Origin of the sequence: Bartonella sp. JB63 (assembly GCF_002022665.1) — a bacterium.
Classification (GTDB): Bacteria; Pseudomonadota; Alphaproteobacteria; order Rhizobiales; family Rhizobiaceae; genus Bartonella.
In genome coordinates this window covers 403701-634386 of the sequence record NZ_CP019788.1, presented here as the reverse complement: position 1 = coordinate 634386, position 230686 = coordinate 403701, and the positions used below count along the sequence as shown (strand labels likewise).

The window sequence follows — 230686 nt, the reverse complement described above, 5'->3', positions numbered from 1 at the left end:
AACAAACACCGCAGGTTAATTTTAATTAAATGATACCATTTCGATATTTTATTCAACGTAATATTATTTTATTTTTTTTAGCTTTTACAGGCTTTCTATATTTAATTATTACGTTGAATAATATTGTCTATTCACAAATCTCATTCCCACGCTTAATTGGTCACGTTAATGATATAGCTCACTTACTTGATCGCGCAACAATAGAAAATCTGACTACAAAGCTGTCTGCTTTGGAAGAAAAAACAGGTGATCAAGTTGTTATTGTAACTGTCCCTACTCTTTCAGGAATTGATATTGAAACCTATAGTAATTCTCTTTTCCGAAAGTGGGCTCTAGGTCAGAAGAAGATGAATAACGGTATATTACTTGTAGTTGCACCAAATGAACGTGAAGTACGTATTGAAGTAGGCTATGGTTTAGAAGGAACATTAACGGATGCAGTTTCTGCAGTCATTATCAATAATTTCATTCTTCCTAATTTTCGTAACAAAAATTATCAACGAGGAATTATTGAAGCGATCAATGCAATTACCAAAATTATTATAGAAAATGATTCCGATTTTATTTCCCGAATCAAAGAAAAGGCTAAAGCCATTGAAATACAACGTAAACAACAAAAAATAGAAGAAATGATAGCAAATGCAGTTATATTTTTAATATTCTTTACAGTGATTGGTTTACCTATTCTAGCAATGATTTTTGGCAAAAAAGTAGGTCCACAAAAATATCGTTGGATGGGAATCGTTTTTACTCTTTGGTTTATCAATTTAAGTGCTGATGGTAGACGCTCTGATGGTATCTTCAGAAGGCATTCAAATGGTGGTGGTTTTAGAGGTGGAGGAGGCTCATCAGGTGGTGGTGGTGCATCAGGAAGATGGTAAAATATCTTTATATATATAACATCATATATTGAATATTAATTAATATAATAAACAAAATAATTATTTAAAAACAGAAATATAATATGAAATAATAAATTAAATTATTAATTAAAAAGATTCTAATCATTTTAAGGTTTTGTTAGGCCATGATAATTTGGAGCAATAAAGTTCGCTCTTAACTACTGTGAGAAAAAATATCGATAACTTTTATTTTTCATTTTCATTTCAATGAACAATTCTATATCGTACGCCATATTTTTACTGATAACCAAATAACTTTGATACATATTCTTGATGACATCTAAATTGAAATATATTGATCACAGTCATTTATCAAATCATTTTAAAACAGCTCACCAAGCTTCACCAGTTGAGTGGAAAATAAGTGATAATTTAGTCGAGTACCCTGAAGCATTACGCTATATGCAAGAACGTGTAGAGAATATTTCTGCAAAAATCGCGCACGAGCAAGTCTGGCTGCTTGAACATCCTTCCCTTTACACAGCTGGTACCAGTGCTAAAAAAAAGATCTATTAGCTCCTCATTCTCTTCCTGTATATGAAGCAGGTCGTGGTGGTCAATTCACATATCATGGTCCAGGACAACGTGTTGCTTACATTATGCTTGATCTTAAACGCCGAAAACAAGATATACGTGCTTTTATTAGTGCATTAGAACAGTGGATCATAAAAACACTTGCACAATTTAATATTAAAGGAGAACGTCGTAAAGATCGAGTCGGTGTTTGGGTTATTCGATCTGATCGCCCGCTAACGATAAATGGAACACCGACTGAGGATAAAATTGCTGCTATTGGTATTCGTATACGTAGATGGGTAAGTTTTCATGGTATTTGTATTAATATCGATCCTGATCTATCTCACTATAAAGGAATTGTTCCCTGCGGAATTACAAATTACGGTGTAACAAGTTTATTAGATCTGGGTTTGCCTGTAACAATGCACGATGTTGACATCGCTATGAAACGAGCTTTTGAACAAGTTTTTGGTCCAACAATTGATATTTCTTGAGTGAATTGATTTTTAAATAAAAAACAGGCAATAAAATTTAATTGTGATAAAAGCTTTATTTATGTAACCTAAATTTGGATAGACGATCGAGTGCTATGAGCAATAATGATAAAGATCTTTTTAGTATTTTAAATAATGCTCAGTCTCGCATAGAAGCAAAAGAAAAAAATAAGAAAATTTCAGTAAATCCGCAAGAAGTACCTCGAGCAATTTCTGTATCTGCTTCCAAAAATAATACAGAAGAAGGTGAATATAACGCTTTATCTATTCGAGTACTCGAAGGTTTAGAGCCTGTACGTTTACGCCCTGGGATGTATATTGGTGGAACGGACAGTAAAGCACTTCATCATTTATTTTCTGAAATCATCGATAATGCAATGGATGAAGCTGTTGCTGGTTATGCAGATTTAATTGATGTGTCATTGAATGAGAAAGGTTATTTAACAGTTACGGATAATGGACGTGGAATCCCTGTTGAAAATCATCCTCAAATGCCAGATAAATCTACTCTTGAAGTCATAATGACACAACTTCATTCAGGTGCAAAATTTGATGGAAAAGCTTATCAAACCTCTGGTGGATTACATGGAGTAGGTATTTCTGTTGTTAATGCTCTTTCTGATGATATGGAAGTTGAAGTAGCGCGAGAGCGCAAACTTTATCGCCAACGTTTTTCACGCGGTATTCCTCAATCTGGTTTAGAAAATCTAGGTGATGTTTATAACCGTCGCGGTACGCGCGTTCGCTTTCATCCCGACAGTAAAATTTTTGGAGAAAAAGTAACCTTTGAACCAGAGAAAATCTATAATATAGCACGCTCTAAAGCCTATCTTTTTGGTGGAGTAAAAATTCGCTGGAATTGTGATCCTATAATGCTTGAAGGTATAAAAAATATTCCTGAAAAAGCTGTATTTCACTTTCCAGATGGATTAAAAGACTATTTGTTATCCTCATTGAAAAATGAATATCGTGTAACATCTGAAATTTTTTTTGGTAAAACAAAACAAAATGGTGGTCATGGTTCAGTTGAATGGGCTATTGCTTGGTACGGTGGCAATGCTTGCGTACAATCTTATTGTAATACTATTCCAACTGTAGAGGGTGGAACACACGAAGCAGGATTACGACAAGCTCTCTTACGCGGTTTAAAAGCTTATGCAGAATTAATAGGTAATAAACGTTCTAGCATCATTACTTCTGATGATGTTATGATCTCAGCGATTGCAATTCTTTCAGTTTTCATTAGAGAACCCGAATTTGTTGGGCAAACTAAAGATCGATTAGCTACAATTGAAGCACAACGTATTGTTGAAAATGCAATACGCGACCCTTTTGACCATTGGCTTGCTAATTCTCCACAAGAAGCAAAAAAACTTCTTGATTGGGTTATTGAACGAGCTGAAGAACGCGTGAAACGACGCCAAGATAGAGAAATAAATCGAAAAACTGCTGTACGTAAATTACGACTACCTGGAAAATTAGCAGATTGCAGTCAAAATTCTGCTGCCGGAGCTGAATTATTCATTGTTGAAGGTGATTCTGCTGGTGGTTCTGCTAAACAAGCTCGAAATAGAGTTAATCAAGCAATTTTACCTCTTCGTGGAAAAATATTAAATGTAGCTAGTGCAGCACGTGAAAAAATGAGCTCAAGCCAAACAATCAGAGATCTTATCCTCGCACTAGGATGTGGAACACGTTCTAAATATTGTGAAGATGATCTAAGATATGAGCGTATCATTATTATGACAGATGCAGATGTTGACGGTGCTCATATTGCATCACTTTTGATTACCTTTTTCTTTCAAGAGATGCCTGATCTTATTCATCAAGGGCATTTATATCTCGCTGTGCCTCCTCTTTATAGAATATCACAAGGAGGAAAAGTCGCTTATGCGCGTGATGATATCCATAAAGATGAGTTACTAAAAACTCAATTTACTGGAAAGACCAAAATTGAAATTGGACGTTTTAAAGGCCTTGGAGAAATGCGCGCCGAGCAACTTAAAGAAACAACTATGCATCCTCAAAAACGCACACTTTTACGTATTGCTATCGATTCGATTGATATGCAAGAAACCAAAAATATAGTAGAAAGTTTAATGGGAACTAAGCCAGAAGCACGATTTCGATTCATACAAGAAAATTCTACTTTTGCAGATAATTTAGATATTTAATATAAAAAATATATCTATCAAATTACTGTGGCTGCATCGATAACACGTAATTGTGGATTTACGCTTTCCCTCCAATAATTCAAACTTAAATTACCAGCTAAATGGATTGTCTTACCAATATTTTCAGAAAGAAACTTACCAAGCGATGTTCCTACCGCACCAAAAGCGATTCCTTGCAATTTTTTGCCTTCAATATCAGAAATAACAAGGCGCAAATTGCCTTTTCCAACCTCGTATACATTAACTAAGCGATGAGAAGGAAAAACAAAAACAGGTTTAGCATTCCCTGAGCCAAAAGGACCTGCTTTTTCAATCATATCAAAAAGATCTTTATTCGCACCAGAAGCAGAAAGAAAACCATCTATACTAAGAGATTTTTCAGCACGTAATTGTGAAACCATTAAAGATACTTTCTCTTCTAACCATTTACGAAAAATTTCGATTTTTCTCGACTGAATTGTAAACCCTGCCGCCATACTATGTCCCCCACCCTTTTCTAATAAGTTTAATGCAACTGCTTCATGCACAAGCGCTCCCAAATCTATACCAGTAATTGAACGACCCGATCCAATACCAATTCCGTTTTCTTTCAAAGCTATTGCTAAAACAGGACAAAAAAAACGTTCTTTTAAACGGGCAGCAAGAATACCAACGATACCTGGATGCCATTCTTTATGAGCAATCACAAATGATGACGGTATTGCTTCACCTTGATAAATAGAATCAATATAAACTTCTGCTTGAGCTAATTGAATCATTTCCATTTCTTGACGTTCTTTATTAAGCTGGTCCAGTTGTTGTGCTATTCTATCTGCTTCATCTCTATCATTACAGCTGAGCAAATATGTACCTAAGGCCTGATTTCCAATACGTCCCCCCGCATTAATTCTAGGTCCCAATAAAAAACCGAAATGAAAACTATTGAGTGGTTCTCCTATATGCGCAACCTTTGCTAAAGCAGCTATTCCGGGATTATGCATAAAACGTGCTACCTGAAGCCCTTTAACTACAAAAGCACGATTAACACCTTGTAATGGAACTACATCGCATATAGTAGCCAATGCAACAAGATCAAGCATACTTAAAAGATCAGGAAGCGCTCCTCCCCATTTTTTCTCCCGCAATAAACGATTAACCCACATCAATGTAATAAATACAACACCCGCAGCACATAAATGTCCCTGCTCAGAAAAATCATCAGGACGATTAGGATTAACAAGGGCAACAGCTTCTTCGTGAACATTCTCCATTTGATGATGATCTAAAACAATAACATCAGCACCCGCACACCTAGCTGCTTTTATTGCGGCTGGACTATTCGCACCACAATCAACGGTAATAATTAAACTCGCCCCTTCTTGTACCAATCCTTTCATTGCTTGTTCATTTGGACCATAACCCTCAATAACACGATCAGGAATATAAATTTTTACTATTATGCCAAAACAATGTAAAAAACGTGCTAAAAGCGCTGCTGAACAAGCACCATCAACATCATAATCTCCAAAAACAGCAATCTTTTCTCGGTTTATAATAGCTTTAACCAAACGCTCCGCTGCACAGTGCATATCTATAAAATCTTTTGGATTAGGCATTAAAGTACGTAACGTTGGATTAATAAAAGTAATAGCTTCGGATTCATCGACACCTCTTACTGCAAGAACTCGAGCAAGTTGGTCCGGTAAACCAAATTTTTGAGAAATAGCACGAGCATTATTAACCCTCTCCACATCAAGAGCATCAACCCAAACCTGACCGCAAGCCGAGGATTGAATATTAAGTAAATAACGAGATCGTTGCATTATTGTCTAGAATACCCCACAAGTAGCAAAAATAATCAAGCCTTAAATGAATAAATCATCATAATATAATAGCTCGTTTATATAGGTTTTATTTTCTCTTGACGCAAATCATCAGACATTATATCAAATAAATAGAATACGTGCAGCGTATTTTGTTGTGATAATAATACACAACGCTAAGCAACAAAAAATGCCCTTATTTTAAAAGGGATCTTATGAAGGATACTTCTATGGCAACTTTTTCACAAAAGCCAGCTGAAGTGGTGAAAAAATGGGTCATTATTAATGCAGAAAACCTTGTTTTAGGTCGTCTTGCTGCACTCGTAGCTAACCGCTTACGTGGAAAACATAAAGCTACTTTTACTCCACATGTCGATGATGGTGATAATGTTATTGTTATCAACGCAGATAAAGTAGTTCTCACTGGAAAAAAATATACCGACAAAAAATATTATTGGCATACTGGTTATATTGGTGGAATCAAAGAACGTACAGCTCGCCAAATTCTTGAAGGGCGCTTTCCTGAACGAGTTATCGAAAAAGCTGTAGAGCGTATGATCCCTCGCGGTCCTCTTGGTCGTCGCCAAATGAAAAATTTGCGTGTTTACGCTGGTAGTGAACATCCACATGCAGCACAACAGCCTGAAATTCTTGATGTAGGTGCTTTAAATTGCAAAAATAAAAGGATTGCTTGATATGGCTGAAATTAATTCTCTCTCTGAACTTGGCGCTGCAACAGGTACTACAGAAGTTAATCAAAATATTGGTCCGGTTCATGTACAAAAACTTGACTCACAAGGACGTGCTTACGCAACAGGAAAACGTAAAGATGCTGTTGCTCGTGTGTGGATTAAACCAGGATCTGGAAAAATTACTATTAACAATAAAGAATTTGACAAATATTTTGCTCGTCCTGTTCTTAGAATGATTCTTCGTCAACCGATTGTTGCCACAAAAAGAGATACTCAATTTGATATTGTAGCAACCGTTGCTGGCGGTGGTCTCTCAGGTCAAGCAGGTGCAGTAAGACATGGACTTTCAAAAGCTTTAACTTATTACGAACCAGCGCTCCGTACTATTTTGAAAAAAGGAGGGTTTCTTACACGTGATAGCCGTGTTGTTGAACGTAAAAAATACGGTAAAGCGAAAGCGCGCCGCTCTTTCCAATTCTCAAAACGTTAATTCCAATTTTTATAATTATGTATTATAATCCCCGTTTCAGCGGGGATTTTTCCTTTAAAAGAATAAGTAAAACTTTTAGCTAAACAATATTTTCTCTTATTATTTTCTAAAAATGAAATTTTACTCTAAAAATGACTTTACCACTGTAATAAAATGAGGAATAGAAATAGGCTTTGACATGTATTCTTCACATCCACTCGCACGAATTCTCTCTTCATCTCCTTTCATAGCAAAAGCTGTTACAGCAACAATGGGGATAGATTTGAGTTCTTCATTTTCTTTCAATTGTTTAATAATATCAATTCCTGATACTTCAGGTAATTGAATATCCATAAGAATAAGAGAAGGTTTTGATGAACGGGCTAAATCTAATGCAATAAGGCCATTACGTGTTTCAACTGTTTCATAACCACACGCTTCTATAAGATCACGAAATAATTTCATATTAAGTTCGTTATCTTCCACGATCATGACTTTCTTTAACATTCGTATAAACTCCCTACCATTCCTGTATAAAAAGGCTATTATATACTAAATCCGTCATCGCTAAGATAATAAAAACGTAAACTTTGAAGAATCTAAATAAACCATAATGAAAGAATTTTTTATTACCACTTGTACAAGTAATATAATATTACTTAAACTTATAAAAAATATGTTTACAATTGCATTATTGCTTATTTTTGAAACCAAAATATTAAAAATTTTGACTAACTCATAGATAAAATTTAAATATTCATTTAATCAAAAAAATAACATTTGAATCATATAAAATGAAAACAGTTTAGAAATTTTCGCTTAAAATAAAAAAGAAGCAACTAAATAACTTGAAATTTAATTTACAAATACATATTGAATAAGTTTAGGTAATTCATATTAAAAGTATGAGAACATAGCTTATTTTTCAATATATTCCCTAATAACAACAAAATACACTTATTATCTGTTACTTAGATATAAAAAATTAGCGTTTTTTAATTAATTAAATATGTAATAAAAAAATCTCTAATTTTTATTAACCTGTTGATTTTATTAGAAATTGGCGATCCCGACAGGATTCGAACCTGTGACCTACGGCTTAGAAGGCCGCCGCTCTATCCAGCTGAGCTACGGGACCAAATAAAAACTATCTTAATAAAAGCGATATCCTCGCTCAATGCGTCCAAGGTTGCTGCCGACTACTATGAAAATTATCAGAATAAGAAATAGAGCGCTGTGAAACCTTATGCAAATTTTCTACTCGATAAGAGATAGCGTTTTTTATAGCAAAAGCTATTGCTTCTTCTTTTGTTTTAAACTGAATTTTTATTTGACTATTTATATCAGATGTTGCTGTATAACCCATAAGAGGCTCAATCATTTTTGTTTGTACTGGCTCATATTGAAGAATCCAAAAACCAGTATTTGCTTTGCCTGACTGCATTGGTGTTTTTGCTGGGCTATAAATACGCGCAACCATAAAGTTTTTTCCTCTTAATTAAGGTAATATCAAAATGATAACTTTAATGCACATCATTTGATTATAGCATTATCCTTATATTTGAGTATAACATGGTCGGAGCGATAGGATTCGAACCTACGACCCCCTGATCCCAAATCAGGTGCGCTACCAGACTGCGCTACGCTCCGTCATTTATATTTTTAATGTATCTTCCCTAAAATTTTCATAACAGAAGTGCAAGAGCAAAACACATTTTTTTAAAATTTTTCTATTTTTAATTATAGATAAAAATTCTTTTAACCACTCCCTTATCGAATTATACACTATAGAAATGAAAAATACCTTTACACAGAAAAATCTACATCATTCAAATAGAAGTATCCTTACAAAGAATTTAGAGACAATTCATCGTAGCTGTGCTGATTATATAATGATTATAAGAAAAATAACATAAGGAAAATAAAAATTCAAAAACTCCTTATTTAAAGAATTTGTTTTCTTTTATTTTAAATGACCTATTTAAAATGCATAATTGATAATAAAACACATATAAGATAGTTTGATATTATCCCAAAGTTATTATCCTTTCTAAAAAGGATCAGGAAATACGGCCCCAAAAATACAATCATTGCTTATAAAAAGGTATTATGGCTAAAAACTAAGCTGTATTTTTCTGTGCTTTAGATAATACGCAGATATGGCTAATTTTACTAAAATATCAGAATTATACAAAAACAGCATTTACTGAATTCCCATATTAATAACCTCGGTAATAATAGCGCGTGTTACCTTACTTTTTCTTTGTAAAGCTAATCGATCAATAGCATCAATAATGCACTTTAATGAGAATAGAGAACGCTCACAATGGCTTATAAGATAATGAATAATATTTGAATGAACTATAATTTGTCGATCAGAAAACAATTTAAAAGCAATAGCTGTTAATAATTCATCATCGGGTTGTTCTAATGCAACTAACATTACTGAATTAAGACGACTTTTAAGATCATTCAATTTTAAATTCCATGCAGATGGTAATGTCCGTGCAGTTATCAATAAAGTAGCATGTTTCACATAGAGATTTGCTTGTTTAACGCTATTAATTAAATGGAAAAGGCCAATTTCATTGATCTCGCCTACATCAATATTCTCAATTAAAAATGGTTTACCTGAAGAAGATTCAATAATAGCTTTATTAATCTCATCATGAAAAATATTTAAAGCATTAGCCTTTTGAGCCCATACACTAGAAAAATGCGTTTTTCCAGATCCTTTATCTCCAATTAAAATTGCAATAGGTGGAACCCAGTTTGGCCAGTGATTAATCAATTGAAAAGCCATACGATTGCTATCTGTTACTACCAAATCATCAAATTGAAAAATTGATTTATAAGAAAAATCCAGTGGTAACTGCATTTCACGCTTATTCATTCTATTGACTCCAAATTCCCACTTTGAGCATACATTTCGGAATTCAAATAAATATGAAGAACAAAACGAACCAGAACGCCAATGATGGCAGCTGCAGGAACAGCAACAAGCATACCGGTAAAACCAAATAGTGAACCAAAAGCAAAAAGTGCAAACATCAACCAAACTGGATGAAGGCCAACTGATGAACCAACAAGTTTTGGTTGCAGAATATAACCTTCAATAAATTGCCCAATAAAAAAAACTGTCATTACAATAACAATCCATCCCCAATCATCAGGATAAAATTGAACCCATGCGACACCGATAGATATTACAAAACTAATTATCGTACCAATATAAGGAATAAAGCTTATGAGACCAACAAACATACCAATTAAAAGAGCAAAATTCAGTCCTGTAATAGTTAAACCAACAGCATAATACCCTGCCAGAATTAAACAAGCAGTTCCTTGACCACGTACAAAACCAGCAACAGCTCTATCCATTTCATGAAAAAGACTGCGGACAGTTGTAAGATGACTGCGTGGTATCCAAGAATCAACCGCCTCAACCATGCGTGGCCAATCTAATAAAATATAAAACGTTACCACTGGTGTTACTACAAATAGACTGATAATATTAACAATAGATTTCCCTGACTTTAAAAGCGAATTCAATAGAGATGTAATAAAATCAGAGCTTTGACCTAAAAGCGCTTTAATATTAGTGTGTAATTCATTTGGGTCACTATCAAAGTAACGCCTTACCCAATCAAAATTATGCTCAACAAAAAAAGTTTGAATGCGATTGACATAAATCGGTAAACCATTGCTTACAAATTGTTGTATTTGCCCACTAATAATAGGAATCAAAATTATTAAAGCAACCACAAAAATAATAATAATAAGCAAAGTAATTAGCACAGTGCCCCAAAAACGATTAATTCCAATTTTTTCAAATATTTGAACAATTGGATTAAGAAAATAAGCTAATACAATCCCTGCTATAAAAGGAAACAAAATTGATCCAAAAATAAACATAAAAGTAACAAAAAAAATCAATGTACCTAGCCAGAAGAAAATTTGCTTTTTCATACTATTTGGTAACGGTGCTTGTGCATAAGCTGGTACATAAGCTGTATAATAATCATAGGACTTATTTTTATTCATTTTCTTGCTCACTGGCAGTAAAGAATTCTTCTCACTACTTGATATCCTATTCAATAAATATCCCCAAAATTCTTCTAAAAGATTACGGAATTTTTTCCACTTGAGTCAAGTAAGCAATATGAGCAATAATTGTATTTTAGAGAATAAATCCAATAACTCTTGCAGAGATAACTTTATCATGGCATTGTATAAATATCAAAATCTGATTTCCCATAAGGAAAGCTCCAATGAGCAATCAACATCTAATAAATAAAAAACCTAATAATCTTACCTATGCAGGAAGTGGCGTTGATATTGATATGGGCAATACAATGGTAGAAAAAATTAGACCCTATGTACACTCAACAAAACGAATAGGTGCAGATACAAAAATTGGCGGTTTTGGTGGTCTGTTTGATTTAAAAGCAGCAGGCTTTATAGATCCTATTCTCGTAGCAACTAATGATGGCGTGGGTACAAAACTAAAAATTGCTATTGAACTAGGTATTCATAATACTGTTGGTATTGATCTCGTAGCGATGTGTGTCAATGATTTAATTGTACAAGGTGCTGAGCCACTCTTTTTTCTAGATTATTTTGCAACTGGGAAATTAAATGTGGAACAAGGAGCAGAAATTGTTTCTGGTATTGCAGTAGGATGTCAACAAGCAGGAGCTGCTCTTATCGGAGGGGAAACTGCTGAAATGCCTGGTATGTATGCAAAAGGAGATTATGACCTAGCAGGTTTTGCTGTAGGAGCTACTGAACGGAATTCATTGTTACCTTCAAAAGACCTTGCGGAAGGAGATATTATCTTAGGTCTTAGTTCATCTGGAATTCATTCAAATGGTTTTTCTCTCATAAGACAAATCATTAAACAAAATGACCTAAAATGGAATTATTCTGCTCCTTTTAACCCTGAAATAACTCTTGGTGAAGCATTTCTGACACCAACTCGTATTTATGTAAAATCGCTTCTGCCAATCATACGGAATTATAAAGGAATTAAAGCTCTTGCACATATCACAGGAGGTGGTTTTTCTGAAAATGTTCCGCGTGTTCTTCCATCTTCTCTTTGCGCTGAAATCAATCTTTCTGCAATTCCTATTCCACCAGTATTCTTATGGATTGCCCAACAAGGTAAAATACAAGAAACAGAAATGCTTCGAACCTTTAATTGTGGTATTGGCATTATTATTATTGTAGCACAGAATTCAGCTAAAGATGTTACGAAAGCACTTGAATCCCAAGGGGAAACTGTTATTTCACTTGGTATTTTAACAAAATACCAAAATCGAAAAGTTACTTATAAAGGTAAACTTAATTTATGAAAAAACAAATAATTATTTTTATTTCCGGTAACGGATCTAATATGGTTTCACTTATTAAGGCTAGCCAACAAATAGAATATCCTGCTAAAATCGTTGCGGTTATTTGTGATAATCCTCAGGCTGCTGGCATTAAAAAAGCACGTGATAATAACGTACCTATTCATATCGTTGATCGCAACAATTATTTAACTAAGGAAAAACATGAGGAGGACATCCTCACCATTTTATCCCAATATCAACCAGACCTGATCTGCTTTGCCGGTTATATGCGACTTATATCATCATACTTTATCAAGCTTTATGAAGAACGGATACTTAATATTCATCCCTCTCTTCTTCCTTTATTTAAAGGTTTAAATACTCATGAAAAAGCTTTAGCAGCAGGAGTTAAAATCACTGGCTGCACTGTTCATCTTGTTACAGAAGAAATGGATTCAGGAAAAATTCTTGCTCAAGCTGCGGTTCCAATACACCCTAATGACACTGTAGAAAGTTTAACAGAAAGAGTTTTGAAAGCTGAACATAAACTCTATCCAGAGGCTTTAAAAGCGTTTATTCAAGGAAATAATGAAGCAACAGATTATAAGCAACAGCTTTTGTCCCTCTAAACTAAAATTTTTTATAATGCAGCATTCATTTAAATACTTTTGTTTTATTTGATTTAAATGTATAGCTTAAAATAAAAAATATAAAAATACTCTATTCTACTGTACCAGGGTTTCTTTAACTGTTAATGCTAACTGTTTAAGTGTAAATGGTTTAGATAAAAACCCAAAAACAGCATCTTCTGGAAGCTTTTTAGTAAAAGCATCTTTTGTATATCCAGAAACAAAAATAATTTTTATATCAGGATAATTTTTGCGCGCCTCTATAAGTAAAGTAGGCCCATCCATCTCTGGCATAACTACGTCAGAAACAATAATATCAACAACACCTCTATTTTCTTCAAGTATAGCAAGCGCTTCCATTCCGCTTGCAGCCTCTAAAACCCTATATCCTCTCATTTGAAGAGCTCTCACACTACTCATTCTTACAGAATCTTCATCTTCAACCAATAAAACAGTCGCAGAGCCTGTTAAATCTGTATTTTTTTCCTGTTCTTCTACTTTTTCAATCTGTTGAGAAATTTCACTACTCGTATCAGAAATATATCGTGGTAGAAAAATGCGAAATGTTGTTCCTTCTCCTTCTTGACTATCACAATAAATATACCCACCTGTCTGTTTGACAATACCATAAACCATTGATAAGCCAAGCCCTGTACCTTTACCAACTTCTTTTGTAGTAAAAAATGGTTCAAACATTTTTTCTTGTATAACAGCAGATATACCGGTTCCTGTATCTGAGATGGTCAACTGCACGTATTCACCAATAACAAAACCATTATAATCAAATTCTGCACTTTGCTGTTTTGTAATATTATTTGTTGTAATTGTTACTATCCCTCCATCAAGCATAGAATCACGTGCATTGATCACCAAATTCATAATAACACGCTGAAAAGATGCTTGGTCAACTTTAACATCCCACAAGTCTCTTCCATGAATAATTTTTAACTGAATATTATTCCCTAAAAGAGGTAAAATAAGATTGCGTATATCTGATAAAAGTTCTGTAAAATCAATTTTTTCAGGTCGAAGTGTTTGCTTTCTAGAAAAAGCTAATAATTGTTGTACAAGTGCAGCAGCACGATTAGCGTTATTTTTGATATTGATAAGATCAGCATGTGCTGGATCAGAACTGCGATGTGTATTTAAAAGAAAATCACATGACATTAAAATTGCTGTTAAAACATTATTAAAATCATGAGCAATACCACCAGCTAACTGTCCGACAGCTTGCATTTTTTGGCTCTGTATCATTTTATCTTCAAGCATTTTTTGTTTTGTTATTTCTACCCCAGATACAATTATCAAATCTTGTAATCTATTATCATAGTGTAATGTTATGGGCATAGTGTAAAGACGCAAACAGCGTTTTTTATCACTTTTTAATACCGTTTCTATTGGAGCTGGATAATTTTTATTTGTTGTAATCTGTTGAAATACAAATTCTAACTGTACATGATCACAATGAGGTATAATATCATAAAGGCTAACAACTTTACTAGATTTCCCTGTGAGCAACAAAAAAGCATTATTTGCGTACACAAATCGTCCTTTTTGAGTAACTATTGCTATCGCAAAAGGGCTTACATTAAAATACTCGGTTAATATGTTTGGTAATTTTGATTGGTTATAAGTTTCACTCTTCTCTATTTTCTGTGGCACCATAATAATGCGATAAATAGCTTCATCCTCTACAAGAGAAGAAGCATACATAAAACAATCGAATATTTTTTTATTGCCATTTTCTGAAATCAAACATAAAGAGAATGTATAGGGTATCGTGCAATTTGAATTTTGATGTTTATTATTGTTGGAATAAATGTCACTCCATGTACCATTATTCCCAGCGGAATGAAATAATTGATCAAAACTATATTGTCCAACAGTAAAATTCGCTAAATCGATTAAAAACCATTTAGCAAAAATAGTATTAAAATAAATAATTATTCCCTGTGCATTCACAGATAAAAATCCAATAGGAGCTTGATCTAAGTGATTGATAGCTTCTTGTGAATTCAAGAAAAAATTTTCATTATACCGATATTGCTGTAAATGAGAAATATCTGTGATACGCCAAAATAAAAACTTTTTTCTTTTCTTAACCATAGGATTAATAGAAATATTATACCAAATAGAATTTTTCTGTTTTGAATCGATAAAAATTGATCGATCAATTTCTAATACTTCTTGAGCTGGAAAACCACCTAATGCTGCGACTTTTAAACGGTATAAAAGTGCGCCAGCATTTGGAAGATCAGCAATAACTACATAACAAGAAGCCTCAGGCCTATAAGTGAAAATTTTTTGATAATTTTTATTAGAATAATAAACAAAGCCAGATAAATCAGAGACTATAATTACATCATCCATCTCATTAAAAATTTTAAAATTTAAATCTTTATACAATTGCATAACACTATATTTGAAAATACCTGTTCCTAACGAAAAAAGCGCTATAATGCCTATAATAGCTAAAACCAAAAGCAATATCAAAGTAGCTTTATAGAAATAGTTTTGCGGATAAGAAATACCTACCAATCCAATAATGAACAAAAAAACTATTGTTAAAATAGTACTTCCAATTATAATTTCCCAGCGTATAGAATTAGACAAGAATTTATTAATATTCTCAAAACTTTTATTCATTTTCTACCTCAATTATGACTATTTTTATGTCATAAAGTGCTTTTATTTTTTCTATAATTTACATGTACGCCATAATCTTTTCGTAAGCATAAATATGTTATATTATAGCTCTATAAATCATTGATACAAAAATACTATGTTTTATAATGTAACTTTTTAAGTCTAAGTTATTTTAGAATATTATAAATGAAAAATAATAGATCTATTATTTAATATTTTAGGAGGAATAATATGAAAGGTTGGTTATCAAACTATATAGGTGTGCCAACGGTGCAAATAATGATTAATTTTTTGTATCTTATGATTATAATTTTAGCAATCGCTATAGTTATTAAGCTTTTAACTAACTTAAATAAAATAAAATTTAGAACTAACAGTAAATATCAGCCACGATTAGCTATATGTGATGTAATCTCTATTGATCGTACACATCGTCTCGTTTTAATACGTCGAGACAATCAAGAACATTTGGTTCTTATTGGTGGATCAACAGGCATTGTTGTAGAATCTAATATTGTTGACAAACATACTGCATAAAAAGATATTTGGTTAATATTAATTATGATATAAATCAGTGCTTATCCTATCCTTATAAATATTAGAAAAATAAAATTCTCTGTTGACCATGATCACACAATTTGATTATATGTTTAGCCTTAAATATTCTGAATACATGAGTATAATCATGCTATTTTTATTTGATCCCTTAGAGTTAAATATTTAGAAAAGACTTCTTATCCTTGATAATTAAGCCAAGCACCCAATTGAAATATTAAATGTGCTAATGAGAAATTGCTAATACTTACAAACTAATATGCTTACGAGGGTAAATATAACGTATGATAATCACGATTAAAATACAATAAAGCGTCTTTTTCTTGATTTTGATTTATAGCAACAACTTCACCAATCAAAATATAATGCGTTGCATATTCATGCCAGCCAATCAAGTTACAATCAAGCGAAGCCAAAGCATCTGATAAACTGGGAGCACCAGTTTGCAAAACACCCCATTTAGCTTTAGCGAAGCGTTCCATTTGTGTAAAACCACAGCGTCCAGAAAAGACATCGGCTAATGAACGATGTTTTCCTGTTAAACTATTGACACAAAAATTTCCGTTTTCCATAAATAGCTTATTTTCAATATTATAACGCATTAAACAAACAAGAAGTGTTGGAGGATCATCTGATAGCGAACAACAAGCTGAAATTGTCACCCCACGTCTTCCCTTAATACCATCTGTTGTTACAATATGCACAGCTCCTGCAAAATGCCTCATAGTATCGCGATACTCTTGAGACGAAACAGGAACTATTGATTGAGGTTTAGATGTTAAATTTGTTTTATGCTTAGACATAATTTTTGACTTATATAGTTTTTTAAATTTCAAAATATATTTCAAAATTTTCTTTTTTATACACTATTATCTTCTTAATATCATACATGAACAATACAAATGTATATTTTATCATATAAAATTACATGCTAAAAAAGATCAACTAAGGAGATCTTAATGTCCCGTTCTCATCTTATTGCCCCTTCACTCTTAGCTTCTGATTTTTCTAAACTCGGTCAAGAATTATCTGATGTTATTGATTCTGGCGCAGATTGGATTCATCTTGATATCATGGATGGTCATTTTGTCCCTAATATCACTTTTGGGCCAGATGTTGTTAAAGCTCTACGTCCACTAACAAAAGCAATATTTGACGTTCACCTTATGATAGCACCTGTAGATCCTTATATTGAAGCTTTTGCGAAAGCTGGTTCAGATATTATAACCATTCATGCAGAAGCAAGTACTCATCTTCATCGTTCGTTGCAAATAATCAAAACAATGGGGAAAAAAGCTGGAATTGCAGTGAATCCAAGCACATCAGAACATATACTTGAATATTTGCTGGATCAATTGGATCTTATCCTTATCATGACAGTTAACCCGGGGTTTGGTGGACAAAGTTTTATTCCAGAAATGGAAAATAAAATCAAACGAATAAAAGATATGGTTGCCAATCGTCCTATTGATCTTGAAGTTGATGGTGGCATTACCATTCATACAATTGGAAAAACTGCAAAAGCAGGTGCAAATGTATTTGTATCAGGCTCCGCAATTTATAAAAATGGTAATAAAAATCTTTACAAAACACGTATTAATGCACTGCGCCAAGCTGCAATTCTCTCACAATAAAGGAAAAATCATGATTACGCGTTATTCTCGTCCTGAAATGGTGGCAATATGGTCACCAGAAACCAAATATCGTATTTGGTTTGAAATTGAAGCACATGCTTGTGATGCAATGGCTCAGCTTGGTATTATTTCTAAAGAAGCAGCTAAAATTATCTGGGAAAAAGGTGCAATTGCTAAATTTGATGTGAATCGTATTAATGAAATTGAGTCAATCACTAAGCATGATGTTATAGCATTTCTAACTCATTTGGCTGAATTTATTGGACCAGAATCTCGTTTTATTCATCAAGGCATGACATCGTCAGATATATTAGATACAACACTCAATGTTCAATTAATGCGCGCTACTGATATTCTTCTACAAGATATGGATCATCTTCTTGAAGCACTAAAAAATCGTGCCTTTGAACATAAAGAAACGATAACTATTGGGCGTAGTCATGGTATTCATGCTGAACCTACGACATTTGGAGTCAAATTTGCTTTTGCATACGCTGAATTTGCTCGTTGTCGCAAACGTTTGCTCATTGCGCGAGAAGAAATTTCCACCTGTTCTATCTCTGGAGCTGTTGGAACTTTTGCTAATATTGATCCACGTGTTGAAAAACATGTAGCAAAAGCATTGGGTATGAATATTGAAACTATTTCTACTCAAGTTATACCACGTGATCGTCATGCTATGTTTTTTACAACACTTGGTATTATTGCTTCATCTATTGAAAGATTAGCTATAGAAATACGTCATTTGCAACGAACAGAAGTTCTTGAAGTAGAAGAATATTTTTCTTCTGGACAGAAAGGCTCATCGGCAATGCCTCATAAACGTAATCCGGTTTTAACAGAAAATTTAACTGGATTAGCCCGTATAGTACGCGCATTCGTGGTACCTGCGATGGAAAATGTAGCACTTTGGCATGAACGTGATATTTCTCATTCATCTGTTGAACGTTATATTGGTCCTGATGCGACTATTACACTCGATTTTGCTCTTACCCGTCTAACATCTGTAATTGAAAACTTAATTGTTTATCCAGAAAATATGAAAAAGAATCTCAATAAATTTTGTGGCCTTGTTCATTCACAGCGTGTACTTTTAGCTCTTACACAAGCTGGCACTAGTCGTGAAGATGCGTATCGAATTGTACAACGCAACGCTATGAAGGTTTGGGAACAAGGGAAAGATTTTTTAGAAGAATTGTTAAATGATCAAGATGTTTCAAAAGTTTTAAGTGAAGCAGAACTTCGTGAAAAATTTGATCTTTCCTATCACACCAAACATGTTGATACAATTTTTAAACGGGTCTTTGGATAGAAAAAAGTTCATGAAAGCAAACCAACTCGATATTTTGATTATTCCCGGCTATAAAGGATCTGGTCCCGATCATTGGCAAACACGCTGGGAACAAAAATTATCTACTGCCCGCCGCGTACAACAAGCTCACAGGTCAAAACCTATGTGTAAAGAATGGGTTAATGCTGTTGAAACTGCTATTAGACAGGCTAATAAACCTATTGTTATTATAGCTCATTCGTTAGGAATTCCAACAGCTATTCGTGCAACTACACACAACGCAGAGAAAATTTATGGTGCTTTCTTTGTTGCTCCACCGGATATAGAGAATGAAAAAATACGTCCCAAACACTTGATGACATTTGGCCCATATCACCGTAAAAGTTTACCTTTCCCTTCAGTAGTTGTAGCTAGTCGTAATGATGAATTTTGTCAATTTTCAGTAGCAGAAAAACTTGCTCATAACTGGGGTGCACTCTTCGTTGATGCTGGACAGTCTGGTCATATTAATGTAGAATCCGGGCACGGACCTTGGCCAGAAGGACTCATAATTCTTTCCCATTTCCTTGCAAAACTTTGAGTTAATATAACAATCTCAGGAAAATTATAACTTTATTTCACTATAAAATATTATAGCAATCATTGAGAATTTTTGCCAATTAGGATAATGTTAATTCTTAATAATAACATTTGATACCTCTAAACGAATAGAGAAATATGATGAACCGTCGCCACCGAATTTACGAAGGAAAGGCCAAAATTCTATATGAAGGGCCTGAACCAGGGACTTATATTCAATTTTTTAAAGATGATGCAACTGCATTTAACGCAAAAAAGCATGAAATCATCGATGGCAAAGGAGTCCTAAATAATCGTATTTCAGAATATATTTTTACTCAGCTTGGTCGTTTAGGAATCCCAACACATTTTATTAAACGTATCAATATGCGCGAACAACTTATAAAAGCAGTTGAAATTATTCCATTAGAAGTTGTTGTGCGTAATATCGCTGCAGGTTCCTTCTCTAAGCGTTTAGGATTAGAAGAAGGAACAGCTCTTCCACAATCTATCATTGAGTTTTATTATAAAAATGACGCTCTTGATGATCCAATGGTGACAGAAGAACATATCGTTGCCTTTGGGTGGGCCACTCCACAAGAAGTAGAAGATATTATGCAACTTTCATTTCGTATTAATGATTTTCTCTCTGGTCTTTTTGCAGGCGTTAGTATCCAATTAGTTGATTTTAAAATGGAATTTGGTCGTTTGTGGATAGGTGAAACGATGCGTATTGTCCTTGCTGATGAAATTTCACCTGATTCTTCTCGTTTATGGGATATGCAAACACGAGAAAAGCTGGATAAAGACCGTTTTCGTCGTGATATGGGTGGACTCATTGATGCCTATCAAGATGTTGCAAGACGTCTTGGTATTATGAACGAAAATGAACCTCCACGCCCCTGTGGGCCAGTCTTAGTCAAATAAAAAGAAAAACAGTGCAATTTCATCTTACTTTATATAAATTACTATTCTTTAAGAGTTATTTTTAAAATAGGAAAAAAATGAAAGCGCGTGTTACAGTTACTCTAAAAAGCAGTGTTCTTGATCCACAAGGAGAAGCAATAGCTAATGCCTTAAATAGTTTAGCCTTTACAAATATTAAATCTATTCGCCAAGGAAAAGTCTTTGACATTATCCTTGATGATATGCCTATTGAATCTGCAAGACAAATACTTGAAAAAATGTGTGAGCAATTGCTTGCAAATACTGTTATTGAAAATTACGCAATAGAACTTCTTTAAGTGAACCAATCATGAAAACTGCTATCATCCAATTACCTGGGTTAAATCGCGATCAGGACATGATTGCAGCTTTGTACCATATAACAGGTGTTGAGCCATTAAAAATTTGGCAAACAGAAACAACGATTCCAGATGTGGACATGATTGTTATTCCTGGTGGTTTTTCCTATGGTGATTATTTAAGATGTGGTGCTATTGGTGCACGAACACCAGTTTTGCAAGCCGTTTGCCAAAAAGCGCAACAGGGTATAACAATCATAGGAATATGTAATGGCTTTCAAATTTTGCTAGAAGCAGGATTATTGCCAGGTGTTCTGATGCGTAATGCATCGTTAAAATTTGTTTGTCGTGAAGTAAAACTTGAAGTGACCAATGCTGAAACAAAATTTTCCCGGCTTTATAAAAAAGGGCAAATCATCCGCTGCCCTGTTGCTCATCATGATGGTAACTATTTTGTTGATAATAATACATTAAAACAAATGGAAGATAATAAGCAGATTGTCTTCCGTTATGCAAAAGGTGAGAATCCCAATGGTTCAATAAATGATATAGCTGGCATTATCAATAAAGCTGGTAATGTACTTGGTATGATGCCTCATCCTGAAAATCTTATTGAAACAGCGCATGGCGGTACTGATGGCCGTTTGCTTTTTCAAAGTGTTTTAGAATTAGCAAACTTATGATTATAAAAAAATATTTCATAAACTCCTTAGCTATTCTTACATTCACTGCCAGTACCGAACAGCTAGAAATAAAAGAAATATATAAAATAAATCTTGTTAATTATATTTTTTCGCCCACCATAATGAAACATATTACTCTAAATTATACATTGTTGTTGATCTGAAAATGAAAAGTCACTTTGTTCAGGAAATTTATTTCTACTTAATTTATTATTTCACTTTAATAATATCTTATAACATTTTAATAAAAAATCATATTTTTATTAATTTATTTAAAAAGCAATTCGCTAAAATATTACCTTATGATTTCTTGATAAAATTATTATCAAAAAATGAAAAACCTAATAATTTAAATTTCTATTACTGAGTAAAAATAATAGACGCTAATAATTTTTGATTAATTTAATGGAACAAAAAACTGATGACCCTTCACAATGATATTCCTATCACACCAGAATTAATTGCAAATCATGGCTTAAAAACGGATGAATATCAACGTATTCTTGAGTTGATTGGTAGAGAACCAACATTTACAGAGCTTGGAATTTTTTCTGCTATGTGGAATGAGCATTGTTCTTATAAATCATCAAAAAAATGGCTTAAGACCTTACCAACAAAAGGAAAATTTGTCATTCAAGGACCTGGAGAAAATGCTGGAGTTGTTGACATTGGAAATGGTCAATGCGTAGTTTTTAAAATGGAAAGCCACAATCATCCTTCTTATATTGAGCCTTATCAAGGTGCTGCAACAGGTGTTGGTGGCATTTTACGTGATGTTTTTACGATGGGTGCCCGCCCTATTGCAGCCATGAATGCATTACGATTTGGCTCTCCTGATCATCCGAGAACACGACATCTTGTTTCTGGTGTTGTTTCTGGGATTGGTGGTTATGGTAATGCTTTTGGCATACCAACTGTTGGTGGAGAAGTTAACTTTGATAAACGCTATAATGATAATATCCTTGTTAATGCCTTCGCAGCTGGTATCGCAAAAACAGATTCTATTTTTTATTCCAAGGCACAAGGCGTAGGACTTCCTGTTGTTTATCTTGGTGCTAAAACAGGACGTGACGGTGTCGGTGGAGCAACAATGGCTTCTACTGAATTTGATAATACAATTACAATTGACGAAAAACGTCCAACTGTTCAGGTCGGTGACCCTTTTACTGAAAAATGCCTTCTTGAAGCTTGTTTAGAATTAATGGCATCAGGGGCCGTTATTGCTATTCAAGATATGGGAGCTGCAGGACTAACTTCTTCCGCAGTTGAAATGGGCGCAAAGGGAAATCTGGGAATAGAACTTAATCTTGATCAAGTACCAGTTCTCGAAGATAATATGACAGCTTATGAAATGATGCTCTCTGAAAGCCAAGAACGTATGCTCATGGTACTTAAACCAGAGCTAGAAAAACAAGCAGAAGAAATTTTTCATAAGTGGGGCCTTCACTTCTCTGTTATCGGAAAAACTACTGATGATTTACGTTTTCGTGTGCTACATAAAGGAAAAGAAGTAGCAAATCTTCCAATTAAAGAACTTGGTAGTGAAGCACCTGTCTACGATCGTCCTTGGGTAGAACCCCTTAAAAAATCTCTTCTAAAAGTAGAAGAAGTTAAAAAAGTTGATAATCTTGGTAATGCACTCCTTACACTTTTGAATTCTGCCAATCAAAGTTCACGTCGCTGGATTTACGAACAATATGATACACTAATCCAAGGGAATAGTCTTATTAAACCAGGAGGTGACGCAGGTGTTATCCGTGTAAGCAATAGTGATAAACGTGCTCTTGCTTTTTCTACCGATGTAACACCTCGTTATTGCGAAGCTGATCCTTATGAAGGTGGAAAACAAGCTGTTGCAGAATGCTGGCGCAATATAAGTACTACAGGCGCAACACCACTCGCTGCTACAGATAACCTCAATTTTGGCAATCCTGAAAAAACTGAAATTATGGGACAGCTCGTTTTAGCTCTCAAAGGCATAGGTGAAGCTTGCAAAATACTTGACTTTCCAATCGTTTCAGGAAATGTTTCTCTTTATAATGAGACTAACGGAAAAGCAATTCTTCCTACACCTACAATTGCAGGTGTTGGGCTGCTTTGTGATTGGTCAAAAATGGCTACGATCAGTGGTATGCAAAATGGAGATATCATTATTTTAGTTGGCCCTTGCGGATCACATCTAGGGCAATCAGTCTATATGCATGACATTTTGAAAATTGATGCAGGCGCTCCACCTCATGTGGATTTATACCTTGAAAAAAAACACGGCGAATTTGTTCGCAATGTTATCCATCGTGGTTTTGTCCACGCCGCCCATGATATTTCTGATGGAGGTTTAGCCATTGCTCTTGCAGAAATGGTAATTAAAGCAGATAAAGGAATCAAAGCAGAATTAAGCAATCAATCACCACATCACGCTGAACTTTTTGGTGAAGATCAGGGGCGTTATCTTTTAGCAGTCAAGCCTAATGCAATAGATAATCTTAAAATGCTTGCACAAACAAACGCAGTTTCCTTAATAGAGCTTGGTACAGTCGAAGGTGATGCGCTTGACATAAAAGATGTATTAACACTTTCAATAACTGAACTTACGTATGCTTACGAAAGTTGGTTTCCAAAATTTATGGACATAAAGTAAATAATATTCATATATAATAATATACTAGTTCTCATAAAATAAACAAATCAAGGAAAATATCCATCGATGGCAATGAGTGCAGATGAAATTGAAACTCTTATTCGTGAAAGCATTCCCGATGCAAAAATAATAATTCGTGATCTTGCTGGAGATGGCGAACATTACGCAGCTGAAATTATTTCAGAAAGTTTTCGAGGAAAAAGTCGTGTTCAACAGCATAAAATGGTTTATGATGCTCTTAAAGGAAATATGGGAAACATTCTCCATGCTTTAGCCTTGCAAACAAGTATTCCTAAATAATCTCAAAATTTTTTCTTGCATTCATTCTATTAATACGATTAAAAAATAACACTAGTGTAAAATTTGTATTTTCCGAAATGCACTATATTGAGGAATGATAATGGCTACTGTTCATGATTTTATTGATAATGAAATTAAAACAAACGACGTTGTTTTATTCATGAAAGGAACGCCTAATTCTCCTCAATGTGGGTTTTCTGGACAAGTTGTTCAGATTCTTGAATATTTAGGGTTAAATTATAAAGGGATTAATATTTTAACTTCTAACGAATTACGTCAAGGGATAAAAGATTATTCAAATTGGCCAACCATTCCACAACTCTATGTTAAAGGTGAATTTATTGGTGGCTGTGATATTGTCAAAGAAATGTTTCAAAACAATGAGTTACAAGAACTGCTAAAAGAAAAAAACATAACCTTTGCCAAATTATAAATGTCTCTAATTTATTCAAATTCTTATCAAGTGTTTTTTAGTCAAAATTTTTACTTTAAGGATACATATGTCATATTCTGCCGACGAACAAAGGCATATAGATGCGATTAGAAAAAAAATTGGATATAAAGAATTTGTTATCACTATTGCAGCACTTATGGCAATCAATTCTATAGCAATTGATATCATGTTGCCGGCTATGCCTGATATTTTAAACAGCTTGCATGCTACTAATGAAAATGATCAGCATTATATCATCTCCTGTTATCTTATTAGCTATGGTGTTACGCAAATATTCTTTGGTCCAATAAGTGATCGTTATGGACGACATAAACTTGTTCTTATTGGTCTTGCCTGTTACTCATTTGCAGCAATTGGGTGTATATTTGCATCAAATTTGCCCATGTTGATTATTCTGCGTATCATGCAAGGTATTGGGGGAGCAGCTATGCGTGTGCTGACAGTCTCTATTGTGCGCGATCTCTACGATGGTCGAAAAATGGCAGAAGTTATGTCCATAGTCATGATGATTTTTTTGATTGCAACAATGATTGGACCAGCAATAGGGCAAATTATTTTGTTATTTGGACAATGGCAATTAATTTTTATATTCATGGCAATTATTGGTTTTGGATTAATGATTTGGATTCAAATACGCTTGCCTGAAACCCTTTATACACAACGATCTCTTTCTTTTTCTTCTATAAAAAACAACTTATGGCTTATCATTACCAATCGCTCAACACTTTGTTATACACTTGCAACCTCCATTATTCTAGGCTGCATTTTTACTACCATTAATACATCTCAACAAGTCTATGAAGGAATATATAATTTAGGCATTTGGTTTCCTGTTGCTTTTGCTCTTGGAGCTGCATTTCAAGCTATATCATCGTTCTTCAATTCTCGTCTTGTTGGAATTCTTGGAATGCAACGTATTTCTCATACTATGCTTTTATTATTTTGTGTTATTTCATGTATTTGGTTTTTTGAATCAGTTCTAACAGGAGGCATTATACCTTTCCCGTTTTTTATGCTGTTATATTGTATGCTAATGTTTACATGTGGTGGTATTATAGCTAACTTCAACACACTTTCTCTTGAACCTCTAGGAAAAATTGCTGGAACTGCATCCTCTGTATCTGGTTTTCTTCAAACATCCATCGGTACAAGCCTTGGTTTTTTCATAGCTCAATGTTTTGACGAAACAACAATTCCTAATTCAGCAGGATTTTTCTTTCTCAGTATTATAGCTATTTTTCTTGTTTTGTGGGCTGAGAATGGACGCCTTTTTACTCAAAATAATTCTTAAATCAGTCTAGCAATAAAATGAAGCTTCTTTCCTAAAATAAACTTAATATTTTTTATGACTCTTTTATCAACTAGCAATCAAATATTACTAACATCATACAAAAAATTTACCTGATTTTGGAAATCCCTTTGGAACCAAACGTCCTGTTCCTGCGCGTGTTCCCATCCACTCAACAAGTCCATCAGCCTGACGATTAAAACTGCGCTCAGCTGTATCTTGCCAACTTAAGCCTTCTGATAAAGTAAAAATTTTGGCATCAACAACACCACCATCTTTATAACGTTGTAAACGGACACCCTTACCACGACTCATTTCCGGTATTTGTTCAATAGAAAAAATAAGCATTTTTCGGTTTTCTCCAACTACTGCAATGTAATCGCCTTCTACCGGAATACAAAGTTTTAAGCTATCAGGAGATTTGAGATTCATCACTTGCTTTCCTTTTCGCGTATTGGCGATAATATCTGGTTCAGAAACAATAAAACCATTTCCATAGGATGAAATTAAAAGTCTTTTGCCCTGCATATTGTATACAAAAGCTGTGAGAATATCATGCTCATTACCCATATCTAATAAAATACGAATTGGTTCACCATGCCCTCTTCCTCCAGGTAAAGTATTTGCATTAATAGTAAAAAATTTTCCACCAGTACTTATAACTATAATTTTATCTGTAGTGAACGCTGGAAATGCTAGCTTTAGACAATCACCCTCTTTGAAAGAAAGGATTTTGTAATTATTCAAGTGGCCCTTTAAAGCACGCATCCAACCTTTTTCAGAAATAACAATAGTCACTGGTTCTTTTTCAATCATCGCTTGATGAATATCATTCACATCATGCCTTGGTACATCTTCAAATGTTGTACGCCTTTTTCCCAAGAAAGTTTCAGGACCAAAACTTTTACGAACTCTTGTAATTTCTTCTGCAATGATTTTCCATTGCTTGACATTGGAATCCAATAAATTCTGTAATTTTTCTTTTTCAATATTAAGAGAATCAAACTCCTTACGGATCTGGAATTCTTCAAGCTTACGCAAAGAACGCAACCGCATATTCAGAATAGATTCAGCTTGATTTTCTGTTAATTTAAAGCGCAAAATCAATTCCTTTTTAGGTTCATCGTTTTCACGAATGATTTGAATCACCTTATCAAGATTCAAATATGCAATAAGATACCCACGCAAAACTTCTAATCGAAAATCAATGTCATTAAGTCGATAATTTGAACGGCGAATAAGCACCTCTTTACGATGTTGAAGCCATTGCTGCAAACTCTCACGTAAAGAAAGAACATTAGGCACTTTCCCTAAAGTCAATACATTGAGATTAAGAGGAAATCTTATTTCGAAATCAGTTAATTTAAAAAGTGATTCCATTAAGAGTTCAGGATCAATTGTGCGATTTTTTGGAACAAGCACAATCCGAATATCTTCTGCTGATTCATCATGAATATCTTCAAGCATCGGCAACCGCCGTGCGAGTAATAACTCTGCTGTTTTTTCAATAAGTCGTGATTTTTGTATTTGATATGGAATTTCTGTAACAACAATTACATAAGAGCCACGATTTCCCTCTTCTTGATGCCAACGCGAACGTAATCGAAAAAATCCACGCCCTGTACGATAAGAATCATCAATATTTTTTTTAGGTTCAACTAAAATACCACCTGTTGGAAAATCAGGCCCAAGCACAAATTGATTTAAATCTTTATGATCTGCATGAGGATTAGTAATCAAATATAACGCAGCATCACAGAGTTCCGCAACGTTATGTGGTGGAATAGATGTTGCCATACCAACAGCAATACCTGATGAGCCATTAGCCAAAAGATTAGGAAAAGCTCCTGGTAAAACAATAGGTTCCTCATCTTCTTCATTATAGGTTAAGCGAAAATCAACAGCATTTTCATTAATTCCTTCAAGAAGCAATATTGCTACTTCAGTCATACGTGCTTCTGTATAACGCATTGCAGCAGCATTATCTCCATCAATATTACCGAAATTACCCTGTCCATCAATTAATGGATAGCGAACAGCAAAACTCTGAGCTAAACGAACTAATGCATCATAAATAGATGTATCACCATGAGGATGAAATTTCCCCATTACATCACCTACAATCCGCGCGCATTTAGCATAAGCTTGTCCAGGATTAAGTTTTAGTAAGCGCATTGCATGAATAATACGTCGATGAACAGGCTTTAATCCATCACGGACATCAGGCAACGCACGGTGTGTGATAGTAGAAAGTGCGTAGGCCAAATAGCGCTCTTGTAAAGCAGATCGCAATTCTATTGGCTCAATATGCTCCTTTTCAAAAGATCGAATCATTTCATCAGACATAATATAAGCTAGCAATTTTAAAAATAAGGAACAAGTCTTCTATAAAACCGCTCAAAAATTACCTTCTTTATAAGAAACTCTTTTATTCAAAACTATTTGCAATTAAATTGAATTTTAAGCTAATAAAAACTCCATCAATTACAATTTGTAATTTACCTAATTATAGTCAACATGAAAGACAGAAAATCTTTATCCAATTTCATCAATTATTTTTGACAGTTGGAGCAATCCGAATTCCTAAATCAGATAACTGTACAGTAGATACATCAGAAGGAGCACTCATCAAAAGATCAAATGCTTGCTGATTCATTGGAAATAAAGAAACTTCACGCAAATTTTTTACACCTTGCAAAAGCATAACAATGCGATCAATACCAGCTGCCATACCACCATGTGGTGGAGCACCATAATGAAATGCACGATAGAGACCACCAAAGCGCTTTTCTACAACCTCTTTAGAAAGACCTGCAAGATTAAAAACCTTAAGCATCATTTCCGGTGAATGATTACGAATTCCTCCTGATGCAATTTCATAACCATTGCAAACAAGATCATACTGAAAAGCTTTAAGAGAAAGAGGATCTTGGGAATCAAGAGCATTTTTCCCACCTTGAGGCATTGAAAAAGGATTATGTGCAAAATCAAGTTTCTTTTCGTCTTCATTCCATTCAAAAAATGGGAAATCAACAATCCAAGCAAAAGAAAAACATTCTCGATCAATAAGATTTAATTCCTCTCCTATCCGCATACGTGCTGCACCAGCAAAAGATGCAAATTTCTTTGGATTCCCTGCAGCAAAAAAACAAGCATCACCATTTTCAAGTCCAAGTTGCACTCGAATAGCTTCAGTTCTTTGCTCACCAATGTTTTTAGCGATAGGACCCGCTCCTTCAAAATTTTCATCTTCCTTACGCCAAAAAATATAACCAAGACCTGGCTGCCCTTCACCCTGAGCCCATGCATTTATACGATCACAAAAAGCACGACTACCACCGGTTTTAGCAGGAATAGCCCAAACAAATGCGTCCTTATCGCTCGCTAAAATCTGAGAAAAAACCTTAAAACTAGAATCACGAAAATGTTGAGAAACATCTTCCATAATAATTGGATTACGTAAATCGGGTTTATCTGAACCATATTTTTGAATTGCTTCATCGTATGGAATACGAGGGAAATTTTGCGTCACGGATTTTCCGCCTGCAAACTCCTCAAAAATAGAACGCATAATGGGCTCCATCGTTGCAAAAATATCTTCCTGCTCAACAAAGCTCATTTCAATATCCAATTGGTAAAACTCACCTGGAAGACGATCTGCTCGTGGATCTTCATCTCTAAAACATGGAGCTATTTGAAAATAACGATCAAAACCAGACATCATTAGCAATTGTTTATATTGCTGAGGTGCCTGAGGTAATGCATAAAATTTTCCCTGATGAATGCGGCTTGGAACCAAAAAATCACGTGCTCCTTCTGGGGATGAAGCTGTCAAAATTGGTGTAGTAAATTCTGTAAAAGCGCAATCTTGCATACGCCGCCTTATAGAAGTAATAATTTCAGTACGACGCATTATATTTTTATGCATAGTTTCTCGACGTAAATCAAGAAAACGATACTTCAACCGAATATCTTCCGGATAATCAGGCTCACCAAAAACTGGTAAAGGAAGCTCATCAGATTTTGAAAGAATTTCAACCTCTTTAGCAAAAATTTCAATTTCACCGGTTGGGAGAGTTGTGTTAATAACTTCATCAGCACGGGCACGTACTTCCCCATCTACACGAATGACCCATTCAGAACGCACCTTTTCTATAATTGTAAAAGCTGGTGAATTAGGATCAACAACAATTTGTATGATCCCAAAATGATCTCGTAAATCAATAAAAAGAATTCCACCATGGTCACGAACACGATGGACCCATCCAGAAAGACGAACCTGCCTTCCCATGTCGCATTTACGAAGAGCAGCGCAATTATGACTGCGATAACGGTGCATATTTTTTCCTTTTGTTGTAATTTACCTCATATACATTACAAACGCTTTTTAGCAGTCATTTGTCAAGATATGACAACAAAGACCTCAAAAAAAAATACAATATAAAGACAAATTTAATCTACTTAGCTATAATAAAACAATGAAACTTATTACAACCACAACAGATCTTGAAATTGCTATTGCCGCTTTGCGCAATTCTAATTTTGTAACGGTAGATACTGAATTTATCCGTGAAACAACCTTCTGGCCTCAGTTGTGCTTAATCCAAGTTGCATCACCAGATATTACGACACTTATTGATCCGATGGTGCAAGATATTAATCTACAATCATTTTTTGATCTGATGATCGATAAAAAAGTTGTCAAAGTTTTTCACGCTGCGCGCCAAGATATCGAGACTATTTACCATCTTGGCGGAGTTATTCCTTCTCCTCTCTTTGACACACAAATAGCAGGATCAATCTGTGGATTCGGTGATTCTATCTCCTATGATCAAATTGTACAACGTTGCACTGGACATCATCTTGATAAATCATCTCGTTTTACAGATTGGAGCTGTCGTCCCCTTTCTGAAAAACAGCTACTCTATGCACTCGCCGATGTTACCTATCTAAGAAACGTTTATCTCACATTAAAAAAGCAGTTAGAGGAAAAAAAGCGTACCCATTGGATGAATGATGAAATGGCAATCCTCTTAGCACCAACAACCTATGATATGCCGGAAAATGAAGCATGGAAAAAGGTGAAAGGAAGAATCACAAAAAAACGTCAATTTGCTGTATTGCAAAAAATAGCAGCTTGGCGTGAACATGAAGCACGCAAATATAATACTCCTCGTCGTCACATTATGAAAGATGAGTGTCTTATTGAAATCGCAATCCAACAACCAAAAGATGAATCTGCTCTGAAACATTTAAGTAGCATTAACAAAAACTGGAATCGTCTATCAAATATACAGACATTAATTAAAGCTATACATGAAGGCTTAGAAGTTGATCTTGCTACGCTACCAGCTCTTCCTAAGTACACTCCTGTTGATGATAAAATAGCTGTTACAATTGATCTTCTTAAAATATTATTAAAGCTTGTTGCAAATGAAAATAATATCACACCTAAAATTATCGCAACATCTAATGATTTAAAAAAAATTGCTAATGGTACTATAACACAAAATATTCCTGCTATGAATGGCTGGCGTTACGAAATTTTTGGTCATAAGGCAGAACAAATGCTAAAAGGCGAGATAGCATTTTATTTCAATAATGGAGAAGTAAAAATCAAGAAACTTTAATCTTATAAATATGAAAGCATCATGATATAATAAATATTTTATGATCACTGTTGTGGTTCATATTGCAAAAGCATTTAAAAATCTCAAAAGCTAAAGGAAGTTTAGTTATTTTTGATAATTGCTGTAAGCGCCTCAAAGGTCGTTCACCTATTAAATCAGCTTAGCATACTGGAACACGCAATGCAATATTATCTTGCTTCTTTTGCCAAGATAAATTAGGCAAAATTCCTGAAGTAGAAGCACTAAAAAGATTGGCAATACGCATAATGCCACCAAGAATTCTTGCTTTTTCAATAATATCGCTAGTTGCTAATTTGAGAATCTCAGGAGCTTCTTTATCAAGGGATAAGCCTGTATTACGAAAAAAAAACAGCTAATGTAGCATAAATACGTCCCTTATGTGAAATTCCCGGATAAGATCCTAAAGCTATCTGATTGGCTGCTTCATTATCCCGATAATCTGGATGTATACACCAACCGATATCAGAAAGAAGACAAGCTGCTTTACGATAACGACATGCATTTTCAGTTTCTGAAATTCCAAAAGCCTCAAATGCATTTGTGGTAAAATCAATGAGCTCACTCGCTTGCCTTGGTGAGCGTGCCCTTAAGGTAGCCATTTCTAAGCATGCCGAAATCAACGGATCAGAAATACGATCTTCTTGTAGTAATTTTGAATAAAGAAAACCTTCACGAACTCTTGCTCCAGAAAAAATTATTTTTTAGGACCTATACACTGAATCAGCTCAATAAGAACAATGGCCCCATATGCTAAAAGCTGACGACGATTCTTTGAAAGAGCTGAAATTTCTTTTATCTTATCAATACTTTCGCTAATGACAAGAAGTAAAAATTCTTCCATCTCCTGCGCATCAACCTCATAACTATGCATAAACAGGCAATCGATAATTTTTGATCACCATATATAGTTTTGCAAGATTACGCCAAGTTCTTCCTACAGCACAAAAACAACGAACTGTATTTTTATACGTAATAATAGAAGATTTACAAAGTTGCTCATGAACAATTTTTTTTGCTAAAATAAGATCATTATCTGATATATTACAGTCGTAAACTGCCTAAAGGCAATGTTATCCCTTCACCTAAATTAGAATCATTAATACTAATAAGTTCAAGACTTCCACCACCAAGATCACCAGAAATGCCATTTGGTCGATAAAAGGTAGAAATAACCCCATAAGCTGAATAAACAGCCTCTTCATTTCCTGAAAGAACATATATTTGATTTTGTAAAATATTTTCAGCACTTTGAATAAAAGCCGACCCGTTTTTTGCTTCTCGTGCTGCCGCTGTTGCCAAAGTATAGATTTCACCTGCACCAATCTGTTGACAAATAGCACAAAATCGCTTCAGTGCTCGCAACGTCATTTCAATTGATTTTTCTTCTAAAATTCCAGTTTTTGCAACGCCTCGACCAAGACCACAAAGAACTTTTTCATTAAATAAAACTGTCGGTGAACGTACAAGGCCTTCATAAACAATAAGCCGAACAGAATTTGAACCAATATCAACAACTGCAATGGGTTTACGACCCTTCAATCGACCTTGAGCATTTATAATATGTCATTGGATATTTCAGTCTTTAAGTGTTTTCATCTGTTGCTGAAGCGATTTAATTAAATGCGAAGTAGAAGTCTAAAAAAACTTTTCATACTCAGAAAAAATCATATTGTTCATAAAATACTCCTACACATTAAATAGCTTTTCATTTTCTCGTGGTATTATACGTTTTGATGTTCCATCAACCAATATATCAAAGCTTTGTTGGTTATCAATAATATTAGCTAACATAATTTGTGAAAAAATTTGTTGATGAACCATTTTATTAAAAATTGGAATCAATACTTCAACACGATGATCAAGATTACGGGGCATCATATCAGCCGATCCTAAATAAACAATAGCATTTTCATTTGGAAGATCCTCACTATTACCAAAACAGAAAATACGGCTATGCTCAAGAAATCTTCCTACAATTGATTTTGCACGAATATTATCTGAAATTCCTCGAATACCAGGACGTAAACAACATATACCATGCACAACCAAATCAATCTGCACTCCCATTTGACTAGCACAGTATAAATCATCAATAATTTCAGGATCAACCAATGAGTTTACTTTCATCCAAATAACGGCCACCCGACCTTTTTGTGCATTGGTAATTTCTCCTTTGATATGTTCAAGAACACGATTGCGTAATGTTAATGGCGAAAAAGCTATTTTCATTGATTCATTTGGCTGTGTATATTCAGTGAGATATTTAAAAAGCAATCCTATATCATGACCGAATGTCATTATCAGTCGTAAAAAAAGAAAGATCAGTATATATTTGAGCAGTTATTGGATGATAATTCCTAGTTCCAAGATGAACATAAAAACGATAACAATTTCCTTAATGTCTTATCACTAAAGACATTTTAGCATGCGTTTTTAATTCAATAAAACCAAAAACCACTTGAACTCCAGCACGTTCGAGATTACGTGCCCAGCGAATATTAGCCTCTTCATCAAAACGCGCCTTCAATTCTACTAAAGCAGTTACTGATTTACCTCTTTCAGCAGTATCAATAAGTGCACTAACAACCGGACTATCATTTGATGTGCGATAAAGAGTTTGCTTAATTTCAATCACATCAGGATCAGCAGCAGCCTGGCGTAAAAATTGTGTAACAACATCAAATGATTCATAAGGATGATGAATAACAATCTCTCTTTCACGAATAGTTGCAAAACAATCACCATCATGCTTACCAATACATTGAGGAACACGAGAACTATAAGGAATAAATTTTAAATCATTGCGCGGAATAGAAAAAATTTCTGAAATCATATTCAATGCTAATAAACCATCGATAACACTAACACAATTAGTAGGAACTCTAAGTACATTAGTTATAAATTGGCATAAATCTTTAGGCATTTTTGTGTTAAATTCAATTCGAATAACTTCTCCACAACGACGTTTCTTTAGCGCAGTTTCAAAAAAACGAACAAGATCTTTTTCTTCTTCTTCCACCTCAATATCGCTATCACGGATAATTCTAAATATCCCAGCACCATTGACTTCATAACCAGGGAATAAACGATCAACAAAAAAGCAAAAAAGATCTTCAAACAAAATAAAACGAAAACTATTCCCCTCTTGGGGAAGAAGAATAAAACGCTTCAAAGTATTAGGCATAAGCAATAATACCATTATAGGATGCTGATCAACGCGCCGTAATAATTGAAACAAAATAGAAAGACCTAAGTTAGGGATAAATGGAAAAGGATGCGTAGCATCAACAAAAAAAGGGGTCAAAACAGGGAAAATTTTTTTAAAAAAATATTCTTCAAGCTATAATTTTTCAGCTTCTGAGATTTTATCAGAACAAACAATTTCGATATTATTTTGTTTTAACTCATAATTTAAAATCCGTAATTCCTTTTGCTGATTAGCTTACAAATATGCAATCTCAGTTAATATAAAATCAAGTTGTTCTTGCGGTGTACGTCCATCCGCACTACGTTCTGTAATCCCAGCACGAATTTGAGCAACAAGGCCAGCAACACGAACCATAAAAATTCATCAAGATTAGTTGCTGAAATCGAAAGAAATTGCAACCTTTCTAATAAAGGATTCTTTGAATTTGCAGCTTCCATTACAGCACGATTATTGAAATGTAGCCACGAAAATTCATGATTAACAAATCGCGCTGGATTATCCATCGTTATATCCCCCATAGGAATTTGATCTATCAGCGTTTTTTTCATATATTCATAAGCCGCTTTATATTTTATAGAGACCTTTACAGAATAAAAATCTCGCTCTTATGAAGATAAAAATTTTTATTTGATCTATTTTTATGAAATCTTGTAAACTACAAAAACTTCAAAGATTTTGCTTTAATCAATAATATAATGACTAGCTCTCTTTATATTACTTATATGAATATTTTAAAACAATTGAAAACATCTTCATTTGTAAATTGTCTTAAAAAGCGTCTTGTATTATAGTGTGTTGTATTACAAAATAATAATTAAAATACATGATCTAAATCATGAATTATCAGGATAATTTATCTGGAGTTTATGCACTATGACTGATCACAATATTCCGTATTTCCAAAATGATAATGGATATAAAATAATCGAAATTGGTGTAAAAGAGTTTATGTGTATAGGTGCCACACAACCATTCGATCATCCTCATATTTTTATTGAAATAGGAGCAGCTGATGAAAAAAATTGCCCCTATTGCTCAACACTTTATCGCTATAATCATACACTATCACATGATCAAACAAATCCTACAGGCTGCACATATCATCTCCAAAATTCTTTATAAGATATTTTCTGTTTCTTTGATATGAAACAACTGAAAGATCAATCTCCAATCATCATTGGAGCAGGTATTGCAGGATTAAGCTCTGCCTTAGCACTTGCTCATAAAGGAATTGCAAGTACTATTATTGAAAAGCGTAAACAGCTTGATAGTATTGGTTCTGGTATTCAAATTACTCCAAATGCAACACGCATTCTCGCTCGTTGGGGAGTTCTTAATAATCTCATTAAATTGGGTATTAAACCGCATTTCCTTGAATTAAAAGATGGTATATCTTTGAAAACGCATCTGCATGCTGACCTTATTGATTTATCTGAAAAACGTTGGAAATCTCCTTATATTACAATTCATCGAGCTGATTTACAAAAAGTTTTATACAATGCTATTATTAAAAATCCTCTCATCAAATACAAAATGGGAGAAAAAATTGTATCATCTACTCAATCTGTAACCGACAATATTGAAATAAAAACAATCATAATAGAAGAAAAAACTAGAACCAGACGATATCAATTTTATTCAACACCACTTCTTATTGGATGTGATGGTGTGTGGTCAGCATTACGACAGTTTTCTCCTTTTCATGAAAAAGCTAGTTTTAGCAACTTTATTGCATGGCGAGCAACGAGAGCATTTGAAAGTCTTCCTCTAAATTTTCATTCTTTATTACAAAATATAAAAACAATTACTGCTTGGATAGGACCTAAAAATCATCTTGTTGCTTATCCCATTCAGTCAGAAAAAAAAATTAATTTTGTAGCCATCACTCATGGAGAAAATCCAGGAAAAGAATGGAAAAAAACAGGAAATAAAGAAACACTCAAATCTCTTTTTAATGATTGGAATCCTGAAATTCTTCAAATCTTTAATCATATTGATGAGTGGAGCTATTGGCCACTATTTCAAATGAAATATAATCGTTTTTTAGGTCTACAACAGCAAGTATTCGTGGGTGATTGTGCACATGCATTTTTGCCCTTCGCAGCACAAGGTGCCGCTATGGCAATAGAGGATGCTGCTACATTAGCAGAAATCCTCTCTCTGAATAATCTCTCACTTACTGAAGCTACTACACTTTATGAAAAAATACGCAGACCGCGGGTTACAGCTGTAAAAAAACGTGGAGATTTTAATAGATTTGTCTATCATGCAACTGGGCCTATAGCAATTGCTCGTAATTTATTTATGAAAACCCATACAGCAGAAAATATTATGTCTCGTCTTGATTGGCTATATACTTATGATGCCATGAACCTGAAAAAAATGATAATATAAAGTATGTAATAGAAAGTCTACACAAGTTATAGTGAGATCGCTTTGAGTAACCAAAATTACTAACCTCTTTTCATTTTTAACTCAACTCGACATCTACAATACCCGGAAGAGCTTTCATAGCATTGACTACGCGTGAATCGACTTTATACTTTTTGGGAAGGGCTATCTCAACTTCTCGAACTCCATTCTCTTGTATCAGTATAATTGCTACCTCTCCATTGCCTTTAGAATCTAAATTTTGCTCAATTTGTGGAAGCATATCTGTTGTTTTTATGAAAAGACGCATCATTTTATGATGTTGCAGTGACTGTTCTTCTAAGGATTGAATTGTTTCAATACGTAAACTAATTCCCTCAGAACGATCCTCTGCAATAACTGTAATGATAAAAGACTTTCCAGGCTCCAGCATATCTCCATATACAGAAAGTCCTTCAGAAAATATAACTGCTTCATACTGCCCACTTATATCAGAAAACTGAATAACTCCCATTTTTTTACCAGATCTTGTTTTGCGAATTTTTTTTGCTACAATAGTTCCAGCAAGACGGGCAACGGTTGCTCCTCCTTTAACTGAAGCAGAAAAATTGTTCCAAGTCTGAACACGTTTTTTAATAAGAACATCTTGATACTCAATCAAAGGATGAGCAGAAAAATAAAAGCCTATTGCCTGAAATTCATAATGGAGTTTCTCAGCTGGAGACCAAGGAGAAGCTTTAGATAAAATCAAAGGCTCTTTTAATCCACCTATCATGCCAAATATATCAATTTGGCCGCTGGAATTATTATCAAGAATACGAAGAGCACGTGCATTAAGAGTTAAAAGGCTTGCCAATAGAACTTCACGTGCAACATTAAAACAATCAAAAGCACCAGCATAAATCAAACTTTCCATAGCACGCTTGTTCACAATACGAGGATCAACACGTTCACAGAAATCTTCCAAATCCCTAAAAGGCTTGTCTCCACGACAAGCCACAATATGATCAACAACTACATCTCCTACTCCTTTAACGGCAGAAAGGGAATAATAAATACAATTCTCACCAACTTCAAAAATGCGGTGTGATGTTTGCACACAAGGCGCAATAACCTCAATTCCTAATCTTAATGCCTCACGTCGAAAATCATTTAGCTTATCCGTATTTGTCATATCATATGTCATAGATGCTGCCAAAAACTCTACAGGATGGTGTGCTTTCATATAAGCTGTATGATAAGAAACAATTGCGTAAGCAGTAGCATGCGACTTATTAAAACCGTAATCTGCAAATTTCGCTAAAAGATCAAAGATAACATTAGCTTGATCCTTATCAATACCACCATCAACAGCCCCACTTACAAAACGTGTACGTTGTTCTTGCATTTCCTTATGGATTTTTTTACCCATAGCCCTACGCAATAAATCTGCTTCTCCAAGTGAATAACCAGCAAGCACTTGAGCAATCTGCATCACTTGTTCTTGATAAACAATAACACCTTGCGTTTCCTTAACCAAATGGTCTATTTTAGGATGAATAGAGGCAATTTCTTCTTCTTTATGCTTACGTGTATTATATATCGGAATATTTTCCATCGGACCAGGACGATAAAGTGCTAAAAGCGCAATAATATCTTCAATGCAATCTGGTCTCATTCCGATAAGTGCTTTACGCATACCGGTACTTTCAACTTGAAACACGCCAACAGTCTCACCACGTGACATCATAGCGTAGGTCACTTCATCATTAAGGGGAATATGCGATAAATCTACTTTTGTACCTTTTCGTCTAACAAAATCCACAGCCATTTTTAAAACAGTAAGCGTTTTTAAACCTAGAAAATCAAATTTTACCAACCCAGACTGTTCAACATATTTCATGTTAAATTGAGTTACAGGCATATCAGAGCGTGGATCACGATACATCGGCACAAGCTCTGATAATGAACGATCACCGATAACAATTCCTGCAGCGTGAGTGGAGGCATGACGATAGAGTCCTTCTAGTTGAAGCGCTATATCCAACATACGCCCAATAACAGGATCCTTTTTCTTTTCTTCTTCAAATTTTGGTTCATCGATAATAGCTTGTGCTAACTCAACATTACTACCAGGAGTAGCTGGAACTAATTTTGTAAGATAGTCTACCTGACGATAAGGTACTTCTAAAACACGACCAACATCACGCAATACTGCACGTGCTTGCAATTTACCAAATGTAATGATCTGTGCTACTTGATCAAAGCCATATTTTTTCTGAACATAACGAATAACCTCTTCGCGTCGTTCTTGACAAAAATCAATATCAAAATCTGGCATAGAAACACGATCTGGATTAAGAAAACGTTCAAATAAAAGAGAAAAGCGCAAAGGATCAACATCGGTAATAGTCAACGCATAAGCAACGAGCGAGCCAGCACCAGAACCACGCCCTGGACCGACGGGAATATCTTGAGCTTTTGCCCATTTGATAAAATCCGAAACAATGAGAAAATAACCAGAAAATTGCATCCGTGTAATAATTGAAATTTCATAATTAAGCCGCTGCTCATAATCTGCGATTGTATAACCTTCTGCCAAACCAATTGTCTCAAGACGCATTTTTAAACCTGCTGCAGCCTGATTTAATAACTCTTTAGCTTCTGCTTCTAAAATACAAGATATATCTGCAGATTTCTCTATAAAGCGGGGCAAAATTGGTTTTCTAATTGGTGCATAAGCATGACAACGTAAAGCAATTTCAACGCTATTTTCCAAAGCTTCTGGAAGATCAGAAAACAATGAAATCATTTCATCTTGCGACTTTAAATAATGATCTGGTGTCACACGTTTACGATCTGGGTTAGAGACAACTTGTCCTTCCGCAACTGCCATAAGTGCATCATGAGCAGCATATCCTTCTTTATTGAGAAAAAACGCTTCATTAGTAGCAACAAGAGGAATCTCATAGTTATAAGCTAATTCAACGAGAGCTGCTTCTACCTTCTTATCATAAGAACCATGTCTTTGTAATTCAACATAAAGACGATCACCAAAGATTTTCTTCAAATAAGTTAAACGCTCAACAGCTCGTTCTTTTCTATCTTCAGCCAAAGCCGAATTAATCGGACCACTTCGGCCACCAGTTAAAGCTATAATTCCTTCATGATGAGTCAAGAGCAAATTAGCTTTAATGTGAGGAAGATCAGTATCATTCTTATCAAGATACGCGCGACTAACAAGTCGAACCAAATGTGCATAACCTGTTTCACTAGCAGCAAATAATACGATGGAAGAATAATCAGAAGGATGGCGCAATTTAGCTAAAGACGAGTTACAATTTTCATCACCAAAATCAATAGCAAGCTGACAACCAATAATAGGTTGAATACCATCAGCAAAACAGTATTGTGAAAATTCTAAAGCACCAAATAAATTATTTGTATCCGTAATAGCTATAGCAGGCATATGATCAGAAATTGCGTGCTGAATGATTTGCTTGATCTTTAAAGCACCCTCAAGAAGTGAGTAAGCCGAATGTACCCTCAAATGAATAAAACGAGGGAGAGAATCTTTATTATTTAGTGTTTTTCTTTTTTTTCCTGACACTTGCACTATTTCCCTAAAAATAGATGCCAAATTGCAATTTTTATTCTTTTAAAGAACTACTTTTGATTCATACCAAAGCTACAATTCTAGCATTCTAGAATGTCTAGAAGACGTATTAATTTCATTGATATCCATAAATCACTATAGCTATAATAAAAAACTCATATAAACATAAAGTAGAGTATCATATAAAATGACTAATGTTCATTATCTTTTTATCATGTTCTTATTTTCTTCATTATCAGACTATTTAATTTTATGATCGAAGTCGAAAACAATAATACAACTAACTTCTCATACATTGCGTAATTTATATTAAAAAAATTTTTTCTAAATACTAGAAAATAAACAAAGAGAGCTAAATTTTCGTATGCGTCCAAGCCTTCTGAATCCACTCTTTACCTCTATTAACACCCTTGCAGGAATTAATATAAAAATATGTTCTTTAATTGCCAAAGTTTTAAATATCAATCTTATTCAACGTGAACCCACTCTTATTGATATTCTCCGATTGATGCCTCATTCTGTTATAGACCGTAGAAAACAACCCGGCATTGCTTTCGCACAAGAAGGAGATATTGTTACTCTTGATATTACTATCGATCAACATATACCACCAACGAATCATACCCGATCGCCTTACCATGTCATCGGTCATGATCAAACAGGTACAATAAATTTAATATTTTTTCATGCTCAACGCTCTTGGCTAGAAAAGCAATTGCCAGAAGGAAAAAAAGTAATCGTATCAGGTAAAGTAGAGCGGTTTAAAGGACAGCTCTCAATGATTCATCCTGATCATATAGTTTTTCATGAACAATTAAATCAAATTCCATTCATTGAACCAGTCTATCCCTCTACTGCCGGGCTCTCTACAAAAACATTAAGACGCGTAATGCAAAAAGCTCTCGAACATATTCCTCCCTTACCAGAATGGATAGAGGAAAGTGTAAAAAAGGAGCACAATTTTTCTTCTTTTTCTGTTGCTTTACGACGTATTCATGCCCCTATTAATCCTGATGATCTCAGTTTAGAAAGTGCAGCGCGTAAGCGCCTTGCCTATGATGAATTTTTTGCGAGTCAAATAGCTCTTGGTCTTGTGCGCTTAGAAACTAAATCACTTTCAGGGACTTCCCGTCCACCAACAGGTGCTTATACTAAAAAACTACTTGAAATCCTGCCTTTCCAGCTTACAAATGGACAAATAAAAGCAATAAAAGATATTGAAAGTGACTTAGCCTCACCTGAACCCATGTTAAGGCTTCTTCAAGGCGATGTAGGAACAGGAAAAACTATAGTTGCACTGATGGCAATAGCTCAAATTGCCGAAAATGGAGGGCAATCAGCCTTAATGGTTCCAACAGAAGTCCTTGCTCGACAACACTTTGCTACAATCACTCCTTTTGCTGAAAAAATCGGTTTACAAACAACTCTATTAACCGGACGAGAAAAAGGGAAAGTGCGCGCAAATATCCTTGATGCTATTTTATCAGGAGAAACTTCTATCATTATTGGTACCCACGCTCTGATACAGGAAAATGTTACCTATAATAATCTTGCCTTAACTATTATTGATGAGCAGCATCGTTTTGGTGTACATCAACGTCTTACCCTTACAGTAAAAGGCAATAAACCTGACATGCTTGTTATGACAGCGACCCCTATTCCACGTACGTTGGTACTAACATCTTATGGTGATATGGACGTATCAAAAATTACAGACAAACCAATTGGACGGCAACCCATTACAACCGCCACAATTCCTTCAGAACGGATCAATGAACTTATAGAACGAATTGCTACTGCGTTACAAAAAAAAGAAAAAATTTATTGGATCTGTCCTATTGTAGAAGAATCTATAGCTCTCGAGCTTACTTCCATTGAAAGTCGTTTTGCGAGCTTACAAAAACAGTTTGGTGCTCGCGTCGGTATGATACATGGAAAGATGTCTACTAATGAAAAAGAAGCAGTAATGACATCTTTTAAAAATGCAAATATATGTATTTTGGTTGCAACTACAGTCATTGAAGTGGGAGTGGATATTCCTGATGCTTCAATCATTATTATAGAACATGCAGAACATTTCGGCCTTGCACAACTGCACCAATTACGTGGACGTGTTGGACGAGGAGATAAAAAATCCTCCTGTATTCTAATATACAAAGGCCCTCTCACCAAAACAGCTGAAGCACGTCTTAATATCATGCGAAATACAGAAGATGGTTTTAAAATTGCTGAAGAGGATTTGCGTTTACGGGGTGAAGGCGAACTTTTAGGAACACGACAATCCGGTATGCCTGAATTCTATATAGCAAACCTTGCAGTACATAGTGATCTTCTACTTATAGCAAAGAAGAATGCGCATTTATTTTTAAAACGCGATCCTAATCTTTCTTCAGAACAAGGACAAGCTGTACGATTGCTTCTGTATCTTTTTGGACGTGATGATGCGGTTCAGCTATTATGTGCAGGTTAATTTTTTAAAATAATTTTTTCAATAAAATCACCAAAAATCAGTTCTTAAAAAAGATTCTAATATACCCAATAAGCAAAAATATTCTGTGATGATATATCTAAAAGTAGTTTCAATAAAATAAAACGTTTTTTATATCTATTGTAGATGCTCTTTTATAATTTTTATAGTTCTTTAAAATTAAGTCATTTTTTACTCGACAGTCACTGATTTTGCCAAATTACGTGGTTGATCAACATCTGTTCCCAATAAAACAGCTGTATGATAAGCAATTAACTGAATAGGCAAAGCATAAATAATAGGAGCAATAAATTCTGGAACATCTGGTAAAATAATAGTTGATGAAGAATTAAAATGAGTTGCAGCTTCTCCCTTTTTATCCGTTATCAAAATAATACGTCCATTGCGTGCAGCCACTTCTTGCATATTAGAAAATGTTTTTTCAAACCATCTATCATAAGGTGCAACAATAATAACTGGTATTTTTTCATCAATTAGTGCAATCGGCCCATGTTTTAATTCACCAGCAGCATAACCTTCAGCATGAATATAAGAAAGCTCTTTCAGTTTGAGTGCTCCCTCTAAAGCAATTGGATAAGAAACGCCTCGCCCAAGATAAAGTACACTTTTTGCATTTACTAAACTACGACATAATTGTTCAATTTTTTCATCCAGCTTTAAAACCTCATTGAAAATCCGAGGTACTTCTGCTAATTGCTGAACTAATTGTTGTTCCGTTTTTTTTGAAAGATATCCACGCTGCTTAGCTGCACTAAGCGCCATCGCAGCAAGGGTGGATAATTGACAAGTAAAAGCTTTTGTTGAAGCAACACCAATTTCTGGACCTGCGAATGTCGGTAAAACAAAATCAGCTTCTCTTGCCATCGTTGACTGCATAACATTCACAACTGTTGCTGTTTTTACACCAATATTTCGGCAGTAGCGTAAAGATGCCAACGTATCAGCTGTTTCACCAGACTGAGAAACAAACACCGATAACACATCAGGTGTTATCGGTGGTTCACGATAACGGAATTCAGAGGCTACATCATTATCAATACTTAAAGCAGAAAAATTCTCAAACCAATAACGCGCAACTAAAGTTGAATAATAAGCTGTTCCACAACTAGCGAATAATATTCTATTAATATTCCTCCAATCAATCAAATTTTCAAACACAGTGTATTTTCTCAAATCAAAATAATGCGCCAAATTATGTGAGACAACTTCAGGCTGCTCAAACATTTCTTTACGCATAAAATGACGATGATGACCTTTGGAAACAAGCAAAGATCCTTCAAATAATTTTGTAATAGGACGTTTTATCAGCTGATTATCCGTATCATAAATTTTTATTCCTTCACGCCTGATAATTGCACAATCTCCATCTTCCATATAGCTTATACGATTTGTAAATGGAGCTAAAGCAATTGCATCTGATCCTACAAAAAACTCATCTCTACCATAACCAATCACTAAAGGTGGACCGGACCGAACAGCAATCATAAGATTGTTTTCACCTTCAAAAATAAGAGCAAGAGCAAAAGCACCCTGCAATTTTTTCCAACTTGTTTGCGTTGCTTCCTGTGGAGAAAGACCGTTTTTTAATTCACGCGTAATCAAATGAGCAATAACTTCCGTATCAGTCTCTGTTTCGAAGGTATAACCATCCTCAACGAGTTCCTTTTGTAGTTCTACAAAATTTTCAATAATACCATTATGAACAACCGCAAGTCGCTCAGTCATATGAGGATGAGCATTTCTTTCCACTGCAATTCCATGTGTAGCCCAGCGGGTATGACCAATCCCTAAATTGCCTCCTAAAGGTGTTTTTCTTAACCTTTCTTCTAAATGAACTAATTTACCTTCAGCGCGAACACGATGAAGACGCCCATTATGCACTGTTGCTAAACCAGACGAATCATATCCTCTATATTCAAGACGCTTCAAACCATCAATCAAATGGGATGCAACAGATTTATTTCCAAGAATTCCAATAATTCCACACATTAAAAAGCTCCAATTTACACCCCAAATTTATAATAAACACTATAAAATAATTAAATGATCTTCATTTTAGATTTTAAGCGGCGATATAAATTGATATGGCATGATCATAACTAAGAACAAGCCTCTACACAATTATTAAACCACTATTAAAACTAAGAGATAAATAAAATAATTAATTTTTTTGTTTATTTGCTGATAAACGCTCACGTAATTTTTCTGCACGATCTTTTTTTATCACTTGCCGCGCACGTCCCAAAGCCATACTATCGGCAGGAACATTTTCAGTGATAACACTCCCTGAAGCGATATAAGCTCTTTCCCCTATGATCAAAGGAGAGACAAGTGCTGAATTAGAACCAATAAAAGTATTATCGCCAATCACAATTTTATGTTTGTTAAAACCATCATAATTGCAAGTAATTGTACCAGCTCCAATATTAGTATGCATCCCAATCTCCGCATCACCAATATAACTCAAATGATTAATCTTAGAAAATTCTCCTATTTTTGCTTGCTTAATTTCACAAAAATTTCCAATCTTAACTGATCGTTCTAATTCTGTTCCAGGTCGTAAACGTGTATAAGGCCCAATCTGTGCATCGATACCAATCACAACACCTTCTAAATAACTAAATGAATGAATAACTGCACCAGATCGCACCTTTACTCCTGGTCCAAAATAAACATTTGGCTCAATTACAACGTCTGATTCAACTTCTGTGTCATAAGAGAAATAAACACTTTCTGGTTTTAGTATTCTAACACCAGATAACATAAGATCGCGTGCTTTACGTTTTTGCCATAAAACATCAACCTCAAAAAGCTCAAAACAATTATTAATTCCTACCACATTATCAAAAGGCACTTCAACAACCTGAATATTTAAACCCTCACAAGCCGCAATAGAAACAATATCCGTCAGATAATATTCTTTTTTCAAATTATCATTATCAATTTTATCTAAAAGAAAAAGAGCATACTTGCCATTAATGGCCATTATTCCACCATTACAAAAAGAAATTTTTTTCTCTTCATCACTCGCATCTTTTTCTTCTACAATCGCAATAATATTACCATCTTTATTGAGAAGACGACCATAACCAGTTGGATTAGAGGTATAAAAACCAGTGATAACAACATCTGCTCCCTTAGCAAGTTTTTCACGAATTTTAACCAATGTATCTTGCTCAATTAAAGGAGTATCTCCAAAAACAATGAGAATATCATCGGCTCCTTGTTGCAAAGCAAATCGAGCAGCTAACACAGCATGAGCAGTACCTAAACGCTCTTTTTGTTCAAAAATCATTGCATTTCTTACAAATGATTTTACAACCTTAGTAACAGCTTCTGCACCAAATCCTACAACCACCGCTAATTGTGTAAAATTTAATAGTTCTATTTGTTTTATCACGTGACACACAAGTGGCAATCCAGCTACTTTATGAAGCACCTTAGGAAGAGACGATTTCATACGCGTCCCCTCACCTGCTGCAAGAACAATAGAAAGACAACTTCTAACCATAAAAGCACATAAAATTAATGAAAAAATCTAAATAAAATTACAATATCATGCCAAATCATGCCAACTAATAGTTTCAATATTACTCAATAAAGGATAATTTTCTAAAAGCCAAAATGACAAGTTTTGCATAGAACCTGTCAAAAATAAAATACCTGTAATAATTAGAAAAATACCTATAATTTTTTCAACTTTTCCTAAATGAATACGAAAAAACCCTAAAAAACCCATGAAACTACTTGAAAATAATGCAGCTAACAGAAAAGGCACTCCAAGACCTAATGCATAAACCCCCAAAAGCATAGCTCCCTCCCTTACAGTTTCTTTCGTTCCTGCAAGCGTTATAATAGGGCCCAAAATTGGACCAATACATGGTGTCCAACCAAACGCAAAAGCTAAACCAATAATATAAGCTCCTAAAGGTCCAGCAGGTGTTTTTCTTGTTTGAAAACGTACCTCACGCATTAATAAAGCAATCTTAACAACACCTAAAAAATTTAAACCAAAAATAATAATGATAATTCCAGAAATAATAGCGAACCAATCGCGATAATAACCGATGAATTTTCCAAGCGCACTTGCACTTGCACCCAATATAACAAAAACAGTTGTAAATCCAAGTACGAAAGCAATAACAGAAGACAAAAGTACTAAACGTATCGATGTTCTTCTATCTCGTTTTTCTGACTGAAAATCGTCAATGCTAACACCTGCCATATAGCACAAATAAGGAGGAACTAATGGCAAAACACATGGTGATAAAAAAGACAATGCACCAGCAAAAAATACATTAAATATTGAAAATTCTACACCCAAAACTTTAAATATCCCTTTAATAATTACAGTTTACATTCAAAATAATAAATCAATTCATTAAATCATCAAATTGCTGTATATTTTGTGAATTTGCTATAACATTCACATCTTTATCATGGCCAGAAACTACCGAAAAAACCTTTTGATAAATTTTGTCTTTATTTTTAGCGATAGCAATATAATCACCCTCCACTAACACAAGCAAAACATAAGCACCAACTGTTTCATAAATGATATCACCAGAATCATTTGTGATAGACCAACTTGTATCTGCTAACGCTTCTCCTCCCTCTTGACGTACCAACTTTAAGATGATTTGAGCAGCTTGATGCTCAAGAGTCACTTCAGTAATTTTACCAGCCTCTACTTGAATATCTGAGCGTATAATGGCATTAACTGAACCATACTGAGAAACAACGTGATAATGACCAGCTTTTAAGCGTACAACTGATTGTGGTTTAATATTTGCTAGAATTACACCCGTATCATCATTTTCTTTTTCATCTTCATATATAGTAAAACGCAATTCTTTTTCATTAATTATACCATTAAATAATGTACTATTGAAAACAACACCGCCAGCATCAAGATTAAAGTTTTTAACAAGATGTTGCCCATTTTCTAAGCTGACATGTTGCACAGTACTTGCATGACCAAATGAAACATGGACAATATAGCTCCCTGGTTTTAAATCAAAACGCGCAGTACCACCTTTATAAATTGCAATCAATAGCAACTTATTGTCATCACCTAAAATAGGTGCATAAACACGCCACACTAACCCACTCATAATATTTTCACTATTATTTGTTAGTTGAGCATTTAATATAAGCTGCGAAAAATATGAAATTTCCTTTTTACGATCGTGAGAATCTATAATGGAAGTAGTTAATTGTTCTCGTTGATTCCTTTGAAATTTTCCTTCTTCAGAAAATGTAAAACTACTCCAAATCGATAAGATACATGTTATTATCAGCCACAAAATCTGATATGATTTTTTTATAAAAATTCTCATTTCTATATTGTTGATCAAATCAATAATCTTTTCAAGGAGTAATATAGAAAAGTAATTATTCTAAATTGAAAAGCTAACGCCACAACCACATGATGACGTAGCATTAGGATTATGAATTTGAAAAGATTGCCCCATAAGATCATCGACAAAATCAATTTCAGCCCCTTTTATGAAAGGAAGAGATATTGAATCAATAAATACCACCGCTCCATCTTTTTCAATAATAAAATCATCTTCTTTACTTTCAGAGACCAAATCATATTTATAAGAAAACCCCGAACATCCACCCCCCTCAACAGAAATACGTAAAGCTATTTTTCCAGGTTGTCCTGCAAGTATCTGAGCAATTTGTTTGGCAGCAAAATCTGAAATACTCACACTCATGTGTTACTAGATCCTTGAATTAATGAACTAAATTTTAAAGAAACAGTATTCAAAATACATAGAATTTTGTTAATAATGACTGATTCTAAATTTAAGGTGAGAATGGATAACTTGCAATGGATATAAATAATATCAATTACAATTATCAATCTCGAGCTTTATATAGCACAAACCCACAAAAAAGTCGTGGTAGATTATTTTATGAGGTAGAAAACACCATACGTACACCCTTTCAACGAGATCGTGATCGTATTATTCATTCTAATGCATTTCGACGTCTTAAACATAAAACCCAGGTTTTTATTGCAAATGAAAGTGATCATTATCGAACACGACTTACTCATTCAATCGAAGTTTCTCAAATTGCACGAACATTAGCTCGTGCATTAAGTCTTGATGAAGATCTTGCAGAAGCTATTGCTCTTGCTCATGATTTTGGGCATACACCTTTTGGCCATGCAGGAGAAGATGCTCTGAATGAAGCAATGGCATCTTATGGTGGTTTTGATCATAACGCACAAGCGTTACGGATTGTTACAAAACTAGAACAACGCTACGCAGATTTTGATGGATTAAATCTTACCTGGGAAACACTTGAAGGACTTGTAAAGCATAATGGTCCTCTTTTAGGTCTTCATTCTAACAATAAAAATATTTCTATTGATATTTTGCAATATAATGCAAAACAGAATCTTGAGCTTAATTGCTTTGCTGGATTAGAAGCGCAATGTGCAGCTATTGCTGATGATATTGCTTACAACGCTCATGATATTGATGATGGTTTACGTTCGCGCTTTTTAAAAATTAATCAGTTCGAGCAAATTTCTTTAACCGCTTCATTATTAAAAGATATCAAAAAAAAATATCCAAAACTTGACGAAACTAGACGCGGATATGAATTGGTACGTAGACAAATAACAGTCATGGTTGAAGATGTTATTGAACAATCACAAAAAAATTTAGCACTCATCAAACCAAAGAGTGTAAATGATATTTATCAAGCGAAGCAAACCATTGTTACTTTTTCCCCAATAATGATTATTCAAGAAAAACAGTTAAAGGACTTTCTCTTTCAAAATCTTTATTATCACGATAAAGTCCTTGCACGTCGTAATACAGCAAAATGCATTGTACAAAAATTATTCAAATGTTATTATGAAAATCCAAACTTATTACCCGAAAATTGGTATATTAAAATAACTGATTTAACTAATCAAGAATTAGCGCGGCTTATTGCTGATTTTTTATCAGGTATGACCGATCATTATGCCTTGCGTGAATATCATCGATTATTTAACCATACTGATGATGTCGATCGACAACTTCGAATACACCATGGAATTTGAACATGAATGTTTTTAAGAATTTCGAAAATAAAATTAAAAAATTAATCGAATTATCTGATATAAAAGAAAAAAATGGAAAAATTTTAGATTTATCAAAAATCGTTGTTGATCCCTCGCGTGATTCTTTGCATGGTGATTTATCAACAAATGCTGCTATGGTACTTGCTAAGCCTGTTGGATTAAATCCACGTGCTCTTGCAGAAAAAATTATAGAGCTTCTCAATAATGATCAATTTGTTGATCACATTGATCATATTGATGTAGCTGGCCCTGGGTTTATTAATATTAAATTCACACAATCATTCTGGCAAGAAGCCTTAAAGACAATGATTGAAAAAGGGGTATCCTATGGCCGCATAGAAATAGGACAAGGGAGAAAAGTCAATATCGAATATGTATCTGCAAATCCAACCGGCCCCATGCACGTTGGTCATTGCCGGGGTGCTGTTATTGGTGATGTTCTTGCTAACTTGCTTCAGTTTACTGGTCATGAAGTTACTAAAGAATATTACATCAATGATGCTGGTGAACAAATAAAAGTACTCGCTCATTCTGTAATGTTGCGTTATCGTGAGGCACTAGGGCAAATAATCAGTGAAATTCCGGAAGGTCTTTATCCAGGTGAATACCTAATACCCTTGGGGCAATCACTTGCCCAAAAATTTGGTGACAAGTTATTAATTATAGATCAAGAAGAGGCTTTATCTATAGTAAAAGAATATTCAATCAATGCTATGATGTCAATGATTCGGAAAGATTTAGCTGCTCTTAATATTTATCATGATGTCTTTTTCTCGGAACGCACGCTTTATGAAAATAATGCGCAAGCCATTCGTAGTACGATTAATGATCTTACTTTAAGTGGTTATATCTATAAAGGCACATTACCACCACCAAAAGGGCAAAATATAGAAGATTGGGAACCGCGCGAGCAGACCTTATTCCGTTCAACCGATATTGGTGACGATCAAGATCGTGTCTTAATTAAATCAGATGGTTCTTATACTTATTTTGCAGCTGATGTTGCTTATTTTCGTGATAAATTTAATCGTTGCTTCGATGAAATGATTTATATTCTAGGCGCAGATCACACTGGTTATGTAAAGCGATTGGAAGCTATAGCAAAGGCAATTTCTGGCAATAAAGCTAAACTAACAGTTTTCTTATGCCAGTTAGTAAAGCTTTTTCGCCGCGGTCAACCAGTACGCATGTCCAAAAGAGCCGGATCATTTGTTACTCTTCGTGATGTTGTAGAAGAAGTCGGTCATGACCCAGTTCGTTTTATGATGCTTTATCGTAAATGTGAAGCACCTATTGATTTTGATTTTACAAAAGTAACAGAACAATCAAAAGATAACCCGATTTTTTATGTACAATATGCAAATGCACGCTGTCACTCAATCTTTCGTCAAGCTCAAGAAAGCTTTCTTACTGAAAATCCTTCAAACGATACAATGATTGCACATCTTGACCAATTAGCAAATGAAAGTGAAATATTATTAATACGCAAACTTGCCGAATATCCGCGTATCATTGAACAAGCCGTCATTCATAAAGAACCGCATCGATTAGCATTTTACCTTCATGATCTTGCGTCACACTTTCATGGGCATTGGAATAAAGGCAATGATAATACTAACTTACGTTTTATTAGACCTGATAATAAAGAATTATCATTAGCTAGACTTGGATTGATTCAAGCTATGATTAATATTTTATCATCGGGACTCACAATTATTGGAGTAAAAGCGCCAACAGAAATGCGTTGAAAAAGTTCTATAAATATATAAAATGAGTATTTTATTTAGAATATTTTTTGTATATTATTATAATTTATAAAGACCCATATTTAATATACAGTAAATTAATTTAGTATACAATTTAAAGTCAGAATTAATAGCTGTACATAAAAATACAAATTATCATGTGAGAAAACCTATGAGCGATAATGATCTCAAAAATCCAGAGGAAGCAAAGCGAGATCATGAGCATTATGATCCTTTGGAAAAGCTTAAGCAGATTTTCAATTCAAATCTAGAAAATGAAAAAAAGAATGCTCAACATGCCCAGTCTTTATTAAAATCAGAACATTCGGTGCCTCAAGTTTCTGAGGATTCCTCTTCATTTAATTTACCTTTTCTAGAAGACATCAATGAAAATAATTTAGGTGGTGAATTACCATTTGATGATAATGAACAATGGAACGCACAATTAAATACTAATAACCAAAATCATATGGATATGGTAAAAAATTTTGCTGTAAATCGTTCAAATCAAAATATTTTTTTTTCTAAAGCAGAATATTCTCCTCATATCAATAGTAATGAAGAAAAATTTTTAAATACACTTTCTCCATTACCTATTCCAAATGCTCAAGCAATAGGAAATAGATCAGATCCTGTTAATATTAGTTCCTCCTCCGAAGAAGGTAATTTTAATCCAAAAATAAGAAATTCTTTTCCTGATGGTTTAGATCCACGAAGCAGTGATATATTTACCGCAGCTCTCCATAAAGAGACCGATCCTCCTTCTCCAGTGAATGTCCAACAAACAGAAGTTTATAGCACGCAGCCAGAGTATAATTATCAGAAAAATACTTATAAGACATCTGTAAACTACTCATATGAAATACCAACTTCTCAACAAAATATTGCCCCTACAAATGAGCATACATTGCTTTCATCTTCTAATAAAACTTCAAATATAAATAGTACTGCAATAAATGAATTAACAAATATTGCATCTACCGTGAATTCATCACAAACTGATAAATTTGTTAATTTAGAAGATTTTTCACAAGAAAAACATATTATTAATGTTCCTGAAAAACAAAATTTAAAACAAGAAAGTAATATTGCAAAAACTTCAGTATATAATAATGCTCAAATTCAATATACTAGAAATGATATCCATAATACTCAAGATATCTCCAAAAATAATGAACAAAAGAAACAATATAACCAAAATGATTTCAATTATACATCCCCTCCACTAGGAACCTTTGATAACGGACAAATGGGTAGTTTTTCTATGGAAAATCTTACACATAGTGATAACTCCCCTCCCAATGTTGACACCTATAAATTTGCAGAGGAGATAGTAGAAAAAACTGAACCAGTTATGGTTTCAGCAGTTTCTTATGAAGAGCCTAAATATGATGTCCCTTTAGAAAAAGAATTTTCTGATGTATTTAGCATAGGTAATACTATAACGGAAAATTTTTCTCAAAAACAAAGAAGTGAAGCTTTTTATCCTGCTAAGCAAAATTTGATGACAGATTTAAACATAAATACTCAGGAAAAAAATACCAACTATTCTTCTACTGAAAATGGAAAACTTTATTCCTCTTCCTTTCCTGAGAATTCACAATATGGATATGCAAATGAAACACCCACTAGTACATTAACGGATTCTTCTCTAAAAAGCTTTACTATTGGAAGACTTCTTACTAAAAGTATTATTTTTCTTATTTTAGCAACAATTGGTCTCGTTAGCTATATTTACTTTTTTATATCATCAGATAGAAACGAAGATCTAAATATTATTCGTGCTGATAATACACCTTTTAAGGTCAAACCAGAAATAACTGAATCTGAAAATAATATTACTCATAATTTAGACATTTATAAACAGATAACTGAAAAAAATACAAAACAGGAAAATACACAGCAGTTTCTTTTTGACAATTCTGAAGCACCCGAAAATTTAACAGAACTAAACAAAAAAGTAACTGAGAGTTCTTCATCTTCTCCCCTTGATGAGGCCTATGTTGAAGATGCAATTGCTGCAGCGCTTAATCATATTATTCCGACACAAGAAGTTAATACTGTTGTTGTAAAATCAGATGGTACAATTGTAAAAACTTCGAATGATCACACAGACGAAAAAACTGTTGCTCAATATGAAATAACTAATAACGTTATACCTGAACAATCTCAAAAGCAGCTATCTGTTTCTTCACAATCATCTGCTACAAAGAAAAATGAAACAGAACAGAGCTTCACAGATCGCGAAAAAACAAAACACACTCTTATAACTGATAGTAGTTATGTCGCCACAGAAAACAATTCTGTCTCTTCTATTAAAGAAAAAATGCGAGATTCATTTATACCTGTTCCTTCACCCTCACATTTGAATTCAAAGGCTCCAATACCTAATTCCTCTAATTTAGATTCTTCAAGACAAACAACAATGCAAAATGGAGAAAGGTACTATGTACAACTTTCGTCTCAACCTACTCCTGAACTAGCACAAAATTCTTTGAGAAAAATAAAATCTAAATTTGGATCTGTTATCGGCTCCCGATCATTAAATATTCAATCTGCTCTTATATCAGGGAAAGGTACTTACTATCGTATCCGAGTTCAAACACAAAATCGTGATGAAGCTGTAAGCCTTTGTGAAGCTATCAGACAATCCGGAGGAAGCTGTTTTATCACAAATTAATAAATATAGTGATAGCCTAAACGGTTATCATTATTTTATTTTTTGTTTCCAAAATACCCCGTTCGTATCAGATTATCTTTTAAATGCCTAGTTTTCTTTACATGTGATAATTGTATCTCTTTATCTAAGATATCTCGTTCTTAAAATGATAAAAGCATATTATTTTTTAAGGTATTGTTTTAAGTATTGTTAGATTTTGTTTTGAACTTGTCGTCATCTGATTTACTCCTGTTGTATTATTGTCAGATATATGTCTTTGTGATTTACTCCAAAAAGCCCCTAAAAATACTGCAATAAGCCAAATAATGAGGAGAGCAAGGACAATAGTAAAAATACTTTTACCAATTGAATCAGACCATTTACAGTTTCTTTGTTCTGCAGCTTTTCGCTCTTCATGTATTGGATGGTTTTTTTCAATCATAGCTAGTCCCCTTTTCTTAGTTTCATTACTTGTTAACATTATTCAATGATAAAAACATTTACAGTATCTCAGAAAACGATTTTCACTTATAAAAGTTCCAAACTCCTCTAAGAATCATAATTAAAATTCTAAAAAAAGAATATCTATTAATAGTCGCTACAATCTAAATCCTGTATTCAAACATTGACACGAAGAAATTGCTAATAATATAATCGAAATATTTTATTATCTTACCAAAATATACAGAAGTAAAACATTGTTTCAGAAGGTTTAATTATGGATTCTCTTAACTTATCGCTTCTGTTTAAAATAGAAAAGCATCCCTTTCCTTTGTCAGATGAAAAGCGTGAAGAAATTTTACAAAACCCTGGTTTTGGTCAATTTTTTACAGACCATATGGTTATTATCAAATGGAATGAAGATAAAAATTGGCATGATGCGGCTATTTCTCAATATAAATCTTTAGAAATTAGTCCAGCAAGTGTTATTTTGCATTATGCGCAGGGAATCTTTGAAGGTTTAAAAGCATATCGTGCAAAAGATGGACGTATTTTATTATTTCGCCCTGATGCCAATGCACAACGTTTTGTGGAATCAGCGAAACGGTTAGCTATGCCTGAATTACCAAAAGATATCTTTTTGGACGCAGTGAAGCAATTAGTAAAAATTGACCAAAAATGGATTTCTGATCACCCGAATGCTAGCCTCTATTTACGCCCTTTTATGTTTGGCAATGACAGTATATTGAAAGTTCATCCTTCTCGAGAGTATATTTTTGTATCATAGCATCTCCAGTTGAATCATATTTTACAGAGCAAGAAAAAACTGTTAGCGTATGGATTGAAACAGACTACAGTCGTGCTGGTCCTGGCGGAACAGGAACTGCGAAATGTGGTGGGAACTACGCAGCAAGCCTAATTGCGCAAAAAAATGCAATTCAAAATGATTGTAGTCAAGTGCTCTTTCTTGATATGGTAGAGCATAAGTGGATTGAAGAGCTTGGTGGAATGAATATTTGCTTTATTATGGCTAATAATACACTTGTAACACCTGAACTTAACAACACTATTCTTGCAGGAATAACTCGTCATTCTGTTTTAAAGTTAGCAAAACAGATGGGTTTAACAATAGAAGAGCGCCCTTATTCTTTTGAAGAACTTAAAGAAGATGTGAAAAATGGTCACCTTAAAGAAGCTTTTGCATGTGGTACTGCTGCTGTTATAACAGCAATCGGTCGTATTAAATATAAAGATGAAGAATATATCATCGGGAATGAAAAATGTGGTGATATTACAGAAAAACTTCGCACACAACTTGTCGATATACAAAAAGGAAATATAGAAGATAAAAACGGGTGGGTACATTGTGTTTATATATCATAATGTGTATATGAAAATAAAACTATCTTTAAATCTATATTTAAGAATTCATAAAAGTTTATTCTCTGAGCAATGTATATTACTCCTAAAAAAGAAATCAGCTAAATTTTGACTGCTTCCTGTGTTGTGTTTTAATATTCCGAATTGTGCCAGTATATGAACGCATCACAAGGCTATTTGTTTGAATATAATCACGAGTAAATTTAACACCAAACAGTATATTGCCATCAGTTACACCCGTTGCAGCAAACAAAACATCGCCCTTGGCCATTTCTTCCATTGTGTAAACCTTATTAGGATTATCAATACCCATCTTAGCAGCACGAGCAATTTGCTCTTCTGTATTAAGTTGTAAGCGTCCTTGCATTTGTCCACCAGTACAACGTAAAGCTGCCGCAGCTAATACACCTTCTGGTGCACCACCAATACCCATATAAATATCAATACCTGTTGTATCTGAATCGGTTGTATGAATAACAGCAGCAACATCTCCATCACCAATTAAACGAATTGATGCACCTGTTTTGCGCACTTCATTAATCAATTCTGTATGACGAGGCCGCTCCATAATACAAACAGTAATTTTATTAGCATCGACTCCTTTAGCCTTTGCAAGAGCATAAATATTATCAGCAGGCTTAGCATCTATATCAACCACCCCCCTTGGATAACCAGGGCCAATAGCAATTTTTTCCATATAAACGTCAGGAGCATAAAGTAAATTCCCTTTTTGGGCAATCGCAATTACGGCAAGTGAATTAGCAAGATTCTTAGCACAAATAGTCGTTCCTTCAAGTGGATCAAGTGCAATGTCAACTGCTACTCCATTTTGAAGTCCTACTTTTTCTCCAATATAAAGCATAGGAGCTTCATCGCGCTCCCCCTCACCAATTACAACTGTACCATCAATAGGTAAACAATTAAGTTCTCGACGCATCGCATCGACAGCAGCTTGATCGGCTGCTTTTTCGTCACCACGTCCTCGCCAACGTGCAGCTGCAACAGCAGCATATTCAGTCACACGTACTAATTCAAGGGTTAAAATACGATCGAGTCCATTTAAGATCTTCTGAGTTGATTGAATCATATAAAAAGTCCTATTGGCTTAGTATTAATAAAACGACGTTAGCATTTTATTCCTAAATATCAATAATACATCATACATCTTTTGCAAAGATGAAAGATCTTCACAAAGGAAAACTATAATACAATTCTCTTTAATGCTCATTAACTAAATCAGAAATCTTTATACAATGCCGCAGTTTGCAAATATTTCATCTGCTTAAATATAAAAAATAAATAAAAAATTTATTGAATTTGCTTTAAAGTAAATATTAAGGGAGATAATTAATTACCGTTTCTCATCTTTTTTCTCAACATGAGATACCGCGCTGCTTATCTTCGTCCAACTTAATTATATAAAATAAACTTATGGCCTATAATTTATTCATTTATTAATTGGCCAATAAATATATATCACCGTTCTGAGTAAATCCTTCTGTCTTTGTTAAATAACATTTTCACTATGCATAAATCCTACAATAATTATAAAACGGTGTTTAAAATTATTTTGCATATTATAAAATACTTGATTTGATCATTTTCATCTATTTTTTATCGGAAACAATACAAGCATAACTATTTTTGTGTATTAAAATTTATTATCTGTTTTTATAAGATATTTTATTATCTGAAGTTATTTTTAAATAGTCTTGGATTATATAATCCTGTGCATGTCCCCAAAAATAATTCAACAAAATGCATTTTTTTAAAAAAAATCACTTATAGGACTTGCGAAGTAAAAAGATCCTCTCTATAAGCCTCATCACTGGTTTGCGCCCATCGTCTAGCGGTTAGGACATCGCCCTTTCACGGCGGAAACAGGGGTTCGATTCCCCTTGGGCGTACCAGTTGCTTTTTCCTTTTACGTAATCTGTTGATTTTATTGATTATTTTGAATAATGAGAAACAGTATAATAAAAGTGAAGGAATATAACTTTATATTTTCTTTCGATAACACATTATAAATCGAGATAGATACAAATATTTTTAATTAATAACTTCACATAAAAAGATACAAGGCCTTACATTTTTAACAGGCTATGCTTATTATTTTCAATTCATGAGTTCTAGTTAGCTGGTATACTTCTTAAGCTTTTTTATTAATTTCTGTAACTTCGTGCACTCTAGTTGTTTATAAAGTTTCTTATTAGGTATTGGATACTCCCAGAGTGTAAGATTAGCTTTGACTTTAATTCACAAGATCTTTGATCTCTTTGTGAAGTTAAATTAGCATTTAAGGCTTTTATCCAATCTTCTTCTGACAAATTAAGAAGATCTTGCACCGCTTGACTAGGCATTTTTACTATTTATTGGTAACGTTCTTGTTTTTTTGACACCCTTGAATAATTTTTTTAGTAGAGTTTACAGTTACTTATATAATCATCGTTTACTATGAGTATAATGAAATAAAGACTATAATCTTTATAGAAGCTGGTATAAGTCTCACCTTCATTTGGTAGTACAATCTTATCTCTGATATCTTCGCCTCCGATATCATTTATATCGATATATTCATTATTGTATGAACTCCTTAAAACACTCACTTTTTCTGGATTGAAAATATCTTCAAAAAGATGGTGCATAGAAATTATATTGCTTAATTCGTTTCTACCGAGTGATAACGCAGCATAACAGGCAAATCATATATGTTTTTCTGTTAACAAATGAAAAGTCACGTCTATACCCTGTAGCTTTAGCCATTTTTTCAAAAATATTTGTTACGCGTGTTCATTTTTAACCCAGAAAGAATAAAAGCATTGATCAAGGTAAATATTGTCAACACAATTAAACATCATTACAGATTTAGAAAACAATATTTTGAACAGTTGTTAGTTCTATTCAATTACGTAAAGATGAACTTTTAGATAATAAATGCCTTGGTAAAAGATGAAGCTTCGATTTTTTGAAATACTTCTCCAGGTTATCCGAAAATTTAGTCGTGATAATAACTAACCTTTGTAAAAGATATCGTGCCAGAAACCAAAAAGCAAACATCGCATCTCTAATACCCGTTTTATGTTATTTTTTATATAAAAAATTTTAGTTTTGCCAATGCATTTCTCTCAATTATCTCACAAGGCTTTATCATTTAATAAAAAAAGATATTGATATAAATGTGTCTATTTCATTCAAAAAAATTGCATATTACTAGTAAGATCTTTGTATTTATTCATGCAAACAAGCTAATATCCTTAAAACTATACAGCTTAGTAATGTTAATAAATAATAGCAAAACGAATAGATCCTATAGCTCCAGTAAATATTTGCTTACCTTCCTGTTGAAATTGTTGGATTGATTGTTCATCAATCATACGACGATCCCACATTGTACCAAACATATTACCTTGTTTCCAATTAACTGATTTTCCAATAAGATTTTCTAAATCTGATTGATTATATATTTCAGCAGTATCATTTTCTAGAGCTTTAAACAAAGCTTGTGTTCCTCCAAGTAATTTCCCTCTTTTCACTAAAGAATGTACAAAATCTTTCAATTGATTATCATTTATTATCAAAGGAACATAAACCTGAAAATGATCTTTTGGAACACCATCATAACCTTGAAATTGTGAAGCATCGACTTCAATCAAACTTCCCCATGAAGAAATGGGATGAGTACCATCAATTAAAGAAGGTAATACTAATGTAAATAGTTTCTCATTATCAGTAAACTCTTGAATATATGATAATGTGCCGTGTAAATTCGAATGAATAATATTTTTACTACTAATACGCACAGATGGGATCTGAACATCACCCTGAAGTATTTCAGTGAAATTTTTCTCTTTATGTGAGCTAGGGTTTTGGTACCCATCAATTTCTGGATTTAACCGAAATGAATCAATAGAAATCATGGTTTTCCCCCATTTAATTATGCACCCCAATTACTATAATTAATATAACACAGATAAAAAAATTTCAAACTAAAAACGAAAAATTGAAAGAACAAACATTTAAAATAAAAGCTTATTTATATATGCAAAAAGCTTTTCGTTGATTGAAATTTAACATTCTTCTACTATTTTTGTTTTTAATTTCCATCATGGATCTTAAAGTATTATAGGAAAAAATGTTATTTATACAAAAAAGGGACTCCTAATGGCAAAGATTAAAGTGGCAAATCCCATTGTTGAAATCGACGGCGATGAAATGACTCGTATTATCTGGAAATATATTAAAGATAAGCTCATTCATCCCTATCTCGATATTGATCTTAAATATTATGATCTTTCCATTGAAAATAGAGAAGCAACCAATGATCAAATAACAATTGATTCTGCTAATGCTATCAAAAAATATGGGGTTGGTGTGAAATGTGCAACCATTACTCCTGATGAAGCACGTGTTAAAGAATTCAATTTAACAAAAATGTGGAAGTCACCAAACGGCACAATTCGCAATATTTTAGGAGGCGTTATTTTTCGTGAACCTATTATCTGCAAAAATATTCCACGTCTTGTTCCAGGTTGGACAAAACCAATTATTGTCGGACGTCATGCTTTTGGTGATCAATATAAAGCAACTGATTTCAAATTTCCAAGTAAAGGAAAATTAAGTATTAAATTTGTTGGTGATGATGGTCAGATTATCGAGTATGATGTCTTTGATGCTCCAAGTGCAGGAGTTGCAATGGCAATGTACAATCTTGATGAATCAATCCGCGATTTTGCCCGTGCATCTTTTCATTACGGACTTCAACGCAATGTTCCTGTCTACCTTTCGACAAAAAATACCATTTTAAAAGCCTATGATGGTCGTTTTAAAGATATCTTTCAGGAAATATTTGACGCGGAATTTAAAGTTGAATTTGAAAATCATAAATTATATTATGAGCATCGCCTCATTGATGACATGGTAGCTTCTGCAATTAAGTGGTCAGGTGGTTACGTTTGGGCATGTAAAAATTATGATGGTGATGTCCAATCAGATATCGTTGCTCAAGGATTTGGTTCTCTTGGTCTGATGACTTCTGTTCTCATGACACCAGATGGTAAAATTGTTGAAGCAGAAGCTGCACATGGTACAGTAACTCGTCATTACCGTCAGCATCAAAGAAATGAAGAAACGTCAACAAATTCTATTGCTTCAATTTTCGCTTGGACACGTGGACTAGCGCATCGTGCTAAGCTTGATAATAATGAAGAATTAAAAAACTTTGCTACTACATTGGAAAGAGTTTGTATTAATACTGTTGAAGAAGGTTTTATGACAAAAGATCTTGCTATTTTAATCGGTCCAGAAAAAAAATGGTTATCTACAACAGGGTTTCTTGAGAAAATTGATGAAAACTTAAAAAAAGAAATGACTCCTAATATCATTTTAAATTCAAAGCCTTTTAAATAAAGAACTTTGAGTTTCTTTCTATAAATCGTTCAAATACAAACGTTTTTATGTTTCATTCTAACAACAAGGCCTATTATATAAAGATACTTTTATTATCTGTGGAGGTATTATTTATATCATTTTCTATCAAAGTTACTGATAGCATTGTTGTATCTACGATACGTGAATATTACAGGATATGCTCCACATGATAGTAAATCTAACACTTTTTTCAATTATTTTTACCAGTGTTAAACACCGCATTAGCAAAAATCATCGATAATTTTGTTGAGCTATTAACTTTGAAGAAATAGTAAAGATGATTTTTAAATAAAAAAATTCTTTATAGCACTCATTAATAATTTGATAATAAATATTGTATTGCTTAAATTTGATGATTATTTTTATGCTTCAATGTATTTCTAATTAGATTTGAAACATTGAGAAAATTGAATAGAAAAATAGAACAAAAAAACAAAAATAGTTTAAAAAACTCTTTAATTTACAGATCATTAGAAAAATGTTGATTATATTTTTCCGTGTACCATAAAAAACAAAAAATCAACAATCCACACAAAGTTAAAATGCCTCCAAGGATAGCTGTATATTCATAACTATACCCTAATTTCAAAATACACGCTCCAAATTCTGCTCCAAGAGCATTGGCAATATTAAAAGCGGACTGCATCAAAGCGCTGGCCAACATCTGTGCAGGCATAGCAATATTAATGATTTTTGTTTGTATAGAAGGCATAGATGCAAAAGAAGTCCCAATAAGAAGACATCCTAATGCTGCTGTTAGTGGATTATATGATAAAAAGAAAAAAAGAAAAAAAACGAATGTACTCCAAAGCATAGTAAAAAATATCGTTGCTGAAGAACCAATCTTAACTGCAAATTTAGGCCCTAAAATATTACCGACAACCATTCCCAATCCCATCAATGGCATAATAAATGGTACCCATTTAAGAGAAACATTAGAAACATAAAGTAACGTGGACTTAATATAAGTAAAAACAGAAAATAATCCTGATGCACCAATCGAAACCATAGCCAATAGGAACCACACTTCCTTTTTTTTTAATACACTTAATTCGTTAAAAACGCTTGTTTTTGAAATGTTAGAAACAGAAGGTAAAAATTTCCAAATAAAAACACAACACACCAAAGAAATAACGCCTACGAGAAGAAATGCGACCTGCCAACCAACAAATTGACCGATCCAAGTTGCACCTGGCGCTCCAATAACTATTGCAATTGTTAAACCAAGCATAACATTACCAACAGCTTTTGCCTGTTCATTTCTTTCTACCATCGAAGATGCAACCATAGTCGCAATACCAAAATAAATGCCATGTGGAAGACCGCTGATAAATCGCAATATCACCAATAAGTTAAAATCAGAAAAAAATGCGCTAGCAATATTCGCCAAAGCATAAAAAAACATCAATCCTATTAAAACAGCCTTATATGGCAGCTTAGTTGTTACAACCGCTAAAATAGGAGCTCCAATCACAACTCCTAAAGCATAAGAAGAAATATATTGTCCTGCTATGGAAATACTAACATGTGAACTATGCGCCATCTCCGGTTGCAAACCGATTGCAACAAACTCAGCAGTACCAATAGCAAAACTTCCTACTGCAAGAGCTAAAATGCCTAAACGCTGGGTTTTAAAATCAATTCTGCAAGACATCAAAAAATTTTTATCCATAGAAAATCTTCATTTTATTATTTTTACATACTGAATTCTATTCTATTAAATATATTGCAAAACTAGAAAATAATAGGCTTCTTTTAATATCAAAAGCAATTCCTTAAAATAAAAGATATACAGCTTACATGTCTTACTTTTATGATATTTTACAAAAATGAACACAAAGTATCTTAAAAAGATAATTTCCATACTTTTTTAAGAATTTACTAACTTAGAATTAACATTGTTGATTTAGATAATCACCAGAAACAGAAAATAAACTGCTTCTCTCCGGATCAGGTAGTGCGTACCGGAGTGATAATTTTTTGTTCAATATTATTTAGAAATAATAATATGTATCTCCCTTTAAGATAGCGAAGTTTTGTCTTTTCTGAAAGAGCTATTTTAATATTTTATTTTAATTTTATTAAAGTATTTTTTTACTATTATCTTATCGTTCTTACATCCACAAGGCTGCGGTATCAGTATAAAATTAGCGTAGCGCCCTTTTTTAATAGCGTCACGGATACCTTGCATCAAGCTGATGATAATAAAAAGGTTATTTCAAGTCAATAACATGCCTCCAAGAGAGGCACCAGATTTGATTAAATGACGCAAATAAGCACAACTATAATCCTGAACAGCAGAGCAAGATGATTGTGGATCAAGAATATTCAGATCTTCTGCATAACATGCATTTCGCAAATTAATTCTACCAAAATGAGTAAAAGCTACACCATGACGACCTGCACGCATTGGTATGACACAATCAAACATATCTACACCTTAAGCTACACTTTTTAAGATATCACTCTAGGCGTTCCTACTCCCATGATATAGCGTGGCTTATCCTTCGGTAAAATTGAACAAGTAACATCTAGTACAGCAATTATAATATTCTGAGGTTCACCGACTGCAAGTCCTCCAATGGCATAACCTTTCAAATCCATTTCTTTCAATGCCTGAGCAGAGCGTTCACGCAATTTCATATTATCTTCACTTTGAACAATACCAAATATTACTTTTCTGGTTGATTACCAAAAAATTTTTTACAATGCTGTTTTCAACGTAATGAAAGTTCCATAGCAGTTTCCATCTCTCTCTTTCAGATGCCGGTAACGCAATACACCGATCAAGCTGCATTTGAATATCAGAATCAAGAAATCCATGAATTTCGATGAAACGTTCTGGACTCATTTCATAATACGCCCCATTAATATGAGAGCGGAAAATCACACCCTGTTCCGTAATCTTACATATCCCTGAAAGAGACATAACCTGAAAACCACCAGAATCTATTAAAATAGGTTTCAACAAGCAAATTCATGTAACCCTCCTAAACGTGCAACACGCTCAACTCCTGATCGTAACATAAGTATTGCCTAAAATAATATCTTGTCCCAAGAACACGCAGATCCATATACATGTTCCAGCTGTCCCAACTGGCATAAATGCAGGTGTGCAAATACATATTCGCCTGATTAAAATCTCACCTTGGCGAGCATATCCATTTTGAGATTTTTTTTATAGTGAAATGTTTTTATAATCATTTCTATCTTTTTGATCTTAGAAATCCATATCACCACTAAAATAAAAGCTAATTGCTTTTTTATCGCATTACAATTATTTATTGTTTTTACTCACTGATACTGAAATTAGTCAAAAAAATAAAGAAAATAAAATTTGCTACTAAACAATCAATAAAATAAAAATATCTAATATTTTATTATGCTAGCCAATGTATTCTCTTTTGATCGAAAATCTTTAGAAAACTCTATATATATGAAAATACATTATATTTACATGTGCCCCTCATATTATTAAAAATGCACAAATTGCATAGCATCCCTATATCATTAAGTATCTGCAGCAATTGTGGCTTTAATAATTGCATCTGGATCCACAACAGGTTCACCGCGCTTAATCTTATCAATATTTTCCATGCCTTCAAGCACTTGTCCCCATATGGAATATTGGCGATCAAGCCAAGGAGCATCTGCAAGACAAATGAAAAACTGCGAATTAGCCGAATTTGGATTCTGGCTACGTGCCATAGAAACTGTGCCACGTTTATGAGGAAGATTCGAAAACTCTGCCTTTAAATCCGGTTTATCTGAACCACCCATACCACTACGTGATAAATTGAATTTCTCACCATCTTTTTTGCCAAACTGAACATCACCAGTTTGAGCCATGAAATCGTCAATAACACGATGGAAAACAACATTATCATAAGCGCCTTCACGCACAAGCTCTTTGATACGTACAACATGACCAGGCGCTAAATCAGCAAAAAGTCCAATTACTACTTTTCCTTTTGTCGTTTCAAGAATTAAGGTATTTTCGGAATCTTGAAATTGGGCCATAGTGTTATTCCTTTATTTCTACTTCTACTTTTTTATCAATTTGCAAATAGGCAGCATTAATAATATCAGGATTTTTTACAGAACCATTATTATCTGCAGTTCCTTTTTTAATTTTATCAACAACTTCCATCCCTTTTATAACTTCTCCAACAACAGTATACTGACCGTTTAAAAAAGTAGCATCATTAAAACAAATGAAAAATTGAGAATTTGCTGAATTTAGAGTTTGTGAACGAGCCATACCGACAGTGCCGCGCTTAAAAGTTTGTTTTGAAAACTCTGCTGGTAAATCGGAATAATTTGAACCACCTTTACCAACATTTTTAAGATTAAAATCGATACTATCTTTTTTTCCAAATTTCACATCACCAGTTTGTGCCATAAAACCAGGAATAACGCGATGAAATACGACATTGTTATAAGCACCTTCTTTTGTTAGTTTCTTGATTTGAGCAACATGTTTTGGTGCAAGATCTGGACGCAGCTGAATAATCACATCACCATCTTTAAGAGATAAAACAAGAATATTATAATTATCTGCAGCAGCATTAAATAAAAAAAAGCAAAAAATACATGTTAAAACAGTAAAAATTCTAAAAAACACAATCATTCTATCCTTGAAGATTTAAATTTCAAATACAAGGCTTGTGCAACATTTTGAGGAACAAAAGGCGTAACATCACCTCCCATAATTGCAATTTGACGCACCAATGAGGAACTTATCATACGGCTAGAAATACTTGCTGGTAAAAAAACTGTTCGCAACTCAGGAGCCATCATTTCATTCATTCCTGCCATCTGCATTTCATAATCAAAATCAGTACTATCACGCAATCCACGAATAAGAAATGAGGCACCAATTTCACGTGCTTTATCAATGAGAAGATTATCAAATGAAATAACCTGTAATCTCTCAGAACTTATATTCAATAAATCTTTTCTCACTTCTGCAATTAAAGCAACACGCTCTTCAAAACTAAAAAATGGCTTTTTCATAGCTTGTATACCAATAGCTATTACCACTTTATCAGAGAAAATTAAACTACTTTGCAAAACATCAAGGTGACCATTTGTAATAGGATCGAAAGACCCTGCATAAAGAGCAACCGTCATCTATTTTTTCCGATACTTCTAAAGTTATTTATCTTAACTAACATCAACTGTACCAGAATGTTTTTCACTGTCATTATCTAATTGGTTCGCATCATCTTCAGGATCAGAAATACGCTCAACAGATACAACTTTTTCACCCTTTGCTGTATTGAAAATTGTTACTCCCTTTGTAGAACGACCAGCTATACGAATACCCTCAATTGGAATTCGAATAAGCTGTCCTCCATTAGAAACTAGCATGATTTGATCTTGCGCTTCTACTGGAAAAGCTGCTACTAACTTGCCGATTTCAGCAGTTTTATTTGGATCGGTTGCACGAATTCCTTTTCCACCGCGCCCTGAAATACGAAATTCATAAGAAGAAGATCGCTTTCCATACCCAAATTCACTAACTGTTAAAAGCATTTGCTCACGAGCAGCAAGCTCTGCATAACGCTCATCTGTTAGTTCTGTTTCTGTTCCTTCTCCATCTTCATCAACAATTACAACATCTTCCGCATCCGCACCAGCAGCACGTCGCTCATTAATTGCACGTTTAATATAAACAGAACGCTCAACCGATGTTGCTTCAACATGCTCTAAGATAGTCATAGAAATAACCCTATCACCATCAACCATATTGATACCACGTACCCCTAGCGAATTACGACCCGCAAAAACACGAACATCAATAACTGGAAAACGAATACATTGCCCATTGGCTGTTGTCAAAACGACGTCATCATGCTCTGTACAAGTTTCTACAGATAAAATTTCATCTCCTTCCTCATCAAGTTTCATGGCAATTTTACCATTACGATTTACCTGAACAAAGTCTGATAATTTATTCCGGCGTACCGTTCCACGTGTTGTTGCAAACATAACATCTAATTTGCTCCAACTTGCTTCATCTTCCGGCAATGGCATAATTGTTGTTATACGTTCTCCCTCCTGTAAAGGAAGCATATTGACTAAAGCGCGCCCACGCGACTGCGGTGTACCAATAGGTAAACGCCAAACTTTTTCTTTATAAACAATCCCACGTGATGAAAAGAAAAGAACAGGTGTATGTGTATTACTCACAAATAAACGAGTTACAAAATCCTCGTCCTTTGTGGACATACCAGAACGCCCTTTCCCCCCACGACGCTGAGCACGATATGTATTCAGAGGTACACGTTTAATATAACCATTGTGGCTAACCGTTACCACCATATCTTCTGGCACAATTAGATCTTCATTATCCATCTCAGTATTACCAAAACCAAAGATAGTGCGTCGAGGAGTTGCAAATTCTTCGCGAAGAGAGCTTAGTTCATCCTTAACAATGCCCATAATCCGTAAACGTGATGCCAAAATATGAAGATATTCTGTAATATCTACCGCAATTTTATTCAACTCATCAGCAATTTCATCACGTCCAAGTGCAGTAAGTCTTTGTAAACGTAATTCCAGAATAGCTCTAGCTTGTTCTTCAGATAAATTATATGTTTTATTCTCATGGACAACATGACGAGGATCATCAATAAGCTTAATTAAAGATGCCACATCAGCGGCTAACCAACGTCGCTCCATTAATTGTATACGCGCCGTCTGAGGATCAGGTGCCTTGCGAATCAACGCTATAATTTCATCAATATTGGCAACAGCAATAGCAAGACCAACTAAAACATGCGCACGTTCACGTGCTTTACGCAAAAGATATTTTGTTCGCCGACTTACCACTTCTTCGCGAAAAGAAATAAAAGCACGAAGCATATCAAGCAACGTCATTTGCTCAGGCTTTCCCCCATTCAATGCAACCATATTACAGCTAAAAGACGTTTGTAATGGTGTATAATGGTAGAGTTGATTTAAAACAATATCCGCAACTGCTTCTCTCTTAAGTTCAATAACAACCCGATACCCATCTCGGTCAGATTCATCACGTAGATCAGAGATTCCTTCGATGCGTTTATCACGCACCAATTCAGCTATCTTCTCAATCATCGTTGCTTTATTAATCTGATAAGGTATTTCGCTTACAATAATTGCCTGTCGATTATTGCGAATTTCTTCAATATTAACCTTAGCCCGCATAATAATTGAACCACGTCCCGTTTCATAAGCTGAACGAATACCTGAACGACCAAGAATAATACCACCAGTAGGAAAATCCGGACCAGGAATAATTTCAATTATTTCATCAAGCGTTATAGTAGGATTATCAATTAAAGCAACACATGCATCAATGACTTCACCAAGATTATGTGGGGGAATATTCGTCGCCATTCCTACAGCAATCCCACCCGATCCATTGACTAAAAGATTAGGAAAACGTGCCGGTAAAACAACAGGCTCACGCTCACGTCCATCATAATTATCCTGAAAATCAACTGTCTCTTTATCGATATCAGCTAAAAGTTCTTCCGCAACTTTTTCTAAACGACATTCTGTATAACGCATTGCTGCGGGAGGATCACCATCAACAGAACCAAAATTTCCCTGTCCATCAATCAGAGGATTTCGCAGGGAAAAATCCTGTGCCATACGCACTAATGCATCGTAAATTGAAGAATCACCATGAGGGTGAAACTTCCCCATAACTTCACCAACAACACCTGCCGACTTACGATAAGATCTATTAAAAGAAAGACCCATTCCATTCATCGCATGAAGAATACGTCGATGAACAGGTTTAAGACCATCACGCACATCGGGTAATGCACGCGATACAATAACACTCATTGCATAATCGAGATAAGAGCGTTGCATTTCCTCAATAATACTAACTGGTTTAATACCGGTTAGCCCATCATGTTCTGATTGTGTAGTAAGATCGGTCACAACTTTAATACTTTCAAAAAAGAATCACTTTGATCTTTTATATCGAAAAAAATTGCAAAATGCTAATTCAGCCCGCTACAATAGAGTAAAAATTTAATAATAATTTTCAAAATGTTATTTGCTTTTATTAAAAATTGTGTATGAAAAGAGTAAAGAGGGTGCTCCTAAATAAAAATTAGAACAAATGACTACACGAATATTTCTTTTACGTCACTTTTTAATAAAAAACAAACAAATATTTTCATACCCAATTATAATATCCATAATAATAAAATACCGCTTATGATCATTTCATCTACAATAAGCTAATTATACTCTTAAGAAGGTAAATCTTATTTATCCCTCTCTTTGAACAATTCTAATAATAACAATAGCAATAGCATTTTATAAAGATTATCAAAAAGGAATATCATCATCTAATCGGTGTGAAAAATTTCCTTCTAATTGAGTGTTTTTCTGATCAAAATTATCTTTCTGATCAAAACTACTACCTGACTGATTTACAGCAGATACTTGATCTTTTACACTAGATATTTGCCCTCCACTCCCCATTTCACGGCTATCGAGCATTTGTAATTCACCACGGTATTTTTGTAAAACAATCTCTGTTGTATAACGATCATTACCGTTTTGATCCTGCCATTTGCGTGTCTGCAACTGACCCTCAATATAGATTTTACTCCCTTTTTTTAAATATTGCTCAACAACCTTAATCAGATTTTCATTAAAAATTACAATATTGTGCCATTCTGTACGCTCTTTACGTTCATTCGTATTGCGATCGCGCCAACTCTCTGAAGTAGCAATACGTAAATTTGCTACTTGATCACCAGAATTCAAACGGCGGATTTCAGGATCCGCACCAAGATTACCAATCAAAATAACTTTATTAAGGCTCCCAGCCATTGTATAAACTCCACAATTTTAAACCATTCGCATTATAACAAAAGCTAACAACAGCGTATAGTTTATTTCATCATATAAAATAAAAAACTGCTATCCTCCTTTATCCATTTACCAAAAATTCCATTTTCCGCTTAATATAACGATTGAACACATTGTAATTTAAAAGAAATAACCTTATTTCACATTTAGTGCTCAATTTTTGTCATATACGCCAAGGATTAACATGTCTCCTCAAAAATATATCTCTATTCGCGGCGCACGTGAACATAACCTCAAAAATATTGATCTTGACCTCCCTCGTGATAAACTTATTGTCATAACGGGACTCTCCGGTTCAGGAAAATCATCTTTAGCTTTTGACACAATTTATGCCGAAGGCCAACGTCGTTATGTTGAAAGTCTTTCCACTTATGCACGCCAATTTCTGGAAATGATGCATAAACCAGACATTGACCAAATAGACGGGCTTTCCCCAGCTATCTCTATCGAACAAAAAACAACTAGTCGCAATTCCCGTTCGACAGTTAGTACTATCACTGAAATCTACGATTATATGCGCCTGCTCTTTGCTCGTATAGGCATTCCTTATTCACCTGTTACGGATCTCCCTATTAAAAGTCAAACAGTGAGTCAAATAGTTGACCAAATTATGTCTCTTCCAGAAGGTACTCGAATTTTTATTATGGCACCTTTAGTTAGAGGAAGAAAAGGTGAATATAAAAAAGAGTTAACAGAACTTTTAAAAAAAGGATTTCAACGTGCAAAAGTTGACGGAAGATTTTATGAAATAGCTGATGTCCCTCCTCTTAATAAAAAATATAAACATGATATAGATATAGTAGTAGACCGCATTATCGTGCGCAATGATATCACTTCTCGGCTAGCTGACAGTATAGAAACTTGCTTACAATTAACAGATGGACTTGTAATTGCTGAAATGACAGATCAACCTTTAACAGAAAATGAAACTGTAAAAGGAGCTGTCAATAAATCAACAAATGAAACCCACAAACGATTCATTTTTTCAGAAAAACTTGCTTGTCCTATATCTGGATTCTCAATTCCTGAAATTGAACCACGCTTATTTTCATTCAATAACCCTTTTGGTGCTTGTCCTGCTTGTGGTGGACTTGGTACAAAAAAAGTAATTAATCCAGTAAGAATCATACCCAATGAAAATCTTACTTTAAAAGCTGGAGCTATTGCTCCTTGGTCTAAATCATCCTCGCCTTATTATCATCAGACTTTAGAAGCATTGGGCAAAGTTTATGGATTTAAACTCACAGATAAATGGCATATGCTCTCAAATGAAGCACAACATGCTATTTTATACGGAACAAAAACAAAAGAGATCTCTTTTTTCTATAAAAATGGTGCACACTCTTATACTACAAAAAAAGTCTTTGAAGGTGTTATTCCGAACATGGAGCGTAGATGGAAAGAAACAGATTCTGCACGTTTTCGTGAAGAAATTGAACCTTATATGTCTTCTTCACCGTGTCCAGCCTGTAATGGTTACCGTTTAAAACCAGAGGCACTCGCTATCAAAATTCATGGAATGCACATTGGGCAGATATCCGAACTTTCCATTTTAAAAGCAAGTGATTGGTTTTCAAACGTTCATCAATATATCAATGAAAAACAGCGCAATATATCAAAACGAATTTTAAAAGAAATCTGTGAGCGCTTAGCATTTTTGAACCGTGTGGGACTTGGATATCTTACCTTATCCAGAAATTCAAGTACACTTTCAGGTGGAGAAAGTCAGCGTATTCGATTAGCATCACAGATTGGCTCTGGTCTCACAGGTATTTTATACGTGTTAGATGAACCATCCATTGGTCTACACCAACGTGACAATGAACGCCTTTTAAAGACGCTATGTCATCTACGTGATCTTGGAAATACAATTATCGTTGTTGAACATGACGAAGATGCTATTCTCACTGCAGACTATGTTGTTGATATTGGCCCCGCTGCAGGTGCTCATGGTGGAAAAATCATAGCTCAAGGATCACCAAAAGAAATTATAAATAATCCGTCTTCGCTTACAGGCCAATACCTATCAGGAAAAATGACAGTTAGTTCTCCTGCTCAACGACGTAAAATATCAAAATCAAAAACACTTAAAGTAATCGGCGCCAGGGGTAATAATCTTAAAAATATCAGTGCTAGCATTCCTCTCGGAACTTTTACTTGCATAACTGGCGTTTCAGGCGGAGGAAAATCAACATTTCTTATTGAAACCCTCTTCAAAGCTGCATCGCGTCATATCATGGGAAGTCATCAAACCCCAGCAAGTTACGATAAAATTGAAGGATTAGAATTTATTGACAAAGTAATTGATATCAACCAATCACCTATTGGACGCACCCCACGCTCTAATCCGGCAACTTATACTGGGATTTTTACTCAGATTCGTGACTGGTTTGCAGAACTCCCGGAATCAAAAACTCGCGGTTATCAAGCTGGACGTTTCTCATTCAATGTTAAAGGAGGACGTTGTGAAGCATGTCAAGGAGATGGTGTTATCAAAATTGAAATGCATTTTTTACCTGATGTCTATGTTACTTGTGATGTATGCCAAGGGAAGCGCTATAATAGAGAAACACTTGAAGTGAAATTTAAAGGAAAATCTATTGCTGATATACTTGATATGACAGTCGAAAAAGCAGAAGAATTTTTCCAAGCTATTCCTACTATTCACAACAAAATAGGAATTCTTGTTAAAGCTGGTCTTGGTTATATTAAAATCGGGCAACAAGCCACAACACTTTCTGGTGGTGAAGCTCAGCGCGTAAAACTTGCTAAAGAACTTTCACGTAAAACAACTGGTCGTACACTTTACATCTTAGATGAACCAACAACTGGTTTACATTTTCACGATATTTCCAAACTTCTTGAAGTACTCCATGAACTCGTCGAGCAAGGCAACACAGTTGCAGTTATTGAACATAATCTTGAAGTCATAAAAACAGCTGACTGGATTATTGATCTAGGACCAGAAGGTGGGGATAATGGTGGCGAAATTGTTGCTATTGGTCGTCCTGAAGATATCATTAATGTGCCCTGTTCTTATACTGGAAAATTTCTAAAAGAGCTCTTGCTACGTCGATCTTTGCATAATCCAAAATCTTAAATAGGTCATAAAATTATCAAATACTTATTTAAAAAATGCCTTATATTTATACTATTATTACCTTTTATAAATTTTATATTTTTATCCTATTTAAAGTAATTAGCACTATATTTTTTCTAACAAAAATATAAATTACATTATTTTTGATTTTTTCGTGAAGAAAATACTTTTGGGTCCGTCTCTTTATCGTAAATATGTTATATAAATTTACAAAATAAATCGTTGGAGATAATTTCAGTATGAAAAAAATTGAAGCCATCATAAAACCTTTCAAGCTTGACGAAGTAAAAGAAGCGCTTCAAGAAATTGGTCTACAAGGTATCACAATAACAGAAGCAAAAGGTTTTGGTTGTCAAAAAGAACAGACAGAACTTTACCGAGGCGCTAAATATGTTATTGATTTTTTACCTAAAGTAAAAGTTGAAGTTGTTGTTACCGATGAAATCTTAGAGAAAACAATTGAAGCAATCCGTAAAGCAGCTCAAACAAAACATATAGGAGATGGAAAAATATTTGTTTTACCTATCGATGATGTTATTCGTATCCGCACTGGTGAAACTGGCACTGATGCTCTTTAATATCTATAAAGTTTTTTATCTTTTCTATTTACCTCAATCCAATAAGGAAATTGAATATGACAACCGCCTCAGATATTCTTAAACAAATTATAGATAATGATATACGCTTTGTCGATTTACGTTTTACTGATCCAAAAGGCAAATTACATCATGTTACAATGGATATTGCTGAAATTTGCGAAGATACATTCACCGATGGTGTTATGTTTGATGGTTCTTCAATTGCTGGATGGAAAACAATCAATGAATCCGATATGGTATTAATGCCAGATGCAGAAACAGCTCATATTGATCCTTTCTTTGCTCAATCGACTTTGATCATATTATGTGATGTACTTGATCCTGTTTCTGGAGAGTTTTATAATAGAGATCCGCGTTCTATTGCTAAAAAAGCTGAAGCTTATATGAAATCTTTAGGCATTGGTGATACAATCTATATAGGACCAGAAGCAGAGTTTTTTATCTTTGATGATGTGCGCTATAAAACTGATCCTTACAATACAGGTTTTAAACTCGACTCAAGCGAAAATCCATCAAATGATGATACTGAATATGAAATGGGCAATCTTGGTCATCGTCCACGTATGGGAGGTGGTTATTTTCCTGTACCTCCTATTGATTCTTGCCAAGATATGCGTTCTGAGATGCTTACCGCGCTAAAAGATATGGGCGTACATGTTGAAAAACATCATCATGAAGTAGCCGCAGCACAACATGAATTGGGTATTCGATTTGATACACTTGTTCGTGAAGCTGATAAAATGCAAATTTTTAAATATGCCGTGCATCAAATTGCTCATAGTTATGGGAAAACAGCGACCTTTATGCCCAAACCAATTTTAGGTGATAATGGTTCAGGTATGCATGTTCACATATCAATTTGGAAAGATAAAAAACCAATATTTGCAGGAAATGAATATGCTGGACTATCAGAGACCTGTTTATTTTTTATTGGTGGTATTATCAAGCATGCAAAAGCAATTAACGCCTTCACAAATCCATCTACTAATTCCTACAAACGCTTGGTTCCTGGATATGAAGCTCCTGTCCTTCTTGCCTATTCTGCGCGCAATCGTTCTGCAGCGTGCCGTATTCCATTTGATACTTCGCCACATTCAAAACGTATAGAAATTCGTTTTCCAGATCCAGCAGCAAATCCGTATTTAGCATTTTCATCGCTTATTATGGCGGGTCTTGATGGTATAAGGAACAAAATTCATCCAGGACAAGCTATGGATAAAGATCTTTATGATCTTCCTCCAAAAGAGCTCAAGAACATTCCTACAGTTTCAAGGAGTTTACGTGAAGCACTTGAATGTCTTGATAAAGATCGGAATTTTCTTAAATCGGGAGATGTTTTTGATGACGACCAAATTAATTCTTTTATTGAATTAAAAATGAAAGAAGTTCTGCGTTATGAAACAGCACCTCATCCTATTGAATTTGATATGTATTATTCTGTTTAATGCAATAATGGAGGTTTTTTGCCTCCATTATTATGGAATAATGTACCTTTGAATAATCTCAATTGTCATTAGACAACTGGTTTTATATCAAAGGTTTAGTCAATTTTTTTAGAAAATGTATTGTAATTTTATTTATAGTTATATTTATTATTATAATTTTGTGTTTTGAAGTTTAAGGGATTCATTTCCACATTATAATTGTCGAAAGGATTGTAAGATCCATAATTTTTCTTCCACTGTATGGGATCAATAAAATTGCTTGACCATAGGCCGATTTTATTATTTTGTGCGTTTTTTTCAGCGCTTAGATATGTTGTTGGAATTGGATATTGATTGTCTTTTGATATTATGAGCATACCTTCTTCCAGTCCTATTTCAGCTAGATCGACGCCTTGGACGAAGCACTGCGCGTAGTGGATTTTTTTTTCGATGATAGCTTGCTTACAAGATATGTTCTGTCCTAGAGTTTTAGTGACTAGCCAAGCTGTTGTAACAGCTCCACATGGCCATTCTTGGTTATTTAATTCTGCTTTTTGACGAGGTGCACATGTATCTACGCCATATAAGTGAATATTTCGGATGATAGGTTGATGCTGAGGTTTTTCGGCACTGGTTATCAATTTGAATGTCACACCGCTAGTAACAGATGCAATACCATTAAATACGACATTATGATTATTTGGATCACTATTTATCCAGTTGAGATTTTGTTTATTTTCTTTTACCTTTTTTTGAATATCGGCTTCAAGTAGTTTATTTTCTTCGAGATACATATTAATTATGTCTTGGTTTTCTTTCATTTTTAATGTTTCAAAAATATTTAAATTTGTTGTGTTTTGATTTTGGCTTATTATCCATAATGCTAAAGAACAGACAATGTAGACAATAATAATCGGTTTAAATCGCATTTGCCGAATCCTTATTGTTTCTATAGAAAGTAAAATTTTTATGCATCATCTCTTTGCCTTTGAAGAGAAGTTTTCAACAGCATTTGTTGCAAATTAAACACATTTTGTAAAGAAAAACATTATTTTTACACTCTTGATATTGTCATTTTGATAAAATAACAATATTCATATCAAACTTTAACGGTTTAAATTTTCTTTCTCTTAGGTAGAGGATTTTAAATAAAGGCTTTTTGATAAACTATTCATAATCAAAGGGACTTAAAAATTATAAGTCTTTCATATTAGAGGTCTTTAACTTTTAGAGATAAGAGGATGTCAATATATAATCAATATTCTTTTTGAAGAGAGGTTAAATGACAAACGATGTATCTAAGATCTGTTTTATTATCACTACGCTATTTTTTACAATGCTTGTTATGTTAAATCCAGCTTATGCTGATACTGCTGTTAGTGGTCTGGGGACGCTTGATACTGTTTTGCAAGCTATTGTTGGTATGATAACAGGTAATACAGCGAAGCTCATTGCAACTATATGTGTTGCTATTGTGGGTATTGGCTGGATGTATGGTGTTATTGATTTACGCAAAGCAGCATACTGTGTTCTTGGTATTGGCATTGTTTTTGGTGCTTCTGCCTTTGTTACTTTATTAAAAGGAACGACATCATAAATGAATGAAGATACCCTTTTTCTTGCCTGCACAAGACCAGCTATGTTTGCTGGAGTTACGGTGGAAGCTATGGCATTGAATGTCATGACAATATCTACACTTTTTATCATTACAAGCAGTTTCTCAATGATTGGTTTTGGCGTTGGTTTGCACTTTATCTTACGTGAAATCATAAAACGCGATCATAACCAATTTCGTGTTTTATTTGCTTGGCTCAATACTCGAGGTAAACAAAAGAACCTGACAAGATGGGGTGGAGGGTCTACATCTCCTTTACGCCTTATCCGAACTTATAAGGAATTAAATTAAGTGAGACAGATGTCAGTGATGAAGATGGAATCTTTGCCGGAGGAATATATTCCCTATGTTCGTCATGTCAATCAACATGTAATTGCGTTGAATTCCCGCTGCTTAATGATGGTGATTGCCATTGAAGGCATCAACTTTGATACTGCAGATATTAGCCAATTAAATTCGTTACACATCCAATTAAACACGCTGTTGAAAAATATTGCAGATGAACGTGTTGCTTTATATTCTCATATTATCCGCCGACGGGAAACGATTTATCCAGAGAGCCAATTTTCTTCGTCTTTTGCAACAACCTTAGATAAACACTACAAACAGAAGATGGTTTTGAAAGATCTTTATCGGAATGATCTGTATCTTTCGGTACTCTGGAATCCTTCAGCAGATAAAACTGAACAGCTAGCTACTTTTTTTCATCGCTTAACACGAGCCAAGAAGACACAAACGGAACCAGATTCTGAATCTATTCGGAAACTTGAAGAGTTAGGCCAAGATCTTATACAAGGTCTTGAGAGCTATGAAGCACGACTTTTGTCAACCTACGAGCATGATGGCATTTTATTTTCTGAGCAAAGCGAATTTCTTCATCAGTTGGTTGGAGGAAGGCGTGAACGCATCCCTCTTACATTTGGCACTATAGCCTCAACGATTTATTCAGATCGTGTTCTTTTTGGAAAAGAAATTATTGAAATTCGTCATGAAAGCAATGAACGCTTTGTAGGTATGTTTGGATGGAAGGAATATCCCTCTAAAACACGTCCAGGTATGACAGATGGTTTGTTGACAGCACCCTTTGAATTGATCTTAACGCAATCCTTTGTTTTTAAAAGTAAAGCAGTTGCAAGTGCTATTATGAGCCGTAAACAAAATCAAATGATCAATGTGGCTGATCGAGCCAGCTCGCAAATTAGTGCACTTGATGATGCACTTGATGATTTAGAGTCTAATCGTTTTGTTTTGGGAGAACATCATCTCTCTTTAGCAGTTTTTTCTGATCGTCCACAAGAATTGGCAGAATACCTCTCCAAAGCCCGTTCGTACCTGACGAATGGTGGAGCAGTTATAGCCAGAGAAGATCTAGGATTAGAGGCAGCATGGTGGGCACAACTTCCTGGAAACTTTAGCTATCGAGCACGCTCTGGAGCCATTAGCAGCAGAAATTTTGCAGCCTTATCGCCCTTTCATTCCTTCCCGATTGGCAAATTGAAAGGTAATATTTGGGGCTCTGCAGTTGCCTTACTGCAAACACAAGCGAGTTCGCCTTACTATTTTAATTTTCATTATGGTGATGTTGGAAATACCTTTGTTTGTGGTCCATCAGGTTCTGGAAAAACAGTCATTGTTAATTTTCTTCTTGCACAATCGCAAAAATATAACCCAACAATAGTCTTTTTCGATAAAGATCAGGGAGCAGAAATCTTTGTCCGCGCTGGAGGTGGAAAATATAAGCCTTTGAAAAACGGCAAACCTACTAATATTGCGCCATTAAAAGGTATGGAATACACCGAAAAGAATAAACTCTTCCTTCAGCACTGGGTCTTAAAACTGGTCACCTCCGAAGGCCAAACAGTAACAGAACAAGAAAGGCAAGATATTGCTAGAGCAATTAATTCCTTAGAAAGCCTTCCCCTAGCACAACGCTCTCTCGGTGCACTTCAACTGTTTTTTGATAATACATCCACAGAAGGTATTGCCATGCGTTTAAAACGTTGGACTAAAGGTAATCCTTTAGGGTGGGTCTTTGATAATGACCAAGATGATCTCAATTTAGATGCCCAATTCATAGGTTATGATATGACGGATTTCCTAGATAATGAAGAAATTCGTCGGCCTCTGATGATGTATCTGTTTAACCGCATTCTCGATCTTATTGATGGTCGACGTATCATTATTGTTATCGATGAATTCTGGAAAGCGCTTGAGGATGATTCATTTAAAGCTTTTACTCAAGATCGTCTGAAAACAATTCGTAAACAAAATGGCATGATGCTCTTTGCAACACAAAGCCCTAGAGATGCTTTGAATTCAACCATTGCCCACACAATTATTGAACAATGCCCCACGCAAATATTTTTTCCAAATCAAAAAGCTAATTATAACGACTATGTTGAAAATTTTAAACTGACTGAACGTGAATTTGAGCTAATCCAATCAGAATTAAGTAGAGAATCTCGGCGTTTTCTCATTAAACAAGGACAGAACTCCATTGTTGCAGAACTGAACTTACGTGGAATGGACAATGAAATTGCTGTCTTAAGCGGGACAACCAGAAATATTGAACTCATGAATCAAATTATAGATGAGTATGGAACAAACCCCGATATATGGTTGCCTATATTTCATCAAAGGAGACAAGTTCAATGAAAAAATTTATAATTATGCTTTTATCTTCAAGTTTCATCTCTCATGGAGTATCGGGAGCTACAGAAGATAGTGAGCGATATTATAAAAGTGTCATAGAAGATACAACATCAGAAGAGACAAAATTAAAAATAGCTGAATCTATTTATGCTTCAGCTACTAAAAATGAAAAAGAGATTCAGGAAATCAGTCAGAAAATTTTATCAGAAACTGATGAAAAAAAAAGAAAAGATCTTGAATCCAAGCTGGCTATTCTTCAAGCTAAGCTTCAAGTAGACATTCTAAAACTTCAGGCTCTTTCTATTATTAAATCAGAAAATTCTCAATCAAAAGAAAAAAAACGTGAAGAGGAACAAGAAAAAAAACATGAAATTGTTCACAACACACTAAAAGAAGAGTTGGAGAAAGCTAAAAATAATATCAAAATCAGATAAAAATAATGCCAAAGCCAGATTTTAAATTTACTCCATTCGAAAGTGTTTCTTCATATATTTTAGTGCCGCTCAATGGTGTGGTGGATTCAACAGTTAGTAGCTTGTCTTCTGCTATTGCAACACCATTAAACCTGGCAGCTATCATTTTTATCTTTTTATATGGCTACAATGTTATGACTGGCCGCGCTGCCCTTTCAATGCATAGCCTTATTAATAATGTCGTCAAAATCGTTATCGTGACAACAATGGCAACAAATGCAGATACATTTAATATTTACGTTAAAGACATATTCTTTGGTAATTTAGCAAATGCTATCGGAAATGCGTTCAATAGTAATCCCGTTGATTCCAATGTCTTCGATTATATTTTGTTAGTGGCCAATACTCGTTATCAAGAATTTGTAGCTAGAGCGTATTTTTTTGAAAAGATTGTAGTTGGACTGATTGGTGCTTTAATGTTTTTGGCAATTATTATTTTTTGTACAATTGGTTTTATTATCCAAATGTTTGCCAGAGTCACATTGGTCATGGTCATAAGTCTCGGACCTGTTTTCATTAGTTTATATTTGTTCAATGTAACCAGAAGATACGCCGATGCATGGATTACAACATTAGTTAACTTTACAGTTTTACAAGTTCTTGTGATGTTTCTGGGAACAATGATGTGCAAAATTACTTTGTATGTTTTCGACAGCCAATATGATTCAATCTATTTCTTACTTCCCCCTGTCCTGGTAGTCTCAATAGTAGGAAGTTTTCTCTTTCAAGGACTTCCCACCATTGCTTCTGCACTCTCTAGTGGAGGACCATATTATCATGCCGGAGTATCTGCAGGAGTACAAATGTTGTCGATGGCTTCTAACGCCTTCAGAAGTGGCTTTAACCTCGGTGGAGGCATAGCAAGAAATACGGCTTCAGGAGTTTCTCGAAGCGCTAGTGCTGCGCATGCTGCACATGCTGCACAAATGATGCGTGGAGGGGGTGCGCGTGGCCGATTTTAATGTCAAATTTTTCAACAAAATCATGGTTAATGCCTTTAAACAAAAGGCGTTAGCCATATGTAAAGTGCATGAAAAATCTGCTCTGCTTTCTCAAAAGGCCAATTTTCATGCTTTGCTCCATAATTTTGTAAAATCGTGCACTGCAAAACAACAATTTATCTTTCAAGATGTTTGTGAGCTCAAACAATGAAACTAAAAATAACTATCATTTTGACTTTTATGATAGCTCTTACCGGCTGTGCCTTAAAGAGTGGTCCCCCAAAACTCCCACGTTGTAACGGCCAAAATGTCCGTGTGCTCAATCAAGGTAAGTGGAATAAGTGGAGCTGGAGTGACGAAAACGTCCTCCAACACAATAATACAGCTGTTAAGCCAGTTCCAACTCCCATTATCCTCAACACACTAGAAAATGAAGTACCAAAAGCTCATGTCGGATTAAATACGCCTCCTTTGGATTCAATAAACCACCAAGCATCATCTTATAAAAATGCGGAGATCACCCATGAAAAGTGATGAGTTTAATGAATATATAAAAGAAGCGCGGTCATTTGATATCGATCGTATGAATAATATGCGGCTGCAAATAAAAATTTTCATGGCTTTGACCGTACTTTTTGGATTGATGGCCATCGCTTTAGCTTTAGCTGTGGTAGCATTAACACCCTTAAAAACCATAGAACCTTTCGTCATTCGAGTGGATAATTCTACTGGTATCGTCGATGTTGTTAGTGCTCTAAAAGATGAACCGCAAAACTATGATGAAGCAATAACACGCTATTTTGTTAGCAAATATATTCGAGCACGCGAAAGTTTCCAATTATCAGAAACAGCCAATAATTTTCGTATCATTTCTCTTTTATCTTCACTAGAAGAACAAAATCGTTTTGCTAAATGGTATTCGGGAAATAATCCAGAAAGTCCGCAAAATATCTATCAAAATATGACTGTAACAATCACAATAAAATCCATCTCTTTTTTAAGTAAAGATCTCATTCAAGTGCGGTATTATAAAACAATTAGAGATTCCAATGAAAAAGAAGATATTTCGCATTGGGTTTCGGTGATGAATTTTTCCTACATTAATACACGCATTTCAGTAGAAGATCGTTTAATTAATCCGCTCGGCTTCCAAGTATCAGCCTATAGATCTGATCCAGAGGTGGTCCAATGATCAGAGTAAAAATATTCTTTTTAACTCTCATTGTTGCAATAAGTTGTTATACCCCTTTATCATGGGCAGAAATTTCTCCTGTTAGTGGCCATAAAGATAATCGCATTAGATTTATCAATTATGATCCCTACAATGTCACAAAAATCATTGGATCTATTCGCTCTTCAGTGCAGATTGAATTCGCTGACGATGAAAATATTTCCTATATTGGAATTGGCAATTCCGTCGCTTGGCAAGTTGCACCAGCTGGTCACTTTGTCTTCCTCAAACCCCGGGAAGTTCAGCCTACCACCAATCTACAAATCGTCACAACCCGCCAAGATGGAACAAAACGATCTTATCAATTTGAACTTCAGGTACGTGAAGGTGATGTCTCCATTGGCAATGATACATATTTCTTTGTAAAATTTCGTTATCCAGAAGATGAATCCTTGCGTAAAAAATTAGCTGAAGAAGCTAAAGTCAAACAAAATGAAGAAGAATCTGTCGATGATATCTTAAATATGCACGAACATTTTGGCCCACGTAATTGGGCTTATGTTGCTCAAGGCTCCCCTATCATTGAACCAACCTCGGTCTATGATAACGGCAAAACAACAACGTTTACTTTTTTAGGAAATAACGAAATTCCTGCCATTTATATTGTCTCACTTGATGGACAAGAATCTATTGTTCCAAAATCCATTAAAGGAAACCAGGTCATTGTTCATGCCATAGCCATGCAATTCACTTTGCGGCGTGGAAATGAAGTCCTGTGTATCTTTAATAAAGGATTCATACCAAGAGGAATTAACCCCGAAACCGGTACAACATCACCTTCTGTCCAACGTGAAGTAAACGTAGGGAAATAACCATGAACGATGAAGTGGACGAACTAAGCTTCAGTGATCGCGATACAATAAACGATCGTGATACAATAAACGATCGTGATACAATAAACGATCGTGATACAATAAACGACAATAAAAGGAAAAAAGAAAGATTTAATTTAGGAAAAGCTATAGCTCTTCTTATTCTCTTCTCTGTCTGTATTTATTTAATTTATGCAATCCTTTCAACTTCAAAAGATACGAAAAGACAACCAATAGAATTACCTAAAGAAACAAGCAGTAAGCAAACAGAAATTTTCCAGTCAGTCAAACCCACGCTAGCTCCTCTCGAGTTGGCTGATAAAAATAAAACCCTATTGCCTAAAGTTGAATTGCCAACGCCAACAATCAATCAACCCAATAATAGTGCTAATAATAAGTTATTGGAAGCAGCACAACGAGCTCCCGTTTTGGCCTATTCTAATCCAAATCAGCAACAAACCAATACAGCAAATAATAATGATGCTTCTTCTCACCAACACAATACCCCCGATAAAACAGCACAACAGTTCAATCAACTTCTCGAACCAACAAAACTAAAAGGTATTCGCGCTTCAACCCTCGGTAATCGCAATTATATCATTGCAATGGGAGCTTCTATCCCATGTATCTTGGAAACAGCAATTAGTAGTGATCAACAAGGATTTGTCAGCTGTATCGTTTCCAGAGATATCTTGTCAGACAATGGTCGTGTCGTCTTGCTCGATAAAGGAACACAAATCGTTGGTGAATATCGTACCGGTTTGAAAAAAGGTCAAACGCGTCTCTTCATATTGTGGAATAGAGCCAAAACACCAAGCGGTATCATTATAACATTGGGCTCACCAGCAACAGATGCTTTAGGTCGATCCGGTATTGATGGTGATATTGATAATCATTGGTTTGAACGCCTTGGTTCCGCACTTCTTGTATCAGTCGTCAGAGATGCAACAAATTACGCAAGAAATTGGATAAGTTCACCAAAAAAACAAAAGGAAGAAAAAGAACAAATACATGAAGAAGAAAATATCTTCTCTTCGGGAACAAGAATAGATAGTATCTCTGCAGGAGTAGATATAGCAAGAATGCTCGCAGAAGATTACATCAATATCCCTCCAAGCTTAACTAAAAATCAGGGCGAAATGATCAATGTCTTTGTTGCGCGCGACCTAGATTTCTCAACTGTCTACAAATTAAAAATTGTCGAAAATAACAAACAGATTATTCATCGTGCCTTCTCAGGAGACTTTAATAAAAACTCTATGGTGAAACCAAAATGAAGCAAAACCCCCAAAATATAAATAAGGAAGAATTATGCTAAATACACAAGAAATTGTTAATTCGGCTATTAATAGCCATACTATTAAAAATATTCCTTTGCATCCTAATACAATCTTGGCTTTACAAGGGTACGTAAAAGGAAATTATTCATTACATGAATTTAATACTATTATGGATACTACTGTAAAAGCTCTTCTTAGTGAAGTAAGAAATTTAGATGGAAGCAGTGTACCTCTTGATATTATAAATGCACATCATACAATACAAGCAATTATTAATTCATACCAAAAACTTTCAAACACTTCAAATATAGAAGCCAATAATTATTGTGCTCTAATAGTAGATGAATTACAAGAACGTCGTACAATTGTTGCTTCAGCCATTAATACCCATATTCTTAATAATGTTTCTTTGCATCCTAATACACTGACAGTTTTGGAAGAATATGCGAAGGGGAGCTATCCAAGAAATGAATTGGGTATTATCATGGATAGTACTGAAAAATTGATCCTAAATAGTTTAAAAAATGTAAAGATAAATGCTGCAACTATTAATACCATAAATGCACATCATAGAATGAAAAAAATCGTGGATTTATACCAAGAGCCTTTGCCAGAAAAGTTTGATTCTTCTTATTTAAAATACCTTCATGAATGTTTATTTAGTGAAAGGTTTGAACCGATTGGACATGACAATTATCTACTGACGTCTAAAGACGATATAACTGTAGACATGCTAGAGCTGAAAAAATTGAACCCAAATAATATGTTTAAAGAAGATAGGAAAGTTCAAGAAAGCTTAAAAAAATTTGATCAAATACTTAGAGAAAAAAACAATTTAAAAGGCTTATCGCGTCAACAATTTATCGGTGAGACAGTAGGGCTTTTTTCTTTTTTCAACCTTATACATCCATTTAAAGAAGACAATGAAATTACACAACGACTGTTTTTTGAAAAGCTTGCGAAAGCTGCAGGTCATACACTTGATTTTTCAGTTGTGACAAAACAACGCATGTTACGTGCCAATAATGATGCGATTTGGTACGCAAAAAGACTAGAGGAAAAGGGTAATGTAAGTGGTGAAGTTATAGAACATCTTTTTGAGGATATTTCCAATTCAGAAAAAATAGATATTTTGAAGGATGCTATATATAATGAAGCTACTGTTAAGTGCAAAGATCTAAATAATACAAATATTATAATACCACGTGATAATATAGTCTATACGGGTACTTATAAAGGAAGTACTGGAAATGCTATTATGATCGATACAAAGGATTCTTGTGTTGTATGCCCTAAAGATCGTCTTACACCAAAACAACTAAAAGAATTAAAGATCGGTGGTGAGTTCACTTTTACAGTTTCTAAGGAAGAGAATTTAGATACAGTTCTTATACCAGAAGAAAAATTACTTTCCTTAACGGATGATGAAATTATTGAAAATCTTAAAAAAAACATCACCCTTCAAGAAAAAGTAAAAGAGATCGAGAAATTGTCAAAAATTCTTTACAAAGATCCACAAATACTGGCAGAATATATAATGATGATTAATAAAAATCCAGAAAATTATAAATCTCTATCCGATCAGATTGTTAATGATCCAAAAAGTATTTCTGAAAGAGCAAATAAGAAATTTCAATCTAAAACAGATCAAAAAGATATTTATAAACTTGGTAATGCAATTGATGATTATATTGCAAGTGTAAAATATCGTAAAAATTTAATAATTGAACGGCATAATACAGAACAAAAACGCCTTGGAACAGTAGTAAAAATGCCTAGCAAAGAAATTCAGGATATTCTTAATTTGCCAAAAGATATGCAGAAAAAAGCTTTAGAGTCCTCTCCCTCACTTCACATAGAATTTAATAAATTTATAAATAATGTTGTTTATCGTCTATCATCAATAGAGTATAAAGAGCTCTGTAAAGCTAATTATAAAGCACTCTCTGAAAGCGTTGGCATATCAGAAAAAAAAGCAAGATTAATTACAAAAGTTGTTATGAGTTGTAAAGAATTGTGCAGACCGTTGAAACCAGTCAGATCTAAACAGCCTCAAAAAATAAATATAAATTAAGGAGAATTTTTAATTATGTACTTTTAAAGTAACAACATTATAACACAATAAAAACATATTTTTGTCTCATAAAAACAAACAAAAGAGAAAAATTATGCTGACAAAATCAACTAGTTATTGGACATCTCTAATGCTAAAAGAATTATAAAAAAGTTCCGGATTTGTTGATATAGTTGTTAGTACTTATTGGGAGTAAAGATAAACAATGCTAACATCTTCTGATATGTCTTTAGTTCGTAATTATGCCTATCCTAACACTACAACATTAAAGAATAAATATGGCATAATGGATTTTAAAAAACTTCAAGAGAAATGCACACGTGATGCAAAAAAAGTAATCGCTAATTTGCGTCAAGAGTCCCTACCAGAAAAGTTTGATTCTTCCTATTTAAAATATCTTCATAAATCCTTATTTCAAGAAGCATTTGAATGGGCTGGATATACCCGGGATCTTCCATTTACATTTAAAGATGGCACAACTGCTCAAATGTTAATGATGAAAATGCCAAATTCAAATATTTTTTTTGCAGCTAGTAACAAAATTCGAGAAAGCTTAAAAGAATTTGACCAAATGCTTGCTGCAAAAAATAATTTACAAGGTTTATCGCGCAAAGAATTTATTGATGAAGCAGTGAAGCTTTTTTCTTTTCTCGACTATATACATCCATTCAGAGGTGGTAATGGGCCTACACAACGACTGTTTTTTGAAAAGCTTGCGAAAGCTGCAGGTCATACACTTGATTTTTCAGTTGTGACAAAAAAGCGCATGAGATGTGCTTGTGCTAATGCAATAATTCTAAAAGGTGATAAAGCTCATGAAGCAATGAAACATTTGTTTGAAGATATTTCTAATCCAGAAAAAGCAGGTGTTTTAAGGGAATTATTCAATTGCATGCCTAAGTTTGAACTCGAACGTTTGGATGATGAATGTGTTGTAATACCGCGTGAAGGTATATCTTATACAGGTATTTACAGAGGAGCTAGTGTGGATTCTATTATAGTTGAAACGGCAGATTCTTGCGTCATATGCCATAAAGATTATCTTACACCAGAACAAATCAAGGCATTAAAACCCGGTAATGAGCTTAGCTTTACAGGTCCAATAAATAAAGATTTGGATCAAGTTCTTATCCCAGCAGAAAAATTAGCTCCTTTAAAGGAAGAAGAAATAATTAAAAAGATTAAAAATACTGCTTGTGTTCAGGAAAATAGAAGAAAAATAGAATCTTTATCAAAGCTTGTTTATGGCGTTTCAGAAATATTAGATAAAAATCTACATCTTATACATAAGAACCCTCAAATAGGTGAACAGCTTGCCGAACAGATTGAAAAATCTCCTCGATCTATTGCTAAGCTTACAGGTTTCAAAATAGGGCCTATAAAGAATCCAAGACGCGTGGTAGCTGAAAGAAATATTTCAGAACTCAGTAAAGCAATTAAGGAAAATGTCGATATTGTAGAATATGCTAAAAAGACAATTCTTAAAGAGCATCAAAAAAAACAAAAACGTGTTGAACAAGCAATAAAAAAGCCTAGCAAAGAAGTGCAAAAGATTTTTGAATTACAATCAAATAATTGGAAAGAAGCTTTAAAGGCAGAAAATCCTGAAGTGCTTCATAAAGATGTCTGTAGTTTTTTGTGTAAAATCAATTCTCGTCTTTCTGTAAGTGAGAGAAAAAGCATCGATTCTGCTGATTATGAAAAACTGGCTAAAAGTATTGGAATATCAGATAGTAAAGCAAAGATAATTATACAAGCTGTTAATCAAGGCAAAGAATTATGCAAAAAACTTGAAACAATTAAAGCTAATCGCCCGAAAGTGATGACTACAGAAGTTTTTTTGACAGTATTATAATTATAACTATGAAAAAAGAAAAGGTGCTCGTGATTGTTTATAACATCAAAAAAGTGACAACGTCATAACACAATAAAAACATATTTTTGTCTCATAAAAACAAACAAAAGAGAAAAATTATGCTGACAAAATCAACTAGTTATTGGACATCTCTAATGCTAAAAGAATTATAAAAAAGTTCCGGATTTGTTGATATAGTTGTTAGTACTTATTGGGAGTAAAGATAAACAATGCTAACATCTTCCGATATGTCTTTAGTTCGTAATTATGCCTATCCTAACACTACAACATTAAAGAATAAATATGGCATAATGGATTTTAAAAAACTTCAAGAGAAATGCACACGTGATGCAAAAAAAGTAATCGCTAATTTGCGTCAAGAGTCCCTACCAGAAAAGTTTGATTCTTCCTATTTAAAATATCTTCATAAATCCTTATTTCAAGAAGCATTTGAATGGGCTGGATATACCCGGGATCTTCCATTTACATTTAAAGATGGCACAACTGCTCAAATGTTAATGATGAAAATGCCAAATTCAAATATTTTTTTTGCAGCTAGTAACAAAATTCGAGAAAGCTTAAAAGAATTTGACCAAATGCTTGCTGCAAAAAATAATTTACAAGGTTTATCGCGCAAAGAATTTATTGATGAAGCAGTGAAGCTTTTTTCTTTTCTCGACTATATACATCCATTCAGAGGTGGTAATGAACCTGCACAACAAATGTTTTTTGAAAAGCTTGCGAAAGCTGCAGGTCATACACTTGATTTTTCAGTTGTGACACAAGAACGCATGAGATGTGCTTGTGCTAATGCAATAATTCTAAAAGGTGATAAAGCTCATGAAGCAATGAAACATTTGTTTGAAGATATTTCTAATCCAGAAAAAGCAGGTGTTTTAAGGGAATTATTTAATCATATACCTAAGCTTGAACGCGAACGTTTGGATGATGAATGTGTTATAATGCCGCGTGAAGGTATATCTTATACAGGTATTTACAGAGGAGCTAGTGTGGATTCTATTATAGTTGAAACGGCAGATTCTTGCGTCATATGCCATAAAGATTATCTTACACCAGAACAAATCAAGGCATTAAAACCCGGTAATGAGCTTAGCTTTACAGGTCCAATAAATAAAGATTTGGATCAAGTTCTTATCCCAGCAGAAAAATTAGCTTCTTTAAAGGAAGAAGAAATAATTAAAAAGATTAAAAATACTGCTTGTATTAACGAAAGCCGAAAAAGAATCGACCATTTGTTAAAGGTTGTTTATGGAGATATAACAGTATTAGATAAACATATGCACCTTATTAATAAAGATCCTGCAGTGGGTCAACGGCTTGCCGAACAAATTAGAAATTCTCCTCAATCTATTTCTAAATTCGCAGGATTTAAAATATGGTTTATAAAAAGTCCAAAACGCAAAGCAGCTGAAAGAAATATTTCAAGTCTCAGTCGAGAAGTTAAACAACATGTGGAAATTGTGAAATCTGTTAAAGATAAAATTTTTATAAAATATAAAAGAGAACAAAAACGTGTTGAACAAATAGTAAAAATGCCTAGCAAAGAAGTGCAAGATATTCTTAATTTGCCAAAGGATATGCAGAAAAAAGCTTTAGAGTCCTCTCCCTCACTTCATAAAGATCTTTTTGATTTTCTGTGCAAAGTCAAATCCCGTCTTTCAACAAGTGAGCTAGAATATGTCCGTGATACTCATCATAAAGTGCTGGCTGAAAGTATTGGCATATCACAAAGCAAAGCAAAGATAATTACACAAATTTTCAATAAAGGAGTAAAATTATACAAACAGTTTGACGCCATTAAAGCTGATTGCCCGAAGATAGCAGCTATAACCATATAAAAATTCAAGGATTCTCGCTTTCATTCTCATATAGACAGGTGAGTTTTGTAATAATTTATTTCCATAAAGAAAAATCAATCTTGACGGCTATACAGTATTATAAAAAATAATATCATCAAAGTAAGAACATATTTTTATTTCATGAAATCAATCAAAGTGAAAGGAAGAAATATGTATTCATTTTATTATTATCCTGACATTAAAGTATTAAAAAATAAACATGGAATAATGGATGAAAAAGCATTAAACAAACAATGTGCTCATGATGTAGCAAAAGCGACTGTTAGTTTGCGTCAAGAACCGTTGCCAGAAAAATTTGATTCTGACTATTTAAAATATATTCATAAATGCTTATTTGAGAGCACGTTTGAATGGGCTGGACATACCCGCAATATGCCATTTAAGTTTAAAGATGGCACGCGTGCCAAATTGTTAATAATGAAAATACCAAACTCAAATAATTTTTTTGTCGCTGGTAGCGCTATTAGAAAAAGCTTGCAGGAATTTGATAAGATGCTTTTTGAAAAAAAAAACTTACAAGGTTTATCGCGCGAAGAATTTATTGATGAGGCAGTAAAGCTTTTTTCCTCTCTCAACTACATACATCCATTTAGAGTTGGTAATGGGCGTGCACAACGACTGTTTTTTGAAAAGCTTGCAGAAGCTGCAGGTCATACGCTTAATTTTTCAGTTGTGACAAAACAGCGTATGATACATGCTTGTAATGATACGATACCTGTAAAAGGTAATGTAAATTATGAAGAGATGAAACATCTCTTTGAAGATATCTCCAATCCAGAGAAAATATGTCTTTTAAAAGAATTTGTTTGCCACCTACCGAAAATTGAGCGCAAAGACTTAAATAATAAAGTTGTTATAATTTCACGTAAAGGTATAACTTATGAAGGCCTTTATAAAAAAAGCGGTTTAGATGCTGTTATGATCGAAACAAAAGATTTTTGCGTCATATGCCATAAAGATTATCTTACACCAGAACAACTGAAAGCATTAAAACCAGGTAGTGAACTTACCGTTACAATTCCAATAAGTGATTCAGACAAAATGCTCATCCCAGCAGAAAGATTAGCTCCCTTGACAGAAGACTACATAATCAAGAAAATTGAAAATAATTCAAGTGTTCAAACTTGCCAAAAAAAAATCAAGGAGCTATCAAAACTTGTTTACGGCGATTCGGAAATATTAAATCGAAATATGGAGCTTGTTCATACAGATTTCGAAATGAGTAGAGATCTTTCTAAAAGGATTATAAATTCTCCTAAATCTTTTTCTAAGTTATTAGGTTTCAAAATATTAGGCATAAAAAGTTCAGTACGTAAAAATGCTGAACGCAATGTTAGTGCACTTAGTACTGAAGTTGATAAGTATATAGATATGGTATTAGAGATTAAACACGAAATTGTTGCAAAACATGAAGCGAAAGGAAAACGTCTTGCGCAAACAGTAAAGATGCCTAGCAAAGAAATGCAAAATATGCTTAACTTATCTAGAAGAATGCAAATAAAAGCGTTAGAAGATTGTCCTACACTTTACACAGAACTCAATAATTTTATGCGTAAAGTCACTATCCGTCTTTCAACAAAAGAAAATCACGAGCTTTATAAAGCTAATTATAAAGCTCTTTCTGAAAGTATTGGCATATCAGAAAATAAAGCAAAGATAATGATAGAAACTGTTAATAAAACTAAAAAATTATTACAAATACTACAACCTAACCGCTCAGAAATGATAACTAATACTCTCTAAAATGCATGAGCTTTGTATTTCATATAAACATTTATGGATAACAGTTATTTGTAATAACTACACCTTTTAAAAAAAGATGCAGTTTAAATTATAAGTTCAATTAATGAAACATTTTTATGGCATGGTAAAATAAAGAGTAGAACATAATGAAATATAAAAAAACACAGTTGGTTCTTGTTTTAATGCCTATAATTTTAGGCGCTTTAACGATATTCCTTATGCCTTACGTATTATTATTTATGATAAATGGATTACAGGACCATGAGAAATATTGGTATATTCGTTCGGAACCATTATTGGTGCTAGTTTTCGTTGTGGCTATACCATTGATTTATACTACATTGCAAAAATTGCATCTACGAAAAGGAATTGCAATTGTTACAGCAATCTTTTTTATTGGTACTTCTCTTTACTATATTAGCTGTGAAGTTAAACGCTTAAGCCCTTATATCGGCCAACAGGGAATAACGTGGAGTTATGCTCTAAAGTTTATCGATGATATGGTTTTCTTTGGCGTAATCAGCGGTGCTTTTCTTTTAGCAATTCAATTCTTTATAACGACTCCCCATAAAAATAAAAAAGGAGTAAAACGTGCTCGAAAAGCAATATTTGGTGATGCATCATGGATGAATTTAAATGAAGCAAAAAAAATTTTTCCTGCAGATGGCCAAATTGTTATTGGCGAAAGATACCGTGTTGATCAAGATAATGTGTGTAATATTCCTTTTGCGCCAGGCGATAAATCAACATGGGGGAAAGGTGGAACAGCGCCTTTGTTAACATTTAATCTTGATTTCGGTTCAACCCACATGATTTTTTTTGCTGGTTCTGGTGGATATAAAACAACAAGTACGGTGATTCCAGCATGTTTAAAATATCCAGGATCCATTGTCTGTCTTGATCCTTCAACAGAAGTTGCTCCAATGGTTCAATTTACGCGTAAAAAAATGAATAATAGAAATGTTATTATTCTCGATCCAGCTTCAATATCAACAAAAACTTTCAATGTTCTCGATTGGCTTTTAGATGATAGCGTACCTCGCACACAACGTGAAGCCAATATTGTAGGTTTTTCTAAATTGCTACTTACTGATAAAAAAACAGAGAATTCTTCAGCAGAATATTTTTCAACACAAGCGCATAATCTTTTAACTGCTCTTCTTGCACATGTTATATTCTCTGATGAATACGAAGACAGTGAGCGTAATTTAAAAACGTTGCGCAGAATCCTTTCTCAATCAGAAACAGCTGTTGTTAATCAATTGCGCAATATTCAAGACACATCACCTTCTCCTTTTATTCGTGAAATGGTTGGTATTTTCACAGAAATGGCAGATCAAACTTTTTCAGGTGTTTATACAACTGCTTCAAAAGATACTCAGTGGCTTTCTTTATCCAATTATGCAGATCTTGTTTGTGGTGATGATTTCTTATCCTCCGATATAGCAGATGGAAATACAGATATTTTTCTTAATCTTCCCGCAAGTATTTTGAACAGTTATCCAGGAATTGGACGTGTAATTATTGGCGCCTTTTTAAACGCAATGGTTACAGCTGATGGAAACTACAAAAAACGTGTTTTATTTGTTCTGGATGAGGTTGATTTGCTTGGTTATATGAATATTTTGGAAGAAGCGCGTGACCGTGGACGTAAATATGGCACATCCTTAATGTTATTTTATCAGTCCTCTGGTCAGTTGGTCAATCACTTCGGAAAATCAGGAGCACAATCATGGTTTGAAAGTTGTTCGTTTGTCAGTTATGCAGCTATTAAAGATCTACAAACAGCTAAAGATATTTCAGAACGTTGCGGTCAAATGACTGTCGAAGTAACAGGAGCAAGTAAATCTAGAGGACAATTTTTAAAAGGCTCTAAAAATATCAATTATCAACAGAGAGCACTTATTTTACCTCATGAAATTATTCAAGAGATGCGTCAAGATGAACAAATCATTCTTATGCAAGGGCAGCCACCTTTACGATGTGGACGAGCAATCTATTTCAGAAGAAAAGAACTGTTAGATGCTACTGAAAAGAATCGTTTTGCTCCAAAAGGAAAGTAGAACTTTATAAATTTTAGCTTTAAAAAACAATAAAAGTAAAAAACAAGAACGTGTGCTTATTTTTTATGAGAGCAAGTAAAGAGAAAGCAGAAACTCATGAAAAAATTTCAACCGATCATTTTACATCTCTAACAAACGCTAAAATAAATATGGAATAATGGATTTTGAACAATTTAAAAGGAGATGTGCGCATGATTATGCAAAAGCAATTGTCAATTTACGTCAAGAAGCACTGCCAAAGAAATTTGATTTCTCTTATCTAAAAGACCTTCACAAACGCTTATCTGAAAATACGTTTGAGTGGGTTGGTCATGCCCGCGATCTCCCATTTAAGTTTAAAGATGGTAATAACTAGCCAATATTGTTAATAATGCAAATACTAAACTCACAGGAATTTGATCAAGCGCTTGCTGCAAAGAATAATTTGCAAGGTTTATCGCGCGAAAAATTTATCCGTGAGGGAGTAAAGCTTTTTTCCTCTCTCAACCATATACATCCATTCAGAGAGTATAATAGACTTACACAGCGAATGTTTTTTGAAAAGCTTGCAAAATCTGCAGATCATGAGATTGATTTTTCGATTATAACAGAAAAATGCATGACATTTGTCAGTAGTAAGGCAGAAGAAAGAATTTCTCAAGCCTATGCAAATTATGTTTGAGGATATTTCTAATCCAAAAAAATTGATATTTTAAAGGAATTTATCAACTACAAAGTAAGAGTAGATGTCACCTCTTGTAATATAAATGATCAAATTATTGTAGCACCAAATGAAAATGATACCTACACAGTATACCTATGAAGCTGATAGCCCAAATTCCATTATATGATTAAAACAACGGATTTTTGTGTTATATGCTACAAAGATTACTTCACACCAGAACAACTTAGATCATTAAAATTTGGTGATAAAATCACCTTTACAGATCCAATAGCCAAAAATTTAGACCAGATTCTCATTCCAGCGGAAAAATTAGATCTTTTAACGAAAAAGGAAATAATCCAAAGGATTATAAGATCTACCTCGGTTCAGGAAAATTGGAAAAAAGTCGATTATTTATCAAAGCTTGTTTATGGCGATTCAAAAATGCTAAATCAAAATCTGCATCTTATACATAAGAATCCTGAAATAGGTAAACAGCTTGCTGAACAGATTGAAAATTCTCCTCAATCTATTTCTAACCTTGCAGGTTTCACATTAGGGATCTTCAATAGTTTAAACGTAGAAAAGCTAAAAAATATTTCAGAACTCAGTCAAGTAATTGAAGAATACACCAACAACTTCAAGAGATCCGAATTAATCTATTAAAAACAATCTCTATGGCCAATTAAAATATAAATTCTTAGTGTATTTAATATTTATCGGTAAGAATTGTTTTTACGATATTATGTTCAACAGTTCCTGCTTACTCATTTTTAATTTTCTATCATCATTATTTTTAATCGATTTATTTGGAATTCTCGAAATTCGAGACATATTTCTTTGGCTTTATTAAAGATTTTTGTAATTATTCTCGCTCTATTTTCTGATATACTAATGCTTTCAGCTAATGTTTTATAATCGGCCTCATTAAGGGCTTTATGCTCTCTTGTTGAAAGACGCAAAACAACTTTGCTCATAAAGCTATTGAATTCTTCTCGAAGTGAAGGAGAGAACTCTAAAGATTCGTTCCATCTATCCTTTGGTGAATTAAGAATATTTAGTACTGCTTCGCTAGGCATTTTTATTGCTTTTCCAAGACGTCTTTGTTCTACTTGATGCTCTTTAAGAATTTTATTTTTAATAGATTCTAAAGTATCTACGTATTTTTCAATTACTTGACGAAGTTTAAAAAAATTCTTTTCAGCTATTTTGCGTTTTGGACTCTTTATTACCCCTATTTTGAAACCTGCAAGGTTAGAAATAGATTGAGGAGAATTTTCAATCTGTTCAGCAAGCTGTTTACCTATTTCAGGATTCTTATGTATAAGATGCAGATTTTGATCTAATATTTTTGAGTTGCCATAAACAAGCTTTGATAAATGCTCGACTTCTTCTCGGCTTTTTTGAACATAGATATTATTTACAACTCTTTCGATTATTTTTTCTTCTGTCAAAGGAGCTAATTTTTCTGCTGGAATGAGAATCTGGTCTAAATTTTTGGTTATTGGAGCTGTAAAGGTGATTTTATCACCAAATTTTAATGCTCTAAGTTGTTCTGGTGTGAAGTAATCTTTGTAGCATATAACACAAAAATCCGTTGTTTTAATCATAATGGAATTTGGGCTATCAGCTTCATAGGTACCCGTGTAGGTATCACCTTCATTTGGTGCTACAATAATTTGATTATTTATATTACAAGAGGCGGCATTTACTCTTACTCTGTAGTTGATAAATTCCTTTAAAATACTTACTTTTTCTGGATTAGAAATATCTTCAAACAGATGCTTCACAGCAGTTGTATTATCTACATCACCTTTTAGCATTATTGCATCACTATAGATACATTTCATGCGTTCTTTTGTCACAACTGAAAAATCAAGCTTATGACCTGCAGCCTCTGCAAGCTTTTCAAAAAATATTTGTTGTGTAAGCTCATTTCCTTCTCTAAATGGATGTATATTAATAAGAAAAGTAAATATTTCCCCTGCATTATTAACAAACTCTTTGCACGATAAGCCTTTTAAATTGTTCTTTTCAGAAAGTATTCTATCTATTTTTTCTAAACATTCTTTGATTTTATCACCAACTGCTAGAGAAAATATCGAGGATGAACTTCCGATTTTGCTCATGACGGCAACTGTACCATCTTCAAATTTAAATGGGAGATCGCGGGTATGACCGGCCCACTCAAACGTATTTCCAAATAAGCGTTTGTGAAGATATTTTAAATAAGAGGAATCAAATTTCTTTGGCAGCGCTTCTTGACGTAAATTAATAATTGCTTCTACTACATCATGCTCACACTTTTGAACAAAGCGTATAAAGCTTTTTACTCCATATTTGTTTTTCAGTGTATTGCTGCCAGAATAGGTATAATTATCAGGTAATGCTTCATTTTTTGTTTTACTGAAGTATAAAACATTTAGATCTTGCAATGTAAGAGATGAAGAATCTTTATGTAGAGTTTTTTTCATAAATTTTTTCTTTTTTTTAATCGTATTTTTAATTTCCTATAACCGTTATTTTTAATTGATTAATTTTGAACTCTCGAAATTCAAGGCACAGTTCTTTGATTTTATGAAATAACTTCTGTAAGTACTCTTTCTTTTTGTGTACGAACACACTTATTCAAACTTAAATGGGAGATCGCGGGCATGACCAGCCTACTCAAAGGTATTTTCAGATAAGCATGAAGGTCTTTAGATTAAGAGAAATCAAATTTCTTTGGCAGTGCTTCTTGACGTAAATTGACGATTGCTTTTGCATGTATCATGAGCACATCTCCTTTTAAGTTGTTCAAAATCCATTATTCCATATTTATTTTAGCGTTTCGCTATCAGAATAGATTAATTATAAGATAAGGATAGATTATGAAATGCTAACATCATGTGTCCTTATAGCTCTAAAACTTATTTCTTAGGGTGAACTTTTTATAATACTGCATCATCCATAAGAGTATTGAATTCTTCTAATGAATATTCTCCCTTCGCATATCCTTCTAAAATCTCGAGCGTTTTAGAATGAAGGGTGATCCCTTCAATTTCATGTGTACTGATAGCTGCATCAACCGCTTCACGGCGTTTTTGTAATTCTTCTGGTGTTAGAGATGTAAAATGATCGGTTGAAGTTTTTTTCATGAGTCTTTCCTTTTTCTTTATTTGCTCTTATAAAAAACAAGCATACATTCTTATTTTTTATGCTTTTATTGTTTTTTAAAGCTAAAATTTATAAACCATTTATATTTCTCCATGAGCAAAATGTTGCCATAATAATTGCCATCTATGAATGTTAGATAAATTAGAAAGTCTCACATTTTCAGTTAACTATATTTATTATTTGTGTGTCACTAAATTTTATTTGTTTCAATGAGTTTTGTAATATTTTGTTTTTCGTAAAGATTTCTTTAATTTGCTTTGCTCTACTTTCTGATATGCCAACGCTTTCAGCTAATTCTTTATAGTTAGCATTATAAAGCAATACATATTCTTTTAATGTAAGACGGGAACGAACCTTTTTTATAAAATTATTGAGTTCTTCGTGCAGCGAAGAAGAGGACTTCAAAGCTTCTCTCTGCATATCTTTTGGTAAGTTAAAAATATTTTGTATTTCTTTGCTAGGCATTTCCACTATTGTTGCAAGACGCTTTTGTTCCATTAGATGCTCTCCAAGAATTACACTTTTCACACGTTTTACAGTATTCACATATTCATCAACTTTTTGAATGAGTGTATAAACATTTTGTTTAGCGCTTTTGTATTTCAAATTTCCTATACCTAATATTTTCTTACCTGCTAATCTAGATATAGATTCAGGGGAATTAGTAATCTGCTGAATAAGCTCTCGACCAAATTGTGTATTTTGATTAATGGTCTCTATCTTTGCGTCAAATTTTTTTAACTTCCGATAAACACGCTTTGCATAAAAATTGACTTCTTCTCGTTTTAATTGGACATCGTAATGACCTTTAATCCTTTCAACAATTTGCTCTTCAGTTAAAAAAGCTAACCTTTCTTTTGGAATGAGAAGATTTTCTAAATTTTTTATATTTTCTTTTATTGGGTCTTTAAAGGAAAACTCATCACCGACTTTTAATGCCTTAAGTTGTTCTGGTGAAAGATAATCTTTCTTGAATACCATATAAAGCGGTTTTTCAATGTAATTACGATCTATTTTAAGTAGAATAGAATCTGGGCTATCACTTTCATAGATACCTGTATAGATTTCGTCTTTATTTGGCGCTAAAATAATTCTTTTCTGTGCATTTTTACGTTCGATCTCATTCATAGAGTTCATGAATTCCTTTAAAACACATACGTTTTCTGGATTAGAAATATCTTCAAGCATATGTCTTACAGCGCTTATATCACCTATATTACCACTATCAGTTATAGAAATCATAGTGGAAATCACCATACGTTTTGCTGTGACAACTGAAAAATCAAGTTGATGGCCTGCAGCTTCAGCGAGTTTTTCAAAAAACATTCGTTGTGTGCGCCCATTACCATCTCTGAATGGATGTATGTAATTAAGAAAAGTAAATACACCGGTTGCTTTATGAACAAAATCTTGACGTGATAGTCCTTGAAGATTATTACACTCTGCGAGTATTTTGTCCAAGTTTTGTAGTTCTTTAGCGATTCTCTCACCTTTTGCAAAAGAATTTTTTGAGTTCATTTTTCTCATTGTTGGCATAATAGCAGATGTGCCATCTGCGAATGTAAATGCAACATCGCGAGTATTCCCAGCCCATTCAAATGTATTCCCAAACAAACATTTATGAATATATTTTAGATAGGAAGAATCAAAATGTTCTGGTAGAGTCTCGTGGTGTAAATTAAGGATTGCCCTCACTGTGTGATGTCCACTTACCATAGAAAGAATTTTTTCGTCTGTTATTCCGTGTTTATTTTTCAGTACGAAACTTCTAGGATAAGTGTAGTGATAGGGTGATGGGGATTGAAAGTTAAATGATATTATGTTTTCTTCTACTTGAGACTCTTCTGTACTTGTAATCTGCATGTCATCCAAAATAATTTTCTCAGTAGTATCCATAATAACATTAAATTCATCTAATGAATAATCCCCTTCCGCATATCTTTCTAAAACTAGAAGTGTATCAGGATGCAAAGTGATATTTTCAATAGTGTGAGTGTAAATCGCCGAATCAACGATTCGGCGACGTTTTTTTAGTTCTTTTGCTGTCAAAGATAATAATTTTGTTGGCATAACTATATATTCCTCAACAATAACTTTTATTATGATATTGTCATCAACGATTTCAGCCCATTCATATGAGAATGAAAACTTGTATTTTAAACAGCTATAGTCATCTTTGCTGGTTGACTTATTCTCATTTTTTGCAATTGTTGGTATAATTTTTTCATTTCAAGAAGAGTTATTAAAAGAACTTTCGCTTTACTTTCTGATATACCAATATCTTTAGCGATTTTTTCATAATTACTTCTTTTGATTGTTTCAAGTTGGTCTTTTGAAAAACGATTATTAATTTGAAGCAAAAAACTACAAATCTCTTTTTGAAGTTCAAAACAATCCCTTGTTCCTAAATATTGTCCCCTCATATTTGGTGACATAATAAGAAGATTTTGTATTACTGTGCTAGGCATTTTTATTGAATTTTTAAGGCGGTTTTGTTCTAAATTATGATCGTGTATAATTTTATCTCGAGAAGATATTATAGCAGCCGTATATGCTAGAATTTCTTGACTGAGTGGTAAAAGATTTCTTTCAGCACATATGCGGGCCGGAGATTTTATTTTACTCATTATTTTGAAACCTGAAAGTTTAGAGATAGATTTAGGATCCTTTAAAATCGTGTTAGAGATCCTTTCACCATCTTTTGCATCTTGAATAATATAATTTTCAATTTGATCTAATACTTTTGGATCACCATAAACAATTTTTGCTAAATCTTCGACTTTTTTTTGGCAATCTTGAACTCTGGTATTATTTTTAATCTTTTGGATTATTTCTTCTTGCTTCAAAGGAGCTAAATTTTCTGCTGGAACGAGAATTTTATCTAAGTCTTTATTTCCTAGAACTGAAAAAGTAACTGACTCACCGACTTTTAATGCCTTAAGTTCCTCTGGTGCCAAATAATCTTTACAGTATACAACATATGAATCTTTCGTCACAATTATAATAGAATCTGGACTACTCTCTTTATATCTACCTGTATAGATTATATCATTTTGTGGCATTATAACAACGTGATTATCCAGATAACTACGTTCATATTCAGGCAAAGAGTCTAAAAAATCTTTTAAAAGACGCAATTTTTTTGGATTAGAAATATCTTCAAACAGATGTTTCATCTCTTTATAGTTTACCACACTATTTTCTTTAGGTATCGCATTACTACAGGCATTTATCATACGCTGTTTTGTCACAACTGAAAAGTCAAGTGTATGACCTGCAGCTTCTGCAAGCCTTTCAAAAAACAGTCGTTGTGTACGTCCATTACCGTCTCTGAATGGATGTATATAGTTGAGAAAGGAAAAAAGCTTCACTGCCTCATCAATAAATTCTTCGCGCGATAAACCTTGTAATTCCTTCTTCTGACTAAGGATATTATCAAATTTCTGTAATTGTTTTTTGATTTTGTTACTATCTTGAAAAAAAGCAGTTGATTCTGGTATTAGCATCTTTGATATATTTGCAATTGTGCCATCTTCAAATGTAAATGGAAGATCGCGAGTATGCCCCGCCCATTCAAACGAGCTCTCAAATAAGCATTTATGAATATGTTTTAAATAGTTAGAATTAATTTTTGGTGGCAACGGTTCTTGACGCAAAAGAACAGCTGCCTTATCTGAATCAGATCTACATTGTTTGTCAAGATATTGAGAATTTTGTATTCCGTATTTATTTTTTAGTATTTCACTTTCAGGATAAGTATAATCACAATATGAAACTGAACTGGATGAACTATCACTTTTAAAAAGATTTATTTTTTTCATATCAAACCTTTACCTATACTTAAAAATATTATTGTATAATAAATACACTTTAATATACACGAATTCTTCTAAAATTTTAGATGCTTTAGTATAATAATTATATTTTTTTTATTTAATCACCCCCCAAAGATATTTCGTTGCTTGAAAGGATCATAATAAATTTCTGTAACTTTAAATTTTCCTTCGATCCTTTTACATTGAACGATAACGTCAATCATTGAAATTAATAATCCTCGAATATCATTGCGCTCTAAATCGCCTCCTCCTTCGCTTTCTTTAATCAAAAGGGTCATTTGCTCAAATGCAGCAAGTGCTGTTGATGCATGAACTGTTGTAATCGAACCTGGGTGTCCTGAATTAACATTACGGACATAATAAAAGGCAGTACCATCTCTCAACTCTTGTAGAAGAATGCGGTCAGGACGCATTCGTAAGGCAGATTCAAGTAATTCTTTTGGTCCAATAGAGGATAAACCATGCCCATCTTTTGCGTAAATCATAGAGACATGATTAGAATGTGGTACGACCAATTCTGGTGTATCTTCAATAGTTATAATACGCTCATCATCAGGAATTTTAGTGATCAATGCTTTTGAGAGTGTTGTCTTACCAGACCCTGTTTTTCCTGAAATAAGGATATTTTTTTGTAATTTCACAGCCTGATTTAAAAAGGAAACAAAATCTTTATTGTAATAATCAATTATTAATTCACGTTCGATGCTTTTAAATTCATTAAAACGAGATTGATAATCATTCAATGGAGTGAAAGAGACCTGTTCACATACTGAAAAGAGACCTTTATCGGCTAGATCTTCAAGTGAATAATTTCGTGACGATGGTTTACGAATTGTTATGCTGACTGTGTCTTTTTTTACGGCTGGTGGAATGACGATTTGAATACGCTCGTTATCTGGGAGGGTAGCGGATAATATTGGATTTTGATCGGAGATATTTTGCTTAGAATAAGCAGCAACTACTTTAGCAATACCGATGATTTCATTGAATGAGAGTTCTGGGACTTTGATAGTTTTCCACCCTTCTATTCCTTCGATCATGACTTGATAGGGACGATTAATGACGATTTCGAAGAGATTTTCATCTTTGAGAAAGTTACGAATTGGTTGAAGTTTTGTTAAGACGATAGCGACGGTTTCGTCATTTATATTTTGGGGGTTTTGCTTCATTTTGGTTTCACCATAGAGTTTTTATTAAAGTCTCCTGAGAAGGCACGATGAATAATCTGTTTGTTATTTTCGACAATTTTTAATTTGTAGACAGTTGAGAAATCTAGGTCGCGCGCAACAAAGACATTGATCATTTCGCCCTGATTTTTAGTTAAGCTTGGAGGGATATTGATGTAATCTTCTGCGAGCATTCTTGCTATATCTACTCCTGCAGAGATACTATCTATTCTTGTTCCCGAAGAGAAGATATTTTCTTCTTCATGTATTTGTTCTTTTTCTTCCTTTTGTTTTTTTGGTGAACTTATCCAATTTCTTGCGTAATTTGTTGCATCTCTGACGACTGATACAAGAAGTGCGGAACCAAGGCGTTCAAACCAATGATTATCAATATCACCATCAATACCGGATCGACCTAAAGCATCTGTTGCTGGTGAGCCCAATGTTATAATGATACCGCTTGGTGTTTTGGCTCTATTCCACAATATGAAGAGACGCGTTTGACCTTTTTTCAAACCGGTACGATATTCACCAACGATTTGTGTTCCTTTATCGAGCAAGACGACACGACCATTGTCTGACAAGATATCTCTGGAAACGATACAGCTGACAAATCCTTGTTGATCACTACTAATTGCTGTTTCCAAGATACATGGGATAGAAGCTCCCATTGCAATGATATAATTGCGATTACCGAGGGTTGAAGCGCGAATACCTTTTAGTTTTGTTGGTTCGAGAAGTTGATTGAACTGTTGTGCTGTTTTATCGGGGGTATTGTGTTGGTGAGAAGAAGCATCATTATTATTTGCTGTATTGGTTTGTTGCTGATTTGGATTAGAATAGGCCAAAACGGGAGCTCGTTGTGCTGCTTCCAATAACTTATTATTAGCACTATTATTGGGTTGATTGATTGTTGGCGTTGGCAATTCAACTTTAGGCAATAGGGTTTTATTTTTATCAGCCAACTCGAGAGGAGCTAGCGTGGGTTTGACTGACTGGAAAATTTCTGTTTGCTTACTGCTTGTTTCTTTAGGTAATTCTATTGGTTGTCTTTTCGTATCTTTTGAAGTTGAAAGGATTGCATAAATTAAATAAATACAGACAGAGAAGAGAATAAGAAGAGCTATAGCTTTTCCTAAATTAAATCTTTCTTTTTTCCTTTTATTGTCGTTTATTGTATCACGATCGTTTATTGTATCACGATCGTTTATTGTATCACGATCGTTTATTGTATCGCGATCACTGAAGCTTAGTTCGTCCACTTCATCGTTCATGGTTATTTCCCTACGTTTACTTCACGTTGGACAGAAGGTGATGTTGTACCGGTTTCGGGGTTAATTCCTCTTGGTATGAATCCTTTATTAAAGATACACAGGACTTCATTTCCACGCCGCAAAGTGAATTGCATGGCTATGGCATGAACAATGACCTGGTTTCCTTTAATGGATTTTGGAACAATAGATTCTTGTCCATCAAGTGAGACAATATAAATGGCAGGAATTTCGTTATTTCCTAAAAAAGTAAACGTTGTTGTTTTGCCGTTATCATAGACCGAGGTTGGTTCAATGATAGGGGAGCCTTGAGCAACATAAGCCCAATTACGTGGGCCAAAATGTTCGTGCATATTTAAGATATCATCGACAGATTCTTCTTCATTTTGTTTGACTTTAGCTTCTTCAGCTAATTTTTTACGCAAGGATTCATCTTCTGGATAACGAAATTTTACAAAGAAATATGTATCATTGCCAATGGAGACATCACCTTCACGTACCTGAAGTTCAAATTGATAAGATCGTTTTGTTCCATCTTGGCGGGTTGTGACGATTTGTAGATTGGTGGTAGGCTGAACTTCCCGGGGTTTGAGGAAGACAAAGTGACCAGCTGGTGCAACTTGCCAAGCGACGGAATTGCCAATTCCAATATAGGAAATATTTTCATCGTCAGCGAATTCAATCTGCACTGAAGAGCGAATAGATCCAATGATTTTTGTGACATTGTAGGGATCATAATTGATAAATCTAATGCGATTATCTTTATGGCCACTAACAGGAGAAATTTCTGCCCATGATAAAGGGGTATAACAACTTATTGCAACAATGAGAGTTAAAAAGAATATTTTTACTCTGATCATTGGACCACCTCTGGATCAGATCTATAGGCTGATACTTGGAAGCCGAGCGGATTAATTAAACGATCTTCTACTGAAATGCGTGTATTAATGTAGGAAAAATTCATCACCGAAACCCAATGCGAAATATCTTCTTTTTCATTGGAATCTCTAATTGTTTTATAATACCGCACTTGAATGAGATCTTTACTTAAAAAAGAGATGGATTTTATTGTGATTGTTACAGTCATATTTTGATAGATATTTTGCGGACTTTCTGGATTATTTCCCGAATACCATTTAGCAAAACGATTTTGTTCTTCTAGTGAAGATAAAAGAGAAATGATACGAAAATTATTGGCTGTTTCTGATAATTGGAAACTTTCGCGTGCTCGAATATATTTGCTAACAAAATAGCGTGTTATTGCTTCATCATAGTTTTGCGGTTCATCTTTTAGAGCACTAACAACATCGACGATACCAGTAGAATTATCCACTCGAATGACGAAAGGTTCTATGGTTTTTAAGGGTGTTAATGCTACCACAGCTAAAGCTAAAGCGATGGCCATCAATCCAAAAAGTACGGTCAAAGCCATGAAAATTTTTATTTGCAGCCGCATATTATTCATACGATCGATATCAAATGACCGCGCTTCTTTTATATATTCATTAAACTCATCACTTTTCATGGGTGATCTCCGCATTTTTATAAGATGATGCTTGGTGGTTTATTGAATCCAAAGGAGGCGTATTTAATCCGACATGAGCTTTTGGTACTTCATTTTCTAGTGTGTTGAGGATAATGGGAGTTGGAACTGGCTTAACAGCTGTATTATTGTGTTGGAGGACGTTTTCGTCACTCCAGCTCCACTTATTCCACTTACCTTGATTGAGCACACGGACATTTTGGCCGTTACAACGTGGGAGTTTTGGGGGACCACTCTTTAAGGCACAGCCGGTAAGAGCTATCATAAAAGTCAAAATGATAGTTATTTTTAGTTTCATTGTTTGAGCTCACAAACATCTTGAAAGATAAATTGTTGTTTTGCAGTGCACGATTTTACAAAATTATGGAGCAAAGCATGAAAATTGGCCTTTTGAGAAAGCAGAGCAGATTTTTCATGCACTTTACATATGGCTAACGCCTTTTGTTTAAAGGCATTAACCATGATTTTGTTGAAAAATTTGACATTAAAATCGGCCACGCGCACCCCCTCCACGCATCATTTGTGCAGCATGTGCAGCATGCGCAGCACTAGCGCTTCGAGAAACTCCTGAAGCCGTATTTCTTGCTATGCCTCCACCGAGGTTAAAGCCACTTCTGAAGGCGTTAGAAGCCATCGACAACATTTGTACTCCTGCAGATACTCCGGCATGATAATATGGTCCTCCACTAGAGAGTGCAGAAGCAATGGTGGGAAGTCCTTGAAAGAGAAAACTTCCTACTATTGAGACTACCAGGACAGGGGGAAGTAAGAAATAGATTGAATCATATTGGCTGTCGAAAACATACAAAGTAATTTTGCACATCATTGTTCCCAGAAACATCACAAGAACTTGTAAAACTGTAAAGTTAACTAATGTTGTAATCCATGCATCGGCGTATCTTCTGGTTACATTGAACAAATATAAACTAATGAAAACAGGTCCGAGACTTATGACCATGACCAATGTGACTCTGGCAAACATTTGGATAATAAAACCAATTGTACAAAAAATAATAATTGCCAAAAACATTAAAGCACCAATCAGTCCAACTACAATCTTTTCAAAAAAATACGCTCTAGCTACAAATTCTTGATAACGAGTATTGGCCACTAACAAAATATAATCGAAGACATTGGAATCAACGGGATTACTATTGAACGCATTTCCGATAGCATTTGCTAAATTACCAAAGAATATGTCTTTAACGTAAATATTAAATGTATCTGCATTTGTTGCCATTGTTGTCACGATAACGATTTTGACGACATTATTAATAAGGCTATGCATTGAAAGGGCAGCGCGGCCAGTCATAACATTGTAGCCATATAAAAAGATAAAAATGATAGCTGCCAGGTTTAATGGTGTTGCAATAGCAGAAGACAAGCTACTAACTGTTGAATCCACCACACCATTGAGCGGCACTAAAATATATGAAGAAACACTTTCGAATGGAGTAAATTTAAAATCTGGCTTTGGCATTATTTTTATCTGATTTTGATATTATTTTTAGCTTTCTCCAACTCTTCTTTTAGTGTGTTGTGAACAATTTCATGTTTTTTTTCTTGTTCCTCTTCACGTTTTTTTTCTTTTGATTGAGAATTTTCTGATTTAATAATAGAAAGAGCCTGAAGTTTTAGAATGTCTACTTGAAGCTTAGCTTGAAGAATAGCCAGCTTGGATTCAAGATCTTTTCTTTTTTTTTCATCAGTTTCTGATAAAATTTTCTGACTGATTTCCTGAATCTCTTTTTCATTTTTAGTAGCTGAAGCATAAATAGATTCAGCTATTTTTAATTTTGTCTCTTCTGATGTTGTATCTTCTATGACACTTTTATAATATCGCTCACTATCTTCTGTAGCTCCCGATACTCCATGAGAGATGAAACTTGAAGATAAAAGCATAATTATAAATTTTTTCATTGAACTTGTCTCCTTTGATGAAATATAGGCAACCATATATCGGGGTTTGTTCCATACTCATCTATAATTTGATTCATGAGTTCAATATTTCTGGTTGTCCCGCTTAAGACAGCAATTTCATTGTCCATTCCACGTAAGTTCAGTTCTGCAACAATGGAGTTCTGTCCTTGTTTAATGAGAAAACGCCGAGATTCTCTACTTAATTCTGATTGGATTAGCTCAAATTCACGTTCAGTCAGTTTAAAATTTTCAACATAGTCGTTATAATTAGCTTTTTGATTTGGAAAAAATATTTGCGTGGGGCATTGTTCAATAATTGTGTGGGCAATGGTTGAATTCAAAGCATCTCTAGGGCTTTGTGTTGCAAAGAGCATCATGCCATTTTGTTTACGAATTGTTTTCAGACGATCTTGAGTAAAAGCTTTAAATGAATCATCCTCAAGCGCTTTCCAGAATTCATCGATAACAATAATGATACGTCGACCATCAATAAGATCGAGAATGCGGTTAAACAGATACATCATCAGAGGCCGACGAATTTCTTCATTATCTAGGAAATCCGTCATATCATAACCTATGAATTGGGCATCTAAATTGAGATCATCTTGGTCATTATCAAAGACCCACCCTAAAGGATTACCTTTAGTCCAACGTTTTAAACGCATGGCAATACCTTCTGTGGATGTATTATCAAAAAACAGTTGAAGTGCACCGAGAGAGCGTTGTGCTAGGGGAAGGCTTTCTAAGGAATTAATTGCTCTAGCAATATCTTGCCTTTCTTGTTCTGTTACTGTTTGGCCTTCGGAGGTGACCAGTTTTAAGACCCAGTGCTGAAGGAAGAGTTTATTCTTTTCGGTGTATTCCATACCTTTTAATGGCGCAATATTAGTAGGTTTGCCGTTTTTCAAAGGCTTATATTTTCCACCTCCAGCGCGGACAAAGATTTCTGCTCCCTGATCTTTATCGAAAAAGACTATTGTTGGGTTATATTTTTGCGATTGTGCAAGAAGAAAATTAACAATGACTGTTTTTCCAGAACCTGATGGACCACAAACAAAGGTATTTCCAACATCACCATAATGAAAATTAAAATAGTAAGGCGAACTCGCTTGTGTTTGCAGTAAGGCAACTGCAGAGCCCCAAATATTACCTTTCAATTTGCCAATCGGGAAGGAATGAAAGGGCGATAAGGCTGCAAAATTTCTGCTGCTAATGGCTCCAGAGCGTGCTCGATAGCTAAAGTTTCCAGGAAGTTGTGCCCACCATGCTGCCTCTAATCCTAGATCTTCTCTGGCTATAACTGCTCCACCATTCGTCAGGTACGAACGGGCTTTGGAGAGGTATTCTGCCAATTCTTGTGGACGATCAGAAAAAACTGCTAAAGAGAGATGATGTTCTCCCAAAACAAAACGATTAGACTCTAAATCATCAAGTGCATCATCAAGTGCACTAATTTGCGAGCTGGCTCGATCAGCCACATTGATCATTTGATTTTGTTTACGGCTCATAATAGCACTTGCAACTGCTTTACTTTTAAAAACAAAGGATTGCGTTAAGATCAATTCAAAGGGTGCTGTCAACAAACCATCTGTCATACCTGGACGTGTTTTAGAGGGATATTCCTTCCATCCAAACATACCTACAAAGCGTTCATTGCTTTCATGACGAATTTCAATAATTTCTTTTCCAAAAAGAACACGATCTGAATAAATCGTTGAGGCTATAGTGCCAAATGTAAGAGGGATGCGTTCACGCCTTCCTCCAACCAACTGATGAAGAAATTCGCTTTGCTCAGAAAATAAAATGCCATCATGCTCGTAGGTTGACAAAAGTCGTGCTTCATAGCTCTCAAGACCTTGTATAAGATCTTGGCCTAACTCTTCAAGTTTCCGAATAGATTCAGAATCTGGTTCCGTTTGTGTCTTCTTGGCTCGTGTTAAGCGATGAAAAAAAGTAGCTAGCTGTTCAGTTTTATCTGCTGAAGGATTCCAGAGTACCGAAAGATACAGATCATTCCGATAAAGATCTTTCAAAACCATCTTCTGTTTGTAGTGTTTATCTAAGGTTGTTGCAAAAGACGAAGAAAATTGGCTCTCTGGATAAATCGTTTCCCGTCGGCGGATAATATGAGAATATAAAGCAACACGTTCATCTGCAATATTTTTCAACAGCGTGTTTAATTGGATGTGTAACGAATTTAATTGGCTAATATCTGCAGTATCAAAGTTGATGCCTTCAATGGCAATCACCATCATTAAGCAGCGGGAATTCAACGCAATTACATGTTGATTGACATGACGAACATAGGGAATATATTCCTCCGGCAAAGATTCCATCTTCATCACTGACATCTGTCTCACTTAATTTAATTCCTTATAAGTTCGGATAAGGCGTAAAGGAGATGTAGACCCTCCACCCCATCTTGTCAGGTTCTTTTGTTTACCTCGAGTATTGAGCCAAGCAAATAAAACACGAAATTGGTTATGATCGCGTTTTATGATTTCACGTAAGATAAAGTGCAAACCAACGCCAAAACCAATCATTGAGAAACTGCTTGTAATGATAAAAAGTGTAGATATTGTCATGACATTCAATGCCATAGCTTCCACCGTAACTCCAGCAAACATAGCTGGTCTTGTGCAGGCAAGAAAAAGGGTATCTTCATTCATTTATGATGTCGTTCCTTTTAATAAAGTAACAAAGGCAGAAGCACCAAAAACAATGCCAATACCAAGAACACAGTATGCTGCTTTGCGTAAATCAATAACACCATACATCCAGCCAATACCCACAATAGCAACACATATAGTTGCAATGAGCTTCGCTGTATTACCTGTTATCATACCAACAATAGCTTGCAAAACAGTATCAAGCGTCCCCAGACCACTAACAGCAGTATCAGCATAAGCTGGATTTAACATAACAAGCATTGTAAAAAATAGCGTAGTGATAATAAAACAGATCTTAGATACATCGTTTGTCATTTAACCTCTCTTCAAAAAGAATATTGATTATATATTGACATCCTCTTATCTCTAAAAGTTAAAGACCTCTAATATGAAAGACTTATAATTTTTAAGTCCCTTTGATTATGAATAGTTTATCAAAAAGCCTTTATTTAAAATCCTCTACCTAAGAGAAAGAAAATTTAAACCGTTAAAGTTTGATATGAATATTGTTATTTTATCAAAATGACAATATCAAGAGTGTAAAAATAATGTTTTTCTTTACAAAATGTGTTTAATTTGCAACAAATGCTGTTGAAAACTTCTCTTCAAAGGCAAAGAGATGATGCATAAAAATTTTACTTTCTATAGAAACAATAAGGATTCGGCAAATGCGATTTAAACCGATTATTATTGTCTACATTGTCTGTTCTTTAGCATTATGGATAATAAGCCAAAATCAAAACACAACAAATTTAAATATTTTTGAAACATTAAAAATGAAAGAAAACCAAGACATAATTAATATGTATCTCGAAGAAAATAAACTACTTGAAGCCGATATTCAAAAAAAGGTAAAAGAAAATAAACAAAATCTCAACTGGATAAATAGTGATCCAAATAATCATAATGTCGTATTTAATGGTATTGCATCTGTTACTAGCGGTGTGACATTCAAATTGATAACCAGTGCCGAAAAACCTCAGCATCAACCTATCATCCGAAATATTCACTTATATGGCGTAGATACATGTGCACCTCGTCAAAAAGCAGAATTAAATAACCAAGAATGGCCATGTGGAGCTGTTACAACAGCTTGGCTAGTCACTAAAACTCTAGGACAGAACATATCTTGTAAGCAAGCTATCATCGAAAAAAAAATCCACTACGCGCAGTGCTTCGTCCAAGGCGTCGATCTAGCTGAAATAGGACTGGAAGAAGGTATGCTCATAATATCAAAAGACAATCAATATCCAATTCCAACAACATATCTAAGCGCTGAAAAAAACGCACAAAATAATAAAATCGGCCTATGGTCAAGCAATTTTATTGATCCCATACAGTGGAAGAAAAATTATGGATCTTACAATCCTTTCGACAATTATAATGTGGAAATGAATCCCTTAAACTTCAAAACACAAAATTATAATAATAAATATAACTATAAATAAAATTACAATACATTTTCTAAAAAAATTGACTAAACCTTTGATATAAAACCAGTTGTCTAATGACAATTGAGATTATTCAAAGGTACATTATTCCATAATAATGGAGGCAAAAAACCTCCATTATTGCATTAAACAGAATAATACATATCAAATTCAATAGGATGAGGTGCTGTTTCATAACGCAGAACTTCTTTCATTTTTAATTCAATAAAAGAATTAATTTGGTCGTCATCAAAAACATCTCCCGATTTAAGAAAATTCCGATCTTTATCAAGACATTCAAGTGCTTCACGTAAACTCCTTGAAACTGTAGGAATGTTCTTGAGCTCTTTTGGAGGAAGATCATAAAGATCTTTATCCATAGCTTGTCCTGGATGAATTTTGTTCCTTATACCATCAAGACCCGCCATAATAAGCGATGAAAATGCTAAATACGGATTTGCTGCTGGATCTGGAAAACGAATTTCTATACGTTTTGAATGTGGCGAAGTATCAAATGGAATACGGCACGCTGCAGAACGATTGCGCGCAGAATAGGCAAGAAGGACAGGAGCTTCATATCCAGGAACCAAGCGTTATATTATTGAGATGTAAGAGTATGAGAGCTTTTTTTGCAATCTTTTAACCATACATCATAAATAGGGTGCTCAACAGCGTTTAAACCAGGACTATCTGCAAACATCCATCCTGTAAAAATACGCCGTATTTTTCTCTCCAATGTCATTTCATTAACTTCAACAAAACCAGTAGTACGGGCTGGCTCATTCTCAGAACTTGTATAACACACTCGCGGTATTATCTGCAAAGCTCCATATTGATAAACCTGACCAATATAAACTTCAAAACTAGTAACCCGACCAGTAATTTTATCAAGACCTGAAAAAATACCAATTTCATTGCTAACACGTTCAGCTTGTACACAACCAACTGTAGATAAAATCACTATCCCCCCCACCAAATAAATATAAAAAAAATACCTTGATATAACAAAGAAAAAAATATACCTATTATTCCTTAGGGAGCCATGCATCATAATCCTCACAAGCATAAAAATGTCTACCATTATAAGCAATAGATCCTTTTGGTCGGTAAGCTTCACTTGTACCCGTCATATTTGAAATATGTGATTTCTCCCATTCATATGATTGATAATTTTCCTCCGTGAGCGGTATATCATAACGATGGTGCATCCACCCATGCCAACCTGGAGGAATGCTAGAAGCTTCAGAATAATCTTTATAAATTACCCAGCGACGTAAATAACCATCCTTATGGCGACTACCTTCATAATAAACATTACCAAACTGGTCTTCGCCCACACGTTTACCATGTAACCATGTAAAAAAGCGCGTATTAATAGTATTACCATTCCACCATGTAAAGATTTCCTTGAAAAAACTGAACATTTCCTCTCCTAATCCTTTAAACTCATAAAAACACTCTTTTATGATGCTTGGAATCATTAAAAACAAGAAACTATCAGAGCCCCTAATTGCAACTGACCTGAATAAACCAACTAATAACCTATACGATCTGCATCACAAGTTAATTATCATATTTGCAGAATTTCCATCCTGATACATTAATCTATTCCAAGCTTAATCTTAACTAATTTATTAACAGTTTGAGGGTTTGCCTTACCTTCTGTTGCTTTCATCACCTGTCCAACAAACCAACCAACCAAAGCAGGTTTCTTTCGTGTTTGAGCAACTTTATCAGGATTATTGATAATAATTTCATCAACAACCCTTTCAATAACTCCTGTATCTGTTACCTGCTTCATACCACGTTTTTCTACAATCTGATGTGGATCCCCACCTTCATTCCAAATAATTTCAAACAGATTCTTCGCAATTTTTCCAGAAATAGTTCCTTCTTTAATAAGGTCAATAATTGCTCCCAATTGTTTTGCCGTAATTGGAGTATCCTCAATATCACGATTATCTTTATTTAAAGCGCCTAAAAGGTCATTAATTACCCAATTAGCAGCCATTTTCCCATCGCGCCCATATGCTACTTCTTCGAAATAAGCTGCAATTGCTTTTTCTGTTACAAGAATAGAAGCATCATACGCTGTCAAACCCATCTCATTGATAAAACGCGCTTTTATATCATCAGGCAATTCAGGCAATTCTGAAGCCAAAGCGTCTACAAACGCTTGATCAAAGTCCAATGGTAAAAGATCAGGATCAGGAAAATAACGATAGTCATACGCTTCCTCTTTTGAACGCATAGATCGTGTTTCACCTTTGTTTGCATCAAAAAGGCGAGTTTCCTGATCTATTACCCCCCCATCTTCCAAAATTGCAATTTGGCGACGTGCCTCATATTCAATTGCTTGGCCTATAAAACGAATCGAGTTAACGTTTTTAATCTCACAACGTGTTCCAAAAGGCCCACCAGGACGGCGAACAGATATATTTACATCCGCGCGCATAGAGCCTTCATCCATATTGCCATCACAGGTACCTAAATAACGAACAATCGTACGCAATTTTGTCATATAGGCTTTAGCTTCCTCTGAAGACCGCATATCTGGTTTGGAAACAATTTCCATAAGAGCAACACCTGAGCGATTAAGATCTACAAAAGACATTGTTGGGTGCTGATCATGCAAAGACTTTCCAGCATCTTGTTCAAGATGCAATCTTTCAATCCCAATTTCAATATCCTCAAACTGACCATTCGAATCTGGCCCAATAGATATAACAACTTTCCCCTCACCTACAATGGGATACCGAAATTGTGAAATCTGATATCCCTGCGGTAAATCTGGATAAAAATAGTTTTTACGATCAAAAACAGATTTTAAATTAATTTTAGCTTTTAATCCTAAACCAGTTCGAATAGCCTGGCAAATACATGCTTGATTAATAACAGGCAACATACCAGGCATCGCTGCATCAACAAGTGATACATGATTATTTGGCTCAGCACCAAACTTAGTTGATGCACCTGAAAAAAGTTTTGAATCCGATATAACTTGCGCATGAACCTCCATACCAATGATAACCTCCCAATCACCTGTAACTCCAGAAATAAAACGCTTAGGATCAGGGAGACGAGTATCAACGATTTCCATTATCAATTCACTATCAAAACATTTTAAAATACATCCACTGGCTAACCTAAAATTATTGCCAGCGCAAGCCTAGAATATATATACTAAAAATTGATTGATTAGAACTATTTTATCAACGTAGTTTAACTTGTTTTTGGGGCCTTCTTTTTAGCTGAAGCTTTTTTGGTACCTTTTTCTTTTACTGCAGATTTTCTCTTGACAGGAGTTTTGTCAGTTAAATCTGATTCATCATATTCTCTCATTAACTCCTCAACCGTAACTTTTTTATCCGTAACTTTTATCTGTGTAAGCAAATAGTCAATAACTTTTTCTTCAAAGATTGGCGCACGTAGACCAGCAACAGCTTCTGGCGTACGACGGAAAAAATCCATCATTTCTTTTTCCTGTCCAGGATACCGGCGAACCTGCTCAAAAACTGCAGCTTTTAATTCATCTTCACTTACTTGAACTCCAACTTTTTTCCCAATTTCAGAAAGAACTAAACCAAGACGAACACGACGCTGCGCAAGCACGCGATATTCTTCTCGCGCTTGTTCCTCTGTGACGTTCTCATCTTCAAAGCTTCTGCCCATTCTCTTTAAATCTTCATTGACCTGATTCCATATGTTATTAAATTCAATCTCCAAAAGCTGTTCAGGAATATCAAAACTATAATCTTTGTCTAAAGCATCAAGAACTTGTCGCTTAATCTTTTGACGTGTCATAGAGCCATATTGACTTTCAATCTGTCCACGAACAACTTCACGTAAATGATCTAGAGAATCTAAACCAAGTTTTTTTGCTGCTTCATCATCAATCTTCAATTTATCTGGTTTAGAAACAGCTTTAACAGTGATATCAAATTCTGCATTTTTACCAGCTAAATGCTTAGCATTATAATCATCAGGAAATTTAACAAAAATTGTTGTTACATCGCCCGCTTTTACACCAATTAATTGCTCTTCAAAACCAGGAATAAATTGTTTTGAACTAAGAATCAATTGTGCATCATTATCAGCGCCACCATCAAATGGAACACCATCAATTTTCCCGAGATAATCGATTGTTATGCGATCACCTTCTTTTGAAGGACCATTTTTTTGCGAATAATTACGAGTAGAAGAAAGAATACGTGTTATTTGCTCATCAATTTCTTGTTCAGATACATCAGAAATTTCACGAATGATTTCAATATCTTTGAAGTCTTTAATCTCAAATTTTGGCAAAACCTCATATTTCAAACTGAAAACAAAATCAGCTTTACCCTCTATAACTTTTTTATCTTCATTTATATCAATTTGCGGCTGCATTGCTGAATATTCATTACGTTCTACTAAAATAGAACGAGGAGCGTCATTAACGATCTCATTAAGAATTTCAGCCATAAAAGATTTACCGTACATTTTTCGAAGATGATCAGATGGAACTTTACCAGGACGAAATCCTTTAAGGACGATATTACCTTTGGTATTATCCAATCGTTCATTTAACTTTGCTTCCAGATCTTTCGCCGGAATCACAATCTTAATTTCGCGCTTCAGTCCTTCATTAAGCGTCTCGGTAACCTGCATCGAACAACCTTTATTTCTCTGAGGAGACGGATAAACCTACTCCGATAACAATTATAATTCTAACACTTGAGTGTTAAATCTAGATAAACGGACCTCTTAATATACAGACATCCGTAGCATTTAAAGCAATCACTTGGTGCGGATGGAGGGACTCGAACCCCCAAGGTCTCCCGCCAGAACCTAAATCTGGTGCGTCTACCAATTTCGCCACATCCGCTAAAACTTATAAACCAAAACTTCACGTAAGCGCGGTTTCTATAGCATTCAATTCCAAGCAATTAAAGAAAAAAAGCAGATAGGTATCTTTTATTAACCCAAAATACAATTCTTTTTATAAATTTATAAGATAAGCTAAAATTCATCCTTTTCAGAAAGTGCTCTTTCCGCTAAAAATAAGTCATGTCAAATAAATTGAAAACTCCAATCCATATTATTGGTGGTGGTCTTGCAGGTAGTGAAGCAAGTTGGCAAATTGCTCAATTGGGAATTCCCGTTATCTTGCATGAAATGCGTCCAAAAAGAAAATCTGATGCTCATAAAACAGATAAGCTTGCAGAACTGGTCTGTTCAAATTCATTTCGTTCAGATGATGCATCAAAAAATGCTGTAGGACTTTTACATGCCGAAATGCGATTAGCTAAATCCTTAATTATGAAGGCCGCAGATATTAATAAAGTGCCAGCCGGAGATGCACTTGCCGTTGACCGTGATGAATTCTCAAAAACTGTTACTGAAACACTTGAAAATCACCCCTTTATAACTATAAAACGCGGAGAAATTCACGAAATTCCTGAAGACTGGCATAATGTTATTATTGCAACTGGTCCTCTGACCTCACCAGAATTTGCTCAAGCAATACAAGCAATAACTGGAGCAGAAGCGCTTTCTTTTTTTGATGCTATTGCACCTATCATTTACACTGACAGTATTAATATGGACATTTGTTGGTACCAATCTCGATATGACAAAATTGGTCCCGAAGGAACAGGAAAAGATTACCTTAATTGTCCTCTTAATCAAGAACAATATAAAATTTTTGTTCAAGCATTGATAAATGGAGAAAAAGTAGAATTCCGTGAATTTGAAAATATATCCTATTTCGATGGATGCTTACCAATTGAGGTCATGGCTGAACGTGGGCTTGAAACTCTGAGACATGGCCCTATGAAACCTATAGGACTGACCAATGCCCATCATCCTACAATTAAACCCTATGCTGTTATACAGTTACGTCAAGACAACAAACTCGGTAAACTTTACAATATGGTTGGCTTTCAAACAAAACTTAAATATAGTGAGCAAACACGTATCTTTAGAATGATTCCTGGTCTTGAAAAAGCAGAATTTGCGCGCCTTGGAGGTCTTCATCGCAATACTTATCTTAATTCACCAATCCTTCTTGATGAAAGTCTTCGTTTAAAACAAAAACCACACCTGCGTTTTGCTGGACAAATTACAGGCTGTGAAGGCTACATAGAATCAGCAGCAATAGGACTGCTCGCAGGATGTTTTGCTGCTGCTGAATATAATCACACCTGCCCTCCTCTACCACCAAAAACTACAGCATTTGGAGCTCTCTTAAACCATATTACTGGTGGACATATTGCTACTCAAGAAACAGGAAAAAAATCGTTCCAGCCAATGAATATCAATTTTGGACTTTTCCCACCTATTATTTCCACTAATCATGTAGAAAAACGCTTACCAAGTAAAGAAAAAAAACATGCTATAATTACACGAGCTTTAAATGATTGTATTCAATGGCTAAAGAATAACTCAGCTTAATCGTTGTATTTGGTTACGATATAATACTCGTTAATCCACTTTTGAGCTATTAAAATAATTTTAATTATTGCTAAAAAACAGTTTAAGATTATCAATTTTATTAACGATATATATCATTCTTTTGAGATAAAAAAGAAAGTTAGATGCTCTTACCCATATCAATAACAAACATAGCGCAAATAGAAATATCTTCGCTTTTATATATAAAAAAATTTTAAGGCACATCTTATATTGATTATTTTTAGATACTTCTAAAAAAACATAATAGCCTTAACATTATTAAAGTTATTATGTTAAAAAATTTTACGCAAAAGTAATTTATAGAATTTTTTTTGAAAAAACCGGTTTATAAATAAACCGGGTTTTTAAAAAAGTAATCTGAACTATTTGTTATTAACGGCTTCTTTAAGACCTTTTCCTGCAGAGAATTTAGGCACAGAACGCGCAGGAATAGTGATTTCAGCACCCGTTGAAGGATTTCGCCCTTTTGTAGCAGCACGATGAGAAACTTCAAAAGAACCAAAACCTGGAAGACGAACATCACCTCCTGAAGCTAAAGCCTCTGTAACAGAAGCAATAAAAGCATCAACAGAAGCACCAGCCTGAGCTTTTGAGATACCTGCTTTTTCAGCAACCGAATTAACCAATTCACTTTTATTCATTGAATATTTCCTTTCCCTATATTGCCGGGTAATAAAATTTAACCGACTATGAGTAATTCTATTGAAAAGTACAGGAAACAGAAGTGTTATTTTTCCTCACAGCATTGTTTTTTAGAAATAATTGCAGTTATTCACGGAATTTTTTTATTGTTTCTCTAAAATAAACAAAATTACAGACAAAAAACCGCTTTCATTTGCTTTTTATAGCATAATCATAGCTTACAATGTGAATCAGTGCGCAATCAAAATGCCCTCATTATCGCTTTCTGTTTTAACAGTTTCAGATATTATGGAAGGCTCTGTCCATTTAATAGCCTCAGGAAAACGAACCAAAGCATGTTTAATAACTTCACTTATATGAGTCACTGGAATAATTTCCATATTATTTTTGACATCATCAGGAATATCAACTAGATCTTTTGCGTTTTCTTCAGGAATAAGTACTTTCTTGATTCCCCCTCGAAGAGCTGCAAGCAATTTTTCTTTTAATCCACCAATCGGTAAAACACATCCACGCAAAGTGATTTCACCAGTCATAGCAACATCCTTATAAACAGGTATTCCTGTTAATACTGAAACAATTGCTGTTACCATTGCAATTCCAGCTGATGGACCATCTTTTGGTGTAGCACCTTCTGGAACATGAACATGAATATCACGCTTGTCAAAAAATGGAGGCTCAATACCAAAATCAACAGCACGGAAACGCACATAAGAAGCCGCAGCAGAAATTGATTCTTTCATAATATCACGCAAATTTCCAGTCACAGTCATTTTACCTTTACCTGGCATCATAACACCTTCAATGGTCAGCAATTCTCCACCTACTTCAGTCCAAGCAAGCCCCGTCACAACACCAATCTGATTTTCACCATCAACTTGTCCAAAGCGATAACGCTTAACACCTAGAAAATCATTAATATTATACTTCCCAATCTCTACAGATTTTTGATTAGTTTTAAGAATTTTTGTAACTGATTTACGCGCTATTTTCATCAATTCACGCTCAAGATTTCGGACACCAGCCTCACGCGTATAAAATTGAATAATTGATCTTATTGCATCATCAGAAATACTTAATTCTTTTTTAGAAAGAGCATGATCCTTTAATGCTTTTGGTAAAAGGTGCCGCTTAACAATCTCCATCTTCTCACACTCAGTATAACCAGCAATACGAATGATTTCCATCCTATCCATTAATGGACCTGGAATATTCAGTGTATTAGAAGTCGTAATAAACATAACATCAGAAAGATCATATTCTACTTCTAAATAATGATCGATAAATGTGCCATTTTGTTCAGGATCAAGAACTTCTAACAAAGCTGATGAAGGATCTCCACGAAAATCCTGTCCCATTTTATCAATTTCATCAAGCAAAAAAAGCGGATTAGACTTTTTAGCTTTTTTCATAGACTGAATAATTTTTCCCGGCATAGAACCAATATAAGTCCGACGATGCCCACGAATTTCTGCTTCATCACGAACACCTCCCAATGAGATACGAACATATTCGCGACCTGTTGCTTTTGCAATAGAACGCGCAAGTGATGTCTTTCCAACACCAGGAGGGCCTAACAAACAGATAATAGGACCTCGTATTCTCGATGATCTGCTTTGCACTGCTAGATATTCGATGATTCGCTCTTTGACTTTTTCAAGACCAAAATGCTCATTATCCATGACTTTTTCAGCAAAATTAAGATCATTTTTAACTTTTGATTTTTTACCCCAAGGAATAGCTAGAAGCCAATCAAGATAATTACGTACAACTGTTGCTTCTGCAGACATGGGAGACATATTACGTAATTTTCTGAGTTCTGATCCAGCTTTTTCTCGTGCTTCTTTTGAAAGCTTAGTTTTTTTGATACGTTCTTCTAACTCAGATAGTTCATCCTGCCCCTCATCACCTGCACCCAATTCTTTTTGAATAGCCTTCAACTGCTCATTAAGATAATATTCCCGTTGATTCTTTTCCATCTGCCGTTTGACATGTGAACGAATACGCTTCTCAACTTGCAAAACAGAAATTTCTCCTTCCATAAAAGAAAGTACGCGCTCAAGACGATTACGTACAGGTAATAGGGCCAATATTTCCTGTTTTTCTGCAAGTTTAATAACTAAATGTGACGCAATAGTATCAGCAAGTTTGGAAGGATCATCAATCTGACTAATAGCACTGACAACCTCAGGAGAAATTTTTTTATTTAGTTTTACATAATTTTCAAAATAAGAGATCACCGATCGAGAAAGAGCTTTGATTTCAACATCATCGCCCCTAATTTCCTCTGTGATAGTCACATAAGCTTGAAGATAATCATCATTCTCAATAAATTGGTTAATTTTTGCACGCGCGGTACCCTCAACCAAAACTTTTACAGTTCCATCAGGAAGCTTCAGAAGTTGAAGAATCTTAGCAAGAGTGCCAACATCATAAATACCTTCCGAGGTTGGATCGTCATCAGAAGCATTTTTTTGCGTAACCAGTAATATTTGTCTATCCATTACCATTGTCTTTTCAAGAGCACAAATCGACTTTTCTCGGCCTACAAAAAGTGGAACAATGATATGTGGAAAAACAACAATATCACGAAGCGGTAAAATAGCATAAAACTCTTCTATTTCCTTGCCTGTCTTTTCATCAATATATTGCATATTTTTCCTTTCTAGAGCCTCTGATTCGCCTACAATACAAGCCACTCTTTAAAAAGACAACTCTCTACAATAAATAGAAGTGATAACTATGGATTAATAAATCAAGTAATTATGCTATCATACCTCAAAATATTTATGCTAAAATAACACGAATAGCTAAATGTATACTGTAAATTATGCTGATACGTTTTCTTTATTTTCTGCATGATCTGAATAAATGTAAAGAGGACAAGCTTTACCTTCAACTACATCACTGGAAATCACCACTTCTTGAACACCAACAAGAGCTGGTAATTCAAACATAGTATCAAGAAGTATCCTCTCCATAATAGAACGTAAACCACGTGCACCAGTTTTACGTTCAATAGCCTTTTTAGCAATAACACGTAAAGCATCTTCATGAAATACTAACTGAACATTTTCCATCTCGAAAAGACGCTGATACTGCTTAACTAATGCATTTTTTGGTTGTGATAAAATTTGAACAAGCGCACAAATATCTAAATCTTCTAAAGTAGCTATAACAGGAAGACGACCAATAAATTCTGGTATTAAACCAAATTTAATAAGGTCTTCAGGTTCTAAATCACGAAAAATCTCACCAACACGACGCTCGTCAGGAGCCTTAACAGCAGCGGAAAAACCGATAGAAGTTTTTTCACCGCGTCCTGAAATAATTCTCTCTAAACCAGCAAAAGCACCCCCACAAATAAACAAAATATTTGTTGTATCAACTTGAAGAAATTCTTGCTGTGGATGCTTACGTCCCCCTTGCGGAGGAACAGAAGCTATTGTCCCTTCCATAATCTTTAACAGCGCTTGTTGAACACCTTCACCAGAAACATCCCTTGTAATTGAAGGATTATCAGCTTTACGAGAAATTTTATCAACTTCATCAATATATACAATACCACGTTGCGCACGCTCAACATTATAATCAGCAGACTGAAGGAGTTTCAAAATAATATTTTCAACGTCTTCACCAACATAGCCGGCTTCAGTTAAAGTCGTTGCATCTGCCATAGTAAAAGGCACATCAATAATACGTGCCAATGTTTGTGCCAAATATGTTTTACCGCATCCTGTCGGCCCAACAAGAAGAATATTTGATTTTGCTAATTCAACATCATTGCTCTTAGACTGATGCGCAAGCCGTTTATAATGATTATGAACAGCGACAGAAAGAACACGCTTCGCGTGCCGTTGGCCAATAACATAATCATCAAGAACTGTTAGAATTTCCTGTGGAGTAGGAACACCATCACGCGCTTTAACCCCAGAAGATTTATTTTCTTCCCTAATAATATCCATACAAAGCTCTACGCACTCATCGCAGATAAATACGGTAGGCCCTGCAATAAGCTTACGCACTTCATGCTGGCTTTTGCCGCAGAATGAGCAATAGAGAGTATTCTTCGATTCGCTCTCGCTATTACTAGTTTTGCTCATTTCACTTTCCTTTCACTGCGATATACGAATATTTTATCTATTTAAAGATAATTTTTCTTAACTACAATTAAAAACATACATAATATCTTTAGGTAATTTGCTTTATAAGTCTGCAAGATCGTATTTTTAAAAATAGCTATTTTAATGGCAATTCTTATGCGCCTCACAAATAACTACCTTCTCTATAAAAAACTCTTAATCTTTTTCTTCTTTTTCAGTTTCTACACGATATTGTATAACATCATCAATCAAACCAAATTGTTTGGATTCTTCTGCTGTCATAAAATGATCGCGATCAAGGGTCTTTTCAATAACCTCATAACTCTGCCCTGTATGTTGAACATAAATTTCATTCAAACGTCGTTTCATCTTTATAATATCTTGCGCATGGCGTTCAATATCTGAAGCTTGTCCTTGAAAACCACCAGAAGGTTGGTGCACCATGATACGAGCATTTGGTAAAGCAAAACGACGACCTGTTGCTCCAGCTGTTAAGAGTAATGATCCCATAGATGCTGCCTGCCCCATACATAAAGTAGAAACAGAAGGACGAATAAATTGCATAGTATCATAAATCGCCATACCAGATGTCACCACACCACCTGGTGAATTAATATAAAGATTAATTTCTTTTTTAGGATTCTCCGCTTCCAAAAAAAGCAACTGTGCGCAAACAAGCATTGCCATATTATCTTCAACAGGACCATTAATGAAAATAATTCGCTCCTTTAAGAGACGAGAAAAAATATCATAAGCTCGTTCACCACGATTGGTTTGCTCAACAACCATAGGAACTAAACTTAAAGCTGTTTTTATTGGATCGCTCATATCTTCACTTTCATCAATAACAAGAATCGCCATTTATGTATTCAATAGCCTATCAATAGGCTAACAACACTCTCTTACGCAAGTCACAATCAATTATGTTTCAGTAAGATTAAAATTCTAATATTTAAAATGACGACAATAATTCCTACTCAAATAATTTCTGAGCACCAGGAATACGTGATACTGCCCAATGATAAAAGCTTCCTTCTTGAGGTTTCTGAGTTGTTTTTTCCTTTCTGTGGATATGAAACCCTATAAAGCATGAATCTTTTATCGGCTCAACACCAAAAGCTGGATCAAAAATTCTTTCAGCTTTTCGCCCCGTCCAGTAATAAAAAGTTTTTTTCTCCTTTGCTTCATGAAAAAAACCATATCGTTTGGCTAACCGTGAGATACCGTCATTACCAAATATAGTAATCCCAATCCTTCCTGGTAAAACCGGCAATTTTCTTCTTCTTAACCAAAATGGTATCCAAACACGGCGTTTAAAACCTAGCCAATCAGGAATAATCTCTGTACTCGCCAAATAATCATCAAATGCCTTTATAATAGGATTATCAGGTGGTAAATAAAGCGCAGAAACCCCTACTCTTGCAGTATTTTCTTTTGCTAACCAAACTTGATCTACTTTTGGATGAAACTGTTTAACAAGGTAAACATCCGTGTCTAACCAAACTCCTTTTTGATATTTCATCAACATAATACGAAAAAGATCTGAAAATTGAACAATTGTACGGCTAGGTTCATAACTAGGGAAATTGGGATCAAGGCGATAAAATATTGAACGTGGCAAAATTGATTCGGCTTCATGCAATTCAACACCAACAGGTATTTCTACTTTCTCATAGCTAAAAAGCTTAACACGCTGACCAGTTTTAACCATCGATGCCAAACACAACCAATCAACTTGTCTTAATTGTTTTCCATACCAAAAAGTACAAATATCCATAGATAATATATCAAAAATATTCCAAACTTACACGAAATAATTGCTCAACATCACGTACACTATCAGCAAGAGCAAAAATTACTATTCGATCACCAGGCAAAATACGTGTATCCCCTAAAAGTTGTATTATTGTCTCATTACGATAAATAGCGCTAATCCTCAAACCTTCTGGTAAATTAAGCTCTTTCAACGGTTTGCCAACTAATGAAGATGTTTGCATTGCTTCAGCTTCAATAATTTCCGCAGCACCATTAAATACAGAATGTACAGCACGAATACGTCCACGACGCATTTGTTGTAAAATTTTTGATACAGTTACACTCCGAGGATTAAAATATGCATCCACACCAACCGTACGACTAAACTCTTGATAAGCCACATTATTAATCAACACCATATTGGCCTTGCATCCTAGTCTTTTAGCTATAATAGCACTTAAGAGATTCACCTGATCTTGGTTGGTTAATGTAATCATTAAATCAGCTTGACCAATGCCAGCTTCTTGAAGAATAATTGGATCTAACACATTGCCATATAAAATAGCTGTTTTTTCTAGCTGATCAGCAATCGTTAGTGCTCTTTCTTTATCCGTTTCTATAATTTTTAACTTCAATTTATGCAATCGCTTTTCAATAGCCTGAGCGACATAAAGACCAATGTGACCACCGCCTGCAATAATGATACGATGTGCTTCTTGTTCTTTATGACCAAAAATTCTAAGTGCACGACGTACTTGATCACGAGAAGAAACAAGATAAGTGATATCACCAACGCGTAATTGTGTATCTGAATGTGCTATCAATAATTCTGAACCACGTTTAATAGCAGTAACTGTTGTCTGCAAATCAGGAAAAAGTTCTGTTAATTGCTTTAAAGGCGTATTAATAACCGGGCAATCCTCCATACATTCCAAAGCTAATGCAACAACAGCATCATTACAAAAATAAAGAACATCTATAGCTCCAGGCAAAGTAATACGACGCATTACCATTTCCCCAACCTCAACTTCTGGAGAAATAACTACGTCAATAGGAATATTCTCTCTTGCAAAAAGATTCTTATAACGTGGTTCCAAATATGATTGTGAACGAATACGTGCTATTTTAGTTGGAATATTGAACAATGAATGCGCTACTTGACACGCTACCATATTAACTTCGTCAAACAAAGTTACTGCGATCACCATATCGGCTTCATCAGCACCTGCAGCCAAAAGAACTTCAGGTCTTGAACCATGGCCGATGATACATCTAATATCTAATGTATCACGAATTTTGTCAATTAATTTTGCTTCGGTATCAATAACAGTGATATCATGATTCTCTGCAGCAAGACGCTCTGCTATCCCATAACCGACTTGACCTGCGCCACAAATAATAACACGCATAATCTATGAAATCCCAAGCATCTTAAGTTTGCGATGCAAAGCTGAGCGTTCCATACCTATAAATTCAGCAGTACGTGATATATTGCCACCTAAGCGCCCAATTTGTGTCATCAAATACCTCTTTTCAAACAATTCACGTGCCTCACGTAACGGTAAATCCATTATATTTTTATCTGTATCCATTTGAATATGCAGAATAGAATCATTCACCTCAGTAGGAAGTAATTCTTTTGTTATTGGTCCATCATCGTCACGCGCAAGAATCAATAAGCGTTCAATATTGTTACGTAACTGCCGCACATTACCTGGCCAAGTATGCGTTTGCAAAATAGTTATAACGTCATCACTAATTTCACGAGGTTTAATACCAACTTGCTGCGATATCTTTTTAACAAAATAACGCACAAGTTCTGGAATATCTTCACGGCGCGCAGAAAGCGCCGGAACAGCAATAGGAACAACTGAAAGACGATGAAATAGATCTTCTCTAAATTGTCCATTAGCAATGAGACGTTCAAGATTTTGCGCTGTTGAAGAAATTACACGAACATCTACTTTTACACGTTTTGTGCCACCAACTCTTTCAAATGTCTGATTTGTTAACACCTGAAGAATCTTATTTTGAGTTTCACGTGACATACAAGCAACTTCATCAATATACAACATTCCGCCATGAGCTTCTTCTAACGCACCAATTTTGCGTTCTCCTCCTTCCATTTCACTACCAAATAACTCTATTTCCATTTTTTCAGCAGTAATTGTTGAAGCATTTATTGTAACAAATGGATTATTAGAACGTGCTGAAAGTGCATGAATAGAACGAGCGACCATCTCTTTTCCTACACCTGAAGGGCCAACAATCATAACTCGACTATTAGTAGGAGCTACTTTTTCTATCACTTGGCGCAAATGCTTCATAACAGTAGATGTTCCAAGCAATTCAGGTATCTCAATTGATCGTTCTCGTAATTCTGAAAGCTCACGCTTTAATTTTGAATTTTCAAGAGTCCGTTCTGCAACCAATAGGAGTCGACTCGCTTTAAAGGGTTTTTCAATAAAATCATATGCACCCCGTTTTATAGCAGAAACAGCTGTTTCAATGTTACCATGGCCAGAAATCATAACTACCGGAAGAGAAGGATATTGAACTTTGATCTCATCCAACAATGCTAAACCATCGAGATGGCTCCCTTGTAACCAAATATCTAAAAAAATCAGCTTTGGAACACGTTCACTAATTTGCGCTAACGCTTCATCAGAGTTACATGCCATACGTGTTTCATAACCTTCATCATCCAAAATACCAGCAACAAGCTCACGAATATCTGCTTCATCATCAACAATTAAGATATCTGATACCATTTATTCACCTATCTCATGATTTGTGATCTGTATAACGCTTTTCTGCTCTTCTTTATCTTTATTTACTGGAAACACCATGCGAATCATCGCACCACGACCCTCATAAAAATTTTCTGGCGCATCATGCAATTCCATATAACCACCATGATCTTCAATAACTTTACGTACAATGGCCAACCCAAGACCTGTACCTTTTTCCCGCGTTGTTATATAGGGTTCTAATAATTTATGCCTCTGCTTTTTAGGAAATCCTTTACCGTTATCAATAATCTCAACTACTAGACATTCTTCTTGACGATAAGAACGTATCAGAATATGACCGCGAACACTTGTTTCCCGGGCCACTGCATCAATTGCTTCACTCGCATTTTTGATAACATTGCCAAAAGCCTGAACAATAAGACGATTATCAAATGCACTTATCAATGGTATATTTCCCAAATTTTTTTCAAAATGAATATCATGACGAGTAACTTCTATCAAGAAACATGCTTCATGCAATAATTCGCGTACATCTAAAACACGCATTTGCGGTTTGGGCATACGTGCAAAAGAAGAAAATTCATCAACCATACACCCAATATCTCCAACTTGTCGAACAATCGTATCAATACACTGATCGAAGACTTCTCGATCCTGTGTAATAATTTTGTTATAACGTCTACGAATACGTTCAGCTGATAACTGAATGGGTGTAAGAGGATTTTTAATCTCATGTGCAATACGGCGTGCAATATCAGCCCATGCTGATGAACGCTGAGCTTCTACAAGATCTGTGATATCATCAATTGTTAACACCCACGATTGTCCCTGCCCATCATTCTCTTCCATTGTCATTTGTACATTACAAACGCGCTCTTGTCCCGCAACCTTTAAGGTTACTTGCTCGCGATAATTCTTACGTCCCAATGAACAAGCAAGCTTAAAAACCTGTCCAATTTCAGAACTTAACACTACAAGGTTATGCCCAATAACTTGCTCAGAACGAATACCAAACATCGTTTCAATAGACCGATTAATAATTGTAATGTTACCATTAACGTCGATTCCAGCTACTCCTGCTGTTACACCAGATAAAACAGCTTCAGAAAACCGTCGTCTCTCATCAATTTGATCACGAACTGCAATTAGCTCGTTACGCCGGCTCTTAAGTTCACTGACCATATAATTAAAAGTTTTTGACAGCTGTCCAATATCCCCATCTCTCGCACGTACTGGTACAAAAACTTCCATATTTCCAGAAGCAACATCATCAGCTGCGCTAATAAGAAGTCGGATAGGGCATACCAAACGATCAGCAACAGCAATACCAGTCCAAATAGCTGATAGAAATAAACTTAAAAAAAGGCATAAATAAAGCATACCAAATGCAATTTGTGTTGGTAGGCGATTTTCATTCAAATCACGATAACGCTCTGTATTAACTTCCGTCAAACGCAAAGCAGATAAAACACCTTGATCAACATCACGCACCAAATATAAAAATGTGTTTGAAATATTGTTAAATTTCAAAATAATACCGAAGTAATCATGGACTCCTGGCTGAAAAGAGAAAGGTCTCGCACTAGTTGCTTGACTAATCAAATAGGATGGAGGAATAGGAAGTTGGTCTTCATCGCCAAGATCACTTGATGCAAAAACATTTCCCTCTGAGCTTAATAAAAAAACACCTCGAAGATTACGTCCAACAGCGTGGCGTGTTAATTGCATTCGATATTCAGCAGGATTACGTGCCAGAAGTTTTTTATCATCTAGTGCTAATGCCATAGTATAAGACAAATTCTTCAAATTTTGAAGCATTTCATCTGCGTAAGCATTCGCCAAATCAATAGAAGAACCTACAATTTGTCGAGTCGTCGTGTCAAACCATCGATCAAGACCTAAATGAAGAGCAGGCCCCGATACAAGCGCTACAGCAACAGCTGGCAATGTTGCAACAAGTGCAAACAAAGAAATAAGTCGTACATGAAGACGTGAACCAGCACGCCTTGATCGCCATGCATAAATAATGGGAATTACCTCATATAAAACAATAACCACAAGCCCTAGAACCCAAACACTATTAATAGCTATAAAAAATAATGTTACAGCCCTATTGGGAACAATAGGCGTTAATCCAATAAGAATAATAAATGAGATAGAGGCAGTCAGTAAAGCTAATACAATAATTGTGATACCCAAAAACGTATACACACTATTCAAACGTTGTGACTCATCTTTATAAATATTTTGATCTACGTCTTGGAGATTCGTTATGGATGTAATATTCATAATACCTTACATTACTTACTTCATTGCTCTCATATAAGTCCTTATGTCAAAAATTGACAATACTATGGTTTAAAATATATTAATCTAAAATTAAGAAAGAGCTTCCACATTTTTCATAATAGCTCTAAAATAGAGCGTATATTCAGTGATATTTCATAGGATTTCCAATGCGATTAACCAAACAAACAAATTATGCTCTTCGGATGCTCATGTATTGTGCTTCTAATCAGGGAGCATTAAGTCGTGTTCCTGAAATTGCCAAAGCATATGCTGTATCTGAACTTTTTTTGTTCAAAATCCTTCAACTACTAGTCGAAGCAGGTTTTATGCAAACAGTACGAGGACGTAAGGGGGGTGTTAAACTAGCTAAACCTGCAAAAGAAATTTCAGTAGCTGATGTTATTAAAATAACAGAAGATAACTTTTCCATGGCAGAATGCTTCCATAATAAATTAAGTGATTGTCCACTAATAAATTTCTGTGGTTTAAATACTGTATTGAAAAAAGCTTTAGACTCTTTTTTTGATGTATTATCAATGACATCTATTGCTGATCTGCAATTATCATCCTCTCAACATCAATTTAAAATTGATGGAGTAAAAAGCAGCAAAATAACCAACTAAGATGAAATTTTAAAGGGAGCTCGATATTTCTATTGCAGCCGTAATATTAGCTGCCGGACGCAGCAAAAGAATAGGATCTCCACAAAATTGTCCTAAACAATACCGGCTTTTAGGACAAAAGCCGGTTATTCATCATACTATACGTTGTTTTTTGAAACATCCCTCCATTACAACCATCGTTTTGGTTATTCATCCAGATGACCGTCAAATATGTGAAAATGCTATCGCTGATTTGAAAGAATACCTCATCATTGTTGAAGGAAGTGATACACGTCAAATGTCTACTTTAAATGGGTTAAATGCACTTAAAAATATCAAACCAAAATATATTCATATTCATGATGGTGCACGTCCTTTTGTAGAAAAGAAGCTTCTTGAACAAATACACACTATTGTTAATCATCGAGAAGGTGTTCTCCCCGTCATTGCTGTCTCCGATACTCTTAAACTTGTAAGCAATACACACTATGTTTTAAATACAATCCCACGGACGAATATTTATAGTGCACAAACTCCACAGTGTTTTCCATTTGAACTCATTTTAGCTGCTCATGAAAAAGCAAGACAATCTTGTCAACAAAATTTTACTGATGATTCAGCGATTGCTGAATGGTTTGGAATCCCTATGCGAACAATTCCTGGAAATCCTAATAACATAAAAATTACATGGCCAGAAGATTTTGAAACTGCCTATTCATATTTACAAAAGAGGACGCAAATTTTCCCTGATATCCGTACTGGAAATGGTTATGATGTCCATGCTTTCGAAAAAGGTAATTATCTTACTCTATGTGGTATAAAAATCCCTTTTAAAAAGAAATTAAGTGGACATTCTGATGCTGATGTTGCTCTTCATGCTTTAACAGATGCCCTTTTAGCAACTCAAGGAGCAGGAGATATCGGCACCCATTTTCCCCCTTCTGATCCTCAATGGAAAGATGTATCATCAGAGATTTTTCTTCGTCATGCCGTTGATATAATTAAACAAGCAGGTGGTCGTATTACTAATGTGGATATTACCTTGATTGCTGAAGAACCTAAAATTAGTCCCTATCGTCATATAATGATAGAAAATCTAATGAATATACTCACACTCTCAACCAATCGCATCTCTATTAAAGCAACAACCAGTGAAAAGCTTGGTTTCATTGGTCGTGAAGAAGGCATTGCAGCCTTTGCAGTTGCCACAGTTATTTATCCAGGAGAAATTCCATAATGACACACTTTTGTGAAGCACTAGCGAATAGAGTCCTTAAAGTTTGTCGGGAAAGAAGTTTGCTCTTAACAACTGTAGAATCTTGCACAGGAGGACTTATTGCTGCAAATCTTACCAGCATTGCAGGATCATCAGATGTATTCGATTGTGGATTTATTGTTTATTCAAATGAATCTAAAACTAATCTCGTTGGCGTATGTCCTGAACTTATCAAAATATATACATCAGTCTCAAAAGAAGTCGCTATTGCAATGGCTGAAGGTGGACTGAAATACTCGCGAGCTTCAATTTCAGTTGCTGTAACAGGCATAGCTGGACCTAGAAAAGCGTATTTAGATAAACCAGTGGGACTTGTCCATTGTGCAGCAGCTTATAAAAAGCACGCAACCACGCATCAAGAAATGTATTTTGGAAATTCTGATCGCAATTTTATTCGCCATACAGCTGTTGAAAATGCTTTAAAACTCATTCTTTCATATTTCCAATAATATTCCTTCATAACTAATAAAATTATACTGTTGGAAAACCATAAATTTCATGTGCGCGTTTTTCAAAAGCATCAGTAAATTTATGAAAAATAATATCAAACATTGATCCCACAGCCAATCCAAGCATTTTGCTTTTAAACTCATAATCAATAAAAAATTCTATATCACATGCATCTATATTTTTAATATCATGAAAAACCCAACGATTTTCAAGATATTTAAATGGACCATCAATATATTTAACTTCAATAAGATTTTTTTTCGGATGCAGAAATACTTGAGTTGTAAAAGTTTCTCGAAACATCTTATAACCAACAGTCATATCAGCAAGAAGCAAAGCCTTTTCTTCACGTTCTTTCCGAGAACGTATAATTAAAGCCTCACACATCGGTAAAAATTCAGGATAACATTCAATATCGGCAACAAGCTCAAACATTTCATGAGCAGTATGAGCAATTTGCCGATGTATTGTAAAAGTCGGCATAATTATCTCTATTAGGAAAATTTTTCAGCACGTGCTTTTTGCAAAGCCTCAAAATCATCTCCTGCATGATGAGATGAACGTGTCAAAGGATTGGAAGCCATATGTAAAAAACCCTTTACTTTACCAATTTTGGCAAAAGATTCAAATTCTTCAGGCGTTACAAAACGAATGATCGGATGATGTTTTCGTGTAGGCTGCAAATATTGTCCAATTGTCATAAAATCAACATCTGCAGAACGCAAATCATCCATCAGTTGAAGAACTTCATTCCGCTCTTCCCCAAGACCAACCATAATTCCTGATTTTGTAAAGATTGTTGGATCAAGTTCTTTAACACGTTGTAATAACCGAATCGAATGAAAATAGCGTGCTCCTGGACGTACCTTCAAATACTTTGATGGCACTGTTTCCAAATTATGATTAAAAACATCAGGCTTAGCAGCAACAACAATTTCCAATGCACCATCCTTATTGCGAAAATCAGGTGTCAATACTTCAATTGTTGTCGTTGGAGCTTTCTGGCGAATAGCATAAATAACTTTTGCAAAATGCTGTGCACCACCATCAGAAAGGTCATCACGATCAACAGAAGTAATAACAACATGCTTTAACTCCATTTGCGCAACAGCATCTGCTACACGTTTCGGCTCGTTATCATCAACAGAAAATGGAATACCTGTTGCAACATTGCAAAAAGCACAAGCCCGTGTACATATTTCACCTAAAATCATAAAGCTGGCATGTCGCTTACTCCAACATTCGCTAATATTTGGACAGCCTGCTTCCTCACATACAGTAACCAATTTATTGGTACGTACCACATTATGTGTTTCCTTATATATTGGCGACACTGGTGCTTTTACACGAATCCAATTCGGTTTTTTCTGAACACTTGTATCTGGAAGATGCGCCTTTTCAGGATGCCGCATACGTCTACTCGTAACTCTATCAAGCACCGTAACCATTCAAGACCTCTGTCTTTTAGAAAGAAAATGTTGATAAAAACATCATCAAGATTTCTATACAACCTAATCTCAAGCGTTTAAAACCTGACCATAAGCATCCAATACACTCTCTTTCATCATTTCCGACAATGTTGGATGTGGAAAAACAGTGTGCATTAATTCTTCTTCGGTTGTCTCAAGATTCATAGCAATAACAAAACCTTGAATGAGCTCTGTTACTTCTGCCCCTACCATATGCGCACCAAGAAGCTGTCCTGTTTTTTTATCAAAAATAGTTTTAACTAATCCTTGATCTTCTCCTAAAGCAATTGCCTTACCATTTGCTGAGAAAGAGTAACGACCAACATGTATATCATAACCTGCTTCTTTTGCCGCCATTTCTGAAAGTCCTACAGAAGCAACTTGCGGCGTACAATATGTGCATCCTGGAATTTTAGTTTTATCAAGCGAATGAATACTCTTCAAACCCGCAATATGTTCAACACATATTACACCTTCTTCCTCTGCCTTATGAGCTAACATAGGAGGACCGGCGACATCACCAATAGCGTAAATTCCTTTAACTCCTGTCCAACTCCATTCATCAGTAACAATACATCCACGATCAGTTTTGACACCTAATGTTTCTAATCCAAGGTTTTCAATATTACCTTGAACCCCAACTGCTGAAAGTAATCGATCAACCATTATTGTTTCTATGTTACCCTTAATATCAATATGTGTTGTAACAAAATCAGCAGCTTTTTCAACCTTTATCACTTTTGCTTCAGTAAGAATGCGTATACCCTTCTTCTCTAGCTGTTTACGAGCAAATGTTGAAATTTCAACATCTTCAACCGGCATAATTTGAGGCATCATTTCAACAACTGTTACCTCAGCACCCATATCATGATAAAAAGAAGCAAATTCAATACCTATAGCTCCAGATCCTATCACTAAAAGAGACTTTGGCATAGCAACTGGAACCATAGCTTCAAAATAAGTCCAAATGAATTTTCCGTCTGGTTTAATATCAGGAAGAACACGAGGACGCGCACCAGTTGCAATAATCACATGCTTTGCTTGATAAGCGCCCTCTCCTAATACCCCTTTAGGAACTGGATTTTGTGGCTGCATAACTTCTCTTGATGATGAAGAAACCATAATTTCTGCAAGCTGATTACCGTGAGCTGCCCTCGTTAATTTCGCTTCACCCCAAATAATATCAATTTCGTTTTTTTTCAATAAAAAACCAACACCGGCATTTAAACGTGCCGAAACTCCACGAGAACGTGCTACAACATTTTTAATATTAACTTCTATTGAACCATTAAGCTTTAATCCATAATCCTTTGCATGTTCAGCAAAATGCTTCATTTCTGCTGAACGCAAAAGCGCTTTTGTTGGGATACATCCCCAATTTAAACAGATTCCGCCTAAATGTTCACGTTCAACAATCGCAGTCTTAAAACCACATTGTGCCGCACGAATCGCGGTTACATATCCACCTGGCCCTGAACCAATCACAATTATATCATAAAGACCTGCCACAATAATCCCTCCATGGATATATGCAAAACTGTATATTTGTTATCCAAATCTTAGACCGAAAATTAATAGATAAGCTTCATTCATGTGTACCATTTCAAATATTATAGAAAAACTTTATTAAATCAAAAGAAGTTATAAATCATCAATTAAATTATTGAGATCCGTTTTTCCCATCACGTGCTTTCACACTCTTAAGTGTAAGATTAAAAAAAATAATTAAATTAACATCGTTAAGGGATTTTCAATTATCTTCTTAAAAGTCTGAGCAACTTCTGCCGCTAGTGCTCCATCAACAGCGCGATGATCAACTGAAAGAGTAACCGACATAACTGTTGCTATTGCTAACGCGTCATCTTTAACAATAGCACGCTTCTCACCTGAACCAATTGCAAAAATCGTTGCATGTGGTGGATTAATAATGGCAGAAAAATTTTTTATTCCATACATCCCCATATTGGATACAGTTGTCGTCCCTCCCTGATATTCCTCCATTCTCAATTTACGTTCACGAGCACGTGTTACAAGATCTTTCATCTCATTAGAAATGATTGACAAAGATTTTTCTTCTGCACAGCGAACAATTGGTACCATTAAACCATTTGGAACAGAAACAGCAACACCAACATCACAGTGTTTGTGATAAAGCATTCCACCTTCAAGCCATGACACATTAGCATCAGGTACAGCTTTTAAAGAAAGAGCTACAGCTTTAATGATCATATCATTAACAGATAGCTTATAAGCAGGATTCATTTCTTCTTGTGTTTCAACCATTGGAACAACAGCGTTCAGTTGCGTACGTAATTCCAATAACGCATTTAATTCACAATCTATCGTTACATAAAAATGTGGTACCATCTGCTTTGCTGCAACTAGACGCTTAGCAATTGTTTTACGCATATTATTATGGGGTGCGAATGTATATTCACTCTCTTTAAATAATTGCAAAACATGTTCATCAGAAATACCTGAAGTTATTAACTGATCGATGTGTAATGAACGAGAACTTTCAATACCATTATTCAGAGCTTTCTCCACATCACGTTTAATGACACGCCCATGAGGACCAGTACCTGAAATCAGTGATAAATCGATCCCCGCCTGAGCTGCCAATCGTCTTGCTAAAGGAGATGCAAAAAGACGTCTATTATTTGCATTTCGTTGTACTAATTGCTGATTTTTTAATGAATGAGAAGCTTGTATACTCGCTGAATCCAACGATTGTTTAATGACTGATTCTTTCATCGTAACAGAAGAAGTTTCTTCTGCAACCTTTACAGCTTCAGATAGATCCTCACCTTCTTCTGCTAAGACGACAATCAGACTATTGACTTTAACTCCCTGCATTCCAGCAGGTACAACAATTTTAGCAACCGTCCCTTCATCAATAGCTTCTACTTCCATTGTTGCTTTATCTGTCTCAATTTCAGCAATAATATCACCACATGTAACCTTATCACCTTCTTTGATATTCCATTTTGATAAATTTCCCTCTTTCATTGTAGGAGAAAGTGCAGGCATCGTAATCTTAATAGGCATAGTATTCTCCTCAATTATGCTTTATAAGTTACAGCCTTAACGGCTTCGACAATTTCAGCAATATTTGGCAAAGCCAACTTTTCAAGGTTTTCTGCATAAGGCATAGGCACATCTTTTCCAGCAATTGTAGCAACTGGTGCATCAAGATAATCAAAAGCCTGTTGCATAACACGCGTTGCTATTTCAGTGCCAACAGATGACTGAGGATACCCTTCTTCAATTGTTACCAAACGACCTGTATTTTTAACCGAAGCAATAATTGCTGGTAAATCCATCGGACGAATAGTACGTAAATCGATTAATTCAGCGTCAATACCAAGCTTTTCAATTTCCGGCAATGCCTGAACCGCATAATACATCCCAATTCCAAAAGAAACAATTGTTATATCCTTACCAGATTTATAGATTCGTGCTTTGCCAATAGGTAAAATAAAATCATCCATCTTTGGCACTTCAAATTGATGACCATAAAGAATTTCATTTTCTAAGAAAATAACAGGATTATCATCACGAATAGCAGCCTTAAGCAAACCTTTAGCATCTGCAGCACTATAAGGCATAACTACCTTAAGGCCTGGTACATGACTATACCATGCAGCATAACACTGCGAATGTTGAGCACCAACACGCGCAGCAGCGCCATTGGGACCACGAAAAACCATGGGAGTAGACATTTGCCCACCAGACATATAACGAGTTTTTGCTGCTGAGTTGACAATTTGATCCATTGCCTGCATAGCAAAGTTAAATGTCATAAACTCAACAATAGGACGTAAACCTCCAAATGCAGCACCAACACCCAACCCTGCAAAACCGTGCTCTGTAATAGGTGTATCAATAACCCGTCGTGCACCAAATTCTTCTAATAAACCTTGACTGACTTTATAGGCACCCTGATATTCGGCTACTTCTTCTCCCATTAGGAATACTGTCTCATCGCGTCGCATTTCTTCAGCCATAGCTTGATTAAGTGCTTCACGCACTGTCATCATAACCATCTCGGTGTTTACAGGAATATCAGGATCAGAAGAGATTTCAAAAGTAGGTTGTGCTGGGATTGATAGGACAGTAGCAATCTCTCCTCCCTTTGATTTTTCTAAAGCTCGTGAAATATTTGCAGCACTTTCACCTTCTTCTAATAATACTGCAATAACAGTATTAACTTTCACATTTTCAGTGCCTTCAGGTACAAAATTCTACCAACAATACCTTCATCAATAGCTTCTACCTCCATTGTTGTTTTATCAGTTTCAATTTCAGCAATCACATCACCAGAGTTAACTTTATCGCCTTCTTTCTTAAGCCATTTAGACAATTTGCCTTCTTCCATTGTTGGCGAAAGTGCAGGCATTAAAATATCAATGGACATACTTGTGCTTCCCCTGCTTTAAACTAGAATATCAGTATAGAGCTCAGAAGAATCTGGCTCTGAGTCATTTTGTGCAAAATTTGCTGCATCAGCGACAATCGCGCGTACTTCTTTATCAATAAATTTTAAATCATCCTCACTTGCCCAACCCTGTTTAATTAAACGACTTTTTACTTGATCAATCGGATCGTGCTTTGATTTCATTTTCTCTACTTCTTCTTTTGATCGATATTTTGCTGGATCAGACATAGAATGGCCACGATAGCGATAAGTCTGCATATCAAGAATAATTGGTCCTTTACCCGAACGTGCCCAAACAATTGCTTCATCAGCAGCCCCTTTTACTGCGCGAACGTCCATGCCATCAACAGCAATACCTGGAATCTCAAAAGAAAGACCACGGCGAGAAAAATCAGTCTCTGCAGATGCACGCGAAACCGATGTTCCCATAGCATACTGATTATTCTCAATAATATAGATAACAGGAAGCTTCCAAAGCGAGGCCATATTAAAACTTTCATAAACCTGTCCTTGATTTGCAGCCCCATCACCAAAATAAACTAATGTCACATTATCTTTACCAAGATACTGATTCGAAAACGCCAGACCTGAACCAATTGGAACTTGCGCGCCAACAATACCATGCCCACCATAAAAATTCTTTTCTTTAGAAAACATATGCATCGAGCCCCCTTTCCCTTTAGAAAAACCACCCTGACGCCCTGTTAATTCTGCCATCACACCACGTGGGCTCATACCAGCAGCCAACATATGACCATGATCACGATAAGATGTGATAATTTGATCACCTGCTTTTGTTGCTTTCAATGTACCAGTAATAACAGCTTCTTGTCCAATATAAAGATGACAAAAGCCACCAATCAAGCCCATACCATAAAGCTGTCCTGCTTTTTCTTCAAAACGGCGAATAAAAAGCATTTCACGATAAGCATCAATTTCTTCCTCTTTGGTAAAATTAGCTATCTGTGCCATTTTAGTCGTATCTGATAATGCAGCATGCATTACCGACATAGATTTTTTTTTAGCCCGTCCTGCCATATACTTAAACTCCCTTCGATGATTATCTAGAAATAACCTCTACAAACAAAAGTTACAAGCATTATAAATCAGTTCAAGCCATACTTATGGTAACTGTTTTAAAATGCCTATTTTAGATTAATTAATTTCTAGTTCATTCAAACCAAGAGGAGAAGTTAAAATTGTCAGCTCATTTGGTTTAGAAAAGTTTAAATTTTTCCGCACATACTCATCGAGCATATCCTTCTCAATATGCCCATCACGCAAAAGAGAAATACGCTTTTCAATAGATACACGCTTAGTTTTTATCTGATGAAATTCCTCTTTCAACTCAATGATATGTTGATTAATTTTGCTACGCGAATAAAGCCCATATTCACCATGATAAATATGATAACTGAAATAACTCAAAACTCCCGTTGTTATCAGCGGTAGTACAAAGCGCGACTTGATTGATCTCTGTTTTTGTTTCGTCCACATAGAGCACAGTCTTTTTAAGATTTAATCAACTATGCATTACTTTGATTAACACCTCATTACCAAAACAACCATATACAACTAGTTTATTGTCACTTCCTAAATTATCTTATTACAAAATATCCGCTAATGCGTAATTTTATCTCCATTTTTATCAGTAAATCTTCCTGCTAAAATGAAGATAAAATCAACAACCACTCAAATCCAAGTAACCATCAATCAACCGATAAAGTAAAGAACAAGCATTACAACCAGTTCAAATTTTACCAACTATAAAACGATGAATACCAAATACACCAGTAAACCAACAAATAAGTGTAAGCATCAATTTTAATTGTTTTGTTTCTTTTTTTTTAAGATTGGAAAAACAGATTTAACAGCACCATCTTCACATACAAAGTCAAGATAATCAGCAATTTGGGGAGATTTTTTCCTAACCAATCCCATGCTGGGAATTGATAACGCTTACCATTATAATCTGATATAAGACAAGCTCCCTGATCTTAACTAATAATTATACCTCTCATTCTCATCTCTCACATAATCGGTATATTACTATGCTAGTCATAAAGACTTGAGTTTATCATTGTAAATATAATTATTTATTTAAAATACAATATCTTTACCTTTCTGTTCAAAGCCATTAATATTTAAAAAGCACCTGCATAACGAGCCTGTGTTCCTAGCATTTCTTCAATACGAATAAGTTGATTATATTTAGCCAATCTATCTGAACGTGCCAATGAACCTGTCTTAATTTGTCCACAATTAGTCGCAACTGCAAGATCCGCAATTAGAGAATCCTCTGTTTCACCCGAACGATGAGAAATAATAGCACGATAACCTGCTTTATGAGCTGTTTCTATAGCATCTAGTGTTTCACTTAAAGTACCAATCTGGTTAACTTTAATAAGAATAGAATTAGCAGCACCTATTTTTATACCATTGCGTAAACGCGCTGAATTTGTAACAAAAAGATCATCACCAACAAGTTGACATTTTTTACCAATCGAATCAGTTAGCAGCTTCCAACCTTCCCAATCATCCTCAGCCATTCCATCTTCAATTGTAATAATAGGGTAAGAATCAACAAGTTGTGTCAAATATTCTATTTGTTCTTGTGTATTACAACATTTATTCTCACCTTTATAAAGATATGAACCATCTTTATAAAATTCTGTTGAAGCACAATCTAAACCAATAGCAATTTGTTCACCCGGCTTATACCCACATTCTACTATAGAATCTATAATAAAATCAATTACTTGATAAGAACTTCTAAGATTAGGTGCAAAGCCACCTTCATCACCAATGTTGGTATTATAGCCTGCATTTTGCAAATGCTTTTTTAACATATGAAAAATTTCAGCACCATAACGAACTGCTTCCTTCAGTGTAGGTGCCCCAACTGGAATAATCATAAATTCTTGAAAATCGATTTGATTATCAGCATGAACACCCCCATTCATAATATTCATCATTGGCGTAGGAAGAACATGCGCTTGCGTACCACCAATATAACGATATAAAGGTAAGTTTAATGATTCGGCTGCGGCTTTTGCAACTGCCAAGGAAACACCAAGAATGGCGTTAGCACCAAGACGAGCTTTATTAGGTGTTCCATCCAAAGTAATCATTACTTGATCAATTGCTCTTTGGTTTCTTGCATCTTGTCCGATAAGGGCTTCAAAAATTTCACCATTAACTGCAGCAACAGCATTTTCAACACCTTTACCTTGATAACGTAGGTCACCATCACGAAGTTCTACAGCTTCATGCGCACCCCTCGATGCTCCTGAAGGAACAATGGCACGACCAAAAACTCCATCTTCCAAATGAACATCAACTTCTACAGTTGGATTGCCGCGACTATCAAGCACTTCACGCCCAATAATATCCACAATTATAGTCATACGAAGTTCCTCATCCAACAAAAATCTTTATTAAGTTTATTCACAAATACCATAGTACCAAAATATTTCCTATGCTCGATATTCAATTTGCTCTTTTTGCCAAACAATCAAAATCTATCAAAGTTTCAAGTAACCTGTATAAGTTATCAATTTTTATCATATTCAAACCATCAGACGGCGCATTATCTGGATCCTGATGTGTTTCCAAAAAAATACCTGCTATTCCAATAGAAACAGCAGCACGTGCTAATATTTCAACAAACTGACGTTGTCCACCAGATGAACTCCCCCTACCACCTGGCTCCTGCACAGAATGCGTAGCATCAAAAATAATAGGTACACCAAATGAACGCATAATTGGCAATGAACGCATATCAGAAACTAAACGATTATAACCAAAGGAAGTACCCCGTTCACAAAGCATAACATTAGGATTACCGCTTTGGGTTACTTTTTCTAAGACATTCTCCATATCCCAAGGAGCCAAAAACTGTCCCTTTTTAATATTAATAACACATCTCGTTCTAGCTGCTGCAACTAAAAGATCTGTTTGACGACATAAAAAAGCTGGTATTTGCAAAATATCTACTGTTGAAGCAACTGCCATACACTGCTCTTCTGTATGCACATCAGTCAGTACCGGACATCTAAATTCCTCCTTAAGATCAGAAAAAATAGCTATCGCTTTTTCAAAACCAATACCACGTATTGCACTCAAAGATGTTCTATTTGCTTTATCGAAACTAGATTTATAAACAAAACCAATACCAAATTGATCAGCAATTGTTTTAATTCGCCCCGCCATTTCAAAAGCATGATCTCGGCTTTCCATCTGGCAAGGACCTGCAATCAAAGAGAGCGGTGTTTCATTTGAAAAAACAACATTCCCAACTTTAACGATGGCATTTGGTTTAAACATCTCATTCCTCAAAAGTTAAGAAAATAAATTTATGAACTATTGTAACTTACTTTGCTTTATAGTGGCCTTAATAAAAGAAGCAAAAAGCGGATGAGGATCAAATGGACGCGATTTCAATTCTGGATGATATTGAACACCTATAAACCACGGATGATTTATATATTCTACTGTTTCTGTTAACATACCATCTGGGGATAGACCAGAAAAAATTAATCCACATTCCTCTAGCTTCTCTTTATACTGAATATTCACCTCATAACGGTGACGATGTCGCTCATAAATTTTTGTGGTACCATAAATTTTCGAGATATGGCTATCTTCTTTTAATTCAGCTACAAAAGAACCAAGACGCATTGTGCCACCAAGATTTCCAGATGCAGTGCGCTTTTCAAGAACATCTCCCTTAATCCACTCGGTCATTAAACCCACAACCGCATCTTTTGTTTTGCAAAATTCACTTGATGAAGCATTTTTAATATTCGCGACATTGCGTGCAACCTCAATACAAGCCAATTGCATACCAAAACAAATACCTAAAAAGGGAATCTTATTCTCTCGTGCAAATCGAATTGATTCGATTTTACCTTCTGCACCACGCACACCAAAAGCTCCAGGAACTAAAATCCCATGTATCCCTTCTAAATAAGATGCAGAATCTTCTTTTTCAAAAAGCTCTGCTTCAATCCACTCAACATTAACTCTCACTTTATTTGCTACTCCACCGTGCATAATTGCCTCGATAAGAGATTTATAAGCGTCTTTTAAACCAATATATTTTCCAACAATTGCAATCGTAACTTCCCCTTCAGGATGATGAATCCGATGTGTGATATCTTCCCAACAATCCATTTTTGGTTCAGGAGCACAAACAATTCCAAAAGCAGAAAGAACTTGTAAATCTAAGCCCTCTTTATGATATGCCATAGGAACATCATAAATCGTTGGAACATCCAATGCCTGAATAACCGCATTTGGATGAACATTACAAAAAAGTGATAATTTGTACCGTTCTGCCTCCGGGATAGGCCGATCTGTACGCACTAAAAGAATATCAGGAACAATACCAATTGCACGTAATTCTTTAACAGAATGTTGTGTCGGTTTGGTCTTTAACTCTCCTGCAGAAGAAATATAAGGCATTAATGTAAGATGCACATAAATAGCACTTTGTCTTGGCAACTCATTATGCAGTTGACGAATTGCTTCAAGAAAAGGCATTGCTTCAATATCACCAACAGTCCCACCTATTTCACATAAAATAAAATCAAACTCTTCGTTGCCTGTAGTAATAAATTTCTTAATTTCATCTGTAACATGAGGAATAACCTGGACAGTCGCTCCTAAATAATCGCCACGCCGTTCTCGTTCAATGATATTGCGATAAATACGCCCTGTCGTAATATTATCTTGGCTATTCGCAGAGCACCCAGTAAAACGCTCATAATGGCCAAGATCAAGATCTGCTTCTGTACCGTCATCAGTAACAAATACTTCACCATGTTGATAGGGTGACATTGTTCCTGGGTCAACATTCAAATAAGGATCAAGCTTGCGGATCCTTACGTGATACCCACGAGCCCGAAGTAATGCAGCTAAAGATGCTGCTGCAATTCCTTTTCCAAGAGAAGAAACCACACCACCAGTAATAAAAATATAACGTGCCATGGAACTAAGATAATAAATAGTTCATGATGGTTTTTCCAGTAAAAAATGAAAAAATACTCTTTCTTTCACAAAACAAAAATGTGGAAAAACCATCTTTTTAATGATCCACACCAACTTTACACAAATTACTCAGGCTTACTATTAGAAATTGGATCACCCATTGGCGGAGGAAGTGGATCTTCACTTGTAGGTGTAACTAGGTCATTTTTTTGTTGAGAAGATGCAGGAACACCACCCAATTGATCAATAATAGAAGGCTGATCTTCACTCTTACTTTCTGACGTACTTTCTTTTGTTGAATTTTTCCCTGAACTAACTGGAATACGATTGAGAATATCAGAATCAGAATTTGATAAATTTCCAACCACAACAAGCCCAATCGATATCGCAAAAAAACAAATTGCTAAGATAGTCGTCAAACGCGTTAACGCACTTTTGGTACCACGAGTGCTCATAAAACTTGAGCCACCGCCAAACCCACCACCTTCTGAAGGTTGAAGCAATACAACACCTACTAAAGCAATAACAACTAAAAAATGAATAACAATCAGTACTGTTTGCATAAATTCTGCTCTTTATAACTACTCACAACTACCTACACACAAATTTAAGTATAATCGAAGAGGAAATCATGATTTTCTCCTTATAATCTACGGTAAACCTCACAAATATTTAAAAAATCAACTGCTTTTAAGCTTGCTCCACCGATCAAAGCACCATTAACATGGGAAATATTCAAAAGCTCAAAAGCATTAGATGGTGTTACTGATCCGCCATAAAGCAAGCGTATTTTACACCCATCATCACCAAAGCGAAAACTAATCTTCTCACGAATGAAACTATGGATTTTCCCAACATCTTCCAAAGTAGGAATTTTTCCTGTACCTATAGCCCAAACTGGCTCATAAGCGATAACTACATTCTTTCCTGTTGAACCATCTGGCAAAGAATTCTCAAGCTGTTGTGTGAGTATATCGAAGACTTTACCATTTACGCGCTCTTCTAACGTTTCACCAATACAAACAAGAGCAACAAGACTCTCTCGCCATGCAGCTTGTACTTTAGCACAAATAATAGCATCATTTTCATGATAGGCTATACGGCGCTCTGAATGTCCAATAATAACATAACTAGCTCCTGCCTCCTTAAGCATAAATGCCGAAACATCTCCAGTATAAGGACCACTATCATTAAAATGGCAGTTCTGCCCTCCTAAAAGAAGCTTTTCGCTTTGGAGTATATCAGAAGCACGTGATAAAAGTGTAGCTGGAATACAAATAAGTGCTTCAAACAAATAGCCTAAATCAGAGCTAACACCAGCAGCAATAGCACGTAACTCTCCGAGAGATTCGACTGTCCCATTCATTTTCCAATTTCCAGCAACTAACGGCTGAATATCCGGAGCCATATTTTCACCTCAAAAGTTATTGAATAAACTTTTATCACTATTAAGTATCAAATTATACAACAAAAGCAAGTCTTTAAGCTTGCATCTTACTCATCTTTATTGCAAATTCTATCATTGTTGATAATAAATATGCCCAACTATAGGACTATTGAATAATGCTTGAGACTATAAGAAATGCTGTAAATTCTTGGATTGCCAAGATCTTTCTTACCGTTTTGCTTTTATGCTTTATCCTTTTATGGGGTCTACCGCAATTACATACAATAAATGAAAAAGAGCTTCTTACTTCTGGAAAGTCCGCAATAACTGTTGATACCTATCGTCTCGCACTTGCTGATCAAAGTTTACGTTTAGCCATTACTTCTCATCTTGGACGAATGTTTACACCAGATGAAATACAGAGATATAAAATTCCTGTTTTTGTTCTCAATCAGTTGCAACAGGACGTGTTGTTTGATGAACAAGTGCGTAAAATGAAAATTAATCTTTCAAAAGATGAAATAGCCCGTATCATTGGTAATGACAACATTTTTCACCGCGATAGAATCTTTAACCGCGACTTATTTCTCAACTATCTCCGACAATTACATACTAACGAAAGTAATTTTTTTAACTATTATACAAAAAAAGAAAAACGTAATCAGCTTATTTTAGCTTCATTATCTGGCATGAAAGCACCAGATATTTTCTACAAAGCATTTGCTACTTACCAAGAAGAAAAACGTATCGCTGATTATCTTGTTATTGATCTTAAAAAAGAGGAAAAAATAGCTGATCCTAATCAAGAGATATTAGAAAAATGGTTTGACACTCACAAAGAAAAATTTCGTGCTCCAGAATATCGTACTGTCTCTTTATTCTCTATGACATCAGAAGAATTTTTAAAACCACAAGACATCTCAGTAAATGAAATACAGACTTATTATACTCAAAATGCCTCGCGTTTTATTACTCCTGAAAAACGTACAATTGAAGAACTCCGTTTCTCTACACGTGAAGCCGCCGATAATGCAGCAAAAAAAATAGCCGGTGGTTTGAGTTTTGATGTTTTAGTTAAAGAAGAGAAAAAAACTCTCAGTGAGATAACGAAAGGTCCTCTAGCAGAAAATGAGCTTCCTAGTCATTTAGCATCTGAGATTTTTGAACTCAAAAAAGGACAAATTAGTGCTGTCATTAATGATCTACAAGGTCCTGTAATTATTCGCGTTACACATATCACACCTTCAACTCAAATTCCCCTTGAAAAGGTAGAAAATGATATTCGCCAAATACTTGCCCAAAATCATGCTAAAACTTATATACGTAATAAGTATATAGAAATTGAAAATGCCCGTCTTGAAGGTACTTCTCTCACAGAGCTTGCTAAACAACATAAATTGTCATTACGCAAAATTACTATTGATAAAACAGGCAAGACAACTGAAGGAATAACACTCACGGATTTACCTCAAAAAGATGTTTTATTAAATGCCATTTACCAATCACGTGAAGACATTGACATGGATCCACTCTCTCTACCAGAAGGAGGATACCTCTGGTATCAAGTAGATATGATTATTCCTGCCCGTGATAGGATACTTTCAGAAGTTAAACAAAACGCCATTGTTCAATGGAAAGAGGAAGAAATCCAACGTTTTCTTGACGAAAAAGCTCAAGATGTTCTCAAACAACTAGCTAAAGGAAAAAGTCTTGACTCTCTTGCAACTGAGCTTAGTATCACAAAAAAAACCACTCCAGCTCTCCGACGCCAAGATTCATCAAAAGTCCTTGGCATTGAAGGAATTAAAGCACTTTTTCATGGTGCCAAAGATCATTATGGCGTGGTAAAAGGTGCAGACACAACAAATCGTATTGTTTATAAAATAACAACATTAATCATACCTGAGGATATTACAGCTCACACTCTTTTATCTGATGTACGTACTAATATAGACATGATGATAAGAGAAGATTTGAAATTAGAAATGTTACAAGTTGCAAATAAAGAACATCCTATAGAAATTAATAACTTAAATTACAGCCGCATTTTCAGCACTTTTCAATAAACTACTAAAATTATAATATTTAAACTACTAAAATTATAATATTTTTTCTTATCTAAATAAAATATATACTTATTTATCAGAATGTGGAGTTTATTATCAATCGTTGATATACAGTCAATTAATCTGGTTCGTATGAAGATCTTCAGCGGAACTTTTATTCGCCTCGTAAGAAGTGATCGTTTACTATTTTACTATAGAGAGTAAGACAATGTATTTTAAATTAAAAAACTAATTCAGAGAATTCTATTTTGGTAAGCCTATAACGGTATAACAGATCACTATAAAATTTCACATTATTAAACATTTCGATCTCAACATCCAACCTGATGATTCAGTATCGAACAAAATGCTCCAAACTAAAAAATATCTTGAAAATGTATAACCCCTTTACTTCATATAACTATGTACAAAATAAAGCTTTCTACAAAAGAAAACAACATGTTCCTTTAGAAAGTTAAGTAACCATTCTAATTAAAAGCTTATCAACAAGCACTATAGATTAATCATACCTTCTTAACTCATATCAAAGTGATCAATATTACTATTTTCTCAAACATAAGTATTAATCAGTGATCTGAAACTATGTCTTAACAACAAGATCAGTATAACTTGTCATTACAGACTAACTCCCATCAAAGAAGGTAACCAAATGATTTACCCCTTAACGTGATATTTACCCTCAAGATTCTTACATCAAAAGATTGTCCTAAAACAAACTATAAGATACAAATCCATTTGCATAAAATTGTTTATGTTGTATACTAAATTAGTTGTTATTAACCATTTACCAAACGCACTCTTTTCACTATATTTAACATCCTAAATCTGCATTATAACTATATTTAAATAGAGTCAGTTTGGAAATATAGTAGCAATTACCATCATAATCATGTACAAAAACTTTTTGCTATTCTGCCTAAGTTCATTGATATAGGCCGCATGATTTCCAACACCTTGTGCTGATTTCTCATACCCATCAACTCGTATGGGAAACAGATTAGGTATAAAGAAGACAGTTTGGAACTTTTGGAACAACAACTCTAACTTTTAATTCAGGAGAACTATCCATAATTTTGCTGTTTTGCATATTAATAGTTCTACTCTTAGTTTTAAAACCTATTTTTCCACTAATAATTACATTATCCGCTTGAAGAACTTTTTGTTTAAAAAAATTATTTCTTCCTAGTAAAGTCAATAATAAAAAATATTATAAACTATAATTACAGTATTGATACTATTTTGGATCTAAAGTATAGTAAATGTAATGAAGTGTGTACAACTGATGACTTTAAAAAATGATATGAGCTAATTCAAAGGCTCCTGCAACCGAATAGATATTAGAATATATTGATAAGTATAAAAACAGTTTTTATATATGAATGAAACTAATATTCTCACATTACCTAAGTAAAAAAACAATATAGATTTCCGAAGAGTAATTAAAAAACTATATCTAAGTTTATATTGTTACTCATCCAAACACAGCAATCAAAGCTTTATCAACTAGCTTAATTTTGTGAATCTATTAAGTCAGCTAAAATTATTAAAAATGTTTTCTTTTTTACGACTCACTTATATCATGCTTCCTATATGAGTAATTGCCTTTTTTATTAGCGTAATTTAGCCTTAATAATAAGGAGGTCTTCACAAAAATGGACTATAAAAAAAATTTAGCTGAAAATCATCAAAGGAAATTACAACGTGGATTAGATAATCGTCATGTACAACTGATTGCCATTGGTGGTGCTATTGGAACCGGTCTATTCATGGGATCAGGGAAGACAATTAGTATTGCTGGCCCTTCAATTATATTAGTCTATGCTATTATCGGTTGTATTCTTTATTTTATCATGCGTGCTATGGGAGAATTGCTTCTTTCAAATACACAATACCGGTCTTTTATTGATTTTTCAGCTCATCTTCTAGGACCAAAAGTTGGATTCTTTATCGGCTGGACTTATTGGTTGTGTTGGATTGTAACTGGAACAGCAGATATTATTGCGATAGCTAATTATGCACAATTTTGGTGGTCTGAATTGAATCCCTGGATTCCTGTTCTCATCTGTATTGTTTTCTTTTTAATATTTAATCTCGTAGCAGTAAAATTATTTGGTGAACTTGAATTTTGGTTTGGTCTTATCAAAATCGTAGCAATTTTAGCATTAATTGTTATTGGATTTTATATGATTTTTATTGGCTTCACCTCTCCAAATGGCACTCTTTCTTCTCTTCGTAACGTATGGAATAATGGAGATATTTTTCCTCGAGGTATTGCCGGATTCTTTGCTGGATTTCAAATTAGTATTTTTTCTTTCGTTGGTATTGAACTAGCTGGAATAACTGCAGCTGAAGTCAAAGAACCCGAAAAAATTTTGCCAAAAGCAATCAACTCAATTCCTATTCGTATCGTACTCTTTTATATTTTCTCTCTCATTGTAATTATGTCAGTTACACCTTGGAATCAAGTTGCTTCCGATAAAAGCCCATTTGTAGAAATGTTCTTACTAGTCGGTATTCCAACTGCTGCTGGATTAGTTAATTTTATTGTTCTAATATCAGCAGCATCTTCAGCGAATAGTGGCATTTTTTCTACTAGCCGTATGATATATGGTCTTGCCACTAAACGAGGAGCACCTAGTTTTTTAGGAAAACTTTCTAATAATTATGTTCCAGCGAATGCATTATTTTTCTCTTGTTTATGTGTTTTGTTAAGCTATACACTTTTATCATTATCCCCAACTACTATAAGTGCTTTTACAATTATTACTACCATTGCAGCAATTTTATTTATATTCGTATGGTCTATAATTTTAATTAGTTATATTACTTATCGCCGCAACTACCCTAAACAACATATTACTTCTACTTATAAAATGCCAGGCGGTGTTTTTATGTGTTGGGTTATTTTAGCTTTCTTTATCTTTATTCTTTTTTTACTGACACTAGAATCTGATACCTTAATAGCTTTAAAATATACTCCACTATGGTTTGTTTTCTTAGGAATCATGTATTCTGTTTTTGGAAAAAAACTTTATTAAAAACAAATAATAAAACAACATCCTAAAAGGGTAATTTTTCTTCTATTACTCTTTGTATAGTGTTTTTTATTAGTTTTTCACTAGTTCAATATAAAATTCAGTTGCACTTTTTAATCGGTGGTATAATAGCACGAATTTTTTTACCAACTTCTTCAATAGAATGGATATCATTTAAACGCCGCATACTTTTAAAGTGTGCAGCGCCAGCTTTATATTCCTGTATCCAATCCGATATAAATTTACCTGTCTGAATATCCTTCAAAATACGCTTCATTTCAGCCTTAGTTTCACTAGTAATCACACGTGGACCAGATATATATTCGCCCCATTCAGCTGTATTAGAAATTGAACGATTCATATTCGCAATACCACCTTCATAAAGAAGATCAACAATTAACTTAACCTCATTTAAACATTCAAAATAGGCTATTTCTGGTGCATAACCCGCTTCTGTAAGTGTTTCAAAACCTGCACGAATAAGCTCGACAAGTCCGCCACAAAGTACAACTTGTTCACCAAATAGATCTGTTTCACATTCTTCTCTAAATGTTGTTTCAATCACACCAGCACGTCCACCACCAATATTACAAGCATAAGATAATGCTATATCATGAGCATTCCCTGAACTATCCTGTTCAACTGCGATTAAACAAGGTACACCAACACAACGTTGATACGCACTACGTACTGTATGGCCTGGCCCTTTTGGTGCAACCATCACGATATCAACTGTTTTTTTGACTTCAATTAAACCAAAATGAATACTCAAACCATGCGCAAAAGCAATTACTGCACCATCACGCAAATAATCACGAATAGAATCTTTATAAATATCCGCCTGCAATTCATCAGGCACCGCCATCATAATAAAGTCTGCCCACTTTGTTGCATCAACAACATTTACAACCTCAAAACCATCTATTTCAGCTTTTTTAACTGTTGCTGATCCTGATTGCAAAGCAACTTTTATATCTTTAACACCAGAATCTTTTAGATTTAATGCATGAGCACACCCTTGAGAACCATAACCAATAATAGCTACTTTCTTCTCTCTAATTAAATTAACGTTTGCATCACTATCATAATAAACACGCATAATAATACTTTCCCATAGAAATATTTAAATTGAAATTCAGAATTTTTGCGGATAGAAAGTAATCTCTCCTTGAGTATATTATATTTCATATTTGGCAGATGGTCACACCACGACTTATGGATAAAGTGGCATCTGAATAAATTTAAATTTTCATATTGTAAACAAAAAGATCCTAAAGTTGAAAAAATAATTAAAATTTTTGATATTAGTATTTAAATTATCTTATTTGAAAAATTCTTTATAACCCTGATTAGAGAAAATAACAAAACAGCCCTATACAAATTGTAACTGTTCAATCAGAATTTAATGAAATATTTGGAAGGTTTCTCCCTTCAGAAACAATAAGAAATTTTATTTTTGAATCAGCATTTTTTATGGTTGCAAAAAGACTTTTGTAGTAAAAGTTCTCTATAAGCTCATCGCAATAAAAATATAGTTATGTTTTAGCATTGCAAAATTCCTTCTTCAACAAAACGCTTATAAAGTATAAAATGAAGTGCATTAGTTACCTTAGAAGTAGAAGTAATATTAGGTACATAAACAGCTAAAGTAAATGAAAAATTCTTACTATCAAATGCTGTAAAACTCACCTGTGGTGCAGGATTTTTTAAAACTCCTTCTATTACTGAAGCAACCTCCAATAACATTTCAACAACACGCTCTGGATCAAGGGTAGTTGAAACAGTAAGAGGTATATCAATTCGCCCTATTTTACTAGGACGCGTCCAATTGCTCACATTATTATTAATAAGGCTTGAATTTGGAACAATAATTGTCTGACGCTGAAATGTTTCAATTTCTGTCGCACGTACACTGATGCGTTTTACAATACCACGCACTGATCCAGTTTCTATATAATCCCCTAATTTAAAAGGTCGCCCAATCAAAATAATAAGACCAGATACAAAATTCTGGACGATATTCTGCAAACCAAAACCAATACCAAGCGAAAGCCCACCAGCAATAAGCGCAAAATTCCTAACATTTAAACCTGCTATTGATAACCCTATTAAGGTTGATATGGCAACGCCACCATAAGTTATGACTGTTTTGATAGAATTACGTACGCCAGAATCGAACTCTCCACGCACTAGCACCGTAATATCTAACCACCTAACAAATAGGCGGCTAAAAAACAAACAGATAAAAAAAACGATTATTCCCATGACAACAGAAATCAAAGAAATAGATATACTACCAATTTGAATACTGGTCATTAATTGCAACAATATTGTACCTATATCGGAATATGAAAAACCAAATTGCATAACAATCGGCACCGTACAAAATACAATAACAATCAAATTGAGAAAAATACTGCTAATAATTCCCAATCGATTCATTGTTTTTTCTTCTAAATGAAACCGTCTTACCAAAGAACGACCAACACTCGTTCTGATAAACTCCCCTTCAATTCCGATAGCACAAGCACTTCGCACACCCAAATACATCAACGCCAAAAATACACTACAGATCACAACCTGTTGCATAATAAAACGAGCTAAACCAATATAACCTAAGAAAGCTATTATGATCAGCAACAATCCAAGCATAATGATTGGAATACGTATACAAAACAGCCAAGACGGTGCTTCCTCTCTTGTACTTTGACGCCTAAACTGCAAAGGTACAAACGAGATAATAAATAACAAGACTGCCATAAGGAAAACAGAAATAAAGCTTTTCTCAATAATCAAAGAAAAAGATACTGATATTATTCGATAAATACTATCTATAATAGTATCTAATGCAAAAACCATACCTAAAAGAGTCAGACAAACTATCAATTGATATGCTGCCAACGGTGCAACGTTCAAAAGACGTATATGCGCTCTATATGGCGATAAAAGAATAACTGTTATACGATTCAATAAAAAGACTAAGATAATTTGGTGTCCTATCGTATAAAATACTTCTGTAAGTATTCCTAGATATAAACCAAGACTGCGAAATAAAAATAATGTCAGATAAACATAAATAGCACATATAAAAGAAGGAAGTAAAATTGAAATCAAAGCAATCAATAAACGCTGTAAATAAGATATCTCATCATTCTTTTTGAGAAAATAAAACTTTACATAAGCAATAGATTTACTAGAAAAATATGAAAGACCTAAAGTAACAATAAATGGAATAAAAAAAGCAAAAAATAATTGTAAAGGTTTAAAGTAAAGTACAAATTTCCACCAAGAATCAAATAATAATAAAAAATCACCAAAGACCTCTTTGGTTTTTTCAATAACATCTTGAACCATTGATATTGAAAATTCAAACCTTTGTGTAAGCATACGTGCAAAAAGCTCTCGAGACTGAGAAATCGTCAATTCTGCTATCTTATTTGCAGCTAAAAATATTTCTTCCAATTTATTAAGTGCACTATTAATTTTATTTTTTTGTTCTGTGATATTTGAGTACTCTTTTTTCTCATTTTCCAAATTTTTTGTATTATCACCTAGTATAGTCAACTGATTAATAATCTCATTAATATCATTAAGAGAAATGCGTAAAATAGATGCTCCTTCTAAAGCTTTCTTACTGATATCTCGTGCCTGCAACCGCCATTTTGTCAAAACATGTTCATCTTCTGGTTTACTTTTTAAGCTTACTTGTAAAATTTTAATATCTTGCACAAGAGACTCAATAATCATTCCTTGCTGTTGAATAATTTTATCAATCTCAACCGATTGTGATGTTGATTCTAAATCTCCCCATGCAAAAGCACTAGAGAAAATATTAGTCAAAAAAATTAAGAAAAAAGGGAAGGCTCTCTTTAAAAGTGAATACATCTTCATCCTAAGAATAAACATTTATTTAAGTACTCCCTTAAAATATGATATATGATAAGCATTCCAAATTTTTATAAAAAAGCCTATAAAAAACCTTCCTTCATCAAATAATGCTGATAAAAAAGTAAATAAGAAATAAGTCAAACTCAACAATAGAAGAAAAGGACTTTAATATGTTTTTTTGCATTTATATTGCAAAAAAGAAAATTTTTTCTCTTTATATAATCTATTTTTTCTATCCAGCTTTAAAATTTCAATAATTTATGATCTAGGCTTCACACTAATCAAACAATAACACACTGACCATATAATTTTAATAGTTGTACTTTTTCAAAGTATATTAGTATTGAATGTATTTTCAATTCCTGCCATAATTTCTCCTACACAATTTCATAGCCTTCAAACGCAACTTTTTAAATCAACATGCCCCTCCCCTTACTTGATCTATAAAACAACAATTCTATTTTACCTTTTTCTTTCGCGTTTAACTTTGATTATTTTAACGTGTCTACTAATTGGAATATATCATGCGTACACCTAGATGGCTGGCTACTTTTTACTGTTTTATTCTTTTAAGCAGCATTTACGTTGCCTTACCTAACTTATTTTCGCAAGAACAAATCAAAAATTCGAAATTCCTCTCTAATACCCATGTAACACTTGGGCTAGACCTTCAAGGAGGGTCCTCCCTTTTGCTCGAAGTAGATATCAAAACATTAAAACGAGATCAGTTACGTACGGTTTTAAACAATGTACGTATAAAATTGCGTGAAGCAAAAATTCACACATCTAGTGTTCGTATTATAGATGATAGTATTGTCGTTGTTATTTCTGATACTACACAAAATAAAAAAGCTGTCACTGCTTTAGAAACACTAATCATACCTATAACCAATAGCTTTGGTACCACAGCTAATGACATTGTGGTCAGTAATCAAAACGAAACTATTCGTGTAACATTAACTGACTCTGGTATTAATGATCGTGTTAATAAAGCTGTTGAACAAAGCTTAGAAATTATTCGCCGTCGTATTGACCAAGTTGGTGTTACTGAACCTGCTATCCAAAAAGTAGGAACCAATCGTATTATGGTGCAATTGCCTGGCCTACAAGACCCAAAACAATTACGTGATCTTCTAGGAACTACTGCTAAAATGACTTTTCACCTTGTACCTGCTAATGTTGATATCAATAATCCACCTGTAGGTGTTTCAATTCTTCCTGGTTATACTGACTCAAATCAACATTATGCAATTTATGATCAAATTGCTTTGGATGGAAATGTTCTTAAAGATGCACGCGCAGGATTCGATCCGCAAATACCTGGGCGCTCTATCATTTCATTCACTATGAATTCTATCGGCTCAAAGATATTTGCAGAAATAACACGCCAACATATTAACCGTCCTTTTGCAATTGTTCTTGATAATAAAGTCTTAACTGCTCCTGTCATTAATAGCGTCATCCCCAATGGGCAAGGACAAATCACAGGAAATTTTGATCCTAAAGAAGCATCAACCCTTGCTGCTTTGCTACGCGCTGGTGCTCTGCCTACACCATTAACCGTTATTGAAGAAAGAACTGTAGGCCCAAATCTTGGCGCTGATTCTATTAAAATGGGCCTGTATACAGGTATTATGGGCTTTATTTTTGTTACAATCTTTATTTTTCTTTTATACGGTATCTGGGGTATTATTGCTGATATAGCGATAGCACTGCACACTATTTTGATATTTTCTGCACTAAGCCTTCTTGGTGCAACGCTTACATTGCCTGGCATTGCTGGTATTATTTTAGGTATTGGTATCGCTGTTGACGCCAATATTTTGATTAATGAACGTATTCGCGAAGAAAGTAAAAAAGATATAAGCACTTTCGCTGCTTTAGATCGTGGGTTTAAACAAGCTTTTTCAACTATCCTTGATGCCAATGTGACAGCTGTCATTGCAACTGCTTTACTATTTTTGTTTGGAACCGGTCCAATTCGCGGTTTCGCTGTAACAATGTTACTTGGCATTATTATATCTATGTTTACTGAAATCACCATAGTACGAATTATGATGATTTGGGTAGTGAATAAATGGAAAATAAAAAAACTGCGGTTTCAGTCTTTTTTCAATTTTATTCCTAAAAATACAACCTTTCATTTCATGAATGTCCGTTTCATTGGTGTTGGTATTTCAATCATTTTATCACTGTTTTCAATTTTTTTGTTTTTTAAACCTGGTTTAAACTTTGGAATTGATTTTGTTGGTGGTAGCCAAATAAGCATTACGACAAAAACACCGACAAACCTGGTAAGTTTGCGTTCAAATCTTTCTGCTCTTAATATCGGTGAAATTACACTGCAAAATATTGATAATGAAAACACAGTACTGATTCGCATACAGAAACAAAGTGGTGGAGAAGTGGAACAAACTATCGCTATTGATAAAGTCAAAAAAACTGTGCAAAGCATCTATCCAGATACAACATTTGATCAAACAGAAATTGTTGGTCCTAAGATTTCAAGCGAGCTTGCTACAGCTGGTTTTACTGCTGTCATTTTAGCAACGATTGCTATGTCTCTCTATATCTGGTGGCGTTTTGAATGGTTTTTTGCAATTGGAGCAATTGTTACACTAATCCTTGATATTATAAAAATGGTTGGTTTTTTTGCTTTATTTCAATTTGATTTCAATTTAACAGCCATCGCTGCCCTTTTAACAATTGTTGGTTATTCGATCAATGATAAGGTTGTTGTCTATGATCGAATGCGTGAAAATATGCGCCTTTATAAAAAAACACCACTGAGTGAAATAATTGATCTTTCAATTAACCAGGTTTTTATACGCTGTATTTTTACATCAGCTACCACAATATTAGCTATGTTACCTATGGCTCTATGGGGAGGAAGTGCTGTCAATAATTTTGCATGGCCTATAGTCTTTGGTATTATTATTGCAACGTCCTCTTCCATTTTTATTGCAGCTCCCATTTTATTACTATTAAATAATTGGTGGTATAAAAAGAATAAAGGAAATAACAATTAAAATCATATAAATACCAAATTAAAATAGCGTGTTAATTTATATAATATGTTATTCTTTTCTTTTAAAATATAATCATCGTGACAACTCTTTATAAAGAAAGCACTATACTATAATTATGCCTCATGATACGCCACTAATTACAACTATTGTTGCAGGTTTATGTTTAGCATTTATTTTCGGAATGATTGCTAACCGTTTGCGTATCTCTCCATTAGTAGGATATCTATTAGCTGGTGTCATTGTAGGACCCAATATAGGGAGTTTTAAAGTAGATTCTATTCTGATCAACCAACTTGCTGAAATTGGTGTTATTTTGCTGATGTTCGGTGTTGGACTACATTTTTCATTAAAAGATCTTTTATCTGTTAAAGCCATTGCTATCCCTGCAGCCATTACACAGATGGTATTTGCTACTTTTCTTGGTTTATGCCTCGGTTGGATCATGGGATGGCAACTTAGTGATGGTTTAGTATTTGGTTTAGCACTATCGACAGCAAGTACTGTAATCTTGTTACGCGCTCTGCAAGAACGATGCTTGATCGAAACAGAAAAGGGACGTATTGCAATTGGTTGGCTAATTATTGAAGATTTAGCCATGATTCTAATATTAGTTCTCATACCTGCATTAGCAAATATCCTTGGTAATACAAAAAAGGAACCAATCGACCCTCTTGTTCAATGGTTAAATTTAAATGTTTGGGAAATTGTTGGATTAACGATTTTAAAAATCATTGTATTTGTTGCTCTCATGTTTGTTATTGGAAAGCGTTTTATCCCGTGGTTATTAAAAGTGAGTGCACAATCTGGATCGCGTGAATTATTTCGTCTTAGTGTTTTTGTTATTGCATTAGGAGTAGCTTTTGGAGCAGCTCACTTATTTGGTGTTTCGTTTTCTCTTGGTGCCTTTTTTGCAGGCATGATGATGAGTGAATCAGAATTAAGTCATCGTGCAGCGGAAGAATCTTTACCACTGAGAGACGCATTCTCCGTTCTTTTTTTTGTTTCTGTGGGCATGTTATTCGATCCTATGAAAATTCTAACTAACTTTTTTTCTCTTCTCGCAACCTTATCGATTATCATCATAGGAAAATCTGCTGTTGCTTTTTTCATTGTTAAAGCTTTCCGCTATTCTAATGGAGTAGCTTTGACCATTTCAGCTAGTCTAGCACAAATCGGAGAATTTTCTTTTATCCTTGCAGGATTGGGTTCAAGCCTTGGACTGTTAAACAATGACGCTCGTGACTTAATCCTTGGAGGTGCAATTCTTTCTATCTTGCTCAATCCTCTTGTCTTTTTTGCCATTGATAAAATTAAAAAACATCTAGAAAATTCTTCTGCCAACTTGCAAGATAAGCAAACAGTCATTACTATCGATCCTCAGGATTCTGATGAAGAAGTTCTACCAACTACTTCAAAAACTGATCATATCGTAATTATTGGTTATAGCTGTGTCGGAAGATATATAACATCATTTTTAATGAAAAGAGATCAGCCTGTTATAGTAATTGAAGAATCAAAGCGTCTTGCTGATAAAGCAATAGCAGATGGTATTGAAACAATTTGTGGTAATATTATTAAAGAGGAAATTATTGATGCAGCAAATATTAGAGAGGCATGTAAAGTCGTTATTACAATGCGAAGCACTATTGAAGCAGGACAATGTATAGTAAATATACGCCATCTGAACAAAAATCTTCAAATAATTGCTCATGCATTGTCTGAGTCAGAAACATCTTACTTAGTCGATTTAGGAGCGGATATTGTAGTGACAAACGACAAAGAAATCGCTAATGGTTTTATTGAATATATAATTGGACAGAGATCTATAAGGAATACGTCTGATAATGAATTAACTTTACAAAAAATATAAAAAAGCAAAAATGGATACAGAAGTGTGTAACTTAAAGAAATTTATATGGCCACTTATTGGCATCTTAGCGATGTTAATATCGATCCGCATTCTTTATATGAAATTATCTGCTATTTCGTTCAATGATGTATTAGAACGTCTTTCTAATTTAAGCATACATCACTGGCTTTTAGCTTGTTTTTGCTCATTTATCGCCTATTCAGCTCTTGCTGGTTACGATCGCATTGCTTTGCAACATCTCGGTCGTAAAATTTCTTGGACATTTATAGCTATATGTTCATTCACCACCTATGCACTTTCACATAATATTGGCGCATCGGTTTTTTCGGGCGCCGTCGTACGTTATCGCGCTTATACAATAAAAGGGCTAAGTGGAACAGAAATTGCTATATTAGTAGGTTTTTGTTCACTTACTTTTGCAATTGGCACAATCTTACTTTCTGGCATCGTCTTAATCTTACAACCAGAAATTATAACCCTCATTCATAATGGTTTTCCCAAATGGTTAGGCGTAATAATCGGTTTGATTTTACTTACTTGTATAGCTCTTTATATTTTAGGCAGTTGGTTGCAATTAAAACCATTACGTATAAACAAAAAGACACAACTTTCCTATCCGCAGCTTAAAATTGTCATTCGACAACTCATCATTAGCCCACTAGAGATCTTAGGAGCAGCAGGAATTATATACGCTGTGCTACCAAACGATACTGACGTTAATTTTATCTCTGTACTCGGTGTTTTTCTTGCATCTTTTTCTATAACTCTTCTCTCCAATGCCCCTGCAGGAGGTTTAGGAATTCTTGAAGCTTTATTTATAACAGGTATGCCCAATACAGACCCTACTGATGTTATTGCTGCACTTATCGTATTTAGAATCCTCTATTTGATCATACCACTTATCATTTCATTATTCTTTATAGCGATTTTTGAAACTCAACAATATCTTAAACGAACACAGAAAACTCGCTCTGAATAAAAAACAATTTCACTTTATTTATTTTTATACAGATTAATATCTTAAAAACTTAGCTAAATCTTTGCATATGGCTAGTATGCAATTAGCAATTTGCTAAAATGATAACACTCACACAATTGATAAAAAAATTTCTCTATCATCTTAATTATTCGTCATAATAATTTCGATTATTCATTTTTTACTTTAACAATTAGTACTTCTCCTGCAAAATAAGTTGAGAGATAAGAACTTTAGAGATATTTCGACGATCCATTTCAATGACTTTAAAACATAAACCTTCCGCTTCAAAACTTTCACCTTCATTTGGTAAATGACCCAAACGCCAAAGCATAAATCCTGCAAGTGTAGTATAACGGTCTGATTCATCAACAAGATTACGCTCGAGATAACCACTTAAACGACGAATATCAGCATATCCTTCAACAAGTAAATTTCCGTCTTCGAGTTTTTCTGCCACAACAGATTCTTCATCATCATCAGGAAAATCACCTGCAATCGCCTCAAAAATATCTGTTGGTGTTGCAATACCTTTCAAAGATCCATGCTCATCAACAATAATAGCAAGTTGAATTGAAGAATGCCGTAATTTCTCCATTAATCGTAAAACACCCGTATTCTCATGAACAACAAGAGGCTCACGCATAGCTTTTTGCCAATTAATCTTTTTCCCCTCAGCTAAATTTAAAAGAAGGTCTTTGGTCAAAGCAACACCAACAAATTCATCTATTTTTTCACGCGCAAGAATTAAACGGCTATGTTTAACTCGTTGCAATTCTTCACGCATTTCACTTTCATCACCACTCAAATCTAACCATTCGATCTCATTACGCGGTGACATAATAGAACGTACGGGGCGATCTGCTAAGTCAAGAACACCGCGAATCATTTCTTTTTCTTCTGGCCGAAAAATTTCTGAATTAGCAGCTTGTTCAACAATAACGTCTACAGTTTCACTAAGATTACTACCTTTTTTACCACCTCCTAAAAGCCTCAAAACAGCATCAGCTGTCCGTTCACGTAGATCATTTGTTGTAATCATCTTTTCACGATTACGACGTCCAATTTGATTAAAAGCTTCAATAACAACCGAAAAACCAATAGCGGCATATAAATAACCCTTCGGAATATGAAAGCCAAATCCCTCAACAATGAGAGTAAAACCAACCATCATTAAGAAACCAAGACATAGAATCACAATAGTAGGATGACGATTAATAAAACGCATAAGGGTTCCTGATCCCCACATCATAACACCCATAGCAATAATAACCGCTATATACATAACCATTGCTTGTTCTTTAACAATCATACCTGTTGCAGTAATAATACTATCAAGAGAAAACACTGCATCAAGCACAACAATTTGAATAATTACTTGCCAAAAAACAGCATAAATAACTCCTTTTTTTTGTGTATGCATCGTACTTTCTAGTCTTTCGTGTAACTCCAATGTTCCTTTTGCTAACAAAAAAGCTCCACCACTAACCAAGATTAGGTTGTGCCAACTAAACACAAAGGATGAAATAGAAAGAATTACCTTATCAAGACTCATTACCCAACCAATAACTGTCAGAAGACAAAGCCGCATCAATAAAGCTAAAGCTAAACCTATAAAACATGCACGATCACGTAAATGTAAAGGTAATTTTTCTGCTAAGATCGCAATAAAGACAAGATTATCTATACCTAAAACAATTTCGAGAAAAATTAATGTAACCAAGCCAAACCACGCATGGGGATCAGTGATCCATTCCATTATAGCCCACCCTTTAAAAATATCTTAAAAATTAAAAAGCTTAAATGCACTTTGCTGATGAAAAAAAACATAAACCTTCATCCGCATAAGTAATGAATAATATTCAATATAAATAAATTACATGCAAAAATAGGTACCTTCAAAGCAGTGCTTAAATCGGTACGATTGTTGATAAAATACATAAAAAACAACAACCTACACCATTTAATACAAGAAGAAGACTCTCCTGAATCTTGTCCGGGCATTACGCTCGACGATCCTCCAATTATAGTTCTACACTAACTAGAACAACTATTTATAAAACTTCTTAAATTAATAGGTTTATTTTTATATAATATCAAGAGGAGAAGCATATTTTTTAATTTATAGCGTAACTATAATATAAACACTATTCATTTCATAAATATATCAAAAACAATGAGTCTATCTAGACATCCTCTTTTAGGAGCGTTATAGAAGATTGTTTATTTTTATCTCTTGAAAAACTGTGGGTGATTAGCTCAGTTGGTAGAGCAGCTGACTCTTAATCAGCGGGTCGTGGGTTCAATTCCCTCATCACCCACCAATAAAATCAATTGGTTAGTGAAAAAACATAAATAAAATTCTAAATGCTTTTAAAATTCTAATAATCTTTATAGATTTTGAAAATTTAAACTTTTCTGGATTTTGGATCTTTTGTTGGATCTTTTTCTAGCATAAAAAGTCTTTATTTATGTTAAAAAGAAATTTGGTAAACAATTTTATATATGATAAAGTTTACTCATGAATTATCGGCATATTTATCATGCTGGCAATTTTGCTGATGTCTTTAAACACATTATTGTCACACGGATCGTAGAATACCTCAAACACAAAGAAAAAGCCTTTCGTGTTATAGATACGCATGCGGGTATTGGGCTCTACAACCTTTCTTCTATAGAAGCATATAAAACAGGAGAATGGCGTGAAGGCATCGGACGACTTCTCTCAATTTCTATCCCTGAAGACTTAAAAGAGCTTCTTGCCCCATGGTATGGAGTTATTTTTGCAATCAATAAAGAAAATAAAGAAGTTACTTTCTATCCTGGATCACCTATTCTTATTCGCCAACTATTACGTAAAAAAGATCGACTAACCGCAATTGAATTGCACCGTGAAGATTACCAAATTTTAGCCAGTCACTTTGCTGGTGATTATCAAACAAAAATTCTGCATCTAAATGGTTGGCTCTCTTTAAATTCTCATCTACCACCAAAAGAAAAACGTGGGCTTATTTTCGTTGATCCTTCTTTTGAACAACCAGGAGAATTTTCCCGTTTTATTGAAGGAATAGTGAAAGCATATCGGCGTTTCCCTGGAGGATTATATGCTTTATGGTATCCTGTTAAATATAATAAAGAGATTGAAATTTTTCTTCATGCACTTCACAAAACAGGAATTCCAAAAATTTTACAACTCGAGATGCGTATTCGAAAAAGCGCATCCCCACCTACAATTCATGGTAGTGGCATGATCCTTATTAATCCTCCTCATCTTCTTGAAAACGAAATGAAAAAAATCAGTCCTTTCCTTATCAATCATCTTGGACAGGATAAGCATGCACAAGTCATACAAAAATGGCTTTCATAGAACTAATTTATGATCTTTATTATTTGTATTTTTAATAAAACTCACTCTAAAAATTATTAATTCTGATGCCATAATACGATTATTTATAGAAAAAACAGCAATTAATAAACAAAGCGCTTGATTAGAAAAAATCATTTCACATTTCAAATATAAAATAGTTTTAGGTAAATTAATGAGTTTAGAAAATATATGCTTACTTGTACAAACAATAGAAAAAAATTGCCTTTTTTATCCGACATTACATGGCATAATGCTCATCAAAAAAACAATAATAATCAATCTAAAGGTGTTGCACTCATCCAAGAACTTGTCAAAAACCTCCCTCATAAACCAGGCGTTTATCGGATGTTAAATGAAAATGGTGATATCCTCTATATTGGAAAAGCACGAAACTTAAAAAAACGTGTTTCAAATTATACCCGTGAACAAGGACACAATAACCGTATTACACGTATGATTCGTGAAACGAATCATATGGAATTTGTCGTTACCCATACAGAAATAGAAGCACTCCTTTTAGAGGCTAATTTAATTAAAAGATTACACCCACGTTTTAATGTACTATTGCGTGATGACAAAACTTTTCCTTATATCATTATCACAGATGACCATCGAGCACCTGCGCTTTACAAACACCGTGGTATCCAAACACGAAAAGCTCATTATTTTGGTCCGTTTGCTTCTTCGGAAGCGGTTACACAAACAATCAATGTTTTACAACGCGCCTTTTTATTACGAACTTGTACTGATTCAGTTCTTGAAAACTGTACACGACCTTGTTTACTTTACCAAATTAAACGCTGTTCAGCTCCTTGTACACATGAAATTAGTGACAATGATTATTTACAACTGGTTCAAAAAGCAAAAGCTTTTCTTTCAGGAAAAAGTCAATTAGTCAAAAATGATATGGTTCAAGCTATGCATAAAGCTGCAGAAAATCTTGATTTTGAACAAGCTATAGCCTATCGTAATCGTTTATCAGCTCTTTCTCACATACAAAGTCATCAAAGCATTAATCCTCAAACCGTAAAAGAAGCAGATGTTTTTGCAATTGCCCAACAGGAAGGAATAACTTGTATTCAAGTATTCTTTTTCCGTATGGGCCAAAATTGGGGAAATCGATCCTATTTTCCAAAAGCAGATCCATCTTTTTCTAGAGCTGAAATTTTAGCAAGTTTTCTTACACAATTTTATGATAATAAACCAATTCCAAAACTTATTCTTTTATCTGATACAATTGCAGAAGAAGCAATTCTTAAAGAAGCGTTAAGTCTGAAAGCAAATCACAAAATATCTCTATCTTTACCAAAGAAAGGGGAACGCAAAGCCCTTGTCAATCATGCTTATACTAATGCCTATGAAGCACTCAAACACAAACTTGCTGAAACATCAACACATAAAAAACTTCTTCAGAGTATTGTTGAAACATTTCAACTATCTCATACCCCACGCCGTATAGAAGTCTATGACAACTCACATATTATGGGAACTAATGCAGTAGGTGTAATGATTGTTGTTGACCAAACAGGTTTTGTTAAAAATCAATATCGTAAATTCAACATTCGCTCGACCAATATCCAACCTGGTGATGATCTTGGTATGATGAAAGAAGTAATTGAACGAAGATTTTTACGTCTTCTCAAAACATATGGTTTACCTAATAAGAATAAAAATATTGGATATGAATCATCTTGTCCTTTTTGGCCTGATCTTATATTAATTGATGGAGGACAAGGACAAATAAATATTACTAATACAGTGTTATCTGAATTAGGTTTAAATGATTTTGTCACAGTAATCGGTATAGCTAAAGGCGTTGATCGGAAAGCCGGTCTAGAAAGGTTTTTTATAAAAGGGAAACAACCTTTTACGCTCTCTCCACACGATCCTATTCTTTATTTTTTGCAACGTCTACGCGATGAAGCACACCGCTTTGCAGTTGGAACTCACAAAGTAAAACGAAAAAAAGAAGCATTTAAGAATCCACTTGATGAAATCAAAAAAATAGGCCCTATAAGAAAGCATGCTTTGCTTAACTACTTTGGAAGTTCTAAAGCAGTTTCTAGAGCATCCGTTGAAGATTTAACAAAAGTTCAAGGTATTTCTAATGCAATTGCACAAAAAATTCATAATTATTTTAATGAAAAATAAAGCTTGTCTCATAAGCTTTGCCTTGTTACGTTCATAAAATATCCTGTACTCTAAAAACTGAAAATAGCTCTATGAAAAATCATACTTTTTCTTTCCCTAATATTCTGACTTATGCACGAATCATTGCTGTTCCATTGGTTGTAGCGTGTTTTTTCTTAGAAGGGCGTCTACAATCGAGTGATATTGCTCGTTGGATTGCTGTTTCTATTTTTATTATTGCATCCATTACCGACTTTTTGGATGGCTATCTTGCTCGTATTTGGCAACAAACATCTAATATTGGCCGCATGTTGGATCCAATTGCAGATAAACTTCTTGTCTCTGCCTGCCTGCTCTTACTCGCCGCAGAAAGTACTATCGCTGGGTGGACACTTTGGGCAGCAATTATTATTCTTTGTCGAGAAATTCTTGTCTCTGGATTACGTGAATATTTAGCTGAATTAAAAGTTAGTGTGCCTGTTTCTCGTTTTGCAAAATGGAAAACTTTTGTACAAATGATAGCTATTATATTACTCTTAGCAGGGCCTGCTGGTAATAAAATAGTTCCTTACACAACGGAATTCGGTATTGCCATGCTGTGGATTGCAGCTCTTCTTACATTATGGACAGGATGTGATTATTTCCGCGCCGGTTTGAAACATGTTATCACATAAAAAAATAAACGACCAGATTACAGCTCATCACGCTAAGTAAGTATTTATCATTGTTTAAACATGACACATAGAATATTGGGGAAATTATGCAAATATAGAATTATAAAATCCAATGTATTAGAAAAATACTTTTTAGGCATAGTAATATTACGTTTTTAAAGCAAGCAATCTTGCTAAAAAAGCCCCGTAACAAGTTTCAGAGAATTTTCATTTTCTATATGTTATTTCATCATCAACCAACAATTTCAATATCGGAAAACCAATAAGCTATCTCCGTTTTTGCAGACTCAGCACTATCTGAACCGTGAACAGAATTTTCACTAATTGATAAAGCATGTATTTTACGAATCGTTCCTTCCTGTGCATCAATAGGATTTGTAGCACCCATAATTTCACGATTTTTAACGATTGCATTTTCCCCTTCTAAAACCTGCACAACAGTCGGACCAGAAGACATAAATGTTACCAATTCTTCAAAAAATGGAAGTCCTTTATGAATCGCATAAAATCCCTCTGCTTGCTGTTGACTCATCCACAAGCGCTTGGATGCGACAACACGTAATCCACCATCTTCAAGCATTTTTGTAATTGCCCCTGTTAAATTACGACGTGTTGCATCAGGTTTAATCATTGATAGAGTGCGTTCTATAGCCATTTGATACTACCTTTCTTTCATTTAAAAACTGTTTTCACTTCTCTATAACAAGTAAAAAAGCTTTTACCAAATAACAGCAAAGAAATCTGTATTAATTTTCAATTGTATAATTCTTTTTAAGATTCACCTTCATAAAACAAAAATGTTAGTGGTAATTTACATTTTTCCTTAATAATCACATCATCATTTTTCATTCAAAAATTGAACAAACTTGTGCTTATTGGAAAATCATATAAAAGAAACTTTTCATGATGTTGGTGTTGAATGATATTATAATATGGATGGCAGGATGTTTTTTAATCGATCGCGCTAATATTCACTTAATGTTTAGCTCAAAACTGAATTTTTTGGAAATAATAAAACCGATAAATCAGCCTTTTTCGTTTCATCACAGAGCGATATCTCCCCTGAAAAAATGCTGATATTCTCATACAAGAAAAAGCACGAATTGATTTAGTTTCCCAAGAAGCACCAACAACTGAACAGTTCTCGCTCGAAATTGTTTTTAGATGCAAATAAAGAACTTTACTAATCTTCTCTGTGAAACAGAAATGCCACTGACCCGATACGCATTACTAACATTCATACATGTTTAAGTGATATTAATGCCTATTCTGCAAAAGCATGCGCTAATAAAATTCTTTCTGTTCTAGGATTTGATCCTCATACACAAAAAAACTATATCCTCTTTTTCTGGTGGATGGCGCATACGCATCGCATTGGCAATTGTACTCTTTACTGAACCTGACCTTTTACTCCTCGGTGAATCAACAAATTATCTTGATATTGAAAGCACTTTATGACTCATCGAATATATACACCAATATCCCTATACAATTATTCTAATTAGCCAAGATCGCGATTTCTTAAATACACAGTTAACTTTAACATTTATCTTGATAAGTAATAAACTTACTTTCTGGTGTGGTAACGACGATCAATTTAAACAACAAAAAGTGTAAACTTACCAGATTACAGCAAACAGAACAGGAAAAATAAGAAGCACAAAAAAACATATGGAGAATTCATTAACCGTTTTCTTGCAAAAGCAGGTAATGCGAAAAGCACAATCATACCTTAGGCACTAGAAAAAATTAAACTAATCATGCCATGGAAAACCAAATATATTCAATCTTTCACTTTTCTAAAAGAAGACAAATCTTTAGCCTCTTCTACTATTGAATTATCAAATAAATATTGGTTATGAAAAAGAGAAACCTATTATTAAAGAATTAAATTTGAGAATTGATAATGATCACCGTGGGCCCCATCTTCTCATCTTCGATAAGCCTACTAATCATCTTGACATTAATAGTTGTAAGCAATTAATCTATACACTCAATAATTTAATAGAGCAGTTATACTAATTTCTCATGATCGCCACCTTATTAAAGCAACAATAGAGCAGTTTTAGCTTGAAAAAATAGAACTATTCTGCCTTATAAAGATGATATAAATACTTATCCTATAGATAGTTCTTGGGCTTTCTCAAATGAGTAAAGAAAAATCACTTTACAAAACATTCTATTCTTGCACCATTACGCAAAGAATTGCTGACATTGAATCATTGATAAATTCTCTTCAAAAACAAATTGAATAATTTGATAAAAATTTAATCCCTATTTTTTCCATAATCAGTTATTTGAAAAAGAATGCACCAAAGGAGTTAAAAAACTAGAAGAAGTTGAAACACTCTGGTTTGATTTATCTAATCAATATAAAATAAAAAGTAACATAAAAACATAGCCACCACACCATTAACCTTCTTCCGTAATAGAATGATGGCTATTCATAAAAAATATTTTAAAAACTTCTCAAAAAATAGAAATCACAATAAAAACGCACCTAGTTTAGAAACTATAGCGTAATCCCAAAATACCTTGAAGCGATTGTTTAACTTTCTGTCCTTTGAGATAATAAGTTTCAGCATAAAGCGATAAATTTTCGCCAACGAAACTATTTAAACCAATCCCTAACTTACCTGTATCCCCAGATAAATCAGTAGTAAATTTATGCTGCTTATTAATTGTCGTACTATTATTATCTATATATTCACGTAACCACGCAGCTGTTATATAAGTCATTAAATGAGTATCACTATTTAAATTAAATTTATGTCCTATAGATAATCCAACTGCACTCCGCACTGAAGTAGATCTCTTCATATCACCTGTCATCTTATTTGAAAGCCGTATTTCCTCACCTTTAACATGTATTCCTATTAATTGAGTATAAGGCTGTATCCAAGTATCTTGCGCTGCTTCAAAATGATAACCTGCTTCAAATGACGTACCTAATGCCCATTGATTATAATCGCCTTTAATATCCAAACCACTCGTTGAAATAGTCTTCAAATTATTTTTATAATAATTATATTTCAAAACACTATCTAAATACCAACCTTGATTATCAAAATAAGTGGCATAAGCTCCAACACTATAAGTGTCCATATTACTGACACCACCTCGTGCATGAGCAATACGCGCTTGATCATAACTTCCAAAACCACCAACATAAAAATCCCCATTCATCAGCTCTTTCAACCGATCGACACCTAATATTATACCAGTCTGATCAAGTGTAAAATGTGCATGGCCCGTAGCCAAACGTTCTTGCCCCTTAATTGCATATGTCCATAAAGCATTATTTTTCTTATTTTTTCCTAAAATGCCTCTTCCAGCACGTAAGCTTTGCAACTCATTGTTAAAAACAAGTTCAGGAACTACCGCCAAAGATAACACGGCATCTGTTGATGGAGTAGTTGGCGGTGTAGGTATTGGCATTGGTGTTGGAACTAGAGGATCTACCTCATCAGTACGATCTGCAGCTAAATACCAAATCTTTTCAGAATTATCTTTTCTTTGTTTCAAACCATACATATAAGTACCGCCATCAACAGCTTTAATGTTCGCACCAGAAAAATCTACCAGATTAAAATGAGCTCCTCCACTTTCACTTTTATCAGTAATTAAATCAAGTTGTTGTGAAAGAGGATTTGCGATTTCAGAACCAGAATCAACAACACTTATTGTGTGATTACCATTACCATTATCAATAACGAGATAATCACCACGTTTCTCTGCAATAGCAGTATTAAACTTAAAATGTAAACTTCCTAATTCATCAGAAAGGTTTTCAACATAAAGTCGAGAATAGCGTGCCTGAACCTGATCAAGGGTAAAAGTAACTGTCCCCTTACCACTTAATTTTTTAATCAAAGCACTGTCTGCATCGCGTGCACTAATAACAAGTAATTCTGTATCTTTTCCATTTAAAACAAAGCTTTCTATTGTAGATTTACGCTCTGCACTTCCAGCATAAAGATAAAACTTTCCAGAATCATTAATTATTGTATTCCCTTCTAACACTGCACCAGCATATACCCAAGAACTCGCATTATCATTAACAGTTAAGTCGTATACATAACCATCCGGATATATCTCTTGAACAGCATTACCTTGTAAAATAACAGTGATGGCTGTACCTCCTGCAAAAACACGCTGCTTCCCATCCTTAAAAACTTCAGTATCTACTGCAAAACCACCCTCTTCGTTATTTCCTTTATAAATATTTTGTACTCCTCCTTTCATCACTTTCGTATTCCACGCTACCCCACCTTCATAGAGATTTTGTTGTCCTGGTGTTTCATCTTGACTATAAATCACAGTGTTATAAGCATGACTATTGATAATTTTTTCATCATCTAACATCCCGAAAACAAACTGCTCACCCCCATTAATGTTAACATTAAATGCAGTTTGTCCCCTTTGAACTTTTTGTCTTTGATTTTCATTAACAGTAAGAGAATCATTCTGTAAATAAAAGCTATCCCCTTCATTATAACTACTACCATCATGAAGAATAATATCACTAACAATATGACCATCAACATAGACAGAATTAACATCGAAATAAGTAGGAAAATTCTCAGTTCTGAGAGAATTTTTTGAATTAAAAGGTAATATTACTTCTACTTCTATGTCAGATGGAGATGAATCTGCACTCGTAGCTTGTACAAGAGAAATGTTAGCGACTAATATCCCAAAAACTAATTTACATTGCATGTTTAAACTCCACTGTCAAAAATTACGAATTAAGTAGCCTCAATCATCACTACAGAGCATAAATCAAAATAAAGAATGAGGTCGTTTTTGAAGCACACACAGCGCTTCACATAATATTCTCTGATAATTAGAAACTTAACTTGACACAAAAAACTTATGTAGAAACAGATCAGAGAACAAAATACACCTCTTATTCAAAAACTATAGCGTAACCCTACAATCCCCTGAAGTGATCGTTTCGTTTTTTTCCCTTTGAGATAATGTGCTTCAGCATAAAGGTTCAAATTTTCACTAACAAAACCATTCAAACCAATACCAAATTTACCAGCATTACCAGATAAATCAGTATTAAATTTATGCTGTTTATTAATTGTTGTATGATTGTTATCTATATACTCACGTAACCAAGCCGCCTTAGTATAAGTCATTAACTGAGTAGGAGTACCTAAATTAAACTCATGCCCTATAGATAACCCAATTTCGCTACGTAATGAAGTATATGGATCAATATCACCTATCATTTCATTAGAAAGCTTTATTTCTTTACCTTCAACTCGCAACCAAATTAATTGAGCATAAGGCTGAGTCCAACTATCTTGTGCTAACTTAATACGACGACCTGCTTCAAAGGAAGCACCTATCGCCTTCTGATTATAATCTCCTTTGATATTTAAACCGTTTGTTGAAACAGCTTGAAGATTATTTTGATAATGATTATATTTCAGAATACTATCTAAATACCAACCGCGATCACCAAAATAAGCCGCATAAGTTCCAACACTACAAATATTTACATGACTAACACCACCCCGTGCATGAGAAATATTTGATTGGTCATAACTACCAAAACCACCAATATAAAACTGCCCATTTACTAAATCGCTTAACCAGTCAATTCCTACCATTATACCAGTTTGATCCAGCTTAAAATGCGTATGATCTGTAGCAAGATGTTCTTTGCTCTTAATCCCATATGTCCATAGAGCTATATTCTTCTTATTTTTTTCTATAAAGCCTCTTCCAGCACGCAAACTTTGTAACTCATTGTTAAAAATAAGCCCGGGGGCCACCGCCAAAGATAGCAATGCATCCGTCGATGGAGTCGTAAATGGAGCAGATACAACCTCAGAAATCGGATTAAATACTGGAAACTGTTCCTCATCATCATGATTCACAAACTCTGAAGAACTCTCTTGATCTTCTAAATCAGTATTTTCATTGTCTTCTGGATACACCGGTTTTATTAAATCAAGGACAGAATCCTCTTCTTTATCACCAGCTATAACTGAATCATCAATTTGGGGCTCTTGTATATATTGAACCACTTCAAAATCAGGAATTTGCGATTGTTCTAAATCCAATACGGAAGAACCATCAAGCTCCACCACTGGAGAACCATCCAGTATTGGATAGTTTTCCACAACGATATCATTAGATGATAAAAAACGTCTTCGACTTTTTGGCTCATGACTACTTTGTGTTTCATCGTTCTGCGTCTCTCTCAAATCAAACGCTGAAGAACTCGCTGCAGAGCGCTGCAAATGTCGAGGAGGACGAGGTCGAGACTCTGAATTTTTACGAGAAGTTTGACTTTTTTGACCTCTTGATTTGCCGTTATTTTGTTTACCATTACCCATAGAATTGGATGAAGTAGATAAAAAATCAACAAATAGTTTTTTTTCGATAAAGCGCTTAGAAGGAGAACTTATTTGGCGAGACTGGTTAGAATTGGAAGACAAAAACCAAGTTTTCAAATTTCCACTTTTTTCTCTCTTTTGCAAAGTATACATATAAACTCCAGCATCAACAGCACCAATTGATCTACCGGAAGAACTATCTGCCAAAGTGAACGTAGCTCCTCCATTTACACTTGTATCAGTAACCAAATTGAGCTCACTAACACGACCATATTTTTGCAAAAAGTAATTTGCAATTTCACTGCCAGAATCGGTAACACTTATTGTATGAGTACCTGAACCATCTTTAATTACTATATAATCATTTCCCCTCCCTACATCACTAACATTAAACTTGAAATGCATACCCCCTGAAAGTTTTCCAACATTAAGTTTAGAATGCCGTTTATCATATCCAACATAAGAGAAAACTATTGTTCCCCCATTCCCACTTAAATCTTCAATATCAATTTCAGAACTCTGGCTCCTATTCTGGGCACCAACAGAAAACAATTTCTCAGAACTTCGCCCTTCTAAAGTAATTTCTTCTTTTGTAACATGACTTATATTATCACCCGCATAAAGATAAAGGTGCCCCTGCTCATTAACTTTTACTGGCCCTGTTAAACTTGCACCAACATGTATCCAAGATTGCGCTTGATCTTGAATTGTTAGATTTTTCACTCTTCCACCAGGATATACTACTTGAAGAGCTTTCTCCTTCAAGATAACATTCAAAGCCTCTCCCCCTGCTAAAACAAGCTGTTTACCGTTTGAAGAAACTTCAGTATTTGATGCAGTACCACCTTTTGTTGTTTTTCCTTTATAAAGGTGTTGCATCCCATTTCTCTTGATTTTTGTATTCCAGGCTTCTCCCCCATCATATATATTCTGTTGACCAATATTTCCATTTGTACCAAAAACCACAGTATCATAAGCCCTACTTTTTCTACCTGTTCTCCCAATATTTCCAGGACTTTCATCAAAAACAAACTGCGAGCCCCCATCAATTTGAGTTGATATTGTAGTCCCTCCCCGTGTAACGAGCTGTTTTCCATCTTTATAAATAACAGCATTCGTTGAAGTTCCATTATTTTCAATAACCTCGAGCCCCCCTTCTTCAATTTTGGTATTCATACTAATACTCTGAGTAATACTTGAAGAGTTTTTCAATACTTTATCCTTTGTAAAAGTAGAGGAAAATTTTTTTATTAATTCACTTAAATCTCCCTCACTGAAATCAAAAAAACCATCAGACATCTTCTCCACTTTTTCCCGCGCACTTGCGCTTTGTATGAAAAAAGTACTGATCATTAATACTGAAAAACTTAACTTGTAATATTGCATGACCTACACTCCATCATCAAAAGCTAGATTAATACCCCTATTTATCAAGCAGCTCGCTTCTAATTTATCATAATGTGTTTTATAATGTATCATAATGTATTTTATATTACAATATAATAATATCTAATTAAGAGCTATGATGAAAAATTTATTGAATAATTTCAATATTAGAAAAAAATCAGAGGAAAAAAACATGTATGCTACACGTTTTATAAAAAACCAAAATGAATTTAACTGATAAAAAATCGATGTTGTAAATTAGAATATAGAAGCATCATGCCTGGTCTACATTCCCTCAAAAAGAGTTTTCTGATCATTAATATTTGCCTTACAAATACCACTCTAAGATGATCAGAAAACAAAATATATCTAGTTTAGAAACTATAGCGTAATCCCAAAATACCTTGAAGCGATTGTTTAACTTTCTGTCCTTTGAGATAATAAGTTTCAGCATAAAGCGATAAATTTTCGCCAACGAAACTATTTAAACCAATCCCTAACTTACCTGTATCCCCAGATAAATCAGTAGTAAATTTATGCTGCTTATTAATTGTCGTACTATTATTATCTATATATTCACGTAACCACGCAGCTGTTATATAAGTCATTAAATGAGTATCACTATTTAAATTAAATTTATGTCCTATAGATAATCCAACTGCACTCCGCACTGAAGTAGATCTCTTCATATCACCTGTCATCTTATTTGAAAGCCGTATTTCCTCACCTTTAACATGTATTCCTATTAATTGAGTATAAGGCTGTATCCAAGTATCTTGCGCTGCTTCAAAATGATAACCTGCTTCAAATGACGTACCTAATGCCCATTGATTATAATCGCCTTTAATATCCAAACCACTCGTTGAAATAGTCTTCAAATTATTTTTATAATAATTATATTTCAAAACACTATCTAAATACCAACCTTGATTATCAAAATAAGTGGCATAAGCTCCAACACTATAAGTGTCCATATTACTGACACCACCTCGTGCATGAGCAATACGCGCTTGATCATAACTTCCAAAACCACCAACATAAAAATCCCCATTCATCAGCTCTTTCAACCGATCGACACCTAATATTATACCAGTCTGATCAAGTGTAAAATGTGCATGGCCCGTAGCCAAACGTTCTTGCCCCTTAATTGCATATGTCCATAAAGCATTATTTTTCTTATTTTTTCCTAAAATGCCTCTTCCAGCACGTAAGCTTTGCAACTCATTGTTAAAAACAAGTTCAGGAACTACCGCCAAAGATAACACGGCATCTGTTGATGGAGTAGTTGGCGGTGTAGGTATTGGCATTGGTGTTGGAACTAGAGGATCTACCTCATCAGTACGATCTGCAGCTAAATACCAAATCTTTTCAGAATTATCTTTTCTTTGTTTCAAACCATACATATAAGTACCGCCATCAACAGCTTTAATGTTCGCACCAGAAAAATCTACCAGATTAAAATGAGCTCCTCCACTTTCACTTTTATCAGTAATTAAATCAAGTTGTTGTGAAAGAGGATTTGCGATTTCAGAACCAGAATCAACAACACTTATTGTGTGATTACCATTACCATTATCAATAACGAGATAATCACCACGTTTCTCTGCAATAGCAGTATTAAACTTAAAATGTAAACTTCCTAATTCATCAGAAAGGTTTTCAACATAAAGTCGAGAATAGTTCATTTTATTATCATTAAAGGTAAAATGAACAGTTCCACTACCGCTCAAATTTTTAATAAAAGTGCTATCCGTATCACTATTTACATTAGAAATAGCAAATAATTTTGTTTCTTTTCCATTTAAAATAAGATTTTCTATTGTTGTACGATGTTCATCATCTGTAGCATAAACATAAAAATGCCCTTGATTATTAAGCTTTGTATCCCCTTCTAATACTGAGCCAAAATACGCCCATGATTTTGCTTTATCATTAATCGTTAGATTTACTACATATCCACCAGTATATATTCCTTGAAAAGCGTTATTATTTAAAGTCACATTAAGAGCAGATCCGTTTTTCAGAACATATTGTTTACCATCATTAAAAACTTCGGTATCTATTGCAAAACTATCACTTTCTGCATCTTCATCTTTTTTACCAATAATTTGCACTCCTCCTTGCATCACTCTTGTATTCCATACCACCCCCCCTCATATACCATTTGTTTTCCCTTTTCTTCCCCTTGACCATAAATCACAGTGCCATTAGCAACACTCCCTGTCATTTGGCCTCCAACATTACCTTCTCCGAAAACAAACTGTATACCACCATAAATTTGTGTTCCTTGTACTTCTCCTCCACTTTCAACCTTTTGTTGTTCACCTTTGTAAATAATAGTATTCCTTGAAAAGCCTTGTTTACCTGTTGAAGCTTGAACAGTTTCAATTTCACCTTTTCTAACAATTTGAATATTTTTTTCCTTTTCACTATCATCGTCATAATATACAATATTACCATCAAGATAAATAATATCACTTTTATGTATTTCAGGGTTCAACATCTCAACATTCCGCTCCATAATGGAACAATCAAAAATACTAAAACTGTTTAACTCATTAGAAATTGGCAGAGTAATATTGCCTCGATTTGCTACTTCTTCATTATAAATTACATTTATGTCATAGTTTAAAGACCGAAAATTTGCATTTGCACCTCCCACAAAAGAGCTACTGATCATGAATACCCAATAACCTAATTTCCAATTGTATTGCATAACTACATCCTTATATTCTATCTTAGATAAATTAATGGGAGTAAGTAGCTTTGCAAAATCACATTTCAACTAGAAGTTATCAAAATTTACCAAGCGATATCATAAAAGCATAATTTTTATTCGCTTCATCTTTTCTAAAATCATTTTGGATAAATTAGACGATACATTTAATATTTTTCAAAATATCAAACTGTTTATTTTTGTGATTATAAAAAATATACTGTACATAAAAAAATCAAAAACCAGATCTTTTGATATTAACTTCAACACATTATTCTGAATTTTGGTACAAAATAATCATAGTCTAGATAACTGTAAAATAAGACTTTACTAGTGGTAATAAAATTTATCTGATATTAAACTTATATCACAAAATAAAATTAAGTTATTTTCGTAAGTGAACTATCAAAACTTAAACTCTACCTTTTTCATTAAAGGCTTATTATTTGAAATAATTTATGTATCTACAAAATTTATGAGAATTGCTAAATTCTAATAATTTAATTATTTCACTTAATAAAATACAGAAGCAAACATCCGCCATCTCAATTAAAATGGCTTTATTTTTTATATCTTCGTCCTTATTATTGCTTATGAACTCCTTCAGCAGCTGCACTTCTCTGGAGTAGAAATGTCTTCAAATGGATGTTTAATAAAAATCATATAATTTAAATTATTTTCTAGCGTTGTTACAGTACTATTGGCAAACTTCATGCATTCTTCTGTTACAACTGAAAATTAAGCCCATAACTAGTAAATCTAACAATTTTTTTAATAAACAACTGTTGTTTATATCTATTTCCAACTCTAAAAAATGTATATTATTGAGAAAAATATTTCTTCTGAATAATGGATAAACTTTTTATGAGATAAGCGTTTCAAATTATTCTTTTCAGCTAAGTATTTGGTCGGTTTTTAAACCTCTTTGAATTTTATTACCGCTTATAAAGCTAATTTCTGCATTCAATTCTCCTACTGCTAACGTATCAGCAGCTGTACCATCAGAAAATTTAAAAGATTCATCACAAGTATACACAGCTCATTTAAACACATTTCCAAATAAGCACTTATGCATCTCCCTTTTAGATTAAGAGGAATCAAACCACTCCAGCAACGCTTTTTTAGCACAGATTAATGAATGCTTTTGCTACCTCATGTTCACTTCTCTTATGAAGAGTATCTAAATCTATTATCTCATATTTATTTGCTATTTGCTAATAGAATAAACTTATCAAAAGTTAAATGTTTTTTTCGTGTTTTTGCTTTTATTGTAGTTGCTTTTCTCACAGATTCCATAGAATTACCCATTCGAGTATTTAATTCCTCTGGCGAATAATCACTGTTCACAGGTTTTTCTAAAATTTCTAGCACTTTAGGATCAAGAATACACCATTCAATCACATGCGCATTGATTACTGAAAACAGATCACAGCCCTCACGGTGTCTTTGTAAGATTTTTTTGAGATACAGCCATAAATATCTTCAGCTTTTTATGAAGCCTACTTAATTTTTCATTCTAAATACCCCCCTATACCCATCATTAACTCTCTTCAATTTCAGTCAAAACATAGATGACAAACACATCTTCATACATTAACTTCTCTAAAAAAATTATCAGAAAGCTCCTTTTTCTAACTAATTATGAATAAACCATAAAATTTCGCAAAAAAAGATTAGTAATCAACAACTCATACAATAGACTTTTTTAATATTTTAAAATATTTTTCTTAATTTTGAAATAAAAAAGTTAAAACTGAGGATATTTTATTAAAAAATATAATATAGTATTATATCCTTCTTAACTTATAACTGATACCTGTTCAAATTATCCTTTCACTTATCATAAATAGCAAAATATAATATGTGATATCTGATTAGAAATACAATACTATTAATATGTAATCCTTTATTCTCTTTTATATATTTATAATCTACAGCGATCATTAAAATCGATAAAGATAATGACTCGACACTGATATGAATTTTTTATAATCATAAAAGCTTTGTAATTTAATTTTTATACACTAAAAGGAACTTTTTATCCATGTATACAAACATAGAAAAATGCAGCACTAATCGACAATCTTCACCCAGTCGAATTTTGTTCGCGAGTTTTATTGGCACAACAATAGAATATTTTGACTTTTATGTTTTTTCAACCGCTGCAGCGCTCATATTTCCTCGATTATTTTTCCCATCTCAAAATGAGCAACTCGCTATTTTGCAATCCTTTCTCGTTTTTGGTGTCGCCTTTCTTTCTCGCCCTTTAGGATCAGTTATTTTTGGACATTTTGGTGATAAAATTGGACGAAAAATAACACTCATAGCCTCTCTCCTTACAATGGGTATTTCAACAATTATTATTGGTATCCTACCAACTTATGAAACAGCTGGTTGGCTAGCACCTTTCCTTTTAACAGTGTGTCGTTTTGGACAAGGAATTGGATTAGGAGGAGAATGGGGAGGAGCCGTCCTGCTCGCAACAGAAAATGCTCCCCCAGAAAAACGTAGTTGGTACGCAATGTTTCCACAATTAGGCGCTCCAATTGGTTTATGCGTGTCTATTATAGTTTATTTAGCACTATGGCATGCGCTTGATGAAGAGCAGCTTTTCTCATGGGGATGGCGTATTCCTTTTGTCGGTTCAATCTTTTTCATCGTTTTAGGATTATGGATCCGTATGTCGATCAATGAAACAATTGAATTCAAAAAAGTCGACCACAAAAAATCCTCCCAAATACCTGTGCTAGATGTATTCCTTAAACACCCACGAATTTTGTTTCTTGGTACATTCTGTAGCATAACAGCTCTTGTCTTATTTTATTTGGTCACGACTTACTTGCTAAGTTACTCAACAAATCATCTGCAATTATCATTCAATCAAGCACTTCAAGTAGAAATGGTAGGTGCTGTTTTCTTTGGTATTTTCACTATTCTGACGGGAAAAATTGCCAACCATATTAAACGCAGAAATTTGATGATTTGGGTGACAATGGCTACTGCTATCTATTCCTTTGCAATTCCTTACTTCTTTGAAAATGGAATTTTAGGTGTTTGCGCAATGTCTGCCATTGGTTTATCTATTATGGGAATGACATATAGTCAAATTGGCGCGGTTCTCTCATCAGCATATCCAACAGAAATTCGGTATAGTGGTGTTTCTATAACCTTTAACTTAGCTGGTATTTTTGGTGCAGCTATTGCACCTTATATTGCGGAATATTTAGTACAACATTTCAATGTCTCTTACATTAGTTATTATCTCTTCCTATCTTCTTTTATCTCACTCATTTGCTTTATTGGCTTTACAGATGAAGAAATATCAAATTAAAATACAATAATGAATAATAAAACTAATATTAGTGGCAGAGATGCCGCTAATTTCATTTGTAAAGATATTGGTTGAGGTAAAATACACCATAATATTCCAGAAAATAATGCACAAAGGAAAAAGAATAAAATATCGACAATAGTATTAATATAAGAGACAGAAAATATCTGCGATAGGATATTTGTTGTGCCCAACCATGAAACGCAAAAAAAAGCTATTATTATTGCCCATAGAATAAATAGAACTCGGTCAAATATCATCATCATTCCATTTGAATATTCTAATCTTAGGCTATTTTCATCAATTCTAAAATAAAAACCATAAAAAACTCAACAATTTCTTCTTGATTATTTCACAATAAAGAACTCTGAATTTATGTTTCTTAAATACTGATAAAAATCAAAAAAAGATATCTTGTTCATCAAACTCGCTGCTCCCAACGATGATCTTCAGTTTGCTGCCAATAAGTTAAATTATAATTTTTTGTTTTATATTCTTTCCACTGCTTACGAATAAGATTCAATTGAGCATCATTATGACCATCAAACATAATTACAAGTCGTTGATAAATATCAATATCTGAACAAACTGCTCCCTCTATAAGAAAGCGCACTTTCGAATCATTCGGATTTTCTTGTCCTGTAGTAAGGAATACAGGTTGTAAATCTGGATATTTATCATATTCTGTTCCATGTGCAATAAATGATTCATCAGCATAAACCCATAAACAAACATCTATAAAATTGCATTGTTCTTTACTCATACATTGTATTGTTACTCTACCAAAACGCTTTAATGCACGCTCAACTAAAACAGGTAAAGTCTCTTTTAGAGTTGACTTCGTCAAATGATAGAAAAGAATATCGACCATTTTAATCCTCAATACTTTTCATCACAAAGCACTATTAAGGCTTTAGCATTTTGATACAATAAAGTAAGCTAGAGTTGAAAATCTCATCTTACTTTAATAATTATATCCTTTAAAATAATATCATATCTTGATATTTATAAGATCATATTATTCTTATTTAAGTAAAAAAATAGGATTATTAATATATTTTCTTTTTACTATTTCTAGTATTTATATTGTACCATTCACTTCTATATTGATATTTCAACTAATCTAAAAATTTACATAGTAATCATAAAAACTGAATCTAGCAAATTTCGTCTTATTAATCTAAATAATCTTAGAAGATTTTTATTATTTTCTTATTGTTTCTATTAAGATTATTTCATGCTTTGTCCACAGTTTCAGCTTTTGTGTATCAAATTGAGTTGGAAATATCGCAGATATACATTAATTTATCTCAAGAACAAAGATACATACTCATGTAAACAGAATATAAACTTTTAAATATAAAAAATAATATCTGGATTCATCGTCTTCTCTTGTTAATTCAGCTTAATTTTAAGTCTTACTATTTTCAAAAACATTCATAAATGTCGAAATAAGCATAATATTATATTTATTTTATATAGTAATAAGCTAACACCTTCATCATATTTAATCATCCTTAATATTACAATTGCCTCTAATCCAAATCGTTCAGAACGAAACGTCTTGATTTCTTTTTCAAATGATCTTATTAAGAGATCGGTCTTTTTTATGAGATATAAATAAAATGTTTTTTTAATTCAAAATAAGAGAAATTGAAAAAATATTGCTTTATTTGAAACTTATTATTCAAATTAATGAATTAATAATTATATTTATAAATCAGTTATTTATATAATTAAAATAATGTTTTAGATAAGTTAAAAAGCCTATTTATTTCATAATCTATACTTTTTGTGTAGACCATAACTGAAAATATAATATAGTACAATAAATGAAGATTGGTTAACCATCTTCTCTTATCCATTAGAAACATGTGTAATATAATAAAGAAAATCTTTAAATTTTGATTATATGTTTAATTTAACGCATGATAGAATACCTATTTTAAAATGAATGAAAGACTAAGGATAACATCTATTTTATGCGTATTATTGAATTATATATATTAAAACGCATTTTTCTTCTTTTTTGTACTGTAATGATTGGAGCAATTGGTATCAGTTGGACAATACAAATCCTTGCAAAAATCAATTTTCTTACAACGAGCAGACAAACATTCTTAACAGTTTTACATTTTTCATCCCTATTAATTCCTTCTGTTACTTCTCTTGTTATGCCATTCGCATTAGTCATTGCAATTACCATCATTCTTTCAACAATGAATAAAGATTCAGAATTAGTTGTTATCAGCGCATCAGGGATATCAAAAAATATTATTTGGAAGCCAATTCTTCTTTTAGCCATTTTTACTTCATTAATTTCCTTTTCTATTACTAATTTTATTGCTCCTAATGCGCGTCTTAATATGCGACAAATGTTAGCAAATACTCATTCTGATCTTATTAATCTTTTCATTCGTGAAGGTAGCTTCCAAGAATTAACTAAAAATCTTTACATAGAAATTGGTAAACAAAATACCAACGGAACCATTGAGCGCCTTTTCATTGCTGATCAGCGTGATCCTCAGTTTGGTCTTTTTTATTATGCAAAAAAAGGAATAATTACTAATAATAAAGGCAATTTTTTAATTCTCAACGATGGCGAAATAGAAAGGATTGATTATAAAAATGATAATGTTTCAATTATCAAATTTAGCTCCCATACCTTTAATCTGAGCGAATTTATTTCCAATAAGAGAATACCGAATATTTATCCTAAAGATCGACCTCTTTCTTATTTATTAAATCCTAATCCAAATGATCCTCATTATCAACGAAAACCACTTCAATATAGAGCAGAATTTCACCGTCGTCTTACAGAATGTTTCCATCCTATCGTTTTTGCATTAATCGCAGTATTTATAGCGGGAAATGCACGTTCATATCGACAAGCGTATATATCTGAAACTTTTTCTGTAATTAGCTTCTCCTTATTAATTTATTGGTTAGGATATTTTTTTGCGCAAAAAATAGAAAATAACCCTGTTTATATCCCACTACTTTATATCATTCCGATAGGAATAAGCATATTAACCTTATTTATGTTGCTTACAAACCGTAAAATTGTTGTCTTTGCAAAATTTAATGATACCATTCAAAAAATTTTTCAAAAAAAATCACAACAAATTAATTTATAATGATAATGAAAAAAGCTAGCAATAGCTAAGTTTATTACTTAGCTACTTTTCCATCCTAAATCTCAACGTGGTACATAATTTATTTTTGATATACCATTTTCTAGAGAAAATATTAAGTATAGGGATTATATTGGTTGAATCGAAACATAGTTATAGAAAGTTACAATTTTTGACAAATTACAAGATTTTTTTCTACAACGTAAATATATGAAAAATCTTCAAAGATCATTATTATCTAAAAATTGCATATTATACAAAATCATTCTTGCAATTATTTTGCTAATATAAATCAAATTAGTGATTTATCGTATCGGTAAAGTTTCAAAATACAGAAACCTTAATTAGCCCTTTGTAATTTTGTGATAAGAGCATATCAATCATATAGTTTATAAACTCTTATGGCAAAGCTACTTTGCGCTTTATTGAATATTCACATGCATCATGATATCTACACATTGCAATTCTTATATCCTTTGGATAAGCTATCATGATTGGATCGACGCTTGGACGATATTTTTTCGTACTTTATCTCAAAACAATCTGTTATTTTTTACTGGGTATCTTTATCCTCACCCTCTTAATTGACTTTACAGAAAACTCTAGCCGATTAGCGTTGCTCCCTCATTATACTGTAAAAGGAGCATTTTTTATTTCATTGCTGCGCATCCCCTTTATTATGCAACAACTCTTCCCCTTTATTGCACTATTTTCTGCGATGACAATGCTTATCTCGCTTAACCGAAAATTTGAGCTTGTTGTCGCTCGTTCAATTGGTATTTCTGCATGGCAATTTCTTACACCAGCTTGTTTTGGAGCTTTTCTCTTCGGACTATTCTCTATCCTTCTCGTTAATCCACTTGCTGCATGGAGCTCTTACCAAGCAGAAAAAATGATAGCAGCATGGCGCAATAATAATATCCAAATATCTAGCAGCAACACACGCATTCCATGGTTAACACAACACACAAATTTAGGAAGAACAACCATTGGAGCCAAATCAATCATACATCAAGGTCTTTGTCTTTCTCTTATTGATGCAACTTTTGTACAATATAATGAGAATGAAACAGTAAAAAACTGGATTAATACTAAAAAAGCAACATTGACAAATGGTACTTGGTTATTAACAAATGGAACAATCTATAAAATAGGACAAACACCTGAAAAATTTACTGAATTACGAATAAAAACTCACTTAAAACCAGAATTTTTAACTGAGTATTTAGCTGACCCTGTAACTATTCCATTTTACAAATTACCAAAAAAAATTGCCGTTGCACGCTCATTTGGTTATTCTGCTAATCAATTTGATATGCATTTACAATCACTAATTGCGTTACCGATGTTACTTGTGGCAATGACTCTCATTGCAGCAACCGTGTCATTAAAATTTACAAGGTTTGGACAATCCTCAACATCAATTATTGGTAGTGTAATTGCAGGATTTATACTTTATGTTATTTCTGTGCTCGTTCGAAGTTTTGGTAACGCTGGTTATATTTCTCCAATCACTGCTGCTTGGGTACCAGTTATAGTGGCATTGTTTTTTGGAATTTCCTTTTTACTTTATACAGAGGATGGTTAAGTAAAAATGTTAGCAAGTAAAAGGAGAATTTTAACAAAACTGAGAATATTGATTGTAAAAAGCCTCATCAGTTTTTCTGGAGATATCCTTATATCTCATTCTGCAACAGCACAAAATCCTAATCCTTTTCTTCAAAATCATCTCCAAAATACAAAAAGTCCTTTCTTACTCTCTGCTGATAAACTCATTTACAATCATGATGCAAACACTATTTCTGCACAAGGAAATGTCCAAATTAAATATGATGATAATAGAGCTATCGCTCAAAGAATCATTTACAATCAAAAAACAGGACGTGTCATAGCGCAAGGAAATGTTAAGATCATTCAAAAAGATGGAAATGAAATCTATTCTAATTATATTGACATGACAAAAGACTTTGGAGAAGGTTTTGTAAATTCTTTACGTATTAAAACAACTAACAATACACACTTCGAAGCTGAAAATGCTAAACGCAGCAGGAATCAAATAACAATTTTCAATAATGCTATCTATACAGCATGTGAGCTTTGCCATAACAAATCAAATGGTGCAGTCTCTTGGCAAATCAAAGCAAAAAAGATCATATGGGACAATGTAAAAAAAACAATTCGATTTGAAAACGGCTATTTTGAAACTTTCGGCGTCCCAATTTTATACTTTCCAATTATCGAACTCCCCGATCCAACATTAAAACGTGCCAGCGGTCTTCTTACTCCTCATCTTTCTTATGCTGGTAATCTTGGTATTGGCTTAAAAAATTCTTATTTCTGGAATTTATCACTTTATAATGATTTCACACTTTCTGCTACGATCTATAAAAAACAAGGACTTTTAACTGAGGGAACATGGCATCAACGTTTAAAAACAGGCTATTATAACATCCACTTTGCTCATATATACCAAATCAACCCTAATAACTTCGGTAATGATAAAATTGATTCACAGTACACAAATCGTTATATGTTAGCAACAAAAGGTGACTTTCGTATTAATTCACGTTGGGTTTATGGTTGGAATATCTTTACACAGTCTGACCGAGATTTTAGTCGTACATACAAACTTGAAAATTATAGCAACCCTGTACAAATTTCCCAGTTTTATTTAAATGGCCTTGCAAATCAAAATTACTTTGATATGCGTTTCTACCGTTTCAATATCCAAAATTCGACGCTTAAAGATATTCTCAAAGAACGTCATTCTCAACAAGCATGGACTTTACCCAGCATTGATTATTCTTTTACACCCAATAAATCAGTCTATACTGGAAAGCTTACCTTTCTTAGTAATATGCAATCAATTTATCGTCGTCATGCTGACTTGAGTAATAAAAATTGGCAAGGTTATCCGCTCAAATCTCCTCAACTTTCCGGTATAGCTGGAAACAGTTTTCGTTTGACTAGCGAACTAGAATGGAAAAAACGTTTCAATACCAAAGATGGCTTAATACTAACCCCCATCTTTGCTTTACGCATTGATACAAGTATAATAAATACTCACAATAACTATATTGTTAACATAGAAAATGGCTCTTTTAAAAATTTTAATATTGCTTCCTCAACAATCCGTAGCATGGCAACAGCAGGTTTGGAATTGCGTTATCCTTTTCTTATCAATGCTGGAATTTCAGCACATATACTAGAGCCAATAGCACAAATTTTTATCCGTAATAACGAACAATATGTCGGACGACTACCAAATGAAGATGCTCAAAGCCTTGTATTTGATACAACTACCTTATTTCAAAGAGATAAATTCTCTGGCTATGATCGTACAGAAGGTGGAACAAGAGCAAATATAGGTCTTAGATATTCCGGAAGTTTTAATAATAATTGGTCGCTTTACGGACTTGTTGGACAATCATTTCATCTCGCAGGAAAAAACTCGTTCGTAGAACAAGACTTTATCAACGTAGGTGCTCACTCCGGCCTTGAGACAGCACGTTCAGATTATGTGACAATGTTTGAGGCAAATCATAATCATGGTTTTTCTATAGCGTCTCGTGGACGTTTTTATAAAAAAACAGGGAAAATTCGCCGTGGTGAATTAGAAGCATCACAAAAATGGTCGAATTTTTGGGCATCTATGCAATATGCTTATATTTCAAATCAACCAAGTGATGAACATAGGCAAGATCGGCAAGAGATTTCCTTTCAAGTGGGACTTAAATTTTCCAACTATTGGTCTATAAATAATAATGCCAGTTATGATTTAGTATCTAATACTTTGGTAAAACAAGGAATAAATCTCAGTTATATGGATGAATGTTTTGGGATAAAGTTCGGCTATCAAAAGGTAACTAATCCAGAAAGCAATATAGCTTTAAAAAGTTTTAATTTTTCTTTTTCATTACGTACAATCGCAGATATTGGCAAAAAATAAAATCAGATTTATAATAGAGAACATATAGATCTTAACCTATCATTGTTTTTATTCAGAAAAACATATATTTTAGGTAATAGATGAGAATTGATTAACAATGTAAAGGTTTACTTACATGAATATACTAAAAAATAGTGCTCTTGCTTTATTCTGTATCACTTCTTTGAATATAAGCAGTTTACCGGTAAGCACATTTTTTACATCACCAGTTTTCGCACAAACTTCAGTTGTCGTCACAGTTAATGGCAATGCTATTACAAGTTATGATATTCAAAAGCGTATTGCTTTTCTCAAATTGCAACAGAAACAAGGAAATCTGGCCGCACAAGCTAAAAACGAACTTATTGATGAAGTTCTCAAAAATAATGAAATAAAGCGGCGGAATATTGAAGTTAGCAAAGATGAAATTGAAAGTGCTTTTGAAAATTTTGCAGCACAAAATAATATGACTGTTGATCAACTCAATCGAATGCTTACTCAAACTGATGTTACAGTAGAGCACTTTAAAGCATATATTTCGGGACAAATGGGTTGGGGACGTCTTGTTAATGCTCGTTATCAAGCTGAAGGTGGAGCACTTACAGAACAAGAAGCTGCGCATAGAATATTAAAAAATGGTGGTGTAAAACCTTCAACAAACGAGTATACATTACAACGAATTATTTTTGTTATTCCTGAACATCGTCGGTCAGCAATTCTAGAAAAACGTAAGAAAGAAGCAAATAAGTTCCGTTCAAATTTCCGTGGATGTCATAACGCTAAGAACCAAGCAAAAGGTATTTTAGATGTTACTATTCGTCATTTAGGAAAATTTTTGGAGCCTCAGCTTCCTCAAAATTGGGAAAAAGCTATCCTTGCAACACCAGCTGGAAAAATGACCAACTTCCAAGAAACTCAATATGGAATTGAAGCTCTTGCTGTCTGTCAAATAAAAAGAGTTTCTGATGATCGCGTAGCCCGACTTATATTTTCCATCCAAGATCATCAAAAAAAAAATATTCCCCAACTTCTTGAAGCTCTCAGTGAAAAATATTTAAAAGAATTGAGACAAACAGCGCGTATTCAAAACTCATAATGGCTCCACTAATCGTTAGCAGTGGCGACCCAGCAGGAATTGGTCCTGAGATTGTTATAAAAGCTTGGAATATGCGTAATATACGTAAAATTCCGCCTTTTGCTCTTTTAGCTGATCCTGGAGTTATTCGTTCGCGTGCTCGTTTTTTACGACTTAATATTGATATAAAATCTATTTCTACCCACAATCTTGTAGAAGATTTTCCAATATCTCTTCCTATAATTCCCTTAAAAAATCGACAAAGTGATCAACTAGGATTACCTTCACCGAATAATGCTGCTGGAATCATTGAAGCAATCGAACGCAGTGTTCAGTTAATTCAAAATGGTTATGCGCGTGCGCTAATTACTTGTCCTATTGCCAAAAAAACTCTCTATGACACTGGATTTCACTTTCCAGGTCATACTGAATTTCTTGCTTATCTTGCTCAAAAATCTTCCAATAAACAATATCATCCAGTTATGATGTTATCTGGACCTCGATTAAAAACAGTACCAATTACTATTCATATTCCACTTAATGAAGTTTCCTCATATCTTACTTGCAAATTAATCATTAAAACTGCATTGACTACTGAAAACGATTTAAAAACTAAATTTGCAATAGCTTCACCCCGCTTAGCCGTTGCTGGTCTTAATCCTCACGCTGGAGAAAATGGTACAATAGGGAAAGAAGAGACAAAAATTATTATTCCTGCTATTGAACATCTTAAAAAAAAGGGTCTTAATATTATAGGCCCTCTCTCTCCTGATATAATGTTTCATGAACGTGCAAGGCATGCATATGATGCTGCTCTTTGTATGTACCATGATCAAGCTCTTATTCCTGTTAAAACATTAGACTTTGATACTACTGTTAATGTTACCTTAGGATTACCCTTCATCCGAACTTCTCCAGACCATGGCACTGCTTTTGATATTGCAGATAAAGGAATAGCCTCTCCTGAAAGTTTTATTGCTGCTCTTCAACTTGCAGACCAACTTGCGAAAAATAATCCAATCACATGTTAATAGATAATCTTCCTCCTCTTCGTAATGTAATCAATACACATAAGCTACAAGCTAATAAATCTTTGGGACAGAATTTTATTTTTGATCTTAATTTAACAACTAAAATTGCTCATCAAGCAGGAAATATAGAAGGAAAACCTGTTCTTGAAATTGGGCCAGGTCCTGGAGGTTTGACTCGTGCCTTACTTGCAAAGGGTGCTATTGTAACAGCGATAGAACGTGATGAGCGTTGTATGCCGGCTCTCTTAGAAATAGAAAAGCACTATCCAAAAAGACTCAAACTTATTTTTAATGATGCACTAAAACAAGATTTCTCAAAACTTTTTGAAGTATATCAAGAAAAACCAAGGATTATTGCAAATCTTCCATATAATATTGGAACACAACTCTTATTAAATTGGCTTTTAACAAAATCATGGCCTCCTTTTTATGAGTCAATGACTTTAATGTTTCAACGTGAAGTCGCAAAGCGTATTACAACAACTTCCCAATCTCCTTACTATGGTCGTCTCAGCATATTAACTGGTTGGCGTAGCATCGCAAAAATTGCTTTTGATATTCCTCCTCAAGCCTTCATACCAGAGCCAAAAGTCAGTTCTTCTGTTGTTCATATCATTCCACGCTTACAACCTCTCGATTGTTCTATACAAAAATTAAGCCTTGTAACAAAAATTGCCTTTGGACAAAGACGCAAGATGCTACGCCAAAGTCTTAAAACTATTGGAGGTGAAACGCTTTTAAAAAAAGCTGGTATTGATGGAACACGCCGAGCAGAAACACTTTCTATCTCTGAATTTGTAACTTTAGCCAACCTGATCATTTAAAAACTAAAGTTCTTGTTAATTTGAAGCTTTCCTTAAAATGATAAGCATACTAATCAATTTTTTCAGCAATAAGCTCATCAATGAAAGATTCAAGAAAACAACAACGCTTACGTTTCATCGTTTCTGCTAAATAAATTGATTTAATAAGCAATAAAGACTGATTTAAATCTTCGTTAATCACAATATAATCGTAAGAGTGCCATTGTTGAATTTCTGTTCGCGCATTCTTTAATCGCAAATTAATAATTTCTTGGCTATCTTCTGCTCGACGATGCAAACGACTAACGAGCTCCTTCATTGACGGAGGAAGAATAAAAACAGAAACAGTATCTCCTGGCATTTTTTTTTGAAGTTGTTCGGTCCCCTGATAATCAATATCAAATAACATATCTCGACCAGTGCTCAATGCATTTTCAACGCTTTCACGTAAAGTTCCATAATAATTCCCATGCACTTCTGCCCATTCAATAAATTCATCTCCTGCACACTTACGTTCAAATTCCTTTTTTGAAATAAAATGATAATGAATACCATCTACTTCACTAGGTCGCCTTGCTCGCGTTGTCATACTGATAGAAAGCTCTAACTGCCTATCTTTCAGAATTAACCGTGAAAGTGTTGATTTACCAGCACCTGAAGGTGAAGAAAGAATAAATAGGAAACCGCGACGTTGATTTTTTTTTTGAGCACTAAATTCATTATCAAATAATGTCATAATGTTAATTTTTTCAAAATTTTCTAAATATGAATTCTAAATTTTAAGAAGATTTATCGTTTTTTTAACGCACGCCATTTACGAATATTTGCATTATGTTCATCCAAAGTTTTAGAAAAAATATGTCTACCGGAACCATCAGCTACAAAATAAAGCGCATCACTTTTTGGGAAACTGGCCACCACCTTTAAAGAATCGCGACCTGGATTTGCAATAGCTGCTGGCGGCAATCCATCAATTTTATAAGTATTATATGGCGTTTCCCTCTCAAGATCTGAACGATAAATCGGACGATCTACAGGTTTACCTTTTCCACCAAAAATGCCATAAATTACTGTTGGATCAGATTGAAGACGCATACGTTTAGCAAGACGATTATAAAATACTGCAGCCACTTGCAGTTTCTCTTCTGCAATCCCAGTCTCTTTTTCAACAATCGATGCCAATATAACAAATTCCTCAATAGACTTGATAGGTAAATCTGGTGAACGAGTAGCCCATATTGCATTAACCAATTTCATTTGTTCTTCACGCAGCCTTTTTATAATTTCCATACGTGTTGTACCACGAACAAAATGAACAGTATCAGTCACTAAACTGCCCTCTGGAGGTAAAATTTCAGGAAGATCACCGATCAGAATTTCATTGGCTGCTAATCTATCAAAAACCTGTTGAACGGTTAAACCCTCAGGCACTGTAAAAGTATATTCAATAGACTTTCCTTTTACAAAAATATCCATAATATCACGCATTGAAGCATAGGCTGGAATTAAATATTCACCAGCTTTAAGGCGTGTTGCGTTTTTGTAATAAGCAACTCCATAAATAAAAATATCAGAGGATCGAATAAGACCACGTTTTTCAAGCAATGATGCAATTTCACGAATTCCTTTTCCAGAATCGATAAGAATAACTTGTTCTTTTTCAGCTATCCCTTTACCTTCAAAAATGTTCTTTACAACATAAAGAGGAATACCGATTGCTAAAAGAACAACCACAATAAGCATTATAAAAAAATTACTTAGAATAATAAACGGATTACGCAAAATATGCGATCTTTTGCGCTTTCCATGCAGCAATCTATCATTATTATTTGGTGAATAATTTAATGAAAAACCATCTACATCCTGCAATGATAATTTATTTTTCACATCAGACATAACTTACCAACCTTAATAATTTTAAGTATTTCATTAATAATTTCTCACCAAAATCTTATAATCAAAAAGTTTATCAAAACAGCTATAAAAAATGAAAATGTTTATTATTAACTAAAGCGCCGCATTATTAAAGATGCGTTCGTTCCACCAAAACCAAATGAATTAGAAAGAACTGTATCAATTTTTCTCTCACGTGGTGTATGTGGTACAAGATCAATTTTTGTTTCAACAGATGGGTTATCGAGATTAAGCGTTGCCGGAGCTATATTGTCCCGTATAGCTAAAATACAAAAAATAGCTTCAGCTGCCCCAGCCGCACCAAGTAGGTGTCCAATAGATGATTTTGTTGACGACATTGATACCTGCGACGCATGATGACCTAAAACACGCTCAACAGCTGCTAATTCTATAACATCAGCCATTGTTGATGTACCGTGAGCATTAATATAATCAATATCGCACACATTCACTTGAGCACGCTTAAGAGCAAATATTATACTACGCTGCGCGCCTTCACCACTCTCCGAAGGAGCTGTAATATGATAAGCATCACCAGACAAACCATAACCAATCACCTCTGCATAAATGCGAGCACCTCGCTTTTTTGCATGTTCAAGCTCTTCTAAAATGATAACAGCAGCCCCCTCACCCATAATAAAACCATCACGATCTGCGTCATAAGGCCGTGATGCGCGCTCAGGTTCATCATTACGCCCGGTAGAAAGAGCTTTACAGGCAGCAAAACCAGCAAGAGATATACGATTAACTGGAGATTCAGCGCCCCCTGCCACCATCACATCTGCATCACCTAGTGCAATTAAACGAGTTGCATCACCAATCGCATGAGCACCGGTAGAACAAGCTGTTACAACCGAATGATTAGGACCACGCAAACCATGCTTAATAGAAACATAACCAGAAGCAAGATTAATCAAACGCCCTGGAATAAAAAAAGGAGAAATTCGTCGTGGACCTTTATCACGAAGTGTATAACCAGCCTCAATAATGCCTCCAATGCCACCAATACCGGAACCAATCATAACACCCGTCTGAATCTGATCTTCATCACTTTTTGGAAACCATTCAGCATCTGCAAGTGCTTGATCAGCAGCAGCTATTGCATAAGTAATAAATGCATCAACCTTGCGCTGCTCCTTAGGCTCCATATAGAGATCAGCATTATATGTACCACTTGTTCCATCCCCTAAAGGAATACGACCAGCAATTTGACATGGTAAATCAGCAACATTAAATTCAGTGATGCGTCGAACACCACTTTTCCCTTCGAGAAGCCGCTTCCAACTCCATTCAACATCACCACCCAGCGGAGATACTAATCCCAAACCAGTAACAACAACACGTCTCATATTTCTAACCTTGAATCATCGATCCCTAGAAGCGACATTGTCAAAATACACTATAACTAGAAAATAGGGCAAAAGCATAAAATACTTTTGCCCTTTAATAAAATTATACAGAAGCCTTATCAATAAACTTCACTGCATCACCAACTGTGAAAATTGTTTCGGCAGCATCATCCGGGATTTCTATACCGAACTCTTCTTCAAAAGCCATAACAAGCTCAACCGTATCAAGGCTATCTGCCCCTAAATCATCGATAAAGCTTGCATTTTCTACTACCTTATCTGCGTCAACTCCAAGATGCTCTACGATAATCTTTCTAACGCGCTCTTCTGTATCACTCATATTCAATCCTCGAATTTGTATTGTTTTCCTGTACTTGGTTAGCGATATAAGTTCATATAATCAAGTAATAGATGCATTGCTCCAAAACTTTAGCGATAAAATATAGGACATTCCATGGATCTCTCTTCTTAAATGTACTAAATTGATATCCTGATAAGTTGAACAATTACCACACTTAAAGAAATAAACTTATTGTTCTATTTCATTCATCGTTATCTAAAATAATAATAGTTATAAATCAATGTAGAATACTCAAATCATTGCCATACCACCGTTGATATGTATCGTTTGTCCAGTCACATACCCTGACTCATCACTTGCTAAATAAACAACTGCAGAAGCTATTTCTTGCCCCATTCCCATACGTTTCATTGGAATTGTAGCCATAATTTTTTCTTTCTGCTTTTCATTCAATTGATCAGTCATCGCGGATTTAATAAATCCTGGAGCAATACAATTAACTGTTATATTCCGTGATGCAACTTCTTGCGCTAATGACTTGGAAAAGCCTATTAAACCAGCTTTCGCAGCACAATAATTCGTTTGTCCAGGATTACCAACAACACCAACAATAGAAGTTATATTAATAATACGTCCGTAGCGCCGCCGCATCATGCTATATGTTAGTTCACGTGTTAAAATAAAGGCGGCTGTCAAATTAACTGACAACACATCATCCCAATCCTGATCTTGCATACGTACAAAAAGACCGTCTCGAGTAATACCAGCATTGTTAACAAGAATATCAACTCCATCCATTTCTTTTTCAGCTGTCTCAGCCAATTTCTTAATAGCATCACGATCAGAAAGATTAGCAGGAAAAATAAAAACGTTTTTATCAAGATCTACAGCAATTTCTTTGAGTCTTTCTTCACGCGTTCCATGCAATCCAACAATGACTCCTTGTTCATGTAAAACACGTGCAATTGCTTCACCAATATCTCCTGATGCTCCCGTCACAAGAGCTTTACGACCTGTTAATTCAAACATCTTTTAGACTCCCTAAAACTAAACACCTAGCACTTGTAATGCTGTTTCAATTTCCTCAGCATTACCAATCGTTAAACCGTTGATATCCTTATTAATACGGCGCGCCAAACCTGTTAATACTTTCCCAAAACCAACTTCAAAAAGAACATCAACCTCATTAGCTCCAAACCATTCGATTGTTTCACGCCATCGTACTCGCCCAGTTACCTGTTGAACAAGAAGCATAAGAATACGTTCCGGATCACTTTCCGGTGTAACAGAAACATTTGCAATAAGTGGAACAATAGGCGCTCTTTTATTAATTTTTCTAAAGGCGTCTTTCATTGCATCGGCCGCAGGACTCATTAGAATTGAATGGAAAGGTGCTGATACTGAAAGAAGCAACGCGCGTTTAGCTCCTTTTTGTGAAGCAATCTTGATCGCTTCCTTGATAGCTTTTGTTTTACCTGAAATAACAATCTGCCCACCTCCATTATCATTGGCGATCTGACACAAACCCTCTCCTAAAACAAGCTCGCAAATTTCTTCAACATTTTGTTCATTCAAACCAATAATTGCCGCCATTGAACCTTCACCAACAGCAACAGCTGTTTGCATAGCATTTCCACGAATCCGTAAAAGTTTTGCTGTATCAGCTAAACTAAATGTACCAGCAGAACAAAGTGCTGAATATTCTCCTAAAGAGTGACCCGCAACAAACTTCACCTTTTTTGCTATATCAAGTCCTAATTTTTCCATTACACGAATAATTGCTATAGATACAGCCATCAATGCTGGTTGTGCATTTGCTGTTAATGTTAAAGCCTCTTCTGGACCTTCAAAAATAATCTGTGATAATTTTTCACCCAAAGCATCGTCAACTTCCTCAAAGACCATACGTGCTTCAGCAAATTGCTCTGCAAGTACTTTTCCCATACCAACAACTTGACTCCCCTGTCCTGGGAAAGTGAATGCTGCTATCATCATGATCTCCAAAATTGAATTTCAGATTTATCGGCTCTTTAGCCAATTCAATAAACATAAATTACAAGAAATCAACTTATTTAGAATGAATACCTATATGAAAATTATATTTCAAGGGCGGAATTTGATATAAAAATTTAGGAAAATATGATGCAACAAACCGGATAATAAACCAACTTATGAAACTTCCTAAAAACACACCAGCCAAAACATCAAGAGGATAGTGTACACCTGTAAAAACACGTCCCCAACAGATTAATAACAAAAATATCAATGCAAACTTAGAAGCAATTTTGCATCGATACAAATAAAGATTAACAAAGTAAGATACAATAATTAATGCATGATTACTCGGAAAAGAAGCTGTTTCCCGATGTTTAATAAGAGGCTTGATAAGACCTGCAACAAATGGACGCGGACGATAATAAATAAGAGAAATAAGATAGCCTACAAAAAGGGTAACACAAATGCTAACACAAATACTTAAAACAACACATCTTCCAGTATATCTACCGCAAAACCATAACACACAAAGATGTATGGGAATAATATAAATCAAAAACTTTGCACAAATTATACCAAACCAAATTAAAGCTAACCACGTTTGATGATTATTAGCAAGCATTTCAAAAAGTACTACATCAATCTGGTGTAAAAAATTCATTTTTATCTCACTCATTATATCTTTAAATATCGCTATATTTCTCTCTATCATATCAATATTTACTAATATGATAGAGAGAAATAAAACGCGAAATACATAAAAAATATCCTAAGACACAATAAATCATATTTTTTGTAAACACCAACTTGCTATTTTTAAATATAAGCTGTAAATACCTAGTGTTCATTACCGGTGTTTGGCTGGGGGTTGAACGGAGGGCTGGGAAATAACCAGTAGGAATATAATAATTTCGGCCTCCCGTATCTCCGCTCTCGAGTGTCTCAAATTGCAAACGCGTCCTTTCTTCTTTGGGTCTTCCAATAAAGACAAGTCGCAGGGGCTTTGCGCCAAAACTAGTAGAATTTAATTGAAGAAAGGCAAAATTAATGGCTCTTTATGAACACATTTTCCTTGCCCGACAGGATATTGCACCGCAGCGAATTGATGAGCTTTTAGAAATTTATAAAGGTGTTATCGAAGCACAGGGTGGTAAAGTTGGGCGTATAGAGAATTGGGGTCTTCGTTCTCTTGCTTACCGAATTCGCAAAAATCGTAAAGCTTATTACGTATTGGTGAATATTGATGCTCCAGCCGCAGCAATTTCTGAACTTGAACGCCAAATGCGTATTAATGAAGACATCTTGCGTTATATGACTATCCGCGTAGAAAAACATGAAAAAGAGCAATCTACTACAGTTTCATCCTTTAATCGTGATGACTTCCCTGGTAAAAATGAAGAGAAGGTTCAAAATCTGCGTCACCAACGTGAAAATCCAATAGAAGGAACAGAATGATGACTGACATTAATCAAACTTCAGTACGTCGTCCTTTTCATCACCGTCGTAAAACATGTCCATTTTCAGGGGTAAATGCTCCTAAAATTGATTATAAAGATATTAAGCTGTTACAGCGTTATATTTCAGAACGTGGCAAAATTGTTCCTTCGCGCATTACAGCCGTTAGTCAAAAAAAACAACGTGAGTTAACTAATGCTATTAAACGTGCCCGTTTTCTTGGCTTACTTCCATACGTTGTCAAATAAGTTTTTAAATTTTTGAGTAGCCAGAATAAATTCTGGCCATTTATTATTTTTCCTTGATGTTTTAACAAAACATTTTAATTATAATATCCAAAGTTGGGGTATTATATACCCCTAACTGCAAAAAGCAGGACAGCAATCAATGGAAAATTCTTATTCTTATAAAGCGATAATTGGTATTTTAGCAGGATTATTTACTGCTGTCATAGGAATGGCAATTATCAGCATATCAAATGTCATTCCTTATTGTTCTCTTTTCTTTGGTTGTTTTATTTCACTTCCAATCTTTTTTTCCGCATTCAGATATGGTACGTTATCTAGTTTTTTCGCTTTAATTAGTGCTACTTTTATTCTTTCCATAATCAATAATATTTATATTGGTTTTGGTTTTTTGTTGTTGTTTTTTCTTCCTTCTGCTTATGCTTCCTGGCTCCTTGGGCTTGCACAACCAATAAAAGAAGAAAATTCATTGATATGGTATCCATTATCATCAGTCATTTTTCTTTTAACTAACTTTATTGCTTGTATATCAACTCTTATTGGAATTTATGTTCAAAATCATCCAGCTGCCCCTATTATTGCAAAGCGAATTACTGAAAACATAGTGCAAACTATGCGACAATCGCAATCTATAAAAGAAACTGATATCTTTGCTTTTAGTGAACTTTTAACAACACATACAGCAACTTTAATAGCAGTAGCATTAACTGTTTATAGTTTAATTTTTTTTATTGCTAATCTCTACTTTTCAATGACAATAGCGCGCCATATAAAATGGCTGAGAAGACCTTATGATGATTGGAAACAAAATTTCCGTCTTCCGATTTTTGCGCTCATTATTTTTATTGTCGCTTCTATAGCTTCAATGATTGAAATTAGTTTTATATTTAATTTGAGTGCAAATGTTTTTACTACCGCCTATATATTGACCATATCGGTTAGTGGTTTAGCATATCTCCATAATATTACAAAAGAAATAAGCGGTCGAATAATAATATTATCTCTCGTTTATATTGCTATTTTAACTGTTATTTTTACTGTGCCTATTTCTTTTATGCTTCTGCTTATGGGTATTTGGGCAACTATTCAATATAATAGCCAATCACGCAAATCTTACTAATTGATTTATTCGAAAGGAAAAAACTATGAATATTATTTTGCTTGAACGCATCACTCATCTTGGTCAGATTGGTGATATTGTCTCAGTCAAAAACGGCTATGCACGTAATTTTCTATTACCTAAAGGCAAGGCTTTACGTGCTAACGAAGCTAACAAAAAGCATTTTGAAACACAGCGTGCACAGATTGAGGCACATAATCTTGAACGTAAAAATGAAGCTCAAAAAGTTGCCGAAAAACTTGATAGACAATCGTTTACTATTATACGTTCAGCTGGTGAAACAGGACAGCTTTACGGCTCCGTATCAACACGTAATATTGCCGATATTATAACAGAGAGCGGCTTTTTTATTGGACGTAATCAAGTTGAGCTTAATCACCCAATTAAAACTATCGGTCTTCATACGATTCCTATTAACTTACACCCCGAAGTTCAGGTTTCCGTAACAATTAATATCGCACGTTCAACTAATGAAGCGCAGCGTCAAGCGGAAGGTGAAAATCTCACTTCTATTGAGGCGATATACGATGCTCCAGAGAAACCATTAACAAAAAAAACTGACAATCATAAAGAAAAAAATCCTGATGAAGAAAGCCAAAGTTAATGAATATCTACTTCTTTGGCTATTTGTTTTTTCTTTTTTCCCATTAAGATTTATATATCATAATAATATTTAGCCTCTTTGCTGAATATTTTTAATAGGAAGATTGTTATGGAAAAAACTGACATCTTTAATCCCATCTCTCAGCAAAAAGAAGAACCCATCTCTTTTCGGCAAATGCCGCATAATATTGAAGCTGAACAAGCACTTCTTGGCGCTATTCTTATTAACAACGATGCACTTGATCGCGTATCAGATTTTTTAAAACCAGAACATTTTTTCCAACAATTGCATCAAAAACTCTTTGAAATTTTATCGCAAATTATCAAAAAAGGAAAATTAGCCACTCCTGTTACTATCAAATCTTTTATTCCAGCTGAAGAAAAAATTGGAGATATTACCGTATTTAATTATGTTGTTCGTTTGGCTAAAGAAGCAGTAACAATTATTAATGCTGAAGACTATGGACGAGTAATTTATGATCTTTTCATCCGACGTTCCTTGATTAATCTTGGAAACGAAGTTGTCAATACAGCATTTGATGCCCCTGTAGAGTTTGCACCAGTTCAACAAATTGAAAGAATCGAACGTGATTTATTTCAGCTGGCAGAAAAAGGGAAATATGGTGGTGGATTTGAGAGTTTTGACGAAGCTGTCAAAAAAGCTATTGATATGGCGGGAGCTGCAAAAAAAAGATCTTCACGATTATCAGGGATCGCTACCCACATAAAAAAACTTGATGAACAAATGGGAGGATTACAGCCATCTGATTTAATTATCATTGCTGGACGTCCTGGTATGGGCAAAACCTCTCTTGCTACCAATATTGCTTTCAATATTGCCAATACTTATAATTGTGATGCAAAAAAAGTCTCATCGCAAGAAAATGAAGGAGGAATTGTCGGATTTTTTTCGCTTGAAATGTCATCAGAACAACTTGCGACACGTATTATTTCTGAGCAAACAGAGGTCTCTTCTTCTGATATCCGTCGTGGTAATATTTCAGAAGAGCAATTTGCAAAATTATTACGCATAATGAACCGTCTACAAAAAGTCCCACTTTACATCGACCAAACTGGTGGTATATCGCTAACTCAATTGGCTGCACGTGCACGTCGTCTCAAGCGACAACACGGTTTAGATGTATTGATTATTGACTATATACAATTAATGACAAGCAATTCAAGACGTTCATCTGAAAGCCGTGTTCAAGAAATTACAGAAATCACTACAGGTCTCAAGACCTTAGCTAAAGAACTGAATGTTCCCATTATTGCTCTTTCACAACTTTCGCGCCAAGTTGAAAATCGAACAGATAAACGTCCACAACTATCAGACTTACGTGAATCTGGTTCAATTGAGCAAGATGCTGACGTTGTTATTTTTGTATATCGTGAAGAGTATTATCTCAAAAATGAGGAACCTAAGATAGGAGGTCCAGAACATTTAAAATGGCAAGCATCAATGGATGAAGTTTTTGGGAAAGCTGATATTATCGTGGCCAAGCAACGCCACGGACCAACAGGTATAGTCAAACTTTCTTTCCAAGCTGATTTTACACGCTTCAGTGATCTGGCAGACAGTAATTATCTTCCAGAACAATATGGTTAAACCATTATGGTACGCAATCGTCTTCAATTTATTTGCCAAAATTGTGGTACTGTCCATTCGCGCTGGACTGGAAAATGTCATTCCTGTGGAGAATGGAATTCTCTTGCCGAAGAGAATATGAATAGTGGTGTAGGTAGTGGTCCTCCTAAAAATATTCGTAAAGGTCATATAGTTGTACTTACATCTCTTTCTGAAGATATTGAAGATGCTCCGCGAATTCATTCTGGCATTGCTGAACTTGATCGTGTCACCGGTGGTGGCTTTGTTCGTGGGTCAGCATTACTTATTGCCGGCGATCCCGGTATTGGAAAATCAACATTGCTAACACAAACAGCAGCTAACTTATCACAAAAAGGATATAACGTTATCTACGTTTCAGGTGAAGAAGCTATTGCACAAATTCGCTTACGTGCAAAGAGGCTTGAAGCAACAAACAAAGCGGTTCAACTCGCTGCTGAAACTAATGTTGAAGATATTCTTGCAACCTTAAATACTCATAAAAAACTTGATATGGTTATCGTTGATTCTATTCAAACTTTATGGTCGGATATAGCAGATTCAGCACCTGGAACTGTAACACAAGTTCGCATCAGTGCTCAAGCAATGATCCGATTTGCAAAAAATACAGGAGTCGCTGTTATTCTCGTTGGTCAAGTCACAAAAGATGGACAAATTGCCGGACCTCGTGTTGTTGAACATATGGTTGATGGTGTTCTTTATTTTGAAGGTGAAGGTGGACGACATTATCGGGTTTTAAGAACTATAAAAAATCGCTTCGGACCAACAGATGAAATTGGTGTTTTTGAAATGTCTGATAAAGGATTACGGGAAGTTTCGAATCCATCTGAACTATTCTTAAGTGAACGTAATGAAAAAGCACCAGGAACTGCCGTTTTTGCAGGAATGGAAGGTACACGCCCTATATTAGTGGAAATTCAAGCCCTTGTTGCTCCCTCTTCACTTGGTACACCACGACGTGCCGTCGTGGGATGGGATAGCAATCGTCTTTCAATGATTCTAGCCGTATTAGAAGCTCATTGTGGTGTACGTTTTGGACAACATGATGTTTATCTTAATGTTGCAGGTGGTTATCGAATATCAGAACCTGCAGCTGATTTAGCAGTTGCAGCAGCTTTAGTATCTTCTCTTGCAAACATCCCTCTTCCGACTCATTATGTATATTTTGGTGAAGTCAGCCTCTCAGGGGCAATCCGTGCCGTTACACATTCAGGACAACGCGTTAAAGAAGCTCAAAAACTAGGTTTTCAAGGAGCGTTTCAACCTACAGGAGCAATCGAAATAATAAAATCACAATGCTTTCAACAACATGCATTGTCTGATCTTCCTGAATTGATTTCCGCTATTGCTTCAGGGAAAAAATGATCTGTACCACAAAAAAATAATTAAAGAGAAAATTCTATAAAACGCAAAAGATTCTTGATATAAACACAGAAAGTGGACATAACTAAAAAAATGCAACGTATATATTATATATAAGGAATCAATAAATGAATGTAACAATTCTAGACGGTATTGTCGTAGTAGTTATCTTATTTTCTTCTTTTCTAGCCATGCTTCGGGGTTTCTCACGTGAAGTGCTATCATTCATTTCTTGGATAATTGCAGCTGTTGCAACATTTTTTTCATTTAAACTTATATTACCCTTCACTGAACAATATCTCTCTAATAAAATGATAGCATTGGTTGTCACATTTTTCATGATTTTTATCATTGTTCTTATCGTTACTTCTATTATCACAATGAAAATTGCCGATTTTATTATTGATAGTCGAATTGGTGCAATTGATCGCACTATTGGGTTTATTTTTGGAGCATTCCGTGGCTTATTGATTACTGTCATCAGTGTATTGCTCATTAATGCACTTATAAAACCTGAACAACAATCTGATTGGCTAAAAAATGCAAGAACAAAACCTATATTAGATTCACTAAGTAAAAAAATAGCGGAAATGATGCCAAAAGATCTCGATTATACATTTGAAACAATAGAAAAATTCTTTAAAAAAGATGACACTACAAACAATTAAAACTAATATTATTAGAACAATTAACGACGCTATCATTCACAGAATAAGAAATAGTTTTTATTAAGAATGAGCTTTAAATAATATGGGGTGTATGATATTAGTTATTTCATACGTCATAATTGAAAGAATATCATGACAAAAATCAACATCTCTTGTCAGGAATTTTCATTAGATGGTGATACGCTTCATGAAGAATGTGGAGTATTTGGTATCCTTGGACATGAAGAGGCGGCAACATTAACAGCTCTTGGATTACATGCATTACAACATCGAGGACAAGAAGCTGCAGGAATTGTTTCTTATCATAACAAGATATTTCACCAAGAAAAACATTTAGGGCTTGTGGGTGATCATTACACAGATTCTGCAACATTAGCCCGTCTGCCAGGAGATCGTGCTATTGGGCACACTCGTTATTCAACAACAGGTGAAGTAGCATTACGCAATGTACAACCTCTTTTCGCAGAATTAAACGCTGGAGGTATTGCTATTGCTCATAACGGCAATCTAACAAATGGTCTTACATTACGCCGTGAATTAATTGCCTCTGGTGCTATCTGCCAATCAACGTCAGATTCTGAAGTCTTTCTCCATATTATTGCCCGCTCACGCCATGAATCATCATCTGATCGCTTTGTCGATGCCATTCGCCAATTAGAAGGCGGATATGCTATGTTGGCGTTAACACGTACTAAACTTATTGCTGCACGTGACCCAACAGGTATTAGACCGCTTGTTATGGGTGAGCTTGATGGTAAACCAATCTTTTGTTCAGAAACCTGTGCTCTTGATATTATTGGAGCAAAATATATTCGTGATGTTAAAAATGGTGAAATCATCATATGCGAAATACAAAAAGACGGTCAAATCACTACAGAAATTATCAAACCAGAAATAGAAAAACCAGAAAGACTTTGTCTTTTTGAATATGTCTATTTTGCTCGTCCTGATTCAATCGTCGGAGGGCGAAGTGTCTACGTAGTCCGAAAAAATATGGGTATACATTTAGCACGGGAAGCACCTTGTGATGGTGATGTTGTTGTTCCTGTTCCTGATGGAGGTACACCTGCAGCAATTGGCTATGCACAAGAAATTGGAATTCCTTTTGAGTTAGGCATTATTCGTAATCATTATGTTGGTCGTACTTTTATCGAGCCAACCCAACAAATTCGTGCTTTTGGTGTTAAATTAAAACATTCTGCAAACCGTTCTATTATTGAAGGAAAACGTGTTATTTTAATTGATGACTCAATTGTACGTGGTACAACATCCACAAAAATTGTAAGAATGCTCCGCAGTGCAGGAGCAAAAGAAGTTCATATGCGCGTTTCCAGCCCAATGATTTTATATCCTGATTTTTACGGTATCGATACACCTGCAATTGAAAAACTTTTAGCTAATCAATATCCAGATCTGCAATCTATGTGCAATTTTATCGGTGCTGATTCATTAGACTTTCTTTCAACTGACGGTCTATATCTTGCTGTTATAGGGGAAAAGCGGAATAATTCTCATCCACAATTCACTGATCATTATTTCACAGGTCATTATCCTACACATCTCACTGACCGAAAAAGTACTCCAACAGTTCATAAATTACCTGTCCTGAAAACAAGAAATTAATAATGATAAAATCTGATTTTAATCTCAATGGATGTGTTGCACTTGTCACAGGTGCTTCTAGAGGAATTGGTTATTATCTAGCATTAGAACTAGCAGCACGTGGCGCCCATATTATTGCGCTTGCACGCACAATGAATGGTTTGACGGCACTTGATAACGAAATTAGAAAAAAAGGCGCTTCCGCAACGTTAGTGCCAATTGACTTGCATAATATGGAAGTTATTGATGCATTAAATATATCAATTGATGAACGTTGGAAGAAACTTGATATTTTAGTTGCAAACGCCGCAATCTTAGGAACACTTTCACCAATAGCTCATACCGAAAATATAATGTTTGAAGACATTTTAAAAATAAATCTCACCAGTCAATGGCGCTTAATGAAAGCAGTTGAACCTTTATTGCGCAAATCTGACGCTGGACGTGCTGTTTTTCTGTCATCAAGTGTTGCTCATTATGCACGTGCTTTCTGGGGACCTTATGCAGCTTCTAAAGCTGCTTTAGAACTTCTTGCTCGCTGCTGGGCAGAAGAACTCAAACAAACATCTATTAAAGTTAATTGTGTTAACCCAGGTGCAACACGCACTGCAATGCGCGCACAAGCTATGCCCCGAGAAGATCCTCAAACCTTACCTTCTCCAAAAGAAGTCGCAGCAGAAATAACCCATCTCTTATCCCCTAATTTAAAAGAAACAGGAAGGCTTTTTGATGTTCATCAAAAACGATTCATGAACTATCATCTTCCTGATTAACCGTAATCTGCCTCTACATAACTCATTGAAGTCTTTCAGAGCAGACATTCTCCTTTTTTACAACTAACTATAAAACTATCCGGTTGTTAATTAGCTATCTATAATGTTTTTTGTTTTTCCTTCTAAAGCAGCCCTTTTATTATAAATCCAAGCACTGTAAGGAAGAAAAGCCATATAACAAATAACTGTTATTAATAAAGTATACCACATATAAGTAGCTAGAAAACCAACATAAATAACAATCGCCAACATACAAGGTATTACAATATCGCGCCTCAAATTATGACCTATTGTTTTTCCACTCCATACTGGTAAACGACTTACCAAGAGAAAAGCAATAACTAAAGTATAAAAACTAAAGAACAATGCCCATCCCCAATTAGGGACTAAACCTATCCCTCCTAAATAAATAGGTAATAAAAGCATTAGCGCACCTGCTGGTGCAGGGATACCAATAAAATAATTTTTCTGCCACTCTGGTATATCAGCATCCTCTAACATCACATTAAAACGAGCTAACCGCAAACAACAAGCAACACAATAAACAAGTGCTGCCACCCAACCTACCTGATGAGCCTGTGTCAGAATAAAGGAATAAACAACAAGAGCAGGAGTAACACCAAAATTAATAACGTCAGCAAGTGAATCCATCTGTGCCCCAAAAGACGAAGTACCATCCATCAAACGAGCAACACGACCATCAGCTCCATCTAAAATTGCTGCCAAAAGTAATACCAAAATAGCTGACTCATAGCAATTCTCAAAAGCTAAACGAATACCATTCATTCCCGCACAAATTGCTAAAATAGTGATAATATTAGGAATAATATACCGCATAGGTATAGGTGAACGCCGCCGATGCATAACATTATCGTTTTTTCTTTCAGATTCAAACGAAGAAAACGGTGAAGAATTTTTCATACCTCATCCTAATCAAGCCTAAAGTCATTTACAGCAGGATCATCACCAAAAGAACCTAAAACTGTTTCTCCAGCAATTACTACCTGACCAACTGCAACACGTAATTTTACATTAGCTGGTATATAAACATCAAGACGAGAACCAAAACGTATTAGCCCAAAGCGCTGCCCAGAAACAATTAAATCATCTTTTTTTTGCCAACAAACAATCCGACGTGCAATCAATCCTGCTATCTGCACAACACCAATTTTACCATGTTCACTGTCAATCACCATTCCATTAAATTCATTAAATTGGCTAGCTTTATCAAATTCAGCATTAGAAAATTTACCTGGATGATAAACGATAGACTCTATCGTACCACTTATAGGAACACGATTGATATGACATGAAAAAATATTCATAAATATAGAAACACGTACCATTTCTTGATCGCCCAATTCCAGCTCTGCAGGCGGAATATATGGCTCAACAAAAGAAATACGACCATCAGCAGGAGAAAGAACCCAATTCGAATTTATGGGAATCACTCGTTCTGGATCGCGGAAAAAATATATACACCACATTGTCAGAACAAGACCGCACCAAAATAATGGACTCCAGATTAAACCTAAAATGAGTGAAATGACAAAAAATATTACAATAAATGGATAACCCTCTTTATGAATTGGGACAAAACCATTTTGGATAGATTGTGCAATAGTCATATAATTTCCTATTCATATTTAATAACTAATAAATACTTTTCTTCCCCCTATTGTATATTTAATCAATTACTATGCATACACTCGGCTATCATTTTATGTAATCTATCTACCACGATTAACAACACCTAATTCACCCTCCTCACGCATTTTTCGTAATTTCTCTTCAGCTTGTGAAGCCTCAAGTTGCTTATTCCACATTGATGCATATAAACCTTTTTTACATAAAAGATCAGCATGTGTCCCTTTTTCAATAATACGACCATTTTTGAGCACCAATATCTCATCTGCACTAACCACAGTTGAAAGACGATGGGCAATAATCAAAGTTGTACGTCCGCGACTTACAATATTCAATGCCTGTTGAATTTCCTGCTCTGTCGTTGTATCAAGAGCTGCAGTTGCTTCATCTAAAATAAGAAGCGGTGGCTCTTTTAAAAGTGCTCGTGCAATAGCCAAGCGTTGTTTTTCACCACCAGATAATTTAAGACCACGTTCACCAACTAGGGATTGAAACTCCTCTGGAAGCATCTCTATGAATTTCAATATCTGAGCCATTTTAGCAGCTTTGCGCATCTCTGCATCTGTAGCATTTGGACGTCCATAATAAATATTATATGCAATTGTATCATTAAATAAAACTGTATCTTGTGGCACCATGCCAATTACTTCACGTAAACTTTTTTGAGTGACATCACGAATATCCTGTCCATCTATAGTTATTGAACCCTCATTAACATCGTAAAACCGAAAAAGTAATCGAGAAATAGTTGATTTACCAGCACCTGAAGGTCCAACAATCGCAACTGTTTTACCCCCAGGTACTTCAAAATCAACATCTTTGAGAATTGGACGAGCTGAATCATATGAAAATTTCACTTGATTAAACCGGATAGTACCATGGTTCACCACAAGCGGTTTAGCATTCGGTTTATCAATAACTTCTTGCGGAACATCCAAAAGATCAAACATCGCTTCAATATCAGTTAAACCCTGCCGAACTTCACGATAAATTGAGCCAATAAAATTTAATGGAATAGATAGCTGTATTAAAAGCGCATTAATAAAAACGAAATCTCCTAAAGTTTGCATCGCGTGAGCTACTTCGTAAGCTGACATTAACATAAGAATTGTCATCCCAATACCAAAAATGAGGGCTTGACCAAAATTAAGCCAGCTTAAAGAAGTCCAAATCTTCACCGCAGTCTTTTCATAACCGGCCATAGAAGCATCAAATCGACTCGCTTCTAAAGTTTCATTACAAAAATATTTAACTGTTTCAAAATTCAATAAAGAATCAACTGCACGCGTATTTGCTTCTGTATCGGCCGTATTCATCTCTTTCCGAATATTAATGCGCCAGTCACTGGCCTTAATCGTAAACCAGATATACAAACCAACTGTTATCACAATTACAAAAAAATAATACCATCCATAATTTATATAAACAATAAATGCTGTTAGAATAAATTCTACAAAGGTTGGCATTGTATTAAGAATCGAAAATCGAACAATTGCCTCGATTCCCTTTGTACCACGTTCAATAATGCGAGAGAGACCACCGGTTTGCCGTTCCAAATGGAAACGTAAAGATAATCCGTGAAGATGAACAAAAGTCTTATATGCTAATTGCCGAATAGCGTATTGTCCAACGGTCGCAAAAAGAGAATCGCGCAATTGGTTAAACCCAGCCTGAGTAATACGCGCAACATTATAGGCTAAAACTAATATGATAGGAACCGCCCAAGTAGATGGGAGCCCTGGTAAATTAAGACTCATATCAAGTGTATTCGTAGCATATTTAAAAAAATATGGAACGGATATGAGAATCAGCTTTGCTAAAATAAGGTAAAATACCGCCCATACAACGCGCATTTTGAGATCAGATCGATCTGATGGCCACATATAAGGCCATAAATTATAAAGTGTGCGTAGGGTTTGACCTGAAGCCGCTGACACAGTTTTTACGATTCTATTTTGTTTCATAAAGTCTTTACTTCTTTACTACCCATTTAATACGCACAACAACAATGCCTATACCTATATTACTCTTTCATAGATCATATTCATACCTCTTGTTTACCGCTATTAAACTACACAATAAATACAACGATATCTAAAATTAAACTGTTTTTGGAAAAGGAACAAGAAATAATCCACTATAAAATTTATTGTTTTTATCTGTATTTTCATACCATTCTGCAGCAAATAAATCTTCAACTTTTACATTTTTCTCTTTCAACTCTGCCTTAAGCCATTTCTTTGTTTTACCAATCTCTTTAAGATTTTCTTCGAGTATTTCCTCATTTGTTACTAAAATGACAGACTTTTTACTCTCTTCTTTTTTAACAACAGAGAAATCACCATTTGTTTCTAATCGAACAAAGCCTGCTTCATATAAACTACACCCTTTAATACTTAACAATTGTAACCAGATCATTCACACAGATCCCTAAACGCTTAATCTCATCGAGCTGAAATACACCATTTACAACAAGTTTGACATTTCCTCCTGCAATAAGCCGATGAAAAAACACTGAATATCTTGCAAGAGAATTAAAAAATGTGATTAAGATTTGCCAAATAAATAAAACAAACAACAATTGGATAATATTAATATTTGAATTATAAATAACTCCTCCAATAATGCCTCCCATAACAAAATTGCTCACCAAATCAATTGGTGTCATTTGGCTGAGGCTACCACGACCTGTTGTTCTTAAAATGAACAAAAAAGCGACAAGGCCTACAACTAGTTTAAGTGCGATATATCCATAACTATATAATTCCATCAAATTCTCTCCTCACATTATATGAAAGCTGCTAGAATATAGGAATTATAGTCGTTTCGTCTCCCACGTGGTTATACGCTCACCAGTCTGCGGATCCTTGCTATCTTTTAAGAAGATCCCCCCTGCTGCAAGCTCATCACGAATTTTATCCGCAGCTGCCCACTCCTTATTATGGATAAGACAAAGCCTTTCAGCAATACGCTGATCAATAAATTGTAAATCAAAATGCATCTCGCTAATGAAAATAGAACATTCTTTTTCCTTAACCAATTCTTGTCGCAATAACCCCAGAAAATCCATACCATTTGCAAGAGCCATAGCATTTTGTTCTTTATAAAATTTTCGTAAAATAGTAATTGTATTGGAGGTATTAAGATCATTACTTAATGTTTCAATTAAAGAAGAATCAACAGATTCGTTATTATCCAAACAACATTTTTCATTACGAAGCAATTCATACCAACGATATAACTCACTACTAGATTTTACTAAACGCTGCATTGTCCAATTTAAAGGTTCTCGATAATGCGTTTGTAACATTGAAAAACGTATAGACAAACCAGCCCAGATCCGTTTTATTTCGTCTGTTAAGACATTTGCAAATTCGAAAAAATCATTCTCTAAAAGTGAACGAATAGTAATAAAATTCTGAAGACTTTTAGACATTTTTTTGCCTTCAACTTGCAAAAAACCATTATGCATCCAAAAATTAGCCATCCGTTCTATCCCAAAAGCTGAACAACTTTGCGCAATTTCATTTTCATGGTGAGGAAAAATCAAATCAATACCACCACCATGAATATCAAAAATATTTGCTGTCGGATCTTCACAAAATAAACCACCACCATAAGGAGATAACAATTTTGCCATTGACATTGCTGAACATTCAATATGCCAACCAGGACGACCTAAAATAGAAATTCCTGCTGGTGATATCCAGCCAGGTTCCCCTTGAGCAGAAGGTTTCCATAAAACAAAATCCATTTCCCCCTTTTTATAAGAAGCCACATCTATACGTGCTCCTGCCCTCATTTCGTCAATTGATCGTTTTGCAAACGCACCATAACGAGGGTTGTCTCCCATACTGCTGACAGAAAATAATATATGATTATCTGCTATATAAGCGCACCCCTTTTCAAGAAGCCTTTCAATCAAAGACCGTATTTCTTCTAAATGATCGGTTGCACGCGGTTGACTGGTCGGCGGCAAACAACCAAGCGCCAATGTATCTTGCTGAAATTGATAAAATGTACACTCCGTTAATTGATGAATAGCATCGTTAAGTTCTAGATCAGGATACTGGAGAGCTGCTTTTGCATTTATTTTATCATCCACATCTGTGATATTACGAGCATATATGACATGGTTCTCACCGTAAATATAACGTAATAAACGAAATAAAACATCAAAAACAATAACAGAGCGAGCATTACCAATATGAGCATAATCGTAAACTGTTGGACCGCAAACATAAAGGCGTACTCTATTAGTATCGATCGGTGTAAAATCCTCTTTCTTTCGTGTAAGCGTATTATAAAACCGCAACTTTCCCATCATCACACTCCATTAGTGATACTCCTTAGCTATTCCTTAAAAAATATGTTATATCATCGCACTAATAGCACTGTTTAAAAAGAAATATTGCCCTGTTGTATCGATTTCTAACATCGATTTTTTCACATATATAAAATAAAAAAATAGCAAGAAATGTTCATAAAAACATACTAACTCTGTGTCAGACAATTAAAATAAATCAAACCGTTCATTTTTTTTGAATATTAGAAAAATTAGCTGTTTGATTTGGAAAAGATACAACTTTTAAAAATATTTGGTAATGTATAAGTTATCTTATTAACCTTATTTGAAATAGAATAAAATTCAAAATCATCATATACTAGACTTATTATAAGATCCATAATATCACTTCTCTTTTAACGAAAACAATCAAACCACCGCACAATATAACATTATTACGATTTATTATAACAAGCATACGGTGATGAATGGCAGATAAAGATATTAAAGCAAATAACCAATTATAATAATTGCAATTGTATCCTGCACTATTCCAGGTTTCCATAAACCCTGCAAAACCAATAAGCCCGCCATATTTTTACAATGAATAAAATAAGGTTGCGATTTTTCATATCATATTTTCCATTCAAAAATCCACTTGCTGGTATAATCACGTGTCGATAATTAAATGTATGAACAAAAGATTTTTTCTCTTTAACTGTTTATGAATGAGTATTGAACGTCAATGGCCAACTATATAATTTTATAATTGCTCAACCCAAGAAAGAATAAATCCCCAACATGCAAAAAACTATTACGAAAAGGAAAATTAAAAGATGTATCTTGATAAGATTCTCGATCGTAAATTACTAAGATAGATTGAGATAGTACAATATTATAACTAGAAAGAAAAACACCTTAAATCGAGCAATAAAACTCTTTTCGACACTTACTGAAGTGTCGCGTAGAATGAAAATTTATCACACATTATTGATTAATTGATTACCATTTTCAAATATCAATGATAAAAATGTAATTTAAAAATAAAAATCTATATATACATTTTTATAAAATACAGAATTACTTTCTTTTGCATTTCAACAAAGAGACATCTATTTTACGATAAAAACAATAATCTATTTTTATTAATGAAAAAATTTTCCTAAAGATAGAATCATGAATAAAAAATAAATACTTTAAAATACTCAATTTTAATATTTTCATGACTATTTTCTTATCGTCTATCATGCCCTAATTATTGTACATCTATAGCGAATAAGAATGAGTGAGCTATTTTTTAACTATATTTATCAACATATAGCTGGCGATAAGACTCCTCTATCTATTATTAAGTTTCATAGATATACCGTTAAAAGTGAGCAATAAAAATAATGAATAAAGTATTGATAAATATCATTTTTCTATTTTTTTTCTTAATTTCAACACCAATCTTTGCACAACAATTTCCGCCCTATCATATCAAACTTTTACGATTAGTAGAAATTTTAGGATCTCTGCACTATCTACGTAATCTTTGTAGCCATCCAACAAACCAATGGCATGATCACATGGTTGCATTAATTGAAGCAGAAAAACCAACACCACAAATACGTGCTCATTTGTATGAAACGTTTAATGCAGCTTATAGCACCTTTTCAGAAAATTATCATCGTTGTACAGATTCAGCAATCGAAGCAGATCAAAGATATGTAAAAGAAGGAAACGCCTTATCCACAAATTTACTTAAGCATTTCAACAATGAAAACTAGAAAAAAACTGACAAAACTCTTATTTAATTTACATAAGTAATTACAAAAAAATAAATTAACCTATAGGAAATAAGAAATTTTATTTCTGATAAACATGCCTTTTTTGTTACCTTTTTATTATAGATCTCTATAATCTCCATATCTCTAGATTTTTCGATTAAATTTTCTCCCTCTTTATCAAATTTACCAAGCGTTTTCCCATTACTAGAAAATATACTCTATCTGGAGACCTTAGGACCATTAAGATATAACTACTATAAAAAAATATTTTATAATTTTCTGAAAAATCCTAAACTAATAAAGTTTTCAAATCTCACCAACTTCATCAAATGAAGGCTTATTAGATAACTGCTGATTAAGATATGTATTAGCTGAAGAAGCAATTCAAGTGACTTTCCTTGTGTATCATAATCGTTACAACGAAAAAGTAACATTCCAATAATTATTATTTTTACCAAAATAATTTAAAAAAATGATTTAATACCGCATAAATCTTCTTCCAACTAATATGAGCATCACTACGTAGTTGATTTGCTTTAATTGAGCAAATCCAAAAAATTAGCAAAAAGAATATGCTTTACAGAAACATATTTAAAAATCCTATTCGTATCATAAACTTTCTAAGTGCTATAATACTAACAAATCAATATATTACATTGCATAAAACTTATTTATATTGAACATTTTAAATTACAAAATTATGCTATAATATTTATCAGTTTGCAAATTGTATTACGATAATGATTCTACAAATTTAACAGGTTCACCTTGTGAAGGCATAACAATTTCACCCTCCCACATAACCCGAATACCCCGGATAATTGTCCCTACTGGCCATCCTTTTACCTTTTCACCATCATAAGGTGTCCAACCAGCACGTGAACCAACTAATGCATTCCTAATAATTTCCTCCCGTTTAAGATCAACAATAGTCAAATCAGCATCATATCCAACAGCAATACGTCCTTTACAGCTTATACCAAAAACGCGATTAGGACCATGCGAAGTAAGATCAACAAAACGTTCAAGAGACATCTTTCCTGCATTAACATGGGTAAGCATGATTGCGGCTGTTGTCTGTACACCCGTTATACCAGAAGGAGATGAAGGATAAGGCTTATGCTTCTCTTCAAACGTGTGAGGAGCATGATCAGAACCTAAAATATCGATAATACCCTGCTGAACTCCGTACCAAAGACCCTCACAGTGGCGTTTTTCGCGAATAGGCGGATTCATCTGAATTAATGTACCAAGCCGTTGATAATCATCAGCACTCAAAGTCAAATGATGCTGAGTGACTTCAACTGTTGCTATATCTTTATAATCTTTCAAAAAATCAACTTCTTCGGCTGTAGAAAGATGTAATATATGAATACGTGCTCCTGTTTCACGTGCAATTTTAACTAAACGTTGTGTGCATTGTAAAGCCGTAGCCTCATCACGCCAAACCGGATGTGATGATACGTCTTTTGTAATATAAATATCTTTACGTTCTTTAAGTCGTGTTTCATCTTCAGAATGAAAAGCTGTGCGACGGCGTGTATTTTGCAAAATAAGACGTACACTTTTATCATCGTCTACCAGAAGATTACCTGTCGATGATCCCATAAATACTTTAATTCCAGCAACACCAGGAAGTCTTTCTAATTCTGCCAATTCATAAATATTGTCACGTGTTGCTCCGACCCAAAATGCATAATCACAGTGCATCCGATGAAATCCACGTTTAACCTTATCATTTAAAGCTTCTTCTGATATCGTTAACGGATTGGTATTTGGCATTTCAAATACTGCTGTAACTCCTCCTAAAACAGCAGAACGAGAACCACTCTCCAGATCCTCCTTGTGTTCATTACCTGGCTCACGAAAATGAACTTGGCTGTCAATTATACCAGGCAAAATATGAAGTCCTGTACAGTCGATTACCTCTCCACCAGATGCGCGTGTGAGATCACCAATTTCAACAATACGACCATTCACAACACCAATATCGCGCTTGCTGCTACCATCATGATTAACAAGTATCGCGCCTTTAAAAATTGTATCAAATGTTTTAAACATAACCATGCTCCTTGTATATCGCCTCTCCATCGTTATGCAACTGTGCGCAGAAAGGCAAGAATCATGATTAAAAAACAAAATGCCATAAATTTAAAAAACCGTAAAATTATTAAAATTACAGGTGAAGAAGCAACACATTTCCTGCAGGCTCTTATTACTACGGATGTAAAAAAAATAAACTCACGAGAACTCTTTCCTGGTGCCCTTTTATCACCACAAGGGAAGGTTATCGCTGATTTTCTCATCGGCAAAATAGACCAAAACTATATGATTGATATTGCGACTTCTTTAGCTGACGCTTTTCATAAGCGCCTTGTTCTTTATAAACTCCATAAAAAAATAGAAATTACACAACCATTACAAGAGATTATAAATGTTTTTTGGCAAAATGAATTAGATAATTTAAATTTTAATTTAAGTTTTATAGATAAGCGATTTCCAAAAAAAGAAAAAGTAGTACGAACCTATGGAAAAATTCCTTTTCTTACTCCAGAATGTAATGCTCATTGGAATCGAATGCGTATCCATTATGGAATAGCTGAAAGTGATCAAGATTACGAAATAGGTAAAGTCTTTCCCCATGATATTAATTATGATCAAATTCATGGACTTTTTTTCAACAAGGGATGCTATATTGGGCAGGAAGTTATTTCGCGGATACATCATCGCAGTAAAGTTCGCCGCCGTTTTTTAGTAGTCAAAAGCCAACACCCCTTAACTTCAGGTTCTACCGTTAAAGCAGGGACAAAAATACTTAGTCAATTGGGAACATGTGTCAAAAATGAAGCTTTAGCGTTAATGCGTATTGACCATGTCAAAGAAGCTATAGACAAAAATATTCAATTTACAGTAGATAATGTTCCTGTAACAATTAGTATTGCTGAAAATATGAATTTCACCTTCTCTGAAAGCTCTATAAAGGCTGACTAATGGCTAAAACTGAATTATCATCAGATGGAACAGCACGTGCATGGCAAAGAATGCTTTCTGGTCGACGGCTTGATTTACTTAATCCTTCTCCTTTTGATGTTGAAATCGAGGATATTGCCCATGGTCTTGCTCGTGTTGCACGTTGGAATGGACAAACAAAAGGAGAGTATGCTTATTCTGTTGCACAACATTCACTTTTGGTTGAACAAATATTTCAGAAACTTTTTCCACAGTCCTCTAATGAAGAACGTCTCTTTGCTCTTCTTCACGATGCACCAGAATACGTTATTGGTGATATAATTTCACCTTTTAAAGCTGTTATAGGAAAATATTATGAGCTCGTAGAAAAACGCATACAAGATATCATTCACATACGCTTTTCTCTACCTGTCAATCCATCTCAAAAGATCCTAAAAAAATCAAACAAGTTGATCGCATCGCAGCTTTCTATGAAGCCACCACTCTTGCTGGTTTTAGTAAAGAAGAAGCTCTTCGTTATTTTGGTCATCCAAATAATATTTTACCCGATGGACTCAATTTGCAACCATGCTCTACACAAGAAATTAAAAATTCCTTTCTAATTCGTTTTAACGATATTGATGTTCAAAGATCAAATTTTAGCTGCTGATTTTTTCGTTATAATTGAAAAAAGATAAAATTTTTTACTATCATACTGTTATTACTTTGATGAGGCGTTAAGATTCTATTGTATCTGTCGTTATGAATATCTTCACAAATTACTTCATCCTTTTGTAGAATTTTCTTTTTAACTCAATTTATTTGAGCTTGTAAACCTCTGAGTCAGCTGGAAAAACCCGTGATTTAACATCATTCGCGTAATCGCTAATTGCTTTATCCATCGCCTGTTCGAAAACACCATAACGACGCACAAATTTAGGTACATAAGTACCATAACCTAACATATCTTCCATCACTAAAATCTGCCCATCACACTGATTGGACGCACCAATACCAATAGTAGGAATAGAGAGATTCTCTGTAAGCTTTACCGCTAATGGCTCTACCACTCCTTCCACAACAACAGAAAAGGCACCTACCGCTTCAATTGCTGCAGCATCAGCTTCAATTTGTAACCAATCACTTTTATTACGTCCTTGCATCTTAAACCCCCCAAAACGATTCACCGCTTGTGGTGTGAGACCAATATGACCCATAACTGGAATGCCACGACTGCATAAAAAACCAATTGTTTCCGCCATATAAGCACCACCTTCAAGCTTAACTGCACCGCATCCTGTTTCTGCAATAATACGTGATGCATTAGAAAAAGCTTGTTCTGGACTTTGCTCATAAGAACCAAAAGGCATATCGACAACAACAAGAGCTCGTTTCGTGCTACGCACAACCGCTTGTCCATGCAAAATCATCATATCTATGCTAACAGGGAGCGTTGTATCAAACCCATACACAACCATACCAACGCTATCACCAACCAAAAGTAAATCACAATGTGAATCAGCAACTCGGGCGCTATAAGCCTGATAAGCCGTTAAAGCAACAATCGGTTCTTGTTTCTTTCTCGAACGTATTTCAGAAGCAGTAATACGCTTTATAGTTTTATGAAAACTCATTTTTCAGCCTTTTTATTGTAATATACATTGATCAATAAGTCTAACTTCACCAAAGCAAACGGTAAGCAATAAAACTGCAGGTGTACTTAATTCCTTTTTAATCACATACAAAGTTTCCATATCTCGTAAATCTATTGATTCAATAATAGCACGTGGTTCTTTCTGTAAAACAGAGCGAACAACCTCGCACAATTTATCAACGGATCGTTCACCTTGCTCATAAAGTCTCTTAACAGCCTCAAGGCTTTCAGGGATAACCTTTGCAGCTTTGCGATCTTCCAATGTCAAAAGTTTATTACGTGAAGAACTAGCAACTCCATCTGCATCGCGTAAAATAGGTATACCGACAATTTCAATAGGAAAAGCCAAATCTTTAACCATACGACGGATAATCAAAAGCTGTTGAAAATCTTTTTCCCCAAAAAAAGCTTTATCTGGTTGAACAATATTAAAAAGTTTAGCAACAACACTAGTTACACCACAAAAATGTCCTGGACGTAATTTCCCTATCAAAATATGCGACAATTTTTCTACCTCTACAATTGTCTCATTGCCTAGAGGCCACATTTCTTCTACAGAAGGCACAAAAACATATTCAACATTCGCTTCTCTCAATAAAGCGCAATCACCCTCTAGATCTCTTGGATATACGTTAAAATCCTCATGGCGACCAAATTGCTTGGGATTAACAAATATAGAAACTACTACACGATCACACATTGCTCGTGCCTGTTGCACCAATGCAAGGTGGCCATCATGCAGCGCCCCCATAGTAGGCACGAAACCAATTGATAATCCTAAACGTCGTTCCTCTCTGAGGCATTGACGCAACTCAACAATTGTTTGCAAAGTTTGCATTCTATTTACTTTCATAAAATCAAAATGTTGACGCCTTCATACAAAATCGCCGTTCAAACAATTGTATCAAACTCATACGCAAATACGACTGTTTTACACCTCTTTCTTCCCAAACATAGCGTGTTAAAAAAAAATCTGTCAGAATCAATCCCTTCTTTATATCATTAAAATCAGCAGGACAAATGTTTTTTCGTACAAGAAATTGCGGTAAAAATAAAAGCTTATCTTTCCAAGGACGTCCTACTTCTTCACATACAGCACGCCCCGATTTTGGAGAAACATAATAAAGTTTTTCCTGACGACCTGTTACAGCACAACAAGACAAATCGAGCCCAAAACCAAGTTCCTCAAGCAATAGAAGCTCAAAACGTACAAGTAATTCAGCATTTATAAATGGATCATCAAAATTTTGCATAAAAAAATATAACATATCATACAAAACAGGATGAGGATCACGCTCAGGAAGAAGCCGTAAATGAGAAGCCATCAATTGAAGGGAATAAAGTGCTTCTGGTAAAACTATCAATTTTGAAGCATGTAAATCAAGCGCTTCAAGCCTAAATAATCCTAAATGTTCATCTAAACGTGCCCACCATTCAGCTTCAACAAAATTTCCAGGTTGAATAAGAGAAGCCATACGACGAGAACGTCCCCCTTTTACAATTCCCATATGGCGACCATGCTGACGCGTCATAATTTCAAGAATAACGTTTATTTCACCATGTTGGCGTGTACCGAGAATAATAGCTTGTTCTTTCCACTTCATTGTATTAAAAAAAATCTAATCCCATTTCGCGATAACGCTCTGGATTAGAATCCCAATTATTACGTACTTTCACAAATAGAAAAAGATGAACCTTCTGTCCCATGATATCCATTAACTCCTTACGCGCTGCCTGACCAATAGCTTTAATGGTTCCACCTTTTGCTCCTAAAACAATTTTTTTCTGGTTATCACGTTCTACATAAATGACTTGACTAATTTTAACCGAACCATTTGCACACTCTTCCCACTTTTCTGTTTCAACTGTTGATGAATAAGGAAGCTCTTGATGGAGACGAAGAAAAAGTTTTTCACGCGTAATTTCAGCAGAAAGCTGACGCATAGGCATATCAGAGATTTGATCTTCTGGATAATACCATGGCCCCTCTTGCATTAGAGTACTGATATAATGCAGCAAATCATTACAACCAGAACCATTTAAAGCTGAAATCATAAATGTCTGCAAAAAGTTCACTTGCTCATTCACTTTAGCAGTTAATTCTAAGAGAGATGATTTAGCAACCGTATCAATTTTATTGAGAACAAGAATTTTATCTTTTTCAACACTTTTTAAAATATCTAACATTGCATAAACTTCATCTGAAAGAGCACTCTGAACATCAATCAGGACCAGAAGAATATCAGCATTCTTCGCACCATTCCAAGCAGCAAACACCATAGCTCGTTCTAATCGCTTATGAGGACGAAAAACACCTGGTGTATCAATCAGAATAATTTGAGTCTTATCATAAATTACAATACCACGAACTAAAGTCCGCGTTGTTTGTACTTTATGTGTTACAATTGACACTTTTGTTCCAACTAACTGATTAACTAATGTTGACTTTCCAGCATTAGGCACACCAATGAGCGCAACAAAACCTGAACGCGTTTTAATAACATCATTCATGATTATGTTTTGCCTCCGTTTCCCATATACCTTCACGTCGCAAGATTCTTTCAGCTGCGTCTCTCTCGGCTTGACGTTTAGAACTACCACGCCCTATTTCAGATGCAAAACCACAAATACTTACCTCAACCATAAAGATCGGATCATGATCTGGACCATAACGCTGTACAACGCGGTAACGAGGCTGTGCTCTACCTTGTGTATGAGCCCATTCTTGCAATTCTGTTTTGGCATCACGTCGATCAGCATTCATTTTATTTGCTCGATCTTGCCAATATTTTTGAATGAAAGGTCGAACGCTTTCCAAACCTCCTTCAAGATATATTACAGCGATTAAGGCCTCAATGACATCGGCATGCATATTAGCTAACCGACGACCTTCTAAGTTTTTCATTTCACAACCAACACGAACCATATCGGGTAAACCCATTTCCAATGCAATATCGGCACATGTTTGGGCATTTACTAAACCATTTAAACGTACTGATAACTCACCTTCACTCGCTTGAGGAAAAATTTGATAAAGCATTTCAGCAATCAAAAGTCCAAGAACTCGATCACCTAAAAATTCTAATCTCTCATAGTTACCCTGCTCTGAACTTTGTACACTTGAATGTGTCAATGCTCTTTTTAATCTATCTGCATCTTTAAAACTATGCTTTGTCAGCCTCTCCAGCTGATCAATAATTTGATGCTTCATCACTTTTATAAAGCGGAAAATAGCGAACAGTCTGAACAAAAGAAAATAAACGACTCCAGCGTATATCAAATGGCCAACGCCAAATCTGCCAAGCGCTTGAACCATTACTAATAGAGAAAAAAATCAAGTTTGCTCGACCAATAAGATTTTCATCCGGAACATATCCAACACCCAAACGGCTATCATCTGAATTATCACGATTATCTCCCATCACAAAATAATGTCCGGGTGGGACTTCAAAAATCTTTGTATCATCAACCTGAGGGATAAAACCTAAACTAAGTGTATTATAACTTACACCATTCGACATTGTTTCGCGATAAAGATCAACAGAGTGACTAACCTCTGTTACATCAGGATCATCAATCTTCCCAATAAATTGTCGTGGAACAGCTTCATCATTGATATAGAGAACACTTTGACGAACTTGAACACGATCACCCGGTAAGCCAACAACCCGTTTAATATAATCAATATCCGGATTACTAGGCAAACGAAAAACCAAAACATCCCCACGCTTAGGCTGAGATGCCCAAATACGTCCTGAAAAAATAGGAGGAGAAAAAGGTATAGAAAAACGAGAATATCCATATGCATATTTGGAAACAAAAAGATAATCCCCCACAAGCAAAGTAGGACGCATCGAACCAGAAGGAATAGTAAAAGGCTGGAAAAAAAATGTGCGAATAATTCCAGCCAAAAGCAAAGCCTGAATTAAAACAGAAAAAAATTCAATAATCTCACTTTTTTTATCTTTTTTTTGCGTTTTTTCTTCTTGTTTCATCCTGTACTACCTTTTATATAGATAAAACTTTGTTGGCATCATAGTATTCAAATAATAAAAACACAATCTCTCACGGAATCTATCCACTTGGAAGTGCTTCTATAATAACAAATGCCTGCGCCCAAGGAAAATCGTCTGTTATACTCAGATGAATGATCACTTCATGGTGAGGAGGTAATAGTTTTTTTAGTTGCATGCGAGCGCAATTTGTTAATTTCATAGTCGGTTTACCGGATGATAAATTAACTACCCCCATATCTTTCCAACTAACACCATAGGCAATCCCTGTTCCTAAAGCTTTAGCACACGCCTCTTTAGCAGCAAATCTTTTAGCATAAGAATTAGACCGGCGATAGAGACTTTCAGATTTTTCTTGCTCAACATCTGTAAAAATACGCTGAATAAAACGGCTACCATAGCGAACCAACATTCTCTCAATCCGCCTTATATCAACCATATCATTGCCAAGACCAATAATCATAAAATATTACCTGAACTTTTTTACTTTGAAGATCTTTCCTTCACTATCTTTTGATAGCGATTTTTTTGAAAATGAATTATTGTTCTATAAATACCTATATAAGACAAACCACCCAAAATAAGACCTAAAAACATTCCACCTATAAGCATCGGCATCATAATCAAATCCCATGTTTCCAAAAAAAATGACCATGCTTGCGAAAACGCTAAGCCATCCAACATGGTGCGAATTTGTGAAAAAGAAATCTCATCCCTATTATCAAAGAACAATAAAAATAAACGACCTATCTTATAATCAGCCATAACAATAAAAAGAAATGTCAGTGGATTAGAAAAAACAGTCCCGATAATTGCTGCAGCAAAATTACCACGTAAAACCCAAGAAAAAAATATTGCTAAAATGATATGCAATCCCAAAAGAGGAGAACAGGCTGAAAAAATGCCAATTGAAAACCCCAATGCCACTCTATGAGGTGTTGCCGATATACGCAAAATACGTTTACGCATATAATAAAATGAATGAATAAATAAACGACACGGCCAAAATCTATGTCGAACACGCTCTCCAAACTTCACCAGCGTTCGATGACTAAAAAACATATAGTTACTCATATATACCTTGTACAAACTAAATAACGCTTGTTATTTTACGTTATCCGGACTTACCTCATCAAGCATTTTCATAGAAAAATTAATAAAAAACAATCAAATATTTCGGCTTCCTGGCTTCATTGCTGGAAGAGCAGCAAGTTCAGGAGGTAAAGCATTAGCATCATAAGATGCAATTTCATACTCGGCAAGTGAAATCAGTGGAACTCCTAAATCAACCTTGCCACCAGACCTATCAAGAATACATGCACTCGCTACCACACTAGCTTTTGCCGCGACCAATGCTTCAATTGTCTCACGAATAGAAAGACCCGTTGTTACAATATCTTCAACAATAACAATCCTCGCACCTTTTTCAATTTCGAAACGATGTAATTGGAATATACCATTCACACGCTCCACCCAAATAGAAGGAATACGAAGATGACGTGAAGTTTCATATGAAGGAATGAGACCACCAATTGCAGGCCCAACTATATAATCAATTTTTCCCTCCACATATTTTTTAATTTTCTGGGCTAGAGCGTAACACAGCTTTTCGGTAAGATCAGCATGCATAAAAACTTTTGCCTTCTGTAAATAAGTAGCACTACGGCGACCTGATGTTAAAATAAAATGCCCTTCTAAAATAGCATCTGCTTGTCTAAAAATATTAATTACATCTTGTGTATTCATTGCATAATCTCTTTATCCATAAACTCGACGCACCATATTTACTGATCTTGCTTTTTTTAACTGAGAAAAGATACGACTTAAATGTTTTAAATCCCAAACCTCAAGATCAATGATAATTTCCGTAAAATCTGTCGCCTTATGCACAAAAGATAAATTTTGAATATTGGCATCATTAACAAAAATAATCTGAGTAATTTCAGCTAAAGAACCAGGACTATTCACAGCTAAAATATTGATTCGAGCAGGAAAACGTTCACTCATCTCAGAATCAATATCCCAACGTACATCAATCCACCGCTCTGGCTGATCACCATACGCCATTAAAGCGGAAGATTGTATTGGATAAATAATAACACCTGCACCTGGCTGCATAATACCAACAATTTGATCTCCCGGCACAGCTCCTTCAAGAGAAAATTGTACTGGAATATCCCCTTTCGTGCCTTGAATAGGTAATACTCTATATTTACGTTCTTTTTTCGAAGTTTTGCTTTTTTTATTCTCGAGAATCTTAAAAATCATATCTTGAGCATTTTCAATATTAAACCAACTTCTTTCCTTAAACTTAAACGATGGTTTGCTCACCACATGATGATCTTGATAATTTGGATAAACTGCTTTAACTACATCTGTAGCAGCTAATTCACCACGTCCAACAGCCGCCAACACATCTTCAACATCCTTGCGTGCTAAACGTGGCAAAACTTGTTTAAGTGTGTCTTGTGAAAATTGTTTTCCTATGCATTCAAATGAACGTTCAAGAATACGACATCCTAAACCAGAATATTGTTTATGTATTGCTGAACGTGTTGCTCGACGAATTGCAGAACGTGCCTTTCCTGTTACAACGAGTGATTCCCAAGCTGCCGGTGGAGACTGAATCTGCGAACATATAATATTAACCTCATCACCATTTTTTAATTTGGTCATTATAGGCATAATACGACCATTGATTTTTACTCCCACACAAGAATTACCAATATCGGTATGTACTGCATAAGCAAAATCAATGGGTGTAGCACCTTTTGGAAAGGCAATTAATTGTCCTTTCGGCGTAAAACAAAAAACCTGATCATGGAAAAGCTCAAGCTTTGTATGTTCTAAAAACTCTTCCGGATTATCACCATCTGACAAAGATTGAATTGTTTGACGCAACCATGCATAAGCATTAGTTTCATTTGATAATTTTGATGCTGAATAATCAGAACCATGATCTTTATAAATAGCATGTGCTGCAACACCATATTCAGCAATCTTATCCATTGCATCAGTTCTAATTTGTAATTCAACGCGTTGTCCTGAAGGCCCAACAATCGTTGTATGGATTGAACGATAATCATTTTGTTTGGGTATGGAAACATAATCCTTAAAACGCCCAGGAACCATAGACCATGTGGTATGTATAATACCCAGAGCGCGATAACAATCATCCACACTCTCAACAATCACACGAAACCCAAAAATATCAGATAATTGTTCAAAAGATAAGATCTTGCTTTCCATTTTACGAAAAACTGAATAAGGCTTTTTCTGACGGCTTTTAACATTGGCTTTAATACCATTTTTAAAAAAAAGCTTTGTCAATTCTCTTTCAATTGTGGAGAGCAAATCGCGATTGCGCTTTGATAATTCAGAAAGCCGATCAGTAATAGTACGATAACCTTCCGGATTTAAATAAAAAAAAGAAAGATTCTCTAACTCTTCACGCATATCTTGCATACCCATGCGACCAGCAAGCGGAGCATAAATATCCATTGTCTCTTCAGCAATCCACCGACGTTTATCATCACGCATAACATCAAGGGTGCGCATATTATGAAGACGATCTGCCAGTTTAACTAAAAGAACACGAATATCATCAGAAATAGCAATAAGAAGCTTACGAAGATTTTCTGCCTGTATAGCTTTCTTCGATACAAGATCAAGCTTATTAAGCTTTGTAAGTCCTTCAACTAATTTACCAATTTCAGATCCAAAAAGTTGATCAATTTCTGCTCTTGTAGCATTCGTATCTTCAATTGTATCATGTAAAAGGGCAACAGCAATTGTCGCTTCATCTAAGTGCATATCTGTTAAGATAGAGGCAACTTCTAAAGGATGAGAAAAATAAAGATCACCTGAAGCACGCCTTTGATGACCGTGCTTCTGCATTGCATAAACATAGGCCTTATTCAATAAATCCGCATTTACGTCAGCCTTGTAACGCTGTACACGCTCAACCAGCTCACACTGACGCATCATATAGGTGTATCCTTAGAAATTTTGTAATTAAATCATTACTGAATATTCTACTAATCAAAGAAAAAAATCTACTCAATGATAATCTATATATTACTTTTTCAATAAGATATGGCTATTAATAATCATCATTTTTCTCTGGCACAACTAAACTTTCAATACCTGCTAAAAGCTCCTCTTCTGACATGTAATCAAATGAACCATTGCCCTCTTCTGATGAAGAACCCAAAACACCTTCGGCTTCACCTGAAAGAGAAATAAACTCTATTGTTCCTTCTGGTTCATCAACTTCCACGTGCTTTTGTAAAGAATGAATAAGATCTTCTTTTAAATCAGCAGGAGATAAAGTTTGATCTGCTATTTCACGCAAAGCAATAACTGGATTTTTATCATTATCACGATCGATTGTAATCTGTGCACCTTGTGAAATCTGACGAGCCCGATGCCCAGCTAAAAGCACCAACTCAAAACGATTATCAACCTTATCAATACAATCTTCTACTGTTACACGGGCCATTTATGTCCCTTTCTTCAAGGTTGAAAAATTAATTATTATCGTAAAGTATATACAATAATCAAAACAAAAAACAAGAAAAACAACATATACTTTATTATTTTTTTCTAACTGCACTAAAAATCTTGGAAAGATTTAAATTTATAAAGATACTAAAATCCATAAGTTATTTGAAAAAAATAATTTCAAACTATTTCATTTTTAATAACACAGTGATTATCATAATTAAAGAAAATAGATTGCACAAATAAAGTAAGCACGTTCATTCAAGAAAAAACAATGTAAATGTATTATTATATCTCTTTTCTCTATATTTAAAAAGATTGATTTAGAATATAATGAGAACTAATAGCATATTACAGCTGAAAATTAATCGCAGAGAGCAGTGCTTTGATTAACTTAGTTGATGCAAATAGACTGTTATGAAATGCTATATTAAAAAGCCATTTGTCATGAATATCTAAATCTTTTTCAACGTTAAATTAAATGTACCTAACAAAAGCATCTTTAAAAGAGATAACTCTTTTTGATCCATAAACTATCCGAAAAATAAAGTTTCTATAATTAAAGAAATAAAAAGAAATAATATGTCCCTCTTCAAAAGAAGAAAAAACTTCGATGGAATACCGACTAAAACACACTTTCTATGAATCGCTAACTCTATATCAAGTTATCAACATCACAGGCTTTATAGTTTATAAAAAGAGCTTTAAATTCATTTGATATTGTATTAGTCAATATATTATTGACTAATCACAGCAATACATATTTCCCTACAATACAAATCAGCGATAAATTCATCTTAGTTATTGTGGAAAAAATCCTTGTATGCATTAATAAGACTGTTTACAAGGATACATTTCAGCGAATACCAAAAAAATAACTTAAAAAGATTTTGATAAAACATCATTGGTACCTGCAATCTATGAACAGTAAATCAACATCATTGTGCCCGGAACCACCTCCAAATTGTAATTTGTGTCCCCGCCTAAACAACTTTATCGCTGATTGGCGCATTAAAGAACCCCACTGGCATAATGCACCTGTAAGTCCATTTTACCCTCATAAAGGAGCTGCAACAACACGTCTTCTTATCGTCGGACTTGCTCCTGGATTACGTGGAGCAAACAGAACTGGACGTCCTTTCACAGGCGATTATGCTGGCCATCTCCTTTATTCCACTTTAAAAAAATTTGGTTTTGCTCAAGGTACCTTCGCAGAAAGATCAGACGATACCCTCGAGCTCATTGATGCAGCAATTGTTAATTCAGTGCGTTGTGTCCCACCAGACAATAAACCCACTGGTGCTGAGATCAACACTTGCCGGCATTTTTTTTCACCTCTTTTAACAAACCTTCCTAAACTCAAAGCCATCATTACTCTTGGTAGTATTGCTCATAACTCCACTATACGAGCTTTAAACGCAAAAATCTTAACGCACCCCTTTGGTCATGGAAAAGTCAGTGATATCGGTAGATTACGTATCTTTTCAAGCTATCACTGTTCACGCTATAATACTAACACTGGCCGTTTGACAGATACTATGTTCCATCAAATCTTCCAAACAGCAAGAATATATTTAAATCAATGTTGAAATCTCTTTAAACAAAGATATACAAATTTCCTCTCTATTATCCATGCTTTCTTAAAAGTCGCGCTTTTTCACGACTCCAATCACGTTTTTTTTCTGTTTCACGTTTATCGTGAAGTTTTTTACCACGCGCCAAAGCAATCTCCAGCTTAACACGCCCTCGCTCATTAAAATAAAGTTTAAGTGGAGTAATAGTCATTCCCTCACGAGAAATTGTATTAAAGAAACGTGCCATTTCGCGCTTTGAAAGCAATAACTTACGCAAACGACGTGCTTCATGGTTAAAACGATTCGCCTGCATATATTCAGGAATATAAGAATTAATCAACCATAATTCTCCCTCTTCAAAGCTAGCATAACTTTCAGAAATATTAGCATGATTGGAACGCAAAGATTTAACCTCTGTTCCTTGAAGAACAATACCGGCCTCAAGAGTATCAAGAATTTCAAAATTGAAACGTGCTTTACGATTATCTGCAATAACTTTTCGTATTGATGCATTCTTTTTTTTATTCATGGCTATTTCAACACCATTTTATTCGTTAATAAGACCTGTATATTGCAAAGCAGCATCAATAATTCTCTTTGTAGTATCCTCTAATGGAACAATTGGCAAACGAACAGTATCACTACAAAGCCCTAATTTTGCGGCAGCATATTTAATACCTGCTGGATTTGGTTCAATAAATATTCCGCGAATGAGAGGCATTAAACGATTATTTAATTTTAATGCCGCATTATAATCACCACGATGACAAGCAGTATAAAGCTCTGCACAAAGCTTTGGAGCAATATTGGATACAACTGAAATACACCCTACACCTCCATGTGCATTAAAACCTAACGCAGTTCTATCATCACCGGAGAGCTGTATAAAATTCTGACCACACTTTTCTCTTTGTTCACTTACTCGCTCAATTTTACCCGTTGCATCCTTGACACCAATGATATTTTTGAAGTCCTGACAAAGATTTTTCATAGTTTCTACAGCTAGATCAACAACAGAGCGTCCAGGAATATTATAAATCACTATAGGAATAGAAACAGCTTTCGCAATAGCAGAAAAGTGAGCATATAATCCCCTCTGATTAGGCTTATTATAATAAGGAGTTACCACTAAAACTGCGTCTGCACCTACCTTCTCTATATGTTGTGCAAGTTCCACAGCCTCATCTGTGCTATTTGATCCTGCTCCTGCAAGAACAGGAACGCGCTTAGCAACCTGTTCAACGCATAATTCTACAACTCGCTTATGTTCTTCATGACTTAAAGTAGCTGACTCGCCTGTTGTTCCAACAGGACTCAAACCATGAATACCTTGTTCGATTTGCCATTCAACTAAATTGCAAAACGATTTTTCATCAATAACACCATCTTCATTAAATGGTGTGATTAATGCAGTTAGTGCTCCCTTGAGCATAATAAACTCCCGATAATGTTTAAATTTACTTTATTTTCAATGACCATCTCATTGTAAAACATAGTCTTGCTCTATAGCTGAAGCAAGTTGAATTTCATAAAAATCTTACAATATCAATCTATATTTTTTGCATGCTGCACATTTCCTAAAAACGGAACTAAGTCGTTAACATGTCCTTCATGCTTCTCTTTTAAAATTTATAAATATTGCCTAAAAAGCAAGATCTAAAGGTCTTTCCTCAATGCATATAATATCTATTCACTTTTTTGTATCAACCTTTATTATATTCAAATTGGTAGCTATAATCTTACTCTCGAATGCCTCAGCACAAGCAATTTTTCTACCACAAAATGGACCAGTGCCTTTGGTTAATCCTCATCCTCTTATCACCATAGAAAAACTTAAAAAACCTCTTGAAGCTATTCATCCCATAAATAATAATATCGCAACAAGAATTAATATTACTAGAGCCAACCAACTTAAATTCGGCTTAGATACTCTTTCAAGCAAAGATATTACAAAAACAATAGCGCTTCGCAATACAATGCCTCAAAACAGTCTTGATCGCCATATCTTAACATGGGCAATCAATACATCATATCAAACAAACATACCAAGCTCTGAAATATTAAGTGCCATCAATGAATTAAAAGGTTGGCCAGGTATGAATATCATGCAACGCAATTTTGAACGTGCTTTCATTAAAGAAAACGATTCTGCTCAAGCGATTCTTCAAAAATTTACTCACCACTCCCCCCTTACAGTACAAGGAATGGCAGCTCTCGCCAAAGCACTTATCGTAACTGGGCAAATTACCCGTGCGCG

The 230686-nt window shown here is 34.5% G+C and carries 179 protein-coding genes, 5 tRNA genes and 9 pseudogenes (2 of these 193 only partly in view); 85 read left to right on the top strand and 108 right to left on the bottom strand.

The window, feature by feature from the left end; genetic code table 11:
• The 4 genes and pseudogenes from BJB63x_RS02730 to parE all read left to right on the top strand — a co-directional run.
• Positions 1 to 29 carry the end of a LemA family protein gene (locus BJB63x_RS02730; protein WP_078718907.1) on the top strand. It extends 598 nt beyond the left edge of the window, so only the last 29 of its 627 coding nucleotides appear in the window; the start codon falls outside the window, past its left edge; it ends in the stop codon at positions 27 to 29.
• The gene (locus BJB63x_RS02725; protein WP_078718906.1) at positions 30 to 881 is read left to right on the top strand and encodes a TPM domain-containing protein; all 852 of its coding nucleotides are present in this window, start codon (positions 30 to 32) and stop codon (positions 879 to 881) included.
• Between the two features lie 294 nt (positions 882 to 1175).
• Positions 1176 to 1912: pseudogene (gene lipB / locus BJB63x_RS02720) on the top strand (lipoyl(octanoyl) transferase LipB).
• 95 nt (positions 1913 to 2007) lie between these two features.
• Positions 2008 to 4086: a DNA topoisomerase IV subunit B gene (gene parE, locus BJB63x_RS02715; protein ID WP_078718904.1), complete on the top strand. Its 2079-nt coding sequence runs from the start codon at positions 2008 to 2010 to the stop codon at positions 4084 to 4086.
• 17 nt (positions 4087 to 4103) lie between these two features.
• Here parE and recJ read toward each other — a convergent pair whose 3' ends face one another.
• Entirely contained in the window at positions 4104 to 5888 is a 1785-nt protein-coding gene (gene recJ / locus BJB63x_RS02710) for a single-stranded-DNA-specific exonuclease RecJ (protein ID WP_078718903.1), read from the bottom strand.
• 230 nt (positions 5889 to 6118) lie between these two features.
• Here recJ and rplM point away from each other — a divergent pair, with 230 nt between their 5' ends.
• A complete protein-coding gene (gene rplM / locus BJB63x_RS02705; RefSeq protein WP_078719525.1) occupies positions 6119 to 6583 on the top strand; it encodes a 50S ribosomal protein L13 in 465 nt (154 codons plus the stop codon).
• Position 6584: 1 nt separating this feature from the next.
• Entirely contained in the window at positions 6585 to 7070 is a 486-nt protein-coding gene (rpsI, locus tag BJB63x_RS02700) for a 30S ribosomal protein S9 (RefSeq protein WP_078718902.1), read from the top strand.
• A gap of 120 nt (positions 7071 to 7190) precedes the next feature.
• Here rpsI and BJB63x_RS02695 read toward each other — a convergent pair whose 3' ends face one another.
• The 6 genes from BJB63x_RS02695 to BJB63x_RS02670 all read right to left on the bottom strand — a co-directional run bounded on the left by BJB63x_RS02695 (position 7191) and on the right by BJB63x_RS02670 (position 11093).
• Complete coding sequence (locus tag BJB63x_RS02695; protein ID WP_078718901.1) at positions 7191 to 7556, bottom strand: response regulator; 366 nt, start codon at positions 7554 to 7556, stop codon at positions 7191 to 7193.
• Between the two features lie 554 nt (positions 7557 to 8110).
• A tRNA-Arg gene (locus BJB63x_RS02690) sits at positions 8111 to 8187 on the bottom strand.
• Between the two features lie 36 nt (positions 8188 to 8223).
• A complete protein-coding gene (locus tag BJB63x_RS02685) occupies positions 8224 to 8529 on the bottom strand; it encodes an ETC complex I subunit (protein ID WP_078718900.1) in 306 nt (101 codons plus the stop codon).
• Positions 8530 to 8622: 93 nt separating this feature from the next.
• Positions 8623 to 8699, bottom strand: a tRNA-Pro gene (locus BJB63x_RS02680).
• 553 nt (positions 8700 to 9252) lie between these two features.
• A complete protein-coding gene (gene hdaA, locus BJB63x_RS02675; protein WP_078718899.1) occupies positions 9253 to 9942 on the bottom strand; it encodes a DnaA regulatory inactivator HdaA in 690 nt (229 codons plus the stop codon).
• Positions 9939 to 11093 carry an AI-2E family transporter gene (locus BJB63x_RS02670; RefSeq protein ID WP_442855948.1) on the bottom strand — a complete coding sequence of 385 codons (1155 nt, stop codon included), beginning with the start codon at positions 11091 to 11093 and terminating at the stop codon, positions 9939 to 9941. The genes hdaA and BJB63x_RS02670 overlap by 4 nt, the downstream gene beginning before the upstream one ends.
• A gap of 227 nt (positions 11094 to 11320) precedes the next feature.
• Between BJB63x_RS02670 and purM the strand changes: the two genes are divergently transcribed.
• Complete coding sequence (purM, locus tag BJB63x_RS02665; RefSeq protein WP_078718897.1) at positions 11321 to 12403, top strand: phosphoribosylformylglycinamidine cyclo-ligase; 1083 nt, start codon at positions 11321 to 11323, stop codon at positions 12401 to 12403.
• Complete coding sequence (gene purN, locus BJB63x_RS02660) at positions 12400 to 13011, top strand: phosphoribosylglycinamide formyltransferase (RefSeq protein ID WP_078718896.1); 612 nt, start codon at positions 12400 to 12402, stop codon at positions 13009 to 13011. The genes purM and purN overlap by 4 nt, the downstream gene beginning before the upstream one ends.
• Positions 13012 to 13107: 96 nt before the next feature.
• Here purN and BJB63x_RS02655 read toward each other — a convergent pair whose 3' ends face one another.
• A complete protein-coding gene (locus BJB63x_RS02655; protein WP_078718895.1) occupies positions 13108 to 15657 on the bottom strand; it encodes a hybrid sensor histidine kinase/response regulator in 2550 nt (849 codons plus the stop codon).
• Positions 15658 to 15888: 231 nt separating this feature from the next.
• On the opposite strand from BJB63x_RS02655, the gene BJB63x_RS02650 reads away from it, so the two are divergent.
• Positions 15889 to 16194, top strand: coding sequence for a flagellar biosynthetic protein FliO (locus tag BJB63x_RS02650; protein WP_078718894.1), 306 nt, complete (start codon positions 15889 to 15891; stop codon positions 16192 to 16194).
• 281 nt (positions 16195 to 16475) lie between these two features.
• Here the strand turns inward: BJB63x_RS02650 and BJB63x_RS02645 are convergent, their stop codons facing one another.
• Positions 16476 to 17015, bottom strand: coding sequence for a flavin reductase (locus tag BJB63x_RS02645; protein ID WP_078718893.1), 540 nt, complete (start codon positions 17013 to 17015; stop codon positions 16476 to 16478).
• 156 nt (positions 17016 to 17171) lie between these two features.
• Between BJB63x_RS02645 and rpe the strand changes: the two genes are divergently transcribed.
• From rpe to BJB63x_RS02595, 10 genes are all read left to right on the top strand, one after another.
• Entirely contained in the window at positions 17172 to 17846 is a 675-nt protein-coding gene (rpe, locus tag BJB63x_RS02640) for a ribulose-phosphate 3-epimerase (protein ID WP_078718892.1), read from the top strand.
• A 10-nt stretch (positions 17847 to 17856) separates the two neighbouring features.
• Positions 17857 to 19158: an adenylosuccinate lyase gene (gene purB / locus BJB63x_RS02635; protein WP_078718891.1), complete on the top strand. Its 1302-nt coding sequence runs from the start codon at positions 17857 to 17859 to the stop codon at positions 19156 to 19158.
• Positions 19159 to 19168: 10 nt separating this feature from the next.
• Entirely contained in the window at positions 19169 to 19717 is a 549-nt protein-coding gene (locus tag BJB63x_RS02630) for an RBBP9/YdeN family alpha/beta hydrolase (RefSeq protein ID WP_078718890.1), read from the top strand.
• Between the two features lie 140 nt (positions 19718 to 19857).
• The gene (gene purC / locus BJB63x_RS02625) at positions 19858 to 20622 is read left to right on the top strand and encodes a phosphoribosylaminoimidazolesuccinocarboxamide synthase (protein ID WP_078718889.1); all 765 of its coding nucleotides are present in this window, start codon (positions 19858 to 19860) and stop codon (positions 20620 to 20622) included.
• Between the two features lie 77 nt (positions 20623 to 20699).
• Positions 20700 to 20939: a phosphoribosylformylglycinamidine synthase subunit PurS gene (gene purS / locus BJB63x_RS02620; protein ID WP_078718888.1), complete on the top strand. Its 240-nt coding sequence runs from the start codon at positions 20700 to 20702 to the stop codon at positions 20937 to 20939.
• Positions 20940 to 20950: 11 nt separating this feature from the next.
• Positions 20951 to 21622 (top strand): phosphoribosylformylglycinamidine synthase subunit PurQ, encoded by a 672-nt coding sequence (gene purQ, locus BJB63x_RS02615; protein ID WP_078718887.1) that lies wholly within the window; start codon positions 20951 to 20953, stop codon positions 21620 to 21622.
• Between the two features lie 421 nt (positions 21623 to 22043).
• A complete protein-coding gene (gene purL, locus BJB63x_RS02610) occupies positions 22044 to 24260 on the top strand; it encodes a phosphoribosylformylglycinamidine synthase subunit PurL (RefSeq protein ID WP_078718886.1) in 2217 nt (738 codons plus the stop codon).
• 66 nt (positions 24261 to 24326) lie between these two features.
• Entirely contained in the window at positions 24327 to 24560 is a 234-nt protein-coding gene (locus BJB63x_RS02605) for a BolA/IbaG family iron-sulfur metabolism protein (protein WP_078718885.1), read from the top strand.
• Positions 24561 to 24660: 100 nt separating this feature from the next.
• Complete coding sequence (grxD, locus tag BJB63x_RS02600; protein ID WP_078718884.1) at positions 24661 to 24993, top strand: Grx4 family monothiol glutaredoxin; 333 nt, start codon at positions 24661 to 24663, stop codon at positions 24991 to 24993.
• Positions 24994 to 25060: 67 nt separating this feature from the next.
• A complete protein-coding gene (locus tag BJB63x_RS02595; protein WP_078718883.1) occupies positions 25061 to 26305 on the top strand; it encodes a multidrug effflux MFS transporter in 1245 nt (414 codons plus the stop codon).
• 93 nt (positions 26306 to 26398) lie between these two features.
• On the opposite strand, the gene parC is transcribed toward BJB63x_RS02595, so the two are convergent.
• Together parC and aspS are read right to left on the bottom strand one after the other, a co-directional pair.
• A complete protein-coding gene (gene parC, locus BJB63x_RS02590) occupies positions 26399 to 28648 on the bottom strand; it encodes a DNA topoisomerase IV subunit A (RefSeq protein WP_078719634.1) in 2250 nt (749 codons plus the stop codon).
• A 202-nt stretch (positions 28649 to 28850) separates the two neighbouring features.
• Positions 28851 to 30641 (bottom strand): aspartate--tRNA ligase, encoded by a 1791-nt coding sequence (aspS, locus tag BJB63x_RS02585; RefSeq protein WP_078718882.1) that lies wholly within the window; start codon positions 30639 to 30641, stop codon positions 28851 to 28853.
• Positions 30642 to 30780: 139 nt separating this feature from the next.
• On the opposite strand from aspS, the gene rnd reads away from it, so the two are divergent.
• A complete protein-coding gene (rnd, locus tag BJB63x_RS02580) occupies positions 30781 to 31932 on the top strand; it encodes a ribonuclease D (protein WP_078718881.1) in 1152 nt (383 codons plus the stop codon).
• A gap of 19 nt (positions 31933 to 31951) precedes the next feature.
• On the opposite strand, the pseudogene BJB63x_RS02575 reads toward rnd, so the two are convergent.
• Positions 31952 to 33513, bottom strand: a pseudogene (locus BJB63x_RS02575) (Ppx/GppA family phosphatase).
• A 75-nt stretch (positions 33514 to 33588) separates the two neighbouring features.
• Positions 33589 to 35709, bottom strand: a pseudogene (locus tag BJB63x_RS02570) (RNA degradosome polyphosphate kinase).
• Between the two features lie 325 nt (positions 35710 to 36034).
• Between BJB63x_RS02570 and BJB63x_RS02565 the strand changes: the two are divergent.
• Both BJB63x_RS02565 and BJB63x_RS02560 read left to right on the top strand, forming a co-directional pair.
• Complete coding sequence (locus BJB63x_RS02565) at positions 36035 to 36283, top strand: zinc-finger domain-containing protein (RefSeq protein ID WP_078718880.1); 249 nt, start codon at positions 36035 to 36037, stop codon at positions 36281 to 36283.
• 21 nt (positions 36284 to 36304) lie between these two features.
• Complete coding sequence (locus BJB63x_RS02560; protein WP_078718879.1) at positions 36305 to 37555, top strand: FAD-binding protein; 1251 nt, start codon at positions 36305 to 36307, stop codon at positions 37553 to 37555.
• A gap of 76 nt (positions 37556 to 37631) precedes the next feature.
• On the opposite strand, the gene dnaE is transcribed toward BJB63x_RS02560, so the two are convergent.
• A complete protein-coding gene (gene dnaE, locus BJB63x_RS02555; protein WP_078719524.1) occupies positions 37632 to 41120 on the bottom strand; it encodes a DNA polymerase III subunit alpha in 3489 nt (1162 codons plus the stop codon).
• Between the two features lie 370 nt (positions 41121 to 41490).
• Between dnaE and recG the strand changes: the two genes are divergently transcribed.
• On the top strand, positions 41491 to 43596 hold the full coding sequence (gene recG / locus BJB63x_RS02550) for an ATP-dependent DNA helicase RecG (protein WP_078719633.1): 2106 nt from the start codon (positions 41491 to 41493) through the stop codon (positions 43594 to 43596).
• Between the two features lie 189 nt (positions 43597 to 43785).
• Here recG and glmS read toward each other — a convergent pair whose 3' ends face one another.
• The 5 genes from glmS to BJB63x_RS02525 form a co-directional block, all read right to left on the bottom strand.
• Positions 43786 to 45603 carry a glutamine--fructose-6-phosphate transaminase (isomerizing) gene (glmS, locus tag BJB63x_RS02545; RefSeq protein ID WP_078718878.1) on the bottom strand — a complete coding sequence of 606 codons (1818 nt, stop codon included), beginning with the start codon at positions 45601 to 45603 and terminating at the stop codon, positions 43786 to 43788.
• Positions 45604 to 45775: 172 nt separating this feature from the next.
• The gene (gene glmU / locus BJB63x_RS02540) at positions 45776 to 47125 is read right to left on the bottom strand and encodes a bifunctional UDP-N-acetylglucosamine diphosphorylase/glucosamine-1-phosphate N-acetyltransferase GlmU (RefSeq protein ID WP_078718877.1); all 1350 of its coding nucleotides are present in this window, start codon (positions 47123 to 47125) and stop codon (positions 45776 to 45778) included.
• A gap of 45 nt (positions 47126 to 47170) precedes the next feature.
• Positions 47171 to 47938: a cytochrome c biogenesis CcdA family protein gene (locus tag BJB63x_RS02535; RefSeq protein WP_078718876.1), complete on the bottom strand. Its 768-nt coding sequence runs from the start codon at positions 47936 to 47938 to the stop codon at positions 47171 to 47173.
• A gap of 49 nt (positions 47939 to 47987) precedes the next feature.
• Positions 47988 to 48953, bottom strand: a complete 966-nt coding sequence (locus BJB63x_RS02530; protein WP_078718875.1) for a hypothetical protein — start codon at positions 48951 to 48953, stop codon at positions 47988 to 47990.
• 60 nt (positions 48954 to 49013) lie between these two features.
• Complete coding sequence (locus BJB63x_RS02525) at positions 49014 to 49337, bottom strand: HesB/IscA family protein (RefSeq protein ID WP_078718874.1); 324 nt, start codon at positions 49335 to 49337, stop codon at positions 49014 to 49016.
• A 116-nt stretch (positions 49338 to 49453) separates the two neighbouring features.
• Between BJB63x_RS02525 and BJB63x_RS02520 the strand changes: the two genes are divergently transcribed.
• The 3 genes from BJB63x_RS02520 to BJB63x_RS02510 all read left to right on the top strand — a co-directional run bounded on the left by BJB63x_RS02520 (position 49454) and on the right by BJB63x_RS02510 (position 55129).
• Positions 49454 to 50683, top strand: a complete 1230-nt coding sequence (locus BJB63x_RS02520; protein ID WP_078718873.1) for a deoxyguanosinetriphosphate triphosphohydrolase — start codon at positions 49454 to 49456, stop codon at positions 50681 to 50683.
• Positions 50684 to 50685: 2 nt separating this feature from the next.
• Complete coding sequence (argS, locus tag BJB63x_RS02515) at positions 50686 to 52452, top strand: arginine--tRNA ligase (RefSeq protein ID WP_078718872.1); 1767 nt, start codon at positions 50686 to 50688, stop codon at positions 52450 to 52452.
• A 169-nt stretch (positions 52453 to 52621) separates the two neighbouring features.
• Positions 52622 to 55129: an SPOR domain-containing protein gene (locus BJB63x_RS02510; protein WP_078718871.1), complete on the top strand. Its 2508-nt coding sequence runs from the start codon at positions 52622 to 52624 to the stop codon at positions 55127 to 55129.
• 166 nt (positions 55130 to 55295) lie between these two features.
• Here BJB63x_RS02510 and BJB63x_RS02505 read toward each other — a convergent pair whose 3' ends face one another.
• Positions 55296 to 55550 (bottom strand): hypothetical protein, encoded by a 255-nt coding sequence (locus BJB63x_RS02505; protein WP_078718870.1) that lies wholly within the window; start codon positions 55548 to 55550, stop codon positions 55296 to 55298.
• A gap of 276 nt (positions 55551 to 55826) precedes the next feature.
• Here BJB63x_RS02505 and BJB63x_RS02500 point away from each other — a divergent pair.
• Positions 55827 to 56932, top strand: a pseudogene (locus BJB63x_RS02500) (branched-chain amino acid aminotransferase).
• Positions 56933 to 57026: 94 nt separating this feature from the next.
• Here BJB63x_RS02500 and glpX read toward each other — a convergent pair.
• Complete coding sequence (gene glpX, locus BJB63x_RS02495) at positions 57027 to 58013, bottom strand: class II fructose-bisphosphatase (RefSeq protein ID WP_078719523.1); 987 nt, start codon at positions 58011 to 58013, stop codon at positions 57027 to 57029.
• 751 nt (positions 58014 to 58764) lie between these two features.
• On the opposite strand from glpX, the gene BJB63x_RS02490 reads away from it, so the two are divergent.
• Positions 58765 to 58839, top strand: a tRNA-Glu gene (locus BJB63x_RS02490).
• Positions 58840 to 60207: 1368 nt separating this feature from the next.
• On the opposite strand, the gene BJB63x_RS02480 is transcribed toward BJB63x_RS02490, so the two are convergent.
• The gene (locus BJB63x_RS02480; protein ID WP_078718868.1) at positions 60208 to 60846 is read right to left on the bottom strand and encodes a hypothetical protein; all 639 of its coding nucleotides are present in this window, start codon (positions 60844 to 60846) and stop codon (positions 60208 to 60210) included.
• A gap of 244 nt (positions 60847 to 61090) precedes the next feature.
• Here BJB63x_RS02480 and BJB63x_RS02475 point away from each other — a divergent pair, with 244 nt between their 5' ends.
• Positions 61091 to 62335: an NADP-dependent isocitrate dehydrogenase gene (locus tag BJB63x_RS02475; RefSeq protein WP_078718867.1), complete on the top strand. Its 1245-nt coding sequence runs from the start codon at positions 61091 to 61093 to the stop codon at positions 62333 to 62335.
• 481 nt (positions 62336 to 62816) lie between these two features.
• Here the strand turns inward: BJB63x_RS02475 and BJB63x_RS02470 are convergent, their stop codons facing one another.
• The 7 genes and pseudogenes from BJB63x_RS02470 to ssb form a co-directional block, all read right to left on the bottom strand.
• The gene (locus BJB63x_RS02470; RefSeq protein WP_194284805.1) at positions 62817 to 64010 is read right to left on the bottom strand and encodes an MFS transporter; all 1194 of its coding nucleotides are present in this window, start codon (positions 64008 to 64010) and stop codon (positions 62817 to 62819) included.
• Positions 64011 to 64470: 460 nt separating this feature from the next.
• A pseudogene (tgt, locus tag BJB63x_RS02465) lies at positions 64471 to 65557 on the bottom strand (tRNA guanosine(34) transglycosylase Tgt).
• A 309-nt stretch (positions 65558 to 65866) separates the two neighbouring features.
• A complete protein-coding gene (locus BJB63x_RS02460) occupies positions 65867 to 66376 on the bottom strand; it encodes a peptidylprolyl isomerase (RefSeq protein ID WP_078718866.1) in 510 nt (169 codons plus the stop codon).
• Between the two features lie 4 nt (positions 66377 to 66380).
• Positions 66381 to 66986 carry a peptidylprolyl isomerase gene (locus tag BJB63x_RS02455; protein ID WP_078719631.1) on the bottom strand — a complete coding sequence of 202 codons (606 nt, stop codon included), beginning with the start codon at positions 66984 to 66986 and terminating at the stop codon, positions 66381 to 66383.
• Positions 66983 to 67489: a pantetheine-phosphate adenylyltransferase gene (gene coaD / locus BJB63x_RS02450; RefSeq protein WP_078718865.1), complete on the bottom strand. Its 507-nt coding sequence runs from the start codon at positions 67487 to 67489 to the stop codon at positions 66983 to 66985. The genes BJB63x_RS02455 and coaD overlap by 4 nt, the downstream gene beginning before the upstream one ends.
• A 33-nt stretch (positions 67490 to 67522) precedes the next feature.
• Positions 67523 to 70294 (bottom strand): DNA gyrase subunit A, encoded by a 2772-nt coding sequence (gyrA, locus tag BJB63x_RS02445; RefSeq protein WP_078718864.1) that lies wholly within the window; start codon positions 70292 to 70294, stop codon positions 67523 to 67525.
• 396 nt (positions 70295 to 70690) lie between these two features.
• A complete protein-coding gene (gene ssb, locus BJB63x_RS02440) occupies positions 70691 to 71200 on the bottom strand; it encodes a single-stranded DNA-binding protein (RefSeq protein ID WP_078718863.1) in 510 nt (169 codons plus the stop codon).
• A 223-nt stretch (positions 71201 to 71423) separates the two neighbouring features.
• On the opposite strand from ssb, the gene uvrA reads away from it, so the two are divergent.
• The 3 genes from uvrA (at position 71424) to glnA (BJB63x_RS02425) (ending at position 76383) form a co-directional block, all read left to right on the top strand.
• Positions 71424 to 74339, top strand: a complete 2916-nt coding sequence (uvrA, locus tag BJB63x_RS02435; protein WP_078718862.1) for an excinuclease ABC subunit UvrA — start codon at positions 71424 to 71426, stop codon at positions 74337 to 74339.
• A gap of 239 nt (positions 74340 to 74578) precedes the next feature.
• Positions 74579 to 74917, top strand: coding sequence for a P-II family nitrogen regulator (locus BJB63x_RS02430; protein WP_078718861.1), 339 nt, complete (start codon positions 74579 to 74581; stop codon positions 74915 to 74917).
• Positions 74918 to 74973: 56 nt separating this feature from the next.
• A complete protein-coding gene (gene glnA / locus BJB63x_RS02425) occupies positions 74974 to 76383 on the top strand; it encodes a type I glutamate--ammonia ligase (RefSeq protein WP_078718860.1) in 1410 nt (469 codons plus the stop codon).
• Between the two features lie 128 nt (positions 76384 to 76511).
• Here glnA (BJB63x_RS02425) and BJB63x_RS02420 read toward each other — a convergent pair whose 3' ends face one another.
• Complete coding sequence (locus tag BJB63x_RS02420) at positions 76512 to 77291, bottom strand: hypothetical protein (RefSeq protein ID WP_236823870.1); 780 nt, start codon at positions 77289 to 77291, stop codon at positions 76512 to 76514.
• Positions 77292 to 77644: 353 nt separating this feature from the next.
• On the opposite strand from BJB63x_RS02420, the gene BJB63x_RS02415 reads away from it, so the two are divergent.
• From BJB63x_RS02415 to BJB63x_RS02330, 17 genes are all read left to right on the top strand, one after another.
• On the top strand, positions 77645 to 77959 hold the full coding sequence (locus BJB63x_RS02415; RefSeq protein WP_078718837.1) for a TrbC/VirB2 family protein: 315 nt from the start codon (positions 77645 to 77647) through the stop codon (positions 77957 to 77959).
• On the top strand, positions 77960 to 78268 hold the full coding sequence (locus tag BJB63x_RS02410; protein WP_078718838.1) for a type IV secretion system protein VirB3: 309 nt from the start codon (positions 77960 to 77962) through the stop codon (positions 78266 to 78268).
• Positions 78269 to 78277: 9 nt separating this feature from the next.
• On the top strand, positions 78278 to 80632 hold the full coding sequence (locus tag BJB63x_RS02405; protein WP_078718839.1) for a VirB4 family type IV secretion/conjugal transfer ATPase: 2355 nt from the start codon (positions 78278 to 78280) through the stop codon (positions 80630 to 80632).
• Complete coding sequence (locus tag BJB63x_RS02400; RefSeq protein WP_194284788.1) at positions 80629 to 81063, top strand: type IV secretion system protein; 435 nt, start codon at positions 80629 to 80631, stop codon at positions 81061 to 81063. The genes BJB63x_RS02405 and BJB63x_RS02400 overlap by 4 nt, the downstream gene beginning before the upstream one ends.
• A gap of 5 nt (positions 81064 to 81068) precedes the next feature.
• Entirely contained in the window at positions 81069 to 82064 is a 996-nt protein-coding gene (locus BJB63x_RS02395; RefSeq protein WP_078718841.1) for a type IV secretion system protein, read from the top strand.
• Between the two features lie 186 nt (positions 82065 to 82250).
• Positions 82251 to 82577 (top strand): conjugal transfer protein TraJ, encoded by a 327-nt coding sequence (locus BJB63x_RS02385; RefSeq protein ID WP_078718843.1) that lies wholly within the window; start codon positions 82251 to 82253, stop codon positions 82575 to 82577.
• Complete coding sequence (locus BJB63x_RS02380; RefSeq protein ID WP_078718844.1) at positions 82567 to 83235, top strand: virB8 family protein; 669 nt, start codon at positions 82567 to 82569, stop codon at positions 83233 to 83235. Before BJB63x_RS02385 ends, BJB63x_RS02380 begins: the two co-directional genes overlap by 11 nt.
• The gene (gene virB9, locus BJB63x_RS02375) at positions 83232 to 84086 is read left to right on the top strand and encodes a P-type conjugative transfer protein VirB9 (protein ID WP_078718845.1); all 855 of its coding nucleotides are present in this window, start codon (positions 83232 to 83234) and stop codon (positions 84084 to 84086) included. The genes BJB63x_RS02380 and virB9 (BJB63x_RS02375) overlap by 4 nt, the downstream gene beginning before the upstream one ends.
• A gap of 2 nt (positions 84087 to 84088) precedes the next feature.
• Positions 84089 to 85363 (top strand): type IV secretion system protein VirB10, encoded by a 1275-nt coding sequence (virB10, locus tag BJB63x_RS02370; RefSeq protein ID WP_078719629.1) that lies wholly within the window; start codon positions 84089 to 84091, stop codon positions 85361 to 85363.
• 34 nt (positions 85364 to 85397) lie between these two features.
• Positions 85398 to 87440: a BID domain-containing T4SS effector gene (locus BJB63x_RS02365; protein WP_078718859.1), complete on the top strand. Its 2043-nt coding sequence runs from the start codon at positions 85398 to 85400 to the stop codon at positions 87438 to 87440.
• Between the two features lie 205 nt (positions 87441 to 87645).
• Positions 87646 to 89295, top strand: a complete 1650-nt coding sequence (locus BJB63x_RS02360; protein ID WP_078718858.1) for a BID domain-containing T4SS effector — start codon at positions 87646 to 87648, stop codon at positions 89293 to 89295.
• A gap of 230 nt (positions 89296 to 89525) precedes the next feature.
• Entirely contained in the window at positions 89526 to 91154 is a 1629-nt protein-coding gene (locus BJB63x_RS02355) for a BID domain-containing T4SS effector (protein ID WP_078718857.1), read from the top strand.
• Between the two features lie 171 nt (positions 91155 to 91325).
• Entirely contained in the window at positions 91326 to 92918 is a 1593-nt protein-coding gene (locus BJB63x_RS02350) for a BID domain-containing T4SS effector (protein WP_078718856.1), read from the top strand.
• A gap of 146 nt (positions 92919 to 93064) precedes the next feature.
• Positions 93065 to 94981 (top strand): Ti-type conjugative transfer system protein TraG, encoded by a 1917-nt coding sequence (traG, locus tag BJB63x_RS02345; protein ID WP_078718855.1) that lies wholly within the window; start codon positions 93065 to 93067, stop codon positions 94979 to 94981.
• Positions 94982 to 95138: 157 nt separating this feature from the next.
• The gene (locus tag BJB63x_RS02340; RefSeq protein ID WP_078718854.1) at positions 95139 to 95336 is read left to right on the top strand and encodes a hypothetical protein; all 198 of its coding nucleotides are present in this window, start codon (positions 95139 to 95141) and stop codon (positions 95334 to 95336) included.
• A gap of 15 nt (positions 95337 to 95351) precedes the next feature.
• Complete coding sequence (locus BJB63x_RS02335; RefSeq protein ID WP_078718853.1) at positions 95352 to 95642, top strand: hypothetical protein; 291 nt, start codon at positions 95352 to 95354, stop codon at positions 95640 to 95642.
• Positions 95643 to 95807: 165 nt separating this feature from the next.
• The gene (locus tag BJB63x_RS02330) at positions 95808 to 96290 is read left to right on the top strand and encodes a BID domain-containing T4SS effector (RefSeq protein ID WP_078718852.1); all 483 of its coding nucleotides are present in this window, start codon (positions 95808 to 95810) and stop codon (positions 96288 to 96290) included.
• Between the two features lie 107 nt (positions 96291 to 96397).
• On the opposite strand, the gene BJB63x_RS02325 is transcribed toward BJB63x_RS02330, so the two are convergent.
• The 14 genes from BJB63x_RS02325 to BJB63x_RS02255 all read right to left on the bottom strand — a co-directional run bounded on the left by BJB63x_RS02325 (position 96398) and on the right by BJB63x_RS02255 (position 111500).
• Positions 96398 to 98098: a BID domain-containing T4SS effector gene (locus tag BJB63x_RS02325; protein ID WP_078718851.1), complete on the bottom strand. Its 1701-nt coding sequence runs from the start codon at positions 98096 to 98098 to the stop codon at positions 96398 to 96400.
• A 456-nt stretch (positions 98099 to 98554) separates the two neighbouring features.
• Complete coding sequence (locus tag BJB63x_RS02320) at positions 98555 to 98761, bottom strand: antitoxin VbhA family protein (protein WP_078718850.1); 207 nt, start codon at positions 98759 to 98761, stop codon at positions 98555 to 98557.
• Positions 98762 to 98939: 178 nt separating this feature from the next.
• The gene (locus BJB63x_RS02315; protein ID WP_078718849.1) at positions 98940 to 100850 is read right to left on the bottom strand and encodes a BID domain-containing T4SS effector; all 1911 of its coding nucleotides are present in this window, start codon (positions 100848 to 100850) and stop codon (positions 98940 to 98942) included.
• An 86-nt stretch (positions 100851 to 100936) separates the two neighbouring features.
• Positions 100937 to 102601: a BID domain-containing T4SS effector gene (locus tag BJB63x_RS02310; protein ID WP_078719630.1), complete on the bottom strand. Its 1665-nt coding sequence runs from the start codon at positions 102599 to 102601 to the stop codon at positions 100937 to 100939.
• Positions 102602 to 102717: 116 nt separating this feature from the next.
• Positions 102718 to 103785 carry a P-type DNA transfer ATPase VirB11 gene (gene virB11 / locus BJB63x_RS02305; RefSeq protein WP_078718847.1) on the bottom strand — a complete coding sequence of 356 codons (1068 nt, stop codon included), beginning with the start codon at positions 103783 to 103785 and terminating at the stop codon, positions 102718 to 102720.
• On the bottom strand, positions 103782 to 105056 hold the full coding sequence (virB10, locus tag BJB63x_RS02300; protein WP_078719629.1) for a type IV secretion system protein VirB10: 1275 nt from the start codon (positions 105054 to 105056) through the stop codon (positions 103782 to 103784). The genes virB11 and virB10 (BJB63x_RS02300) overlap by 4 nt, the downstream gene beginning before the upstream one ends.
• 2 nt (positions 105057 to 105058) lie before the next feature.
• Positions 105059 to 105913 (bottom strand): P-type conjugative transfer protein VirB9, encoded by an 855-nt coding sequence (gene virB9, locus BJB63x_RS02295; protein ID WP_078718845.1) that lies wholly within the window; start codon positions 105911 to 105913, stop codon positions 105059 to 105061.
• Positions 105910 to 106578, bottom strand: a complete 669-nt coding sequence (locus BJB63x_RS02290) for a virB8 family protein (protein WP_078718844.1) — start codon at positions 106576 to 106578, stop codon at positions 105910 to 105912. The genes virB9 (BJB63x_RS02295) and BJB63x_RS02290 overlap by 4 nt, the downstream gene beginning before the upstream one ends.
• The gene (locus BJB63x_RS02285; RefSeq protein WP_078718843.1) at positions 106568 to 106894 is read right to left on the bottom strand and encodes a conjugal transfer protein TraJ; all 327 of its coding nucleotides are present in this window, start codon (positions 106892 to 106894) and stop codon (positions 106568 to 106570) included. Before BJB63x_RS02285 ends, BJB63x_RS02290 begins: the two co-directional genes overlap by 11 nt.
• Before the next feature lie 186 nt (positions 106895 to 107080).
• The gene (locus BJB63x_RS02275; RefSeq protein WP_078718841.1) at positions 107081 to 108076 is read right to left on the bottom strand and encodes a type IV secretion system protein; all 996 of its coding nucleotides are present in this window, start codon (positions 108074 to 108076) and stop codon (positions 107081 to 107083) included.
• Positions 108077 to 108081: 5 nt separating this feature from the next.
• Positions 108082 to 108516 carry a type IV secretion system protein gene (locus BJB63x_RS02270; protein WP_194284788.1) on the bottom strand — a complete coding sequence of 145 codons (435 nt, stop codon included), beginning with the start codon at positions 108514 to 108516 and terminating at the stop codon, positions 108082 to 108084.
• Positions 108513 to 110867 (bottom strand): VirB4 family type IV secretion/conjugal transfer ATPase, encoded by a 2355-nt coding sequence (locus tag BJB63x_RS02265; protein WP_078718839.1) that lies wholly within the window; start codon positions 110865 to 110867, stop codon positions 108513 to 108515. Before BJB63x_RS02265 ends, BJB63x_RS02270 begins: the two co-directional genes overlap by 4 nt.
• 9 nt (positions 110868 to 110876) lie before the next feature.
• Positions 110877 to 111185, bottom strand: a complete 309-nt coding sequence (locus BJB63x_RS02260; RefSeq protein ID WP_078718838.1) for a type IV secretion system protein VirB3 — start codon at positions 111183 to 111185, stop codon at positions 110877 to 110879.
• Positions 111186 to 111500: a TrbC/VirB2 family protein gene (locus BJB63x_RS02255; RefSeq protein ID WP_078718837.1), complete on the bottom strand. Its 315-nt coding sequence runs from the start codon at positions 111498 to 111500 to the stop codon at positions 111186 to 111188. It abuts the gene before it with no gap.
• Positions 111501 to 111853: 353 nt separating this feature from the next.
• Between BJB63x_RS02255 and BJB63x_RS02250 the strand changes: the two genes are divergently transcribed.
• Entirely contained in the window at positions 111854 to 112633 is a 780-nt protein-coding gene (locus tag BJB63x_RS02250) for a hypothetical protein (RefSeq protein ID WP_236823870.1), read from the top strand.
• 128 nt (positions 112634 to 112761) lie between these two features.
• Here the strand turns inward: BJB63x_RS02250 and glnA (BJB63x_RS02245) are convergent.
• The 6 genes and pseudogenes from glnA (BJB63x_RS02245) to BJB63x_RS02220 all read right to left on the bottom strand — a co-directional run.
• A pseudogene (gene glnA, locus BJB63x_RS02245) lies at positions 112762 to 113208 on the bottom strand (glutamine synthetase); the annotation flags it as partial.
• 5 nt (positions 113209 to 113213) lie between these two features.
• On the bottom strand, positions 113214 to 113663 hold the full coding sequence (locus tag BJB63x_RS02240) for a DUF2155 domain-containing protein (protein WP_078718836.1): 450 nt from the start codon (positions 113661 to 113663) through the stop codon (positions 113214 to 113216).
• Positions 113641 to 114039 carry an NADH:ubiquinone oxidoreductase subunit NDUFA12 gene (locus BJB63x_RS02235; RefSeq protein ID WP_078719522.1) on the bottom strand — a complete coding sequence of 133 codons (399 nt, stop codon included), beginning with the start codon at positions 114037 to 114039 and terminating at the stop codon, positions 113641 to 113643. The genes BJB63x_RS02240 and BJB63x_RS02235 overlap by 23 nt, the downstream gene beginning before the upstream one ends.
• Before the next feature lie 176 nt (positions 114040 to 114215).
• Positions 114216 to 115715, bottom strand: a complete 1500-nt coding sequence (gatB, locus tag BJB63x_RS02230) for an Asp-tRNA(Asn)/Glu-tRNA(Gln) amidotransferase subunit GatB (protein WP_078718835.1) — start codon at positions 115713 to 115715, stop codon at positions 114216 to 114218.
• 122 nt (positions 115716 to 115837) lie between these two features.
• Complete coding sequence (gene tig / locus BJB63x_RS02225; RefSeq protein ID WP_078718834.1) at positions 115838 to 117265, bottom strand: trigger factor; 1428 nt, start codon at positions 117263 to 117265, stop codon at positions 115838 to 115840.
• A 134-nt stretch (positions 117266 to 117399) separates the two neighbouring features.
• Positions 117400 to 117482: transfer RNA gene (locus BJB63x_RS02220), tRNA-Leu, on the bottom strand.
• A gap of 182 nt (positions 117483 to 117664) precedes the next feature.
• Here BJB63x_RS02220 and trmFO point away from each other — a divergent pair.
• Complete coding sequence (gene trmFO, locus BJB63x_RS02215) at positions 117665 to 119050, top strand: methylenetetrahydrofolate--tRNA-(uracil(54)-C(5))-methyltransferase (FADH(2)-oxidizing) TrmFO (protein WP_078718833.1); 1386 nt, start codon at positions 117665 to 117667, stop codon at positions 119048 to 119050.
• A 383-nt stretch (positions 119051 to 119433) separates the two neighbouring features.
• Here the strand turns inward: trmFO and BJB63x_RS02210 are convergent, their stop codons facing one another.
• From BJB63x_RS02210 to BJB63x_RS02175, 8 genes are all read right to left on the bottom strand, one after another.
• Positions 119434 to 119712 carry an HU family DNA-binding protein gene (locus BJB63x_RS02210; RefSeq protein ID WP_013544952.1) on the bottom strand — a complete coding sequence of 93 codons (279 nt, stop codon included), beginning with the start codon at positions 119710 to 119712 and terminating at the stop codon, positions 119434 to 119436.
• A 231-nt stretch (positions 119713 to 119943) separates the two neighbouring features.
• Positions 119944 to 122367, bottom strand: coding sequence for an endopeptidase La (lon, locus tag BJB63x_RS02205; RefSeq protein ID WP_078719628.1), 2424 nt, complete (start codon positions 122365 to 122367; stop codon positions 119944 to 119946).
• Between the two features lie 174 nt (positions 122368 to 122541).
• Positions 122542 to 123816, bottom strand: coding sequence for an ATP-dependent Clp protease ATP-binding subunit ClpX (gene clpX, locus BJB63x_RS02200; protein ID WP_078718832.1), 1275 nt, complete (start codon positions 123814 to 123816; stop codon positions 122542 to 122544).
• A gap of 195 nt (positions 123817 to 124011) precedes the next feature.
• On the bottom strand, positions 124012 to 124644 hold the full coding sequence (clpP, locus tag BJB63x_RS02195) for an ATP-dependent Clp endopeptidase proteolytic subunit ClpP (protein WP_078719521.1): 633 nt from the start codon (positions 124642 to 124644) through the stop codon (positions 124012 to 124014).
• Positions 124645 to 124789: 145 nt separating this feature from the next.
• Entirely contained in the window at positions 124790 to 125593 is an 804-nt protein-coding gene (locus BJB63x_RS02190; RefSeq protein ID WP_078718831.1) for a hypothetical protein, read from the bottom strand.
• 10 nt (positions 125594 to 125603) lie between these two features.
• Positions 125604 to 126980, bottom strand: a complete 1377-nt coding sequence (gene trkA / locus BJB63x_RS02185) for a Trk system potassium transporter TrkA (protein WP_078718830.1) — start codon at positions 126978 to 126980, stop codon at positions 125604 to 125606.
• A gap of 3 nt (positions 126981 to 126983) precedes the next feature.
• Positions 126984 to 128342: a nitrogen assimilation response regulator NtrX gene (gene ntrX / locus BJB63x_RS02180; protein WP_078718829.1), complete on the bottom strand. Its 1359-nt coding sequence runs from the start codon at positions 128340 to 128342 to the stop codon at positions 126984 to 126986.
• Positions 128343 to 130613, bottom strand: a complete 2271-nt coding sequence (locus tag BJB63x_RS02175; protein WP_078718828.1) for a sensor histidine kinase NtrY-like — start codon at positions 130611 to 130613, stop codon at positions 128343 to 128345. It lies immediately after the preceding gene.
• A 167-nt stretch (positions 130614 to 130780) separates the two neighbouring features.
• Between BJB63x_RS02175 and rirA the strand changes: the two genes are divergently transcribed.
• The 3 genes from rirA to BJB63x_RS02160 are packed head-to-tail and all read left to right on the top strand — an operon-like array spanning position 130781 to position 132940.
• The gene (gene rirA / locus BJB63x_RS02170; protein WP_078718827.1) at positions 130781 to 131236 is read left to right on the top strand and encodes an iron-responsive transcriptional regulator RirA; all 456 of its coding nucleotides are present in this window, start codon (positions 130781 to 130783) and stop codon (positions 131234 to 131236) included.
• Positions 131237 to 131261: 25 nt separating this feature from the next.
• Complete coding sequence (locus BJB63x_RS02165; protein ID WP_078718826.1) at positions 131262 to 132452, top strand: bifunctional 2-C-methyl-D-erythritol 4-phosphate cytidylyltransferase/2-C-methyl-D-erythritol 2,4-cyclodiphosphate synthase; 1191 nt, start codon at positions 131262 to 131264, stop codon at positions 132450 to 132452.
• The gene (locus BJB63x_RS02160; RefSeq protein ID WP_078718825.1) at positions 132452 to 132940 is read left to right on the top strand and encodes a CinA family protein; all 489 of its coding nucleotides are present in this window, start codon (positions 132452 to 132454) and stop codon (positions 132938 to 132940) included. The genes BJB63x_RS02165 and BJB63x_RS02160 overlap by 1 nt, the downstream gene beginning before the upstream one ends.
• Before the next feature lie 22 nt (positions 132941 to 132962).
• On the opposite strand, the gene BJB63x_RS02155 is transcribed toward BJB63x_RS02160, so the two are convergent.
• The 13 genes from BJB63x_RS02155 to tpiA form a co-directional block, all read right to left on the bottom strand.
• Positions 132963 to 133424: a type II toxin-antitoxin system RatA family toxin gene (locus BJB63x_RS02155; RefSeq protein WP_078718824.1), complete on the bottom strand. Its 462-nt coding sequence runs from the start codon at positions 133422 to 133424 to the stop codon at positions 132963 to 132965.
• A gap of 11 nt (positions 133425 to 133435) precedes the next feature.
• Positions 133436 to 134389: a lipoyl synthase gene (lipA, locus tag BJB63x_RS02150; RefSeq protein WP_078718823.1), complete on the bottom strand. Its 954-nt coding sequence runs from the start codon at positions 134387 to 134389 to the stop codon at positions 133436 to 133438.
• A gap of 69 nt (positions 134390 to 134458) precedes the next feature.
• Positions 134459 to 135919, bottom strand: a complete 1461-nt coding sequence (lpdA, locus tag BJB63x_RS02145; protein ID WP_078718822.1) for a dihydrolipoyl dehydrogenase — start codon at positions 135917 to 135919, stop codon at positions 134459 to 134461.
• A 216-nt stretch (positions 135920 to 136135) separates the two neighbouring features.
• Positions 136136 to 137458: a pyruvate dehydrogenase complex dihydrolipoamide acetyltransferase gene (locus BJB63x_RS02140; RefSeq protein WP_078718821.1), complete on the bottom strand. Its 1323-nt coding sequence runs from the start codon at positions 137456 to 137458 to the stop codon at positions 136136 to 136138.
• 14 nt (positions 137459 to 137472) lie between these two features.
• On the bottom strand, positions 137473 to 138627 hold the full coding sequence (locus BJB63x_RS02135) for a pyruvate dehydrogenase complex E1 component subunit beta (RefSeq protein WP_442855947.1): 1155 nt from the start codon (positions 138625 to 138627) through the stop codon (positions 137473 to 137475).
• Positions 138624 to 138827 (bottom strand): biotin/lipoyl-containing protein, encoded by a 204-nt coding sequence (locus BJB63x_RS06785; protein WP_442855946.1) that lies wholly within the window; start codon positions 138825 to 138827, stop codon positions 138624 to 138626. Before BJB63x_RS06785 ends, BJB63x_RS02135 begins: the two co-directional genes overlap by 4 nt.
• A gap of 18 nt (positions 138828 to 138845) precedes the next feature.
• Positions 138846 to 139886 (bottom strand): pyruvate dehydrogenase (acetyl-transferring) E1 component subunit alpha, encoded by a 1041-nt coding sequence (gene pdhA / locus BJB63x_RS02130; RefSeq protein WP_078718819.1) that lies wholly within the window; start codon positions 139884 to 139886, stop codon positions 138846 to 138848.
• 117 nt (positions 139887 to 140003) lie between these two features.
• Positions 140004 to 140345, bottom strand: coding sequence for an FtsB family cell division protein (locus tag BJB63x_RS02125; RefSeq protein ID WP_078718818.1), 342 nt, complete (start codon positions 140343 to 140345; stop codon positions 140004 to 140006).
• 647 nt (positions 140346 to 140992) lie between these two features.
• Entirely contained in the window at positions 140993 to 142255 is a 1263-nt protein-coding gene (gene eno, locus BJB63x_RS02115; RefSeq protein WP_078719520.1) for a phosphopyruvate hydratase, read from the bottom strand.
• Between the two features lie 82 nt (positions 142256 to 142337).
• The gene (gene kdsA / locus BJB63x_RS02110) at positions 142338 to 143174 is read right to left on the bottom strand and encodes a 3-deoxy-8-phosphooctulonate synthase (RefSeq protein WP_078718817.1); all 837 of its coding nucleotides are present in this window, start codon (positions 143172 to 143174) and stop codon (positions 142338 to 142340) included.
• A gap of 36 nt (positions 143175 to 143210) precedes the next feature.
• Positions 143211 to 144839 (bottom strand): CTP synthase, encoded by a 1629-nt coding sequence (locus tag BJB63x_RS02105; protein WP_078718816.1) that lies wholly within the window; start codon positions 144837 to 144839, stop codon positions 143211 to 143213.
• Positions 144840 to 144964: 125 nt separating this feature from the next.
• A complete protein-coding gene (secG, locus tag BJB63x_RS02100) occupies positions 144965 to 145402 on the bottom strand; it encodes a preprotein translocase subunit SecG (protein WP_078718815.1) in 438 nt (145 codons plus the stop codon).
• Positions 145403 to 145482: 80 nt separating this feature from the next.
• A complete protein-coding gene (gene tpiA / locus BJB63x_RS02095; protein WP_078718814.1) occupies positions 145483 to 146247 on the bottom strand; it encodes a triose-phosphate isomerase in 765 nt (254 codons plus the stop codon).
• A 155-nt stretch (positions 146248 to 146402) separates the two neighbouring features.
• On the opposite strand from tpiA, the gene BJB63x_RS02090 reads away from it, so the two are divergent.
• Positions 146403 to 148292, top strand: coding sequence for a peptidyl-prolyl cis-trans isomerase (locus tag BJB63x_RS02090; RefSeq protein ID WP_078718813.1), 1890 nt, complete (start codon positions 146403 to 146405; stop codon positions 148290 to 148292).
• A 1652-nt stretch (positions 148293 to 149944) separates the two neighbouring features.
• Positions 149945 to 151330 (top strand): amino acid permease, encoded by a 1386-nt coding sequence (locus BJB63x_RS02080; RefSeq protein ID WP_078718811.1) that lies wholly within the window; start codon positions 149945 to 149947, stop codon positions 151328 to 151330.
• A 97-nt stretch (positions 151331 to 151427) separates the two neighbouring features.
• Here BJB63x_RS02080 and ilvC read toward each other — a convergent pair whose 3' ends face one another.
• Both ilvC and BJB63x_RS02070 read right to left on the bottom strand, forming a co-directional pair.
• The gene (gene ilvC / locus BJB63x_RS02075) at positions 151428 to 152426 is read right to left on the bottom strand and encodes a ketol-acid reductoisomerase (protein WP_078718810.1); all 999 of its coding nucleotides are present in this window, start codon (positions 152424 to 152426) and stop codon (positions 151428 to 151430) included.
• Between the two features lie 443 nt (positions 152427 to 152869).
• The gene (locus tag BJB63x_RS02070) at positions 152870 to 155212 is read right to left on the bottom strand and encodes a mechanosensitive ion channel family protein (RefSeq protein WP_078718808.1); all 2343 of its coding nucleotides are present in this window, start codon (positions 155210 to 155212) and stop codon (positions 152870 to 152872) included.
• A gap of 527 nt (positions 155213 to 155739) precedes the next feature.
• Between BJB63x_RS02070 and secD the strand changes: the two genes are divergently transcribed.
• The 3 genes from secD to BJB63x_RS02055 all read left to right on the top strand — a co-directional run bounded on the left by secD (position 155740) and on the right by BJB63x_RS02055 (position 161093).
• Positions 155740 to 158244, top strand: a complete 2505-nt coding sequence (secD, locus tag BJB63x_RS02065; protein WP_078718807.1) for a protein translocase subunit SecD — start codon at positions 155740 to 155742, stop codon at positions 158242 to 158244.
• A gap of 115 nt (positions 158245 to 158359) precedes the next feature.
• Positions 158360 to 160114 carry a YbaL family putative K(+) efflux transporter gene (gene ybaL / locus BJB63x_RS02060; RefSeq protein ID WP_078718806.1) on the top strand — a complete coding sequence of 585 codons (1755 nt, stop codon included), beginning with the start codon at positions 158360 to 158362 and terminating at the stop codon, positions 160112 to 160114.
• Between the two features lie 70 nt (positions 160115 to 160184).
• Entirely contained in the window at positions 160185 to 161093 is a 909-nt protein-coding gene (locus BJB63x_RS02055) for a lysylphosphatidylglycerol synthase transmembrane domain-containing protein (protein ID WP_236823879.1), read from the top strand.
• A 190-nt stretch (positions 161094 to 161283) separates the two neighbouring features.
• Here the strand turns inward: BJB63x_RS02055 and BJB63x_RS02050 are convergent, their stop codons facing one another.
• Positions 161284 to 162849, bottom strand: coding sequence for a TerC family protein (locus BJB63x_RS02050; RefSeq protein ID WP_078719627.1), 1566 nt, complete (start codon positions 162847 to 162849; stop codon positions 161284 to 161286).
• A 489-nt stretch (positions 162850 to 163338) separates the two neighbouring features.
• Between BJB63x_RS02050 and BJB63x_RS02045 the strand changes: the two genes are divergently transcribed.
• The 4 genes from BJB63x_RS02045 to pgsA all read left to right on the top strand — a co-directional run bounded on the left by BJB63x_RS02045 (position 163339) and on the right by pgsA (position 167261).
• Positions 163339 to 163414: transfer RNA gene (locus BJB63x_RS02045), tRNA-Lys, on the top strand.
• Positions 163415 to 163611: 197 nt separating this feature from the next.
• Positions 163612 to 164457 (top strand): 23S rRNA (adenine(2030)-N(6))-methyltransferase RlmJ, encoded by an 846-nt coding sequence (locus BJB63x_RS02040; protein ID WP_078718804.1) that lies wholly within the window; start codon positions 163612 to 163614, stop codon positions 164455 to 164457.
• A gap of 189 nt (positions 164458 to 164646) precedes the next feature.
• Complete coding sequence (uvrC, locus tag BJB63x_RS02035; RefSeq protein WP_078718803.1) at positions 164647 to 166608, top strand: excinuclease ABC subunit UvrC; 1962 nt, start codon at positions 164647 to 164649, stop codon at positions 166606 to 166608.
• Between the two features lie 71 nt (positions 166609 to 166679).
• A complete protein-coding gene (pgsA, locus tag BJB63x_RS02030) occupies positions 166680 to 167261 on the top strand; it encodes a CDP-diacylglycerol--glycerol-3-phosphate 3-phosphatidyltransferase (RefSeq protein WP_078718802.1) in 582 nt (193 codons plus the stop codon).
• Between the two features lie 232 nt (positions 167262 to 167493).
• Here pgsA and ndk read toward each other — a convergent pair whose 3' ends face one another.
• Complete coding sequence (gene ndk / locus BJB63x_RS02025) at positions 167494 to 167916, bottom strand: nucleoside-diphosphate kinase (RefSeq protein ID WP_078718801.1); 423 nt, start codon at positions 167914 to 167916, stop codon at positions 167494 to 167496.
• A 656-nt stretch (positions 167917 to 168572) separates the two neighbouring features.
• On the opposite strand from ndk, the gene BJB63x_RS06780 reads away from it, so the two are divergent.
• Complete coding sequence (locus BJB63x_RS06780) at positions 168573 to 168719, top strand: ATP-binding cassette domain-containing protein (RefSeq protein WP_078718800.1); 147 nt, start codon at positions 168573 to 168575, stop codon at positions 168717 to 168719.
• A gap of 1047 nt (positions 168720 to 169766) precedes the next feature.
• Here BJB63x_RS06780 and bafA (BJB63x_RS02015) read toward each other — a convergent pair.
• The 5 genes and pseudogenes from bafA (BJB63x_RS02015) to BJB63x_RS02000 all read right to left on the bottom strand — a co-directional run bounded on the left by bafA (BJB63x_RS02015) (position 169767) and on the right by BJB63x_RS02000 (position 179120).
• Positions 169767 to 171980, bottom strand: coding sequence for a BafA family autotransporter (gene bafA / locus BJB63x_RS02015; protein ID WP_078718798.1), 2214 nt, complete (start codon positions 171978 to 171980; stop codon positions 169767 to 169769).
• Between the two features lie 194 nt (positions 171981 to 172174).
• Positions 172175 to 174916: a BafA family autotransporter gene (gene bafA / locus BJB63x_RS02010; protein ID WP_194284794.1), complete on the bottom strand. Its 2742-nt coding sequence runs from the start codon at positions 174914 to 174916 to the stop codon at positions 172175 to 172177.
• Positions 174917 to 175377: 461 nt separating this feature from the next.
• Positions 175378 to 177719, bottom strand: a pseudogene (gene bafA / locus BJB63x_RS02005) (BafA family autotransporter).
• A gap of 892 nt (positions 177720 to 178611) precedes the next feature.
• Complete coding sequence (locus BJB63x_RS06550) at positions 178612 to 178755, bottom strand: hypothetical protein (RefSeq protein ID WP_194284804.1); 144 nt, start codon at positions 178753 to 178755, stop codon at positions 178612 to 178614.
• A gap of 164 nt (positions 178756 to 178919) precedes the next feature.
• A complete protein-coding gene (locus BJB63x_RS02000) occupies positions 178920 to 179120 on the bottom strand; it encodes a hypothetical protein (protein ID WP_078719626.1) in 201 nt (66 codons plus the stop codon).
• Between the two features lie 643 nt (positions 179121 to 179763).
• Between BJB63x_RS02000 and BJB63x_RS01995 the strand changes: the two genes are divergently transcribed.
• On the top strand, positions 179764 to 181050 hold the full coding sequence (locus BJB63x_RS01995) for an MFS transporter (protein WP_078718795.1): 1287 nt from the start codon (positions 179764 to 179766) through the stop codon (positions 181048 to 181050).
• Here the strand turns inward: BJB63x_RS01995 and BJB63x_RS06650 are convergent.
• Positions 181047 to 181310: a hypothetical protein gene (locus tag BJB63x_RS06650; protein ID WP_078718794.1), complete on the bottom strand. Its 264-nt coding sequence runs from the start codon at positions 181308 to 181310 to the stop codon at positions 181047 to 181049. The genes BJB63x_RS01995 and BJB63x_RS06650 overlap by 4 nt on opposite strands.
• A 161-nt stretch (positions 181311 to 181471) precedes the next feature.
• Positions 181472 to 181921: a DNA polymerase III subunit chi gene (locus BJB63x_RS01985; RefSeq protein ID WP_078718793.1), complete on the bottom strand. Its 450-nt coding sequence runs from the start codon at positions 181919 to 181921 to the stop codon at positions 181472 to 181474.
• A 1111-nt stretch (positions 181922 to 183032) separates the two neighbouring features.
• Here BJB63x_RS01985 and lptF point away from each other — a divergent pair.
• The 6 genes from lptF (at position 183033) to rsmA (ending at position 191042) form a co-directional block, all read left to right on the top strand.
• The gene (gene lptF / locus BJB63x_RS01980; protein WP_078718791.1) at positions 183033 to 184187 is read left to right on the top strand and encodes an LPS export ABC transporter permease LptF; all 1155 of its coding nucleotides are present in this window, start codon (positions 183033 to 183035) and stop codon (positions 184185 to 184187) included.
• A 487-nt stretch (positions 184188 to 184674) separates the two neighbouring features.
• Positions 184675 to 185772, top strand: a complete 1098-nt coding sequence (lptG, locus tag BJB63x_RS01975) for an LPS export ABC transporter permease LptG (RefSeq protein ID WP_078718788.1) — start codon at positions 184675 to 184677, stop codon at positions 185770 to 185772.
• Between the two features lie 6 nt (positions 185773 to 185778).
• Complete coding sequence (locus tag BJB63x_RS01970) at positions 185779 to 188133, top strand: LPS-assembly protein LptD (RefSeq protein ID WP_078718786.1); 2355 nt, start codon at positions 185779 to 185781, stop codon at positions 188131 to 188133.
• Between the two features lie 115 nt (positions 188134 to 188248).
• Positions 188249 to 189208: a SurA N-terminal domain-containing protein gene (locus BJB63x_RS01965; RefSeq protein WP_078718785.1), complete on the top strand. Its 960-nt coding sequence runs from the start codon at positions 188249 to 188251 to the stop codon at positions 189206 to 189208.
• Positions 189208 to 190218 carry a 4-hydroxythreonine-4-phosphate dehydrogenase PdxA gene (pdxA, locus tag BJB63x_RS01960; RefSeq protein WP_078718784.1) on the top strand — a complete coding sequence of 337 codons (1011 nt, stop codon included), beginning with the start codon at positions 189208 to 189210 and terminating at the stop codon, positions 190216 to 190218. The genes BJB63x_RS01965 and pdxA overlap by 1 nt, the downstream gene beginning before the upstream one ends.
• A complete protein-coding gene (rsmA, locus tag BJB63x_RS01955) occupies positions 190212 to 191042 on the top strand; it encodes a 16S rRNA (adenine(1518)-N(6)/adenine(1519)-N(6))-dimethyltransferase RsmA (RefSeq protein ID WP_078718783.1) in 831 nt (276 codons plus the stop codon). The genes pdxA and rsmA overlap by 7 nt, the downstream gene beginning before the upstream one ends.
• 49 nt (positions 191043 to 191091) lie before the next feature.
• Here the strand turns inward: rsmA and gmk are convergent, their stop codons facing one another.
• The 7 genes from gmk to BJB63x_RS01920 all read right to left on the bottom strand — a co-directional run bounded on the left by gmk (position 191092) and on the right by BJB63x_RS01920 (position 197241).
• A complete protein-coding gene (gene gmk / locus BJB63x_RS01950; protein ID WP_078719625.1) occupies positions 191092 to 191757 on the bottom strand; it encodes a guanylate kinase in 666 nt (221 codons plus the stop codon).
• A gap of 53 nt (positions 191758 to 191810) precedes the next feature.
• Positions 191811 to 192917 carry an endolytic transglycosylase MltG gene (gene mltG / locus BJB63x_RS01945; RefSeq protein WP_078718782.1) on the bottom strand — a complete coding sequence of 369 codons (1107 nt, stop codon included), beginning with the start codon at positions 192915 to 192917 and terminating at the stop codon, positions 191811 to 191813.
• A gap of 107 nt (positions 192918 to 193024) precedes the next feature.
• Positions 193025 to 194284 carry a beta-ketoacyl-ACP synthase II gene (fabF, locus tag BJB63x_RS01940; protein WP_078718781.1) on the bottom strand — a complete coding sequence of 420 codons (1260 nt, stop codon included), beginning with the start codon at positions 194282 to 194284 and terminating at the stop codon, positions 193025 to 193027.
• Positions 194285 to 194387: 103 nt separating this feature from the next.
• Positions 194388 to 194624 carry an acyl carrier protein gene (locus BJB63x_RS01935; protein WP_013544895.1) on the bottom strand — a complete coding sequence of 79 codons (237 nt, stop codon included), beginning with the start codon at positions 194622 to 194624 and terminating at the stop codon, positions 194388 to 194390.
• A gap of 252 nt (positions 194625 to 194876) precedes the next feature.
• Complete coding sequence (gene fabG / locus BJB63x_RS01930; protein WP_078718780.1) at positions 194877 to 195614, bottom strand: 3-oxoacyl-[acyl-carrier-protein] reductase; 738 nt, start codon at positions 195612 to 195614, stop codon at positions 194877 to 194879.
• Positions 195615 to 195632: 18 nt separating this feature from the next.
• A complete protein-coding gene (gene fabD / locus BJB63x_RS01925; RefSeq protein ID WP_078718778.1) occupies positions 195633 to 196577 on the bottom strand; it encodes an ACP S-malonyltransferase in 945 nt (314 codons plus the stop codon).
• 76 nt (positions 196578 to 196653) lie between these two features.
• Entirely contained in the window at positions 196654 to 197241 is a 588-nt protein-coding gene (locus BJB63x_RS01920; protein WP_078719518.1) for an undecaprenyl-diphosphatase, read from the bottom strand.
• A gap of 386 nt (positions 197242 to 197627) precedes the next feature.
• On the opposite strand from BJB63x_RS01920, the gene rpsF reads away from it, so the two are divergent.
• The 9 genes from rpsF to BJB63x_RS01875 all read left to right on the top strand — a co-directional run bounded on the left by rpsF (position 197628) and on the right by BJB63x_RS01875 (position 206035).
• Entirely contained in the window at positions 197628 to 198035 is a 408-nt protein-coding gene (gene rpsF / locus BJB63x_RS01915; RefSeq protein WP_078718776.1) for a 30S ribosomal protein S6, read from the top strand.
• Positions 198035 to 198283, top strand: a complete 249-nt coding sequence (gene rpsR / locus BJB63x_RS01910) for a 30S ribosomal protein S18 (protein ID WP_078719517.1) — start codon at positions 198035 to 198037, stop codon at positions 198281 to 198283. The genes rpsF and rpsR overlap by 1 nt, the downstream gene beginning before the upstream one ends.
• A gap of 139 nt (positions 198284 to 198422) precedes the next feature.
• On the top strand, positions 198423 to 199400 hold the full coding sequence (locus tag BJB63x_RS01905; RefSeq protein WP_078718775.1) for a hypothetical protein: 978 nt from the start codon (positions 198423 to 198425) through the stop codon (positions 199398 to 199400).
• Between the two features lie 25 nt (positions 199401 to 199425).
• Complete coding sequence (rplI, locus tag BJB63x_RS01900; protein ID WP_078718774.1) at positions 199426 to 200004, top strand: 50S ribosomal protein L9; 579 nt, start codon at positions 199426 to 199428, stop codon at positions 200002 to 200004.
• A 108-nt stretch (positions 200005 to 200112) separates the two neighbouring features.
• Positions 200113 to 201612: a replicative DNA helicase gene (locus BJB63x_RS01895; RefSeq protein WP_078718773.1), complete on the top strand. Its 1500-nt coding sequence runs from the start codon at positions 200113 to 200115 to the stop codon at positions 201610 to 201612.
• A 6-nt stretch (positions 201613 to 201618) separates the two neighbouring features.
• Positions 201619 to 202995: a DNA repair protein RadA gene (radA, locus tag BJB63x_RS01890; protein WP_078718772.1), complete on the top strand. Its 1377-nt coding sequence runs from the start codon at positions 201619 to 201621 to the stop codon at positions 202993 to 202995.
• 125 nt (positions 202996 to 203120) lie between these two features.
• Positions 203121 to 203660 carry a CvpA family protein gene (locus tag BJB63x_RS01885; RefSeq protein ID WP_078718771.1) on the top strand — a complete coding sequence of 180 codons (540 nt, stop codon included), beginning with the start codon at positions 203121 to 203123 and terminating at the stop codon, positions 203658 to 203660.
• A gap of 132 nt (positions 203661 to 203792) precedes the next feature.
• Positions 203793 to 205283: an amidophosphoribosyltransferase gene (gene purF / locus BJB63x_RS01880; RefSeq protein WP_078718770.1), complete on the top strand. Its 1491-nt coding sequence runs from the start codon at positions 203793 to 203795 to the stop codon at positions 205281 to 205283.
• Positions 205284 to 205285: 2 nt separating this feature from the next.
• Positions 205286 to 206035, top strand: coding sequence for an SDR family NAD(P)-dependent oxidoreductase (locus BJB63x_RS01875; protein ID WP_078718769.1), 750 nt, complete (start codon positions 205286 to 205288; stop codon positions 206033 to 206035).
• Positions 206036 to 206125: 90 nt separating this feature from the next.
• Here BJB63x_RS01875 and BJB63x_RS01870 read toward each other — a convergent pair whose 3' ends face one another.
• The 5 genes and pseudogenes from BJB63x_RS01870 to cysS form a co-directional block, all read right to left on the bottom strand.
• Positions 206126 to 206956, bottom strand: coding sequence for a CDP-alcohol phosphatidyltransferase family protein (locus BJB63x_RS01870; protein ID WP_078718768.1), 831 nt, complete (start codon positions 206954 to 206956; stop codon positions 206126 to 206128).
• An 8-nt stretch (positions 206957 to 206964) separates the two neighbouring features.
• Positions 206965 to 207663 (bottom strand): phosphatidylserine decarboxylase, encoded by a 699-nt coding sequence (locus tag BJB63x_RS01865; protein ID WP_078718767.1) that lies wholly within the window; start codon positions 207661 to 207663, stop codon positions 206965 to 206967.
• Positions 207664 to 207765: 102 nt separating this feature from the next.
• The gene (locus tag BJB63x_RS01860; RefSeq protein ID WP_078718766.1) at positions 207766 to 209646 is read right to left on the bottom strand and encodes an ABCB family ABC transporter ATP-binding protein/permease; all 1881 of its coding nucleotides are present in this window, start codon (positions 209644 to 209646) and stop codon (positions 207766 to 207768) included.
• 136 nt (positions 209647 to 209782) lie between these two features.
• Positions 209783 to 210452, bottom strand: a pseudogene (locus BJB63x_RS01855) (DUF421 domain-containing protein).
• A 45-nt stretch (positions 210453 to 210497) separates the two neighbouring features.
• Positions 210498 to 212006, bottom strand: a complete 1509-nt coding sequence (cysS, locus tag BJB63x_RS01850) for a cysteine--tRNA ligase (RefSeq protein WP_078718765.1) — start codon at positions 212004 to 212006, stop codon at positions 210498 to 210500.
• Between the two features lie 1352 nt (positions 212007 to 213358).
• Between cysS and BJB63x_RS01845 the strand changes: the two genes are divergently transcribed.
• Positions 213359 to 213736, top strand: coding sequence for a TIGR02301 family protein (locus BJB63x_RS01845; protein ID WP_078718764.1), 378 nt, complete (start codon positions 213359 to 213361; stop codon positions 213734 to 213736).
• 732 nt (positions 213737 to 214468) lie between these two features.
• On the opposite strand, the gene BJB63x_RS01840 is transcribed toward BJB63x_RS01845, so the two are convergent.
• Positions 214469 to 215797, bottom strand: coding sequence for a dihydroorotase (locus BJB63x_RS01840; protein ID WP_078719516.1), 1329 nt, complete (start codon positions 215795 to 215797; stop codon positions 214469 to 214471).
• A gap of 63 nt (positions 215798 to 215860) precedes the next feature.
• Here BJB63x_RS01840 and ygfZ point away from each other — a divergent pair, with 63 nt between their 5' ends.
• The gene (gene ygfZ, locus BJB63x_RS01835; protein ID WP_078718763.1) at positions 215861 to 216727 is read left to right on the top strand and encodes a CAF17-like 4Fe-4S cluster assembly/insertion protein YgfZ; all 867 of its coding nucleotides are present in this window, start codon (positions 215861 to 215863) and stop codon (positions 216725 to 216727) included.
• Positions 216727 to 217355, top strand: a pseudogene (locus BJB63x_RS01830) (hydrolase). The gene ygfZ and the pseudogene BJB63x_RS01830 overlap by 1 nt, the downstream one beginning before the upstream one ends.
• Positions 217356 to 217503: 148 nt before the next feature.
• On the opposite strand, the gene panB reads toward BJB63x_RS01830, so the two are convergent.
• From panB to rpoZ, 11 genes are all read right to left on the bottom strand, one after another.
• On the bottom strand, positions 217504 to 218319 hold the full coding sequence (panB, locus tag BJB63x_RS01825) for a 3-methyl-2-oxobutanoate hydroxymethyltransferase (RefSeq protein ID WP_078718761.1): 816 nt from the start codon (positions 218317 to 218319) through the stop codon (positions 217504 to 217506).
• A gap of 12 nt (positions 218320 to 218331) precedes the next feature.
• Complete coding sequence (gene panC / locus BJB63x_RS01820; RefSeq protein WP_078718760.1) at positions 218332 to 219177, bottom strand: pantoate--beta-alanine ligase; 846 nt, start codon at positions 219175 to 219177, stop codon at positions 218332 to 218334.
• A 19-nt stretch (positions 219178 to 219196) separates the two neighbouring features.
• The gene (gene recO, locus BJB63x_RS01815; protein ID WP_078718759.1) at positions 219197 to 219943 is read right to left on the bottom strand and encodes a DNA repair protein RecO; all 747 of its coding nucleotides are present in this window, start codon (positions 219941 to 219943) and stop codon (positions 219197 to 219199) included.
• 4 nt (positions 219944 to 219947) lie between these two features.
• Positions 219948 to 220850, bottom strand: coding sequence for a GTPase Era (gene era / locus BJB63x_RS01810; RefSeq protein WP_078718758.1), 903 nt, complete (start codon positions 220848 to 220850; stop codon positions 219948 to 219950).
• Positions 220843 to 221550 carry a ribonuclease III gene (gene rnc, locus BJB63x_RS01805; RefSeq protein WP_078718757.1) on the bottom strand — a complete coding sequence of 236 codons (708 nt, stop codon included), beginning with the start codon at positions 221548 to 221550 and terminating at the stop codon, positions 220843 to 220845. The genes era and rnc overlap by 8 nt, the downstream gene beginning before the upstream one ends.
• Positions 221531 to 222334, bottom strand: a complete 804-nt coding sequence (gene lepB, locus BJB63x_RS01800; protein ID WP_078719624.1) for a signal peptidase I — start codon at positions 222332 to 222334, stop codon at positions 221531 to 221533. The genes rnc and lepB overlap by 20 nt, the downstream gene beginning before the upstream one ends.
• A 79-nt stretch (positions 222335 to 222413) precedes the next feature.
• A complete protein-coding gene (gene acpS, locus BJB63x_RS01795) occupies positions 222414 to 222815 on the bottom strand; it encodes a holo-ACP synthase (RefSeq protein WP_078718756.1) in 402 nt (133 codons plus the stop codon).
• A gap of 20 nt (positions 222816 to 222835) precedes the next feature.
• A complete protein-coding gene (locus tag BJB63x_RS01790; RefSeq protein ID WP_078718755.1) occupies positions 222836 to 223414 on the bottom strand; it encodes a DUF2062 domain-containing protein in 579 nt (192 codons plus the stop codon).
• Between the two features lie 105 nt (positions 223415 to 223519).
• A complete protein-coding gene (pyrE, locus tag BJB63x_RS01785) occupies positions 223520 to 224098 on the bottom strand; it encodes an orotate phosphoribosyltransferase (protein WP_078718754.1) in 579 nt (192 codons plus the stop codon).
• 12 nt (positions 224099 to 224110) lie between these two features.
• Entirely contained in the window at positions 224111 to 226339 is a 2229-nt protein-coding gene (locus BJB63x_RS01780; RefSeq protein ID WP_078718753.1) for a RelA/SpoT family protein, read from the bottom strand.
• Between the two features lie 115 nt (positions 226340 to 226454).
• Positions 226455 to 226853 (bottom strand): DNA-directed RNA polymerase subunit omega, encoded by a 399-nt coding sequence (gene rpoZ, locus BJB63x_RS01775; RefSeq protein WP_078718752.1) that lies wholly within the window; start codon positions 226851 to 226853, stop codon positions 226455 to 226457.
• 922 nt (positions 226854 to 227775) lie between these two features.
• Between rpoZ and BJB63x_RS01770 the strand changes: the two genes are divergently transcribed.
• A complete protein-coding gene (locus BJB63x_RS01770) occupies positions 227776 to 228444 on the top strand; it encodes a uracil-DNA glycosylase (RefSeq protein ID WP_078718751.1) in 669 nt (222 codons plus the stop codon).
• A gap of 37 nt (positions 228445 to 228481) precedes the next feature.
• On the opposite strand, the gene smpB is transcribed toward BJB63x_RS01770, so the two are convergent.
• The gene (smpB, locus tag BJB63x_RS01765; protein WP_078718750.1) at positions 228482 to 228958 is read right to left on the bottom strand and encodes an SsrA-binding protein SmpB; all 477 of its coding nucleotides are present in this window, start codon (positions 228956 to 228958) and stop codon (positions 228482 to 228484) included.
• Between the two features lie 18 nt (positions 228959 to 228976).
• On the bottom strand, positions 228977 to 229861 hold the full coding sequence (gene dapA, locus BJB63x_RS01760) for a 4-hydroxy-tetrahydrodipicolinate synthase (protein ID WP_078718749.1): 885 nt from the start codon (positions 229859 to 229861) through the stop codon (positions 228977 to 228979).
• A 241-nt stretch (positions 229862 to 230102) separates the two neighbouring features.
• Between dapA and BJB63x_RS01755 the strand changes: the two genes are divergently transcribed.
• Positions 230103 to 230686: the beginning of a lytic transglycosylase domain-containing protein gene (locus tag BJB63x_RS01755; RefSeq protein WP_078718748.1), read on the top strand. Its footprint extends 1531 nt past the window's final position; only the first 584 of its 2115 coding nucleotides appear in the window; it begins with the start codon at positions 230103 to 230105; its stop codon lies beyond the right edge, outside the window.

What these genes read in the sequence shown, in the direction of transcription:
- trmFO (WP_078718833.1), top strand. Translation starts at nt 117,665, where the DNA reads ATGTCAAATAAATTGAAAACTCCAATCCATATTATTGGTGGTGGTCTT.
- BJB63x_RS02655 (WP_078718895.1), bottom strand. Translation starts at nt 15,657, where the DNA reads ATGAATAAAAGTTTTGAGAATATTAATAAATTCTTGTCTAATTCTATA.
- pdxA (WP_078718784.1), top strand. Translation starts at nt 189,208, where the DNA reads ATGGCTCCACTAATCGTTAGCAGTGGCGACCCAGCAGGAATTGGTCCT.
- BJB63x_RS02365 (WP_078718859.1), top strand. Translation starts at nt 85,398, where the DNA reads ATGCTAAATACACAAGAAATTGTTAATTCGGCTATTAATAGCCATACT.
- rnd (WP_078718881.1), top strand. Translation starts at nt 30,781, where the DNA reads ATGAAACTTATTACAACCACAACAGATCTTGAAATTGCTATTGCCGCT.
- recG (WP_078719633.1), top strand. Translation starts at nt 41,491, where the DNA reads ATGCGTCCAAGCCTTCTGAATCCACTCTTTACCTCTATTAACACCCTT.
- BJB63x_RS02260 (WP_078718838.1), bottom strand. Translation starts at nt 111,185, where the DNA reads ATGAATGAAGATACCCTTTTTCTTGCCTGCACAAGACCAGCTATGTTT.
- rpsF (WP_078718776.1), top strand. Translation starts at nt 197,628, where the DNA reads ATGGCTCTTTATGAACACATTTTCCTTGCCCGACAGGATATTGCACCG.
- rpe (WP_078718892.1), top strand. Translation starts at nt 17,172, where the DNA reads ATGTCCCGTTCTCATCTTATTGCCCCTTCACTCTTAGCTTCTGATTTT.
- BJB63x_RS06785 (WP_442855946.1), bottom strand. Translation starts at nt 138,827, where the DNA reads ATGTCCATTGATATTTTAATGCCTGCACTTTCGCCAACAATGGAAGAA.
- BJB63x_RS02330 (WP_078718852.1), top strand. Translation starts at nt 95,808, where the DNA reads ATGATTAAAACAACGGATTTTTGTGTTATATGCTACAAAGATTACTTC.
- BJB63x_RS01920 (WP_078719518.1), bottom strand. Translation starts at nt 197,241, where the DNA reads ATGAATTTTTTACACCAGATTGATGTAGTACTTTTTGAAATGCTTGCT.
- BJB63x_RS02360 (WP_078718858.1), top strand. Translation starts at nt 87,646, where the DNA reads ATGCTAACATCTTCTGATATGTCTTTAGTTCGTAATTATGCCTATCCT.
- BJB63x_RS02355 (WP_078718857.1), top strand. Translation starts at nt 89,526, where the DNA reads ATGCTAACATCTTCCGATATGTCTTTAGTTCGTAATTATGCCTATCCT.
- ndk (WP_078718801.1), bottom strand. Translation starts at nt 167,916, where the DNA reads ATGGCTATAGAACGCACTCTATCAATGATTAAACCTGATGCAACACGT.
- BJB63x_RS02415 (WP_078718837.1), top strand. Translation starts at nt 77,645, where the DNA reads ATGACAAACGATGTATCTAAGATCTGTTTTATTATCACTACGCTATTT.
- BJB63x_RS02320 (WP_078718850.1), bottom strand. Translation starts at nt 98,761, where the DNA reads ATGAAAAAAACTTCAACCGATCATTTTACATCTCTAACACCAGAAGAA.
- BJB63x_RS02565 (WP_078718880.1), top strand. Translation starts at nt 36,035, where the DNA reads ATGACTGATCACAATATTCCGTATTTCCAAAATGATAATGGATATAAA.
- BJB63x_RS02235 (WP_078719522.1), bottom strand. Translation starts at nt 114,039, where the DNA reads ATGTTCAGTTTTTTCAAGGAAATCTTTACATGGTGGAATGGTAATACT.
- argS (WP_078718872.1), top strand. Translation starts at nt 50,686, where the DNA reads ATGAATGTTTTTAAGAATTTCGAAAATAAAATTAAAAAATTAATCGAA.
- BJB63x_RS02670 (WP_442855948.1), bottom strand. Translation starts at nt 11,093, where the DNA reads ATGAATAAAAATAAGTCCTATGATTATTATACAGCTTATGTACCAGCT.
- virB9 (WP_078718845.1), top strand. Translation starts at nt 83,232, where the DNA reads ATGATCAGAGTAAAAATATTCTTTTTAACTCTCATTGTTGCAATAAGT.
- purS (WP_078718888.1), top strand. Translation starts at nt 20,700, where the DNA reads ATGAAAGCGCGTGTTACAGTTACTCTAAAAAGCAGTGTTCTTGATCCA.
- trkA (WP_078718830.1), bottom strand. Translation starts at nt 126,980, where the DNA reads ATGCGTGTTATTATTTGTGGCGCAGGTCAAGTCGGTTATGGGATAGCA.
- BJB63x_RS06650 (WP_078718794.1), bottom strand. Translation starts at nt 181,310, where the DNA reads ATGATATTTGACCGAGTTCTATTTATTCTATGGGCAATAATAATAGCT.
- pdhA (WP_078718819.1), bottom strand. Translation starts at nt 139,886, where the DNA reads ATGGCAGGACGGGCTAAAAAAAAATCTATGTCGGTAATGCATGCTGCA.
- BJB63x_RS02725 (WP_078718906.1), top strand. Translation starts at nt 30, where the DNA reads ATGATACCATTTCGATATTTTATTCAACGTAATATTATTTTATTTTTT.
- rpsR (WP_078719517.1), top strand. Translation starts at nt 198,035, where the DNA reads ATGACTGACATTAATCAAACTTCAGTACGTCGTCCTTTTCATCACCGT.
- BJB63x_RS02335 (WP_078718853.1), top strand. Translation starts at nt 95,352, where the DNA reads ATGCAAATACTAAACTCACAGGAATTTGATCAAGCGCTTGCTGCAAAG.
- BJB63x_RS01970 (WP_078718786.1), top strand. Translation starts at nt 185,779, where the DNA reads ATGTTAGCAAGTAAAAGGAGAATTTTAACAAAACTGAGAATATTGATT.
- fabG (WP_078718780.1), bottom strand. Translation starts at nt 195,614, where the DNA reads ATGTTTGAATTAACAGGTCGTAAAGCTCTTGTGACGGGAGCATCAGGA.
- era (WP_078718758.1), bottom strand. Translation starts at nt 220,850, where the DNA reads ATGAATGATGTTATTAAAACGCGTTCAGGTTTTGTTGCGCTCATTGGT.
- tig (WP_078718834.1), bottom strand. Translation starts at nt 117,265, where the DNA reads ATGCAGGTTACCGAGACGCTTAATGAAGGACTGAAGCGCGAAATTAAG.
- BJB63x_RS02325 (WP_078718851.1), bottom strand. Translation starts at nt 98,098, where the DNA reads ATGAAAAAAACTCTACATAAAGATTCTTCATCTCTTACATTGCAAGAT.
- BJB63x_RS02695 (WP_078718901.1), bottom strand. Translation starts at nt 7,556, where the DNA reads ATGTTAAAGAAAGTCATGATCGTGGAAGATAACGAACTTAATATGAAA.
- rplI (WP_078718774.1), top strand. Translation starts at nt 199,426, where the DNA reads ATGAATATTATTTTGCTTGAACGCATCACTCATCTTGGTCAGATTGGT.
- BJB63x_RS02140 (WP_078718821.1), bottom strand. Translation starts at nt 137,458, where the DNA reads ATGCCTATTAAGATTACGATGCCTGCACTTTCTCCTACAATGAAAGAG.
- BJB63x_RS02380 (WP_078718844.1), top strand. Translation starts at nt 82,567, where the DNA reads ATGAAAAGTGATGAGTTTAATGAATATATAAAAGAAGCGCGGTCATTT.
- BJB63x_RS01865 (WP_078718767.1), bottom strand. Translation starts at nt 207,663, where the DNA reads ATGACTATTGCACAATCTATCCAAAATGGTTTTGTCCCAATTCATAAA.
- BJB63x_RS02480 (WP_078718868.1), bottom strand. Translation starts at nt 60,846, where the DNA reads ATGATTTCTATTGATTCATTTCGGTTAAATCCAGAAATTGATGGGTAC.
- BJB63x_RS01995 (WP_078718795.1), top strand. Translation starts at nt 179,764, where the DNA reads ATGTATACAAACATAGAAAAATGCAGCACTAATCGACAATCTTCACCC.
- panB (WP_078718761.1), bottom strand. Translation starts at nt 218,319, where the DNA reads ATGAGTTTTCATAAAACTATAAAGCGTATTACTGCTTCTGAAATACGT.
- coaD (WP_078718865.1), bottom strand. Translation starts at nt 67,489, where the DNA reads ATGACGGTTGCTCTTTATGCAGGGTCTTTCGATCCTATTACAAATGGT.
- uvrC (WP_078718803.1), top strand. Translation starts at nt 164,647, where the DNA reads ATGCTTACTTGTACAAACAATAGAAAAAAATTGCCTTTTTTATCCGAC.
- panC (WP_078718760.1), bottom strand. Translation starts at nt 219,177, where the DNA reads ATGCAAACTTTGCAAACAATTGTTGAGTTGCGTCAATGCCTCAGAGAG.
- purF (WP_078718770.1), top strand. Translation starts at nt 203,793, where the DNA reads ATGACAAAAATCAACATCTCTTGTCAGGAATTTTCATTAGATGGTGAT.
- BJB63x_RS02525 (WP_078718874.1), bottom strand. Translation starts at nt 49,337, where the DNA reads ATGAGTGTGAGTATTTCAGATTTTGCTGCCAAACAAATTGCTCAGATA.
- BJB63x_RS02275 (WP_078718841.1), bottom strand. Translation starts at nt 108,076, where the DNA reads ATGCCAAAGCCAGATTTTAAATTTACTCCATTCGAAAGTGTTTCTTCA.
- parE (WP_078718904.1), top strand. Translation starts at nt 2,008, where the DNA reads ATGAGCAATAATGATAAAGATCTTTTTAGTATTTTAAATAATGCTCAG.
- BJB63x_RS02595 (WP_078718883.1), top strand. Translation starts at nt 25,061, where the DNA reads ATGTCATATTCTGCCGACGAACAAAGGCATATAGATGCGATTAGAAAA.
- BJB63x_RS02190 (WP_078718831.1), bottom strand. Translation starts at nt 125,593, where the DNA reads ATGGATATTTGTACTTTTTGGTATGGAAAACAATTAAGACAAGTTGAT.
- purB (WP_078718891.1), top strand. Translation starts at nt 17,857, where the DNA reads ATGATTACGCGTTATTCTCGTCCTGAAATGGTGGCAATATGGTCACCA.
- BJB63x_RS02530 (WP_078718875.1), bottom strand. Translation starts at nt 48,953, where the DNA reads ATGAGAATTTTTATAAAAAAATCATATCAGATTTTGTGGCTGATAATA.
- rpsI (WP_078718902.1), top strand. Translation starts at nt 6,585, where the DNA reads ATGGCTGAAATTAATTCTCTCTCTGAACTTGGCGCTGCAACAGGTACT.
- BJB63x_RS02040 (WP_078718804.1), top strand. Translation starts at nt 163,612, where the DNA reads ATGAATTATCGGCATATTTATCATGCTGGCAATTTTGCTGATGTCTTT.
- BJB63x_RS02395 (WP_078718841.1), top strand. Translation starts at nt 81,069, where the DNA reads ATGCCAAAGCCAGATTTTAAATTTACTCCATTCGAAAGTGTTTCTTCA.
- BJB63x_RS02645 (WP_078718893.1), bottom strand. Translation starts at nt 17,015, where the DNA reads ATGTCTAAGCATAAAACAAATTTAACATCTAAACCTCAATCAATAGTT.
- BJB63x_RS01860 (WP_078718766.1), bottom strand. Translation starts at nt 209,646, where the DNA reads ATGAAACAAAATAGAATCGTAAAAACTGTGTCAGCGGCTTCAGGTCAA.
- rpoZ (WP_078718752.1), bottom strand. Translation starts at nt 226,853, where the DNA reads ATGGCCCGTGTAACAGTAGAAGATTGTATTGATAAGGTTGATAATCGT.
- eno (WP_078719520.1), bottom strand. Translation starts at nt 142,255, where the DNA reads ATGACTATAATTGTGGATATTATTGGGCGTGAAGTGCTTGATAGTCGC.
- purC (WP_078718889.1), top strand. Translation starts at nt 19,858, where the DNA reads ATGAACCGTCGCCACCGAATTTACGAAGGAAAGGCCAAAATTCTATAT.
- BJB63x_RS02430 (WP_078718861.1), top strand. Translation starts at nt 74,579, where the DNA reads ATGAAAAAAATTGAAGCCATCATAAAACCTTTCAAGCTTGACGAAGTA.
- BJB63x_RS01845 (WP_078718764.1), top strand. Translation starts at nt 213,359, where the DNA reads ATGAATAAAGTATTGATAAATATCATTTTTCTATTTTTTTTCTTAATT.
- virB11 (WP_078718847.1), bottom strand. Translation starts at nt 103,785, where the DNA reads ATGAAGCAAAACCCCCAAAATATAAATGACGAAACCGTCGCTATCGTC.
- virB9 (WP_078718845.1), bottom strand. Translation starts at nt 105,913, where the DNA reads ATGATCAGAGTAAAAATATTCTTTTTAACTCTCATTGTTGCAATAAGT.
- BJB63x_RS01770 (WP_078718751.1), top strand. Translation starts at nt 227,776, where the DNA reads ATGAACAGTAAATCAACATCATTGTGCCCGGAACCACCTCCAAATTGT.
- smpB (WP_078718750.1), bottom strand. Translation starts at nt 228,958, where the DNA reads ATGAATAAAAAAAAGAATGCATCAATACGAAAAGTTATTGCAGATAAT.
- hdaA (WP_078718899.1), bottom strand. Translation starts at nt 9,942, where the DNA reads ATGAATAAGCGTGAAATGCAGTTACCACTGGATTTTTCTTATAAATCA.
- lepB (WP_078719624.1), bottom strand. Translation starts at nt 222,334, where the DNA reads ATGAAACAAGAAGAAAAAACGCAAAAAAAAGATAAAAAAAGTGAGATT.
- BJB63x_RS02685 (WP_078718900.1), bottom strand. Translation starts at nt 8,529, where the DNA reads ATGGTTGCGCGTATTTATAGCCCAGCAAAAACACCAATGCAGTCAGGC.
- BJB63x_RS02385 (WP_078718843.1), top strand. Translation starts at nt 82,251, where the DNA reads ATGAAACTAAAAATAACTATCATTTTGACTTTTATGATAGCTCTTACC.
- BJB63x_RS01985 (WP_078718793.1), bottom strand. Translation starts at nt 181,921, where the DNA reads ATGGTCGATATTCTTTTCTATCATTTGACGAAGTCAACTCTAAAAGAG.
- radA (WP_078718772.1), top strand. Translation starts at nt 201,619, where the DNA reads ATGGTACGCAATCGTCTTCAATTTATTTGCCAAAATTGTGGTACTGTC.
- BJB63x_RS02050 (WP_078719627.1), bottom strand. Translation starts at nt 162,849, where the DNA reads ATGGAATGGATCACTGATCCCCATGCGTGGTTTGGCTTGGTTACATTA.
- secG (WP_078718815.1), bottom strand. Translation starts at nt 145,402, where the DNA reads ATGCAAACAGTACTGATTGTTATTCATTTTTTAGTTGTTATTGCTTTA.
- cysS (WP_078718765.1), bottom strand. Translation starts at nt 212,006, where the DNA reads ATGGGAAAGTTGCGGTTTTATAATACGCTTACACGAAAGAAAGAGGAT.
- BJB63x_RS01870 (WP_078718768.1), bottom strand. Translation starts at nt 206,956, where the DNA reads ATGAAAAATTCTTCACCGTTTTCTTCGTTTGAATCTGAAAGAAAAAAC.
- rplM (WP_078719525.1), top strand. Translation starts at nt 6,119, where the DNA reads ATGGCAACTTTTTCACAAAAGCCAGCTGAAGTGGTGAAAAAATGGGTC.
- ygfZ (WP_078718763.1), top strand. Translation starts at nt 215,861, where the DNA reads ATGATTAAAAAACAAAATGCCATAAATTTAAAAAACCGTAAAATTATT.
- secD (WP_078718807.1), top strand. Translation starts at nt 155,740, where the DNA reads ATGCGTACACCTAGATGGCTGGCTACTTTTTACTGTTTTATTCTTTTA.
- lptF (WP_078718791.1), top strand. Translation starts at nt 183,033, where the DNA reads ATGCGTATTATTGAATTATATATATTAAAACGCATTTTTCTTCTTTTT.
- tpiA (WP_078718814.1), bottom strand. Translation starts at nt 146,247, where the DNA reads ATGGCTCCGGATATTCAGCCGTTAGTTGCTGGAAATTGGAAAATGAAT.
- pyrE (WP_078718754.1), bottom strand. Translation starts at nt 224,098, where the DNA reads ATGAATACACAAGATGTAATTAATATTTTTAGACAAGCAGATGCTATT.
- BJB63x_RS02505 (WP_078718870.1), bottom strand. Translation starts at nt 55,550, where the DNA reads ATGATTGAAAAAAACCATCCAATACATGAAGAGCGAAAAGCTGCAGAA.
- BJB63x_RS01905 (WP_078718775.1), top strand. Translation starts at nt 198,423, where the DNA reads ATGGAAAATTCTTATTCTTATAAAGCGATAATTGGTATTTTAGCAGGA.
- BJB63x_RS02070 (WP_078718808.1), bottom strand. Translation starts at nt 155,212, where the DNA reads ATGTATTCACTTTTAAAGAGAGCCTTCCCTTTTTTCTTAATTTTTTTG.
- BJB63x_RS02650 (WP_078718894.1), top strand. Translation starts at nt 15,889, where the DNA reads ATGAAAGGTTGGTTATCAAACTATATAGGTGTGCCAACGGTGCAAATA.
- clpX (WP_078718832.1), bottom strand. Translation starts at nt 123,816, where the DNA reads ATGAGCAAAACTAGTAATAGCGAGAGCGAATCGAAGAATACTCTCTAT.
- BJB63x_RS02470 (WP_194284805.1), bottom strand. Translation starts at nt 64,010, where the DNA reads ATGTCTTGCAGAATTGATTTTAAAACCCAGCGTTTAGGCATTTTAGCT.
- BJB63x_RS02175 (WP_078718828.1), bottom strand. Translation starts at nt 130,613, where the DNA reads ATGAATATTACATCCATAACGAATCTCCAAGACGTAGATCAAAATATT.
- BJB63x_RS02340 (WP_078718854.1), top strand. Translation starts at nt 95,139, where the DNA reads ATGGATTTTGAACAATTTAAAAGGAGATGTGCGCATGATTATGCAAAA.
- BJB63x_RS02630 (WP_078718890.1), top strand. Translation starts at nt 19,169, where the DNA reads ATGAAAGCAAACCAACTCGATATTTTGATTATTCCCGGCTATAAAGGA.
- clpP (WP_078719521.1), bottom strand. Translation starts at nt 124,644, where the DNA reads ATGAGCGATCCAATAAAAACAGCTTTAAGTTTAGTTCCTATGGTTGTT.
- ybaL (WP_078718806.1), top strand. Translation starts at nt 158,360, where the DNA reads ATGCCTCATGATACGCCACTAATTACAACTATTGTTGCAGGTTTATGT.
- BJB63x_RS02400 (WP_194284788.1), top strand. Translation starts at nt 80,629, where the DNA reads ATGAAAAAATTTATAATTATGCTTTTATCTTCAAGTTTCATCTCTCAT.
- BJB63x_RS01790 (WP_078718755.1), bottom strand. Translation starts at nt 223,414, where the DNA reads ATGTTTTTTAGTCATCGAACGCTGGTGAAGTTTGGAGAGCGTGTTCGA.
- BJB63x_RS02520 (WP_078718873.1), top strand. Translation starts at nt 49,454, where the DNA reads ATGGATATAAATAATATCAATTACAATTATCAATCTCGAGCTTTATAT.
- BJB63x_RS02410 (WP_078718838.1), top strand. Translation starts at nt 77,960, where the DNA reads ATGAATGAAGATACCCTTTTTCTTGCCTGCACAAGACCAGCTATGTTT.
- mltG (WP_078718782.1), bottom strand. Translation starts at nt 192,917, where the DNA reads ATGTCTGATGTGAAAAATAAATTATCATTGCAGGATGTAGATGGTTTT.
- BJB63x_RS02240 (WP_078718836.1), bottom strand. Translation starts at nt 113,663, where the DNA reads ATGCATGGCTCCCTAAGGAATAATAGGTATATTTTTTTCTTTGTTATA.
- BJB63x_RS02250 (WP_236823870.1), top strand. Translation starts at nt 111,854, where the DNA reads ATGCGATTTAAACCGATTATTATTGTCTACATTGTCTGTTCTTTAGCA.
- BJB63x_RS02405 (WP_078718839.1), top strand. Translation starts at nt 78,278, where the DNA reads ATGTCAGTGATGAAGATGGAATCTTTGCCGGAGGAATATATTCCCTAT.
- BJB63x_RS01965 (WP_078718785.1), top strand. Translation starts at nt 188,249, where the DNA reads ATGAATATACTAAAAAATAGTGCTCTTGCTTTATTCTGTATCACTTCT.
- BJB63x_RS02510 (WP_078718871.1), top strand. Translation starts at nt 52,622, where the DNA reads ATGAGCGATAATGATCTCAAAAATCCAGAGGAAGCAAAGCGAGATCAT.
- rsmA (WP_078718783.1), top strand. Translation starts at nt 190,212, where the DNA reads ATGTTAATAGATAATCTTCCTCCTCTTCGTAATGTAATCAATACACAT.
- lipA (WP_078718823.1), bottom strand. Translation starts at nt 134,389, where the DNA reads ATGGTTACGGTGCTTGATAGAGTTACGAGTAGACGTATGCGGCATCCT.
- rirA (WP_078718827.1), top strand. Translation starts at nt 130,781, where the DNA reads ATGCGATTAACCAAACAAACAAATTATGCTCTTCGGATGCTCATGTAT.
- BJB63x_RS02560 (WP_078718879.1), top strand. Translation starts at nt 36,305, where the DNA reads ATGAAACAACTGAAAGATCAATCTCCAATCATCATTGGAGCAGGTATT.
- BJB63x_RS02475 (WP_078718867.1), top strand. Translation starts at nt 61,091, where the DNA reads ATGGCAAAGATTAAAGTGGCAAATCCCATTGTTGAAATCGACGGCGAT.
- BJB63x_RS02350 (WP_078718856.1), top strand. Translation starts at nt 91,326, where the DNA reads ATGTATTCATTTTATTATTATCCTGACATTAAAGTATTAAAAAATAAA.
- ilvC (WP_078718810.1), bottom strand. Translation starts at nt 152,426, where the DNA reads ATGCGTGTTTATTATGATAGTGATGCAAACGTTAATTTAATTAGAGAG.
- BJB63x_RS02420 (WP_236823870.1), bottom strand. Translation starts at nt 77,291, where the DNA reads ATGCGATTTAAACCGATTATTATTGTCTACATTGTCTGTTCTTTAGCA.
- BJB63x_RS02055 (WP_236823879.1), top strand. Translation starts at nt 160,185, where the DNA reads ATGTTAATATCGATCCGCATTCTTTATATGAAATTATCTGCTATTTCG.
- BJB63x_RS02210 (WP_013544952.1), bottom strand. Translation starts at nt 119,712, where the DNA reads ATGAATAAAAGTGAATTGGTTAATTCGGTTGCTGAAAAAGCAGGTATC.
- bafA (WP_078718798.1), bottom strand. Translation starts at nt 171,980, where the DNA reads ATGCAATGTAAATTAGTTTTTGGGATATTAGTCGCTAACATTTCTCTT.
- purN (WP_078718896.1), top strand. Translation starts at nt 12,400, where the DNA reads ATGAAAAAACAAATAATTATTTTTATTTCCGGTAACGGATCTAATATG.
- purM (WP_078718897.1), top strand. Translation starts at nt 11,321, where the DNA reads ATGAGCAATCAACATCTAATAAATAAAAAACCTAATAATCTTACCTAT.
- traG (WP_078718855.1), top strand. Translation starts at nt 93,065, where the DNA reads ATGAAATATAAAAAAACACAGTTGGTTCTTGTTTTAATGCCTATAATT.
- BJB63x_RS01885 (WP_078718771.1), top strand. Translation starts at nt 203,121, where the DNA reads ATGAATGTAACAATTCTAGACGGTATTGTCGTAGTAGTTATCTTATTT.
- BJB63x_RS01840 (WP_078719516.1), bottom strand. Translation starts at nt 215,797, where the DNA reads ATGTTTAAAACATTTGATACAATTTTTAAAGGCGCGATACTTGTTAAT.
- ntrX (WP_078718829.1), bottom strand. Translation starts at nt 128,342, where the DNA reads ATGGTATCAGATATCTTAATTGTTGATGATGAAGCAGATATTCGTGAG.
- dapA (WP_078718749.1), bottom strand. Translation starts at nt 229,861, where the DNA reads ATGCTCAAGGGAGCACTAACTGCATTAATCACACCATTTAATGAAGAT.
- BJB63x_RS02155 (WP_078718824.1), bottom strand. Translation starts at nt 133,424, where the DNA reads ATGCCGACTTTTACAATACATCGGCAAATTGCTCATACTGCTCATGAA.
- parC (WP_078719634.1), bottom strand. Translation starts at nt 28,648, where the DNA reads ATGTCTGATGAAATGATTCGATCTTTTGAAAAGGAGCATATTGAGCCA.
- kdsA (WP_078718817.1), bottom strand. Translation starts at nt 143,174, where the DNA reads ATGTTTAAACCAAATGCCATCGTTAAAGTTGGGAATGTTGTTTTTTCA.
- BJB63x_RS01895 (WP_078718773.1), top strand. Translation starts at nt 200,113, where the DNA reads ATGGAAAAAACTGACATCTTTAATCCCATCTCTCAGCAAAAAGAAGAA.
- acpS (WP_078718756.1), bottom strand. Translation starts at nt 222,815, where the DNA reads ATGATTATTGGTCTTGGCAATGATATGGTTGATATAAGGCGGATTGAG.
- BJB63x_RS02310 (WP_078719630.1), bottom strand. Translation starts at nt 102,601, where the DNA reads ATGAAAAAAATAAATCTTTTTAAAAGTGATAGTTCATCCAGTTCAGTT.
- BJB63x_RS02265 (WP_078718839.1), bottom strand. Translation starts at nt 110,867, where the DNA reads ATGTCAGTGATGAAGATGGAATCTTTGCCGGAGGAATATATTCCCTAT.
- gmk (WP_078719625.1), bottom strand. Translation starts at nt 191,757, where the DNA reads ATGACATTATTTGATAATGAATTTAGTGCTCAAAAAAAAAATCAACGT.
- BJB63x_RS01875 (WP_078718769.1), top strand. Translation starts at nt 205,286, where the DNA reads ATGATAAAATCTGATTTTAATCTCAATGGATGTGTTGCACTTGTCACA.
- BJB63x_RS02270 (WP_194284788.1), bottom strand. Translation starts at nt 108,516, where the DNA reads ATGAAAAAATTTATAATTATGCTTTTATCTTCAAGTTTCATCTCTCAT.
- BJB63x_RS02080 (WP_078718811.1), top strand. Translation starts at nt 149,945, where the DNA reads ATGGACTATAAAAAAAATTTAGCTGAAAATCATCAAAGGAAATTACAA.
- BJB63x_RS02160 (WP_078718825.1), top strand. Translation starts at nt 132,452, where the DNA reads ATGACACACTTTTGTGAAGCACTAGCGAATAGAGTCCTTAAAGTTTGT.
- glmU (WP_078718877.1), bottom strand. Translation starts at nt 47,125, where the DNA reads ATGGTTAGAAGTTGTCTTTCTATTGTTCTTGCAGCAGGTGAGGGGACG.
- purL (WP_078718886.1), top strand. Translation starts at nt 22,044, where the DNA reads ATGACCCTTCACAATGATATTCCTATCACACCAGAATTAATTGCAAAT.
- purQ (WP_078718887.1), top strand. Translation starts at nt 20,951, where the DNA reads ATGAAAACTGCTATCATCCAATTACCTGGGTTAAATCGCGATCAGGAC.
- BJB63x_RS02605 (WP_078718885.1), top strand. Translation starts at nt 24,327, where the DNA reads ATGGCAATGAGTGCAGATGAAATTGAAACTCTTATTCGTGAAAGCATT.
- ssb (WP_078718863.1), bottom strand. Translation starts at nt 71,200, where the DNA reads ATGGCTGGGAGCCTTAATAAAGTTATTTTGATTGGTAATCTTGGTGCG.
- fabD (WP_078718778.1), bottom strand. Translation starts at nt 196,577, where the DNA reads ATGATAGCAGCATTCACTTTCCCAGGACAGGGGAGTCAAGTTGTTGGT.
- BJB63x_RS02125 (WP_078718818.1), bottom strand. Translation starts at nt 140,345, where the DNA reads ATGTGGACGAAACAAAAACAGAGATCAATCAAGTCGCGCTTTGTACTA.
- fabF (WP_078718781.1), bottom strand. Translation starts at nt 194,284, where the DNA reads ATGAGACGTGTTGTTGTTACTGGTTTGGGATTAGTATCTCCGCTGGGT.
- BJB63x_RS02105 (WP_078718816.1), bottom strand. Translation starts at nt 144,839, where the DNA reads ATGGCACGTTATATTTTTATTACTGGTGGTGTGGTTTCTTCTCTTGGA.
- glnA (WP_078718860.1), top strand. Translation starts at nt 74,974, where the DNA reads ATGACAACCGCCTCAGATATTCTTAAACAAATTATAGATAATGATATA.
- lon (WP_078719628.1), bottom strand. Translation starts at nt 122,367, where the DNA reads ATGCAATATATTGATGAAAAGACAGGCAAGGAAATAGAAGAGTTTTAT.
- gatB (WP_078718835.1), bottom strand. Translation starts at nt 115,715, where the DNA reads ATGGAAATCGTTGATACTCGTCTCCCTGATCCTAAGCGTTTTATTTCT.
- BJB63x_RS02285 (WP_078718843.1), bottom strand. Translation starts at nt 106,894, where the DNA reads ATGAAACTAAAAATAACTATCATTTTGACTTTTATGATAGCTCTTACC.
- BJB63x_RS02315 (WP_078718849.1), bottom strand. Translation starts at nt 100,850, where the DNA reads ATGCCAACAAAATTATTATCTTTGACAGCAAAAGAACTAAAAAAACGT.
- BJB63x_RS01935 (WP_013544895.1), bottom strand. Translation starts at nt 194,624, where the DNA reads ATGAGTGATACAGAAGAGCGCGTTAGAAAGATTATCGTAGAGCATCTT.
- virB10 (WP_078719629.1), top strand. Translation starts at nt 84,089, where the DNA reads ATGAACGATGAAGTGGACGAACTAAGCTTCAGTGATCGCGATACAATA.
- BJB63x_RS02090 (WP_078718813.1), top strand. Translation starts at nt 146,403, where the DNA reads ATGCTTGAGACTATAAGAAATGCTGTAAATTCTTGGATTGCCAAGATC.
- BJB63x_RS02455 (WP_078719631.1), bottom strand. Translation starts at nt 66,986, where the DNA reads ATGATTGTGTTTTTTAGAATTTTTACTGTTTTAACATGTATTTTTTGC.
- bafA (WP_194284794.1), bottom strand. Translation starts at nt 174,916, where the DNA reads ATGTCTGATGGTTTTTTTGATTTCAGTGAGGGAGATTTAAGTGAATTA.
- pgsA (WP_078718802.1), top strand. Translation starts at nt 166,680, where the DNA reads ATGAAAAATCATACTTTTTCTTTCCCTAATATTCTGACTTATGCACGA.
- aspS (WP_078718882.1), bottom strand. Translation starts at nt 30,641, where the DNA reads ATGCACCGTTATCGCAGTCATAATTGCGCTGCTCTTCGTAAATGCGAC.
- virB10 (WP_078719629.1), bottom strand. Translation starts at nt 105,056, where the DNA reads ATGAACGATGAAGTGGACGAACTAAGCTTCAGTGATCGCGATACAATA.
- BJB63x_RS02290 (WP_078718844.1), bottom strand. Translation starts at nt 106,578, where the DNA reads ATGAAAAGTGATGAGTTTAATGAATATATAAAAGAAGCGCGGTCATTT.
- grxD (WP_078718884.1), top strand. Translation starts at nt 24,661, where the DNA reads ATGGCTACTGTTCATGATTTTATTGATAATGAAATTAAAACAAACGAC.
- BJB63x_RS02255 (WP_078718837.1), bottom strand. Translation starts at nt 111,500, where the DNA reads ATGACAAACGATGTATCTAAGATCTGTTTTATTATCACTACGCTATTT.
- BJB63x_RS02460 (WP_078718866.1), bottom strand. Translation starts at nt 66,376, where the DNA reads ATGGCCCAATTTCAAGATTCCGAAAATACCTTAATTCTTGAAACGACA.
- glmS (WP_078718878.1), bottom strand. Translation starts at nt 45,603, where the DNA reads ATGTGTGGAATTATTGGAATTCTTGGAAATAAATCTGTTGCATCCCAT.
- rnc (WP_078718757.1), bottom strand. Translation starts at nt 221,550, where the DNA reads ATGAAGCATCAAATTATTGATCAGCTGGAGAGGCTGACAAAGCATAGT.
- lptG (WP_078718788.1), top strand. Translation starts at nt 184,675, where the DNA reads ATGATTGGATCGACGCTTGGACGATATTTTTTCGTACTTTATCTCAAA.
- BJB63x_RS01780 (WP_078718753.1), bottom strand. Translation starts at nt 226,339, where the DNA reads ATGATGCGTCAGTGTGAGCTGGTTGAGCGTGTACAGCGTTACAAGGCT.
- recO (WP_078718759.1), bottom strand. Translation starts at nt 219,943, where the DNA reads ATGAAGTGGAAAGAACAAGCTATTATTCTCGGTACACGCCAACATGGT.
- recJ (WP_078718903.1), bottom strand. Translation starts at nt 5,888, where the DNA reads ATGCAACGATCTCGTTATTTACTTAATATTCAATCCTCGGCTTGCGGT.
- uvrA (WP_078718862.1), top strand. Translation starts at nt 71,424, where the DNA reads ATGTCTCCTCAAAAATATATCTCTATTCGCGGCGCACGTGAACATAAC.